The organism is Streptomyces sp. NPDC001781, assembly GCF_053596035.1.
In genome coordinates this window covers 1-225,845 of sequence record NZ_JBSFFI010000002.1, presented here as the reverse complement: position 1 = coordinate 225,845, position 225,845 = coordinate 1, and the positions used below count along the sequence as shown (strand labels likewise).

Here is a 225,845-nt window from a genome sequence, read left to right as displayed (position 1 = left end):
ACATGCGGGACGCGGTGGACGAGCTGGGGCTCTCCGAGGAGCACGAGCGGACGCTGTGGAACTACCTGACGTACGCGGCGGCGTCGATGGTGAACACGGCGGAGTGACCGGGCCTTCGCGAACGGGCTTTCCGCGGGGGCTCTGTGGACAGGGCTCCGTGGACAGGGTGGTCAGCGTACGGTGACGCCGAGCGCGCCGAGTCCGGCCCGGCGGACGGCGACCGACCCGTAGGGGGTGCGCAGCCGGAGCCACGCCCCGGAGGAGAACAGGCCCGTCTCCTCCGCGCTGTCGGGGTCGGGGGGCCGGAGGAAGCCCAGCGAGTGCGCCGCGTGCACGGCCCGCACCGGCAGCCGGGTCGGGCCGACCTCGCGGGACCAGATCTCCCGTCCGATCCGGTCCAGTTCGGCACGGGTGCGCTGCCCGGGCGCCAACTCCTCGGTGCGCGAACGGAATTCGGCGACCGACTGGGCCACGGTCCGGTGCAGCACCACAGGGCCCGGCAGCCCCGGCTCGGCCCGCCAGCCACCGCGTGGCGGCAGCATCCCGGCCCACGGGGGCCCGGTGACGGCGGCGGGCACGGCGGCGGTGGCCGCCCGTTCGTCCACCGACTCCAGCAGTTCACCCGCGGAGACGGTCACGTCGAGGACGGCGTCCAGCCCGTCCTCGTACGGCTTGGCGAGGCCTGCCGCGCGGACGGCGAGCACCTCGAAGGAAGGCGGGCGTCCGAACACGGCGAGCGCGGTCCCGGCCGCCTGGAGGCGTACCGCGGCCGCGCGGTCGTAGCGGAGCAGCCGGGTGAGGAAGGCGGCGAGGTCGGCCGCCTCCGTCTCGTCGGCGAGGTGGAGCACCGTCATGCCGCGACGGCCTTCTCCTCGGCGGGCTCGTCCCGGTACTCCTGGAGGAACTCCCGCTCCTCCGCGGTGATCCGGCGCGGCCGCTGGGCCTCGAAGTCGAAGGGGACGACGACGGTGGAGGCCCGCACGTACACGGTGTCCGCGTCCTTCACCTCGTAGGTGATGGTGAAGGACGCGGCCCGGATCTCGGTGATCCACAGCTCGACGTCCACCGGGTGGTGCCGGTGGACGAGCTGCCGCTTGTAGTCGATCTCGTGGCGCGCCACGACCGACCCCTGCTGGAAGTCCTTGTCCGGGCGGAACAGGAAGTCGATACGGGCTTCCTCCAGGTAGCGGAGGAACACCACGTTGTTGACGTGGCCGTACGCGTCCATGTCCGCCCAGCGCAGGGGGCAGCGGTAGATGTGGCGCAAGGTGCGATCAGCCCCGGGTCAGCTTCTTGTAGGTGGCACGGTGCGGACGCGCGGCGTCGGCGCCGAGCCGCTCGATCTTGTTCTTCTCGTAGGACTCGAAGTTGCCCTCGAACCAGAACCACTTGGAGTCACCCTCGTAGGCGAGGATGTGGGTGGCGACCCGGTCCAGGAACCAGCGGTCGTGGGAGACGACCACGGCGCAGCCGGGGAAGTCCAGCAGCGCGTTCTCCAGGCTGGAGAGGGTCTCGACGTCGAGGTCGTTGGTGGGCTCGTCGAGGAGCAGCAGGTTGCCGCCCTGCTTGAGGGTGAGCGCCAGGTTGAGGCGGTTGCGCTCACCGCCGGACAGCACGCCCGCGGGCTTCTGCTGGTCCGGGCCCTTGAAGCCGAAGGCCGACACGTACGCGCGGCTCGGCATCTCGACCTGGCCGACGTTGATGTAGTCGAGCCCGTCGGACACGACCTCCCACAGCGTCTTCTTGGGGTCGATGTTCTCGCGGCTCTGGTCGACGTAGGAGATCTTGACCGTGTCGCCGACCTTGATCGCGCCGGAGTCCGGCGTCTCCAGGCCCTGGATCATCTTGAACAGCGTGGTCTTGCCGGCGCCGTTCGGGCCGATGACGCCCACGATGCCGTTGCGCGGCAGGGTGAAGCTGAGGTCGTCGACGAGGATCTTCTCACCGAACGCCTTGTTGAGGCTGTCGACCTCGACCACGATGTTGCCCAGACGCGGGCCCGGCGGGATCTGGATCTCCTCGAAGTCCAGCTTCCGCATCTTGTCGGCCTCGGCCGCCATCTCCTCGTAACGGGCGAGGCGGGCCTTGGACTTGGCCTGGCGGCCCTTGGCGTTGGACCGCACCCACTCCAGCTCTTCCTTGAGCCGCTTGGCGCGCTTGGCGTCCTTCTGGCCCTCGACCTTCAGACGGGTCTGCTTGGTCTCCAGGTAGGTGGAGTAGTTGCCCTCGTAGGGGTAGGCGCGGCCGCGGTCGAGCTCGAGGATCCACTCCGCGACGTTGTCCAGGAAGTACCGGTCGTGGGTGATGGCCACGACGGTGCCCGGGTACTTGGCGAGGTGCTGCTCCAGCCAGTTCACCGACTCGGCGTCGAGGTGGTTGGTGGGCTCGTCGAGGAGCAGCAGGTCGGGCTGCTCCAGGAGCAGCTTGCAGAGCGCGACGCGGCGCTTCTCGCCACCGGAGAGGTTGGTGACGGGCCAGTCGCCGGGCGGGCAGCCCAGCGCGTCCATGGCCTGCTCGAGCTGGGCGTCGAGGTCCCAGGCGTTGGCGTGGTCCAGTTCCTCCTGGAGCTTGCCCATCTCGTCGAGCAGCGCGTCGGAGTAGTCGGTCGCCATCAGCTCGGCGATCTCGTTGAAGCGGTCGAGCTTGCCCTTGATCTCGGCGACGCCCTCCTGGACGTTCTCCAGGACCGTCTTCTCCTCGTTCAGCGGGGGCTCCTGGAGCAGGATGCCGACGCTGTAACCGGGGGAGATGAAGGCGTCACCGTTGGAGGGCTGCTGCAGCCCCGCCATGATCTGCAGCACGGTCGACTTACCGGCACCGTTCGGACCGACGACGCCGATCTTCGCCCCCGGCAGGAAGTTCAGGGTGACGTCGTCGAGGATCACCTTGTCGCCGTGCGCTTTGCGCGCCTTGCGCATGGTGTAAATGAACTCAGCCAAGAGAAACCGTCCGACGCTTGAAATCTGGCAGTGGGCAGATACACCCCATCTTGCCGTACGGCCACCCCTGGGCGGAAACGCGTGAAGCCGGGCGCCTCTGACCTGGGGTTTCACTGACTGCAGCGATGGCTCGTCCGTCAGCGCCGGTCGCCGTTGGCCGGCCGCGGGCGCCCTCGCACGGCCCAGAGCAGAGGGTGCCACTCCCCCGCCACGCCGGACTGTCGTGCGGTCGTGACAGGCCCAGCGGAGCGCCCCATCCTCTTCCTGACGGCCCACTCATCCCGTTCGGGCCCTCACCCAGTCGTCTGCAGGCCCCTGCTTCCGGCTCCCGGCCTTCCCTCGAAGATGGGAACCCACTGCTCGGACGGCTTGATCCCAGCCTTGGGCCGCGCCTCATGGCGCTTGACTGCCGCCTCGTGTGGGCGTCGACCTGGATGGAGGATGCAAACGAGGCCGTCGCCCCACGCCTTGGACTGCCCAGACTGCCCGTCGTGGAGTGGCCGGACACGTGCGCCGACGACAGCCCGCGCGGCCTGCAGGGGAAGGGCCGTCGTGGGCTGTCGTCATCGGTCGTCGTCGGCCACTTTCGGACGGCCCACGGACGGCCCAGCGCCGGCTGTCCCCGAGCCGGGGACCGACCCCGGCTGAGTTCGACGCTCGGCCTTGGCCGGGGTCGGAGTCTGCCCAGGCGTAGAGCGGTCAGGAGATCTGCTGAACGAGCATCCAGACAGCGACAATCAGAAAGACCCCTCCGACGACCCGTGCCATGGCGTACCCCGCCCTCGTGGGCTCAGTGGCGTCGTAGTCCTTCACGAAGGGCCGCTGGAGTGGCCGGTTCGCCCTCCACAGCAACTGCGGCCTGATCACCTGAATCAGGCCAACAACCACGAAGACACACAGCAGTACGACGATCATCAGCCTCTCCCCACCCTGTGCGCTCATAACCGAAGGCAGCGCTGGCACCGCCCATACCCCCAACGCGCACAAGCAGACGCCTCTGATTTCAGCGCTCCCTGTCTCCGAGATCGTGGACTGTGCCTAGTGCGCGGCCAGGTCTACGGGCGCTGAATCACGAAGACCGTGGGGCTGGCTAAACCAGCGGGGCGCTGTCCATCAGCTCAGGACAGCGCCCCGTGAGGCACAAGGACTTCAAGGTCTGGCCTCATCCTTGTCGGGTCGATCACTGGACGACTGGGGCCCCGAAGAACTCCCTGACCTGGGCGGTGCAGTAGTCGCTGGGGACCGCCACGGTCCTGCTTTGTTCGTCGCTGTCGGTGTCAGTCGTTGATGTCAGACGTCAACAGTCCGTTGACATGAGCTTGGTCGACGCTCGCAGCCTGAGTGGCGGTATCTCCGGACCTGTCCGGGCGATCATGTGACTGCTTCGTGCAGTCCCGGGCCGTGGCCACTCGCTACGACAAGCGCGGCTACGTCCTTCTCGGAACGGTCACCGTGGCTACCGCGATCATCTGGCTCCGCTCATGACCGGCCGGACGCGCTCGGCTCAAGCGCAGGGGTCTGGCCAACCGCCGCGAGCAGTTCGAGCGGCAACTCTTTATCCCCCTGTCCAATGGCGAGCCCGAGCCAGCGGTCGGGATCCCGGTGCGGCCACGCCTGCATGCTTCCAGCCAGCTGGCTCAGGCAGTTGATCGGCTCGGACACCGCCTCCCCCTCGAGGCCGGCCCGCAGATACGGCAACAGGTCAACGGCGAGCGGCTCGCCCCAGCGTGCCGTAAGGGTTGCGATCAGGGCGTCCAGGTAGGCCCGCAGGTCTGCGTCAGCCTCGCGCGCCGCCCGGCCGTCATCGTCATCCCAGAACTCCTGACTGTCCCGCAGGATGCGCACACGATGCTCAGGGCCACCGCACCCGGTGTCGTCATGGAAGTTCGCCTCTGGGAAAGGCTGTGCGAGCAGCTCGTCGATCAAGGAGAGGTACTCCTCAATAGCCGCACTCGAAAAGGATCCGGACTCAGCGGTCGTCATGAGCGCAGGCTATGGGACTGCGCCGACAAACAACCCCTGGCCTTGCGCACCGAACCGTGATCCCTGAGCCGAGCAGGGTGCCCAGGACGGCTATGGCGCTGGCGATGATGGCTTCCACAGCGCAAGCTGATCATGCGTCGCCCGCGGCGGGGAGATGTCGACCCGGACCAGTTGCCGCCGAGGCGCTTTCCAACTGCCCCGACGGGAAGACGCGTTGCGCGGGGGAGCGGGGCACTCACTCCCCCGCCTTGTTCTCCCGCCCCCGCAGAATCACCAGCACCGCTCCGCCGATGACCACCAGCCCGATCGCCGCACCCGTGATCACCGGGGTCAGCGCGGACCCACCGGTCGCCGCGAGGTCCGTCCCCCCGGGGGCCTCGCCCGGCAGGGTGATCGGAGTCGGTTCGCTCAGGGTCTGGACCGAGGCGGCCGTCGCCGGGCCCTGGGTGGCGCAGTCGAGGATGCCGGTGAAGCGCTGGGCGAAGCCGCCGGGGCCGGTGACGGTGAAGTCGTAGGACTGGTCCTCCTTCAGGGGGACCGTGATCGTTTCGACCTTGCCGGGGGCGACCGTGTGGGAGGTGCCCAGAAGATCGAAGGTGAACGGCTCGTCGCCCTTGTCGGCGACCGTGACGTCCACGCCGCCCCTGGCGCAGTTCTTGCGGGCCGAGACCGCCGGCACAGCGCCCTCGGCCGCCCAGGACGCGTCGACCGTAGCCGAGACCGTGGACTCACTCGACCCGGCGAGGATCTGCGTCTGGCTGCGCGATTCGGAGGCGAAGGCACGGCCCACCGGGACGGTGGTGGACGCCTGCACCGCCACCTGCACCGCGGCGTCCGGCGCGCCCTCGGGTACGTCGAAGTAGAGCCGGCTGCCGTCGTGCGCGGAGGTGATCACCTTGCCGGTGCGGTCGATGATCCGCATCCCCTGGGCCGCCGCGTCCGCCGGGGGCGAGACGATCACGGCGGCGGCGTCGGTGTGCACGGTCACCGGTCCGAGCAGGCCGCCGGGGCGGCCGGAGACAGCGGGCGGGTCCAGCGTGAGGGAGGCCCGGGGCTCGGCCGCGGGGCGAGCGCTCTTCTCCAGGTAGTCCGCGAGCTTCTCCGCCTGCGGGTCCACCGCGTCGACCTTCGCCGTGTCCGAGTAGCGCCAGATGGCCACCTGGGTCCCGGCCGCCGCGTCCTCCTCGGTCAGCCCGGTGGCGCCGGCCTTGCGGGCGAGCGCGTCCAGATCGTTGACCTGCGGGTAGGAGTTCTGGAGTATCCAGCGGATGCGCCCGGCGTTCGCGTTGGCGGCCAGCGAGGTGCCGCTCCAGGGGGTCTCCTGGTACTTGGCGTCGCGCTGCGTGGGGTTGTGCAGGTCGACGCAGTACGTCTGGAGGGTGCCGCCGCCGTCGACGGACATGTCGAACAGTCCGGCCGGTACCCGCAGGTCGGTGCCGCCGTCCTCGTGGATCACGGCCTCGCCGTACGTCTTCAGGCCGTTGATTGTGGCCGTCGCCCCGTTCTGCGTCTGCGGTCTGCCGTCGGCCAGGGCCGTACCGGCGCCGGACAGCACACCCGCCGCCGCCAGCCCGCAGGCCAGCGTCAGGGCACCGGCCTTCACGGGCGCGGTGGACCGGGTGAACCCAGAGAACGCAGAAAGCACAGAATTCCCCTTCGAGCAGGACCCGTTGGACTTGGGGGGCGGTCCCGCCAGCAGAAATCACCAACCCCTGGGGGGTGTTCGCCTGGGCATCCTATGGATCAACGAAGCCCGCACCCGGCGGTCGGATGGTCGTACGACTGATCCGAGCTGGAATCGTTATCGCGGGGGCGTGCCACGGGCTGGCTTATCGACAAATCCACCGCACCGGATGGTGTGTTCGCGGCGCATTCACCGATAAGCCACGTCTCGGTCAGACAGGGGATGGCGTCACGTCACCAGAACAGCTGTCGCCTCTGGTTGATCCGCCGGTTCCGTGGGAGGGGGTGTCTCCCACTGCGGCTCGGGACGCGTCTCCGCGCGAGCCGGTGTCTCCGGTTTCGCGGAGCGCCGGAACGCCGCCGTCCCCCGCGTCAGGTCGTGGCCGATCGTCACGGCGTCGATGTCGGCCGACGCCCACGCCTGCTGCTGCCCCTCCCGCGTCTCGGACCGCACCTTCAGCCGGCCCTGCACCACGAGCGGCTGCCCCACCTCCACCGACGCCGCCACGTTGACGGCGAGCTGCCGGTTGGCCCACACCGTGAAGAAGTTAGTGTGCCCGTCGGTCCAGAGGTTCTTCTCCCGGTCCCAGTACCGCGCGGTCACCGCGAGCCGGAACCGGGCCGACGGGCCGTTCGGCAGCTCCCGGTACACGGGCCGCGTCGCCACGTTGCCCACCACGCACAGCACGGTCTCGTTCATCGTGATCCCCTCCCTCGCCCGGCGCTCGCCACCGGGCCGCCGGTGCCGCGACGGGCCTGTCCCGTACGGCTTTCTGATGCCGTGCGGCGCGCACCGGTCTCACTCGTGGCGCGCCGCACGACCGCCGATCACGAATCCCGCCCGTCCCCCCACCCGGACGATCCGGGTCGGGCGGGCGGTGCGATCGCCGTGGCACCAGACTGCGCCCACCCGGCCCCGCCCTGCCGAGCGCTGTGGACAGCTCCCCACTTGCGGGCAACTCCGTCACCCGATCGAGTGGTCACACTCTCCACCGGCCGCCCCGGCCCATCCCTGGCATCACTACCGCCCGACCCCCACCCCCGCGATCCGCCCGTACTGCTCCCGCACCTCCCGGTACCGCAGCAGCTCCGCGGCCACCGGGTCCAGCACCCGGGCCCGTCCGCAGCTCGCCGCCGCCTCCCGCAGCCTGCGCTCCGCCTCCTGCCCGTACCGCCGTGCGGGCCCCCGTGCCGCCAGCCGGCAGGCCCACTCCACCAGCGGCCCCCCGACGATCCCGCACAGCATCAGCAGCACCGGCACACCCAGGTTCGGCGACAGCACACCCGCGATCTGCCCGACGAGCCACGCCCCGCCCACGATCTGCAGCAGCGTCATCGACGCCTGCACCAGCACCGCCACCGGCCACCAGCCGGGGCGGGGCGGACGTCCCGGCGGCAGCCCGGCCCGGCCCGCGAGCTCGTCCAGCGACTCCGGCAGCCCCTGTGACCCGCGTACGGCCGCTTCGCGCACCGCCTGCGCCCAGGGCGCGGGCAGTTCGGCGGCAGCCCGGTCGGACACCGTCCGGACCGCCTGTTCCACCCGCTGGCGCGCGGTCGCCTCGGCGTCGGCGTACCGGCGTACCGGGAGGCTGCCGGTCTGCGGGCCGCCGCGGTCCTGGTACCAGCGCCACAGCCGCAGCCAGGGCGTGCCGCACGCGCGGTTGGCGCTGCGCAGCCAGGCGCGTTCGGCGGCCTCCCCGGCCGCGGTGGCGCCGACCGCGTCCGCGAGTCGCCCGGAGAACTCCTCCCGCGCCTCCTCGCTGAGCCCGACGCCCTGCCCGGCTGCGTACACCGGTCGCAGGCCGGCGGCGGCCGCGTCCACGTCCGCCGAGACCCGGCGGGCGGCCGCGTCCCGCTCGGCCACGATTCTGCCGAGCGTCTCGCGCAGGTCGCCCACGCCGTCCCCGGTGAGCGCCGAGAGGGCGAGGACGGTGGCGCCGGGTTCGTCGTACTCGCCGAGCGCGATGCCGTCCTCGTCGAGCAGGCGGCGCAGGTCGTCGAGGATCTGCTCGGTCGCCTCCGCGGGCAGCCGGTCGGTCTGGTTGAGCACGACGATCATCACCTCGGCGTGGCCCGCCATCGGCCGCAGATAGCGCTCGTGCAGCGCGGCGTCGGCGTACTTCTCGGGGTCGACCACCCAGATGACGGCGTCGACCAGCTTGAGGATCCGGTCGACGTGCTCGCGGTGCTGTACGGCGGCGGAGTCGTGGTCGGGCAGGTCGATCAGCACCAGCCCGCGCAAGCGCGCCTCGTCCTCGGCGCTCTGCAGGGGGCGGCGGCGCAGCCGGCCGGGGATGCCGAGGCGGTCGATGAGGGTCGCGGCGCCGTCGCTCCAGCTGCACGCGATGGGCGCGGCGGTCGTCGGACGGCGCACGCCCGTCTCGGAGATGGCCACCCCGGCGAGCGAGTTGAACAACTGCGACTTGCCACTGCCGGTCGCGCCCGCGATGGCGACGACGGTGTGCTGCCCGGACAGCTTGCGGCGGGCCGTGGCCTCGTCCAGGACGCGCGCGGCCTCGGCGAGGGTCTGGTTGTCCAGGCGCGCGCGGGACAGGCCGACCAGTTCACGAAGCGCGTCGAGGCGGGAGCGCAGGGGGCCGTCGTACGCCAGCGGGGCCGGGGGCCCGCTCGCAGCGCCGCGCACGGCGGCCTCCGGAGGCGCGCCACCGTCGGTGACGCGGCGGGCGATGAGGCCGTCGTCCCAGGAGACCTCGTCATCGAGGCGCTGATCGCCCTCCACGCGCGCGTGCGGCTCCTCGTCGGCGGGACCCGTGGCGTCGACGTGATCCCTCTGGTCCTTCTGGGCGGCGGTGGTCACCGGTCACCTCTCCTTCTGCAGTACGGACAGCGCGGCGATGAGTTCGGCCTGCGACTCGGCATGGACGTCCAGGGCGTCGAGGGGGGCGAGGCGGCGCTCGCGTTCGCCGTGCAGGACCCGGTCGACGTGCTCGGTGAGCAGGCGCCCGGCGCGGTCGCGCAGCCGCAGCGCGCCGTGCGCACCGATCCGCTCGGCCAGCCCCTCGCCCGCCGTACGCGCCCGGCGTCCCCCGAGGACGACGGCGGCGGCGAGCGCGGCGACGGTCTCGGCGTCGGGGGCGTTGCCGCGCTCCAGCTCGCGGACCTCGTCCTCGGCGTGCTCCTCCAGCTCGCGCCGCCAGCGCCGTACGGCGAGACCGATGCGGTGCTCGGCGCTCTCCGGAGAGGAGTCGCGGTCGGCGAGTTCCGGGGCAGCGGCGGCCGGTTCGCGGCGCCAGGACTCGGCCACGCGCTCGTCGGCGGCGGTGACGGCGCACAGCAGCAGCGCGCCGAGGCTCTCGGCGAGGGCGTCGAGGAGTTCACCGGCGGTGCAGTCCAGCGGGAAGGCGCGCCAGCGTTTGAGGGCGTCCCCGGCGAGGACGGTGCCGGACTGGAGCCTGCCGAGCACGCGCGCGTGCTCGCTGTCGTAGGCGCCGTCCACGGCGGAGGTGAGGCGGAGGGCGGCCGCGTACTGGGCGGCGGCGGCGCTCGCCAGTTCCGGCGTGCGGGCGGCCAGCGAGTCGAGCAGGCCGTACGCCGTACGGGTGAGGGCGCTGCGGCGGGCGCCAGGGTCCTGGGCGTGGTGGTGCAGCCAGGTGCGCAGCGAGGCGACGGCGGATGCGGGCAGCAGGCCGCCGCCCCAGGCCGACTCAGGCAGCTCGGGCACGGTGAAGCGGGGCACCTCGCCGAGGCCGGCCTTGGTGAGCAGGGCGCCGTACTGGCGGGAGACCTCGGCGACGACCTGGTGCGGGACGCGGTCCAGGACGGTGATCAGGGTGGCGCGGTATTCCTTGGCGGTGCGCAGCAGGTGCCAGGGGACGGCGTCGGCGTACCGGGCCGCCGTCGTGACCATGATCCAGATGTCGGCGGCGCAGATGAGCCGGGCGGCCAGTACGCGGTTGCCGGCGATCAGCGAGTCCACGTCCGGCGCGTCGAGCAGGGCGAGTCCGCGCGGGAGGGTGTCGGCGGTCTCGACGCGGAGCACGCGCGCGTGGTCGTCGACGGGTGTGTCGCTCTCCTTGGCGGGTTTCTCCCGGTGGGACACCCAGCGACGGGTGAGGTCGGGCAGTACGCGCATGCCGCTGAACCAGTGCTGGTCCTCCGGGTGGCAGACGAGTACGGGGGTACGGGTGGTCGGCCGGAGCACACCCGCCTCCGTGACGCGGCGTCCCACCAGGGAGTTCACCAGCGTCGACTTCCCGGTCCCGGTCGAACCGCCGACGACGGCCAGCAGGGGCGCCTCGGGCGAGCGCAGCCGGGGTACGAGATAGTCGTCCAGTTGGGCGAGCAGTTCGTCCCGGTTGGCGCGCACACGCGGGGCTCCCGCCAGGGGGAGCGGATAGCGTGCGGCGGCGACACGGTCGCGCAGGGCAGCGAGTGCGTCGAGTAGCTGAGGGCGTACGTCCAAGGTCACCACATGCGAAGAATGCCCAATTTTAGGGGAATTCTGAAGCATATGGACATGCCTGCGCGCCGAGGGGACGGACCCGGACGGAAGGGACGACTGGGACGCGGGCCCCCTCCCGGCATAACGAGTGCACAACACCCGGCGCGTCCGGGCGCAAAAGCGATGCATGATTCGTACCCGCCTGCGATTATCTTGACCGCTTCACCGAACCTCCACATCGAGCCACGGAGGCGCGGCGACGGGGTCAAGGAACGGGGAGCTTTATCCTTGACCCGCACCAGGCCCCCGTAGCTCAGTGGATAGAGCAGGCGCCTTCTAAGCGCTTGGCCGCAGGTTCGAGTCCTGCCGGGGGCGCGTCTTCCAGCCCTCCCTCCGGGGAGGGCTTTTTGCTGGTCAGACGCGTTGTCAGTGGTCATGGAGAGGCCCCGGCCTCTCCCCCGACGATCACGGGAAGACTCCGGGGCCGTCCGGCTGTCACCGGGTTCTGGCGGGTGGCCGTGTCGAATACGTGTCGAAGTTTTCGTGGGCTCCGTCAGCCGACATCCGGCCGCTCGGGCAGATCTCCGGCAGCCTCCAGTCGCCGTTTGAGATCAGGAAGCTGTCCCTCGACGCACCGCGCGTAGGTGGCCAGAAGCACGGGCACGCTGTTGCCGGCCCAGTCGGCCACCTGTGCGGGCGGGATCCCGTCGTTGAGCCATTTGGTCAGGCGGGTGTGCCGGATGTCGTACACCCGCTTGCCAGTGGGCGACTCGAAGACGTGCGCAGGCATTACCTCTTTGCGGGCGCTGCGCCAGGCTCGGCGGATGACGGAACCCGCCAGGATGCTGCCCTTCTCCCCCTGAAACAGCAGGTCGCCGGGCCGGAGCTCCTCGTTCTCGATGTGCCGCCGCAGGATGCGCGTCAGGGCCGGATGGCCCGGAACAGTACGCGTCTCCCCCTCGGCACGGCCCTTGAGATCCCGCTCTTCATGGATCTTGCCGGTGTCGGTCCACTGCTTGCCCACTTCCGGCGTGGCTGTGTGGATCAGCAGCTCGCACCACTCGCTTCCTGGGCCGTCCCTGGGCCGTCCGAGGTTGCTCGGCAGTGGCCATTGACGACCAACGACGACCACTAGGCGCCCGTTCCCACCGCTTCTGAGCAGCGAAAACCCAGTTCACCAAGATCCCCGGCAAGACCCAGGGCAAGAAGACAGCGGCCGGGGGTGGCCGTACGATCGGCCCTCCGATGCGCGACGAAGTAGAGGGCCCCACCGCGACGGATTGGCGCGGTGGGGAGTCCTTTGCTGTGGATCAGCAGGCTTCCCCGAACTTGACCGCGGTGAAGGTGATCGGCTGCCCGTCGAGCTTGACCCCGGAGGCCGGTTCCTGGCTGCAGACTTGCCAGTTGGACTCCATGAGGATGAAGCGATCCTGCCCAGAGGCGTCGTTGACCGTAATGCTGGCACTGCTGTCGAGAGCCTCACGAGCGGCGTTGACAGACTTGCCTGTGAAGTCAGGCATGGTGGAACCGGCTGCTTTCGGCTGGGCTCCTTCGTCCGCGGCCGGGCAGGTCTCCTCCAGCTTGACCGTCGCGAAATCGATGGTCGTGTCCGTCGAGCGCTCGCCCGCCATAGGCGCCTGCGAGCAGACCTTCCAGTTGCGGTCAAAGACCTGCATGCGGCCTCGGCCGGAAGCATCGTGCGAGGAAAGCGCGTAGAAGCCGGCTGCCTGCGCCTGGTCCTGGGCGGACTGGAGACCCTTGCCCGTCATGTCGGGCAGGACTGCAGTCTTGGCCTTCCCGCTGTTGTTGTCGCTGCCGGTCGTACCAGTCGTCCTCGGGGCAGTATCGGTCTGGCTTTTGCTAGACGCGATGGTGCTGGGCTTGCTTGAAGTGCTGCTTGTGTCGGTGCCTTCGCAGGCAGTGAGCGCGCACAGCGCTGTGACAGCGAGTGCGGCGGCGGTGATGCGGCTGTTCATGGTCCCCCCAGGACGGTATTTGCATCGGAGATGCATCATGCTCATGCATCAACAGGCGACGGCAGCGCCGGCGGCAATGACGGCGGACGGCAGCGGCACTCGGCGACCCGACGGCGTCGTCTGCGCCACCGTGTCTTTGGGATCCGGTGAGGCCCCGGTTGCGGTAGGCGGCCAGGGTGGCCCTCCCAGGATTAGGAGGGCCACCCTGGTCATCTATGTCACGCGGGCACCACGTCTTTGGACTCTGCCACCTTGCGCGTGCCCCAGTGCGTGGTCCGGGCCTGAGTCAGCGCCCAGTACATCGCGGGCTTGATCAGCAGCAGGTTCACCAGCGACACCAGCGGGGTCAGCAGGAGCCATGCAAAGAGCCTCTGACGGGCGCCGAGCTCGGGCCTCAGCGCGGCGTACATGCCCGTCTGGGCGTAGGTCAGGATGATCCAGTAGCCCAGGCCGTACAGGAACATCACCTTGCTGCCCGTGTAGTGCGGGATCACGAACAGCACCCAGGCGTAGAGCACCGGCGAGAGCACGGTGAGCACCAGGCCGTACAACCGGAAGAACAACGGGGCCGCCGAGAAGTTCGTCAGCTCCCAGCCCACGTACTTCCAGTACGACTTGAACCACCGCACCCGCTGAGTCCACAGCTCGCTCAGGTCCTCCGGCATCGCGCTGTACACCCACGCCTCGTTCACCGCGACGACCTGTCCGTGCTGGAGCGCGTAGTGCGTCAGGCGACGGTCGTCACCGGCCGTGCCGGAGGTCACGTAGTCCTCCAGGTTGGCCAGCACAAATTCCTTGCGGTACAGGCCGAGAATGCCCGAGGTCGGTGCCACGGCACCGAGTTGGGAGCGCGCCATGCGGGTGACCAGGCACCAGGTCACGATCTCCACGTCGATCACGCGCGTGAGCAGGTTGGCCGTCCGGTTGCGGACCAGCGTCAGCCCGGTGGCTGCCTGGATCCGCAGGTCCGACATGGCCTTCATGCAGTGCCACAGCGCGTCCTTGTGCAGCACGGAGTCCGAGTCCACAGTGAGGATGAAGTCGTAAGAAGCTGTTGTCGTTCCGATCTTGTGGGGTGGGTGTCGAACGGGAGTCTCGATCGAGTGATCGCGGCGGACTGCGGGCATGGAGGCAGGGCTTCTTGATAGCTCGGGGTTGCGAAGCCGACCGAGATCTATGAAACCCTGTTGCCGCGGTTGTACGTGCTTGCGCCGGTGGTGTTCAACTCGGCTGCACTGTCGCCCGCGGTCACGTTGATCATCAGCAGCGGGTCGGCCGTGTCGCAGATCAGATGCCGGTGTCTGCCATTTGATTTTCTTGCCTCCGCCGTAGCCCCGGCTGCCGCGCCGACGACCGCGTCGGGCTTCACGGACTGCGAGTCGATGACCGCGACCGTCGACTACCTCCCGCCCGGCCCGCTCGCGGACCTTCCCACGCAGCCGGGCGTGGAGCTCTGCGATCAGTCCGGGCTCGCGGCGTCGGCGGAAGAACGCGGAGACCCGGTCCCAGGCGGGAAGTCCACCGGCTTCGCCCGCCACTTGATCCCGTTTCGAGGACGTAGAAGACAGCATCGAGCATCTGGCGGTGGCAGTAGCCCTTCGGACGCGTCCGCCCCGGCCCTCGTCATGCACGGACACGAACAGATTCACCGCCCCGGCACCCGCTTTCGATCACACCGCCCTGAAGATCGATAGGACAACGGCTTCTTGATGTTCCTGTTTCCCCCAACGAGTGGTTTTAGTAGTCAATGACCGTTGTTTGCGCATGATGCCCCCTCCGGTCAGTGATGATCTTCATCAGCTAGACCACTGCAGCTCAAATTGATGGGAAGAGGACTGTGGAACTCAGGGGAAAATCACGTCTGGTAGCCGGTGTCGCAGTTGCGGCGGTTGTCGGTGCCGCCACGGCCAGCGGGGTGACCTTTGCCCAGGCGAACCCGCCGGCCAAGGCTCCGGTGTCCTCGGTGCAGGTCGTCGTCGGCCCAGAGAGCGAGCCGGGACAACCGTCTTCGGCCCGCTGTCCGGAGGGCATGGGAGCAATCAACGGAGGCTTCCAGGCCACCTCCTTCAGCCGATCAGGCGGCGGAGATCCCTATGACGGCGTCACCGTCAATGCACCGTTCAAGGACGGGAAGGGCTGGAGCGCGATGCTGATGACCGGCAGGGTCATTGCCCGCGCGGTGTGCGTCCCCGAGGCCCAGGCTCCGCAGGCTGTGGTCGGCCCCGTCAGCCAGGAAGCAGACGTGTCCGTCGCGCGCTGCCCGGGAGACACCAAGGCCATCGCCGGCGGCTACGTCAGGGAAACCTGGTACAAGAACGGCTACGGCGAATCCCTCGACGACATCATCGTGAACGCACCCAACGACAGCGGCAGCGGCTGGGCCGCCAAGCAGTTCCACGGCAAGACCGTGGCCCGCGCTCTCTGCAGCTGAACAGACTCAGACCAACTGAGCCCTTCCACCATGCCGCTCGCCTCTTCAGCACTCCGGGATTCCGTGCACCCGGCGCGCTTCCGGTAAGCCCGGGCGGAACGGGCCAGCCGATGCGCAGGTCATCAACGAAGGCCGCGACGGTTCGGCGGAATTGCTAGCTCTGTTCGGGTGTGAGGCGGTTCAAGTCGGTGGTGAAGCGGGGCAGGGTCTCTTGGGAGCTCAGGGTTGCGAAGCCGACAGAGGTCCAGGAGACCCTGTTGCCGCAGTTGTACGTGCTCGCGCCGGTGGAGTTCAACTCGGCTGCTCTGTCGTGTGATTGTGTCGCCCACCGGTTCGGGAATGCGGCCGACCATCCGGAGCGTGTTCGGCGGTATCCCTCGGACATGACGGACGCGGAGTGGGCCGTGGTCCGGCCGCTGCTGCCGGTGCCGGGCTGGATGCGAGGTCGGGGCGGGCAGCCGGAGGCGTACTGCCACCGGGCGATACTGGACGCGATCCGCTATCTCGTGGACAACGGGATCAAGTGGCGGGCGATGCCGGCCGACTTCCCGCCATGGGACCGCGTCTATGCGTTCTTCCGCCGTTGGCGCGACCACGTGCTGGCCAGGGAGTTCCACGACCGGCTGCGCGGCCGGGTCCGTCAGGAGTCGGGGCGGGATGCGGAACCGACGGCCGGCGTGATCGACTCGCAGTCCGTCAAGGCGGACGCCGTCGTCGGCTCCGACAGCCGCGGCTTCGACGGCGGCAAGCTGATCAACGGCCGCAAACGGCACGTGGTCGTCGACACCCTCGGCCTGCTGCTGGGCGTGATGGTCACGAGCGCGGACATCGGCGACCGCGCTGCCGCGAAGGTGCTGCTCGAGCGGGTGACCGACGCTCACCACCGGCTGGAACTCGTCTGGGCCGACGGCGGGTACACCGGCAGCCTCGTCGAACACTGCCTGGCCGCGCTCGCGCTGGTCCTGGCCATCGTCAAGCGGAGCGACGACATCCGCGGCTTCGTGGTGCTGCCCAAGCGGTGGATCGTCGAGCGTCTCTTCGCCCACCTGATGCGAAGCCGCCGCCTGATCCGTGACTTCGAACGATCCACCAGCAGCGCCGAGGCGATGATCTACTGGTCGATGACCATGATCATGACCCGCCGCCTGGCCCGCTCACGCTCCGCGCGAGCGTGAACCGGCCCGGGGCCGGCTCGGCCAGCCAGCCCCGTGAGACCAGGCGTTTCGCCTTCGACCGCAGCCCCTCCACCTTGGCCGGCACCACATCCAGGCCGAACACGGCGGCCATCTCCTGACAGGTCAGCGGCCCTTGACCGAGACGGATCCGGTCATCGATCGCGGCCAGGATGCGCTGGTAGTCCGCCGACAGTGCCGTTTGGGTCAGCCCCTCGCGCCACATCGGAACCTGTGACCTCGCCGTCACCACCAGAGGCGGTGACGCCTGCACCCCGGCTCCTGTCACAACACCCTCCGGCACGTCGGTGGCGACGCCGGCTGAGTCACTGTCCGGCGCGGACAGCACCGCACCGACACGTTCACGGGCGATCGTCCACTCCGACCACTCCCGCTCGGCCATCGCGAGCTCGGCCTGGATACGGTCCGCTTCCTCACGCAGCCCGTCCACACGACGACGAGCGGCAAGCTCGTGGTGTTCCAGCAGTCCGACAACCGACGGCATCCGCGACCTCCACGAGAGCGACGAAACGACACCCCATCACTCCCACACCGACGCCGCCCCTACCCCTGAGCAGCGAAAACACAGTCGTCAGACTCGGAAAGACAACAGCGTCTAAGCGCTTGGCCGCAGGTTCGAGTCCTGCCGGGGGCGCCAGCCTTCACCAGCCAAAACGCCCCGGAGGGGATCTCCCCTTCAGGGCGTTTCGTGTATCTGACCGGCCGTACGGCGAGATGGTGTTTCTTACCGCCCAGCGGTGACCCTGCCAGGCGCTTTGGGGGTTTCATTGATCATCGCGGTTTCGCACGCCTACGAGCCGCTCTACCAGCTCCGGACGAGCGCTCTCACACTGATCTTCGGCGTAGCACTCATCGGCGTCGGACGGATGCTCCGACGGAACGGGCGGCTACCAGCTCCTTTGGACATCGGACAAAAAATCTCAGGCTCACTGATGGCGCAAGAGCACAAGAGTGCCGGCGTCGTCAGGCTCGGGTCCGTCATGATTGCCGTGGGCTGCTTCTTCCTCTTCGGCACGGTGTGTCTTGTGCTCGGCGCGACGGGTGTCACGGGTCCCGCATGACCAGCCGTGCCGCAGCCTGTCCCGAGTGCAGCCAGCGCCCCCTGACATCAACGGCACAGGACGGCAGCTGTACACAGCAGTCAGGTGCGGTACCGGCACACGAGGCGGGACCTGTCTGGACGTAGGGCAGATCGAACTCCCAAAGCAGTGCTGACAGAGGCTGCGGCCGACGGCAGTGAGGGCAGAGCTGACGGCAACGACGGCGGACGGCAGCGGTGCTCATCAGCCCAGCGCAGTACTCGCGCAGTTCCGCCGGTCCAGCCCACCACTGCTTGCCCGCATCCTCTCAGCGCTTGGCCGCAGGTTCGAGTCCTGCCGGGGGCGCACATAGCGGCTCAGCTGCGGAAACGCATGAGGGGCTCTTTCATGTCCAGATGCACATCGTGCTACGGGCAGGCGTCCTCACCTGTCCACGATCGCGGAGTAACGGTGTAGCACCGAGTGGCACACCTTCGTTATCGTGAACAGCATGACAGCGCAGCCGGAGATCACTCAGCGCGATCTGCGCACCCGCTCCAAAGAGATCATGGACGCCGTCCAGGGAGGGCAGGCGTTCACCGTCACCCGTGACGGGCATCGCGTCGGCGAGCTGATCCCGCTCCGCCGCCGTCGCCGCTTCGTTCCGCGTGCCGAGTTCGCGGCCATGTCACGTACCGCCCCCGACATCTCGCTGGACGCCTTCCGCGACGACCAGGACGCCGTCGTCGAGCAGGAGTTGGGCGACCCGTATGCCCGTTGAGCACGAGCAAGGACTGCTCGACACCAACATCATGATCCTGCGCAAGTGGATCGACGCCGACGAGCTGCCTGCCGAGATGGCCATCAGCGCCATCACCCTCGCGGAACTCTCCGCAGGCCCCCACCAGGTGCGCGGCGGCGAGCAGAGCGACTACGACGAACACGCCGAGCGGGCCCGCCGCACGGACGTCCTGCAGCGCGCCGAGAACGAATTCGACCCCATCCCCTTCGACGTGGAGGCGGCCCGCGTCTACGGCAGAATCTGCGCCGCCGTCGTCTCCGCGGGCCGCAGGCCCCGTCGCCGTGTTGCCGACCTGATGATCGCCGCCGTCGCGGCCGCCGAGGGACTTCCCCTCTTCACCACCAACCCCGACGACTTCAAGGGCCTCGACGACTTGATCACCATCGTGCCCGTCACCCGGCCCGAGATCCCGCACGACCGGTAGTGCCCCGTCCGCCCTCCCCTGCGCCGGAGGCAGGGTGGTTCCGCTCCCGGTCGCGGACACCCACCGCCCGTCACCAACCCTCGCCACGCCGACCGCCGACCGCCGCCCGCCGGTTTCCGTTGACGATCGAGGCGATGGCCGCCCACGTCCGGCGCCGCGCGTTCGGGTTCGTGACGCTGAATCCGGCCCACCTCGCGCACCCCGCCTCCACCGCCTTGGGGGCGGTTCGGGCCGGAGTCCTTCACCGGCCGGCCGGCCGCCCCCCTCCTCGGACAGACCGTGCGAATCCCTCCCACCCCAGATCGACCCCCGTAAAAGGGTGATCTCGCACGTTTCCCCCGTGACCCCCTCTCCCGCGGGCCGTTGTACGGGAAGTGCGGTGGCGATCTCTGCCGCCCACTCCCCCGAGCGACATGAAGCGACATAAGGAGAACGTGATGTCTCGCATTGCGAAGGCAGCCGTCGTGGCCCTCGGCACCGGTGCCGTGATGGTCGGTGGCGCCGGTCTGGCGCTGGCCGACGCGACCGCCGGGGGCGCTGCCGTCGGCTCGCCCGGCGTGGGCTCCGGCAACGTGGTCCAGGTTCCGGTCGACGTCCCGGTCAACCTGTGCGGCAACACCATCGACGTGGTCGGCCTGCTGAACCCCGCCTTCGGCAACACCTGCGCCAACGTCAGCACCCCGGCGCCCATGCAGGCAGCCCCCGGGGGCTACGGCTACGGCAACTGAGCCCCGCCCCCTCGGCGAAGAGCCCCGGCGCCCTGAGCGCCGGGGCTCTTCGCATGGCCGAAGGGCATGTCCCCACAGGACATGCCCTCACGCGTACCGGTAGATCCCGCTCACATCCTCCAGCGAGTCCGGCGTGACATCCCACGGCGGCATCCTGTCGTGCCGCGCGAGGACGCGCCCGCGCTGCTTGTCACCGGGGCCCGGCTGGGTCGCCGGCAGGTAGCGGTGGGTCTTGTGGGCCCGCTGCCAGCGGTACCACTGGTAGTCCAGGAACGCGTGGTGCAGCCAGAACACCGGGTCGTTGACCGACGCCCCGCCGAGCATCGCGCCCCCGACCCACCGGTGCACCCGGTTGTGGTTGTGCCAGGAGGCGCTGCCTCCGCCCGTCCCCCACCCCTCCAGCTTGTTGCGGAAGCCCCGCGTGACGGTCGAGTCCCACGGGGAGGCGTCGTACGCCGGGTCGTCCAGCGCCCACTGCAGCTCGCTCCTGGTGGGGAGCTGGATCGGGGAGGCCGCGCGGCCGAGGTCGCGGGTGAGGTACTTGCCGTCGGTGACGCCCTCCTTGATGGTCCAGTGCCCGGCCGCGTACGCGAACGGCCCGGTGGTCACCTGCCGGTCGCTCCGGCGGCCGTTGCCGCCGAGCAGGTCCTTGGTCCAGGGCGGCGACGTCGTGCCGCGGTCGCGGGTCCAGTCCCAGTACGGCACGGTGACCGAGGAGTCCACCCGGCGCAGCGCCCGTTCCAGCTCCAGCAGGAAGCGCCGGTGCCAGGGCAGGAAGGATGGGGCCATGTGGGCGGCGCGCAGGCCCTTCTCACCGTCCGCCGTGTAGTAGTCGATGTGCGTCCGCACGAACGCGTCGTACTCGCCGCGTCGCTTGACCTCCAGGAGGGCGTTGACGAAGCGCCGTTTCTCGCTCGCGGTGAGGGCGGCGGCGTTCTTACGCACGTACGCCATGCATGCCCCCCATCCCGTGTCCCGGGTGCTCGGCGCCCACCGGCCCGGGGGCCATCTCGCGCAGCCGCTCGCCGGGACCGATCTCGTCCGCGGCGGCACGGGCCGCCTCCAGGGGCGTGGCGTAGGAGGTGTAGTGGTCGACCATGCTCATCCAGGTGCCGTCGGCGCGGCGCATCAGGTGCAGCGGACGGCCGTCGACGGAGATCTGCCACTCCCCCGCGCCCACCCGGCGCGCGGCAGCCGGGACGAGGAAGCCCTGGATGCGGTGGCCGCGGTAGGTCTCGTCGAAGGCCCTGTCCTGCGCATCACCGGCCGGAGGCAGCGGACGGGACGCGGCGACCACGGGGGCCAGCCCCAGGGCTGCCACCGAGGCCAGCAGTCCGCGGGTCACCTCCCGCCGCGACGGTTTCTCTTCTCTGACCTGCCGTTCCGCCCCCACGGGCACACCGCCGGCACCGACGACCATCGCTCACTCCCTCGTCCGCAATCGGGCTTGTCCCAAGCGGTAACCGCGCGGGGGCGCCCGGGGTCACCGCGCAGCGGCCATCCGGGTAGGCGGCAACGGGTCAGCGCAGGCTGCGCGCGGGGAGCATGACGTGGGCTGCGGTCATGAGCGTCTCCTCGGCGCCGGCGAAGGCGGCGAGCGCGGCGGGGTCCACGGTCACACCGGGGCGGCCCTCGGGCCACGCGCGGGTGGTGAAGACGAGGTAGGCGTGTCCGCGCCGGGCGACGGCGTCGAGCCACTCCGGCGGGGCGTCCGCCTGGGCGACGAGCTGGGGAAGCCGGACGACGGCCTGGCCGGCCTCGACGAGCAGGGTGACGGGGAGGCTGGGCCGGGTGGCGCCGTCGATGACGGTGCCGATGGTCAGGCCGTTCATCTCCAGGAGCTGGTTGACGGCGGCCGAGGTGGCGCGGGGACCGCCCTCGGCGTCCCCGAGGGAGTACGCCAGCAGGTAGGGCATGTCGTCGCCGTCGGGGGCCTCGCCGCTCCAGGCCAGGACGACGAGGGTGCCCAGGTCCGCGGCGCGGAAGGCTTCGCTTGTGGTTGAGGTCACCGCGCGACCCTATCCACGGCGGGCGGGCCGACCGGGGGACCGCTCACCCGTCCGGGGGAGGGCCGGGAGGTGCTCCACACGATCGGGGGAAGCGGCCTCGAAACCGGGGCACGCGGCCTCGAAACCGGGGCACGCGGCCTCGAACACCGAAGGGAACGCGCCCTCGGGAACGAGAGGGAGGGCCGGTCCGCGCGGCGCGGCCCCGCCCTCCCCCCACGGTGTCTCAGCTCTGCAGCGGCAGCCCGCCGAGCAGTGGGTTGTGCGTGTTCAGCGCGGTGGTGGCGCCCTTGGCGGTGCTGAGGACGGAGTCCTTGTTCTCGGTGTTCAGCGCGTCCGACTGGTGCTGGAGCGGCATCACGTCGCGCACCTTCAGACCGCCCTTGGCGATCTGGTCCACGGCGCCGTTCAGGCTGCTGGGCGTCAGGTCGCCGGAGTAGGCGAACGCGGGCGCGGCGACGCCGGTGAGGGCGATGGAACCGGCCAGGACGGCTGCGGCCTTCAGGGACTTCATCATGTTCCTCTCCTCGGCAACTCGCGTCGCCCCGGGGTGTTCCGACGCCATGCCCAACGAGTCACGGCGGGGGCGGAAACCCCGTGGACACAAGACATATGAGATTCCCCGCGCGACAGGAGGGCGGGCACATACGACAGCGGCCCGGCCGCCCGCTCGCGCGTTGCGCGCGTGCGGACGGCCGGGCCGGGTGTGCGTCGGACGACCTCAGTCGTTGACGCAGGTGTTGCCGAAGGCCGGGTTCAGCAGGCCGATGACGTCGATGGTGTTGCCGCAGACGTTGACCGGCACGTGGACCGGGATCTGGACGACATTGCCCGAGAGGACGCCCGGCGAGTTCGCGGCGACGGCCTGCGCGCCGGAGTCGGCAGCGGCGATACCGGCACCGCCGGCGACGGCCGCCACGGCGGCGGAGGTCAGGACCAGACCCTTCGCGATACGCGACATGGAGAGGTGCTCCTTGTAAATCGAGACAAACATCCGGGCGGGCTGCCCGACGCACTGTCAACGCGGGCCGCCGCGAGGGGTTGTGCCGCCAAAGGGGTGATCTCCGGGAGAACCGCGGACGCCCGTGCCGCCCGCCCGCGTCGGTACGCCGCCGGAGCCCCCGCGCTCACTAGAGTCGCGGCCCTCTCCTCCGTACCAGGCCCGCACGCCGTGCGTGGCGGGCACCGGCTCACGCTTCAGGGAGGCAGCGTGCCGCGCCGTCGTACGCCGGGCGCACGGAAGTGGCCGGGCGCGGGTCCACCGGACGACGTACCGCAGCGCACGACCGGCGCGGAAAGGCGCGTACGGGCTCGGCGTCAGACCGGCTACGCCGCACCGTCCGGACGCGGGCCCGAGGGTGGCCGATCTCGGGCGCGGCGCGCGGGCGCGACGGTGACCCGCCGGGCCACCTGCTCGTTCCCCACCGGGACGCGGCCAGGGCCGGTGTGCTCTTCACCGCGGAGGACGCCCGGCAGCCGGGCGCGGTCCCGACCAGATCCGAGCGCCCCTGTGAGCGAGGTATCCCGCCCATGCACCAGCCAGTTTCCGACGCCCGAGAACGGGTGCTGCATGTTTCGCAGCCCGTCGACGGCGGAGTCGCACGGGTCGTGATCGACCTGGCGCGGGCCCAGCTCGCGGCGGGCGTGCGCGTCGTGATCGCCTGCCCGGGCGGCCGACTGGCCACGGAGGCACAGGAGATAGGCGCCGAGGTGCGGCTCTGGCGGGCCACTCGGTCACCGGGTCCCGCCCTGCCCGGCGAGGTACGGCGGCTGGCCCGCCTCGCCGGGGAGGTACGGCCCGCACTGGTGCACGCGCACAGCGCCAAGGCCGGTCTGGCCGCCCGCCTCGCACTGCGGGGCCGGGTCGCGACCGTCTTCCAGCCGCACGCCTGGTCCTTCGAGGCCGTCGGCGGGGTCGCCGCCGTGCTCGCCGCGCGCTGGGAGCGGTTCGCCGCGCGCTGGGCCGAGCGGGTGGTGTGTGTCAGCGAGGCGGAGCGCGCGACCGGCCTACGCGCCGGGGTGCGCGCCGCGTACGCCGTGGTGCCCAACGGCATCGACCTCGAACGGTTCTCCCCCGCGCCCGCCCCGGCCGCCCGCGCCGGGCTGCCGGGGCTCGGGGCCGGACCGCTGGTGGTGTGCGTGGGACGGCTGTGCCCGCAGAAGGGCCAGGACGTGCTGCTGGCCGCGTGGGAGAAGGTGCTGACCGTGCTGCCGGAGGCCCGGCTGGTGCTGGTCGGCGACGGACCCGACCGGGAGGCGCTGAGCCGGTCGGCGGGTCCCCGTGTGCTCTTCACGGGCGAGGTCGCCGACGTACTGCCCTGGTACCGGGCCGCCGACCTGGTGGTGCTGCCCTCGCGCTGGGAGGGCATGGCACTGGCCCCGCTGGAGGCGCTGGCCTGCGCGCGGCCCGTCGTGGTCAGCGACGTGGACGGCGCACGCGAGAGCCTGCCGCCCGCGCTGGCCGGGCACTGCCTGGTGCCGCCGGAGGACCCCGAGGCGCTGGCCGCCGCCGTGACCGGGCTGCTGTGCGACGCGCCGCTGCGCGCGGACCTCGGCGCCCAGGGCCGCCGGCACGTCCTGACCACGCACGACGTGCGGCTGACCGCCGGACGGGTCGCGGATCTCTACCGCGAGCTGCTCGGCGACCTGCCGTCCGTGTCCACCGAGCGCAGGGAGTCGACCCACCCGTGACCGCGGAAAGCATCGTCCCCTCGCCCAGCGCCTCCGGCATCGACCCCGGGTACGCCGTACGGCCCGCCCGGGGCTTCCGCTTCCCGGCCCGGCACCCGCACTCCCCCGCCCTCTCCCCGCTGCCCCTGCTCACCGCCGACCTCGCCGGCGCCGTGGCGGGCGCGCTCGTGCTGGACGCGGCCGTGCGCGGGCCGCTCGTCGTGGCCGTGCTGGTCGCCGGTGCCCTGCTGCCGCGGTCGCGCCCGGCGCGCGCGGTGAGCGGTGTACTCGACGAACTCCCCGCCGTCTGCGGCCGGATCGCGGTGGTCTGGCTGGCCCTCGGCGCGCTGACCGCCACCCTGGAGCACGGCCGCCCGCCGGCCCTGTCCGCGCTGGCCGTCGGCTGGTGCGCACACGCGGTGGTCGCCTGTGCCGGCCGGGCGGCCGTACACCGGCGGCGCCGGGTGCTGCGGCTGCGGCTGCCGAGCACCGCGCTGGTGGTCGGCCCCGCCGCGACCGCCCAGCGGGTCGCCGCCGCGCTGCTGCGGCGGCCGGACTGCGGGGTGCGCCCCGTCGGCGTGGTCACCGACCACCCGGACGGCAGCGCCGGGCTCCCGGTGCTGACCAGCGGCGAACAGGTCGAGCGGGCGCTCATCCAGAACGGCGTGGGCACCGTCCTCACCGTCGACCCCGCCGTACGCACGGAGAAGGGCCCGCTGCTGCGGGCTCTCGCCGAGTCGGGCTGCGCGCTGTGGGAGGTGGACGCGGACTGCCCGGCGTACGAGATGCGCGAGCAGCTCGCCGGGTTCTCCGTGCGGCGGCTCGGCCTGGGCGTCCGGCGGCGCGGCAGCGTGGGCAAGCGGCTGCTGGACCTGGTGGTGTCGGGCGCTCTGCTGGTGCTGGCCGCGCCGCTGCTGCTGGCCTGTGCGCTGGTGCTGCGGCTCAGCGAGGGTCCGGGCGTGGTGTTCCGGCAGGAGCGCATCGGCATGGGCGGGCGTCCTTTCACCCTGCTGAAGTTCCGCACCCACCGCCCGGCGGACGAGCGGGAGTCGGCGACCCGGTGGAGCGTGGCGGACGAGCGGCGGATGAACCCGTTCTGCCGGTTTCTGCGCCGGACCTCGCTGGACGAACTGCTCCAGCTCTGGAACGTCTTCCGGGGCGACATGAGCCTGGTCGGCCCGCGCCCGGAACGCCCCTACTTCGTGACGCAGTTCAGCCAGTGCTATCCGGGTTACGCGGCCCGGCACCGGATGCGGGTGGGCATCACGGGGCTGGCCCAGGTCAGCGGGTTGCGCGGGGACACCTCGATCGAGGACCGGGCGCGCTACGACAACGCCTACATCGACAACTGGTCGCTGTGGCAGGACGTCTGCATCCTGCTGCGCACCGCGGCCGCCGTCGTGCGGTCCACCGGGAGCTGACGGATGACCCTCGCGCTGCCGCTCGGCCGCCCCCGGCGCTGGTCCCCGGTGCTGCCGGTGCTCGCCGTGCTCGTCCTGCTCGCGCTGCCCCTCTCCTCCAGCGAGTCGGGGGGCGCGGGCCCGGCCGACGCGGCGTCCGCGCTGGTCGTCGGCGCCTGCGCGGTGCGGCTGCTGCGGGAGCGGGCCCGCCCGCTGTCCGCCAGGGCCGCGCTGGTGCTGGGACTGCCGGTGGCCGGGGTGGCGCTCGCCGCGATGGGGGCCACCTCCCCGGGCGCCGGCCTGGCCGGACTGGGCCGCTATCTCCAGGTCTTCGTCCTGGTCCCGGCCGCTGTGCTGCTCCTGGTCCGTGACCGCCGGGACTTTCGGCTGCTGGCCTGGGCGCTGGTGGGACTGGCGCTCTGGCAGGGCGCTGTCGGCGTGCGGCAGTACGCCACCGGCACCGGCGCCTCGTACCAGGGCCGGATGATCCGCGCGGTCGGCACCTTCGGGCCGTACGACGTGATGGGGATGGCCACCGTCGTGGCCTTCGGGCTGCTGTGCGCGGTGGGACTTGCGCTGGGGAAGGCGCCGGCGCGGGAGCGGGTGGTCGCGGCCGGGTGCGCGCTGGCGCTGCTGGTGCCGCTGGCGCTCTCCTTCAGCCGGGGCGCGTGGATCGCCACCGCCGTCACCCTCGCCGCGCAGCTGCTGCTGGCCGGGGTCCGCCGGGCGCTGAAGGTGGGCGCCGCGGTGGTCGCGGCCGGGGTCGTGCTGGTGGGCGGCCTCGGGGTGGGCACGGCGATGCTCCAGGAACGGATCGACAGCATCACCGAGGTCGCCGACGCCCCCGACCAGTCGGTCACCGACCGGTACACCATGTGGGCGGCGGCCACCGGTATGTGGCGCGAACACCCTCTGACCGGAGTCGGGTTGAAGGGCTTTCCGGAGTACCGGGACGGCCGTGCCTCGCTCGCGCTCTCCTCGGGCAGCGACACCGAGGGCGCGGGCGTCGGCTTCCGCAGGCAGCCGCTGCTGTCCCCGCACAACATGTACCTGCTGGTCCTCGCCGAGCAGGGCCTGACGGGGCTGCTGTGCCTGGCGGGTGGCTGGCTGGCGATGCTGGTGCTCGGACTGCGCGGCCTGCGGACCGCTCACCGTACGGGCCGGGACCTGGACTGCGCGCTGATCGGCTGCGGCCTGCTGCTCTGGCAGCTCGTGGACTTCGTGTACGCCGACATCGGCGGCCCCTCCACCGTGCTGACGGCGGTGTGCCTGGGCCTGGTGGCGTGGTGGGCTCTGGTGGGCGCGGACCCGGAGCGTGCGCGGTGACGCTGACGCCCGCTCCGGGCCCGGAGACCACCGGTCGGCAGCCACCGCCGACCGAGCGCGAACACGCCCCGGTGACACGGCGGTTCCTCGCCCGCGCCGCGCTGCTCACCGCCTCCCTGTCCGCCGCCGGCGCCCTGCTCGGGCTGGTCCGGGACCAGTCGCTGGCCCGGCTGTTCGGCGCCGGGCGGGACACGGACGCCTTCCTGGTCGCCTGGACGGTGCCCGAGTTCGCGGCCACGCTGCTGATCGAGGACGGGCTGGCCTTCGCGCTGATCCCGGCGTTCAGCGTGGCGCTGGCCCGCCGCGCCCAGGGCGCTCCGGGAGATCCCGTACGGGCCCTGGTCCGGGGGACGCTGCCCCGGCTGGCGCTGGCCTTCACCGTGGCCGGGGCGGTGCTCGCGGCCGGTGCGCCGCAGCTCGTCCAGGTGCTCGCGCCCGGCCTGCCCGACCCGGCGCTCGCCGTGGACTGCACCCGGCTCACCGCGACCTGCGTGCTCACCTTCGGGGTCGCCGGGTACTTCAGCGCGGCCCTGCGCGCCCACCGCCGCTTCCTCGCCCCGGCCGCGATCTACGTCGCGTACAACACGGGCATCGTCACGGCGATGTTCGCGCTCGGCGGGGCCTTGGGGGTGCGGTCGGCCGCGTTCGGGGTCGCGGCGGGCGGGGTGCTGATGGTCCTCACCCAACTCCCTTTTCTGGTGCCTCGGTTGCGCAAACGCCGGCCCACGGAGCCGATGCCCCGGCTGCCTTCGGCCAAGTCGCACTCGGTGAATCTGCCGCTGATGGCGACCGTGCTGCTGTTCGCGCTGTGCCGGCAGTCGCAGGTGCTGATCGAACGGTTCCTCGCCTCCAGCCTGCCCTCCGGGGCCATCTCGCACCTGAACTACGCCCAGAAGATCGCGCAGATCCCCATGACCATGTCGATGATGCTCTGCACGATCACCTTCCCGGTGGTCGCGCGGGCGCTCGCCGAGGGCGACACCGAGCGCGCCCGGGTCCGGGTGGAGCGGGATCTCGCGGTCGCCTCCGGGCTGGTGCTCCTCGGCACCGCGGCGGTCGTGGCCTGCGCCCCGCAGATCGTGCAACTCCTCTTCCAGCGTGGTGCGTTCACCGCCGCGGACACGGCGGCCACGGCGGGCGTGATGCGGGTGTACGCCGTCGGCCTGCTCGGGCAGACCCTCACCGGTGTCCTGGTCCGGTCCTACTTCTCCGCGGGCCGCCCCACCTGGTACCCGCTCGGCGCGATGTCCGCCGGAGTGCTCGCCACCTGCGTCATCGGCGCGGGCACCGTCGGCACCTGGGGCGTCACCGGTATCGCCGCCGCCAACGCCACCGGCATCACCCTCACCGCCGCCCTGCTGCTGTCCGGGATGCGCGGTCCCCGGTACGGCAGGGGGCGGGGGGTGCCGATCCGCACCCGGCACGTGCTGCGCGAACTGAGCCGCCCGGCCGGAGCCGCACTCGGGGCCGCCCTCGCCGGGGCCTGGGCCGCGACCCTGCCCGCGGGAGCACCCGCGGGGCTCGCCGCCGGGGGCCTCACCGTGCTCACCGTCTTCGTCCTGCTCGGCCGGGCCCTGGGCGCCCAGGGCTTCGCACCCGCCATCCGTTCCGTACGCACCCACACCCGAAGGCTCGCTCATGCCGTCTTCCGTTGAGTCCGCGCCCGTCCTCCGCACCGGCTCCCCCCGGCCGGGCGGAGGCGGTCCCGTCCCGTGGATCGCCATGTACCACTCGGTCGGCGACTGCTCCGACGACCCGTACCGCGTCACCGTCACTCCGGCCCGGCTGGAACGCCAGCTGCGCTGGCTGCGCGGGCGCGGACTGCGGGGCGTGTCGGTGGGCGAACTGCTGGCCGCTCGCGCCCGGGGCGCCGGGCGCGGTCTGGTCGGGCTCACCTTCGACGACGGGTACGCCGACTTCGTCACCGACGCGGTGGCGCTGCTGGCCCGCTGGGAGTGCACGGCCACCCTGTTCGTGCTGCCCGGCCGGCTCGGCGGCGAGAACACCTGGGACCCGCTCGGCCCGCGCAAGCCCCTGCTGACCGCCGACGCCGTGCGCAAGGCCCATCGCGCCGGGGTGGAGATCGGCTCCCACGGCCTGACCCATGTCGACCTCACCCGCGCCGACGACCCCACCCTGCGCGCCGAGGTCGCCGAGAGCCGCGCCCTGCTGACCGGGCTGACCGGTGCCCCCGTCCAGGGCTTCTGCTATCCGTACGGCACGATCGACGGGCGCGTGGTCGAGGCCGTGCGGGAGGCCGGTTACGGCTACGCCTGTGCCATCGACCCCGGCAGCCTGGGCGGCCGCCACGCGCTGCCCCGCGTGCACGTCGGGCAGAACGACAACGCCTTGCGGCTGTTCCTGAAGTACCGGCTGCACCGACTGCGCCGCCGGCCCGTGGCGGGGCTGTGATGCGGGCGCTGCACATCATCACCGGCCTCGGGATCGGGGGCGCGGAGCAGCAACTGCGGCTCCTGCTGCGCCACCTGCCCGTCGAGTGCGACGTGGTGACGCTGACCAACCCCGGCCCGGTGGCCGCCGGACTGCGGGCCGACGGGGTGCGGGTGGCCGACCTGGCCATGGGCGGCAACCGGGACCTGGCCGCGCTGCCCCGGCTGGCCCGGCTGATCCGGCGCGGCCGCTACGACCTGGTCCACACCCACCTCTACCGGGCCTGTCTCTACGGCCGGCTGGCGGCCCGGCTCGCGGGAGTGCGCGCGGTGGTCGCCACCGAGCACTCGCTGGGCGACTCCCAGATGGAGGGGCGCCCGCTCAACCCCGGTGTGCGGGCGCTGTATCTGGCCGGGGAGCGTCTCGGCCGTTCGACGGTCGCCGTCTCCCCCACCGTCGCCGCCCGCCTGACCCGCTGGGGCGTGCCGGAGCCGCGCATCACGGTCGTCCCCAACGGCATCGACCTGGAGCCCTTCCGTTTCGACCCGGAGCGGCGGGTACGCGTCCGGGCCCGGCTGGGGGTTCCGCACGACGCGTTCGTGATCGGCGGCATCGGACGTCTGGCACCCGGCAAGCGCTTCGACATCGCGATCAGGGCCCTCACCCGGCTACCGTCCGACTGCTACCTGCTGCTGGTGGGAGGCGGTCCGGAGGAGAGCGCTCTCCGCCGCGTCGCCGCCGCGGCCGGGGTGTCCGGCCGGGTGCTGTTCACCGGCGAGGTCCCCGGCCTCCCCGACGGTTCACCCGGCCCGGACCTGCCCGCGCTGACCTCCGCGATGGACGTGCTCGCCGCCCCCTCCCCGGAGGAGGCGTTCGGACTGGCCGTCGTCGAGGCGCTCGCGGCCGGGCTCCCGGTGCGCTACGCGTCCTGCCCGGCCGTGGAGGACCTCCCGCCCGAGGCCGCCCCCGACGCCGTACGGGTGCGCGGCGGCGCCGACGCGTACGCCGTCGCGCTCGCCGGGGTCCGCGCCGCCGGACCGGGCCCGCGCGCCGTTCCGGAGGCGGCCCGCCACTACTGCGTCACCCGCAGCGCCGCCCGGCTGATGGACGTCTACGCGGCGGCGCTCACCCGTACCGTCCCCTCGCCCCGACACCCTCACGGAGGCATTCCCTCATGACCGACAATCCCACCCGGCGCCGTCGCACCGGCCGCCTGCCGGGGTCCCGTTCCCTGCCGCCCTGGTCGCTGGTGGCCGCCGGGGTCGTCGCGGGCGGCCTGATCGGCGGCGGGTACGGCCTGCTCAAGGCCCCCGTCTACACCGCGACCAGTTACGTCGTCGCCGTCCCCGCCGAGCGCTCGGACACCTCCACCGCGCTCGGCTTCGCCCAGGCCTACGGCAGGGTCGCCACCCAGCCCGCCGTGCTCGCCGCGGCGCAGGCGCGGGCCGGGGTGCCGGTGAGCACCCTGGAGAAGAGCGTGCGCACGGCCACCTCGCCGGACGCCCCGATGGTCGCCGTCTCCGCCACCTCCGGTCGGCCCGCGCGGGCCGCCGCGATGGCCAACGCGGTCGCCGCCGCGCTCAGCGAGCAGGCCGACGCGGGCAGGAAGGCCACCCACGTCGAGCTGCTCCCGTTCTCCCGCGCGGTGCGGCCGACCGAGCCGTCCTCGGCGTCCGCCGGGCTCACCACGCTGGTCGGCGCGGGCGCCGGCGGGCTGCTCGGCGGGCTCGCGCTGCTGGTCCGGCCGGGACGCCGGGAGGAATCCGGCACCGCGCTCGCGGCCCCACTGCCCGGGCCGGCCCTCGCCGCCGACGTCCACAGCCGGCTGTGACGGCGACGTACGCGGCGCGCCCCGCAAGCTTCGCGCGTCCCGCGCTCACCACCCAGCTCCTCACCGACGAGAAGGCGTTCGCCGCCCTCGCCCCGGCCTGGGGCCGCCTGCACCGGCGCTGCTCCACCGCCACCCCGTTCCAGAGCCACGCGTGGCTGCACTCCTGGTGGAAGTCGTACGGCAGGCCCGGCAGACTCCGCGTCCTGCTGGTCCGCTCGGGCCGCGACCTGGTCGCCGCCGCCCCCCTGACCCTCACCCGGCAGCCCTTCCCCGCGCTGGTCCCGCTGGGCGGCACGGTGTCCGACTACGGCGACGTGCTGCTCGACGACGCCGACGACGGCCGTGCCCTCGGCGCCCTGACCGACGCCCTGTGGACGGCCGCCCGGACCGCCCTGATCGACCTGCGCGAGGTACGCGCCGGCGGTGCGGCGGAGCGCGTCCACGACCGCTGGCCCGGCCCGCGCCGCCGGGTGCCGGACTCCCTGTGCCTGGAGCTGCCCCCGGTGCCCATGGACGAGTTGCTCACCCGGCTGCCCGCCGGCAAGGCCCAGCGGGTCCGGGCCAAGCTGCGCAAGCTGTCCGCGCTCGGGGTGGCCCGGCGCACGGCGGGTCCGGGTGAGGCGGAGGCGGCGGTGGCACGGCTGCTGGAGCTGCACCGGCTCCAGTGGCAGGGCCGCAAGGTGACGCCCGAGCATCTGCGGCCCCGCTTCCGGGAGCACCTGGTGCGGGCGGTGGAGCCGATGGTGCGCTCGGGGGACGCGGTCGTCACCGAGTTCCGTATCGGCGAGGAGGTGGTCGCCGTCGATCTCACGCTGCTCTCGCCGGGCCTCGCGGGCGGCTATCTCTACGGCGCCCATCCTTCGCTGCGCGAGCGCAAGGCGGACGTCGCCGTCATGCTGCTGGACGCCTGCGCAGCGCACACCGCAGCGGGCTCCCACCGCACGCTGAGCCTGATGCGCGGCGACGAACCGTACAAGCACCACTGGCGCCCCGAACCGGCGCCCAGCGGGCGGCTGCTGCTGGCCCGGCGCCGTACCGCGCCGCTGCTGTCGGCCGCGCTGTCCGGCGTGGCGGCCCGGCGCCACGTCAAGGCGGCCCTGGTACGCCTCGAGCGCAGGCCGGACTAGGGCCTCTCGTTCGGATCATGCCGGGCTCGCGGGGTCCAGTCGAAGCGGAGGCAGACCCTGCCCGCGAGCCAGAACTCCACCCACTTCCCCGTCACCGTCCGCGAGCAGTCGACGGGGGCCCTGGTCCCGGCCGAGGGGGTGGGGGTGGGCTCGGGGGTCGGGGTGACCGGGCCCGTCGGGGTGGGCGTCGGGGTGGATGTGACCGTGGGCGTGGGCGTGCTCGGTCCCGTGCGTCCGTACAGCGTCGTCCGGTACACCTTCGCCGCGGCCGGGTTGGCCGGGCACTGCCACACGCCGTGCGGGCAGTAGTCGGTGAGGGTGTTGTAGAGCGGCCGGTGCTCGTCCATCCAGGCGAGCATCCGCCGCATGTACTCGGGGTTGTCGCCATTGCGGAACAGTCCCCACTCCGGGTAGGAGATCGGCTTGCCGTGCGCCTTGGCGAAGTCGACGTGCGCCTGGAGGCCGTAGGGCTCGGTGACCTGCTCGTCGAAGGGCATCCCGGACGGCTGGTCGTAGGAGTCCATGCCGATGATGTCGACGGTGTCGTCACCGGGGTAGCACTCGGTCCACGGCACGGCGTCCCGGCCCCGGCTGGGCGTGAAGTCGAAGCGGAACCGCTGCCCCGGCACCGCGCGCATGGTGGCGACGATCCGGTTCCAGTACGCCTTCCACGCCCCGGGGTCGGGCCCGCAGCGGTGGGTGTAGGTGATGCCGTTCATCTCCCAGCCCAGCACCAGCACGGTGTCCGGCACGCCGAGCTCGACCAGCTTCTGGGCGAGTACGCGGAAGTGCCGGTCGAACTGTCCGGCGGCGGCCTGCTTCAGCAGCAGCCGTACCTGCGCGTCGGAGAGGTGCTCCTCGTTGCGCTCCTGCATCGGTACGTTGAGGACGAGGATGCGGTCGGCCTTGTCGCGCCGCCAGTTCGCCCACGGCTCCAGGAAGCCGGGCGGACCCTCGACGTCCCGCCACTGCCCGCCGGGCAGGTAGGTGTGCGCGACCTTCAGCTCGGCGCCGCCCAGCCAGTCGCTCAGCGCGGGAATCCGGGCGATCCCCAGGGGGCCGGAGTCGAGGAACGCCCCGAAGTCGGGACCCCGGCCGACGGGTGGGGGCGCCGGGGTCGCGGTGGGCGCGGGGGCCGGTGCGGGTGTCGTCCGGTGCGGTACGGCCGCGATGCCGGGGCCGGCCAGGGCGGCCGACACCGTGATCGCCGCGGCCAGGAGGGACAGCCGCCCTCGCCGGGTCCTGCGCCACTGTGGAGCCATCCCGGCCCCTCCCTCCGCCCGGCCCTGCCCTCGCGCCCCGAACAGCGCCTGTACTGACACCCAGTCACACGCGCCGGGTACTCGCCAGCGCGGCTACGGCTTGCGGGTGGCCGCGGCCCCCGCGTGGGTGAACGGCGAAGGCCCCGCCGGGGTTATCCGTGCGGGGCCGCCCGGCCGGCCGCTCCCGGCCCGTCGGCGTGGCGAGCCGCCGGACGGGACGCGGCCCTGAAGGATGCGTACGGCGCCGTGGCGGTACGGCGCCGTCACCTACGGGTGCCGGGCGCTCGGGTCCGGCACCCGGAGGTCAGCGGTGCCGGGCCATGGTCCGGCCGCGCCTGAACAGCAGGGCTCCGGCAGCGACCAGTACGGCACCGGCTCCCGAAGTCGTCCACAGGACACGCGAGTTGCTACCGGTGTGCGGAAGGGTGGGCGGTGTGGTGTGCCCGCCGGGAGGCGGTGTCGTGTGGCCTCCGGGCGGGGGCGTGGTGTGCCCGCCCGGAGGAGGCGTGCTCTCCTCGCCGCCGTACGGGGGCGGAGTGGTCTCGTGGCCGCCGTAGGGAGGAGGCGTGGTCTCGTGACCGCCGTAGGGAGGAGGCGTGGTCTCGTGACCGCCGTAGGGAGGAGGCGTGGTCTCATGGCCGCCATAAGGCGGAGGCGTGGTCTCATGGCCGCCATAGGGCGGAGGAGACGTTTCTTCACCACCGTAGGGAGGCGGAGTGGTCTCCTCGCCGCCGTAGGGCGGAGGCTTCTCCTCGTCGTGGCCGTACGAGGACGGGCGGGTGGTCTCCTCGTCATGGCCGTACGAGGACGGGCGGGTGGTCTCCTCGTCATGGCCGTACGAGGACGGGCGGGTGGTCTCCTCGTCATGGCCGTACGACGGAGAAGTCGTCTCGTCGTCGTCCCCGTACGAGGCCGGCGGTTTCGTCTCCTCGTCGTCGCCGTACGCGGCGGGCGCGGTGGCCGGGATGCTCGGCTCGTGGTGACCGTAGGAGTGCGGCGGGGTGGTCTCGTCGTCGCCGTACGAGACGGAGGGCTTGGTCTCCTCGGCGCCGTACGCGGACGGTGTCCGGACCGGGGTGCTCGGCTCGTCGTCGTCGCCGTAGGACGACGGCGCGGTGGTGCGGAGCGCCTTGGGGAGGGCGTCCTTGACACAGGCGTTGCCGACGGCCGGGGCCAGCGCGGCCGACACGTCGACGGAGTGCCCGCAGATGTCGACCGGGACGTGCGCGGGCACCCGGAGGGTGTTGCCGGACAGTGCGCCGGGAGAGCCCTGTGCGGCTCCGTGCGCTCCCGAATCGGCGAGCGCCTGACTGACGTACAAGGACAGCACACCCGTCGCGGCGGCGGCCACGACCATGCCCTTGCTCAGGGTCTGTCGCAATCTCGTGGTCTTCCTGCTCGTAGAAGTGGGAAAGCCGGCCCCGGAACGCGGATTCACATGGGATCGACGGTCCGGGGCCGGCCTGAACGCAGCCGTGGGGCTGGTGCTTCGCGTTACGCGCGTCAGTCGTTGACGCAGGCGTTGCCGAACGCCGGGTTCAGCAGGGCGATCACGTTCACGGAGTTGCCGCAGACGTTGACCGGGATGTGGATCGGGACCTGGACGACGTTGCCGGAGAGCACACCCGGCGAACCGACCGCGGCGCCCTCGGCACCGGCGTCGGCGAAGGCGGGAGCCGCCCCACCCAGAGCCAGGATGGCGCCGGCGACGACAGCAGCGCTCTTCTTCATGGTCTTTCCCTTCTCTGCGGTCATGCCCTTTGACGGCCGAAACCGAGCGAGCGCAACCTGAACGGCTCGCACCATGACCGGCAGGCTGTAGAACGAGGAATAGACGGCGGAAGAAACTGTGGAACGCGCGTCACCCCTCAATTCACTCGAACGCCCCCAGGGAATTGACAACGTGGAGCAACCGGGAGGCCCTGGAAATGGACAGCGAAAACCGCCCGGCGGTACGGGAAATCCGTGCCGCCGGGCGGTTTTCTCGAAGCGGTCGCGCCTGCGTCAGTTGTTGGCGACGCCGTTGCCCGCGAGGACGGAGACGTCGTCGACGAGGTGCGACAGCGGCTCGTCGTTCTTCGCCTGGGTCGAGTTCTCGGCGCACTGCTGGTTCTGCGGCGAGGACAGGACGGGGATGTCCTGGACACCGACGTTGACCAGGGCCAGCACCGACTGGACGTTCGCCTTGGCCGGCACGCCGACGCAGAGCTTGTTCAGGGAGCTCTGCACCAGCGTGGCCTGCGGGCTGAGGTCGCCGCTGGTCACGTTGTTGCCGAACGCCTCGGTGGCGCCGTTGCCGCTGAACGACGTGGTGCCCGTGTCGTTGCCGATGGCAAGCGCCTGAGGGGCCGCCGCCGCCGACACGCCCACGAAGGACGCGGCGACCGCCGCCGCGGCCATTGCCTTCTTCAGCATTTCACTTTCCTTTCCTGGCGGCTCGCCAGAAGCATTCCTGGCTGCTCGCCAGACGTTCGTACCTGCGGAGACATCAACCGGAGGGGCGCCGATTGGTTGCGGCAAGTCACCCGATCGGATCGGTTCCGGTGCACGGAGGAGACGGAATTCCTCCGGCGGGGCGCACGGCTCGTTTTCCGCGCGCTCCGTCGGCCGTTGGGGTGAACGGGAGCAACTCCGTACCGGGCGGGGCAGTTGAGCCGGGCACTCCGGTGAACGGGGTGTCTCCAGAAGGGAATCGCAAGTGATCAAGAAGGTTCTGGCCGTCGCCGCGGTCGCCGCGTCCGTTGCCGGCGTCTCCGCCGCCGCCGCGTCGCCGGCCCTGGCCATCGGCAACGACACCGGTACGACGTCGTTCAGCGGCAACGGCGCCTCCCAGGCGTTCGGCAACTCCGCGACCTACGGCAACATGAGCCCGCAGATGGCCCTCATCCAGGGCTCGCTCAACAAGCCCTGCATCGGCCTGCCCGCGAAGCTCAACGCCCAGTCCCTGGTGGCTCTGCTCAACGTCGGCGTGCAGGACATCCCGATCCTGTCCTCGCCGCAGAACCAGCAGTGCGTCGAGAACTCGACCCAGGCCAAGGGCGACGAGCCGCTGTCGCACGTCCTGGACGACATCTCCGCGCTGTCCGGCAACGGCGCCGCCAACAACTGAGCCTCCGCGACGCACTCGGGTCCCCGCGGGGGCCCGGCCCTCCGGGCCGCCGGCACTTCCGGCGGCCCGTCGGTGTTTCCGGGGGCGGGTGAGCCGAGGGGGCGTTTGTGAACTCATCGGACTGCGCTGCCCCGATAGGGTCAAAGACCGCAACCCCGGCGCCCGCTTCCCCGTTGACGATCACGCAACTCCTCCCCGGAGTCCGCCTTTCGAAGGGAACCAACATGAAGAAGCTGTGGGCAACCGCGGCCGTCGCCGCCTCCGTCGCCGGTCTCGCGGGCGCGGCCGCCCCGCAGGCCCTGGCCATCGGTGACGACCACGGCACCACGTCGTTCAGCGGAAACGGTGCCTCGCAGTCGTTCGGCAACTCGGCCACCTACGGCAACATGAGCCCGCAGCTGGCTCTGGTCCAGGGTTCGCTGAACAAGCCCTGCATCGGCCTGCCGGCGAAGCTCAACGCCCAGTCCCTGGTGGCCCTGGTCAACGTCGGCGTCCAGGACATCCCCGTCCTGTCCTCGCCGCAGAACCAGCAGTGCGTCGAGAACTCGACCCAGGCCAAGGGCGACGAGCCGCTGTCGCACATCCTGGACGACATCTCCGCGCTGTCCGGCAACGGTGCCGGCAACGGCTGATCGAGCCCCCGCAGCGGCGGCCCACCGGTTCCGACCGGTGGGCCGCCGCCGTTTTCCACCGGCTCAGGACACGACGTCCTTGCGGGTGAAGCCCCGGAAGGCCAGGGCGAGGAGGACCAGGGCGTAGGTGACCGAGACCGAGGCGCCCTGGGCCATGCCGGCCCACTCCGCGTGCGGCTGGAGGATGTCGGCCCAGGCGAACTGCCAGTGCGCGGGCAGGAAGTCCCGCCAGTGGCCGAGCGCGGTCACCGCGTCCAGGACGTTGCCGACGATGGTCAGCCCGACCGCGCCGCCCACCGCGCCGAGCGGGGCGTCGGTCCGGGTGGAGAGCCAGAACGCGAGTCCGGCGGTGACCAGTTGCGAGACGAACAGGTACAGCACCACCACGGCCAGCCGCCCGACCGCCGTGCCCGCCGCCACCGCCCCGCCGGTCGGCACGAGCAGCGGACCCCAGCCGTACGCGGCCGTGCCGACCGCCAGGGCCACCGCGGGCAGCAGGATCATCGCGGCCAGGCTCATCCCGAGTCCCACCACCAGCTTGGACCACAGCAGCCGCGCCCTCGGCACCGGTGCCGCCAGCAGATAGCGCAGCGAGGACCACCCGGCCTCGGAGGCGACCGTGTCGCCGCAGAACAGGGCGACCGGGATCACCAGCAGGAAGCCGGCCGAGACGAAGAGGCTGACGGCGGCGAAGTTGGCACCGGACGCGGTGGCCGTGTCCATCAGGGTGATCCGGCGCCCCCGTCCGGCCGGGTCCCCGCCGATCGCGAACGCGGCCAGCAGGACCAGCGGCAGCGCGGCCAGGATCGCGCCCATGACCAGCGTGCGGCGCCGCCCGAGCTGGCGGACGAGTTCGACGCGTACGGGCAGGGTGCGCGAGGCGCGGTAGCCGGGGGCCGTCCGCGCGGTCTCGGTGAGCGTGCTCACGCGGAGCCTCCGATCAGGGTGAGGAAGGCGTCCTCCAGACGCCGGTGCGGGCCTACGGAGAGCACGGGCACCTCCAGCCGGACCAGTTCCACCACGAGCCCGCCCGCGGTGCTGCCGGGCCGGAGGCGGACCAGCAGCCCGTCCGCGGTCCGTACGGCGGAGGCGACGCCGTCCAGTGCGGCCACCTTCTCCACCACCGGCTCGGCGACGGGGGTGCCGGTGCCGACGAGCAGGGTGTCGCCGGAACCGACGATCTCCCCGACCGGGCCCGCCTGGACCAGCCGGCCCCGGTCCATGACCACCAGGTGGGTGCAGGACTGCTCGACCTCGGCCAGCAGGTGGCTGGAGACGATGACGGTGCGCCCGGCGGCCGCGTACCGGATCAGCACCTCGCGCATCTCGCGGATCTGCGGCGGGTCCAGGCCGTTGGTGGGCTCGTCCAGGATGAGCAGGTCGGGCAGGCCGAGCATGGCCTGGGCGATGGCGAGGCGCTGGCGCATGCCCTGGGAGTAGGTGCGTACCGCGCGTGCCAGGGCGTCGCCGAGCCCGGCGATCTCCAGCGCCTCGGCGAGGTGGGCGTCCTCGGGCGGGCGGCCGGTGGCCCGCCAGTACAGGTCGAGGTTCTCCCGGCCGGTGAGGTGGGGCAGGAAGCCGGCGCCCTCCACGAAGGCGCCGACGCGGGAGAGGACGGGCGCACCGGGGCGTACGGCGTGGCCGAAGACCCGGACCTCTCCGCCGTCGGGCCGGATCAGGCCCATCAGCATGCGCAGCGTGGTGGTCTTGCCCGCTCCGTTGGGGCCCAGCAGGCCGAGCACCTGGCCCTTCCCGACGCTGAAGGAGAGGTCGCGCACGGCGTACCGGTCGGCGGACTTGGCGTAGCGCTTGCTCAGTTCGGAGATGACCAGCGGGACTTCGGCCAGTTCCGGATCGGGTGCGGGGGCGGTGGTGCGGCGGCGGGCGGTGAGGAGGAGGGCGAGGGCGGTCGCGGCGCCGGCGAGGGGGAGCCACCAGACCCAGGAGGGCAGCGGGGTGGCCGCGGTGGTGACGCCGGGGGCGGTGGGAACGCTCAGAGGGCCTTTCAGGGAGACCGTGTACGTCGCGGGGGCGGTGGGTGAGGCGTAGCCGAGGTCGGTGGTGGCGAGGACCAGGCGGAGGCGGTGGCCCTGCTGCACCTCGTGGTCGACGGGCGGGAGGGTGACGGTGACGTCCTTGCCCTGCTTGGCGCCGGTGATCCTGAGCGGGGTGACGAGTTGGCCGGGGAGCACCTGGCCGCCGCCGGGGCCGACGTCGTAGAGCTTGGCGAAGAGCACCGCGTCGGCGCTGGTGGACCTGATGTGGACGCGGGCGGTCGGGGTGCCGGTGACGCGGAGGGCGGTGCGCTGCGGCGGGGCGTCGAATGCGGCGTACTGACCGGGGAAGTCGAGGGAGACGCCGGTGCCGAGGGCGGAGAGCTGGGCGAGGCCGCCCCCGCCGAGGCCGGGCAGGGCGGAGACGGCGGGCGGGCTCGCCCCGGCCGGGTTGGCGATCCGCTGCGGGCGGCCGGTGAGGGCGATGGTGCGGGGGGCGCCGCGCAGGCCGGGGTAGGCGTCGGCGGTGGCGCCCCGGCTGCGGGTGCCGCCGTCGGTGGAGTCGACGCCGCCGGTGCGGGTGATCCGGAAGGCGGGCCCGGTGTCGACGGACTCGCCCTTGAGGTAGTGGTCGAACCAGTCCCGTACCCGCCCCTGGACCCGGCCGGTCTCCAGGTCTCCCCCGTCGTGGCCGCCCGCGATCCAGTCGACCTTCACGGGTGCGCCGCCCGCCCGGATCGCGCGCTCGGCGGCGTCGGACTGGGCGAGGGTGAACAGGGAGTCGGTCTGGCCCTGGAAGAGCAGGGTGGGGACCTTGACGCGGCCGGCGACGGCGGAGGGTGAGCGGCGGTCGAGCAGGGCTCGGGCGTCGGCGTCGGGGACCCCGGACTGGGCGACGCGCTGGTACATCGCGCACAGTGCCGGCTCGAACCGTCCGCAGCCGCCGACGGAGTTGAAGAACACGCCGGTCCACAGCTTCTTGAACACGCCGTTGGGGAAGAGGGCGTCGGCGAGGTCCCAGTAGGTGACGGCGGGCGCGATGGCGTCGATGCGCGGGTCGTGTGCGGCCGCCAGCAGGGAGATCGCCCCGCCGTACGAGCCGCCCGCGATGCCCACGCGCGGGTCGCCGGACCTGTCGAGGCGGACCTCGGGCCGCTTGGCCAGCCAGTCGAGGAGCCGGGAGACGTCGGTGACCTCGTGCGCCGGGTCGTTGAGCCCGATCTTCCCGGTCGAGTGGCCGAACCCCCGGGCGGACCAGGTGAGTACGGCGTACCCGTGCCCGGCGAGGTCCTCGGCCTGGGCGCGCAGGTCGTCCTTGCTGCCGCCGAAACCGTGGGCGAGGAGGACTGCGGGGCGTCGGCCGCCTCCTTCCGAGGTGAAGTACGAGGTGTCCACCCGGGTGCCGTCGGCCATGGTCAGTACCCGGTCGCTGCGGTGCGGGCCGGGCGTGCCGGACGCGGTCGCCGTCCACGTACCGGTGGCGGCGAGCAGTGCGGCGGCCCCCAGCGCGGCGGCGGCCCGCCGGGGCCTCTTCAGCGGCCGGGGCACTCGAAGATCCATGACCCAACGGTACGGGCCGCCCTCCCCGCCGGACGGCCCCGCCGGGCTGAACTCCCGCCCATCCTTCGGGAGTACGGGTCCGGGCGGGTGTACTGCGGGCGCGGTAGGGATCCGCCCTCTCCGGGCGCGGGCGTCAGCTCCGGGTGTCCTCGGGGAGCGAGACCAGCCAGTGGGTGTCGCGGCGGGGGCGCAGGTACAGCGCCCAGTACAGGGTGGCGGCGGCGGTGATGCCGCCGGTCCACAGCAGGTAGGCCGGCTCCTGCCGGACCAGGACGTAGCCGAGGACGGCGATCAGCAGCACGGGTACGGCCGGCCACAGCGGCATCCGCCAGGCCGGGGTGTGCCGGTGGCTGTCGCGGCGGCCGAGCAGCGCGGCGATCGCGACGAGCAGGTACATGGCGGTGACGGAGACCCCGGTGACGCCGTAGAGGGTGTCCAGGTCGACGAAGCAGAGCAGGGCGCCGGGCACGCCGACGGTGAGGGTGGCGACCCAGGGCGAGCCGAACCGGCCGAGCCGGGAGAGCAGGTCGTTGACCGGGGTGGGCCACGCCTTGTCGCGGGCGGAGGCGAACAGGACGCGGGAGTTCTGGATGACCATCACGATGCCCGCGTTGACGATGGCGAGGGCGACGCAGAGGCTGACGAAGGTGCCGACGGCGGTGTCGGACCACGCGGTGACCATCGCGCTGAGATCGCCGCCGGTCAGCTCCTTCAGGTCGGTGGCGCCCAGGGTGATGGCGGCGACCGGCACCAGGATGATCACGGTGGAGATGGCGAGGGTGGCGAGCACGGTGCGGGCCACGTCCCGGCGGGGGTGCTCCAGCTCCTCGGAGAGGTAGACGGCGGTCGAGAAGCCCTGGGTGACGAAGAGGGCGATGGCGAGTCCGGAGACGACCAGTGCGGCGGTGACGGGGTCGGTGCCGCCGTGGGCTCCGGCCACCTGCATCGACACCAGGCTGCCGGGGCCCCGGTGGGCGTGGGAGAAGCCGAGCACCGCGACGACGGCGGCCGCGATCACCTCCAGCACCAGGAAGACCCCGGTGATCCAGGCGTTGGCGCGCAGGTCGAGCAGTCCGGCGAGGGTGGCGAGCAGCATGACCCCGGCGCCGGTGAGGGCGGGGTCCACGTGGACGAGGGGGGCGATGTAGTCGGCGGTGCCCATGGCGATGACGGGCGGCACGATCACGACGACCAGCAGCGACAGCACGAACACCAGCCAGCCCGCGAGGCGTCCGGCGAGGGTGGAGACCATGGCGTACTCGCCGCCCGCGCTGGGGATGAGGGTGCCCAGCTCGGCGTAGCAGAACGCCACGGCGACACAGAGCAGCGAGCCGACGGCGATGGTGAGGGCGGTCGCGGTGCCGAGGCTGCCGAAGAGGTCGGGGACGACCACGAAGAGGGTGGAGGCGGGCGTCACGCAGGAGAGCGTCAGCAGGGTGCCGCCGACGACGCCGATGGAGCGCTTGAGTTTCCGCCGGCCGTCACCGGTCTCTGCGGCGCTGGCTGGCTCGGCGGGGCGGAGCGTGTCGGTCATGCGGCGTCCGATCGACTCGTGCGGTGCTGGCTCGGGCGGGAGCGGTATCGCCTCCGGCGGCTCGCTGTGTGTCGTACGTCTCGCTCCCGGCGCTGCATCGAACACCGACGAAAACCGCCACGTCAATGGGTGCCGACCTACGGAATCCGCAGTTCTGACCGCCGTCGGACGACCGAAACAGCACTATCTCGCAGGCGCCTCCGCCCTTGTCGGCCGTACGGGAACCGCAGGCCCGTGGCCGAAAAAAGACGGGCCCGAGGGCGGTGGAAGCCGCCTTCGGGCCCGGATGTACGTGTGGCTCAGTGGTTGCGCGGGAAGCCCAGGTCGACGCCCGCCGGGGCGTCGGAGGGGTCGGGCCAGCGGGTGGTGACGACCTTGCCGCGGGTGTAGAAGTGCGTGCCGTCGTTGCCGTAGATGTGGTGGTCGCCGAAGAGGGAGTCCTTCCAGCCGCCGAAGGAGTGGTAGCCGACGGGGACCGGGATGGGGACGTTGACGCCGACCATGCCGGCCTCGATCTCGAGCTGGAAGCGGCGGGCGGCGCCGCCGTCGCGGGTGAAGATGGCGGTGCCGTTGCCGTAGGGGGAGGCGTTGATGAGGGCGACGCCGTCCTCGTAGGTGTCGACGCGCAGCACGGACAGCACCGGGCCGAAGATCTCGTCCTGGTACGCCTTGGCGCTGGTCGGCACCTTGTCGAGCAGGGAGATGCCGATCCAGTGGCCCCCCTCGTGGCCCTCGACGGTGTGCCCGGTGCCGTCGAGCACGACCTCGGCGCCCTCGTCGGCGGCGCCGGTGACGTAGGAGGCCACCTTGTCCCGGTGGGCCTTGGTGATCAGCGGGCCCATCTCCGAGGTGGGGTCGGTGCCGGGGCCGATCTTGATCTTCTCGGCGCGCTCGCGGATCTTCCGCACCAGCTCGTCTCCGATGGAGCCCACCGCGACGACCGCGGAGATGGCCATGCAGCGCTCGCCCGCCGAGCCGTAGGCGGCACTCACCGCCGCGTCAGCCGCCGCGTCGAGGTCGGCGTCGGGCAGGACCAGCATGTGGTTCTTGGCGCCGCCGAGGGCCTGGACGCGCTTGCCGTGGGCGGAGGCGGTGGTGTGGATGTGGCGGGCGATCGGGGTGGAGCCGACGAAGGACACCGCCTTCACGTCCGGGTGCTCCAGCAGCCGGTCGACGGCCACCTTGTCACCGTGCACGACGTTGAAGACGCCGTCCGGCAGCCCGGCCTCGGCCAGCAGCTCCGCGATCCTCAGGGCCGCCGACGGGTCCTTCTCCGAGGGCTTCAGCACGAAGGTGTTGCCGCACGCGATGGCGAGCGGGAACATCCACATCGGCACCATGGCGGGGAAGTTGAACGGGGTGATGCCCGCGACCACGCCGAGCGGCTGGCGGATCGCGGCCACGTCGACGCCGGTGGCGACCTGGGTGGACAGCTCGCCCTTGAGCTGGACGCTGATCCCGCAGGCCAGGTCCACGATCTCCAGGCCGCGCGCGACCTCGCCGAGCGCGTCGGAGTGCACCTTGCCGTGCTCGGCGGTGATCAGCGCGGCGATCTCGTCGCGGTGCCTGTCCAGCAGGGCGCGGAACGTGAACAGGATGGACGTGCGCTGGGCCAGCGAGGACCGCCCCCAGGTGGCGAAGGCGTCCTTGGCGGCGGCGACCGCCGCGTCCACCTCCTCGACGCCCGCGAAGGCGACCTTGGTGGTGACCTCGCCGGTCGCCGGGTCGGTGACCGGCCCGTACGTGCCCGACGCGCCCTCGGCGGTCTTGCCGCCGATCCAGTGGTTGACGATCTTCGTCATGTCCTCGGGCTCCTTGTCACAGATGGCGGCGGCGGGCCGGCAGATGCCGTTCGTACAGCTCACGGGCCTTGACCGCGGACGGCCTGGCCGCGGTCTCGGCCACAGGAACATCCCACCAGGCCGCGGCCGCGGGCGCGCCCGACACACTGTCGGACGTTTCGGTCTCCACGTAGACACAAGTGGGAGTGTCGGCGGCGCGCGCCTCGGTGAGGGCCTCCCGCAACTCCAGGACCGTACGGGCGCGCAGCACCCGCATGCCCAGGCTGGCCGCGTTGGCGGCGAGGTCGACGGGGAGCGGCGGACCGGTGAGGGTGCCGTCCGCGGCGGGGCGCCGGTAGGCCGTGCCGTAGCGCTCGGCACCGACCGCCTCCGACAGCCCGCCGATGGAGGCGTACCCGTGGTTCTGGATCAGCACCATCTTCACCGCCACGCCCTCCTGCACGGCGGTGACGATCTCGGTCGGCATCATCAGGTACGTGCCGTCGCCGACCAGCGCCCAGACGTTCCGCTCGGGCGCGGCGAGCTTCACGCCGAGGGCGGCCGGGATCTCGTAGCCCATGCAGGAGTAGCCGTACTCCAGGTGGTACTGGTCGCGGGCGCGGGTGCGCCAGAGTCTGTGCAGGTCGCCGGGGAGGGAGCCGGCCGCGCCCACGATGATGTCGCTCGCGTCCACCAGGGCGTCCAGTGCGCCGATCACCTGGGTCTGGGCCGGCGCCGCGTCCGGGTCCCCGGCGGCGAAGCAGGCGTCGACCCGGCGTTCCCAGTCCGCCTTGGCCGCCGAGTAGGCCGTGAGATACGCCTCCGGCACCCGGTGCCCGTGCATCCCCAGCGCCTCGGTCAGCTCGCCCAGTCCGCTGCGGGCGTCGGCGACCAGCGGCAGCCCGGCCATCTTGTGACCGTCGAAGGGCGCGATGTTGAGGTTGACGAAGCGCACGCCGGGGTCGGCGAAGAGGGTGCCGGAGGCGGTGGTGAAGTCGGTGTACCGGGTGCCGACCCCGATCACCAGGTCGGCCGCGCGGGCGAGTTCGTCGGCGGTGGCGGTTCCGGTGTGGCCGATGCCGCCCACGTCCTGGGGATGGTCGTACCGCAGGGAGCCCTTGCCGGCCTGGGTGGAGGCGACCGGGATGCCGGTGGCGGCGGCGAACTCCGCGAGCCCGTCCTCGGCCCGGCTGTGGTGGACCCCGCCGCCCGCGACGACGAGGGGACGCCGGGCCTCCCGGATCATCCGCACCGCTTCGGTGATTTCCGCCGGATCGGCTCCGGGCCTGCGCACGGTCCACACCCGGTCGGCGAAGAACTCCTCGGGCCAGTCGTACGCCTCGGCCTGCACGTCCTGCGGAAGCGCGAGAGTGACGGCGCCGGTCTCGACCGGGTCGGTGAGCACCCGCACGGCCGCGAGCGCGCTCGGGATCAGGACCTCGGGGCGGGTGATCCGGTCGAAGTACCGGGACACCGGGCGCAGCGTGTCGTTCACCGACACATCTCCCGCGTAGGGGAGTTCGAGCTGCTGGAGGACCGGGTCGGCGGGGCGGGCGGCGAAGCCGTCGCCGGGGAGCAGCAGGACGGGCAGGTGGTTGACGGTGGCCAGTGCGGCGCCGGTGACGAGGTTGGTGGCGCCGGGGCCGATGGAGGTGGTCACGGCGTGGGTGGAGAGGCGGCCCGACTGGCGGGCGTACCCGACGGCCGCGTGCACCATCGCCTGCTCGTTGCGGCCCTGGTGGAACGGCATCGACTCCCGGTGTTCCAGCAGCGCCTGGCCGATCCCGGCGACGTTGCCGTGGCCGAAGATCCCCCAGGTGGCGCCGACGAGCCGCTGCCGCACGCCGTCGCGTTCGGTGTACTGGGCGGCGAGGAAGCGGACGAGTGCCTGCGCGACCGTGAGCCTGGTGGTCACCGGTAACCCCCTGTGTGGGCGGTGTGGTCGGGGTGGAAGCTGATCCGCCATTCCCGGCCGGCGCCGGGTCCGGCCATCACGTTCAGGTAGTACATGTCGTGGCCGGGCTGGGCGATCGACGGGCCGTGCCAGCCGTCGGGTACGAGCACCGCGTCACCCGTGCGGACCTCGGCGAGCAGGTCGGCGCCGCCCGCGCGGGAGGGGAAGACGCGCTGGTAGCCCAGGCCGCCGTCCGCGATCTCGAAGTAGTAGATCTCCTCCAGCTCGGACTCCTCCCCCGGGCGGTGCTCGTCGTGCTTGTGCGGCGGGTAGGACGACCAGTTGCCGCCGGGGGTGACGACCTCCACGGCGATGAGCCGGTCGCAGTCGAAGGTGTCGGCGGCGGCGAAGTTGCGCACCTGGCGGGCGCAGGTGCCGCTGCCGCGCTGTTCGACGGGGACCTCCGGCGCGGGGCCGTAGCGGGCGGGGAGTCTTCGCTCGCACTTCGCTCCTGCCAGGGCGAAGCGGCCTCCCGCGCCGGAGGCGATCTGGACCCGGCTGTCGCGGGGGGCGTACGCGAAGTCGGAGACTGCCGCGTACACGTTCTCCCGGCCGCGGATCTGAAACTCGCGCCCATCAATTTGTACGGTACATGCACCTTGGAGGGGGAGCACGATCCATTCGGCGGCGCCGGTGTCGAAGGCATGGGCGCCGCCCGCCTCCAGCTCCACGACGCGCAGCCGCGTGTGCGTCCAGCCCTCCTGACCCGGACCGATGTCGAGCGCGTACGGGCCGCTCGCGGCCTCGCCGTGCGGCAGATGGAGTCGGGTGCTCGTCATGCGGGCCCTCACAGCAGTCCTGCGGCGGTGTCGACGGCGGCGGCCACATCGCCGTCCGCCGGGTACAGCAGTGTGCGGCCGGCCACCAGGCCGCGCACGGTGGGAAGCCGCAGCGCGCCGCGGCACTTCTCGTACCCGGCGGCCTGCTCCCGCGGGGAACCGCCCGGGGTTCCGGCCCGCACGGGGCTCACCGCACCGCCCCCGCCGCCAGCGCCGCCGCCACCTCGTCCGGCGTGGGCATGGCCGACGAGCACTCCAGCCGCGAGGCCACGATCGCCCCGGCGGCGTTGGCGTGCCGCATGACCGTCTCAAGGTCCCATCCCCGGAGCAGACCGTGGCACAGCGAACCCCCGAACGCGTCGCCCGCACCGAGCCCGTTGAGGACGGTGACCGGCAGCGGGGGCACCTCCGCGCTCCCGCCGTCGCGGTGGACGGCGAGGACGCCCTTGGGCCCCTGTTTCACCACCGCCAGCTCCACCCCGGCGTCCAGCAGCGCGCGGGCGGCGGCGTGCGGTTCCCGGGTGCCGGTGGCGATCTCCACCTCGTCCACGTTGCCGACGGCGACGGTGGTGTGCCGCAGGGCCTCGGCGTAGAAGGGGCGGGCCGCGTCGGGGTCGCTCCAGAACACCGGCCGCCAGTCCAGGTCGAAGACCGTGGTGCCGGACCGGGCGCGGTGGGCGAGTGCGTCCAGGGTCGCGGTGCGGCTGGGCTCCTCGCTCAGGCCGGTCCCGGTGACCCAGAAGACGCGGGCGGCACCGATCGCGCCGAGGTCGAGTTCGCCGGGGTGGATCTCCAGGTCGGGGGCCTTGGGCCGGCGGTAGAAGTAGAGCGGGAAGTCGTCCGGCGGGAAGACCTCGCAGAAGGTGACCGGGGTGGGCAGGCCGGGTACCGGGGTGACCCAGCGGTCGTCCACGCCGAAGCCCCGCAGCGCCTCGTGGAGGTACGTACCGAACGGGTCGTCACCGGTTCGGGTGATGACGGCGCTCGCGAGTCCGAGGCGGGCGGCGGCGACGGCGACGTTGCTCGCGGAGCCGCCGAGGAACTTGCCGAAGGACGACACCCGGTCGAGCGGGACACCGGTCTGCAGAGGGTAGAGGTCCACCCCGATCCGTCCCATGGTGATCAGGTCGTACGCCATCGACTCCCCTTCGCCAAGGATTCGTCAGGACCACTACCCCGCCAGGACTCCCACCCGGCTTTCTAGTCCGGTCCGGTGAGCCGTGTCAACGTTTTGTCCGGACATTCGGACCAGCTATTGACACCCTTTCGGGCGGCCCGCACGCTGGCGGCCATGACGTCGATGCCGCCCTCCCCGCCGTCCCGTGTCCGCGTCGGATCGGCGCCCGACTCCTGGGGCGTCTGGTTCCCGGACGACCCCGCCCAGGTCCCCTGGCGGCGCTTCCTGGACGAGGTGGCCGCGGCCGGCTACGAGTGGATCGAGCTGGGCCCCTACGGGTACCTGCCCACCGACCCCGGGGTGCTCGCCGAGGAGACCGCCCGGCGCGGGCTGAGGGTGTCGGCCGGGACCGTGTTCACCGGGCTGCACCACGGCCCGGCGGTGTGGGAGAAGACCTGGGAGCACGTGTCGGCGGTCGCCGGGCTGACCCGCGCGACCGGCGCCCGCCACCTCGTCGTCATCCCCTCCTTCTGGCGGGACGACCGCACCGGCGCGGTACTGGAGCCGGCCGAACTGACCCCGGCCCAGTGGCGCGACCTGACCGAGCAGACCGAGCGGCTCGGCCACGAGGTGCGCGAGCGGTACGGCCTGACGATCGTCGTCCACCCCCACGCCGACACCCACATCGACACCGAGGCCCACGTCACCCGCTTCCTGGACGCCACCGACCCCGACCTGGTCTCGCTCTGCCTGGACACCGGCCACTACGCCTACTGCGGCGGGGACAGCGTCGAGCTGATCGAGACCTACGGCGAGCGGCTCGGCTACCTCCACCTCAAGCAGGTCGACCCCGAGGTCCTCGCCGAGGTGCGCGCGGACGGCACGCCCTTCGGCCAGGCGGTCGCGCGGGGCGTGATGTGCGAACCCCCCGCCGGGGTGCCCGCGCTCGGCCCGGTGCTGGAGGCGGCGGCCCGGCTGGACACGGACCTGTTCGCCGTCGTCGAGCAGGACATGTACCCCTGCGAGCCGGACCGGCCGCTGCCGATCGCCCGCCGCACCCGCGCGTTCCTGAGGTCGTGCGGCGTGTAGACCCGGGCCACCGGTGAACCCTCCCGGCGGGCGCACCGCCGGACGCCCCCGCACGGCCCCGCCCGTCCGGGTCAATCCGCCACGCCCGCCGCGCCCCGGTTTCCTCTGCTGCGGTTGTGTCACGAACGCACCCCTCCTGTCACGTATGTCGCGCGTACGCGGGTCCTCCGTCACACCCGGCCCACAGCCGCTTGCCCGTGGTCACTCTGCGTCGTTGACCGGGCACAGGCTTGGTGATCACCAGCACAGCGCCGGGCTCCCCCGACGGCCGTTCCCCGGCCGCCGCCGCGGCGCGCGCAGGAGGTGCGACGCATGACCGACCGCAGGCTCTGGTCCTACAAGGAGATCGCGGCACACATCCGGGTACAGCCGGACACCGTCCGGTCCTACCGGAAACACGGCCTGCTCCCGCCACCCGACCTCGTGGAGAGCGGCAAGCCCTACTGGCACGCTGACACCGTGCGCGCCTGGGTCGCCTCCCGGCCCGGAAACCGGGGCCGCGGAGCGGACTGATCCGGATCCGGCCCCCCGCCACCGAAACGCCCGCACACCTCCCCCCGGGGGACGGTGTGCGGGCGTTCGCCGTACTGCGACAAAGCGGGCGTATACATAGGGTGCCGGTGAATCCCCTCCGCACTCGGCACCCCCTTAGGGAATACCCCCTAGGGGTATAATGTTCGAAGAGTGAGGGTCCCCCGAGGACACCCCGGCACGACGAGGAGAACGACATGAGCGCCCAGACCGACACCCCCGGCTCCGTCACCGCCGTCTACCAGGTGAGCGGCATGAGCTGCGGCCACTGCGAGGGTTCCGTCTCCGGCGAGATCTCCGAGCTCCCCGGCGTCGCTTCGGTGAAGGCCGTCGCCTCCACCGGTGAGGTCACCGTCGTCTCGGCGGCCCCGCTCGACGAGGAGGCCGTGCGCGCCGCCGTCGACGAGGCCGGCTTCGAACTGACCGGCCGGGCCTGAGCACCACCCCGCAGGTCCGCGCGTTCCGCGCGCGGACCGCGCAACCCTTCCCCGACCGGGCCGTACCGACCAGCTCATACTGGATTCCGTGAGGTCCGGTCCGATGTCTGGAGTCCGGGCATGACCAGCACCACCGCAGAGACCGGGCGTACGGCGCCCGAGGCGGACGAGAACCGGGTCGAGCTGCTCATCGGCGGCATGACCTGCGCGTCCTGCGCCGCGCGGGTGGAGAAGAAGCTCAACCGCATGGACGGCGTGAGCGCCACCGTGAACTACGCGACGGAGAGGGCGAAGGTCAGCTTCGGCGCCGGCGTCCACGTCGCGGACCTGATCGCGGTCGTCGAGAAGACCGGGTACACCGCCGAGGAACCCCGGCCCCCGGAGCCCGAACCCGCCGCCGGCGCGGAGGAGTTCGCCGGGGCGGCCGAGCCGGACGCCGAACCGTCCGCGCTCCGGCAGCGGCTGCTGGTCTCCGCCCTGCTCGCCGTGCCCGTCATCCTGATGGCCATGGTCCCGCCGCTCCAGTTCGACAACTGGCAGTGGCTCTCGCTGACCCTCGCCGCACCCGTGGTCGTCTGGGGCGGGTGGCCCTTCCACCGGGCCGCCTGGACCAACCTGCGGCACGGCGCGGCCACCATGGACACCCTGGTCTCGGTCGGCACGCTGGCCGCGTTCGGCTGGTCGCTGTGGGCCCTGTTCCTCGGCCACGCGGGCATGCCCGGCATGCGGCACGCCTTCTCGTTCACCGTCTCCCGTTCCGAGGGCACCTCCGTCATCTACCTGGAGGTCGCCGCCGGGGTCGTCGCGCTGATCCTGCTCGGCCGCTACCTGGAGGCCCGCTCCAAGCGCCGGGCCGGTGCCGCGCTCCGGGCGCTGATGGAGCTGGGCGCCAAGGACGTGACCGTACTGCGGGACGGGCGGGAGACGCGGATTCCCGTGGGCTCGCTCGCCGTGGGCGACCGGTTCATGGTGCGGCCCGGCGAGAAGATCGCCACCGACGGCACGGTGCTGGAGGGCACCTCGGCCGTCGACGCCTCCATGCTGACCGGCGAGTCCGTGCCCGTCGACGTCTCCCCCGGCGACCGGGTCACCGGCGCCACCGTCAACTCGGGCGGGCGGCTGCTGGTCGAGGCGGACCGGGTCGGCGAGGACACCCGGCTGGCCCGGATGGCCCGGCTGGTGGAGGACGCGCAGAACGGCAAGGCCGAGGTGCAGCGCCTGGCCGACCGGATCTCCGCCGTGTTCGTGCCCGTCGTCATCCTCATCGCGCTGGGCACCTTCGGCGTCTGGCTGGGCGCCACCGGGGACACGGTCGCCGCGTTCACCGCCGCCGTCGCCGTGCTGATCATCGCCTGCCCCTGCGCCCTGGGCCTGGCCACCCCGACCGCGCTGATGGTCGGCACCGGACGGGGCGCGCAGCTCGGCATCCTGATCAAGGGCCCCGAGGTGCTGGAGTCCACCCGTCGCGTCGACACCGTCGTCCTCGACAAGACCGGCACCGTCACCACCGGGCGGATGACGCTGCAGGAGGTGTACACCGCTTCCGGCGAGGACGAGAAGCAGGTGCTGCGGCTCGTCGGCGCCCTGGAGCACGCCTCCGAGCATCCGGTCGCCCGCGCCGTCGCGGAGGGCGCCGCGGAGCGCGTCGGCGCGCTGCCCCCGGCCGGGCACTTCGAGAACGTCCCCGGCCGAGGCGTACGCGGTCGCGTGGACGGCCACGAGGTGGCCGCCGGACGGCTCTGGCAGGACCTGCCGGAGGAACTGGCCGCCGCGCGCTCCAGGGCCGAACAGGAGGGCCGTACGGCCGTCGTGGCGGGCTGGGACGGGAAGCCGCGCGCGGTGCTCGCCGTCGCGGACGCGGTGAAGGAGACCAGCGCCGAGGCGGTGCGCGAACTGCGCGCGCTCGGCCTGACGCCGGTGCTGCTCACCGGGGACAACCGCACGGTCGCCGAGGCGGTCGCGCGCGAGGTCGGCATCGACGAGGTCATCGCCGAGGTGCTGCCCGAGGGCAAGGTGGACGTGGTCCGAAGGCTGCGGGACGAGGGCCGGACCGTCGCCATGGTCGGGGACGGGGTGAACGACGCGGCCGCGCTCGCCACCGCCGACCTCGGTCTGGCCATGGGCACGGGCACCGACGCGGCGATCGAGGCCGGCGACCTCACCCTGGTCCGGGGCGACCTGCGGGTGGCCGCCGACGCCATCCGGCTCTCCCGGCGCACCCTCGCCACCATCAAGGGCAATCTGGCGTGGGCCTTCGGCTACAACCTCGCCGCGCTGCCGCTGGCCGCCGCGGGGCTGCTGAACCCGATGATCGCGGGAGCGGCGATGGCCTTCTCCTCGGTGTTCGTGGTGACCAACAGCCTGCGGCTGCGCCGGTTCCGCGGCGGCGGGCCAGGAAGTGCCGCGGATGGCCGGAAGAAGTCCCCCGAGGAGAAGTAGAAGTCCCTCTGGAGTCCGGCGCGCGCCTCACATAAGCTCTTCACAAGGCTCGCGCATCATCCTTACGCCTGGGTCCCGATCGCCGTGTCGGGGCTCTTGCGCACCCATGGGACGTATGCAAGAGACGCAGATCACAGTGACGCGAACGTAACCATCGAAGGGGTTCGAAGGTCTAAGTTGGCGGTGTCAGTCCAGCGTCTTGGGGGGCGCCGGCTGGCGTCTGGGGATGTCTTGGGGGACTTCTCCGGATGGGGGTACCCCCTGCTCGAACGAAGTTCAGAGCTTGGGGGAGCGTTGCCGGGGCACGTACACCGGGAAGCTTTGAGCGGCCCTCCCAGCGTGCGCTGTCCCGGCAGACCGCAACACGTTTCACGTCACCGGAGCATGGCGGGCCCGCCCGTCCTGCTCGGACAGCGAATTCAGGCGCTGTCTCTCCGAGCGCCCGGCCCGGATCCCGTGGGGGGAATCCGCACCGGGGCATGGGAAGGCGCCCTGGACGTCGGCCCGTGGGGGGACCGACGCCAGGGCGCCTTCCGCTTTTCCGGACTCAGCGCTGCTCGACCGGCACGAAGTCGCGCTCGACGACACCCGTGTAGATCTGGCGCGGACGGCCGATGCGCGAACCCGGCTCCTTGATCATCTCGGTCCACTGGGCGATCCAGCCCGGCAGCCGGCCGAGGGCGAACAGGACCGTGAACATCTCGGTCGGGAAGCCCATGGCCCGGTAGATCAGACCCGTGTAGAAGTCCACGTTGGGGTAGAGGTTGCGCGAGACGAAGTAGTCGTCGGAGAGCGCGTGCTCCTCCAGCTTCAGCGCGATGTCCAGCAGCTCGTCGGACTTGCCGAGCGCGGAGAGGACGTCGTGCGCGGCGGCCTTGATGATCTTGGCGCGCGGGTCGAAGGACTTGTACACCCGGTGGCCGAAGCCCATCAGGCGGACGCCGTCCTCCTTGTTCTTCACCTTGCGAATGAAGGAGTCGACGTCGCCGCCGTTGGCCTGGATGTTCTCCAGCATCTCCAGCACCGACTGGTTGGCACCGCCGTGCAGCGGGCCCCACAGTGCGTTGATGCCCGCGGAGATGGAGGCGAACATGTTGGCCTGCGAGGAGCCGACCAGGCGGACCGTGGAGGTCGAGCAGTTCTGCTCGTGGTCCGCGTGCAGGATCAGCAGCTTGTCCAGCGCGGAGACGACGACCGGGTCGAGGTCGTACTCCTGGGCCGGGACGGAGAACGTCATGCGCAGGAAGTTCTCGACGTAGCCGAGGTCGTTGCGCGGGTAGACGAACGGGTGGCCGATCGACTTCTTGTAGGCGTACGCCGCGATCGTCGGGAGCTTGGCGAGCAGCCGGATCGTGGAGAGGTCGCGCTGCTTCTCGTCGAACGGGTTGTGGCTGTCCTGGTAGAAGGTGGACAGCGCCGAGACCACCGAGGACAGCATGGCCATCGGGTGGGCGTCGCGCGGGAAGCCCCGGTAGAAGTTCTTGACGTCCTCGTGCAGCAGGGTGTGCCGCGTGATGTCGTTCTTGAACTTGGCCAGCTCGTCGACGGTGGGCAGCTCACCGTTGATCAGGAGGTACGCCACCTCGAGGAAGGTGGAGCGCTCGGCGAGCTGCTCGATCGGGTAGCCGCGGTAGCGGAGGATGCCCGCCTCGCCGTCGAGGTAGGTGACGGCGGATTTGTACGCGGCCGTGTTGCCGTAACCGCTGTCCAGGGTCACCAGACCGGTCTGGGCGCGGAGCTTCCCGATGTCGAAGCCCTTGTCGCCGACGGTGCTGTCGACCACCGGATAGGTGTACTCGTCGCCGCCGACCCGCAGTACTACCGCGTCGTTCTTGGTGTGCTCGCTCACGTCTTCCCTCACCGACTTAGTGCCTCATCTTCGAGGTGCCCTGACTGTCTCTACCATCCCCCATTTGGCTCAGGAGAGTGCACTCGGGGTCGCCACTTGGCCCACTGGCGGCACTCAGTGCCGTCAACCTGCTCATCCTGCCCCCTCGGTGGGGCATCCGGAAAGCCTCTGTGACCTTCATGACTCATTTGATCGATCATTTTCGCCGACACGCACGGAACCGGCCAGCCTGAAGCCGAGCGCCGTGCACCGCCGGCCTGCCGACACCGTGCGCACGGCCTGCCCGATCGCCTTGCGCGAACCCACCAGCACCACCAGCTTCTTGGCGCGGGTGACCGCCGTGTACAGCAGGTTCCGCTGGAGCATCATCCAGGCACCGGTGGTGACAGGGATCACCACGGCCGGGTATTCACTGCCCTGGGAGCGGTGAATGGTCACGGCGTATGCGTGGGCCAGTTCGTCCAGTTCGTCGAAGTCGTACCCCACCTCCTCGTCCTCGTCGGTCAGCACCGTCAGGCGCTGCTCGACCGGGTCGAGTGAGGTCACCACTCCCACAGTGCCGTTGAAGACTCCGTTCGCGCCCTTGTCGTAGTTGTTGCGGACCTGGGTGACCTTGTCGCCGACCCGGAAGACCCGGCCGCCGAAGCGCTTCTCCGGCACGTCGGGGCGGCCGGGCGTGACGGCTTGCTGGAGCAGGGCGTTGAGGGCGCCGGCACCCGCCGGGCCCCGGTGCATCGGGGCGAGGACCTGCACGTCCCGGCGCGGGTCGAGGCCGAAGCGCGCCGGGATACGGCGGGCGGCCACGTCCACGGTGAGCCGGCCGGCCTCCTCGGTCTCGTCCTCCACGAAGAGGAAGAAGTCGTCCAGCCCGTCGGTGAGCGGGTGCCGGCCCGCGTTGATCCGGTGGGCGTTGGTGACCACGCCGGACCGCTGGGCCTGGCGGAATACGCGGGTGAGCCGGACGGCGGGCACCGGGCTCCGCTCGGCCAGCAGGTCCCGCAGCACCTCCCCGGCGCCGACGCTGGGCAACTGGTCCACGTCACCGACGAAGAGCAGGTGGGCGCCGGGCGGTACGGCCTTGACCAGTTTGTTGGCGAGCAGCAGGTCCAGCATGGACGCCTCGTCCACCACCACGAGGTCGGCGTCCAGCGGGCGCTCGCGGTCGTAGGCGGCGTCTCCGCCGGGCTTCAGTTCCAGCAGGCGGTGCACGGTGGACGCCTCGGCGCCGGTCAGTTCGGCCAGCCGCTTGGCGGCGCGTCCGGTGGGCGCGGCGAGCACCACCCTGGCCCGCCGGGCGCGGGCCAGTTCGACGACCGAGCGGACGGTGAAGGACTTGCCGCAGCCCGGCCCGCCGGTGAGGACGGCGACCTTCTCGGTGAGCGCGAGCCGGACGGCCGCCTCCTGCTCCGGCGCGAGGTCGGTGCCGGTACGGTCCTTCAGCCAGCCGAGCGCCTTGTCCCAGTTCACGTCCCGGAAGGCGGGCATCCGGTCCTCGCCGGTGCGCAGCAGCCGCGACACCTGGGCGGCGAGGGAGAGTTCGGCCCGGTGGAAGGGGACGAGGTAGACGGCGGTGACGGGCTCCCCGCCCTCCGGTCCGGGCACCTTCTCCCTTACGACTCCGGGCTCCTCGCCCTCCTCGCCGGGTGCGGCCAGCTCGGCCAGGCACTCGATGACCAGGCCGGTGTCGACCTGGAGGATCTTGACCGCGTCCGCGATGAGGCGTTCCTCGGGCAGGTAGCAGTGGCCCTGGTCGGTGGACTGGGAGAGGGCGTACTGGAGGCCGGCCTTGACGCGTTCGGGGCTGTCGTGCGGGATGCCGACGGACCGGGCGATCCGGTCGGCGGTGAGGAAGCCGATGCCCCAGACGTCGGCCGCGAGCCGGTAGGGCTGGTTCTTCACCACGGAGATGGAGGCGTCGCCGTACTTCTTGTAGATGCGCACGGCGATGGAGGTGGAGACCTCGACACTCTGGAGGAAGAGCATCACCTCCTTGATCGCCTTCTGTTCCTCCCAGGCGTCGGCGATCCGGCCGGTGCGCTTGGGGCCGAGGCCGGGGACCTCGATCAGGCGCTTCGGTTCCTCCTCGATGATCCTCAGGGTGTCCAGGCCGAAGTGCCGGGTGATGCGGTCGGCGAAGACCGGGCCGATGCCCTTGACCAGGCCGGAGCCGAGGTAGCGGCGGATGCCCTGGACGGTGGCGGGCAGGACGGTCGTGTAGTTCTCGCAGGTGAACTGCCTGCCGTACTGAGGGTGCGAGCCCCAGCGGCCCCGCATCCGCAGCGACTCCCCCACCTGTGCGCCGAGCAGCGCGCCGACCACGGTGAGCAGGTCGCCGCCGCCCCGGCCGGTGTCGACGCGGGCGACGGTGTAGCCGGTCTCCTCGTCGGCGTAGGTGATGCGCTCCAGCACACCCTCCAGCTCGGCCAACTGCCGTTCGCCCGTGCTGTTCCCCGTCTGTCCCGACGCCTGCTGAGCCATGGTCCGAAGGTACCGGTGGGGGCGGACAGCGAGTCCCGCACCGGTCACGCTCATCTGAGCGGGGTTCATCACGATCTGATTTCAGCCACCCCGGAGGGGCTTGCCGGGAGCCCGTGTAATCGATTCCAATCCTCCGGAACACGTCGTTGTAAACGATTCCACAAGGAGGTGGAGCCGTCGATGGCGAGCATCAAGGACGTCGCCGCCGCGGCGGGTGTCTCCGTCGCCACGGTCTCGCGCGTGCTGAACGCTCATCCCTCGGTGAGCGCCGAGGCGCGCTCCCGTGTGCTGGATGCCGTGAAGGCACTGGAGTACCGGCCGAACGCCGTCGCCCGGTCCCTGCGCACCGACCAGACCCGCACCCTCGGTCTGATCATCAGCGACGTGCTGAACCCGTACTTCACCGAGCTGGCCCGCTCGGTGGAGGAGGAGGCCCGCGCCCTCGGCTACAGCGTGATCATCGGTAACGCCGACGAGCGGCCCGATCTCCAGGACCACCACATCCGGACCCTGCTGGACCGCCGGATCGACGGACTTCTGGTCTCGCCCGCCGACGGCGCCTCCCCGCTGCTGCAGGACGCGGCGCGCGGGGGCACCCCGATGGTGTTCGTGGACCGGTGGATCCCGGACCTCGACGTCCCCGTCGTACGGTCCGACGGCCGCGCCGCCGTGCGGGACCTGGTCGCGCACCTGTATGCCCTCGGGCACCGGCGTCTCGCCATCATCGCGGGACCGGGCAGCACCACGACCGGTAGCGAGCGTGTGGAGGCCTTCCGCGAGGCGATGGCGGACCACGGGCTCGGTCTGCCGGACGCCTACACCGGCCAGGGCGACTTCCAGGCCGCCAGCGGCCGCCGGGTCACCGAGGGGTTCCTCGACCTGCCGGAGCCGCCCGAGGCGGTCTTCGCGGCCGACAACCTGATGGCGCTCGGCGCGCTGGACGCGATCCGCGCCCGCGGGTTGCGGGTTCCGCAGGACATCGCGCTCGCCGCGTTCGACGACATCCCGTGGTTCGTGCACACCGACCCGCCGGTCACGGCGATCGCCCAGCCGACGGGCGAACTGGGCCGGACCGCCGTACGGGCCCTGGTGGCCCGGATCGAGGGACGGGACCCGGAGTCCGCCGCCTTTCCCGCCCGGCTCGTCGTGCGCCGCTCGTGCGGTGAGCCCCCCGCCTCCGGGCCTCCCTCCCGGACTGCCTCCCAGACCCCCACACAGTCCCCCTCCCCAGTGCGAAGGAGCACGTCGTGAGCGACCCGGATGAGTTGCTGCGTATCGAAGGCATACGGAAAGCCTTCCCGGGCGTGGTCGCGCTTGACGGCGTCGACTTCGACCTGCGCCGGGGCGAGGTACACGTACTGCTCGGCGAGAACGGCGCCGGAAAGAGCACCCTGATCAAGACCCTCTCCGGTGCCCACACCCCCGACGCCGGGCGGATCCTCGCCGGCGGCGAGGAGGTGCGCATCCAGGGCGCGCAGGACGCCGAACGCCTCGGGATCGCCACGATCTACCAGGAGTTCAACCTGGTCCCCGAGCTGACGGTCGCCGAGAACATCTTCCTGGGCCGCCAGCCGCGCCGCCTCGGGATGATCGACCGCAAGAAGATGGAGGCGGACGCGGAGCTCCTCCTCGCACGGGTGGGCGTCGACGTCTCGCCCCGCGCCCGGGTACGTGAACTCGGCATCGCGCGCCTCCAGATGGTGGAGATCGCCAAGGCGCTGAGCCTGGACGCACGCGTACTGATCATGGACGAGCCGACCGCCGTGCTCACCTCGGAAGAGGTCGAGAGGTTGTTCGCCATCGTGCGTACCCTGCGCGCGGACGGCGTCGGCATCGTGTTCATCACCCACCACCTGGAGGAGATCGCCGCGCTCGGCGACCGGGTCACCGTGATCCGGGACGGACGCAGCGTCGGCCAGGTCCCGGCCTCCACCCCCGAGGACGAGCTGGTGCGGCTGATGGTGGGCCGGTCCATCGAGCAGCAGTACCCGCGTGAGCGGCCCCCCGCCGCCGGCGAGCCCCTGCTCCGCGTGGAGGGCCTCACCCGCGGCGGCGTCTTCCACGACGTGAGCTTCGAGGTGCGCGCCGGCGAGGTCGTCGGCGTGGCCGGACTGGTCGGCGCGGGCCGTACCGAGGTCGTCCGCGCCGTGTTCGGCGCCGACCCCTACGACGCGGGAAGCGTCAGGGTCTCCGGAGCCGAGCTGCGGCGCGGCGACGTGAACGCGGCCATGACCGCCGGGATCGGTCTGGTACCCGAGGACCGCAAGGGCCAGGGCCTGGTGCTGGACGCCTCCGTGGCGGAGAACCTGGGCCTGGTGACCATGCGGTCCGCGACCCGGGCCGGGCTGGTGGACCGCAAGGCGCAGTACACCGCCGCCGAACGGATCGCGGCACAGCTCGGCGTGCGCATGGCGGGCCTCGGCCAGCATGTGCGGACCCTGTCCGGCGGCAACCAGCAGAAGGTGGTCATCGGCAAGTGGCTGCTGGCCGACACCAAGGTGCTGATCCTCGACGAGCCGACGCGCGGCATCGACGTCGGCGCCAAGGTCGAGATCTACCAGCTGATCAACGAACTGACGGCTCAGGGCGCCGCCGTCCTGATGATCTCCAGCGACCTGCCCGAGGTGCTCGGCATGAGCGATCGGGTGCTGGTGATGGCACAGGGCCGGATCGCGGGCGAACTCACCGCCGACGAGGCCACCCAGGACACCGTCATGGCCCTCGCCGTCAGCACCCCCACCACCGAAGCCGTGAACACCACCACCGAGAAGGAGGGCCCCCGTGGCCACTGACACGCTCAAGAGCACGACGGGGGCGGGTGCCCCGGGCGGCCTGCGCCGTCTGCTCCTCGACAACGGCGCGCTGACCGCGCTGATCGTCCTCGCCGTCGCCCTGTCGGCCCTGTCCGGCGACTTCCTGACGACGGACAACCTGCTCAACATCGGCGTCCAGGCCGCCGTGACGGCGATCCTCGCCTTCGGTGTGACGTTCGTGATCGTCGCGGCGGGCATCGACCTGTCGGTCGGTTCGGTGGCCGCGCTCACCTCGACCGTGCTGGCCTGGAGCGCCACGCAGTCCGGCATGCCGGTCGCGCTCGCCGTCGTCCTCGCCATGGCCACCGGTGTCGGCGCGGGCCTGGTCAACGGCTTCCTCATCGCCTACGGCAAGCTGCCGCCGTTCATCGCGACGCTGGCCATGCTGTCGGTGGCGCGCGGTCTGTCCCTGGTGATCTCCGGCGGTGTCCCGATCGCCTTCCCGGCGTCGGTCACGCATCTCGGTGACACCCTCGGCGGCTGGCTGCCGGTGCCCGTCCTGGTCATGGTGGCCATGGGGCTGCTCGCGGCCCTGGTGCTCGGCCGCACCTACATCGGCCGCTCGATGTACGCGATCGGCGGCAACGAGGAGGCCGCGCGGCTGTCGGGCCTCCGGGTCAACCGGCAGAAGCTCGCCATCTACGCCCTGTCCGGCGTGTTCGCCGCCGTCGCGGGCATCGTGCTCGCCGCCCGGCTGGGCTCCGCGCAGCCGCAGGCCGCCGACGGCTACGAGCTGGACGCCATCGCCGCGGTCGTCATCGGCGGCGCCTCCCTGGCGGGCGGCACCGGCAAGGCCTCGGGTACCTTCGTCGGCGCGCTGATCCTCGCCGTGCTCAGGAACGGCCTCAACCTGCTGAACGTGTCGGCCTTCTGGCAGCAGGTCGTGATCGGTGTCGTCATCGCCCTCGCCGTGCTGCTCGACGCGGTGCGCCGCAAGGCCGGGGCCACCCCGGCGGCCGGTGCGGGCGGCCCCAAGGGCAAGCAGGCGGCGACGTACGGACTCGCGGCCGTGGTCACGGTGGCCGTCGTGGGCGCGACCTCCTTCCTGCACAGCGGCTCGACGTCCTCGGCGAACCCGAGGATGGGTCTGTCGCTGTCCACCCTCAACAACCCCTTCTTCGTGCAGATCCGCTCGGGCGCCCAGGCCGAGGCCAGGAAGCGCGGCGTGGACCTGACCGTCACGGACGCCCAGAACGACGCCTCCCAGCAGGCCAACCAGCTGCAGAACTTCACCAGCTCCAAGGTCGGCGCGGTCATCGTCAACCCGGTGGACTCCGACGCGGCGAGCAACTCCGTGAAGGCCGCCGGCAGGGCGGGCATCCCGGTCGTCGCCGTCGACCGCGGCGTCAACAAGGCGTCCATCGACGCGCTGATCGCCTCCGACAACGTCGCCGGCGGTGAGCTGGCGGCCCGGTCGATCGGCGAGAAGCTGGGCGGCAAGGGCAAGATCGCCATCCTGCAGGGCCAGGCGGGCACCTCCGCCGCCCGTGAGCGCGCGGCAGGCTTCGCCAAGGGTCTGAAGGCCTATCCGGGCATCGAGGTCGTCGCCCAGCAGCCCGCCGACTTCGACCGCACCAAGGGCCTGGACGTCATGTCCAACCTGCTCCAGGCGCACCCCGACGTCCAGGGCGTCATCGCCGCGAACGACGAGATGGCTCTCGGCGCGATCAAGGCTCTCGGCTCCAAGGCGGGCAGGTCGGTGGCGGTCGTCGGCTTCGACGGCACACCGGACGGCCTGACCGCGGTCAAGCGCGGCACGCTGTACGCCTCGGTCGCGCAGCAGCCGAGCCAGCTCGGCCGGATCGCCGTGGACAACGCCCTGGACGCGGTGCACGGCAAGAAGATCAAGCCGATGGTGAAGGTGCCCGTGAAGGTCGTCACGAAGCAGAACGTGGCGGGCTTCACCGGCTGACGGCGCGCAGGGGCGGGCGGCCGTGTCCGGCAGGTGCGGCTGCCGCCCCGGTCCATCTCTCAGGGAGACAACTCATGTACGACTACGACCTCCTGGTCGTGGGTTCGGCCAACGCGGACCTGGTGATCGGTGTCGAGCGGCGGCCCGCCGCAGGCGAGACGGTGCTGGGCGGCGACCTGGCCGTGCACCCGGGAGGCAAGGGCGCCAACCAGGCGGTCGCCGCCGCCCGGCTCGGCGCCCGCACGGCTCTGCTGGCGCGGGTCGGCGACGACGGCCACGGCCGGCTGCTGCTGGACTCGCTGCGCTCGGCCGGTGTGGACACCGCGAGCGTGGCGGCGGGCGGGGCGCCGACCGGCGTCGCGCTGATCACCGTCGACCCCTCCGGGGACAACAGCATCGTGGTGTCGCCCGGCGCCAACTCCCGGCTCGACGCCGGTGACGTGCGGGACGCGGAGCGTCTCGTGCGCGGCTCCCGGGTGGTGTCGGCGCAACTGGAGATCCCCGTGGAGACGGTGGCGGAGGTCGTCCGGACACTGGGGGACGGGAACCGGTTCGTGCTGAATCCGTCGCCTCCGCAGCCGCTGCCGGCGGAGGTGCTCGCGGTCTGCGACCCGCTGATCGTCAACGAGCACGAGGCGCGGGTGCTGCTCGGCGACGCCCTCACCGGCGAGGAACCGGAGGACTGGGCGCGGCTGCTGCTGGACGCGGGGCCACGTTCGGTGGTCGTGACGCTGGGCGCCGAGGGCGCGCTGGTGTGCGACGCGTCCGGGGCGCGGCGGGTGCCGTCGGTGAAGGTGGACGCGGTGGACACCACCGGTGCCGGGGACGCGTTCACCGCGGCGCTGGCCTGGAAACTGGGGTCGGGCGCGGGGCTGGCCGAAGCCGCCGCCTACGCGGCCCGGGTCGGCGCGGCGGCCGTGACCAGGCGGGGCGCGCAGGAGTCGTACCCGACGGCGGCCGAAGTCGACGCGCTCGGGACGCCGGACAGCACGAAGGGCGGGGGACGGTGAAGAAGGCAGGCATTCTCAACCGGCATCTGGCCGGTGCCGTGGCGGCACTGGGCCACGGCGACGGGGTCCTGGTGTGCGACGCGGGCATGCCGATACCGGACGGGCCCCGGGTGGTGGACCTCGCCTTCCGTGCGGGCGTCCCCACCTTCGCCCAGGTCCTGGAAGGCCTGCTGGACGAATTGGCCGTCGAGGGAGCCACGGCGGCCGAGGAGGTACGGGCGGCCAACCCCGAAGCGAGTGCGCTGCTGGACGCCCGGCTGCCCGGACTGGCCCTGGTCCCGCACGAGGAGCTCAAGCGGATGTCCGCGCGAGCACGGCTGGTGGTACGTACGGGTGAGGCCCGCCCCTACGCCAACGTGCTGCTGCGCTGCGGGGTGTTCTTCTGATCGCACGGGTCCGAGGGCCGGCGTCCTGGCCGGGACCGGCGGGACCGGACGCCTGAGAGAGTTTCGAGGGGGTGGCCCCGGTCTCGTCGACCGGGGCCACCCCCTCGGCTTTCCCCCTGCGCGCCAAAGCTTCGCGATCCCCCCACGGAATCCCCCCCGAAGCCCTGACGCGTAGTACGACACCGGGTGGCGGCGAAGGGTTGCACGCCCGTGGGAAGTTTTTTCGCGGGCTCCCAGCGGCCTGCCCGTGATCCCCGGCGGATCGGCGACGCGGCGCGGCGCCGCAGCTGTCGCCGGACCGTCCGCCGGGGGCCGCGGGACATCCCTCAGTAGCTCAGTCCGTACCCGAGGGGATACAGCTCCTTCGCCGGGTCGTCCGCCCGTGCGACCGGCACCGGGAGCTTGCCGCGCGGCTTCACCCGGCCCGCGATCACCCGTGCGGCGGCCCGGAGTTCGACGTCGGTCCAGCAGTAGGCGGCCAGGTGCGCCCTGACCTCGGTCAGCTGGGCGACGTCGTACGGGTTGCGGATCGCCAGGGCGATGACGGGGCGGCCGGTGTCCAGCAGGCGTTGGGCCAGGGTGCGCTGGGAGCTGCCCGCCGTGACGTTGTAGGTGGCCACGATCACCGCGTCGGCGTCCCTCGCGGCGGTGACCGCCCTGGTGATGGCGTCCGCGGTGGGCGCGGTGCCCGTGGACAACGCCGTCGCGCTGAAGCCGAGTCCGTTCAGCGCTGCGGCCAGTACACCGGTGGGCGGGCCGGTGGTGCCGGACGGGGAGGCCGGGTCGGCGCCGACGACCAGGACCTTCGGCTGCCTGCGCCGGTCCAGCGGGAGCAGCCGGCCCTCGTTGGCGAGCAGGGTGGTGGTGCGCTCGGCGATGCGGTCCGCGGCGGCGAGGTGCTGCTTGTCGCCCACGGTCCGGTCGACGCCGGCGCGGGTGACGCGGGTGCTCCGGAACAGGCCGAGCTTCGCCTTCATGCGCAGGATGCGGAGAACCGATTCCTCCACGCGGGCCTCGGTCAGCTCGCCGTCCCGGACGGCGGCCAGCACCGCGTGGTAGGCCACGTCCATGGACGGCGGGTTGAGGAGCTGGTCCACGCCCGCCTTCAGCGCGAGCACCGGGACCCGGTCGTCGCCGTACTTGGTGCGGACGCCCTCCATGCCGAGGGAGTCGGTGATGACGACGCCGTCGTAACCGAGTTCGCCGCGCAGGATGCCGGTGACGACGGGATGGGAGAGGGTCGCGGGGTCGCCGGAGGGGTCGAGCGCGGGAAACTGGATGTGCGCGGTCATCACGGAGTCGATGCCCGCGGCGACGGCGGCCCGGAACGGCACCGCGTCCAGCGTCTCCCACTGCTCCCGGCTGTGCGTGATGACGGGGAAGCCGGTGTGGCTGTCGACGGCGGTGTCGCCGTGGCCCGGGAAGTGCTTGGCGGTGGCCGCGACCCCGGCCGCCTGGTAGCCCCGCACCTCGGCCGCGACCAGGGCGCCGACGAGGGCGGGGTCGGCGCCGAAGGACCGTACGCCGATGACCGGGTTGGCCGGGTTGACGTTGACGTCGGCGTCGGGCGCGTAGTCCTGGTTGACGCCCATCGCGCGCAGCTCGGTGCCGGAGATGCGGCCGGCGGTGCGGGCGTCGGTGCGGGAGCGGCCGGCGGCGAGCGCCATGGCGCCGGGGAGCAGGGTGGCGGGTTTGCCGATCCGGCAGACGGCGCCGTGCTCCTGGTCGGTGGCGATGAGCATGGGCAGTCCGCGCGGCCGGGCCAGGGAGGAGCGCTGGATGCCGTTGGAGAGGTCCGCGATCTGGTGCGGGTCACGGGTGTTGTGGGCCCAGGTGAAGTAGATGATGCCGCCGACCCGGTACCGCTCGATCAGCTCGTCGGCGGTGCGGACCCCGAGTTCCGACAGGTTGGCGTCGATGTCCGCCTGGTCGGGGGCGGTGGCGGAGTGGCCGTAGATCCGGGAGACGAAGAGCTGGCCGACCTTCTCCTCCAGCGTCATCCGGGCGATGGTCCCGCGCAGCGCCGCGTCGTCGGGTACGGCGGCGTGGGCCGTGCCGGAGGCGGCGGGGACGGCGAGCGCGGCGCCGAAGCCGGCCGCGCTCGCGAACAGGGACCGTCTGGAGGGTCCCGCGGTGCTTCCCGTGCTTCCCGTGCTGGTGTGGTGCACGTGCGCCCCTTCCGAAGGAGAGAACCGCTGAAGGAAACTTTCGGAAGTCACCAATATCCGGGAAGTTTCTTTCCGTCAAGGGAACTCACGGGGCGTCACCCACCGCGACGGAAACGGCGGAAGGGGCGCCGGACGGGTTTCCGGCGCCCCCTCCCCCGCACGCGTTACGGGCGCAGCGCGGGCTCGCGCTCCACGTCCCGCACGTCCAGCCTGGCGTCGAACCGGGCCAGCGGCTTCGCCGCCGACGGGTCGGCCTGGACAGCCGGGGACGCCACCCCGGCCCACTTGAGGATGCGGGCGGTGGCGAAGCCCCGCTCGTCGGCGACCAGCCCGGCGACGTTCGCGCCGTGGTTCATGCCGGGCGCGGTGTACACGTACGCGTCACGGGCGCCCGCGCCGGGGCGGAACCGCTCCGAGCCCCACGGGTCGTTCTGCCCGTACACGAAGAGCATGTGCCGGGCGTGGTGCCGGACCCAGTTGTCCACGTCCCGCATGGCGCCGTACTGGAAGCGCATCGGGATGGAGCGGGGCACGAAGTTGCGCGGCGGCTGGTAGCCGTAGCGGATCAGCTTCCGCTCGATGTGCGGGAAGTGGATGGTGGGCGCGCCGAGCTGGGTACCCGCCTGGTAGTAGTACGGCGTGTACTGCTCAAGACCCTGGTCGGTGTAGGCGGAGAAGCCGGAGATGGTTTCGACCGAGTCCCAGATCGCGTCGTCGGTCGCGGTGGCCGCGCCGGCCGGGACGGAGTCGCAGTCGGCGAGGCCGCTGTACTGCCAGAAGCCCCAGACGTAGTCCAGGACGACGGCCTCGTACGCCTTGTCCAGCGAGCCCACGGTGGTGAAGGTGTAGCCGTTGTCGGCGGCGTACTCGGCGTACCGCTGCTCCAGGGGCTTGCGGCGGACCAGGGCCTCGCGCTGGACGGCGTTCAGCCTGTCGCGGCACTCCTTGGTGCCGACGCGCTCGAAGAAGCGGTCGTAGGCCGAGTCCTCGTCGTTCACCACGTCGTTGGGGGCGACGTAGGCGACCACGCCGTCCATGTCGCGGGGGTAGAAGCGCTCGTAGTAGGTGGCCGTCATGCCGCCCTTGGAGCCGCCGGTGGCCAGCCAGTTGGCGGAGTACAGCGGCTTCAGCGCCTCGTAGACGGCGTGCTGGTCGCTCGCCGCCTGCCAGATGTCCAGCTTGGACCAGTCGGCGGGGGCCGGGCGGGACGGGGTGAAGAAGCGGTACTCCAGCGAGACCTGGTTGCCGTCCACGATCTGGGTGGGCTCACGGCGGGACGGCGTGGTGGAGACGTTGTAGCCGCTGGTGTAGAAGACCGTCGGACGGCTCACGTCCTTGTGCAGCACGGTGATCCGCTGCTGGAAGGTGCCCCGGTCCGGGTGCCGGTGGTCGACCGGCTGGGTGAAGTTCAGGACGAAGTAGCGGTAGCCGGTGTACGGCTTCTCCTCCACCAGGCTGATGCCGGGTATCGCCAGCAGCCGGTCCTTGATGTCCGTGGGTGCCGGCGGTGCGGCGGTGGCCGCCCCCGCTGTGCCCGCCGTGCCCAGTGTGCCGATGAGCACCGTGAGCGCCAGCAGCCATCTCAGCGCCTTGCGCATGCGCACTCTCCCCTGTGAGACAGATGTCCGCCGGAAGCTATCCGAGCAACTGCCATCACACCAGAGGGGATTGGCTGCCTCGCGCGATCAGCACAGAATCCAGCCGGAGCTGACGGTGCTCCGGCCGGCCGCTCCGCGCACCTTGACGCACCGGTGCCCGGCGTGCACGGTCACCGGTCCGGCGTGGTACCGGTAGCGGCCCCGGTCGGTCACCGGCCGGTTGCCGCGCGCCTGCACACTGACCAGGAGGACACCGGAACCGGGTTTCCTGGCGACGGTGGTCGCGCACACGAAGCCGTTGACCCGGTAGAGGTGGACGGTGCCGGCCGCGAACGGCAGCGTGCGCACCTCGCGTCCCGCGCACCGCCCGCCGGCCGCCGCCTCGGCGGTGCCGGGCGCCGCGAGGGCGAACACCCCGGACAGGGACAGCGCGGCCGCGCCGAGTGCCGCCCACCGCCGTATCGCCCCACCGTCCACTGCTCGTCCTCCCCCGCCTCAGGGCACACTTCTGCGATCTACGTACTGATGTACGGACGCTTCGGATGTGCCGGATGGTTGCGCGGACCCCGGCGCGCGCACTCCTCAGGAGGTGACGCCGACCGGTTCCTCCGGCTCCGACTGCCCGATGAAGGTACGCCACATGTCGGCGTACCGGCCGTCGCGGGCGAGGAGTTCGGTGTGCCGGCCGTCCTCCACGATCCGCCCGTGCTCCATCACCACGACCCGGTCGGCGCGGGCGGCCGTGGTCAGCCGGTGGGCGACCACCAGGGTGGTGCGGCGGCCCGCGAGCCGGTCGGTGGCGTGGTTGACCTGGGCCTCGGTGGCCAGGTCGAGCGCGGCCGTCGCCTCGTCCAGCAGCAGCACGTCGGGGTCGACCAGCTCGGCGCGGGCCAGCGCGATGAGCTGGCGCTGCCCGGCCGAGAGGTTGCGGCCGCGCTCGGCGACCTCGTGCAGATAGCCGCCGTCGAGGGTGGCGATCATCTCGTGCGCGCCGACCGCCCGCGCGGCCGCCTCCACCTCGGAGTCGGTGGCGTCGGGCCGGCCGTAGGCGATGGCGTCCCGGACCGTGCCGGGGAACAGGTACGCCTCCTGCGGCACCACCCCGAGCCGGTGCCGGTAGGAGGTGAGGTCGAGCGCGCGCAGGTCGGTGCCGTCGGCGGTGACCCGGCCCGAGGTCGGGTCGTAGAACCGGGCCACCAGCTTGACCAGCGTCGACTTGCCCGCGCCGGTCTCTCCGACGAACGCCACGGTCTGCCCGGCCGGGATGGCGAGGTCGATCCCGGTGAGCGCCTCCTCCTCGTCGCCGTAGGCGAAGGACACGTCCTCGAAGGCGATGTCACCGCGCAGCGAGAGCACCTCCAGCGGGGCGTCGGCGGCCCCGGTGGAGGCCGGTTCGCGCAGCAGCTCCTGGATACGGCCCAGCGACACGGTGGCCTGCTGGTAGCCGTCGAAGACCTGGGACAGCTGCTGCACCGGGGCGAAGAACAGGTCGATGTAGAGCAGGTAGGCGACCAGCGCGCCCGTGGTCAGCGTCGCCGCCTCCACCCGCCCGGCACCCGAGATCAGCACGGCGGCGGCCGCGACCGAGGACAGGAGCTGGACGAAGGGGAAGTAGACCGAGATCAGGAACTGGCCCCGGACACGGGCCTGCCGGTAGGAGTCGCTGCGCTCGGCGAACCGGCGCCCGCCGTCCCGCTCGCGGCGGAACGCCTGCACGATCCTGAGGCCCGCCACCGACTCCTGGAGGTCGGCGTTCACCACCGACACCCGCTCCCGCGCCAGCTCGTACGCCTTCACACTCGCCCGGCGGAAGAAGAAGGTGGCGAGGATCAGCGGGGGCAGCGTGGCGAACACGACCAGAGCGAGCTGGACGTCCAGAACCAGCAGGGCGCCCATGATCCCGAAGAAGGTGACGACCGAGACGAACGCGGTGACCAGGCCCGTCTGCAGGAACGTGGACAGCGCGTCCACGTCGGTGGTCATCCGGGTCATGATCCGGCCGGTCAGCTCGCGCTCGTAGTAGTCCAGGCCGAGCCGCTGGAGCTGGGTGAAGATCTTCAGCCGCAGCGCGTACAGCACCCGCTCGCCGGTGCGGCCGGTCATCCGGGTCTCGCCGTACTGCGCGGTCCACTGCACCAGCACGGTGAGCAGGCCGAGCAGGGAGGCCGCCCAGACCGCGCCGAGGGCGGTACGGGTCACGCCCTCGTCGATGCCGTGCCGGATCAGCACGGGCAGCAGCAGGCCGGAGCCCGCGTCGACGGCGACCAGCGCCAGGCTGACCAGGAGCGGGCGCCCGAAGCCGTGCAGCAGGCGGCGCAGCCCGTAGGAGTCCTCGGCGCGCACCGCGCGGGCCTCGTCCACGTCCGGGGTGTCGGTGGCCGGGGGCAGCGCCTCGACCTGGGCGAGCAGCTCGGGGGTGGCCGGGGTGCCGGAGAGGGTCTGCTCCCTCGGTGTGCGGTCGCCGGTCCACAGCCGGGGGGTGACCCCGCGCTCGGCGTCGAACTCGGCGTCCAGCTCCTCGCGGACGGAGGTGTCCTCGGCCGGCCCGGCCGGGCGGGCGTGGCCCGGCGAGGGGGCGCCCAGTTCGTCGGGGTCGGTGAGGAGCCTGCGGTAGAGCGGACAGCGCTCCTGGAGCTCCTCGTCGGTGCCGAGGTCCACCAGCCGACCGCCGTCGAGCACGGCGATGCGGTCGGCGAGGCTGAGGGTGGAGCGGCGGTGGGCGATGAGCAGGGTGGTGCGGCCCGCCATGACCTGGGCGAGCGCCTCGTGGATCTCGTGCTCGACCCGCACGTCCACCGCCGAGGTGGCGTCGTCCAGTACCAGCAGGCGGGGGTCGGTGAGCAGGGCGCGGGCGAGCGCGAGGCGCTGGCGCTGGCCGCCGGAGAGGGTCAGGCCGTGCTCGCCGACCTTGGTGTCGTACCCCTCGGGCAGCTCACGGACGAACCGGTCGGCCTGGGCGGCGCGCGCGGCGGCCTCGATCTCGTCCTCGGTGGCGTCGGGACGGCCGTAGGCGATGTTCTCGCGGACGGTGGCGGAGAACAGGAAGGAGTCCTCCGGGACCAGGCCGATCGCGGCGCGCAGCGAGTCGAGCGTCAGCTCGCGCACGTCGTGGCCGCCGACCAGGACGGCACCGTGGGTGACGTCGTAGAAGCGCGGCAGCAGCAGGGAGAGGGTGGACTTGCCGGAGCCGGAGGAGCCGACCACGGCCAGGATCTCGCCGGGGCGGATCTCCAGGCTGAGCCCGTCGAGCACGGGCCGCTCGGGGTCGTAGCCGAAGGAGACGCCGTCGAACTCGACGGAGGCGGGGGCGTCGGCGGGCAGGGGCTTGGTGCCGTCCCTCAGCGACGGCTCGGTGTCGATCAGCTCCAGGACGCGCTCGGTGCCGGCGCGGGCCTGCTGGCCGATGGTGAGGACGACGGCGAGCATCCGGACCGGGCCGACGAGCTGGGCGAGGTAGGTGGAGAAGGCGACGAAGGTGCCCAGCGTGATGTGCCCGCGCACCGCCAGCCAGCCGCCGAGGGCCAGCATCGCGACCTGGCCGAGCGCGGGAACGGCCTGGAGGGCGGGGGTGTACTTGCTGTTCAGCCGGATGGTGCGCAGCCGCCCCGCGAACAGCCTGCGGCCGACCTCGCGCAGCTTCCCGGTCTCCTGCTCCTCCTGCCCGAACCCCTTCACCACGCGGACGCCGCTCACCGCGCCGTCGACCACGCCCGCGACGGCGGCGGCCTGGGCCTGGGCGTACCAGGTGGCGGGGTGCAGCCGGGTCCGGCTGCGGCGGGCGATCCAGCCGAGGGCGGGGGCGACGGCCAGCGCGACCAGGGTCAGCGGCAGCGACAGCCAGGCCATGATGCCGAGCGAGATCAGGAAGAGCAGGACGTTCCCGATGGTCATCGGGAGCATGAACAGCAGGCCCTGGATGAGCTGGAGGTCGCTGGTGGCGCGGCCGACGACCTGCCCGGTGGACAGCTCGTCCTGGCGGCGGCCGTCGAGCCGGGTGATCGTGTCGTACATCCCGGTGCGCAGGTCGTATTGGACGTCCAAGGCTAGCCGTCCGCCGTAGAAGCGGCGGACGTAGGTGAGGACGTAGATCAGCACCGCGGCGCCGATCAGGGCGCCGGCCCAGGGGGCCATGTCGCGGGTGTGGTCGCCGATCACGTCGTCGATGATCACCTTGGTGATCAGCGGGACGAAGGCCATGACGGCCATCCCGCCCAGGGAGGCGCCTAGCGCCAGGACGACGTCCTTCGGATGGCGCCAGGCGTATGCCGCCAGTCGTCGTGCCCATCCTTGTTGCGGTCCCACGCGGGTGTCCTCCGTCGTTCTGCCTGATCTTCCGTGAGGCACAAACACGGGGGTGCGAGGGGGTATTCCGGGCAGGGTCGCGCCGCCCGGCGGGCGGGGGCGTTTGGACCCGTGCGGGAACGCGTCGCGTCGTACGGCGTCCGCGCGGAAGGCAAGTCCGGAGAAGGGCCACGTCAGCGCGCCGGACGCGGCCCGCCCGGACGCGGCGGCACGGCGGTGCGCCTGCGGGGACTGGTCCCCGCCGGACAGCGGCGGCGAGGGCCGCGAACAGGGTCCGGGTGCGCATGCCGGTCACCGTAGGGCGTGCGCGGTGACCGGCGGGTGAGCGCCCGGTGAGGGATCAGCCCTGCGGCGGGGTCGCGACGAACGCCTCGCGGGGGGTGCTGGTGGGGACGTAGCGGGAGGTCGCGGCGGTGGTGGGGACCAGGTCCTTGTGTATGACCCTGGCGATGTTCTGGATGGTGGTGACGCCGTAGTCCATCGTGCTGTTGTCCTGGGTCAGCACGGTGATGGTGTAGTCGTGGCCGCCGCCGTCGAAGGTGCCGAGGCTGTGGACGCGCCAGCCGTGCGTGGAGCGCTGCAGCCAGCCGTTCTTGACGTGCACGGCGACGGTGGAGGGGGCGCCGGCCGGGGTGCCCCAGCGCTGGGACGATACGACCTGGCCCATCAACTTCAGAATGTAGGCGCGGGAGTTGTCGCTCAGCACGGAGTTCTTGGCGGTGACGAGCTTCAGCAGCTTCTGCTCGTCGGTGACGTTGATCTGGGTGAGGCCCCAGTAGCCGTTCGCACCCGGCGTCGTCCTCGTCATCCCGGCGGCCGTGAGGAAGCTCTTGACCTTCGCGGCGCCGAGCTGCTTCCACAGCTTGCTGGTCGCGGTGTTGTCCGACTTCGTGATCATCGCCGTGGCGAGCGAGGTCTCGGTGCCGGTCAGGTACCGGTTGTGCTTCTTCGCGTCCCACAACAGGGTGGCCAGCACGGTGACCTTGACGGTGCTGGCGGAGTCGTACGCGCTGGTCGCCCGCAGCGTGCACGACGTCTTCGTGCCCGCCTCGTAGACCCCGACCGCCACGCTCCCCTTGCGTTTGTCGACCGCGGCCCCGATGTCCTTGCTGAGCTTGGCCGCGAGCCCGGCCTTGGCGGAGGTGCAGGTGACCGCGGCGGCGGCGGATGCGGGGGCGGCCCCGGCGACGGGCACGAGCAGTGCTCCGCCCAGAACGGCGGCGAGCGCACCCTTGCGGGCGCGGGGTGATATCCGGTGCGTCATGCACGGGTTGACTCTTGGGGAGGGGGGAGGGTTGCACAGGTGTTCGTGGAGGCGTGGGGGGGAGCTCCCCCCGACGTGATCATGACGCGATCTCTGCCGCCTCTTGGCGTTCTCTTCGATTGCAAACCGCCGTCCCCACTAGGGTCGTTGGGTTGGTGCGTCGACGGAGAGGACGGTGTTCCGAGGCATAGGAATGTCACGCGGGGACGTATCCGCCGCAGCGGCGGCCTGGCGGGAGCTTCCCCCGGCCCGGATGCTCCGCCTCCGGCATGCGAAGAACCTGCTCACACCGCTACGGAGCATCATGGACGCCCTCGACCCGGATGACCCGGCCCGCTCGGAGCTGTCCGCGTGGCTGGACCTGGTTCCCGAACTGCCTTGAGGCCCCGAGGAGAGCAGGACGCATGACAAATGGCATCGACGCGGCCGGACTCCAGGTCTGGTCGGTCGAGGAGAAGACCCTCGACACGGCGGTGTGCGTGGTGCGCTGTGTGGGCGACATCGTGCGTGTCGGCCAGAAGTTTCAGGAGGTACAGGAGTTCATGGGACCTCTGACCCTGGTCCGGATTCTCCGCTACCAGAAGGACGTCGATTTCGTGGACCCGCCGCACAGCGCGAAGGTGCACCTGTCGGGAGCGGCGGTCAGCGTGCTCGAACGGGGCACGGTCCTCACCGCTGCGCGCACCGGGGCATGACCGGGCCGGTCCGCGTCAGGAGATGCGGAGCCCGTACCGAGGCCGACCCCGCTTCCGGCATGTATGCAATCAGCCGCTGACCCGAGGGAGCCGGAAGCGTCAGCGTCTCGAAGGCCAGGTCCAAAGGGCCCGCGGTCGGGTGGTGCAGCTGCTTCACGCCCGAGGTGCACGTGCGGACCGGGTGGCGCTTCCAGCGGGACAAGAACTCATGGGAAGGGATGGTCAGTTGGCTCACGAGATCGGTGAGGCGCTGGTCGGCGCCCGGCATCGCGGCCGCCAACTGCCTCACCGACGCGCTCGCGTGTTCCGGGCGGCACGGGGTCGTACGGCGGAACGGGCGGGTCAGTGCGCGCAGGTGGGCCGTCTCGTCCTCCGTCAGGCGCTCCCCTTAGCCCTCGCCGTACTGTTCCTCGCCCCGGCGGTCGCCGCGCGGCCGCCCCGCTGATACCGCTCGCGGTGCTGCGGAAGCCGACCGTGGCCTGGGGGAACGCCGTCGGGCTGCTCGCGTTCCTCACCGAGACCTCGCTGGTCTTCCCGCTGACCCTGTACCTCCAGGAGGTGCTCGACTTCTCCCCGCTTGCGGCCGGGCTGGCCTTCGGCGTGCTGGGCGCGGGTACGGTCGTCGGCGGCTCGGTGGCGCCCCGGGTCATCGCCCGGCTGGGCAACAGGCGGACGCTGATCGCCGGCGGCCTCGTCCAGGCGGTGTCCACGGCCGCGCTGCTGGGCCTCGGCGAGGGGCACGGCTCGCTGGCACTCCTGCTCGCCGCCACCTTCACCGGCGACGTCGGCAACATGCTCGTCATCGTCGGCTTCATGGTCACCGCCACCTCCGGCCTGGCCGACCACGAACAGGGCCTCGCCACCGGCCTCACCACGATGACCCAGCAGATCGGCATCACCATGGGCACCCCGATCATGAGCGCAACCGCCACCGCCGCGATGCCGAGCGCGACCGCCCCAGCCGTCCTGACGGGCCTGAAGACGGCGATCGCGGTGAACGCGGTGCTGGTGCTCCTGGGCGTACTCGCGGGGCGCCGGGCCGGCCGGCGGCCCCAGGGGCCCCAAGCAGCCTTCACGACAACCGACTTGCCGGATCTCGACACACAACAGCCACCTCCTCTTCACCGCCATCTATGCGTGTCCATGTCACGCTGCGGTTGTCCGCTCAATCAACCCGCGTAGATCGGTCCCCCCATGCCCGTGACGCACACACACCGTTGGAAGACTCCGGCACTGGTCGCTTCGGCGCTACTCGTCGGCCTCGCCCTCCCCACGGCGGCCGCCACCCCGGCAAGCGCGACGACGACCTCGTACGACACCACGTACTACAAGAACGCCGTCGGCAAGACGGGCGCGAGCCTCAAGTCCTCGCTGCACACCATCATCAGCAGCCAGAGCAAGATCTCGTACTCGGCGGTCTGGGACGCGCTGAAGGTCACCGACCAGGACCCGAACAACAGCAACAACGTGATCCTGCTCTACAGCGGCGTCTCACGCGCAAAGTCCCTCAACGGCGGCAGCACCGGCGACTGGAACCGCGAGCACACCTGGGCCAAGTCGCACGGCGACTTCGGCGAGGTGACCGGTCCCGGCACCGACCTGCACCACCTGCGCCCCGCGGACGTCCAGGTCAACAGCATCCGCGGCAACAAGGACTTCGACAACGGCGGCAGCGCGGTCAGCGGCGGGGGCGGCAGCCTCACCGACTCCGACTCCTTCGAGCCGCGCGACGCGGACAAGGGCGACGTGGCCCGGATGATCCTGTACATGGCGGTCCGGTACGACGGCGGCGACGGCTTCGCCGACCTGGAGCCCGACGAGAAGGTCAACAACGGCAGCGACCCGTTCATGGGCAAGCTGTCCGTCCTCAAGCAGTGGAACGACGAGGACCCGCCGAGCGCCTTCGAGGAGAAGCGCAACCAGGTCATCTACGACACCTACCAGCACAACCGCAACCCGTTCATCGACCACCCGGAGTGGGTCGACGCGATCTGGTGAGGGCACGACGGTGGTGAACCCGCCCGCGGAGGGGGGTTCACCACCGCCCGGTGTCCGGCGCGGCCGGTCAGCCCAGGTGCGTGGGCGCGAACATCCGCAGCACCGCCGGGAGGACGACCACCGAAGGGCCTGGCGCGGCTAGGGCCTTGGCGAGGTCCGCCTCCAGCGTCTCCGGGGAGGTCCGCACACCCGGCACTCCGAAGGACTCCGCGAGCGCGACGTAGTCCGGCCGCGTCAGCTCGGTCGCGGTCGGCTCGCCGAAGGCGTCCGTCATGTACTCGCGGAGGATGCCGTAGCCGCCGTCGTCGACGATGAGCCACGTCACGGGCAGGTCGTACTGCCGGGCCGTCGCCAGCTCCGCGATGGAGTACAGCGCGCCCCCGTCGCCGGAGACGGCGAGGACCGGTCGGGTCGGGTCGGCGGCGGCCGCGCCGAGGGCGGCGGGGAAGCCGTAGCCGAGGCCGCCCGCGCCCTGGGCGGAGTGCATGGTGTTGGCGCCGCGCGGGTCGAAGGCGGACCAGGCCCAGTAGGCGAGGATCGTCATGTCCCAGAAGGACGGCGAGCCGGCCGGGAGCGCGCGGCGCACGGACGCCAGCACGTCCTGCTCCAGCGTGAGTTCCTGCCCGGCGATGCGGTCGGCGATCCGGGCGAGCACGTCCCGCACCCGCTCCGGGGCCGTGGCGTCGCTCCGCTCGGACACCGTCTCCAGCAGCGCCTGCAGCGCGAGGCGGGCGTCGGCGTGGATGCCCAGCGCCGGGTGGTTGGACTCCAGCTTGCCGAGGTCCGCCTCGATCTGGATCACCCGGCCGCGGGGCTTGAACGTGTGGTAGTTCGAGGAGAGTTCACCGAGCCCCGAACCGACCACCAGCAGGACGTCCGCGTCCTCCAGCAGGTCGGTCATGTGCCGGTCCTCCAGCCACGACTGGAGGGACAGCGGGTGCTCCCAGGGGAAGGCGCCCTTGCCGCCGAAGGTGGTCACCACGGGCGCGGCCAGCCTCTCCGCGAGCCGGAGCAGCTTGCCCGAGGCGTCGGACCGTACGACTCCCCCGCCCGCGATGATCGCGGGGCGGCGCGCACGCGACAGCAGGTCCGCCGCCACCGCCGTGAGTTCGACGCGCGGGAGGAGTTCCTCCGGGGTCGCGTCCGGGGCCGTCACCACCGGCAGCGAGGTCTTGGCCAGCAGCACGTCCTGCGGGATCTCCACCCACACCGGCCCGTGCGGAGCGGTCAGCGCGGACCGCCAGGCCTCCGCGACGGCCGAGGGGATCTGCGACTGCGAGCGGACCGTGTGCACCGACTTCACCACGCCCCGGAACGACGCCGACTGGTCCGGGAGTTCGTGCAGATAGCCGTGCCGGCCGCCGCCGAGCCCGGCCGTCGGGATCTGGCTGCTGATCGCCAGGACCGGCGCGGAGGCCGACGCCGCCTCCTGGAGCGCCGCCAGCGAGGTCAGCGCGCCCGGCCCGGTGGAGAGCAGCAGCGGCGCCGCCTCCCCGGTGATGCGGCCGTACGCGTCCGCCGCGAACCCCGCGTTGTTCTCCACCCGCAGGCCGACGTAGCGCAGCGAGGAGCGGCGCAGCGCGTCGAACATGCCGAGTGCGTGCTGGCCGGGCAGGCCGAAGACGGTCGTCGCGCCCAGCCCGGCCAGGGTCTCCACGACCAGGTCGCCGCCGTTGCGCCCCGGCGGGGGATTCAGGGCCGCCTCTGTCTGCGCCTCGGTGGGGCGGAGTTCCAGGTCGTGGTCGTGCGTCACTTGGAGCGTGCCTCCGCGATCTGCCGGGACATGATGGTGGTGAGCTCGTACGCGGTGTGCGAGGCCGCGACCGAGGTGATCTCGGCGTGGTCGTACGCCGGGGCGACCTCGACCACGTCGGCCGAGACCAGGTTGCAGGACGCGAGCCCGCGCAGGATCTCCAGCAGCTCGCGGGAGGTCATGCCGCCCGCCTCCGGGGTGCCGGTGCCGGGGGCGTGCGCCGGGTCGAGGCAGTCGATGTCGATGGAGATGTACAGCGGGCGGTCCCCGAAGCGCTGGCGGAGCTGGTCGGCGACCTCGTCCGCGCCCCGGCGGTAGACGTCGGCCGAGGTGACGATGCCGAAGCCCATCTTCTCGTCGTCGGTGAGGTCCTGCTTGCCGTACAGCGGGCCGCGCGTACCCACGTGGGACAGCGCCTCGGTGTCGAGGATGCCCTCCTCCACCGCGCGGCGGAACGGGGTGCCGTGGGTGTACTCGGCGCCGAAGTAGGTGTCCCAGGTGTCGAGGTGCGCGTCGAAGTGCAGCAGCGCCACCGGGCCGTGCTTCCTGGCGACCGAGCGCAGCAGCGGCAGCGCGATGGTGTGGTCGCCGCCCAGGGTCATCAGGCGGGCGCCGGTGCCGAGCAGGTCGTCGGCGGCGGCCTCGATGGTGTCGACGGCCTCGTTGATGTTGAACGGGTTCACCGCGATGTCGCCGCCGTCCGCGACCTGCGCGAGGGCGAAGGGCGAGGCGTCCTGCGCGGGGTTGTACGGGCGCAGCAGCCGGGACGCCTCGCGGATGGCGTTGCCGCCGAAGCGGGCGCCCGGCCGGTACGAGACACCGGAGTCGAACGGCACGCCGACCACGGCGACGTCCGCACGGCCGACCTCGTCCAGCCGGGGCAGCCGGGCGAAGGTCGCGGGACCCGCGTAGCGCGGGACGCGGGAGGAGTCGACGGGCCCGCGGGGCGTCTCGGAGCTGCTCATTCTGAAATGCCTTCTTCCTTGCGCTTCGTCGCGCATGTACTGCTTTCCGTACGACTCTACTGGTGAGCCGGGACCGGTTCGGACGGGAGTTCGGGGGACTTGCCGGCGAGGCGGTCGCGCCAGGCGGCGAGGACGCGTTCGTCGGTGGGCCTGGTGGCCAGGGAGACCACCAGGTAGGCGGCGAGGGAGGCGAGCAGGCCGTAGTACACGGGCTCGTTGGCGAGGATGCCGTAGGCCGCCATGAGGCCGATCACCGCGAGGCCGCCGACGATCACGGAGGCGAGGGCGCCCTGCACGGTGCCGCGCTTCCACAGCAGTCCGCCGAGGATCGGTACCAGCAGCCCGCCGACGAGCAGGTTGTAGGCGACGGTCAGTGCCTCGACCACGTTGTTCAGCGCGATGGCGGTGCCGATCACCGCCAGGCCCATGATCAGGATGAAGGCGCGGTTGCCCCTGACCTCGTCGCGCTCCTCGCCACCGGGGCGGACGATGCCGCGCAGCCGGGACCAGATGTCGTTGTTGGCGACGGTCGCGCAGGCGATCAGGGCACCGGAGGAGGTGGACATCACGGCGGCGAGGGCGGCGGCCAGGACGAGGCCCCGGACGCCGACGGGGAGTTCGTCCTTGACGATGGTGGCGAAGGCGTCGTCCGGGCTCGCGAGCTTGGGGTAGAGCACCTTGGCGGCGGTGCCGATCACCGAGCCGGCCACCGCGTAGACCAGGCAGTACGTGCCGGACGCGGTGCCGCCCCACTTGGCGGTGCGGTCGTCGCGGGCGGTGAACACGCGCTGCCAGATGTCCTGGCCGATCAGCATGCCGAAGGTGTAGATCAGGACGTAGGTGAAGATCGTCTCGCCGCCGATGCCCAGCGGGTCGAAGTAGGAGGTCGGCAGCTTGGCCCTCATCCCGGAGAAACCGCCCGCCTTGACCACGGCGATGGGCAGCAGCAGGAGCAGGACGCCGATGGTCTTCACCACGAACTGCACCATGTCGGTGAGCGTGATCGACCACATGCCGCCGAGGGTGGAGTACGCGACGACGATCGAGCCGCCGAGGACGATCGCCAGCGTGCGGTTCATGTCGAACAGCACGTCGAAGATGGTGGCGTAGGCGATGGTCGAGGTGACCGCCAGCATCAGGGTGTACGCCCACATGACCACGCCGGAGATGACCCCGGCCCGGCCGCCGTAGCGCAGGTCCAGCATCTCGGAGACGGTGTAGACCTTCAGCCGGGCGATGCGGGCGGAGAAGAACACCGACAGGGCGAGCAGGCCGAGGCCGATGGTGAAGACCATCCAGGCACCGGAGAGGCCGTACTTGTAGCCGAGGCCGACCCCGCCGATGGTGGACGCGCCGCCGAGCACGATGGCGGCCATGGTTCCGGAGTACATGGCCGGGCCCAGTCTGCGGCCGGCCACCAGGAACTCGCTCTTGGACTTGGCGCGGCGCATGCCCCACCAGCCCATGGCGAGCATCCCGGCGAGATAGACGACGATCACTGTGTAGTCGACGGCCATGGGCTGGGCCCTCCTTCGCGCGCTTGTCCGGTGGCGTGTCGTGCTCTGGCGTGGGTGTGCCGACGGCAGCGGTCCGCGGGGACATCCGCCCGTACCCGAGGCTGCCGTTCCGCTAGACGATAGGTGGCCGGAAAGCGACTGCGAAGTGTACGTTTCATCCATATGAACGGGGTGGACAGGAGGATGTGCACACCATGTCGGAGCCGACCGCCCCGGCCGTCCCGCCGACCCCGCCCGTGCCGCTGACCGCGCTGCTGGCCCGCGAGGACCTGGGGCTGCGCCAGATCGCCGGCCCCCCGGCCCAGGACACCGTGATCCACTGGGCGCACACCTCGGAGATGGCCGATCCCTACCCCTATCTGCTGGGCGGCGAGCTGCTGCTGACGGCCGGGGTGCACGTGCCGGAGGCGGCGGGGGCCGAAGCGGGCGCCCCCTGCTCGAGCGAGGTCGAGAGCTCGGGGGAGTATTTCGAGGACTACGTGGCCCGGATCGTCGCGGCGGGCGGCGCGGCCCTCGGCTTCGGGCTGGCCCCGGTGCACGACACGGTCCCGCGCGCGCTGGTCGCCGCATGCGAGGCGCAGGGGCTTCCGCTGCTGGAGGTGCCGCCCCGGACCACGTTCTCCGGGGTGGCCCGCGCGGTGTGGCAGCTCATGGCGCAGGCCCGGCTCGCCGAGCTGCGCCGGGTCACCGAGGCCCAGCAGAGCCTCGCGGCCGCCGCCTCCCGCCCCGACCCGGTCCCTTCGGTCCTGCGCCGGCTCGCCCGGCACCTCTCCGCCCACGTCCTCCTGTCCTCCCCCGACGGCACGGTGATCGCGAGCGCGGGCCGCGCCCCGGTACCGGGCACGCGGGAGGCACTGCGGAAGCTGACGGCGGTGGTACGTCCGGACACCGGCCCCGCGGACACCGCCCGGGAGGCGCCCGCCTCCGCCACCGACGCCCTCGGGAACAGCCAGCTCGCCGCCTACGCCCTGGGCGGGAGCAGCGGGTTCGTGCTCGGTGTGGCCACCGGGCGGCGCGAGCCGGCGGACCACACCATCGCCTCCGTCGCCGCCGTTCTGCTCTCCCTGCTGACCGGTGACCACCAGAGCGGGCAGGGCGCGGCCCGTTCCTCGGCGCTGGTCCGGCTGCTGCTGGGCGCGGCCCCCGCGGAGGTGGCCGGGCTGCTGGGGAACGGCGGGCGGTGGCTCGTCGTGCACGGCCGCCCGGAGAACGGCGCCCCCGATCCGGTGGGCGCGGCCGCCCTCGGTGCGGCGCTGGGCTCACCGCTGATCGACCTGGGCCGTGACGTCGTACGCGTCCTGGTGCCCGCCGGGCGGGAGCCGGCCGCGCAGCCCGGCTGGACCCTCGGTGTCGGCGCGCCCGCAGAGCCGGACGGCTGGCCGTCCGCCGACGCCCAGGCCGCCCGCGCGCTGGCCCGCGCCCGCGCCACCCGTGTCCCGCTGGTCCGGTACGGCGCCCGGCCGGGGCTGGCGGAACTGGTGCCGCGCGCGGACGCGGAAGAGCACGCGCGGACCCTTCTCGCCCCGCTCACCGCGGGCCCGGCCCTCACCGAGACCCTGCGCACCTGGCTTTCCCTGCACGGCAGTTGGGACCGTACGGCGGTCGCGCTCGACGTGCACCGCAACACCGTGCGCCAGCGCATCGGCCGCTGCGCGGCCCTCCTCGACACGGACCTGGACGATCCGGACGTACGCATGGAGCTGTGGTTCGCCCTGCGCGACCACTGATCCACCCGGAGTCCCCGTCAGGGCCTCTCGTTCGGATCATGCCGGGCTCGCGAGGTCCGGCATGATCCACACGAAAGCGACCTGGAGGGGCGTCCCGGAGACGGCGGATCGTTCGCTGCCCCACAATGGGGGGCATGCCGATATCCGGGACGCCCAGCCGCGCTCAGCTCGTCGACCATCTGGTGAGAACGCGGATCGCGGGGGACGTGGCCACGCCCCGCGAGAACAACCTCTCCCACTACCGCAGGCTGGCCAACGGCGACCGGCATTTCTGGCTCGGCCTGGAGCTGGGTGACCGCTGGACCGACGAGCAGGACGTGCTCGCGGTGATGGCCGAGCGGGCCGGAGTGAACGACGACGCCGAGCACCGGTACGGGCAGGACACCATCGACCCGGAGCTGACCGTCGCCGCGCTGGAGCGTCTCGCGCTACGGCTGCGCAAGGCGGCCGAGGACGGCCAGCGGGTGCTGTTCGCCACCGGGCATCCGGGCGGCCTGCTGGACGTGCACCGGGCCACCGCCGCCGCGCTGCGCGCCGCCGGCTGCGAGATCGTCGTCATCCCGGAGCGGCTGCAGACCGACGAGGGCTATGTCATGCAGTTCGCGGACGTGGCCGTGCTGGAACACGGCGCGACGCTCTGGCACACCCATTCCGGGGAGCCTATGCGCGCCATCCTCACCGGTCTGGAGCGTGAGGGCCGCGAGCTGCCGGACCTCGTCGTGGCCGACCACGGCTGGGCCGGATACGCGGCGCAGCACGGCGTCGACGCGGCCGGGTACGCCGACTGCAACGACCCGGCGCTGTTCCTCGCCGAGGCAGAGGGCACCCTCCAGGTCGCGATCCCCTTGGACGACCACGTGGCCAGCCCCCGCCACTACGACCCGATGACGGCGTATCTGCTCGACCAGGCCGGACTCGCCTGATCCCCCCCGACGCGGGAGTGCGACCCCCTCGAGGGCCGCACGTCTCGCTCAGATCGCGGTGTTTTCGTCAGCGACCGTGACCGCCGCCACCGTAGCCACCGCCGTGACCGCCGTAGCCGCCGCCGTAGCCGCCGTGGCCGTAGCCGCCGTAGCCGCCATGGCCGTAGCCGCCGTAACCGCCGTGGCCGTAGCCGCCGTGGCCGTAGCCGCCGTGGCCGTAGCCACCCCAGTAGTTGCCGTTGTCACCCCAGTTGTTCCAGTTGTTCCAGTTGTTCCAGTTGTGGTGACGACCCCAACCCCAGTCGTCGTCGTTCCACCAGCCGCGGTCGTTGTTGAACCTGTTGTGGTGACCGTCCCGGTAGTCCCTGTCGTAGGAGCTGTAGGAGCCGTGGTGGCCGTTCGGGGTCGCCGAAGCGGTGCCCGCGGCGCCCACCGCTGCTCCGCCGGCCAGCAGAAGGCCGGTGGCGGACAGGGCGACAAGACGCCTCGCGCGCGTTGATCGCATGAGAAATTACCTTCCATCTCCATCGTCTCTCGCGACCCCGATCTGGGTGCGAGGTGGATGGCCGTCACCGCGAAGAGGAAGATTGCGGCACGGTCTTCAGGTGTCACCGCAGTGTGCTGAGCGGCACGGTCGTACTCCGCCGACGCCTTACAGACCACCCTTACGCGATGAGCGCCTTCGGGTGCTGCGGCTGAGGTCCGGGAAGCCGGACCTCGTCGCCGGGCAAGCCGTGTGCTGCGGCTTTCACTCTTAAAGCGTAGTCCCGGATGCGTCGCGCGTCCTGTTGAGCGGTCTACTGAGTGACGGGTTCTTCCGGACGCCGCGCACACGGCGCCGGCGTCCTCGCGACCGAGGACGCCGGGGCAGGCCGACTCACCTGTTGGTGAAGGAAGTTGACCCGTCAGCGCGGTACGCGGACCACGCCCTCCTGGACCACCGAGATCGCGAGTTTCCCGTCCCGCGTGTGGATGCGGGCCTGGCCCAGACCCCGGCCGCCGTGCGCGGACGGGGATTCCTGGTCGTAGAGCAGCCACTCGTCGGCGCGGAAGGGGCGGTGGAACCACATCGCGTGGTCCAGGGAGGCCCCGACCACGTCCCCGACGGCCCAGCCGCCGCGCCCGTGGGCGAGGAGCACCGAGTCCAGCAGGGTCATGTCGGAGACGTAGGTGGCGAGGACGACGTGCAGCAGGGGGTCGTCGTCCAGCTTGCCGTTGGCGCGGAACCAGACCTGGCTGTGCGGCTCACGCGGGACGCCGAACTCCCCGTACGGCGGCTCGTCCACGTACCGCAGGTCGATGGCCTCGCGCGCCTCCAGGAATCGCTCGACCACCTCGGGGTCGAGGTGGGCGTAGCCACGCAGGCGCTCCTGGGACGTCGGCAGGGTGGCCGGGTCGGGCGCGTCGGGCATGGCGGCCTGGTGGTCGAGGCCGTCCTCGTGACTCTGGAAGGAGGCGGAGAGGTGGAAGATCGGCTTGCCGTGCTGGACGGCGACCACGCGGCGGGTGGTGAAGGAGCGGCCGTCGCGGATGCGGTCGACGCTGTAGACGATCGGCGCGCCGGGGTCGCCGGTGCGCAGGAAGTACGCGTGCAGCGAGTGGGCGGCGCGGTCGGCGGGCACCGTGCGCCCCGCCGCGACCAGCGCCTGGGCGGCGACCTGGCCGCCGAAGACACGGGGGATGACGGCGGAGCGGGACCGCCCGCGGTAGATGTCCTCCTCGATCCGCTCGAGGTCGAGCAGATCGAGGAGGTCCTGAAGTGCCTGGCTCATGGCGTGTAGTTGTACCGGCCAGTCATTGCGGGGCCTTACAGGCCCATGTCCTTGGCGATGATCGACTTCATGATCTCGCTGGTGCCGCCGTAGATGCGGTTGACGCGGTTATCCGCGTACAGGCGGGCGATCGGGTACTCGTTCATGTAGCCGTAACCGCCGTGGAGCTGGAGGCAGCGGTCGATCACGCGGTGGGCGACCTCGGTGCAGAACAGCTTGGCGGAGGCGGCCTCGGCCGGGGTGAGCTCGCCGGCGTCCAGCGCCTCGGTGGCGCGGTCGGCGACGGCCTCGGCGGCGTCCACCTCGGCCTGGCAGGCGGCCAGCTCGAACTTGGTGTTCTGGAAGTGGGCGACCGGCTTGCCGAAGACCGTGCGGTCCTGCACGTAGTTCTTGGCGAACCGGACGGCGGCCTTGGCCTGGGCGTAGGCGCCGAAGGCGATGCCCCAGCGCTCGGAGGCCAGGTTGTGGCCGAGGTAGTAGAAGCCCTTGTTCTCCTCGCCGAGCAGGTCCTCGACGGGGACCTTGACGTCCACGAAGGCGAGTTCGGCGGTGTCGGAGGTCCTCAGACCGAGCTTGTCGAGCTTGCGGCCGACGGAGTAGCCCTCGGACTTCGTGTCCACGGCGAAGAGGGAGATGCCGAACCGGCGGTCGTCCTCCTTCGGGGCGGAGGTACGGGCGCAGACGATGACCTTGTCGGCGTGCACACCGCCGGTGATGAAGGTCTTGGCGCCGTTGAGGACGTAGTGCGTGCCGTCCTCGGAGAGCTTGGCGGTGGTCTTCATGCCCGCGAGGTCCGAGCCGGTGCCGGGCTCGGTCATCGCGATGGCCCACATCTCCTCGCCGGTGACGAACTTCGGCAGGAAGCGCTTCTTCTGCTCGTCCGTGGCCAGCATCTTGATGTAGGGCAGGGCGAGCAGCACGTGCACGCCGGAGCCGCCGAACTGGACGCCCGCGCGGGAGGTCTCCTCGTACAGCACCGCCTCGAACTTGTGGCTCTCCAGGCCCGCGCCGCCGAACTCCTCGGGGACGTTGATCCCGAAGATGCCCAGCTCACCGAGCTTGTGGTAGAAGTCGCGCGGAGCCTGACCGGCGGCGAACCACTCGTCGTAGACCGGCACGACCTCGGACTCGATGAAGTCCCGGAGAGTCTCCCGGAACGCCTCGTGATCCTCGTTGAACACCGTACGGCGCACGCCGCCACCTCCACGTACCTCGGCATGACACAGGGCATGTCTAAGCGCTTGCTCAACCGAAGGTACCGGCGAGTACGTTCACCGTCCAGGGTGAGCTTCCCCACCCCCGGCGACGGTCAGTTCCCGGCCTTGCCGTATCGCCGGAAGACGGCGGTGTCGATCAGCCAGGGACCGAAGGGGGCGGTGTCGCCGAAGATGTACGCGTCCTTGCGGGCGTAGCGGCCCTTGCAGGGGTCGGAGTGGGCGCTTCGACGGGCACGTCATGGCCAGTATCGGGCCCGACGGACCGATCTCGACACTTCAGGCCCCTTCGAGCCGCTCGGCGTAGGCGCCGAGCTCCTCGGCGATCGCGCGCATCTTCGCGTAATCCGTGAGGTCAGCGTACTGAGATGCCTCCTGCTGCGGGCCCGTTCAAGAGCCCGCCGCCGCGAAGGCGCCCCGCGCCATCCGGTGCAGCAGCGTCGCCGTCGTCGCCCTGCCCGGGAGGGTGCCGGAGCGGCCGAGGTGGGGGGTGGAGTTGAGGAGGCCGAAGACGGAGTGGACCGCCGAGCGGGCGGCGGGCTCGGTGAGGGCGGGATGGACCTCGCGGACGACGCCGACCCAGAGCTCCACGTACTGGCGCTGGAGCTGGCGGACGAGCTTGCGGTCGCTGTCGCGCAGGCGGTCCAGCTCGCGGTCGTGGAGGGTGATCAGGGGGCGGTCGTCCAGGGCGAAGTCGATGTGGCCCTCGATGAGGGCGTCCAGCACCCCACGGGCGCCGTCCCGGGTGTCCGTCTCCGCCAGGCGGCGGCGCGCGCCGGTGAGGAGCTGGCCGCTGATGCCCACGAGCAGCTCCGCGAGCATCGCGTCCTTGCCGGGGAAGTGCCGGTAGAGGCCGGGACCGCTGATGCCGACCGCAGCCCCTATCTCGTCCACGCCCACGCCGTGGAACCCGCGCTCGGCGAAGAGGCGGGCCGCCTCCCTGAGGATCTGCTGGCGCCGGGTCGGGGCGTCGGTTCTGCTGGCCATGCGGTTCATTGTAGACAGCGAGGTTAGCGGTCGTTAACCTGAGGGAAGTGCGTTAACGCTCATTAACAAGGTGAGGGGTTCGCAGGATGCACGAGGCACCGGAGCTGACGAGCGCGGCAGACCCCGCGTCGGAGGCCTGGCGGGCCAATGAACAGGCCCATCTCGCCCTGGGCGAGGAGCTGCGCGCCAAGCTGGCGGCCGCGGCCCTCGGCGGAGGGGAGAAGGCGCGCGCCCGGCACACCGCGCGCGGCAAGCTGCTGCCGAGGGACCGGGTGGACGCCCTGCTCGATCCGGGCTCCCCCTTCCTGGAGCTGGCCCCCCTCGCGGCCGACGGGATGTACGACGGACAGGCCCCGGCGGCGGGGGTGATCGCCGGGATCGGCCGGGTCAGCGGCCGCGAGTGCGTGATCGTCGCCAACGACGCGACCGTCAAGGGCGGCACGTACTACCCGATGACGGTGAAGAAGCACCTGCGCGCCCAGGAGGTGGCCCTCGACAACCGGCTGCCCTGCGTCTACCTGGTGGACTCCGGCGGCGCCTTCCTGCCCATGCAGGACGAGGTCTTCCCCGACCGCGACCACTTCGGCCGCATCTTCTACAACCAGGCCCGCATGTCCGCGGCCGGCATCCCGCAGATCGCCGCGGTCCTCGGCTCCTGCACGGCCGGCGGCGCGTACGTCCCGGCGATGAGCGACGAGGCGGTGATCGTCCGCGACCAGGGCACGATCTTCCTCGGCGGCCCCCCGCTGGTGAAGGCCGCGACAGGCGAGGTCGTCACGGCGGAGGAGCTGGGCGGCGGCGAGGTCCACTCCCGCGTCTCCGGCGTCACCGACCACCTCGCCGAGGACGACGCGCACGCGCTCAGGATCGTGCGGAACATCGTCGCCACCCTGCCCGCCCGCAAGGACGCCCCCTGGGAGGTGACCGCGGCCGTCGAGCCCAAGGTCGACCCCTTCGGGCTGTACGGCGCGGTCCCGGTCGACTCGCGCACCCCCTACGACGTCCGCGAGATCATCGCCCGCGTGGTCGACGGCTCGCGCTTCAGCGAGTTCAAGTCCGAGTTCGGCCAGACCCTGGTCACCGGCTTCGCCCGCGTCCACGGCCACCCGGTCGGCATCGTCGCCAACAACGGCATCCTGTTCTCCGAGTCCGCCCAGAAGGGCGCGCACTTCATCGAGCTGTGCGACCAGCGCGGCATCCCGCTGGTCTTCCTCCAGAACATCTCCGGCTTCATGGTCGGCAAGGACTACGAGGCCGGCGGCATCGCCAAGCACGGCGCCAAGATGGTCACCGCCGTCGCCTGCACCCGGGTGCCGAAGCTGACGGTCGTCGTCGGCGGCTCCTACGGCGCGGGCAACTACTCGATGTGCGGCCGCGCCTACTCCCCCCGCTTCCTGTGGATGTGGCCCGGCGCCAAGATCTCCGTCATGGGCGGCGAGCAGGCCGCCTCGGTGCTCGCCACCGTCAAGCGGGACCAGATGGAGGCGCGCGGCGAGGACTGGCCCGCCGAGGACGAGGAAGCCTTCAAGGCCCCGATCCGCGCGCAGTACGAGGGCCAGGGCAGCGCCTACTACGCCACCGCCCGCCTCTGGGACGACGGCGTGATCGACCCGCTCCAGACCCGTCAGGTGCTCGGCCTCGCCCTGACCGCCTGTGCCAACGCGCCGCTGGGAGAGCCCCGGTTCGGCGTCTTCCGGATGTGAGAGGGAGGGGAACTTCCGTGTTCGACACAGTGCTGGTCGCCAACCGGGGCGAGATCGCCGTGCGGGTCATCCGCACGCTCCGCGCGCTCGGCGTGCGCTCGGTGGCGGTCTTCTCCGACGCCGACGCCGACGCGCGGCACGTCAGGGAGGCCGACACGGCCGTCCGGATCGGCCCGGCCCCGGCTTCGGAGAGCTATCTGTCGGTGGAGCGGCTGCTGGAGGCCGCCGCCCGCACCGGCGCCCAGGCCGTCCACCCCGGCTACGGCTTCCTCGCCGAGAACGCCGGCTTCGCGCGCGCCTGCGAGGAGGCGGGGCTCGTCTTCATCGGGCCGTCCGCCGACGCCATCGCCCTGATGGGCGACAAGATCCGGGCCAAGGAGACGGTGCGCGCGGCCGGGGTGCCGGTCGTGCCGGGCTCCAGCGGCAGCGGGCTGACCGACGCCCAGCTTGCCGACGCGGCCCGCGAGATCGGCATGCCGGTGCTGCTGAAGCCCTCGGCCGGCGGCGGCGGCAAGGGCATGCGCCTGGTGCGGGACGAGGCCGCGCTGGCCGAGGAGATCGCGGCCGCCCGCCGCGAGGCCCGCGCCTCCTTCGGCGACGACACCCTGCTGGTGGAGCGGTGGATCGACCGCCCCCGGCACATCGAGATCCAGGTCCTCGCCGACGGCCACGGCAACGTCGTGCACCTCGGCGAGCGCGAGTGCTCGCTCCAGCGGCGCCACCAGAAGATCATCGAGGAGGCGCCCAGCGTCCTGCTCGACGAGGCGACCCGCGCCGCGATGGGCGAGGCGGCCGTGCAGGCGGCCCGCTCGTGCGGGTACCGGGGCGCAGGCACGGTGGAGTTCATCGTGCCGGGTGGTGACCCGTCCTCGTACTACTTCATGGAGATGAACACCCGCCTCCAGGTGGAGCACCCGGTGACCGAGCTGGTCACCGGTCTCGACCTGGTCGAGTGGCAGCTCCGGGTCGCGTCCGGCGAGCCGCTGGGCCTCGCCCAGGAGGACGTGACGCTGACCGGGCACGCGGTGGAGGCCCGCATCTGCGCCGAGGACCCCTCCCGCGGCTTCCTCCCCTCGGGCGGAACGGTCCTGCTGCTGGCCGAGCCGCAGGGCGACGGCGTCCGCACCGATTCCGGGCTCAGCGAGGGCACCGAGGTCGGCAGCCTGTACGACCCGATGCTCTCCAAGGTGATCGCCTACGGCCCCGACCGCGCGACCGCCCTGCGCAAGCTCCGCGCGGCCCTCGCGGAGACGGTCACCCTGGGCGTCCCGACGAACGCGGGCTTCCTGCGCCGGCTGCTCGCGCACCCCGCCGTGGTGGCGGGCGAGCTGGACACCGGGCTGGTGGAGCGCGCTGTGGACGGCCTGCTCCCGGCGGAAGTTCCGCCGGAGGTCTACGAGGCGGCGGCGGCCGTCCGCCTGGAGGAGCTGCGCCCCGAGGGCGGCGGCTGGGTGGACCCCTTCTCGGTGCCGGACGGCTGGCGGCTGAGCGGTACCCCGAAGCCGGTGTCGTTCCCCCTGCGCGTGCCCGGCGAGGAACCCGTGGCCCACGCCCTGCGCGGAAGCGGCGCCCACGTCACGCCCGGCACGGTGAGCGTCACACTGGACGGTGTCCGCCACACCTTCCGCCGCGCAGCCGACTGGCTGGGCCGGGACGGTGACGCCTGGCAGGTGCGGGACCACGACCCGGTGGCCGCCTCGCTGAGCCGCTCCGCGCACGCGGGCGCCGACTCGCTGACCGCGCCCATGCCGGGCACGGTGACGGTGGTGAAGGTGGCCGTCGGCGACGAGGTCGAGGCCGGGCAGAGCCTGCTGGTGGTGGAGGCGATGAAGATGGAGCACGTCGTCTCCGCCCCGCACGCCGGCACGGTCGCCGAGCTCGACGTGACGCCCGGCAGCACGGTCGCCATGGACCAGGTGCTGGCCGTCATCACGCCGAAGGAGGAGGCGGAGTGAACGCGCTGCCCATGGTCGTCCCCGGCCCCGGCCTCCCCGCGCGGGTCCGCATCCACGAGGTGGGCGCGCGCGACGGGCTCCAGAACGAGAAGGCGGCCGTACCGACCGCGGTGAAGGCGGAGTTCATCCGCCGGCTGCGCGCGGCGGGCCTGACCACCATCGAGGCGACCAGCTTCGTGCACCCCAAGTGGGTGCCCCAGCTGGCCGACGCCGAGGAGCTGTTCCCGCAGGTGTCCGACGTGGACGCCGAGCTGCCGGTGCTGGTGCCCAACCAGCGCGGTCTCGACCGGGCCCTCGCGCTCGGGGCACGGCGGATCGCGGTGTTCGCCAGCGCGACGGAGTCCTTCGCCAAGGCCAACCTCAACCGCACGGTGGACGAGTCGCTGGCCGTGTTCGAGCCGGTGGTGCGGCAGGCCAAGGACGCGGGCGCCCATGTCCGCGGCTATGTGTCGATGTGCTTCGGCGATCCCTGGGAGGGCGAGGTACCGCTCCCCCAGGTGGTCCGGGTGTGCGCGGCCCTGAGGGACATGGGCTGCGACGAGCTGAGCCTCGGCGACACCGTCGGAGTCGCCACACCGGGCCAGGTCCGCGCCCTGCTCACCCTGCTGAACGAGGCGGGCCTGCCCACCGCCGGGCTGGGCGTCCACTTCCACGACACCTACGGCCAGGCCCTCGCGAACACCTACGCGGCGCTCCAGCACGGCGTCACCACTGTCGACGCCTCCGCGGGCGGCCTCGGCGGCTGCCCGTACGCCAAGTCCGCCACCGGCAACCTCGCCACCGAGGACCTGGTGTGGATGCTGCGCGGCCTCGGCATCGAGACCGGGGTCGACCTCGGCCTGCTGACCGCCACCAGTGTCTGGATGGCGGGCCGGCTGGGCCGCCCGAGCCCCTCCCGCACCGTCCGCGCCCTCGGCGCCACGATCCAGCCCGACAAGGACCAGTGATCAGCATGGACCATCGCCTCAGCCCCGAGCTGGAGGAACTCCGCCGCACGGTGGAGGAGTTCGCGCACGACGTCGTGGCGCCGAAGATCGGCGACTTCTACGAGCGGCACGAGTTCCCGTACGAGATCGTCCGCGAGATGGGCCGGATGGGCCTGTTCGGACTGCCGTTCCCCGAGGAGTACGGCGGGATGGGCGGCGACTACCTGGCGCTGGGCATCGCGCTGGAGGAACTGGCCCGGGTGGACTCGTCCGTGGCCATCACCCTGGAGGCGGGCGTCTCGCTGGGCGCCATGCCGATCCATCTCTTCGGCACCGAGGAACAGAAGGCCGAGTGGCTGCCCCGACTGTGCGCGGGCGAGATCCTGGGCGCGTTCGGGCTGACCGAACCGGACGGCGGCTCGGACGCGGGAGCGACCCGCACGACGGCCCGGCTGGACCCGGACACCGACGAGTGGGTCGTCAACGGCAGCAAGTGCTTCATCACCAACTCCGGCACCGACATCACCGGCCTGGTGACGGTCACCGCGGTGACCGGCCGCAAGCCCGACGGCAAGCCGCTGATCTCCGCGATCATCGTCCCCTCGGGCACGCCGGGCTTCACGGTCGCCGCTCCCTACTCCAAGGTGGGCTGGAACGCCTCGGACACCCGTGAGCTGTCCTTCCAGGACGTGCGGGTCCCGGCCGCCAACCTGCTCGGCGAACAGGGCCGCGGCTACGCGCAGTTCCTCCGCATCCTGGACGAGGGCCGCATCGCGATCGCCGCGCTGGGTACCGGGCTCGCGCAGGGCTGCGTCGACGAGTCGCTGCGCTACGCCAAGGAGCGGCAGGCCTTCGGCCGACCCATCGGCGCCAACCAGGCCGTCCAGTTCAAGCTGGCCGACATGGAGATGAAGGCCCACACCGCCCGCCTCGCCTGGCGCGACGCGGCGGCCCGCCTGGTGGCGGGCGAACCCTTCAAGAAGGAGGCGGCCATCGCCAAGCTGTACTCCTCCACCGTCGCCGTCGACAACGCCCGTGACGCCACGCAGATCCACGGCGGCTACGGCTTCATGAACGAGTACCCGGTGGCCCGCATGTGGCGGGACTCCAAGATCCTGGAGATCGGCGAGGGCACCAGCGAGGTCCAGCGCATGCTGATCGCGAGGGAGTTGGGCCTGAGCGGCTGAGTCAGGAGAACGACCCGGCGGGGCGGGCGCCCTGACCCTGGACAACAAGCAAGGTTAGGCTAACCTTGCTTCGAATTGGTCAGGCGGTGTCCGCCCCGGTCGAAAGCAGTCACACCCATGCCCCACACCCGTACCACCCATCTCACTCGCCGCGGCGTCCTCGCCGCGGGCGGCGCCCTCGGGCTCGGCGTCGCGCTCGCCGCGTGCGGCGACGACAAGGGGAACAGCGGTGGGTCCGGGGGGCGGGAGAAGCCCGGCAGGCCCGGCTCGTGGAGCTTCAAGGACGACCGCGGCCAGACCGTGGAGCTGGACTCGGTCCCCACCAGGATCGTCGCCTTCACCGGAGTCGCCGCCGCGCTGTACGACTACGGCATCGAGGTCAAGGGCGTCTTCGGCCCGACGAAGACCAAGGACGGCAAGGCCGATGTGCAGGCCGGCGACATGGACGTCAGCAAGCTGACCGTCTTCGGCAATGTCTTCGGCCAGTTCAACGTCGAGGAGTACGCGGCCTTCGGCCCCCAGGTCCTTCTCACCACCACCTTCGACCCCAAGGGCGCCCTCTGGTACGTGCCCCTGGAGTCCGCCGCGAAGATAGCGAAGCTGGCGCCCAGCGTCGCGGTCTCGGTCTACGACCGCCCGCTCACCGGCCCCCTCCAGCGGATGTGGGAGCTGGCGGAGTCCCTCGGCGCCGACACCGGGTCGGCCAGGATCACCGACGCCAGGAAGCGCTTCGAGGATGCCGCCGCCCGGCTGCGCAAGGCAGCCAGGTCCCGCCCCGAGATCAGGGTGATGGCCGGTTCCGCCGCGCAGGACGCGTTCTACGTCTCCGGCACCGACCTCTCCGCGGACCTGGAGTACTTCAAGTCCCTCGGCGTGAAATTCGTCGAGCCCTCGGAGGCGGCCAAGAAGCCCACCGGAGGCTGGTTCGAGACGCTGAGCTGGGAGAACGTCGACAAGCACCCGGCAGACGTCATCATCATGGACGACCGCTCCTCGGCCGTTCAGCCCGCCGACATCACCAAGGCCACCTGGAAGAAGCTGCCCGCCGTCAAGGCCGGCCAGGTCATCCCCCGCTCGGCAGAACCGATCCTGTCCTACGACAAGTGCGCCCCGCTGCTGGAGAACCTCGCCGAGGCCATCGAGACGGCCAGGAAGGTCGGCTGACCCTTTCCACCTGGATCGCCCCGACGTTCAGGAGCCCCGCATGACGACGGCCGCGACCGCTCCGTTCCGGTTCTTCGCCCTCCGGGTGGCCCGGACGAGGCGGCTCGGCCCGTCTCTGCTCCGTGTCACCTTCACCGGCCCCGAGCTGCCGGAGCTCCACTCGCTCGGCCGTGACCAGTCCCTCTCGCTGTTCCTGCCGCATCCCGGCCAGAGCGAGCCGGTGGTGCCGCTGGAGCTGGGTGACGACTGGTGGCACGGCTGGCGTGAACTCCCGGACGACGTACGGGCCGTGATGCGCTCGTACACCCTGCGCGCGCTGCGCCGGGACCCGGACGAGATCGACATCGACTTCGTCCTGCACGGCACCGCCCCCGGCGCCCCGGCCCCGGCCGGCCCGGCCTCCCGCTGGGCCGCCGGTGCCGCCCGGGGCGACCGGGTGCTGCTGCTCGGCCCGGCGCTCGCCGACAACCGGGCGGTCCGCTTCCGCGCCCCGGACGACACCGACCTGGTCGTCATGTGGGGCGACGAGACCGCCGTACCGGCCGCGACGGCCGTACTGGAGTCGCTGCCGGCGGCCACCCGTGTCCACGCCTGGCTGGAGGTGCCGCACGCCGGGGACATCCAGGACGTGCACACCGAGGCGGACGCCCGCGTCACCTGGCTCGTACGGCACGGGGGCGCCCCCTCGGCCGTGGAGGCCCTGCGCGCGGCCGAACTGCCCGCGCACAGCGGTCCGTACGTCTGGCTCGCAGGAGAGGCGGGCCGGGTGCGGGAGCTGCGGCGGCACTTCACCGGCGAACGCGGCACCGACCGGCGGCGGGTGACCTTCACCGGTTACTGGCGACGCGGACTGACGGAGGAACAGCTCCGCGAGAGCGCCGCCTGAGCACCGGAACCCCTCAGGGACCGTCACCGCGGCAGAGGTGTGCCCAACACACCTTTACTTAGGTTAGGCTAACCTAAGTTGAAGCCGCGGAACTTCACCCGCTCGCGTCTCCCCCGGAGGACCACCCCATGCGCTCGCACCTGCTCAACGGCCTCACCGCGGAGACGTACCGCCGCTCCGTGACCGAAGGAGTGGAGCGGGTGGCGGCCAGACTCGCCACCACCGCACGACCGTTCACCGGCGTCACAGCCGACGGCCTCGCTCCCCGCGTCGACTCCGTGGACCTCGACCGGCCCCTCGGAGACACCACCGCCGCGCTGGACGAGCTGGACGAGGTCTACCTCCGGGACGCCGTCTACTTCCACCACCCGCGCTATCTCGCCCACCTCAACTGCCCGGTCGTCATCCCGGCGGTGGTCGGCGAGGCCGTGCTCTGCGCGGTCAACTCCTCCCTGGACACCTGGGACCAGTCGGCCGGCGGCACACTCATCGAGCGCAGACTGATCGACTGGACGAGTGCCCGCATCGGCCTCGGACCCGCCGCCGACGGCGTGTTCACCTCGGGCGGCACCCAGTCCAACCTCCAGGCGCTGCTGCTGGCCCGCGAGGAGGCCAAGGCCGAGTCGTACGGCCGGCTCCGCGTCTTCGCCTCCGAGGCCGGCCACTTCAGCGTGCAGAAATCCGCCGCACTCCTCGGTCTCGGCCCGGACGCGGTCGTCACCGTCCCGGTCGACCACGACAAGCGGATGCACACCGTCGCGCTCGCCCACGAACTGGAACGCTGCGCCCAGGAGGGGCTCGTGCCGATGGCCGTCGTCGCCACCGCGGGCACCACCGACTTCGGCTCCATCGACCCGCTCCCCGAGATCGCCGCGCTCTGCCGGCAGTTCGGGGTGTGGATGCACGTGGACGCCGCCTACGGCTGCGGACTGCTCACCTCGCTGAAGCACCGCGACCGCATCGACGGCATCGAGCTCGCCGACTCGGTCACCGTCGACTACCACAAGTCCTTCTTCCAGCCGGTGAGTTCCTCCGCCGTGCTGGTCCGGGACGCGGCCACCCTGCGGCACGCCACCTACCACGCGGAGTACCTCAATCCGCGCCGCGCGGTCCTGGAGCGCATCCCCAACCAGGTGGACAAGTCCCTTCAAACCACCCGCCGCTTCGACGCGCTGAAGCTGTGGATGACGCTGCGGGTGATGGGCGCCGACGGCATCGGCGAACTCTTCGACGAGGTCTGCGAACTGGCCCAGGAGGGCTGGCGGATGCTCGCCGCGGACCCCCGCTACGACGTGGTCGTGGCGCCCTCGCTGTCCACCCTGGTCTTCCGCTACGTCCCGGCGGCCGTCACCGACCCGGCCGAGGTCGACCGCGCCAACCTGTACGCCCGCAAGGCCCTGTTCGCCTCCGGGGACGCCGTGGTCGCGGGCACCAAGGCCGACGGCCGCCACTACCTGAAGTTCACCCTGCTCAACCCCGAGACCACCGCGGCCGACATCGCCGCCGTCCTCGACCTGATCGCCGGCCACGCCGAGCAGTACCTGGGAGAGTCCCTTGACCGCGCTTCCTGAAGCCAGCCCCGTCCTCGACTTCGTGGGGATCGGCCTCGGCCCCTTCAACCTCGGCCTGGCCTGCCTCACCGAGCCCATCGAGGAGCTGAACGGCGTCTTCCTCGACGCAAAGCCCGACTTCGAGTGGCACGCCGGGATGTTCCTGGACGGCGCCCACCTCCAGACGCCGTTCCTGTCCGACCTGGTCACCCTCGCCGACCCGACCTCGCCGTACTCCTTCCTCAACTACCTGAAGGAGAGGGACCGGCTGTACTCGTTCTACATCCGGGAGAACTTCTACCCACTGCGGGTCGAGTACGACGACTACTGCCGCTGGGCCGCGGGCAAGCTGACCAGCGTCCGCTTCGGCACCACGGTCACCGAGGTGACCTGGGAGGACGGCCTGTACGCGGTGCACACCGACGCCGGTGACACCTACCGCGCCGAACACCTGGTCCTCGGCACCGGCACCCCGCCCCACATCCCGGAGGCGTGCGAGGGTCTGGACGGCGACTTCATCCACAGCTCCCGCTATCTGGACGGCAAGGCGGAGCTGCAGAAGAAGCGCTCCATCACCCTGGTCGGCAGCGGGCAGTCGGCGGCCGAGATCTACCACGACCTGCTCAGCGAGATCGACGTCCACGGCTACCGGCTCAACTGGGTCACCCGCTCTCCGCGGTTCTTCCCGCTGGAGTACACCAAGCTCACGCTGGAGATGACCTCCCCGGAGTACATCGACTACTTCCACGCGCTCCCCGAGGACACCCGCTACCGGGTCACCTCCCAGCAGAAGGGCCTGTTCAAGGGCATCGACGGCGACCTGATCAATGAGATCTTCGACCTGCTCTACCAGAAGAACCTCGGCGGCCCCGTCCATACCCGGCTGCTCACCAACTCCGCTCTGACGAAAGCCAGTCATCAGGACGGCGTCTACACCCTCTGCCTCCGCCAGGAGGAGCAGGGCAAGGACTACGAGCTGGGCAGCGAGGGCCTGGTGCTGGCCACCGGCTACCAGTACCGCGAGCCGGAGTTCCTGAGGCCGGTCCGCGACCGCCTGCGCTACGACGGCCACGGCAACTTCGACCTGGGCCGCAACTACGCCGTCGACGTCACCGGCCGGGGTGTCTTCCTCCAGAACGCCGGTGTCCACACCCACAGCATCACCAGCCCCGACCTGGGCATGGGCGCCTACCGCAACGCCTGCATCATCCGCGAGCTGCTCGGCTCGGAGTACTACCCGGTCGAAAAGACCATCGCATTCCAGGAGTTCGCCGTTTGACATCCTCCCCGCCCCACTGGGGCGGGGACCCCCACAGCTCGCGCTCTGGGTTTTCCTGCTTCGTCACCGACCGCCCGACCGGAGAGTTTCCGTTGAGGTCTTACATCGGCTCCACAGGCCGACACCGTCTGCCCGACGGCCAGAAGATTCTTGGCGGCGTTGTGGTCGCGGTCGTGGCCAGCCGCACGACGTCACGCACTCGAGGAGTTCTTGATGAGTAATACCACCCAGGCGGGCTTCACGATCCGCCCGCTCGACCCCCTGAAGGACGCGAGCCTGGTGCACGGCTGGGTGACCGGTCCGAAGGCCGCGTTCTGGATGATGCAGGACGCGGAACCGGCGGACGTCGAGCGCGCCTACACGGAGATCGCGGCCGACGAGCACCACCACGCCTTCCTCGGTCTGGACGACGGGGTCCCGGTGTTCCTGATGGAGAGCTACGACCCCGCCCACCGCGAGCTGGCCGGGCTGTACGAGGCGCAGCCGGGAGACGTCGGCATGCACTTCCTGGTGGCGCCCGCCGACCGGCCCGTGCACGGGTACACCCGGCGGGTCATCACCGCGGTGATGACGCATCTGTTCGCCGACCCGCGCACCCTGCGCGTCGTCGTGGAGCCCGATGTGCGCAACACCGCCGTGCACCGGCTGAACGAGGCCGTCGGGTTCGTGCCCGAGGGCGAGTTGGAGAAGCCGGAGAAGCGCGCCCTGCTGAGTTTCTGCACGCGGGAGCGGTTCGAGGCGGCGACGGGGAGGGTGGCGTGACCGTCGCCGACTCCGTGGCCCACCTCTCCCCCGAGCGCTGGGACCGGGCCAACCGCCTGCTGGTCCGCAAGGCCCTCGCCGAGTTCGCGCACGAGCGCCTGCTGACCCCCGAGCCGGAGGGCGGGGAGTACGTCGTCCGCAGCGACGACGAGCTCACCTCGTACCGGTTCTCGGCCGTGCGCCGGGGCCTGGACCACTGGCAGGTGGACGCCGGTTCCATCAGCCGTACCCGTGAGGGCGCCGGACTGCCGCTGGCCGCGCTGGACTTCTTCATCGAGCTGAAGGAGACCCTGGGGCTCGGCGACGAGATCCTGCCGGTGTACCTGGAGGAGATCTCCTCCACCCTGGCCGGCACCTGCTACAAGCTGACCAAACCCCGGACGAGCGCCGGGGAACTGGCCGCGGCCTCGTTCCAGGACATCGAGACCGGAATGACCGAGGGCCACCCCTGCTTCGTCGCCAACAACGGGCGGCTCGGCTTCGGCGTGCGGGAGTACCTCGCGTACGCGCCGGAGACCGCGAGCCCGGTGAGACTGGTCTGGCTGGCCGCGCACCGCTCGCGCGCCGCCTTCACCGCCGGCGCAGGCGTCGAGTACGAGGAGTTCTTCCGCCGCGAGCTCGGCGAGGCCACCCTGGAGCGGTTCCGGGGTGCGCTCACCGGTCTGGGACTGGACCCGGACGACTACCTGCTGATCCCGGTCCACCCTTGGCAGTGGTGGAACAAGCTGAGCGTGACCTTCGCCGCCGACGTGGCCCGCCGCAACCTGGTGTGCCTGGGCGAGGGCGACGACGAGTACCTGGCCCAGCAGTCCATCCGGACGTTCTTCAACCGGACGCACCCCGAGAAGCACTATGTGAAGACGGCGCTGTCCGTGCTCAACATGGGCTTCATGCGAGGTCTGTCGGCCGCGTACATGGAGGCGACCCCGGCGATCAACGACTGGCTGGCCCGGCTGATCGAGAACGATCCCGTGCTCACCGCGACCGGTCTCACGATCATCCGCGAGCAGGCCGCCGTCGGCTACCGGCACCTGGAGTACGAACAGGCCACCGACCGCTACTCCCCCTACCGCAAGATGCTGGCCGCGCTGTGGCGGGAGTCGCCGGTGTCCCGGCTCGCCGAGGGCGAGTCCCTGGCGACGATGGCCTCCCTGCTGCACACCGACCACGAGGGCGCCTCGTTCGCGGGCGCGCTGATCGAGCGCTCGGGACAGACGCCCGCCGACTGGCTGCGCGACTACCTGCGGGCCTACTACGTGCCGCTGCTGCACAGCTTCTACGCCTACGACCTGGTGTTCATGCCGCACGGTGAGAACGTCGTCCTGGTGCTGAAGGACGGCGCGGTGCGGCGCGCGGTGTACAAGGACATCGCCGAGGAGATCGCCGTCATGGACCCGGACGCGGCCCTGCCGCCGGAGGTCCAGCGCATCCGGGTGGAGGTGCCCGAGGACAGGAAGCTGCTGTCGATCTTCACCGACGTCTTCGACTGCTTCTTCCGCTTCCTCGCCGCCAACCTCGCGGACGAGGGCGTGCTCACCGAGGACCGGTTCTGGGGCACGGTCGCGGAGGTCACCCGCGAGTACCAGGACGCCAACCCGCGGCTGGCGGAGAAGTTCGAGCGGTACGACATGTTCGCGCCCCGGTTCGCGCTGTCCTGCCTGAACCGGCTCCAGCTTCGCGACAACCGGCAGATGGTGGACCTCGCCGACCCGTCCGGCGCGCTCCAGCTCGTCGGCACCCTGGAGAACCCGCTCGCCGGGCGCTGAGGGGCCTACGCGGACCACGGGCACCCCGGAGACGGTCCTCCGGGGTGCCCGTACCCTTGCGCCGGCCTGTCAGCCCGTCGGCCAGGGGACCTCGGGCGAGCGGTAGTAGTCGATGCCGAGGGCGTCCCAGCGCGGGGCCTGAGCGGCCAGCCGCACCCGGTAGGCGTCCCAGTCGTGGGTGGAGGCCGGTGACCAGCCGAGCTCCGCCGCGCCCGGCAGCCGCGGGAACGCCATGTACTCGAGGTCGGAGGACTTCTTCAGCGTCTCCGTCCACAGCGGCGCCTCGACTCCCCTGATCGCCGAGGCGGGCACTTGGTCGAGATAGGCGCCCGGGTCCCAGTCGTAGGACCGCCGTACCTCCACCAGGCCCGCCCAGTCGAGGCCCAGCGGGGTGTCCTTGGTGTACTTCATGTCGAGGTAGACCCGGTCGGCCGGGGACAGGATCAGCCCGGTGCCGTTCCGCGCGGCCTCGGCGACCTGTGCCTTCTCCGCCGCGCCGGTGCGGTCCAGGCCCCAGTACTGGGCGAGGGCGCCCTTCACCGGATGGGCGCCGGTGAGCTGGTGCCACCCGACGGCGGTCTTGCCGTACTTGGCGACGAGCGGCTGCACACGGTCCATGAACGTCACGTAGTCCGCGTGGCTGGTGGAGTGCGCCTCGTCGCCGCCGATGTGCAGGTAGCGGCCCGGGGTGAGCGCGGCCAGCTCGCGGATCACGTCGTCCACGAAGTCGTAGGTGACCTTCCTGGGCACGCACAGCGAGCTGAAGCCGACGTGGGTGCCGGTGTAGAGCGGGGGCGCCACGCCGTCGCAGTTCAGCTCGGCGTAGGAGGCGAGGGCGGCGTTGGTGTGGCCGGGTATGTCGATCTCGGGCACGACCTCCACGTAGCGGCCGGCCGCGTACCGGACGATCTCCCGGTAGTCGGCCTTGCTGTAGTGACCGCCCTCGCCGCCGCCCACCTCGGTGGAGCCGCCGAACCGGGCCAGGCGCGGCCAGGAGTCGACGGCGATGCGCCAGCCCTGGTCGTCGCTGAGGTGCAGATGCAGCTCGTTGACCTTGTACAGGGCCAGCTGGTCGATGTAGCGCTTGACCTGGGCGACGGTGAGGAAGTGCCGGGAGACGTCCAGCATGGCGCCCCGGTAGGCGTAGCGCGGGCGGTCCTCGACCGTACCGCCGGCGATCCGCCAGGGGCCGGGCTGGACGGTCTTCTTCTCGACGGCCGCCGGCAGCAGCTGACGCAGGGTCTGCACGCCGTGGAAGAGGCCGGCGGGGGCGGCGGCGGTGATGGTGACGCCACCGGCTCCGCTGTGCAGCCGGTATCCCTCGGCACCCAAGTGGCCCTTCTGCAGGCGGAGTCGGATGCCTCCGCCGCCGTGGTCGGTGAGCGGCAGCGGATAGCCGGTGGAGGGCCGCAGGATGCCGGTGAGGTAGGCGCCGATCCGGCGGACCTCGGCGGAGCCGTCCACCCGGACGGCGGTGGCGCGGGTGATGCGGTACGGGGTTCCGCCCGGCTCGACCGAGGCCGGTGCAGGGACGACCCGGTCCGGCGCGGGCGGTGCCGCCTGCGCGGCGGGGTCCGCGGCGAGGGTGAAGACCCCGGCCGCCGCGACAAGCAGAAGTGATCCGAGGATCCGGGTCGTTCGGGGAGTGGTGCCGTGGTGCCGTCTCACATGCGCTCCCTTCGGATGTGGTCGAGACCACTCTCCCGCAGATCCGGGAAAACGATCCCTCCCGTGACGGCAGCCGTCCGTCAGGACGGCCGCCCTGTCTTCGGCGGACAGGTCATGAGTCGCTGGTGCGGCGGCCGCGCGGACCGCGCGAGCCGCACCGCGAGGGGATGCCGCCCGGCGGGGAGTTCGCCCCTGCCGGGCGGGCGGTCCCCGGCCGGCTGTGAGGACCGCCCGCTCCGGCGGACGACGCGCCCGGCCTTCCGTCCGGACACGTGGGCCTACTTCGCCCTGCGGGCCACCGTGAAGTGGTCGATGCGCTCACCGGTCTCCGCGATGCCGGACACGGTCAGGGTGGTGTGCCGGCCCCGCGGCGCGGGGGTCACGTCCACGCGCAGGAACGAGTAGTCGAGGTAGCGCACCCGGGACCAGGCGACGGTCTCGGACTTCTTGCCGTCCTTGAGGTTGACGAAGGAGGAGACGGACTCGACCTCGTGCTCGTGCCCCTCGTAGGTGTCGGGCGCGGTGAAGGAGTACAGGCCGCGGCCGGCCGCGCCCGCGGTGACGTAGACGACGCCCTCGGTCTCGGGGTAGGCGGTGCCGCCGACGGGCAGCTTCTTGACGACCGTGTCGCCCTTGATCACGTCGGTGCGCTCGTACTGGTGGTTGTGGCCGTTGATGACCAGGTCCACGGTGTACTTCTCGAACAGCGGCACCCACTCCTGGCGCACGCCGCCCTCGGAGGCGTGGGCGGTGGAGGTGCAGTAGGCGCAGTGGTGGAAGAAGACCACCACGAAGTCGACGTCCCGCGCGGCCCGGAACTTCTTGAGCTGCGTCTCCAGCCACTTCGTCTGCGTGCCCCCGGAGATCCCGAGGTTGGCCGGGATCTCGTACGAGATGTCGTTGGCGTCCAGCGAGATGACGGCGGTGTTGCCGTAGACGAAGGAGTAGACGCCGGGGAGATCGGCCGGGTCGGGGCCGTTGTCCGGGAGGGACCAGCGCGCCTCCTCTCCGCCGTAGCCGTTGGGCGAGTACCAGGCCTCCATGTCGTGGTTGCCGTAGGCGGGCATCCAGGGGACCTGTTTGGCGACGGACTCGGTCTGGTGCAGGAACTGGTCCCAGGTGCGCGAGTCGAAGCCGGTGTCGGTGGTCTTGCCCGCTCCGGCGGGGTCGCCGTAGGCGATGTCGCCCGCGTGCAGGTGGAAGGCGGGGTTCTGGCCGAGGATCAGGGCGTTGTTGGCCAGGCCGTGGTAGCCGACGCCCTCGTCGCCGAAGGCGGTGAAGGTGAAGGGTGCCTTGTGGGCGGGGGCGGTGGTGAAGGTGCCGAGGGTGCCGAGCAGGTGGGGCTCGGCGGGGTCGAAGCCGTGGTGGCCCACGCCGTAGTAGTAGGTCTGGCCGGGACGCAGGTGGCTGAGCCTTGCGTGCACGTAGTACTGGGTGTGGTCGCCGCTCGCCCCGACCCCGGCCGGGGTGTGCAGGGTGCGCACCTCGGCCTCGATCCTGCGGGAGAGGTCCCAGGGGTGGGCGCCGATCCGGATGAAGGGGCGCTTCACGGCGACCGGCACCTGCCAGGAGACGGCGACCTCGGTACGCGGGTCGTTGCCCCAGGCGAGATGGCGGCCGAAGGGGGCCACGAGCGCGCCGTCCACGTGCTCGGTGCCGCGCGGCGCCGGGGCCGCGGGCGCCGCGGCGGCGGCCGGGGTCGCGGCGCCGGGTACGAAGACACCGCCCGCGACGGTGCCGAGGGTGACGGCGCCGCCCCTGATCAGGGTGCGCCGGGAGAATCTGGTCCGCAGGTACTCGTGCCGCTCGGCCATGCTCATCCGCTCGGCCAGCTTCTCGGGTACGCCCATACGAGGAATGTCCATGGCCAGCAAAACTCGTCGCCGGGGGCAACGCCGTCCAGGACGGGAAGTGGACACCGGGCGAACAGCGCATCATGAGCGGACCAACAGGCGCCTGCCCGGATTCGGGCACGATTCTTGCGAAACCGGCGCCGGTACCCGAAGATCTACCGGGTGCACGAAGAACTTGTCGATCACTTGACGCGCTCGACCCCGCTCAGCCGGGGTGAGGCGCTGCGAGTGATACAGGACGTGCTCGCCTTCTTCGACGAGACGACCCAGGACTACGTCCGTCGTCGACACCGAGAACTGCAGGCCCAGGGCCTGCAGAACGCGGCGATCTTCGAACGGATCGATGCGGACCTGAAATACCGCGCGGTGGCACCGCCCGAGCTCACGCTCCGGCAGCTGCGCCGCATGGTCTACGGCTGAGAAGCCAGGGTGAGGGAGCCACTACATGTGCGGAATTGTCGGATACATCGGTAAGCGGGACGTCGCTCCCCTGCTGCTGGAGGGTCTCCAGCGCCTGGAGTACCGGGGCTACGACTCGGCGGGCGTCGTCGTCAGCTCGCCCAAGGCGCCGGCCCTGAAGATGGTCAAGGCCAAGGGCCGGGTCCGTGACCTGGAGGCCAAGGTCCCCGCGCGCTTCAAGGGCACCACTGGCATAGCCCACACCCGCTGGGCCACCCACGGCGCCCCCTCCGACGTGAACGCCCACCCGCACATGTCGGCCGACGACAAGGTCGCCGTCGTCCACAACGGCATCATCGACAATGCCTCCGACCTGCGCCGCAAGCTGGAGGCGGACGGTGTGGAGTTCCTCTCCGACACCGACACCGAGGTCCTCACCCACCTCGTCGCCCGCGCGAGCGCCGAGAAGCTCGAGGACAAGGTCCGCGAGGCGCTCCGCGTGGTCGAGGGCACCTACGGCATCGCCGTGATGCACGCCGACTTCCCCGACCGCATCGTGGTGGCCCGCAACGGCTCCCCGGTCGTCCTCGGCATCGGCGAGAAGGAGATGTTCGTCGCCTCGGACATCGCCGCGCTGGTCACCCACACCCGCCAGATCGTCACCCTGGACGACGGCGAGATGGCCACCCTGAAGGCCGACGACTTCCGCACGTACACCACCGAGGGCACCCGCACCAGCGCCGAGCCCACCACCGTGGAGTGGGAGGCCGCCTCCTACGACATGGGCGGCCACGACACGTACATGCACAAGGAGATCCACGAGCAGGCCGACGCCGTGGACCGCGTGCTGCGCGGCCGCATCGACGACCGCTTCTCCACCGTGCACCTGGGCGGCCTCAACCTGGACGCCCGTGAGGCCCGCCGCATCCGCCGGGTGAAGATCCTCGGCTGCGGCACCTCGTACCACGCGGGCATGATCGGCGCCCAGATGATCGAGGAGCTGGCCCGCATCCCCGCCGACGCCGAGCCGGCGTCCGAGTTCCGCTACCGCAACGCGGTCGTCGACCCCGACACCCTGTACATCGCCGTCTCCCAGTCGGGTGAGACGTACGACGTGCTGGCCGCCGTGCAGGAGCTCAAGCGCAAGGGCGCCCGCGTCCTGGGCGTGGTCAACGTGGTCGGCTCGGCCATCGCCCGCGAGGCGGACGGCGGCATCTACGTGCACGCCGGCCCCGAGGTGTGCGTGGTCTCCACCAAGTGCTTCACCAACACCACGGTCGCCTTCGCGCTGCTCGCGCTGCACCTGGGCCGCACCCGCGACCTCTCGGTGCGCGACGGCAAGCGGATCATCGAGGGCCTGCGCAAGCTGCCCTCGCAGATCGCCGAGATCCTCAAGCAGGAGGAGCTGGTCCGCGAGCTGGCCGAGGAGTACGCGGAGAGCCGCTCTATGCTCTTCATCGGCCGCGTCCGGGGCTACCCGGTCGCCCGCGAGGCGTCCCTGAAGCTCAAGGAGATCACCTACATCCACGCCGAGGCGTACCCCGCCTCCGAGCTGAAGCACGGCCCGCTCGCCCTGATCGAGCCCGCCCTGCCGACGGTCGCCATCGTCCCGGACGACGACCTGCTGGAGAAGAACCGCGCCGCGCTGGAGGAGATCAAGGCCCGCAGCGGCAAGATCCTCGCGGTCGCGCACCAGGAGCAGGAGAAGGCGGACCGGACCATCGTCGTCCCGAAGAACGAGGACGAGCTGGACCCGATCCTCATGGGCATCCCGCTCCAGCTCCTCGCGTACCACGCGGCGAAGGTCCTCGGCAGGGACATCGACAAGCCGCGCAACCTGGCGAAGTCGGTGACGGTGGAGTAGATCCACACGCCGGGCACATCCAGGCCCCGGACACAGGAAACGGACCCTCGCGCGAGCCTTCGTGGGGGTCCGTTCCCTTGCCGCTGTGCCCGGCCGGTGGCCGTCACCCTCCGGCCGGCAGCACGACTCACCCGCGGCGTCGGCTGTTGTATGCCCGGCAGAGGGACGGGGACACCCCTACGCGCGAGTAGCTTCACCGTGCGCGAACCGGTGCGCTCTCAGGGTCGGCCGGGGCTCAGGGGATGACGATGACGGGCCGCCGGGCCCGCTTGGTGAGCCGTCCCGCGACGGAGCCGAAGAGGCGGCCGGCGATGCCGTGCGTGGAGCCGACGACGATCGCGTCCGCCTCGTACTCCCGCCCGACCTCCTCCAGCTCGTGGCAGATGTCGCCGCCGCGCTCCACGAGGATCCACGGCACTTCGCTCAGATGGTCGGCGCAGGCCAGCTCCAGGCCGAGCACCTCGGTGCGGTGGTCGGGCACGTCCACGAAGACGGGCGGCTCGCAGCCGGCCCACACGGTGGTGGGCAGCCGGTTGGCCACGTGGACGATGATCAGACCGGAGCCGGATCGGTGCGCCATGCCGACCGCGTAGGCGAGGGCGCGCTCGCTGGAGGTGGAACCGTCGAAGCCGACGACCACCCCGTGCCGGAAGGCGGGATCGCAGGAAGGGCGTGCCTCAGGTGCCGCCAGGGGGTCGGTCGCCGTGGGTTCGGCTACCGGCCGCTTGCGGTCCGCGGGTTCGAAGAATTCGTGACCGGCCATGGCTGTCTCGGCGTCGTGATCCTTGTATGAAGGGGGACATCGTGCGGCGGAGCTGTGTCCGGGAAACGTCTTCCCCTGCCCGTACCCCCAAGGGTACGGCGGCACGCCTCCCCGTCGCAGTTCGTGCGCACGCTCCGTGAGCGGCCCTCCGGGACGTCCCCAGGGGTTCAAGGGAGCATGCACGAGCGGCGCCCCTTACGCAATGGTCGCTGCCCCGTACAGGCGGTTTGCCGGGACCCGCCCGTCATGGGGTGACCGTCCGGCCGTCCGCGCGTTGAACCCCTGGAACCGACGCCCCCAGGGAGCCCGCAGATGCCCGCACCCCGCTCCGCGCCCGGCCCCGACACGGCGGGCGAGGTGATCGGCTGGGCGGTCTTCGCCTGCCTGCTGGTGCCGGTGGTCCTGCTGTGGTGCGGTACCGCGCCGGTCACGGCCGTGGGAGCGGGGCTGGGACTGGCCGGCGTCACCCTCGCCTGCCGGACGCTGCTGCGGCGCTCGGTGCGGGAGGCCGGGCGGGGAGTCGCAGATCACAGCGGATCCACTACACCGGTCGACTGACCGGTTTCCGCACCCCCGAACGTTGGTTTTCAGCCAAGTTCCTGATATCGCTCCGGGGGGGTTCCAACCGCCCCTCGACCCCCGTTCCACCTGCACAAACAAGGGTGGGTCGACCCGTCGCACCCTATGCGGTTTGGCCACCCCGCCCAGGCGTACTTCCCTGCACGGCCCACGAGTGCAACCCTTCGTGATCGAATGCTTCACGCCAAGTTGTCATGTCGACAATGCGCCGCGTGTGGAACTGGCCACCGACAGACCGCGGCAGCCAGTAGATTTCGATCTTGATGTCTTACGGCGGGGGACTTGTGCAGGACCGAGGGGAAACGTGCAGGAGCGACAGACCCGAAGCGTAAAGGGAGCCGCGACCACCGAGGGGGGCTTAGCCGTATGAGCCACGACTCCACCGCCGCGCCGGACACCACCGTCCGCAAACTCGCCGGGCGACGCCGCAAGGAGATCGTCGCGGTGCTGCTATTCAGCGGCGGCCCCATCTTCGAGAGTTCCATACCGCTCTCGGTGTTCGGTATCGACCGCCAGGACGCCGGAGTGCCGCGCTACCGACTGCTGGTGTGCGCCGGCGAGGACGGCCCGCTGCGGACCACGGGGGGCCTGGAACTCACCGCGCCACATGGGCTGGAGGCGATCTCCCGCGCGGGCACGGTCGTCGTGCCGGCCTGGCGCTCGATCACCTCGCCGCCACCGGAGGAGGCGCTCGACGCGCTGCGCCGGGCGCACGAGGAGGGGGCCCGCATCGTCGGCCTGTGCACCGGGGCGTTCGTCCTGGCCGCGGCCGGCCTGCTGGACGGCCGCCCGGCCACCACCCACTGGATGTACGCGCCGACGCTGGCCAAGCGCTATCCGTCGGTGCACGTCGATCCGCGTGAGCTGTTCGTCGACGACGGCGACGTGCTCACCTCCGCCGGTACGGCCGCCGGGATCGACCTGTGCCTGCACATCGTGCGGACGGACCACGGCAACGAGGCCGCCGGTGCGCTGGCCCGCCGCCTGGTGGTACCGCCCCGCCGCAGCGGCGGTCAGGAGCGCTACCTCGACAGGTCTTTACCCGAGGAGATCGGCGCCGACCCGCTGGCCGAGGTCGTCGCCTGGGCGCTGGAACACCTCCACGAGCAGTTCGACGTGGAGACCCTGGCGGCACGCGCCTACATGAGCCGCCGCACCTTCGACCGCAGGTTCCGCTCGCTCACCGGCAGCGCGCCGCTGCAGTGGCTGATCACCCAGCGGGTGCTGCAGGCGCAGCGGCTGCTGGAGACCTCCGACTACTCGGTGGACGAGGTCGCGGGCCGGTGCGGGTTCCGCTCGCCGGTCGCGCTGCGCGGGCACTTCCGCCGCCAGCTCGGCTCGTCGCCCGCGACGTACCGGGCCGCCTACCGGGCCCGCAGGCCCCAGAGTGAGCGGCCCGCCGAGCAGGAGCAGCAGCTCGCACAGCACGGGATGCCGCAGGGGCCGTCGGGACTGCCGGGCCACGGTCCGGTGGCGGTGCCGTCGGTGCTGCATCCGGACCGGGACGGCGGGGTGCCGCTGCAGAGCCGCCGCCACGCCGCGGGCGCGGTGAGTCTGCTGCCGGGACCGCGCGGGGGCGGCTGAGGATCGTCGCGGTGCGAGGGGGTGGGAGGGGCTCGGCCTTCCCCACCCCCTTCTCCGTGCGCTTCTCCGTGCGTACGCGCGGGTCCGGGGGCTGCGGATCCCCTTAAGGTGAGACACATGAACGATCGCATGGTGTGGATCGACTGCGAGATGACCGGCCTCTCGCTGTCCGACGACGCGCTCATCGAGGTGGCCGCCCTCGTCACCGACTCCGAGCTGAACGTGCTCGGTGAAGGGGTGGACATCGTCATCCGCCCGCCGGACTCCGCGCTGGAGACGATGCCGGAGGTGGTGCGCCAGATGCACACCGCGTCCGGTCTGCTGGACGAGCTGGCCGGAGGCACGACGCGGGCCGACGCCGAGGAGCAGGTGCTCGCGTACATCCGTGAGCACGTCAAGGAGCCGGGCAAGGCCCCGCTGTGCGGCAACTCCGTGGGCACCGACCGCGGCTTCCTGCTGCGCGACATGCCGACGCTGGAGGCCTACCTCCACTACCGGATCGTCGACGTCTCCTCGATCAAGGAGCTGGCCCGGCGCTGGTACCCGCGCGCCTACTTCAACAGCCCGGAGAAGAACGGCAACCACCGGGCGCTCGCGGACATCCGCGAGTCCATCGCCGAGCTGCGCTACTACCGCGAGGCGGTCTTCGTCCCCCAGCCCGGCCCGGACTCCGACACCGCGAAGTCGATCGCCGCGAAGTACGTCGTGCCACCCGCGTGACCCCTCCGGGAACGCGTGCGCCGAAACGTGTGCGCGAGCACCCCCGAGAACCCTGTAGACTTCTTCTCGGCCGGTCGGGGAACGACAGTTCAACCGCCGGTCGCGGTGGGTGTAGCTCAGCTGGCAGAGCACCTGGTTGTGGTCCAGGATGTCGCGGGTTCAAGTCCCGTCACTCACCCTGATCGACTGTGGGGCCGTTCCGTTTCGACGGGACGGCCCCACAGTCGTTTCCGCGGCCGGTTCAGGGTTTGTGGGTCACCCGGAGTAATTCCGCGGGCCACCGGTGTGCCCGGTCGGACGGGTCGCTCTCGTCGCAGCCGTTGCGCGCACCGGGCCCGGGACGCGGCTCGACGAGATCGCCGATCACGAGACCCGCACCACGCAGCACCCTCACCCGGTCGCCGCAGGTGAGCCGATAGCGGGTCGCGCCGTCGCCCTCGGCGACGGCGTTCAGCCCGAAGCAGTCCTGCTGGAGCGTCGCGGTCACGCGGCGGGCGGCCTCGCCGAGGCGCCGGAGAGGCGGGGCGGCCGGATTCGAACCGGCGTCCTCCGAGATGATGTCGCGGCGCACTACCTCTGTGCTACGATCCCGCCCTGCCGGTGATCTTAAGCCGGGAACGCGCTGAAGCGACAGGGCCTCGGGTCCCCTACGAGGACTCCCGCCCCACCAGCTCCGTGGCCAGCACCGCGTGCCGCCGCTCCAGCCCCCGCGTCCCCGCCGGGCGGCGGTCCGCTATCTCCGTGAGGAGGAGGTCGATCATCGCGCGGCCCATCTCCTCTATCGGCTGCCGGACGCTGGTCAGCGGGGGGTCCATGTGGCGGGCGATGGCGGAGTCGTCGTAGCCGACCAGCGCCACGTCGTCCGGGATGCGGCGGCCCGCTTCGCGGAGGGAGTGGCGGGCGCCGGCCGCGGTGACGTCGGAGGCGGCGAAGACGGCGTCGAGGTCGGGGCGGCGGGAGAGGAGGGCGGACATGGCGCGGCGGCCGCCTTCCTCGGTGAAGTCACCGGGCTCGATGAGCAGTTCGTCCACCTCCAGGCCCGCCCCGCGCAGCGCGTCCCGGTAGCCGTCGACGCGGCGCTGGGCACCGTAGACGTCGGGTCGGCCGGTGATGTGGGCGACGCGGCGGCGGCCGCGGGCCAGGAGGTGCTCGACGGCGGAGCGGCCGCCGCCGTAGTTGTCGGAGTCGACCGAGGTGAGCGTCTCCCCCGCCGACCGGGGGCCGCTGATCACGGCAGGGATCTCCAGCCGGTCCAGCAGGTCCGGCAGCGGGTCGTCGGCGTGCACGGAGACCAGGAGGACGCCGTCGACGCGGTGGGCGGAGAGGTAGTCCGCCAGGCGTTGCCGCTTGCGGTCGCTGCCCGCGAAGATCAGCAGCAACTGCCACTCGGTGTCCGCCAGTTCGGCTCCCACTCCGCGCAGCATGTCGGAGAAGTAGGGCTCGGCGAAGAAGCGGGTCTCCGGCTCGGGCACCACCAGCGCGATGGAGTCGGTGCGGTTGGCCGCGAGCGCGCGGGCCGCGGTGTTGGGGACGTACCCGAGTTCCGCGACCGCCGCCTCCACGGCCGCGCGAGTGGCGTCGCTGACCCGCGGAGAGCCGTTGATCACGCGGGAGACCGTGCCCCGGCCCACCCCGGCCCGGACGGCCACCTCTTCGAGCGTCGGCCGCCCGCCGCCCCGGCCGCCCCGCATTCCGTGGCTCGCCATGGCCTCCGCCCCTCTCGGCCGTTCCACCCAAGGCCTCACATTCAACACCGTCCGCCGGAGAATCTCGCCGGCCGGCTAACAGCCCTGTAACTGAACCACGTTGGCCGTGCGCACTCCCTTGACACCCCGTCCCGAACGGACGACTCTTCAACCCATCACTTGTGGGAGCGCTCCCACAGTACCTGACACCTACACAACCCGCACGTTCCCCGCCCGAGCCGCAGCGAGTACGAACGGGCCCAGATCCACGCGATTTCCATGCAGTTGGCCGGGGGGTCGGCACGTCAGGCAACAGGAGGACGCAATGCGTACGAGCATCCGCAGGTCACGCGGCACGGTGGCCGTGATGGCCGCGACCGCGCTGGCCACGGGTCTGCTGGCGGGCTGCGCCAGCGACTCGGACGACGGCTCGTCGGACGCGGGCGGCGGCGACGGCAAGGGCAACATCACGCTGACGGTCGGCACCTTCGGGGTCTTCGGCTACAAGCAGGCCGGTCTGTACGACGAGTACATGAAGCTGCACCCGGACATCAACATCAAGGAGAACGTCACCACCCGTACAGACGTGTACTGGCCGAAGGTGCTCACGCGCCTCCAGGCCGGCTCCGGCACCGACGACATCCAGGCCATCGAGGTCGGCAACATCACGGAGGCCGTGCAGACGCAGGCCGCCAAGTTCGTCGACCTCGGCAAGGACGTCGACAAGTCCCAGTGGCTGGACTGGAAGCTCGCCCAGGCCACCACCCAGGACGGCAGGACGATCGGCATCGGCACCGACATCGGCCCGATGGCGGTCTGCTACCGCAAGGACCTCTTCGCCAAGGCCGGACTGCCCACCGACCGCGCCAAGCTCGCCGAGCGGTGGAAGGGCGACTGGTCCAAGTACGTCGACCTCGGCAAGCAGTACATGAAGAAGGCGCCCAGGGGCACCAAGTACGTCGACTCGGCGGCCTCGGTGTACAACGCGTCGCTGGGCGGTGCCTCCGAGCGGAACTACGACAAGGACGGCAAGGTCGTCTGGGACAAGTCCCAGGGTGTGAAGGACGCCTGGGACGACGCCATGAGCGTGGCGACCAGCGACATGTCGGCCAAGCTCAAGCAGTTCGACCCCACCTGGGACAAGGGCTTCGCCAACGGCTCCTTCGCCACGGTGGCCTGCCCCGCCTGGATGCTCGGCTACATCGGCGAGAAGGCCGGCGACTCCGGCAAGGGCAAGTGGGACGTGGCGGCGGCGCCGACCGCGTCCAACTGGGGCGGCTCGTTCCTCGGTGTGCCGACGGCGACCAAGCACCAGAAGGAGGCCGTCGCGCTGGCCAAGTGGCTGACCGCGCCGGAGCAGCAGGCCAAGGTCTTCGCCAAGCAGGCCAGCTTCCCCTCCACCCCGTCGGCGTACGCGAGCCTGAAGCCCCAGGCGGACACCACCGCGTACTTCTCGAACGCGCCGCTCACCCAGATCTTCTCCGACGCGGCGAAGACCATCCCGGCCCAGCCGCTGGGCCCGAAGGACAAGCCGATCGACACCGCCATCAGCGACATCGGCATCCTGCAGGTCGAGCAGAAGGGCAAGTCCCCGGCCCAGGGCTGGGAGGCCGCGTCCAAGGAGATCAAGGACGTGCTCGGCCAGTGACCTCCAAAGAGGCTCTCGCGCATCCCGCGTCGAGCGCCGAGACCGCGCCCGGCATCCCGCCGGGCGCGGTCCGGAGCGCTCGGGGTCGCGGTGTGCCGGACGGCGCCCCTTCCTGGCGCAGCCGGCTGTACCGCTGGGACACGAAGGCGTCGCCGTACGCGTTCGTGGCCCCCTTCTTCGTCCTGTTCGGTGTGTTCACCCTGGTTCCGCTGCTGTACACGGTCTGGTACTCGCTGCACGACGTGCAGTTGGCCGCGCTCGACCACCAGAGCTGGACCGGGCTCGCCAACTACCGGAACCTGCTGTCCTCGGACTTCTTCTGGAACGCGCTGCGGAACACCTTCACCATCGGCGTGATCTCGACGGTCCCGCAGCTCATGGCGGCACTCTGGCTGGCCCACATGCTCAACTACAAGCTGCGCGGCTCGACCGTGTGGCGCGTGGTGATGCTGACCCCGTACGCGACCTCGGTGGCGGCGGCGACGCTGGTGTTCACGCTGCTGTACTCGTGGGACGGCGGCATGGTGAACTGGATTCTCCACTTCGCCGGCGTCGACCCGGTCAACTGGCGTGAGTCGGACTGGGGATCGCAGTTCGCGGTGTCCAGCATCGTGATCTGGCGCTGGACCGGCTACAACGCGCTGATCTACCTGGCCGCGATGCAGGCCATCCCGGCCGACCTGTACGAGTCCGCCGCGCTCGACGGCGCCAACCGGCGCCAGCAGTTCTGGCACGTGACGATCCCGCAGCTGCGGCCGACGGTGCTGTTCACGGTCGTCGTGTCGACCATCGGCGCCACCCAGCTGTTCGGCGAACCCCTGCTGTTCGGCGGGGTCAGCGGGACCAAGGGCGGTTCGGAGCACCAGTACCAGACGCTCGGCCTCTACATGTACGACCAGGGCTGGATCATCGGCAACCTCGGCAAGGCGTCCGCGATCGCGTGGACGATGTTCCTGGTCATGCTGATCATCGCCGCGGTCAACCTGCTGCTGACCCGCTGGCTGAGGAGGTCCGATGACCGCCGGTGAACTCGTTCTTCCCCATGCGCGCACCGGCCGGCGCCGGGCCTCGAAGGCGGGCAGGCAGCTGCACGCCGGTCCGGTGACGTACGTGGCGCTGATCGTGTTCGCGCTTCTCTCACTGGCGCCGCTGGTGTGGACGGCCGTCGCGGCCTCGCGCACCGACCGGCGGCTCGCCCAGGCGCCGCCGCCGCTGTGGTTCGGCGGCAACCTGTTCAAGAACCTTCAGGCCGCCTGGGACCAGGCCGGGCTCGGCACGGCGATGCTCAACTCCCTGATCGTCGCCGGCACCATCACGGTCAGTACGGTGGTCTTCTCCACGCTGGCCGGCTTCGCCTTCGCCAAGCTGCGGTTCCGGTTCTCCGGGCTGCTGCTGCTGCTGACCATCGGCACGATGATGATCCCGCCGCAGCTCGCCGTCGTCCCGCTGTACCTGTGGATGAGCGACCTCGGCTGGTCCAACCAGCTCCAGACGGTGATCCTGCCGAGCCTGGTGACCGCGTTCGGCACGTTCTTCATGCGGCAGTACCTGGTGCAGGCGCTGCCGACGGAGCTGATCGAGGCGGCGCGGATGGACGGGGCGAGCAGCATCCGGATCGTCTGGCACGTGGTGTTCCCGGCGGCGCGGCCCGCGATGGCGGTGCTCGGCCTGCTGACCTTCGTGTTCGCCTGGAACGACTTCCTGTGGCCGATCATCGCCCTGAACCAGCAGAACCCGACCGTGCAGGTCGCCCTGAACGCCCTCGGCACGGGGTATGTACCCGACCAGGCGGTCATCATGGCGGGCGCGCTGCTCGGCACCCTGCCGCTGCTGATCGCCTTCCTGCTGTTCGGCAAGCAGATCGTGGGCGGCATCATGCAGGGCGCGATCAAGGGCTGAACCGTTCCGTCACGGGGGCCGGGACACCGACACCCCGGCCCCTCCTCATTCCCCGGGACTTCCCGACGTCATGCCGACTCTCCGATGGGAGCGCTTCCATGCCCGACATCTCCTCCACGGTCTCCCCCGTGGCCCCCGAGGTCACCTTCCCCCCGGCCTTCCTCTGGGGCGCGGCGACCTCCGCTTACCAGATCGAGGGAGCGGTGCGCGAGGGCGGCCGTACGCCCTCGATCTGGGACACCTTCAGTCATACGCCCGGCAGGACGGCGGGCGGTGACACCGGTGACGTGGCCGTCGACCACTACCACCGCTACCGCGGCGACGTGGCCCTGATGGCGGACCTGGGGCTCGGTGCGTACCGCTTCTCCGTCTCCTGGTCGCGGGTGCAGCCGACCGGGCGGGGTCCGGCGGTGCAGATCGGACTGGACTTCTACCGGCGGCTGGTGGACGAGCTGCTGGAGCACGGCATCAAGCCAGCCGTCACCCTCTACCACTGGGATCTCCCGCAGGAGCTGGAGGACGCGGGCGGCTGGCCGGAGCGGGACACCGCCCACCGGTTCGCCGAGTACGCGCACCTCGTCGGCGAGGCGCTGGGCGACCGGGTGGAGAACTGGATCACCCTCAACGAGCCCTGGTGCAGCGCCTTCCTGGGTTACGGCTCCGGGGTGCACGCCCCCGGCCGCACCGATCCGGTGGCCTCGCTGCGGGCGGCCCACCATCTCAACCTGGCACACGGGCTGGGCGCTTCGGCGCTGCGCGCGGCGATGCCGGCCCGCAACCAGGTGGCGGTCAGCCTCAACTCGGCTGTGGTGCGGCCGGTTTCGCAGGACCCGGCGGACCTGGCGGCAGCCCGGCGCATCGACGACCTGGCCAACGGCGTGTTCCACGGCCCGATGCTGCACGGCGCCTACCCCGAGTCCCTGCTCACCGCGACGGCCCCGCTCACCGACTGGTCCTTCGTCCTGGACGGCGACCTCGCCGCAAGCAACGCCCTGCTGGACGCGCTGGGCCTGAACTACTACACGCCTGCCCTGGTCTCGGCGGCCACCGACCAGGTCAGCGGACCCCGCGCGGACGGCCACGGCGCGAGCGAGCACTCCCCGTGGCCCGGGGCCGACGACGTGCTCTTCCACCAGAGCCCCGGCGAGCGCACCGAGATGGGCTGGGCCGTCGACGCGACCGGCCTGTACGACCTGCTGATGCGCTACACCCGCGAGGCGCCCGGACTCCCGCTCTACGTCACGGAGAACGGCGCCGCCTACGACGACAAGCCGGACGCGGACGGCCGGGTGCACGACCCCGAGCGCGTCGCCTACCTGCACGCCCACCTCTCGGCGGTCCGCCACGCCCTCGGCGACGGCGCCGACGTGCGCGGCTACTACCTGTGGTCCCTGATGGACAACTTCGAGTGGTCCTACGGCTACGAGAAGCGGTTCGGCGCGGTCTACGTGGACTACGCGACGCAGGCCCGCACCCCGAAGTCCAGCGCCCGCTGGTACGGCGAGGCGGCCCGCACCGGCACGCTGCCGTCGGTGGAGTTCGCGGGCTGAGCGGCGGACAGGAGGAGGGGCCCGGCGGTGTCCGGACCGCCGGGCCCCTCGTCGTGCGCCCCTAGTCGAAGGCGGCGAACGCCTTGGAGAAGGCGAACTCGTCCTGGGTGATCGAGCTGCACGTCGCGTCGGCGGTGGGCTTGGTGCCGCCGACGCAGCTCTTGTCACGGGTGCCGGACCACATGGACAGCGAGCCGATGCCCTTGGACCTGGCGAAGTCGACGAGCCGGGCGGCGTCGTCGACCTCGAAGACCTCGGTGGCCACGTCGTTGACCCCGATCATCGGGGTGACGCCGACCGTCTTCCAGGCGTCGGCCTCGGCGAGTGCGAGGACCCCCTTGATCTGGGCCTGGGTGGCGGTCGCGGCCTGGATCGCGTAGTCGCCCATGTCGCCGCTGTACGCCGGGCCGTAGTCCATCGCCATGATGTTGACGCCGTCGACGCGGACGCCGTGGGCCTTGGCGTCGGCCAGCAGCTCGACGCCGTCCTGGGTGAGGCCCTCGGGCATCACCGGCAGCGTGTAGGAGACGTCCAGGCCGGGGTGGCCGGCCTGGAGCTCGGCGATGGCCTGGGCGCGCCGGGTGTTGGCGGCGGCGTCGGGCAGCGCGCCGCCCTCGACGTCGAAGTCGACCTTGGTCAGCTTGAAGGCGTCGACGGCCTTGGCGTAGGCGGCGGCCAGGGCGTCGGCGGAGGAGCAGGTGGTGGCGAGCTCCGAGCCGGAGGCGCCGCCGAAGGAGACCCGGACGTCGCCGCCCCTGGCGCGCAGGTCGCCGATCCGCGCGGCCACCCCGTTCGCGGTCAGGTCGCTCACACCGCCCCACTTGGGGGTGCAGCCGCCGCCGTCGGTGACGAAGGCCAGGTTGAAGTTCTTCACGCCGGTGGCGTCGGCGGTGCCCAGCAGGTCGAACGCCGGGTAGAGCGAGGTGTCGACGTACGGGGCGAAGCCGCCCGCCGCCTCGGTGCCGCTGCCCGCGCTCGCGGTGGGGGCCGGCGTCCCGGGCAGGCTGGGGGCGCTCCGGGTGGGCGCGGGGGTCCCGGGCTCGGTGGGACGGCCACTGGGCTCGGGGGTGGCGGCGGGGTCGACGGCGCACTCGGAGCCGTCGATCCGGCAGCCGGTGGGATCACCCGTGCCGTCCACGACGAAGCCGACGGTGACCGACTTGCCCGCGGCCAGCCCGCCGGAGTCCCACTTGGCGGCCTTCACCGTGACGTGCCGCCCGTTCACGCTGGACTCGGCGTTCCACAGCGAGCCGAGCCTGGAGCCGGCCGGGAGGTCGAACTCCAGGCTCCAGTCCTTCTCGGCCGCCGCGGTGTCGTTGGTGACGACGTACTGGGCGCTGTACCCGGTCCGCCACTCGCTGGTCCTGGTGTACGCGGCGCCGACCCCGGCGGCGTGCGCGACCCCGGTGACCAGGACCGCGCCGCCACCGGCCACGGCGGCCGCGACCACGCCGCCTATCGCCTTGTTCCTGCCACTGGTCCTGCGCCGGTGCGTGCTCATGGGCGTGCCTGTCCTTCGTGCGGAGGTGGGGGGTGGTGGCAGCACGCTAGCGACGCGGAATCAGGCAATCGGTCCATCCGGGACGGTGACCGAAAGGCTTAGGGTGCGCTTAAGGACGGGATCGGGGCCGGTTAAAGATCGGCCCGGTCAGCGGGCGGGCACCGGCTTGCGCCGCCTGCGTACGGTGCCCCGGTGGCCGCGTCCGGCGGGCTTGCGGGCGTCGAACTGGAGCCAGATCCGCACCTCGGTACCGCCGAGCACGGAGGAACCGATGCGTACGTCACCCCCCGTGGACTCGGCGAGTCGGCGCACGATGTCCAGGCCGAGTCCGGTGGAGCCCGCCGTACCGGAGCCCCGGCCGCGGGCCATCGCCTCCCGGGGGTCGGGTATGCCGGGTCCCGCGTCGGAGACCAGCACGATCACCGCGTCCTCGGCGTGGTGGACGTCGACCGCGAAGGCGGTGCCCTCGGCGGTGTGCCGGAAGACGTTGCTCAGCAGGGCGTCCAGGGCGGCGGCCAGGTCGGCGCGGGCCACCGGCACCCGTACCGGGCGTTCGGCACCGGCCACCCGCCACTTGCGGCCCTCGTCCTCGGCGAGCGCCGACCAGAACTCCATGCGCTCGCGCACCACTTCGGCCACGTCGCAGCCCGCGCCCGGCCCCACGGCGGCCGTCTGCGGCTTGGCCTCGCGGGCGGTACGGATGATCGTGTCGACCTCGCCCTCCAGCTGGGCCACGGCGGCACGGGTCTGGTCGGCGGCGGTACCTGCGCCGAGCGAGGCGGCGTTCAGCCGGAGCACGGTGAGCGGGGTGCGCAGCCGGTGGGAGAGGTCGGCCGCCAGTTCCCGTTCGTTGGCGAGGAGCGCGACGACCTGGTCGGCCATGGAGTTGAACGCGACCGCCGCGAGCCGCAGTTCGGTCGGCCCCTCCTCGGGGACCCGGGCGCCGAGCTGCCCCTCGCCCAGTTCGTGCGCGCCCTCCACCAGCCGCCGGGCGGGGCGCACCATGCGCACTCCCAGCCGGTCGGCGACCGCGACCGAACCGGCGATCAGCGCGAGTCCCACGGCGGCGAGCACCGCCCAGGCGGTGCCCACCCCGTTGCTCGTCGCGGCCTCGGGCACCCACACCTCGACCACCGCGATGGCACCGGAACCGAGGGCGACCGGCTGCAGCAGGGCCGAGCCCCCGGTGACCTCGGTGGTGGAGGCGCGGCCCATCCGGCGCACCGCCTCGATGTCGCGGCCGTCGGCCCTTCCGCGGCCCAGGTCGAGGGCGCCCCGGTCGCCGTCGGCGGGCAGGTGCACGGACATCCCGGAGCCGGCCCCCGCCGCGGCCACCACCCGCTCCAGCTCGTCCCGGTCGGTGGTGATGGACAGCGCGGGCGACACCGCGGCGGCCTCGCGCTCGGCGCCCGCGAAGGCACGGTCACGGGCCATCTCCTTGACGACCAGGCCGAGCGGGATGGCGAAGGCGACGACGACCATGGTGGTCACCGCCAGGCAGACCTTGACCAGGGCCCACCTCATCGGGGCTCCACCGCGGCGGGCGGCTCCAGCTTGACCCCGACGCCGCGCAGGGTGTGCAGATAGCGGGGCCGGGCGGCCGTCTCGCCCAGCTTGCGCCTGAGCCAGGACAGGTGGACGTCGATGGTCTGGTCGTCCCCGTAGGACTGCTGCCAGACCTCGGCGAGCAGTTCTCTGCGCGGGACGACCACGCCCGGGCGGCCGGCGAGGAAGGCGAGCAGGTCGAACTCGCGGCGCGTCAGGTCGAGCCGGGCGCCGTCCAGTTCGGCCTGGCGGCGCAGCGGGTCGACGGTGAGGCCGCCGACCCGCATCACCGGCGAGGACGGTGCCTCGGCGGCGCCGGAGCGGGAGCGGCGCAGCACGGCGGCGATGCGGGCGGAGAGGTGCTCGACCGAGAAGGGCTTGGTCAGGTAGTCGTCCGCCCCGGCGTTGAGCAGCCGGACGATCTCCGCCTCGTCGTCGCGCGCGGTGGCGATGATGACGGGTACGTCGGTGATGCCGCGCAGCATCTTCAGCGCCTCGGAGCCGTCCAGGTCGGGCAGTCCGAGGTCGAGTACGACCACGTCGAACCGGAGGTGGGCGACCTCGCGCAGCGCCTCCAGCGCGGTGCCGACGCTGCGCACCACGTGGGCGGCGTCGCTGAGATGCCGGATCAGCGCCGAGCGGACGAACTGATCGTCCTCGACCACGAGCACACTTGCCATGCGCCGCACCGTACGCCATGCGGACCAGCGAGGTGCTGGCCTGTGGACAACTCTCTGTGGACAACCGGAGCCGCCTGCGCGGCGCGTGGCGGCTGAGGCAGTATGGCCCCGATGCGCAGAGGACTCGTACACGTACTGGCGTGGCTGCTGGCCACCGCGGCGGCGACCACGCTGTCCTGGTGGGGCGTGCACACGGTGATGGCGGGCACCGCGTACGACCCTCCGCGCGCCGTGCCGATCAGCGCGGCCGAGGCGGCGGCCCACGCCTCCGCCGCGGCGCCGGCGCCCCCTTCACCGAAGCCCGCGCCCCGCCGCACCTCGGCGCCCCCGTCCCCCGCTCCGACCCGTACCGCGCCCCCGGCCACCCAGGCCCCGGCCGGCCCGGCGCCCGCCACCCCCGCCGGCGACGTCAAGGCGTACGACACCGGCGGCGGCCGGGCGGTCTTCGACCTCGGCCCGGCGAGCGCGACCCTGGTCTCCGCGACCCCGGGAACCGGCTGGTCGATGCAGGTGTGGAAGACGGAGACCTGGATCAGGGTGGAGTTCAGCCGCGGCACCGACCACGTGACGGTCTTCTGCGACTGGCACGACGGTCCCCCGCACGTGGACGTGCAGACGTACTGAGGGCTCCCGTACTCCCCGGTGGATCAGCGCGCGGCGTCGGATGCGGTGCGCCGCGAGGCGGAGGGCCGTCGCCCGGGATCACGGGGCAGCCCTGAGGGGGGTCAGCGGAAGACGGAGGGCGGCGGGGCCGGGGAGGCGACCGCCGAGGTGTCCGTCACCGGGGCCGCGCCGCCGGTGAAGTCCCTGAGCCTCAACCCGTGTTCGAGGCGGGCCGGGTGGGGGTCGGACGCGGCTCGGCGGGTGAGTTCGGCGAGCGGGAGCGGTGCGTCGGAGGCGACCAGGATCGCGTTGCCGAAGCGCTTGCCGCGCAGTACCGCCGGGTCGGCGATCAGGGCGAGTTCGGCGAAACGGGCTGCCGCGGTGGCGATCTGGCCGCGCAGGTGGGCGAGCGGGGGGCCGTCGGCGAGGTTGGCGGTGTAGACGCCGCCGGGGCGCAGGGCGCGGCGCACCTCGTCGAGGAACTCGGTGGAGGTCAGGTGGGCCGGGGTGCGGGCGCCACTGAAGACGTCGGCGACGATCAGGTCGGCCCAGCCGTCCGGCACCTTGCCGAGCCCCTCGCGGGCGTCGGCCGAGCGCACCCGTATCCGGGCTCCGGGGTCGAGGGGGAGTTCACGGCGGACCAGTTGGACCAGGGCCGCGTCCCGCTCCACCACCTGCTGGGTCGAGCGGGGCCGGGTCGCGGCGGTGTAGCGGGCCAGGCTGAGCGCGCCGCCGCCGAGATGCACGGCCTGCACCGGCTTGCCGGGCGGGGCGGCCAGGTCGACGACGTGGCCGATGCGGCGCTGGTACTCGAAGGACAGGTGCGCCGGGTCGTCCAGGTCGACGTGCGACTGCGGGGCACCGTCGATCAGCAGCGACCAGGCCCGCGCCCGGTCGGGGTCGGGTATGAGTTCCGCGAGGCCGCCGTCGACGGCCTCCACCACGGCTTCGGCGGCCGCCCTGCGCCGGTTGTCCCTGGACCTGCCCATCGGGCCATTCTCGCAGGCGGTCCGGGCCCGCCGCACGGTGCCGGTCAGCGGCAGCTGTCGGCGGCCTCGATCATCCGGGCCGCCTCGCCGAGCGCCCGGCGCAGGGTCGCGGGGTCGGTGGCGAGGTCGGCCCCGCCGGGCGGCAGCAGCCAGTCCGAGCCCCGCACGGGCGGCTCCGGGTCGAGCCGGAGGCCGCGCCCGGAGGTGCGGGTGCAGGTGCTGCCGGGCACGTCCCAGTGACCCGCGGTGCCGGGCGGGACGAGGAAGCCGAGGGTGTCGCAGCCGTCGTCGTGCAGCACCGGGCCCACGCCTTCGGCCGCCTCGCGGCGCAGGATGTCGACGGCCTCCAGGCCCTGGCGGGCCGGCACCGTGACCAGGTCGCACGCCGCGTCGCCGGGCGGCCGTGACCACGGTGCCGCCGGACGCGGATCGATGTTCGGGCGGGTCTCCATGCCGGCCTCCAGCACGCTGCCTGTTGCGGTCCGCGACGTACAACGCGGGACGGCGTCAAGGGCTACGGCGCAAGTGCCCCGCAAAGGATGGCAGTTCATGGCAGATCGTGGATGAGATATCCGTTTTGTAGCTAAACACTGCGTGTCGGACCGGGCACAGCCTGTACGTTCTTGCCCCGCCGGACCCACGGTGTCACACGGGCGACCACACCCGTGGAGGGCCCCGTTCCGGCACGGTTCGACGGTTCGCACGAGAGGACCGGCCATGGCGTCGTCAACCGATACCCCGGCGCAGCCCGACCGGCCGCTCCGCCCCAACACCGCCTTCCGGCAGGTGCGCGGCCGCCGCTCCCCCGCCGAGTTCGCCGCCCTGGTGCGGCGCGCGGCGCGGGAGATCGGCGAGCGGGTGAGCTGCGACGCGCGCTACGTCGGCAGAGTCGAGGCGGGTGAGATCCGCTGTCCCAACTACGCCTACGAGCGGGTCTTCCTGCACATGTTCCCCGGCCGCACCCTCACCGACCTCGGCTTCGCGCCGCGCTCGGCCGTGCGCGGACGCGGCGCGCGCCCGTCCGCGCCACCGGGCCCGGTCCGGGCGGCCGCCAACGAGCATCCTTACGACCCCCTGAACCACGAGGAGAGCGACGTGCTGCGTCGCGCATTCATGACCGGTACGGGTGCCACGGTGGCGGCCGCCGCCACGCTGGTCCCGCTGGCCGCCGCCACGGGCGCCTCGGCCGCCGCGCGGCGGCCCGGCACGTCGGAGGCGGCCGCCGTCGAGGAGGCCGTCCGGCGCATCCGGGTGCTGGACGACAAGCACGGCGCGGACGGTCTCTACCGGCGCGCTGCGGAACCGCTGCGCGCCGCGTACGCCCTGCTGGACGCGGGCGCGACCCGGCAGACCACCGTGGAGCGGCTGCACTCGGGCGCCGGTGAGCTGGCCATCTCGGTGGGCTGGCTGGCCCACGACTCGGGCCGCTTCGACGACGCCCGCTCGCACTACGCGGAGGCGCTGGCCACCGCCCGGATGACCGGGGACGCGGGTCTGGAGGCGCACGCCTTCTGCAACACCGCCTTCCTCGCGCGGGACGCCGGGCGCCCCCGCGAGGCGGTCCGGGCCGCGCAGGCCGCGCAGCGGGCCGCCCGCCCGCTGGGCTCACCCCGGCTGATGTCGCTGCTGGCACTGCGCGAGGCGGGCGGCTGGGCGGGGCTCGCCGACCGCACCGGCTGCGAGCAGGCCCTCGTACGGGCGCAGGCGCTGTTCGGGCGCGGCAGGACCGAGTCCGACCCGGAGTGGATGAGCTTCTACGGCGAGGCCGAGCTGGCCGGCCTGGAGGCGCAGTGCTGGTCGACGCTGGGCGACTGGCGCCGGGCGACCCGGCACGCCCGCCGCGCGGCCGGCCTCCAGGACCCGCACTTCTCCCGCAACATCGCCCTGTACAGCGCCGAGCTCGCCGACGACCTGGCCCGCGACGGCCACCCCGACGAGGCGGCCACCGCGGGTCTGCGCGTGCTGGACCTGCTCGCCCAGGTCCAGTCCTCCCGCATCCACACCATGCTGGCGGGCACCGCGCGGGTCCTGCTCCCGCACCGCCGCGCCACCGGGGTGGCGGACTTCCTGGACCGCCACGCCTCGCTGCCGCGCCCGCGGCGGGGGTAGGGCCGGTACCCGAGGCCTGTGACAGCCCTCAGCCGACGAGGTGCCCCGTGTCGTTCCAGCTCTCGATCGCCGGCTCGCCGTAGGCCCAGCCGAGGGTGGAGAGCGAGGTGGGGTTGAGGCGCAGGCGGGCGGCGAAGTCGATGGGGAGGCCGAGCCAGCGGGCGCCGATGGAGCGCAGGATGTGGCCGTGGGCGAAGATCAGGACGTCGCGGTCGGCGGAGCGTGCCCACTGGACGACCTCGTCCGCGCGGGCGGAGACCTCCGCGGGCGTCTCGCCCTCGGGGACCCCGTCGCGCCAGATCAGCCAGCCGGGCCGGACGTCCTGGATCTCGGCCGGGGTCATGCCCTCGTACGCGCCGTAGTCCCACTCCATGAGCGTGTCCCACACCTCGGCGCGGTCCTCGAACCCGGCGAGCCCGCAGGTCTCGTGCGCGCGGACCAGCGGGCTGGTGCGTACCTCCACGTCCGCGAATCCCGCCGGCGGCGTCTGCCGCAGCCGCTCACCGAGCAGCTTGGCCCCGCGCCGGCCCTCCTCCAGGAGCGGCACGTCGGTCCTGCCCGTGTGCTTGCCGGACAGCGACCAGGCCGTCTGTCCGTGCCGGGCCAGCAGGATGCGCGGTGCCATGGGGAACCTTTCCGGAAGAGGGACGCCGGGTGGACGCCGGGGAAACCCGTTCACCGGGTCCTTCCATGATGGCGCACCGCGCGCGCGGGCAACCCGGTGGGCGACAGGTGCGTCTTCGCAAGCCGGAACGCCCGCGCGGACGGGCGCGCCGACACCGTAAAGTGTCACGGCGCCCGCGGGGGGTGCCGGGCCAGCGTGAACGGGGAGGGCGATCGGATGCCGCAGACCGAGGCAGCGGACACCGGGGCGGTGCCGGCCGGCCGGCCGCGCTGGTGGACCGAGCTGCCGCTGATACTGCTGGTCTACGGCTGCTACACCGCCGGCCGGCTCCTCGCGCGCGGGGACGTCTCCTCGGCCGTGGACCACGGTCTGGCCATCCTCGGCGTCGAGAAGGCGCTGTACCTGAACGCCGAGCACCCGCTGAACCGTCTCTTCACCGCGGAGCCCTGGCTCGGGGTGCCGGCCGACTTCTGGTACGCCTCGCTGCACTACGTGGTGACGCCCGCGGTCCTCGTCTGGCTGTTCCGGTACCGTCCCGAGCACTACCGGGCGGCCCGCACCTGGCTGATGACGTCCACGTTCATAGGACTCATAGGCTTCACCCTGCTGCCGACCTGCCCGCCCCGCCTGCTCTCCCCCACCCACGGCTTCGTGGACACCATGGCGCACTACAGCTCGTACGGCTGGTGGGGCGGCGAGGCCAGTGCCCCGCGCGGCATGGGAGGGATGACGAACCAGTACGCGGCGATGCCGAGCCTGCACGTCGGCTGGGCGCTGTTCTGCGGAGTGGTGCTGTGGAAGTACGGGCGCTCCCGCTGGGCCGGGGTCGCCGCCGTCGGCTATCCGCTGCTGACCGCGATCGTGGTGATGGGCACCGCCAACCACTACTTCCTGGACGCGGTGGCGGGCGCGGCCGTGATGGGCGCCGGCCTGCTGCTGGCCCCGTACGTGACCCGGGCCGCGACGGCCGCGCGGCTGCGGCTGACCGCCTGGGCGGCTCCGCCGGCGTCGGCCGGAAACACCGGTCCCGCCCCGGTTGTCAGTGACGGATGCCAGACTTCCGCGGGTGAGCGAATTCCACGGCAGCGCGCGTCGCGGCTCGACCCCGCGGCCGGAACCGACGCCTCCCCCAGCGACGCGGGGGACAGCGCTGCGGCACCGGCTCGCTGAGCTGCGCGGTCCCGACGTACCGGCCAAGGCGCTGGACGCGCGCGCCCTCGCGGCGCTCGCGGCCAATCCGGGCTGCCGCAGACGCGCGATCCTGGACGGCGCCGGGGTGGACAAGGCCGCGCTCGCGGACGCGCTGGGCGCCCCCTCGGACTACGGTCAGTCCCAGTTCGCGCTGATCCGGGGCAACACCTTCGAGGCCCGTGTGAAGGCGGACGGCGGCGCCGAGCTGCTGCGCCTCACCCACACCCTGCTGGACCCGGCCGCCGAACCGCCCGCCGGGGCGGCGGTGCCGGACCTGGCCGCGCCGGGCCCCGAGGGCCGTACCGCGCGTACGGCGCTGGCGCTGCGGGAAGCGGTGACGGCGGGCGGCTGGACGCTGCTGGACCACCCGATGCTGGCCCTGGACGTGGCGGGCTCGCCGGCCTTCCTGGAGCCGGACGCGGTGGTCGTGCACCCCGACGGCGGCTGGACGGTAGTGGAGATCAAGTCGTTCCCCGTGCTGGACGGCTCGGCCGACCCGGCGAAGGTGGGCGCGGCCGCCCGGCAGGCGGCGGTGTACGTACTGGCGCTGGAGGCGGTCGCCGCCCGGCTGACCCCGCCGCCCGCCGTGCGGCACGAGGTGCTGCTGGTGTGCCCGAAGGACTTCTCCAACCTGGCCACCGCACGCGCGGTCGACGTCCGCGCCCAGCGTGCGGTCACCGCGCGGCAGCTCGCCCGGCTGACCCGCGTGGAGACCATCGCCGAGGAGCTGCCCGAGGGCACCTGCTTCGACCCGGAGCGCCCGGCCGGTGAGCTGACGGCCGCCGTGGACGCGGTCCCGGCGACCTACGCGCCCGAGTGCCTGTCCTCCTGCGAGCTGGCCTTCCACTGCCGGGAACGGTCCCGCGCGGTGGACGAGGTGACCCGGCTGGGCCGCCCGCTCCGCGCCGAGCTGGGCGGTCTCGGCACGGTCCAGGAGGTGCTTTCGGCGGCGCGGGGCGAGAGCGGCGACCCCGGCGACCCGGTGGTGTCCGCGCTGCGCCGGGCCGCCGCCCTGCGCGCCGAGGCGCTCGCCGCGGCGGCGGACCGGGAGGCCGTGCCGTGTCCCTGATCGCCACCCTGGCCCGTCTGGAGGCGGTCGCCACCGGCCGTGCCCAGCCCGCCGCGACCGTGCGGCACCGCCATCTGTCCGACCGCCCGCTGGTGTTCGTCCCGCTGACCACCGCCGGTGAGACCGGCGCTCCGCTGGGCGCGCTGGTGGGCACCGACCGGGACGCGCCCCGGCTGCTGGTGGTGCCCCAGCCCCGCGACCGCGACCAGCGCTTCGCGTTCCTCGCAGAGCTGGCCGACATCGTGCTGCCGCACCTCGACTCCTGTGCCGCGGCGGTGGAGACGGCCGAGCGCACCGACACCGACCCGGAGACCGGCAAGCGGGTCAAGGTGGAGGTCGACCTGTGCGCGGACGCGCCCCAGATCGTGGTTCCGAGCCGCGCGGGCCTGGATCTCGTCCGGCTGCTGGGCCGCTCGATGCGCTTCCGGCGTACGGCCGAGCAGGAGCCGGAGACGCCGCATCCGGCGCCGCCGCGCGTGCCGTTGCTGGGCCGCTGGCTCACGCACTACGGCGAGCGGTCCCGGGTGCCGGGCTCCTCGCTGCTGCTGGCGCTGACCGACGTGCTGTCCCGGCACTGGGCCACGGGTCAGTCCGTGGTGGAGGACCAGCACCTGGGCGCGCTGCTCGCCTGGATCGACCCGCCCGACGGCGAGTCCGGTGCCGAGGCGGCCGCGCGGGCGGAGCGGGAGCGCGACGCGGCGGGCCAGCTGCTGTGTCCCCCGGCGGGCCCGGCCACCGACCCGGCGTTCGACAACAAGCTGCTGGCCCCGGCCATCGAGCGGTACGACCGGGCGCGCACCGCGCTGGCCGCCGCCGAGGACGCCCCGAGGGCCGAGGACCTGCTGACCGCCCTCACGGCCGCCGAGCACGAGATCCGCCACCTGGTCGACAGCCGTACGCGGCCGACCTGGGACGCGGTCTGGCGCGGGCTCGACCTGCTGCGGACGCTCCCCGCGGGCGCGCACGTCGAGGAGCGGTGGACCCGGGACCGCTGGTCGTTCACCGCGCACCGGGACCGGATCACCGCGGGCGAACCGCCGCAGCCGCGCCGGGACGACGCGGTGACCGCCGCCGGCAAGCTGGCCGGCCGCGAGCGCGAGCAGGCCCGGCTGGAGGCGCAGGAGGCGCTGGACGACCCGCTGGTGATGGCGGCCCGGCGGCTGGCCGGGGAGGCGCTCGCGGGAGAGGTGACCGAGGTGGTCATGGCGTACAGCGAGGGCAGGCGGCCGAGCCCGCGCCCGCTGGTGACCGTGCGCACCGGGGACCGCCCGCACCTGGGCGAGCGCGTCAAGGTGTACCGCTCGCTGAACGGCAGGCCCCAGACGGCGGAGTTCGCCGGGTACGAGGGCGCGCCGGAGGACGGCGTGCTGGTGCTGCGGATCATGGACAAGATGGGCCGGGGCAAGGAGCCGGAGGCCGGTTCGGTGCCGGAGAAGGGCGACACGGTGTGCTTCACCCTCTTCGAGCACGAGCAGCGCGGGGGCGCCAAGCTGCCCGACCCGGAGCAGACCCCGTGGACGCACGGCGGGCCGCCGGGTGAGCCCACGCGGGAGGCCCCGGACGCGGTGACCGAGGAGGACGTGCTGTGACGACCGTGGACTTCGACCCCGCAGCCGCCGCCACGCGCGCCACGGACGCGATCCTCGCCGACACCCTGCACGGCACCGAGCGCGGCGTGGTGGTCGACTCCCCGCCCGGCGCCGGCAAGTCGACGCTGGTGGTCCGCGCCGCGCTGGAGCTGGCCGGGGCGGGCCGCCCCCTGATGGTGGTGGCGCAGACCAACGCCCAGGTGGACGACCTGGTGCTGCGTCTCGCCGAGAAGGAGCCCGACCTGCCGGTGGGCCGCCTGCACAGCAGCGACACCGACGCCTACGACAAGGCGCTGGACGCGCTGCCGGGCGTCCGTACGTCGGCCAGGGCGGGCGATCTTGCCGGGCTCCCCGTGGTGCTGTCCACGGCCGCCAAGTGGGCGCACGTCAAGGTGGACGAGCCGTGGCGGCACGCGATCGTGGACGAGGCCTACCAGATGCGATCGGACTCGCTGCTGGCCGTGGCCGGGCTGTTCGAGCGGGCGCTTTTCGTGGGTGATCCCGGCCAGTTGGACCCGTTCTCCACGGTGGGCGGCGACCAGTGGGCGGGTCTGTCCTACGACCCGTCCGCCTCGGCGGTGACCACGCTGCTGGCGCACAACCCCGGCCTCCCCCAGCACCGCCTCCCGGTGTCCTGGCGACTGCCCGCGTCGGCGGCGCCGCTGGTGTCGGCGGCGTTCTATCCGTACACACCGTTCCGCAGCGGGACCGGGCACGGGGAGCGGCGACTGGCCTTCGCGGTGCCGCCGGACGGTTCGGCACCGGACCGGGTGATCGACGAGGCCGCGGAATCCGGCTGGGGACTGCTGGAGCTGCCGGCCCGGCACACCCCGCGCACCGACCCGGAGGCGGTGCGGGCGGTGGCCTCGGTGGTGCGGCGGCTGCTGGACCGAGGGGGCGCGGCCCTCTCCGAGCGTGCGGGGGCGCCCACGCCACTGACCGCCGGCCGGGTCGCTGTGGGCACCGCCCACCGGGACCAGGCGTCCGCGGTCCGCGCGGCCCTGGCCGACCTCGGCGTGACAGGCGTCACCGTGGACACCGCGAACCGGCTCCAGGGCCGGGAGTACGACGTCACGGTGGTCCTGCACCCGCTCTCCGGCCGCCCCGACGCGACCGCCTTCCATCTGGAGACGGGCCGCCTGTGCGTCCTGGCCTCCCGCCACCGCCACGCCTGCATCGTGGTCTGCCGCGCGGGCGTGGGCGACCTGCTGGACGAGTATCCGTCCACGGAACCGGTGCGGCTCGGAACCCTGGTGAAGTTTCCGGACGGCTGGGAGGCGAACCACGCCGTCCTGGCGCACCTGGCCGAACACCGGGTGCCGTACCGGCCCTGACCCCGCGTGCGGGTCTGGCCCGGGGGCGGTCTTGCGTGGGCACGGGACAATGGACGGTGGTCCGGCCGCAGGCGGGGCCGAGTGCAGCGAACGTACGAGGAGGAGATGAAGACATGGCGGAGCCCTCGCCGCGTCGCAACGAACCGCGGCTACGCCCCGCGCCCCTGCTCTTCGAGCCCGCCGAGGCGGCAGCCGATCCGGAGCACTTCTTCGACCTGGAGTCGATCGACGACCCGCGCGCCCTGCTGACGCGGGCCACCGACCTGACCCGGGCGTTCCGGGCGGCGGCCGACCGGGCGATGGAGTTCCAGGCCGTGGCGGCGGCCCAGCTCGCCGATCCGCGCCGGTTCGACCGGCTGACGGCGGCGGACATCGCCGAGCGGGCGGAGTGGACCGAGGACTACGCCAAGAAGATGGTGGAGTTCGGCCGGGACCTGATGCGGGGCGCCGACCCCGAGGGCCGCCGGGCGGTCGACCCCCACTAGGGCCTGTCCGCCCACCTGGCATATGCCAGGTGGGCAAGATACCCCCTCCCGCCCCCGGGTGTCCCCATTTTCCGCAACCCAGGGAAACCACCCGCTCACCGCCGGTACACCTGTGTGCATGACCAGCGCACCGGACGTCACCGCCGCCACCGCCGAGGGAGCCGCCTGGCTCGCCTCGGCCGGACCGTATCCGCGCAGCACGCTCGCCTTCTGGCAGGAGCGGCCCGGCGCTCCCCTGGTGCTGCCCTGCGGCACGGTCTTCGACGTGGTGAGCGCGCCCTCGGTGTTCGGCCGGCGGATGCTGGACCGGTTATGGGGTGCGGACGGGCCGGGCTGCGGTCCGGTCGCGGTGCACCGGGGCCGGACACTGCTGTTCGCGGCGCCGGGTACCGCGCAGCGGCTGCCCTCCCTGCTGGCCTGGGAGGAGTGGGGACCACGCACCCACGCCGTGCCGCCGCTGCTCTGTCACGGCACCGGGGACGCGGTGACCGTCCCGGCGCTGGGAGGCGACGCCGGGCCCGCTCCGGCGGGGTCCCGCTGGCTGGTCGCCCCGGACACCCGGCACCCCTGGCTCCCCGGCCCCGAGGTGCTGCTCTGGGCGGCGGTGCGCGCCGCCCGCGCGGAGGCCCGGGTATCGATTTTTCCTCCCGCCGACCAGGATGCTAAGGTCTACGACGTCAGCAGGCGCCGCTAGCTCAGTTGGTTAGAGCAGCTGACTCTTAATCAGCGGGTCCGGGGTTCGAGTCCCTGGCGGCGCACAGACAACGAAGGCCCTCGCGCGAGCGGGGGCCTTTCGCGTGCTCCGTCTCAGGCGCCTTCCCCGGGCGTGATCCGCACCGTCCACGCCCCGGCCGGGGTGCGCTCCTCGACCTCCACCTTCACCCCGTCCCCCGGCACGGTGAAGCTCTCCCCGAGCGACACCGGCGCGTCGGCCAGCGGCGGGTAGACGGAGTTCTCCCAGCACGCCTCGGTGTGCGGATGGGCGTCCACCACGTCGACCGGGCCGTCCCCGGACGCGACGCGGGCGTGCACCCGGTAGACGAGGATGCCCTGTCTGCACGCCGTACGGTCGTTGCCCACCGGGCCGCGCGCCTCGAAGGCGAGGGCGGTGTCCGCACCGGTGCGGACCACGGCGAGCTTGGTGCCGTTGCCGAGCCCGAAGGCCGGGGTGCCCGAGGCGCCGCGCACCGGGACGCCGGGACCGGCCGCGAGCGGTTCCAGGGTGAGCCGGGTCGGGCCCGCGCCCCGTACACAGGCCACCTGGCGGGGGGCCAGCCAGCCCAGTTTCCACTTGTGCCAGCCGAACAGGTCCGGGGCGGCTCCGAACTGGCTTCCCATCAGGTCCCAGTCGCCGACGTGGGTGTCCCAGTCGTCCTTGGAGTCCGTCGGGCGGTGGTAGAGGTCGGGGAGGTCGAAGACGTGCCCGGTCTCATGGGCGAGCACCAGCCGGTCGGGCGGGTGCTGCTCGAAGACCGTGACGACCCGGCGTACGTCGGTGCCGTCGAGCCGGACGGGTGAGTCGAGGTTGACGACCTTGGTGGCGTCGGAGTCGACGCCGGGCGCGTCGGGGTCGGCCACCAGGTAGACCACGTCGTAGCGGGAGAAGTCCAGCGCCTTGTCGGCGACGGCGAACGCGTCCCGCAGATAGGCGGAGCGGTCCGCGGGCGCCCAGTCGCGCCGTATGCGGTACGTGGTGGACGGACGGGGCATCTTCAGCCAGCGGCCCATCGGGTGCGGGCGCAGGGTGAAGCGGCCGTAGGAGGACTGCTCGAAGTAGCGGCTGGTGGCCGGGAAGTGGTCGGCGGTCAGCTCGCCGGGGGTGGTGCGGGGGGTGGCGTCCGGGAAGGACAGGAAGACCAGGGCGGCGTCGAGCGTGCCCCTCGGGCGCGGGTAGGCGGAGTTCCAGGTGTCCAGGCCCTCGGAGTGGTGGGCGTCGGTGCGGTGCAGCGCGCAGGGCTCGGGCGAGAAGGGTCCGGCCACGGAGGGGCCGGTGAGGATCGAGGTCGCGGCGAGCGCCGACATCGTGGTGGCCACGGCGGCGGCGCTGCGCAGCTTGGGCACGTCTGGGACCTCCGGTCGCGGTTGGGGACACCGCCACCCAGACTGTGTGCTTATGTTGTGCTATGCCCTGTTTATCTGAACCGGAAGGGTGAGTAAGCCCGTTTGCCACGCCGGTGGACGCCCGGCGATCGACACCCCGATTCACTCACGGAACGTCACAAGTGGTCGCGAGCCTCAAGAACCCGTCCAGGTCCAGGCAGAAACGATCTGTCAGGGAAGCGGGTCGGTCGTGGAGACTGGAGACCGGCTGGAAGGGGCCGGGACCAGCCTCTATGATCGGCACACTTTCCGGCACGGACAGGGATCGAGTGCACTGCGGGAGCGAGCGGTGAGCGGAACGTCCGAAGGGCCGACGCCAGCGGCAGACCTCGACCGGTCGGCCGTGACCGACGGTGACCACATGACCTACCACCGGGTCTTCACGACGGCCCCGCTCCCCATGGCCGTGGTGACCCCCGACGGGCTGGTCGCGCACGCCAACACCGCCCTGGGAGCGCTGCTGGGCACGACCGCCGGGGCCCTGGCCGGCCGCCCGGCCGCCGACCTCGTCGACCTCGCCCCGGACCCGCGCACCCGGCACGCGTATCGCGACGTGCTCGCCGGCCGGCAGGACCGGCTGCGCTGCACCCGGCGCCTCAAGCAGCCGGACGGCGACCCCGTGTGGGTGCGGGTCACCGTCACCCCGCTGGCCGAAGGCACGCCGGGCGCCCTGCTGTCCGTCTCCGACATCAGCGCCCGCCGTGAACTCCAGGCGCGGCTCCGGCACTTGCGGATGCACGACCCGGTGACGCGGCTGCCCAACCGCACCCTGTTCTTCGAGCGGCTGTCGGCCGCGCTGGAGGCCGGGCCCGAGGACGGCGCCGGAACCGGGCGGATCGGCCTGTGCTGCCTGGACCTGGACGGGTTCAAGGCGGTCAACGACACCCTGGGCCACCGCGTCGGCGACCGGTTGCTGGAGGCCGTGGCCAAACGGCTGACCCATGTGGCCGAGGAGGCCGGGGGCGCGCGCGCCGGCGCCCCGCTGGTGGCTCGCCTCGGCGGTGACGAGTTCGCGCTGCTCGTGGAGGACTCCACCGGCACCGAGCAGCTCTCCGAGCTGGCCGCCTCGGCGCTGCGGGCGCTGGAGGAACCCTTCGACCTGGCCGGGCGGCGGCTGTCGCTGACCGCGTCCATCGGGGTGGTCGAACGGCACACCGCCGGGACCACGGCGACCGGTCTGATGCAGGCTGCGGACACCACGCTGTACTGGGCGAAGGCCGACGGCAAGGCCCGCTGGACCCTGTTCGATCCCGAGCGCAACGCGCACCGCGTCACCCGGCAGGCCCTCTCCTCCACGCTCCGTCCCGCGATCGAGCGCGGGGAGTTCGCGCTGGATTACCAGCCGCTGGTCGGGATGGAGGACGGGCGGCTGAGCGGGGTGGAGGCCCTGGTGCGATGGCACCACCCTCAGTTCGGGACGCTGACGCCGAATCGGTTCATCCAACTGGCCGAGGAGGACGGCTCGATCGTGCAGCTCGGCCGCTGGGCGCTGGTCACGGCCTGCCGCCAGGCCCGGCGGTGGCAGCTCGCCCATCCGGACGAGCCGCCCATCTTCGTCAGCGTGAACGTCGCCGTGCGCCAGGTCTGGGACTCCGACCTGGTCGCGGACGTGGCCAGCACCCTCGCCGAGACCGGGCTCGCCCCGCACCTGCTGCAGCTGGAGCTGACCGAGTCGGCCGTGATGGGTTCCGGGGGCCGGCCGCTCCAGACGCTCCAGGCCCTCAGCGACATGGGCGTGCGGATCGCCATCGACGACTTCGGCACCGGCTACTCGAACCTGGCCTACCTCAGCCGGCTCCCGGTGTCGGTGCTGAAGCTGGACGGGTCCTTCGTGCGCGGCTTCCAGTACGAGGGCGGTGATCCCGGCCCGGCCGGGGCGGGGACCACCGCCAATCCGGCGGACGAGGTGATCGTGGAGGCGATGATCCAGCTCGCCCACCGGCTCGGGCTGACCGTCACGGCCGAGTGCGTGGAAACCTCCGCGCAGGCCACCCGGCTGCGCCGGATCGGCTGCGACACCGGGCAGGGGTGGCTCTACTCCCGCCCGGTGCCACCGGACCGCATCACCGAGCTGCTCGGGGCGCAGAGCTACGCGGCGGGCAGGCCGTAGGCGTCGGCGATCAGCTCGTAGGAGCGCAGCCGCAGCTCGCCGCGGTGGGCGTGGCTGGTGAGCATCAGCTCGTCGGCGCCGGTGCGCTTGTGCAGGTCGTCGAGGCCCGCGCGGACCTCGTCGGCGGTGCCGTGCACGATGTTGCGGGTGAAGGAGGCCGCGAACTCCTCCTCCATCGGGCTGAACTCGTGCCGGGCGGCGTCCTCGGGGTCGGGGAAGAGCCCGGGACGGCCCATGCGCAGCCGGAGCATGTTCAGCGCGGTCGCGCGGACCTGGCGGGCCGCCTCGGCCTCGTCGTCGGTGGCGAGCGCGGAGACGCCGATGAGGGCGTAGGGCTCGGCCAGCGCCTCGGAGGGGCGGAACGTCTCCCGGTACAGGTCGAGGGCCGGGATGGTGTTCTGCGCGGAGAAGTGGTGCGCGAAGGCGAAGGGCAGGCCGAGCATTCCGGCCAGCTGGGCGCTGAAGCCGGAGGAGCCGAGCAGCCAGATCACCGGCCGGTGCGCCGACTGCACGCCGCCGGGGGTGCTGCCCTGCACCGGGCCGGGGACGGCGTGGATGCGGGCGTAGGGGTGCCCGTCGGGGAAGTCGTCGTCGAGGAACCGGGTCAGCTCGGCGAGCTGCTGCGGGAAGTCGTCGGCTCCCTCGTTCAGGGTGTCGGAGCGGCGCAGCGCGGCGGCCGTCGCCCCGTCGGTGCCCGGTGCCCGGCCGAGGCCCAGGTCGACGCGGCCCGGCGCCATGGCCTCCAGGGTGCCGAACTGCTCGGCGATGACCAGCGGGGCGTGGTTGGGCAGCATGACGCCGCCCGAGCCGAGCCGGATGCGGTCGGTGTGGGCGGCGAGGTGGGCCAGGATGACGGCGGGCGAGGAGGAGGCGACGCCCGGCATCGAGTGGTGCTCGGCGATCCAGTAGCGGTGGAAGCCGCGCGCCTCGGTGAGGCGGGCCAGCTCCACGCTGGTGCGCAGCGCGTCGCCCGCGGTGCTCCCCGCTCCCACGGTGACCAGGTCGAGTACGGAGAGGGGGGCGGGGGCGGTGCCGTGCACGGCCCCCCGGATCTCGTCTGCCGGCACGGTGGATGCCTCCTGTTTACGACGTGCGCTTTCCTGCCCTGCCGTAACAGGAGGCAGTCCCCGCTTATTCCCTCCCACCGCCCGCGGGCCGCACGTCAGAGCCGGGCGACGGGCTCGCGGGTGAAGAGGGCGCCGAGGGTGTCGGTGTGCAGCCGGCGGTCGGCCAGCCGCAGCCCCTCCCACACCGAGACCTGGGACGCCGTGAGCACCGGCTTGCCGAGCGCCGCCTCCAGCGCGGACAGGTGGGCGGCGGTGCGCAGCGCGGTGTCGGGCAGCAGTACCGCCTCGGCGTCCGGGGTGTCGGTGGCCCGGGCCAGGGCCAGCAGTTCCGCCTCGTCGCCCTCGGCGGCGCGCTCTGCGACCAGGGCGTCGACCTCCTCGGCACCGGTCACCTCCAGTCCGCCCTCGGCCAGGAACGCCCGGAACTGGGCGGCGGTCTTCGGCGGGTAGGCGTGCGCGACGGCGACGGCGCGGACGCCGAGCGCCTGGGCGGCGTGCACGAAGCCCAGCGAGGTGGAGGAGGCGGGGAGTCCGGCCTGCCGGGCCAGCTCCGTCGCCTCGGTGTGGGCGCCCTTCCAGCCGTGCGCGAAGCCGCCCGCCGGGCTGGTCCACACCACGGCCTCGGCGCCGGTAAGCCGCAGCCCCTCCATGGCCGTCGTGAGCCGTCCGGCGAAGTCCGCTCCGTGCAGCGGGTCCACCGCGTGGGCGTCCTCGCCGGTGCCGGTGTGCACCAGGTCCAGCCGGACCGCGCCGGCGAGCAACTGCTCGATGCGCGGGTAGTCGTCCTCGCCGCGATGGCCCGGGCAGAGGAATCCGATCGCTGTCATGTCGGCCTTTCTGTCTTCGTCCACGGTCTGTTCAGGGATCTCCCCTGCGTCTTCCCCCGCTTCCCGCGAGGGCGCCCCGTGTGGCCCGCACGGCGGTACGGGCACCCGTGCTCCCGGTCCGGATACCCAGCGGGAGCCGGATCTCCTCCCCGGGGCGCGGCCCGTTGACGGCGCCGGGCCCCCGTGCCAGCGTGGGGCGACCGCGCGGAAGAGGGAGAGGTGGCAGGCCGATGACCCTCCCCACCCTGCTGGTGCTGGGCGGCGGTCCGCCGCCCAGGCTCGGCCGGCTCACCGGGCGGGCACGGGTGCTGCACACCGACGACGGCGGTCTGGCCGCGCTGCTGCCGGAGGCGGACGTGCTGCTGGTGTGGGACTTCCGGTCGCGGGCGGTGCGCGACGCCTGGCCCGGCGAGGGGCCTCGTCCGGCCTGGGTGCACACGGCGAGCGCGGGCGTGGACCATCTGATGTGCCCCGAACTGGCCGCCTCAGAAACGGTGGTGACCAACGCGCGCGGTGTCTTCGACCAGCCGATGGCCGAGTACGTGGCCGCGCTGGTGCTCGCGGCCGCCAAGGACCTCCCGCGCACGGTGGAGCTCCAGCGGGAGCGCGTGTGGCGGCACCGGGAGACGCGGCGGGTGGCGGGCACCCGCGCCTGCGTGGTCGGCTCCGGGCCGATCGGCCGGGCGATCGCAGCCACCCTGAAGGCGCTCGGGGTGACACCCGCGCTGGTGGGCCGGGTCCCTCGCACCGGTGTGCACGGACCGGCCGACCTGGACCGGCTGATCGCCCGCGCGGACTGGGTGATCGCCGCCGCCCCGCTCACCGGGCAGACGCGCGGCATGTTCGACGCGCACCGTTTCGGGGTGATGCAGCCCTCGGCCGTCTTCGTCAACGTGGGCCGGGGCGAGCTGGTGGACGAGTCCGCCCTCGCCGAGGCCCTGCGCAGACGCTGGATCGCGGGTGCCGCCCTGGACGTCTTCGCCACCGAACCGCTGCCCGCCGACAGCCCGTTGTGGGAGCTGCCCGGCCTGCTCGTCTCGCCGCACATGAGCGGTGACACGGTGGGCTGGCGGGACGAACTCGGCGCGCAGTTCGTGGACCTGTTCGAGCGCTGGGCCGCCGGAAGAGGGCTGGTCAACGTGGTGGACAAGAAGCGCGGCTACGTACCGGGACACTGAACTCCCGCTCCATGGAAGAAAATCCGCGCGCATGACCCGTACGGCCCTGGGTAGCGGCGCCGCCATGGCTTCTGGACTTGGCAAGAACACGGAGAGAATCCGGCCGGTGCGCCTGCGGGAGAGACGGGCGGTGCTGCTGGGCGCGCTGGCACTGGGCGGGGCGGGAGCGCTGGGGGCGACGGGGTGTACGCGGGTCGCGGCCGGGTCCGGCGAGAAGGGCGGCGACCTGCTGGACCGGCTGCGCGCCCAGGGCGTCGTACGGCTGGGAATCGCCGGCGAGGTGCCCTTCGGGTTCATCGACCGGGACGGCAGCCTCACCGGGGAGGCGCCGGAACTGGCCAGGGTGATCTTCAAGCGGCTCGGTGTGGAGCGGGTGCAGCCGGTGCCGACCGAGTTCGGCTCGCTCATACCCGGCCTGAACTCGCAGCAGTTCGACGTGGTGGCCGCCGGCATGTACGTCAACGCCGAGCGCTGCCGCCAGGTCCTCTTCGCCGACCCGGACTACCAGATGAAGGACGCCTTCATCGTCCGCAAGGGCAACCCCAGGGGCCTGCGCTCCTACCGGGACGTGGTGGAGAAGAAGGCGAGGTTCGCCACCGGCGCGGGGTACGCGGAGATCCAGTACGCGGTCGAGGCGGGCTACAAGGAGAACGACATCCTCATCGTGCCGGACCAGGTCGCGGGGCTGAACGCGGTGGAGGCCGGCCGGGTCGACGTGTTCGCCGGTACGGCGCTGACCACGCGCGAGGTGGTCAGGAAGTCCCGGAAGGCGGAGTCCACCGAGCCGTTCGCGCCGCTGGTCGGGGGCCGGCCGCACGTCGACGGCGGCGCGTTCGCGTTCCGGCCCGTCGAGACCCGGCTGCGGGACGCCTTCAACGCCGAACTGCGCGAGCTGAAGCGCACCGGTGAGCTGCTCCGCATCCTCCGGCCGTTCGGGTTCACCCGGGCCGAGATGACGGACCTCACCGCGAAGGAGCTGTGCGCCGGATGACCCCGGGACTGTGGGAACTCGTCCTGCGGGGCGTCTGGACGACCGTCCAGCTCCTCGTGCTGAGCGCGCTGCTGGCGTCGGCGGTGTCCTTCGCCGTCGGTGTCGCGCGCACCGACCGGCGCCGGCTCGTGCGCTTCCTCGCGGGGCTGTACACGGAGGTGTTCCGCGGCACCTCGGCGCTGGTGATGATCTTCTGGGTGTTCTTCGTGCTGCCCGTCGCCTTCGGCTGGCAGCTGGTCCCGCTGTGGGCGGGCACCCTGGCGCTCGGCCTGACGTACGGCGCGTACGGGTCGGAGATCGTGCGCGGCGCCCTGAACGCGGTCGACCCGGCGCAGCGCGAGGGCGGGATCGCGCTCGGCTTCACCCCGTGGCAGCGGCTCAGGCTGATCCTGCTGCCGCAGGCGGTGCCGGAGATGGTGCCGCCCTTCTCCAACCTGCTGATCGAACTGCTCAAGGGCACCGCGCTGGTGTCGGTGATGGGCATGGGCGACCTCGCCTTCAGCGCCAACCTGGTGCGGCTGGCCCTCCAGCGCAGCGCGGAGATCTACACGTACGTCCTGCTCATCTACTTCGTGATCGCGTTCGGGCTGACCCGGCTGATGCGGTCGCTGGAGAAGCGGCTGAAGGCGGGGCTGGGCCAGGGGCCCGCCCCTGAGCCGGCTGCGCGGGAGAGCGAACCGGCCGGGACGAGCAAGGTGGGTGGTGCGGCATGAGGTGGGACTGGAACGCCGTGAGCGACTTCATGCCGTACTTCTGGCAGGGACTGCTGGTCACGCTCCAGGTGGTGGCGCTCGGCTCGCTGCTGTCGTTCTCGCTGGGGCTGGTGTGGGCGCTGCTGATGCGGCTGCCCTCGCGCTGGGTGCGCTGGCCGGTCGGTGTGGTCACCGAGTTCGTGCGCGACACCCCGCTGCTGGTGCAGCTGTTCTTCCTGTTCTACGTACTCCCCGAACGGGGCGTGGCCTTCTCCGCGCTGACCACCGGGGTCCTCGCCATCGGGCTGCACTACTCGACGTACACCATGCAGGTCTACCGGGCCGGGATCGAGGCCGTGCCGGTGGGCCAGTGGGAGGCGGCGGCCGCGCTGAGCCTGCCCCGGCGGCGGACCTGGACCGCGGTGATCCTGCCGCAGGCCCTGCGCCGGGTGATCCCGGCACTGGGCAACTACGTGATCTCCATGCTGAAGGACACCCCGATGCTGATGGTGATCACCGTGCTGGAGATGCTCGGCCGGGCGCGGCTGTTCTCGCAGGCGAACTTCCAGTTCACCGAGCCGCTGACCGTGATCGGCGTGGCCTTCGTCGTCCTGTCCTACCTGGCCTCCCTTCTCCTGCGAGCACTGGAGCGACGTCTTGTCCGCTGACATCACCCTGCCGAAGCAGAACCAGTCCGGTGAGCTGATCCGGCTGGAGCACGTCACCAAGCGCTTCGGCGCCAACACCGTCCTCGACCGCCTCGACTTCTCCGTGGACGCGGGCAGACACGTCACCCTGATCGGCCCCTCCGGCTCGGGCAAGACCACGATCCTGCGCCTGCTGATGACCCTCACCAAGCCGGACGAGGGCACCGTCACCGTGGACGGCCAGGCGCTGTTCCCGGCGCCGGAGAAGCAGGTCAGGGAGGTGCGGAAGAAGATCGGGATGGTCTTCCAGCACTTCAACCTGTTCCCGAACATGTCGGTGCTGCGCAACATCACCGAGGCGCCGGTCCAGGTGCTCGGGCTCTCCCGGGACGAGGCGGAGGCGCGGGCGCGCGAGCTGCTGGAGCTGGTGGGGCTCTCCGACAAGCTCGACGCGCGGCCCACCCGGCTCTCCGGCGGCCAGCAGCAGCGGGTCGCCATCGCGCGGGCGCTCGCCATGCGGCCGCGGGTGCTCCTGCTGGACGAGGTGACCAGCGCACTCGATCCGGAGCTGGTCGCGGGCGTGCTGGACGTGCTGCGCGACATCGCCCGCGGCACCGACATCACCATGCTCTGCGTGACCCATGAGATGGGGTTCGCGCGGGACATCTCCGACCAGGTGCTGATGTTCGACCAGGGCCGGGTGGTGGAGTCCGGGCCGCCGGAGAAGATCTTCGGCGACCCGGAGCAGGAGCGGACGCGGGAATTCCTCAGCGCGGTGCTGTAGCCGGGCGGGCGCGGAGGCGGCTGTCCACCGCGCCTGCGCCCCGGCCCGTGGCGGAAGCGGTACACCGACCGGATCGCGCGTGCCGGCCGTGCCGGGCGGCGGACGCCCTCGACCGGCCGGCGGCCCCGGTCCTGCTGCCTGGCGCCGCAGGCCGTCCGGAGGCGGGTCGGGCGGTGGTCGGGAGCACCCCCGGGGACCGGGTAGTATTTTCTCTGTCGCCGGCCGCGGAAGCGGAAGGCGGGAGTCATGCGCCGCTAGCTCAGTTGGTTAGAGCAGCTGACTCTTAATCAGCGGGTCCGGGGTTCGAGTCCCTGGCGGCGCACATCTGCCGAGGGCGGACCGGGAAACCGGTCCGCCCTCGCGGTTTTCCTAGTGCTGTGACCGGCAAGGTTCACCGGCTCGCGGCGTCCGGCAAACCTTTCCAGGCACAGCACTAGACCGCCGAGTGGACGGAGACCGCGAAGAGCACGCAGCCCACCGCGACCACTGCCATGAAGGCGACCAGCACTCCGGTCCCGAGGACGAGCCGCCCCCGGGCCGGCCGGAGCGCGGTGGCCCACTGCGGCCGCTCGGCCAGGTAGCGCACCGTCACATGATCGCCCGCCAGCACGGTCGAGTCGCCCCCCACCTCGTCGAACCGGAACCTCTGGCCCTCGCGGGTGGTGAACTCGTACACGTGGTGGAGCGTGCTGCGCACGGCCGTGTCATGGCCGCCGCTGGTCTTCGTGTACGTGTGGAGGCAGCGCCCCTCGGCCGTCAGGCCGTGGGCCCACGTCCGGCTGGTGCGCAGGGCGCGGCGGATCACCTGGACCGTGCCCAGGACACACCCGGTCACGATCAGTCCGGGCACGAAATAGAGAAACGCGTCCATCAGGCCCCCCTGGGTCGGCACGCCGCTCCGGTGGACCGGCGTGCCGTGAACGTACCCGTGCGGCGGGGCGGTCGGCCTCAGAAGAAGCTCAGAACGTGACGTCCGAGCAGGCGTAGAAGGCGTTCGTGGTGTCGGCCACGTTCCACACCGCGAGGATCACGTGGTGGCCGGTCAGCCCTTGGGGCAGGGTGCCGCTGTGGCTGAGCGTGGACGGCGGGCGCCGGCCCTCGTACGGGACGGAGAGGAACGGGGTCAGGTTGAGGTCGGACCGGGTCAGGGCGTGGTTCTGGTTCCAGCCCTGCCTGGTGACGTAGTAGGTGAAGTCGCTGGTGGCGTGCATGGCGGTGAACTGCCAGCGGAAGGTGTACGACTGGCCGCCGGTGACCGGGGTGGTGGGCCAGGCGCCGCCGCCGGGGGTGTTCGGGGCGTCGAGGCGGTCGAAGCGGCTGTTGCCGCCGCTGCAGAGCCGGCCGTCGCCGGGGCCGGAGCCGGGGAAACCCTTGGGCCCCTCGACGCTCTGCGGCTCCCACTGGATGTCGCCGCAGTTCGCCACGGAGCCGTTCTGGCAGAGCTTCTGCCGGCTGACGGGGAGGTCGGTGTAGCCGTGGCCGCTGGCGCCGCCGGTGGAGAGTACGAAGGCGCCGGCGGTGACCATGCCGAGCACGGCCGCGGACAACGCTGACAACCTGGTCCTGGTACGCATGCTGCCGCTCCTGGGGAACGTCGTGGGGAGGGTTCACTGAGCCGGGCTGTGCGAGGACGGTGCGATAGGTCCAGACCAAGTGTCAGATTATTGCCGGGAGTTGAACGTGTCCATACCGTTCGGCGGCATGCCTCAGGCCGGTTCCCGGCGGGCCGCGCAGAAGGCCACCGTGAGGTCCCGGACCAGCGCCTTGCGCTCGTAGTCGTCCAGCTCGACCAGCCCGCGCGTGGTGAGCCGGGTGACCGTGTCCTCGACCGAGTCCACCACCGAGCCGAGCATGGTGGCCCGCTGCTGGGCGTCGAGGGCGGCGATCCGGCGCCGCTGCATGGCGCCGGCGACCTCGGGCGCGTACTCCACCCGGACCGGCTGCACGGAGAACACCTCCAACCCGACCGGCGCCGCGTCCGCCGCGACCAGCCGGGTCAGCGCGTCCCCGGCCGCGTCCGCCCCGCTGCGCGCCCCGCCGGGCAGCTCCACCGGGACCCGCGCGAGGGCCGACTCCACGCACTCGCGCAGATAGGTCTCGTGGTCCTCGATTCCCAGCAGCGCCCGTGCGGTGTCCCGCACCCGCCACACCACCAGCACCACCACGCGCAGGGCCACCCCGCCCGCGTCGGCGGCGGGCACCGCGCCGCTGCGCCAGTGCCGCAGCCGCACATCGGCCCGGCGCCGCCGCAGCAGCGGGTTGATCCACAGCAGCCCGGTCCGCCGGACGGTCCCCCGGTAGCGGCCGAACAGCCCCAGCACCCAGGCCCGCCCGGCGTGCCCGCGCGTCAGACCGGCGAACCCGGACAGTCCCAGCGCCCCGGCCCCCGCGTACGCCGCCCACTGCGCGGCGCCGAGCCCCGCGCCGGGGTGCGTGCCGAGCACCTCCCCGGGCAGCACCCCCGCCCACCAGGTGGTCGCCACGCAGCCGGCGACCCCGCCGAGCCCGGCCAGCACCCCGGCCGCGCCCGGCAGCACCCGCGCCGGACGCTCCTCGAGTTCGGGGTCGGGACGCGGTTCGGGCCGTCTGCGGACCGGTGCCGGGCGGACGCGCGGGGGCTGTTCTCCGGCGTCCTGCCGGCGGTTGACCACACCGGGGCGGCGGGTACCCGGGGCGGGCTCGTCACGGAAGAGCAGGTGGACGGGGATCTCGGTGGTCGCCTCGGTGTGGATCACCCGGGGCGGCCGGAGGGCCGTCCCCGCCGCGCCCGGCGGACCCTCCGGGTGTTCCTCGGGCTCGTGCGTGTGGGATGCGGTCGTGCTCATGGATGCCTCCAGCCTCCGCGCCGGGTGCGTCAAGACAGGGATCCGGGCCGCGCGCGGACGCGGGGCCCGGAGGTGACCGGGCGCCTCAGCCGAACAGGCGGCGCCAGGTCTCGGGGCCCGGGTAGCCGTCCGCCGCTCCGCCGCGCCAGCCCTGGGCACGCTGGAAGGCCTCGACGGCACGTCGGTCCGACTCGCTCCAGCGGGGTCCGGGCCCGGTGGTGTAGAACCGGCCGAATCCCCTCTTCACCAGTTGCCGCCCCAGTCGGGTGACGTGGGCGTTGTCCGCGCCCGCCCTGAAGTACTGCTTGCCGGGAAAGGCCGGGACGCCGCCGGAGCCGGCCGATTTGCCGGGGATGTCCTTACCGGTTCCGGTGACCAGCAGCTGCCAGGTGCGCGGGCCGGGCAGCCCGTCGGCGGCCGGACCGGTCCAGCCCTGGGCCTTCTGGAACGCCTGGGTGGCGCGCCGGTCGGCCTCGCCCCAGACCGGGCCGGGACCCGTCGAGTAGTACGGGCGGCCGCCCCGGGCGACCAGCATCTCACCGAGCAGGGTGACGTACTTGTTGTTCGCGCCGGGGCCGAAGTACTCGGTCCCGGGGAAGGGCACCGGGGCGGTCGCCGGCTCGGCGCCCGCCGTCCCGGCGGTGACGCCCTTGTAGCGGTAGGGGACGTACTTGGAGGCGTTGTTCCAGTAGGTGTAGGGCGTGCTCTGGCGGCGGGTGTGCGGGGACGTCTGCTCGTACGCCGTGTAGGCGGTGCGGGTGTGGTCGGTCCAGCCGCCGAAGATCACGACGTGCGAGCCGCCCTGGGGGTCGGCGGTGTTGTGGAAGAGCAGGATGTCGCCGGGCTGGAGTTCCTCCTTGGTGGTCTTCACCGCGAACTGCCCCAGGCTCCCCGTCCACTCGTTGGAGAGCAGTCCCCAGGCCATGGAGACGTAGCCCGAGCAGTCCTGCCGGTACCCGTCCGACCAGAACTTGGTCATGCTGTACGGCACCTGTGCGGTGACCCACTGCTTGGCCCGGTTGATGATCGCCGTCCGGGTGGTGGCGGGGGTCCTGGCCTGCGGCCGGACGGGCGAGCCGGCCGGGCCGTGCAGGGGTGCGGTGCCGCCCTGCGGGGTGGCGGCGTCCCCGTCGGCCGCCGGGGCGCCGGGGCGGTGCGGGGCGGTGTGAGGAGGCGGCGCCTGCGCGAACGCGCCGGCCGCCGGGGCGGCGCCGAGGACGGCGGACGCGGCGGCGGCCACGACCACCGCGCTCCGGACCGCCGGGCGGCCGGCGGTCCGGGGGGACGCCGGGCGGGGAGCGAGCCGCCGCCACCGGACGCAGCCCTGGCAGTCGCATTCGCCCGGCGGATCGAATTCCTCGAACACCGGAGCCGTCATGCGATCCGCCTCACATTCGGGGTGGATATGTCCGCTTGTGTGCACGTTGATCATTCTCACAACTGTCGTCGTGACGCGCATGTTGACGGTCCGAATGGTGCACACCCGCGGCCCGGGCCCCGGCCGGCCCGTCGTCGGTGGTCAGGAGCACCCTGGCGGGTCCTGTAGAGTTTTCCCGTCAGCAGGCGCCGCTAGCTCAGTTGGTTAGAGCAGCTGACTCTTAATCAGCGGGTCCGGGGTTCGAGTCCCTGGCGGCGCACAGACAACGAGCAGGCCCCCCGTGCGAACGGGGGGCCTGCTCGCGTTTCCGCTCACCGCGGCAAACGGTTCCGACCGGCGGGCAACGGGTTTCCCGTCGTGCGATCACGCTCGTCGGAAGGAAGAGCCTTTTTTCCATGATGCCGTGGAAGCAAAGCAGTTGGAGTGAAAACCGGTCGCGCACCGCGCCCAGCGGGGCCCTCTCGCGCCGCGACCGGAGCATCGCTTCCCTGCTCTGCTCACGGTGAGTAGGAGTCCGGTCACGCGTGCCGGGGAGCCGCCCGCGCCGGCCCGCGTGTGCGGTCGGACGACTCGCGAGGGACGATCCGTCACGCACCGGCCGGGCCGGGCCGCGGCCCCGCGCTCCGGATCGGCCTCCACATCCGGAAGCGGCGGCACGACGTCTCCCCGCGCGAGCCGGAGGGGGCGGCCGGATAGCGGGCATGACGGTGTCGGCGCTCCCCGCGCCGGTGTACGCACGCCGGACGTGGTGCCGCGCCGCAGGAGCGGCTTCGTGGAGAAACCCAGGGGCGACCGGCCGGCCCGGCACTCGCTCGGGCCGCGTCTGTCCCCGCGAGGGGCGTTCAGGCTCCCGTACCGGTGAGGTACGCGGAGACGACCACGTTCGCCGTGTAGGCGCGGGTGGCGCGGTCGTAGGTGCCGCCGCAGGTGATCAGGCGGAGTTCGGCGCGGCCGGGGTGACGGGTGCCGTAGGCGCGTTGCGCGTCGAAGTGGTCGGCGGGGAGGACCTCGACGTCGTCGATCGTGAACCGGGCGACCTTGCCGTCCGCACGGACCACCCGGACGGTCTTGCCGGGTTCGAGGGTGCTGAGCCGGTAGAAGACGGCGGGCCGGGTCTGGGTGTCGACATGGCCGACCAGGAGCGCGGTGCCGTTCGCGCCGGGTGTCGTCCCGGCGCCGTACCAGCCGACCACCCCGGGCTGGTCGAAGGGCGGCGGGTCGATGCCGCCCCGGCTGTCCAGCCCGCGCTTGACCACCGGTGCCTGGATGGCGAGTTGGGGGATGTCGACGCGCTGCGGCGCGGAGTCGGGCAGTGGGGCCGCGGGGGCGGGCAGGGTGACGCCGCCGAGCCCGGCGACATCACCGTGCGTGGTGCCGGCCGGGCTGTCGGGCAGCCCGGTCACGTCACGACCCCAGAGCCAGAGTCCGAGCAGCAGCACGGCCCAGGCCGCGACCGTGACCGTCCGGCTGGTGACGCGTCCCCGCTCCTCGGACATCCCGGCGCCCGCTCAGCCGTCGTTCCGGCTCCGGCGGGACCGGAGCGCCCCGACCGTGACCGCCGCGCAGCCGGCGAGGGCCAGTCCCGTCAGGGCCTGGGCGGCGCCGGGCCCCGAGCCGGTGGGCGCCACGGTGGCGAACAGGGTGCCGGTGTCCGCCCCGGCGGCCGTACCGCCGCCGCCCGCGTGCACCGGGGCGACCGGGAGGGGCCCGGTGTCCGGCCCCGAGTCGGAGCCGGCGCCGGTGTCCGCGTCGGGGCGGGTGCCGCGCCCGGACTCGTCGACGCTGATCCGGCGGGTGAACGAGTAGTCGGCGCAGGTGATCCGCACGTCGTACGCGCCGGCCTTGAGGGAGGTGCGTACCCGGGTCTGCCCGGACAGGTCGCCCTGGCCGCCGGTCAGCCGCGCGTCCGAGACGAACGCGCTGGAGACCGCCGTGCCCTGCGAGGCCGTGCAGCCGCGCACCCGCAGCGACACGTCGGTGCCGGGCAGCGGGATCGCCGGGGCCACGGTGAGCCCGCCGGTGCCCCGCGAGCCGCTGTCGTACGTGCCGCCGCTGTCCGCCGCGTGGGCGACCGCCGGGGTGAACGCGGCGGCGGCGATGATTCCGGTACAGAGAGTGAGGCGAAGTGAGCCCATCGTGAACCTCCAGATAGTGGGAGGTTCCCCCGTCCGGTGCTCACCCGCATCCGGACAGGGTGTCCGGTTGCTCCGTACGGGTGGGGCCGGGTTTGAGGAGTTCGCCAACGCCCCAGGTCAGACCAGGTCCACCAGGTCCGCGATGGAGTCGGCGACCTTGGACGGGCGGAACGGATAGCGGTCGATCTCGTCCGGCCGGGTGACCCCGCTGAGCACCAGGAAGGTCCGCATCCCGGCCTCCAGTCCCGCGAGCACGTCGGTGTCCATGCGGTCACCGATCATCGCGGAGGTCTCCGAGTGGGCGCCGAGCACGTTGAGACCGGCCCGCATCATCAGCGGGTTGGGCTTGCCGACGAAGTACGGCTTCTTCTTGGTCGCGGCGGTGATCAGAGCGGCGACCGAGCCGGTGGCGGGCAGCGCGCCCTCGGTGGAGGGGCCGACGTTGTCGGGGTTGGTGGCGATGAAGCGGGCGCCGTCGTTGATCAGCCGGACCGCCTTGGTCATCGCCTCGAAGCTGTACGTCCGCGTCTCGCCCAGGATCACGAAGTCCGGGTCGTGGTCGGTGAGGACGTACCCGACGTCGTGCAGCGCGGTGGTCAGGCCGGCCTCGCCGATGACGTACGCGCTGCCTCCGGGTCGCTGCTCGTCCAGGAACTGGGCGGTGGCCAGCGCGGACGTCCAGATGTTCTCCACCGGCACCTCGAGGCCCATCCGCTTCAGCCTGGCGTGCAGGTCCCTGGCGGTGTAGATGGAGTTGTTCGTCAGCACCAGGAAGGGCCGCTCGGCCTCCCGCAGCTTCTTCAGAAAGGCGTCGGCGCCGGGGATGGGCACCCCCTCATGGATCAGCACGCCGTCCATGTCGGTGAGCCATGACTCGATGGGCCTGCGGTCTGCCATGCCTACGTCCTCCAGCGAGTGTCTGCCGACGGCTTCCGGGGTCCAGGGTAGTTACAGCAGATCCCGATCGGTGATCGGCAGCCGCCCGGGACCGGCGGCGACCAGGTACGGGCGCGGTGGCGGGCCGGGGTGCGGGCGGAGCTCCAGCGCCTGGTCGGGGGCGATCTCGGCTCCCCCACCGGCCTGGACCGGTCGCGGGGCGCGGTCGACCCCCCGCGGGCCCCGGTCAGTGGCGTCTGCGGGTCAGCAGCAGTGCGGTGGTGCCGAGGAGGACCAGGAGGGCGGCCACGGCTGCGAGGAGGGCGCGGGGAAGGGGGCGGCCGGTGTGGGCGAGTTCGGGGATCTGGGGGTCCTCGGGGTCGTCGGGGTCGTCGGGGTTCTCGGTGTCGTGGGGGGCCGGAGGCGAGGGGTCGGCGGGGGCGGGGGTGTCCGGGGCGTAGGGGTCTTCGGGGGCCGGGGTGACGCCTGCCTCCGTGGTGTCGGGGGCCCGGGAGGGGCTGACCGGAATGCTGTCGGGGTCGGTCGGGTCGGCGGTGTCGCCGGGGCCGGCCGGGCGGGCGGGCTCGTCGGTGCGCGCAGGGTCGCCCGGGTCGTCGGTGTCCCCCGCGCGGCCGGGCTCCTCGGTGTCCCCCGCGCGGCCGGACTCCTCGGTCTGCCCCGCGCGGCCGGGCTCCTCGGCGCCTACGGGGCGGCCTGCTTCGTCCGTGCCCGTCGGGCGGGCGGTGCCGGCCGTGCCCACGGGACGGCCCGACTCGTCCGTGGCCGCCGGCCGGGGGGGCCGGCCCGGCCCGGTCGGCGGGGCGGAGCCCTTCGTGCGGGCGGGGTCGGGTTCCTCGCCGTCGATGTCGAAGACGTAGTCCTCGGACTCCCCCACCCACTCCCCGTCCTGCCCCCGTCGCTGGACCAGCGCGGCCTTGGCGGTGACGTGGTCGGCGTACGCCTCGGAGGTGATCATCAACCGGAGCCTGACGGTGACCGTCTTGCCGGGGGCCACGGTGTACCCGGCGAAACCGTCGGCGCCGACCACGCCGACCAGTTCCTGGTGATCGGTGCTCTCCAGCCGTACGGGGCGCCGCCTGCGTCCGTCGTAGAAGTCGAGTTTGGCCTGCGACGGCCGTAGAAGACGCTCGTCGTCGACGAGGACCACCACCGGATGGACGTCCGCGCACGTCTGGGACCCGGTGTTGAACAGGTCGATGTACCAGGTGCCGGGTGTCCCGCCGGCCTGGTAGGTGCCGGGACCGCCGTGGATGCGGGTGCCGAGCGGGAAGGACCCGTCGTCCCCCGCCGGACAGGGCGCGACGGCGGCCGCCGCCGAGACGGGCGCGAGCGCGGTGACCGCGACCAGGCAGAGCGAGGCGGGAACGGAGGCGCACGCGGCGGAGCGGGACGGGAACGACGACAGGGCCGAGGACAATCGCATGAACACATGAACATGCCGGACCCCCGCCCCGGGGCCCCGCGCCACTCCGGCCACGCCCCCGGCTCCGCCCGATCAGTGGACACGGGCTGCGCCAACCGGCAGCCCCCTACCCTTCCGACCGCCCGAACACCGGTGCCAGCAGCAACTGCCCCGCCCCCACCGCCACCACCCGCTCGCCGCCCGGCGCCAGCCGTACCGGCACCGCGTCCTGGAGCACCCCCTCCCGCCCGGCCCGCGCCGCGAGTATTCCGGCGACCCCCTCGACGTACTCCCCCGGTGCCGCGGCGACCGTCCGCCCGCCGAGCAGCACCCGGTCGATGTCCAGCAGCCCCGCCAGGTTCCCGGCCCCCACCCCGAGCACGCGCGCCGCCTCCCCCGTCTCGCCACGCCTGACGGCCGCCAGGCACAGCGCCTCCAGGCACCCCCGGTCCCCGCACTCGCACGGCGGTCCGTCGAGCTGGATCACCTGGTGGCCGAACTCCCCGGCCCCGGTCCGCGCCCCCCGGTGCACGCTCCCGCCGATCACCAGGCCCGCGCCGAGGCCCGTCCCGAGGTGCAGGTAGGCGAACGACCCGCCCTCACCCCCCGCCGCCAGCCCGAGCGCCGCCGCGTTGGTGTCCTTGTCGACCACGACCGGCACCCCGAGCCGCCCGGCGAGCGCGTCCCGCAGCGCGAACCCCTCCCACTCCGGGAACCCGGTCACCCGGTGCAGCACCCCGCCTGCGTGGTCCAGCGGACCCGGCAGCGCGACCCCGACCCCGAGCAGCGTCCCCGCGTCCGCAAGCCTCTCGCCGCCCAGCACCTCCGTGACGAGCGCCGTCACCTCGTCCACGACCAGCGCGAGCACCGTCCGCGCTCCGCCGCCGAGGCCGGTGTCACCGCGCCGCTCGCCCACCACGGTGCCGTTCAGGTCGAGCAGCACCACCCGCAGCTCGTCCCGGTCCAGGTGCACGCCCACCGCGTGCCCGGCCCCGGGGACCAGCCGCAGCACGGTGCGCGGCTTGCCGCCCGTGGAGGCGCGGCGTCCGGCCTCGGCGGCGAAGCCGTCCTCCCGCAGCCGCGCGGTGATCTTGCTGACGGCCTGCGGGGTGAGCCCCGTGCGCTCGGCGAGTTCCAGCCTGCTGATGCCCTCCGCGCCGGCGCCGCGCAGCAGATCGAGCACGAGTGCGGTGTTGTGCGACCGCACCGCGAGCAGATTCGCCCCCGCCGGATTGCTCCTCGTCCTGTTCACGGGCCCATTCTCCCCGCCGCTTGCACTTTGGCAACAGCGTTGCGAAAGTGGGGGTCATGACTGGTACACCCCTCCGCGTCGGCCTGATCGGCTACGGCCTCGCCGGCTCCGTCTTCCACGCCCCGCTGATCGCCGCCACGGACGGTCTCGTCCTCGACACGGTCGTCACCTCGAACCCCGGGCGCCAGGAGCAGGCCCGCGCCGAGTTCCCGGACGTCCGTGTCGCCGCGACCCCGGACGAGCTGTTCGAGCGCGCCGGTGAGCTGGACCTGATCGTCGTCGCGTCCCCGAACAAGACGCACGTGCCGCTCGCCACCGCCGCCCTGGAGGCCGGCCTGCCGGTGGTCGTGGACAAGCCGGTCTCCGGCACCGCCGCCGAGGCCCGCGAACTGGCCGCCCTGGCCGACAAGCAGGGGGTCCTGCTCTCCGTCTTCCAGAACCGCCGCTGGGACAACGACTTCCTCACCCTGCGCATGCTGCTGGCCGACGGCGCGCTGGGCGACGTCTGGCGCTTCGAGTCCCGTTTCGAGCGCTGGCGCCCGCAGCCCAAGGGCGGCTGGCGCGAGTCCGGCGACCCGGCGGAGATCGGCGGCCTGCTCTACGACCTCGGCAGCCACGTCGTCGACCAGGCCGTCACCCTGTTCGGCCCGGTCACCGAGGTGTACGCCGAGGCGGTCGTACGCCGTGACGGCGCCGAGACGGACGACGACACCTTCCTCGCCCTGACCCACGCCGACGGCGTCCGCTCGCACCTCTACGTCTCCGCGACCACCGCCCAGCTCGGTCCCCGCTTCCGGGTGCTCGGTTCGCGCGCCGGGTTCGTGAAGTACGGCCTGGACCCGCAGGAGGCGGCACTGCGCGCCGGCGCCCGCCCCGGCGCCGAGGCCGGATGGGGCGTCGAGGAGGAGTCGCTGTGGGGCCGTCTGGGCGCCGGCGAGTCCCCGGTCACCGGCGGCGGCAAGCCCGTCGAGACGGTGCCCGGCGACTACCCCGCCTACTACGCGGCCGTCGCCGCCGCCGTGCGGGGCACCGGCCCGAACCCGGTGACCGCGCTGGAGGCCGCCAGGACCCTCGACGTACTGGAGGCGGCCCGCCGCTCCGCCCGCGACAAGGTGACGGTGACCCTCTGATGACGCAGGCACAGAACACCCCGAGCGTGGCGGACCTGGAGGCCCAGGAAGAGCGCCTGGTCTTCCGTACCTTCACCCACGACGACGCCTGGGCGCTGGGCTCCCTCCTGGTCGGGCTGGGCCGGGAGCGGCAGGCGCCGATCGCCGTCGACATCCACCGCGCCGGCCAGCAGCTCTTCCACGCGGCGCTGCCCGGCTCGACCCCGGACAACGACGCCTGGATCGCCCGCAAGCGCCGGGTGGTGGAGCGGTACGGCTCCGCCTCCTACCTGGTCGGCTCGCGTTTCCGCGCCAAGGGCACGACCTTCGAGGACTCGTCCCGCCTCGACCCCGACCGCTACGCGGCGCACGGCGGCTCCTTCCCGATCACCGTGGAGGGCGTGGGCGTCATCGGCTCGGTGACCGTCTCCGGCCTGCCCCAGGTCGAGGACCACCGGCTGGTGGTCGAGGCGCTGGAGCGGTTCCTGGGGGTGTGATCCCCGCGCGGCTCCCTCCGGCCGGGCCCGTCGTGCACGACGATTCCTCGTGCACGACATCCAGCCGGAGGGAACGACCCGATGAGCGACTCGACGAGCGGAAGCATCTCCAAGGCGGAGATCGGCCGGTACGGCGTATGGAGCGTCGGCCTGCGCGACGAGGACCCGGACCGGCGCGGTGAGATCGGGGAGGCGGCGGCCGAACTCCAGGAACTCGGCTACGGCACCGCCTGGCTCGGTGGCTCCAGCGCGCCCGTCAACGCGCTGCCGCTGCTGGAGAAGACCGACCGGCTGATCGTCGGCACCAGCATCCAGAGCATCTGGCAGCACGACGCCCGGGAGAGCGCGGCCGGCTGCGCCGAGGTCGAGGCCGCGCACCCGGGCCGCTTCCTGCTCGGCCTCGGGGTGAGCCACGCCAAGCTGGCCGAGCAGTACCGGCGGCCGTACTCGGCCCTGGTGGAGTACCTGGACGAGCTGGACGCGGCCGGTGTCCCGGCCGGGCGGCGCGTCCTGGCCGCGCTCGGCCCGAAGACCGTACGGCTGGCGGGCGAGCGCTCGCTGGGGGCCGTCCCCTACCTCGTCACCCCCGAGCACACCGCGCGGGCCCGCGAGATCCTCGGCCGGGAACCGCTGCTGGCGCCGGAGTTCGGTGTCGTACTGGAATCCGACCCGGCCCGCGCACGTGAACTGGCCCGCGGTCACCTGGACATGTACCTCCAGCTCCCCAACTACACCACCAACTTCCAGCGGCTCGGCTTCACCGAGGACGACCTGCGCGACGGCGGCAGCGACCGGCTGATCGACGCGCTGTACGCCTGGGGCGACGACGGCACCGTCCGCGAGAGGGTGAACGCCTTCCTCACCGCCGGCGCCGACCACGTCGCCCTCCAGGTCGTCCAGTCCGGCGCCCCCGAGGACCTGCCCCGCGCGGCCTGGCGAAGGCTGGCGGGCATCCTCCTCTGACCGTCCCGCCGCCCGGGTGCTCATGACAGCACCACCCGCTCCACCGCGCTCCAGGTGGTGCTGGTGACGACGTAGAGCGCGGCGGCCAGGGGAACGACGGCGACGGTCGCCAGGGTGAGGAAGGACAGGAACGGGGCCACCTTGGCGACCGCTGCCTGACCTGGCACGGCACCCGCCTGCACGGGGTTCCCGGCCGCCATGCGCCTGGTTCGGCGGAAGTTGACCACGGCGACCGCCGCGACGACGGCGAAGAGGGCCATATAGACGAGGTCGGCCCCGCCGAAGATTCCGCCGCTCAGGGCGTCGGTCCAGTGACCGGCCAGCGGGGCGGCGAAGAGGTCGTGGTCCAGGAGGGTGTTGGGGGCGTCGCCGATCGTGGCGTTGGAGAAGAGGTGGTAAAGCATGAAGAACGCGGGGAGTTGGAGCAGACCGGGCAGCAGACCGGAGAACGGGGAGACCTTCGCCTCGGTGTGCAGCTCCAGCATCGCCCGCTGCAGCCGCTCGGGATCACGGGCGTACTTCCCGCGTAGTTCGGTGATCCTCGGCTGGAGCGCGGCGCGGGCCCGCTGGCCCCGGGCGGCGGCACGGGCGAGCGGGTGGGTGGCCAGCCGGACCAGCGCGGTGAACAGGACGATCGCGGCGGCGGTCGCGGAGGAGTGGAAGAACGGCTGGAGCAGGTCGGCGAGGTGCTCGACCAGGCGGGCGAAGAAGGACATGGGTTGACCCTCCGTACGGGATGGCGTCGTGCCGGGTGGGACGGCCGGGTTGTGGCCGGTGGCAGGACGACCCGCGCGGGCGGGGCGGACGGACGGGTGGTGCGGCCCTACACGCAGGCCGTCGGCGGGACTCGGCCAGGCGCCCGTGGCCTGCGCCGTCCCCTCGCGTCGGGGTCACGCTGCGCCAGGAACGCCGTACGGCCGGCCCTGTCGCGTATCGCGGTTCGAACGCGCGTCGGAGAGACGGCGGGGACACGGCGGGCGGTGAGGACCGAGCAGAGGGCGAGGGCGGTGCCGACGGCGGTGGTCGCGGCGAGGGCGACGGCGGTGGTGAGACCGGCGGAGCCGATCGGGGCGGCCTGAGTCAGCAGGAGTTGGACCAGGACGAGCAGCGGCATCAGGACGCGCGTCACGGCGGCACCACTGCGCATCGTCGCCCCCTCCCTGTCCCCTCGCCCCCACGGCTACGGGCTGTACAGGCCCGTTCACCCCGTACAACGCCCGGGGTTCCGGGCCGGTTCCCGATCTTCGCCCCGCGTTGGGGAAACTTCCTCGTCGGGCGCCCTCCTCCGCTGTCACCCCTCGGCAGTACGGTGTCATCCATGCGCCCCGACACGCCTGCCGAGAACGTCGACCACACCGCTGAAGCGGCACGCCTGGAGCGGACCGCCGGCCTGTACCCCGAGGACGCGGAGGCGCTGCTGCTGCGCGCCGCGGCCCACCTCGAACTGTCCGGCGCCCGCCCCGCGGCGACCGCGCTCTACGACCGCCTGCTGTCCTCCGCCGGCCCGCTGGAGCATCCGCAGCTCGTCCGCGCCCTGAAGGCGGCGAACCTGTGGGAGTACGGCCACGAGGCCGAGGCGCGCGCGATCATCGACGGCATCCGCACGGCCGCTCCGCGGGACCCGGCGCCGTGGGTGATCGTCGCGGAGGCACTGGAGTCGCACGACGAACTGGAGGCGGCGCACGAGACGTTCCAGCAGGGCGCGGTCCTGCTGCTGACGGACGCGCCGGAGCCGTCCTACGCCACGCACCCGCTCCTCTTCGGCCGCCACCGGGTCCGCCGGATGCTCGGCCTGCCCCACGACACCTGGGACGCCCTCGCCGACACCCTCCACACCTCGCCGGTCTCCCTGGACGAACTGCACGACCCCAAGCGCGTCTGGTCCCTCGGCTCGGAGAACCCGGCGGAACTGGAGGCCGAGATCTCCCGCCTGCGAGCGGAACTGTCCACGGCCCGCGAGGCGTTGTCCCGCCCCTATCCGGTGGCGGTCCTGCACTGGCCCTCTTCCGAGCTGACGGAACTGGTGACGGCGTACCCGGCCCTGGAGTCGGAGTACACGTCCCACGCGGACCACCTGGCGACCATAGAGACGTCCCTGCGCGAACTCTCCGCCTCCGGCACCCCGAACCTGGGCATCGTCACGGGCACGGTCCCGTCGTACGAGGCGTTCGCCGCCTCGGAGGGATCGTCCCCGGCTGACCCGTCCCTGCTCCCGCAGTACGCGACGACACTCGCGGCCCGGGGGCTGGCGGTGGCCTGGCCGCCGGGGCGGGGGGCGGGGTGCTGGTGCGGATCGGGCGCCTCGTATGCGGAGTGCCACGGAGCGGAGTGAGACGCACTGACACCCCTTCAGCCGCTGTCAGTAGCGGCTGTTACAACTAACCCGCACTGATGGGCGCCTGAGGGGGTTGCGGTGACGGAAGCGAAGGGCTCTGCCGAGCCGGTTGCCGGGGTCTACGAGAAGCTGATCACTCAGGACGACGAGCGAGAGCTCCGACAGCTTGAGGCTCTGGGCTGGAAAGCGATCAACTCAGAGGTCAGCACGGAGTCCACGCCCTACGTGCTTGCTCGACACATCGGGGCGATGGTCGCCCAACGGCTCACCCAGCTACCGCCGCAGCAGCGGGTGCCGTTCGCCAACGAAGTCCTGGCCTCGCTTGCTGCCCAGAACACGCCGGAAAGCGCCCCCGAGCCGGTCAGTGCCCTCGTCGAGGGGCCGCAGCAGCTACTCGCGCTGGCCAAGCAAGAGGCTCCGGGGGCCTACTCCGTCCGGCCGTTGACCCCGCTGTCTGAGGCATCGCTGCTCACGAATTCTCCGGAGGACCTGAACCTCGGCACCGAACTCCGAGCCGAGCTTGCCACTGCGGACCGCATCGACCTGCTGTGCGCCTTCGTGAAGTGGTACGGGATACGGGTCCTTGAGGACGCGCTGCACGCTGCCAAGGAGCGCGGCGTGCCGATCCGGGTCATCACGACCACGTACATGGGTGCTACAGACCGCCATGCTCTGGACCGCCTCGTAAGGGACTTCGGCGCCACAGTGAAGGTCAACTACGAGATTCGGTCCACTCGCCTGCACGCGAAGGCATGGCTCTTCCGTCGCAACACGGGCTTCGACACGGCGTATGTGGGCAGCTCAAATCTCTCTCGGGCCGCGCTTCTCGACGGGCTCGAGTGGAACGTGCGTCTGTCGTCCGTGGCTACACCGGCGGTGCTGGACAAGTTCGAGGCGACGTTTGACGCGTACTGGAACGACACTGCCTTCGAGACGTACGACCCTGACCAGCACGGGGCGCGCTTGGACGAAGCACTCGCGCAAGCGAGTGGTGCGGGGTCCCGCGCGGACTTGAAGATCAACCTCTCCGGTCTCGAAGTACGCCCCTTCCCCCATCAACGGGACATGCTGGAGCGCCTCACGGTCGAACGGGAGCTTCGCGGCCGGCACCGGAACCTCCTCGTTGCCGCCACCGGCACGGGCAAGACCGTGATGGCCGCCTTGGACTACCGCAGCTTGATCAAGGATTTCGAGGGTCGCCAGCCCCGACTTCTCTTCGTCGCCCACCGCAAGGAGATTCTGCGGCAGTCACTCCGCACCTACCGCGAAGTCCTCGATGACGGCTCGTTCGGCGAGCTTCTGCATGGCGGCCAGGACCCGCGCGAATGGAACCACGTCTTCGCCAGTGTCCAGTCCCTCAACGTTCAGCGTCTCGAGCAGTTGGCTCCCGACCACTTCGACATCATCGTGATCGACGAGTTCCACCATGCCACCGCGTCGACCTACCGGCGGGTTATCGAGCACTTCACACCCAAGCAATTGCTGGGCCTGACGGCCACGCCCGAGCGGATGGATGGACGTAACGTCCAGGATGAGTTCTTCGATGGCAGGATCGCGGCCGAAATGCGCCTCTGGGAGGCGTTGGAAAACGACCTCCTCTGCCCCTTCCACTACTTCGGCGTCCCCGATGGCACGGATCTCACGAACCTGAACTGGCAGAAGGGTTCGTACACCGACCAGGACCTCGACAAGCTCTACACGGGCAACCATGCCCGCGCCCGCATCGTGGTGAAGCAGATCCTGGACAAGCTCTCCAACCCCGGGTCCATGCGAGCGCTCGGCTTCTGCGTAACCAAGGCACACGCTCACTTCATGGCGGGCTTCTTCCGCGAGGCCGGCTTCGAAGCCGTGGCACTCGACAGTGACTCCTCCTCGGACACGCGTGCCCAGGCGCTTGCCGATCTCCGTGACGGCAAGCTTCAGGTGATCTTCTCCGTCGACCTCTTCAACGAGGGGCTGGACATCCCCGACGTCGACACTCTGCTTTTGCTCCGTCCGACGAACAGCGCCACGATCTTCCTTCAGCAGCTGGGCCGAGGGCTGCGGCGCACCGAGACCAAGCCGGTGCTCACCGTCCTGGACTTCATCGGGCAGCACCGCGCCGAGTTCCGCTTTGAGGAGCAGTTCCGGGCTCTGACCAACCTGACCCGGAACCGACTGGCCGATCACATAGAGCATGACTTCCCGCAGCTCCCGTCGGGCTGCCAGATCGTCCTGGAGGGCAAGTCCAAGGACTTCGTCCTGGACAACATCAGGACCCAGCTTGGGGCCACGGTGAAGACGCTGGTAAAGGAGGTGAAGTCTTATCACACGCCTCTATTGGCCGACTACCTGCGAGAAAGCAGGCGTGAGATCAAGGAGCTCTACAAGAGCGACAACTCCTGGACTGCGGTCCTGCGCCGCGCAGGGTTCCTCGAGGAGACCGCTCCCCCTGCCGAGGCGGCGCTGCTCAGGCGAGTCCATGCCTTTCTTCATGTCGACGACCCGGAGCGGGCGGACGCCTATCAGCGGTTGCTTCAGGACGACGCGCCCACCTATGCGGAGCTGGCCCCTCTCGATCAGGCTTACGCTCGCATGCTGTTCTTCAACATTTGGGACAACGCGGGCGGATTCACCAGTTACCAGGAGGGTCTGGGGTCGCTGCGCCCGTTGAGGGAGTTCCGCGATGAGTTGCGTCAGCTGCTCACGCATGTCATGGCACACACGGATCACTTCCCGCTCTCCCTTTCCGGACGCCTGGAGCAGGTGCCGCTAAAGGTGCACAGCGCCTACAACCGCTCCGAGATCCTCGCTGCTCTGGGTGTGGCCCGCCTAGGCGGTCAAATGCCGCGGTCCTTCGCACAGGGAGTGCAGTGGGTCGATGAATTGCGGACGGATGCGCTGCTCATAACCCTCGAGAAGAACGAGAAGGACTTCTCCCCCACCGTTCGATACCGGGACTACGCACTGAGCCCGACGCTCTTCCACTGGGAGTCACAGAACGCCACGGCTGCCGACTCCCGCACCGGCAAGCGCTACCAGCAGCATGCGGCCTTGGGCAGTGAAGTCCTTCTCTTCGTGCGGCGCTACAAGAACACCGACATAGGCAAGTCTCAGCCCTGGATGCTGCTTGGACCGGCCACGTACGACACGCACACCGGCAGCAAGCCGATGGCCATCACCTGGCGTCTCAAGCACGAGCTACCGGCTGATGTCTGGACGTACTCCGCTGCCGTCAAGGCAAGCTGACCGGCTGTTCGGTGGGTGCCCCAGTGCTGTGCCATGAACGCCGGGTCGGGCCAGGTGCCAGCGGGCTGTCACCGGGAGGTGGGTGAGCAGGGCCGGGCGGACGGTGCGGGTGACCGACTCCGCCTCCGCTGCGCGGCGGTACCGGCCAAGCTCGCGAACCGCTTCCGTCGGGGAAATCGGCTGCACGGACGTGACGGTCACCGCGGGGGTCTTCTCCCGGGACGTCGGTCATCGTGGGGACAAGAGCAGCATGACCCGGTCGGTGGGAGCCGCGCACCGCGCGTTAGCCTCGGCGGCAAGTATGACGAACACGGCATACCGGAACGACAGGAGACACGTCATGGCCAAGGTTCCTGGCGCGGTGGTCGCCGCCACCGGGCTCGTCGGTGGGTACGGCGTCGCTCGGTGGACCAAGAAGCGGCCGCTCGGCGGGGTCGTGCTGGCCGCCGCCGGGGCCGTTGCCGCCCGTGAGTGGAACGCCCGGGCCGGGGCCCCCACCGCCGCCGCGCTGACCGGTGCGTACGTGGCCGGGTTCGCCGGGTCCCACCCCCTCGCCAAGAAGGTCGGCGCCTGGCCGTCCGTCCTCGGCGTGGCCGGCGCGGTCGCCCTCGCCTCCTGGGCCTTCGCGGACCGCCGGAGCTGAACCGCGGCGAGCCGGCGCCGGCCTCCCCCCTCAGCCCGCGAACATCCCGGAGCTGGACACCGCCTCCCCGGCCCGCCTCAAGCCGAAGGGGCCGCCCGGTACACCCCGGACGGCCCCGACCGCTCACGACCCGGGACCCGCTACGCCACTCCCACGCCCTTCTCCCCCGCCCCCGAAGGCGAGGTGGACGACAGGGGCGTGGCCACGTCCTCCAGTGACCGTCCCTCCGCCCGTACCGCCAGGACCGCCGCCACCAGTCCCGCCACGCACATCAGGGACGCGCCGATCTGGAAGGCGAGGACCGTGTCGCCCACCCGGCCGGTGCCGGTCAGGTCCGCGAAGATCAGCGGGCCGCTGATGCCGCCCGCCGCGGTGCCCAGGGCGTAGAAGAAGGCGATCGACATCGCCCGGGTCTCCATCGGGAAGATCTCCGAGACCGTCAGGTACGCGCTGGACGCCCCCGCCGAGGCGAAGAAGAGGACCGCGCACCAGCAGGCCGTCAGGGTGGAGGCGCTCAGCGAACCCCGGTCGAAGAGCCAGGCCGTGGCGAAGAGCAGGGCTCCGGAGAGCAGGTAGGTGGACGAGATCATCACCCGCCGCCCCACCGTGTCGAACAGCTTGCCCAGCAGCAGGGGACCGAAGAAGTTGCCGACCGCGATGACCGCGAAGTAGTAGCCCGTCCGGTCGGCCGGGACGTCGAAGAAGCGGGTGAGGATGGCGCCGAAACCGAAGGTGATGGCGTTGTAGAGGAACGCCTGGCCGATGAAGAGGGAGAAGCCGAGCACCGCGCGCTTGCGGTAGCGGCCGAAGACGGTGCGGGCGATCTCCAGGAAGGTGACGCTGCCCCGCCGGTGGATCTCCAGCCGGCCCTCCGGGGCGGGCAGCCGCTCTCCCGTCTGTTCCTCGATCTTCCGCTCGATCCCGGAGACGATCTCCTCGGCCTCGTCGTCCCGCCCGTGGATCAGCAGCCAGCGCGGACTCTCTGGTACGTGCCGGCGCACCAGCAGGATGACCAGGGCGAGGACCGCGCCGAGGGCGAACGTCAGCCGCCAGCCGATGTTCTCCGGCAGGAAGGCGGTGTCCAGCGCCAGGATGGACAGCAGGGAACCGCCGACCGCGCCCAGCCAGAAACTGCCGTTGATCATCAGGTCGACCCGGCCGCGGTAGTTCGCGGGGATCAGCTCGTCGATTGCGGAGTTGATGGCCGCGTACTCCCCGCCGATGCCGAAGCCGGTCAGGAAGCGGAACATGAAGAACCACCACGCTTCGGTGGACAGCGAGGTCAGCGCGGTCGCCGCCAGATACACCGCCAGCGTGATCATGAACAGCTTGCGGCGCCCGAAATGGTCCGTCAGGCGCCCCCAGAAGAGGGCACCGATGCACGCACCGGCCACGTACAGCGCGGCCGCGGTGCCGGTGATCTGCCCGGAGCTGATGGCCAGTCCGCTGCCCGACTCGGAGAGCCGGCCCGCGATGTTGCCGACGACCGTGACCTCCAGGCCGTCCAGGATCCACACCGTGCCCAGACCGACCACGATCGTCCAGTGCCAGCGGGACCACGGCAGGCGGTCCAGCCTGGCCGGGATGTCGGTGGTGGTCGATCCGCCCGCTCTCGGTGACGTCCCTGCTCCCGTGCTCATCGGCACCCCTCGCTCATCGGCACCCCTCTTCGTCGAAGGACGAGTTACGGGTGCCCGCGCCGCGCGGGATCAGACCGGGCCGTTTCGCGGGCTCACCTTGCCGGACGGGCAGTTCAGCCGCCCAGCGCCCGCGACACGGTGTAGATCACCAGCCCGGCCAGCGAACCCACCACCGTGCCGTTGATCCGGATGAACTGGAGGTCGCGCCCGATGTGCGCCTCGATCTTGCGGGTGGTGTGCTCGGCGTCCCAGCCCGCCACCGTCTCGGTGATCAGCGAGGTGATCTCCTTGCGGTACGTCGTCACCACGTGCACGGCCGCGCCCTCGATCCAGCGGTCCACCTTGCCCCGCATCTTCGGCTCGGTCGCCAGCCGTCGCCCGAGGGAGAGCAGCCCGGCCCGCACCCGCAGACGCAGCTCGCTCTGCTCGTCCTCAGCGGCCGCGACGATCATCGCCCGTACGGCGGTCCAGGCGGACGCGATCAGGTCCTGCACCTCGTCCCGCGCCAGCACCTCGCTCTTGAGCCGCTCCACCCGTGTCCGCGTCTCGGTGTCGGACTGGAGGTCGGAGGCGAAGTCGGTGAGGAAGCGGTCCAGGGCGGCCCGCGCGGGGTGCGAGGGCATCTCCCGCATCTCCGTGACGAAGCGCAGCAGTTCCCGGTAGACGCGGTCGCCGACCTTGCGGTCGACGAAGCGCGGGGTCCAGCCGGGCGCGCCGCCCTCGATGGCCACCATCACGTCGTCCCGGTGCCGCTCCAGCCACTCGTGGGCGCGGCCCACCACCAGGTCGACCACCCGCCGGTGGCCGCCGTCGGCCACGATCCGGTCCAGCAGCTTGCCCACGGCCGGACCGATCTCCCGCGCGTCGGCCCGCCGGGTGATCGCCTCCCCCACCACCGCCTGCACGTCCGAGTCACGCAGCACGGTCAGCGTGCCGCGCAGCGCGGTGGCCAGCTCGGCGGTGACCCGGTCGGCGTTCGCCGGCTCGGCCAGCCAGTCACCGAGCCTGCTGCCGATGCCGACGGCGGCGAGCCGCTGCCGTACGACGCCCTCGGAGAGGAAGTTCTCCCCGACGAACTCGCCCAGTGAGACACCGAGCTGGTCCTTCTTGGTGGGGATGATCGCGGTGTGCGGGATGGGCAGGCCCAGCGGGTGCCGGAACAGCGCGGTGACCGCGAACCAGTCCGCGAGCGCGCCGACCATCCCGGCCTCGGCGGCCGCCGCCACGTAACCCGTCCAGGGTCCCGCCCCCGCGTGCCCGGCCCAGGTGGCCAGGGCGTAGACGACGGCGACGAACAGCAGCAGTCCGGCCGCCGTGAGCTTCATGCGCCGTACGCCGCGCTGCCGCTCCTCGTCGGCCGCCGTGAAGGCGGTCATGGTCCGGTACGAACCGGCCCGCCCGGCAGCCGTCGGCCGGGGGGTACGGCCCGGCTCCGCCTCTTCCGTTTGCGCGCGTTCCATCTCGCTCCGCCCGATCGGTGATCCCGCACACACATTGTCCCTTCCCGGCTTCCGGCGGAACGGGCGGGAGGTCCACGGCGTCAGAGCTGAGGGGGGCCGGGGCACGTCCCGTGGACCGGGGTGCCCGTCAACTCCGTTCCCCCATATGCCGCATCATGGTGTATCGATCGTCCGGCTTCCCGTCTCCCGAGGAGTACAACGCCAGCATGACCAAGCGCCACGGTTATGCCCTGCTCAGTGCGTTCGTCGCACTCGTCGTCGCCCTTTCCGTCACCGTCCTCATGAGGTCGGCGGCCGGCGACAGCGCCTCGGGGTCCTCGGCCACCGGGCGGCGCCCCCACGGCTCGTCCGCCGCGCCCGCCTCCGCGGGAACCTGGGTCGGCTCCTGGGCCGCCTCGCCCGTCGGCGCCGAGCCCGGTACCGAGGCCGCCGGCCTGGCGGGCCGCTCGGTGCGCAACGTCGTGCACGCGCACACCGGCGGTACGAGCGCCCGGGTCACCCTGTCCAACCTCTACGGGCAGACGCCGCTGTCCATCACGCACGCGTCGGTGGCCCTCTCGGCGGGCCGGGGCACCGCCGCCGCGCGTGCGGAGACGATGCGGCGCCTGACGTTCGACGGCGCCTACGCCGTCACCATCCCGGCCGGCGGACAGGCCGTGAGCGACGCGGTGCGGCTCGTCGTACCGCACGACCAGGACGTCCTGGTCACCACTTACTCCCCCACGCCGTCCGGTCCGGTCACCATCCACCCGCACGCGCGGCAGATCTCGTTCATGGCGCCCGGTGACCGCACCGAGGAGGCGACGGGCATCCCGTACGCCGAGCGGAGCGCGTACTGGCGGTACCTGACCGCGCTGGACGTGCTCAGCAACGAGGCGGACGGCACGGTCGTGGCGTTCGGCGACTCCATAACCGACGGCATCACCTCCACCATGGGCGAGAACCGCCGCTGGCCGGACGTGCTGGCCTCCCGGCTGCGCTCGGCCGCCGCGAGCGGGGCGGACGTGCCGCGCTACTCCGTGGTCAACGAGGGCATCACCGGCAACCAGGTGCTGGCCGACGGCCTGGGCCGGCCCGCCGAGAACCCGAGCGGGCGCTCCCGCTTCGGCCGTGACGCGCTGTCCCGGCCCAACGTCAAGGTCGTCGTCATCGACCTCGGTATCAACGACGTCACGCACTCCCGCTCGGCCGCCGACGGCACGAGGATCACCGACGGTCTGCGCACCCTGGTCCGGCAGGCGCACGCGCGCGGTCTGAAGGTCGTCGGCGCCACCCTGGCCCCCTTCCGCGGCCACCGGACCTGGACCCCGGCGCTGGAGCGGATGCGGCAGCAGGTCAACGCGGAGATCCGGGCCGGTGGGGTGTACGACGCGGTGGTCGACTTCGACCGCGTCCTGAAGGACCCCCGCGACCCGCGGCGGATGCTCCCGAAGTACGACTCCGGCGACCATCTGCACCCCGGCGACCTCGGTTTCCACACCATGGCCGAGGCCCTGGACCTGTCGCTCCTCAAGGGCGCCGGGCAGGCGGAGCTGTAGCCCGGGGCGGGGACGCGGAAGGGAGCCGGGGATACTGGCCCTCATGACCCGCTTGATCCTCGCCACCCGCAACGCCGGAAAGATCACCGAGCTGAGGGCCATCCTGGCCGACGCCGGGCTGCCGCACGAGCTGATCGGTGCCGACGCCTTCCCCGAGATCCCGGACGTCCGGGAGACCGGCGTCACCTTCGCGGAGAACGCCCTGCTGAAGGCGCACGCGCTGGCGCGGGCGACCGGGCTTCCGGCGGTCGCCGACGACTCCGGGCTCTGCGTCGACGTGCTGAACGGCGCCCCCGGCATCTTCTCCGCGCGCTGGGCCGGCCGGCACGGTGACGACGCCGCCAACCTCGACCTGCTGCTCGCCCAGCTCTCCGACATCGCGGAGGAGCACCGGGGGGCCCACTTCGCCTGCGCGGCGGCGCTGGCGCTGCCGGACGGCACCGAGCGGGTGGTGGAGGGGCAGCTCCGCGGCACCCTGCGGCAGGCCCCGGCGGGTACGGGCGGCTTCGGGTACGACCCGGTCCTCCAGCCGGAGGGCGAGAGCCGTACCTGCGCGGAGCTGAGCGCGGACGAGAAGAACGCCATCAGCCATCGCGGGAAGGCGTTCCGGGCCCTGGTCCCGGTGGTGCGGGAGCTGCTGGGCTGACTTCTGGTGCGGCCGGAGGGACTCGAACCCTCACGGGAGTTACCCCACTGGGACCTAAACCCAGCGTGACTGCCAATTCCACCACGGCCGCCTGCTGCTGCCCGGCCATGCTAGCGGCCGGGCGGCGGCATCAGATGCCCAGATCCTTGATGATCTTCGCCACGTGGCCGGTGGCCTTGACGTTGTACAACGCGCGCTCGACCTTGCCGTCCTCGTCCACGATCACCGTGGAGCGGATGACGCCGGTGACGGTCTTGCCGTAGAGCTTCTTCTCGCCGAAGGCGCCGTACGCCTCCAGCACCTTCTTCTCCGGGTCGGCGAGCAGGGTGACCTTCAGGTGCTCCTGCTCGCGGAACTTGGCCAGCTTCTCCGGCTTGTCGGGCGAGATGCCGATGACGTCGTACCCGGCACCGGCCAGCAGGGCGAGGTTGTCGGTGAAGTCGCACGCCTGCTTGGTGCAGCCGGGGGTAAGCGCCGCGGGATAGAAGTACACGATGGTCTTGCGGCCCTTGCGGTCCGACAGGGACACCTCGTTCCCGTCGGCGTCGGGCAGGGTGAAGGCGGGGGCAACGTCCCCGGTCTCAAGTCGCTCGCTCATCCGCAAAGCCTAACCGGGGGCCCTTGCCGTGCGGTGTGGCAAAGAGCTGACAGACTGTCCGGGACAGCATCAGGAGATTTCGGAGGCCGTACGGTGGCGGAGACGTCGGACACCAGAACACCGGCGCAGATCGAGGCGGACATCAAGCGCCGTCGTGCTGTGCTGGCCGAGACGCTCGACGAGATCGGGGTGCGGGTGCACCCGAAGACGATCGTCGGGGATGCCAAGGCGAAGGCCGTCGCCGGCGTGGACCGTGTCTTCGGGCGGGCGTACGTCCAGGTCAACCGGGTGATGACCGAGGTGCGGGACCAGTTCGTGGACGACGACGGCGCGCCCCGTGTGGAGCGCATCGTCCCCGCCGCGCTCATCGTCGCCGGGACGGTCGGTCTGATCGTCTCCGGATCGCGCAAGCGCAAGCACCGCCGCCGCTAGGGCCTCTGGTCCGGATCGGGCCGGGTCGTCGCGGCGGGGCGCCGGGGCGACCCGGCGGCTTGTCCGCGCCGCCCGGGCAGGTAGGTTCGGGGGCGTGAGCGCCAACAGAGACGAGCAGAGCACCTCCCAGCACGACAAGCTGCCCATCCGGATGCTGCACGACCGGGTTCTCGTGCGGCAGGAGACCGGTGAGGGCGAGCGCCGTTCGGGCGGCGGCATCCTGATCCCCGCGACCGCGGCGGTCGGGCGCCGGCTGGCCTGGGCCGCGGTCGTCGCGGTGGGGCAGAACGTACGGACCGTGGAGCCCGGCGACCGGGTCCTGTTCGACCCTGAGGACCTGGCGGAGGTGGAGGTCCGGGGCGTGGCGTACGTGCTGATGCGCGAGCGGGACCTGCACGCGGTGGCCGCGGACCGGTTCGAGGGGTCGGAGGACTCCACCGGGCTGTACCTCTGAGCCGTCGCCGGGACCAGCGCCGGGAGAACGTGAGAAGGGGCTGACGACCGTGGTCGTCAGCCCCTTCTCGTGTCCGCTGCTACTGGCGCCGGGCCGTCTGCGGGGCGACGAAGCCGCCGGGCAGGCCGGTCGTGCCGGGTTCGGTGCCGCCGCCGGTGCCGCCCGTGGTGGGCTGGCCGCCGGTGCCGCCTCCGCCGGTCGCGCCTCCGTCGGCGGTCCCGCCGGCGGTGGGGGCGGGGCCGCCTCCGCCTGCTCCGGCGGCGGCGCCGCCGTCGGTGGTGGTGTCAGCGCCGCCCGTGGTCGGGTCGACCGGGGTGGTGCCCTGGCTGGGGGTGCCGGTCGCACCGCCGTCGCCCTGGCCGCCGTCGGTGGGCGTGGTGCCCTGGCCGGGGGTGCCGGTGGTGCCGCCGTCGTCCTGGCCCGCGCCGGTGCCGGGCGAGGTGGAGGGCCGGGTGCTGGGCGCGACCACGTCGGCGCCGGTCTGGACCTCCAGGTCGAAGCTCGCGACGGGCTTGCCGCGCAGCGCGTCCCGCGTGTACTGAGCCCAGATCTCGGTGGGCGGGCCGCCACCGTTCATCCGGGCCACGCCGAGGGCGCCGTACAGCGGCTTGTGCTTGGCGGTGACCGGGTCCTGGCCCATCACGGAGACGACCGTGGCGAGTTCGGGGGTGTAGCCCGCGAACCAGGCGGCGGTGTCCTCCTCGGCGGTACCGGTCTTGCCCGCGGCCGGACGGCCGGCGGCCTGCGCGGCCGTTGCGGTACCGCCCTCGACCACGCTCTTGAGCACCGCGGTGGTGGTGTCGGCGGCCTCGCGGGTGACGGCCTGCTTGGTCCGGCGGCCGGGCAGGTCGACCGGGACGTTGTCCTTGCTGATCTTCTCGATGATCGTGTAGGTGCCGTGCCGCCCGTGGTTGGCCAGGGTGGCGTACGCCTCGGTCATCTCCAGCACGCTGGCTGTGGCGGTGCCGAGCGCGATGGACGGGGACGGGTAGAGGTCGGGGGTGTCGGCCGGGATGCCGAGGTCGACCGCGGTCTGCTTGACCTTGTCCCCGGTGACGTCGGCGGCCATCTGCGCGTACACCGCGTTGACGGACAGGTCGGTGGCCTTGCGGACGGTGATCTGGCCGTACGACTTCTGGTCCTCGTTCTCCGGCGCGTACCGGCCACCGGACCAGCCCTGCACGGGACGCATGTTGGTGCCGTCGTAGTACGCGTTGGGCGTGATGCGCTGGCCGTCCTGCGTGCTGGAGGAGTTCTGCACGGCCGAGGTGAACACGAACGGCTTGAAGGTGGAGCCGACCTGGTAGTCGCCCCGCGTCGCGCCGTTGGTGTACTGCTTCACGTAGTCGATGCCGCCGTACATCGCGACGATCTTGCCGGTCTTCGGGTCGATCGAGGCGCCGCCCGCGCGGACGTAGGTGTCGGCCTTGCGGTTCTTCTTGTCCAGCTTGGAGATGAGCTGGTCGTCGACGGCCTTCACGAAGGCGTCCTGCCTGGGCTTCTGGATGGTGGTCGTGATCCGGTAACCACCCGTGGCGAGCTGGTCCTTGGTGAGGATGTCGTGCCCGACCAGGTACTCCTTGACGGCCTCGACCAGGTAGCCGCGCTGGCCGGACATGCCGGTGGAGACGGTCTGCTCCTTCGGCATCGGGAACTTCATCCCGGTGCGCTCGGACTGGCTCAGCCAGCCCTTGGCGACCATGCCGTCCAGCACGTAGTTCCAGCGGGCGAGCGCGGCCGGCTTGTTCTCGGGGTGGGCGACGACGTCGTACTCGCTGGGCGCGTTGACCAGCGCGGCGAGGTAGGCGGCGCGGGCCGGGTCGAGGTCGATCGCGTCGCGGCCGTAGTACGCCTGGGCGGCGGCCTGGATGCCGTAGGCGTTGCGGCCGAAGTAGCTGGTGTTGAGGTAGCCCTCGAGGATCTCGTTCTTCGACTTCTCCCGGTCCAGCTTGATGGAGATGAAGAACTCCTTGGCCTTGCGGGTGACCGTCTGCTCCTGGGCCAGGTAGTAGTTCTTCACGTACTGCTGGGTGATGGTGGAGCCGGACTGCTTGCCCTTGCCGAGAGCGGTGTTCCAGCCCGCGCGGAGCATCGCCTTGGGGTCGACGGCGGACTCGGTGTAGAAGTCGCGGTCCTCGGCGGCCAGGATGGCGAACTGGGCGGGCTTGGCGATCTGGGCCAGGTCCACGTTCTCGCGGTTGACCTCGCCGTCGCGGGCGAGCTGGGAGCCGTCGGCGTAGAGGTAGACGGTGGCCTGCTTGGTGGCCAGGGCGTTGGCGGCCGGGATCCGGACCATCGAGTAGCCGAGGAACAGCAGGCCGATGATCACGAGCACGCCCAGCACGAAGGTGCCGAGCACCATCCGCCAGGTGGGGAAGATCCGCCGCCAGCCGGTGCGCTTGGGACGCCGCGGCTTCTTGCCGCCGCCGTCGCCGGTACCGCCACCGTCGCTGCCGTTGCCGCTCGCCTGGGGGGTCGCGGTGGACTCGGACGGGGTGCGGGGCAGCACGCCGGCGGCGCCGGCCGCGGCGGCCGGGGCGATGGGGGTCTTGGGCGCGTCGGCGCCGGACCCGGCGCCGTCACCGGACCGGGGCGCGTTGACCCGGCGGAGCACCTGCGTGCTCTCGGCGGCCGGCCGCTGGTCGGCCTTGACGCGCCGGAGCACCTGGGTGCTCTCGGGCGCCTGCTCCGGCTTGGCACCGCCGGCAGGCGGCTTCGCGGCCCCGGCCGGGGCGCTGACCCGGCGCAGCACCTGGGTGCTCTCGGCGGGCGGGGTGTCCGCCGCCGGGTTCCTGCCGGCCGGCGTCTTGGTGGCCGGGGTCTTGGTGGCCGGGGTCTTGGCAGCCGGGGTCTTCCGCGCCGCGGTCTCCTCGGCACCGGACTGCGCGGGCACGGCCGGAGCACCCTTGGGGGCACCGACGGCCTTCTTCACCGCCGGAGCACCCTCGGCGCCCTCGGCACCCTCGTTGTCCTCGACGCCCTTGGCGCCCTCGGCGGGCTTCTCCGCCCCGGACTTCCCGCCCGCGGCCGAAGGTCCCGTCGCCGAAGGCCCCGCCGCCCGGGGGGCGTTCGGGGTCGCGGAGTCGCGCACGGGGGCGCTCTCCGGCTTCGGCCCGGGCTCCGCCGGGGTGCGCCCGTCCGGATTCTTCGCCGGTTTCGCCTGCGGTTCCGCTGCTGCGGGCCCCTCAGCCGGCTGAGGTTCCCTCGGCGCCCCGCCCTCGTTCGGCTGCTGCGGCTGCGGCTCGTCGCTCATGTCGTGCACGGACTCCTGTTTCGTCGTACGTTCCCGTACGCCTCGTACGCCTTCTGCGCCCCCTGGTTGAAGACTCTCGCACCTGGTGAAGCGTTCCCGGATTCCGGCACGCTTCGGTCACGGAAAACGCGTGGCCGTTCGCGGGGGCCGGGGCTAAGCTCCTGCGCTTCGGTGTCGAGCAGTCCGAGGAGGTGGACCGGCGTGGGCGCTGGACGGTTGTACGTGGCCGTCGCGGCAGGGGGATTCAGACGGTACGCGACCTACCGCGCGGCCACGGCGGCAGGGGTGTTCACCAACACCGTCTTCGGTCTGATCATCGTCTGCACCTACCGTGCCCTGTGGGACGCCCGTCCGCACTTGGGCGGATATGACCAGGCGCAGGCCGTGACCTACGTGTGGCTGGGGCAGGCCCTGCTGTCCACGCTGGCGATCGGCGGCGGGGGCGTCGAGGAAGAGCTGATGGAGCGCATCCGTACGGGTGACGTCGCGGTGGACCTGTACCGGCCGGCCGACCTGCAGCTGTGGTGGCTCGCGGCCGACCTGGGCCGGGCCTTCTTCCAGCTGCTCGGGCGGGGGGTGCTGCCCTTCCTCTTCGGCATGCTCTGCTTCCCCGCCTACGTCCCCTCGGACGCCGGCACCTGGATGGCGCTGCTGGTGACACTGGTCCTGGCGATGCTGGTCGGCTTCGGCATCCGGTACCTGCTGGCACTGAGCACGTTCTGGCTGCTGGACGGGTCGGGCATCATGCGGATCGCCTGGCTGGCCGGGCACTTCTGCTCAGGCATGCTGCTGCCGCTGAACGTCTTCCCGGGCACGCTCGGCGAGGTCGTGAGGGCGCTGCCCTGGTCGGCGCTGCTCCAGGCCCCGGCGGACGTGCTGCTGGGCCGGGCGGACCCGCTGGGCGTCTGGCTCTTCCAGGCCGGGTGGGCGGTGGCGCTGCTGGGCGCGGGGCGCCTGCTGCAGTCGGCCGCGACCCGGCGGGTGGTGGTCCAGGGTGGCTGAGTACGGCCGGGTCCGCGAGGGTGTGCGGGCGTACGGGCTGATCGCCGGGATGTGGGTGCGCTCCACGATGGCGTACCGGGCGTCGTTCGTGATGACCACGCTCGGCAACTTCGCGGCGACCTTCCTCGACTTCGTCGCGATCATGCTGATGTTCTCCCGCGTGGACTCGCTGGCGGGCTGGTCGCTGCCCGAGGTGGCGTTCCTGTACGGACTGTCGGCGGTGGCCTTCGGCATGGCGGACCTGGTGATCGGGTCGATGGACCGGCTGGGGCGCCGGGTGCGGGACGGCACGCTGGACACCCTGCTGGTGCGTCCGGCGCCGGTGCTTGCGCAGGTCGCGGCGGACCGGTTCGCGCTCCGCAGGCTGGGCCGCCTGGCGCAGGGGGCGCTGGTGCTGGGCTGGTCGCTGAGCCGGCTGGAGGTGGACTGGACGCCCCTGAAGCTGCTGCTGATGCCGGTGATGGTGGTGGGCGGCAGCGGGATCTTCTGCGCGGTTTTCGTGGCGGGCGCGGCCTTCCAGTTCCTCGCGCAGGACGCCTCGGAGGTGCAGAACGCCTTCACCTACGGCGGTACGACCCTGCTCCAGTACCCGCCCGCGGTGTTCACCGAGGAGCTGGTGCGCGGGGTGACCTTCGTGCTGCCGCTGGCCTTCGTCAACTGGGTGCCCGCGGCCTACGTGCTGGGGCGCCCGTATCCGCTGGGGCTGCCGGGGTGGACGGCGTTCGTCTCCCCGCTGGTGGCTCTGGCCTGCTGTGCGCTCGCCGGGCTGGCCTGGCGGGCGGGACTGCGTTCGTACCGGAGCACGGGGAGCTGAACTGATGGCGGACGGCGCGGGGTTCATCACCCTGGAGAAGGTCGGCAAGGTCTTCGAGGTGCGCAGGAAGACCGGGTTCCTCAAGCGGGAGCGGCGCGAGGTGCGGGCGGTGGACTCGATCTCGTTCACCGTGGCGCGCGGCGAGATGGTCGGCTACATCGGGCCGAACGGCGCGGGCAAGTCGACCACGATCAAGATGCTGACCGGCATCCTCACCCCCAGCTCGGGCCGGCTGCGGGTGGCCGGGATCGACCCCTCGCGGGAGCGGACCCGGCTGGCGTCCCGGATCGGGGTGGTGTTCGGGCAGCGGACGACCCTGTGGTGGGACCTGCCGCTGGTCGACTCCTACCGCCTGGCGCACCGGATGTACCGGATCCCGGATGCCCGGTACCGGGAGAACCTGGACCGCTGCGTCGAACTGCTGGAGCTGGGGGAGCTGTTGGACGTCCCCGTACGGCAGCTCTCGCTGGGCCAGCGGATGCGCGGGGACATCGCGGCGGCCCTGCTGCACGACCCGGAGGTGCTGTACCTGGACGAGCCGACGATCGGTCTGGACGTGGTCTCCAAGGCCAAGGTGCGTGGTTTCCTGAAGGAGTTGAACGCCGAGCGCGGCACCACGGTCCTGCTCACCACCCACGACCTGCAGGACATCGAGCAGTTGTGCTCTCGGGTCATGGTGATCGACCACGGCAGCCTGGTGTACGACGGTTCGCTGACCGGGCTGCACGCGGCCGGGGAGGGTGAGCGGACACTGGTGGTGGATCTGGAGCGGGAGCTGCCGCCGGTCGAGGTGCCCTCGGCACGGGTGGTGCGGGTGGAGGGGCCCCGGCAGTGGCTGGCGTTCCCGGCCGGGCAGTCGGCGGCGCCCCTGGTGGCCCATCTCGCCGCCGCCTACCCGCTGGTGGACCTCTCCGTCCGGGAACCCGACATCGAGGCGGTCATCGCCAAGATGTACGCGGAGAAGGCCGTCTCGTAGTCTGCTGTCATGACCGACGACGCCGCCCCGGACCGCCGTTCCCCCGGTCCCGTGCCGGACCTCCGCGCCTCCGACGCCGACCGGGAACGGGTCGCCGGGATCCTCCGCGACGGCCTGGCCGAAGGACGCCTGGACATGGCGGAGTTCGAGGAGCGGCTGGAGTCGGCGTTCAGGGCCCGCACCTACGGCGAGCTGGCTCCGCTGACCAGCGACCTCCCGGCCGCTCCGGCCGCCGCTGCGCCGGTCTCGTTCACCAAGCGGCCGGTCTCCGACGGGAGCTGGGAGTCCCGGATCGTCGGCGGTGAGGGCACCTCGGCCGGGGCGGTGGCGGTGCTGTCCGGGTTCCAGCGCAAGGGGCGCTGGACGGTGCCGAAGAAGTTCACCTGCTTCGCCCTCATGGGCGGCGGCGAGATCGACCTGCGCGAGGCGTTCTTCGCCGACCGCGAGGTCGAGATCAACTGCTTCGCCGTGATGGGCGGTCTGGAGGTGATCGTGCCGCCGGGGGTCGAGGTCGTGGTGCGCGGCATCGGCGTCATGGGCGGCTTCGAGCAACTGGACCGGGACGAGCCCGGCGATCCGGGGGCGCCGCGCGTGATCGTCAGCGGGTTCGCGTTCTGGGGCGGGGTCGGCGTGGAGCGCAAGCTCACCCGGGCCGAGCGGCAGCGGCTGAAGGAGCTGCGCCGCCAGGAGCGCCGGGACCGCCGCGAGGCCCGGCAGGAACCGCGCCATGGCCGCCGGGAGGACCGGGGGCGCTGAGGCGCCGGGTCGCCGGCGGAGAACGCCGGACATGTCCGGTGGATCGAGGTGCGGGAAAGCGGCGGTGCCCGTCGACCCCGCGCCCGCGCCACGATCCGCCGGACAGGCCCTAAGGGGTGCACACCTTGGTGAGTTCCCCGGCCGCGTCCGTGACCGGGCGCACGTCCGGGGTGTCGTCGCCGTTCCGGATGGCGGTCCGGATGTTCGAGACCGCCGCGTTCAGGTCGTCCACCGCCTTGTTGACGTCGGCGTCGTCGGTGCGGTCGCCTATGCGGTCCAGGTTCTGCTCTATGGAGTCCAGCGAGGCGTCGGCCTGCGCGGGATCGTTCGCGGCGTTCTCCACGGCCTGCTGGAGGTCGGTCACGCTGTCCGCGATGGAGTCGGCGGTCTGCACACAGTCCAGGGCCTTGTCCACGGCGTCGCAGCCGGTGGTCAGGCCCATGGTGAGCGCGGCGGCCGCGAGCGCGGCGATGGCGGTGGTACGGCGTCGGCGGCCGGCGGCCATGCGGTGTTCCTCCCCAGGTACGGCTGGCCGGGCGCGCGGGATCGAGCCGCGCGGCCCGTACCGGTCAAGACGCCGTACGCCGGGCGGGGGTTGCCCGGAGCGCTCAGGGTGTTTGGGACTCCCTTTACCCCTCCGGTGCTACTCCGGCAGGGTCGACGCGAGGGCGGCCCGCTGGAACTCGGTGAGTTCGGCGCAGCCGGCCACCCCCAGGTCGAGCAGGGCGTTCAGCTCCTCGCGGGCGAAGGGCTCGGCCTCGGCGGTGCCCTGGATCTCGACGAAGCGGCCGTCGCCGGTGCAGACCACGTTCATGTCGGTCTCTGCGCGCACGTCCTCCTCGTAGCAGAGGTCGAGCAGCGGGACGCCGTCGACGATGCCGACCGAGACCGCGCCGACCGTGCCGGTGAGCGGCTTGCGGCCCGCCTTGACCAGCTTCTTGCGCTGGGCCCAGGCGACGGCGTCGGCCAGGGCGACGTAGGCGCCGGTGATGGCGGCGGTGCGGGTGCCGCCGTCGGCCTGGAGGACGTCGCAGTCGAGCACGATGGTGTTCTCGCCGAGCGCCTTGTAGTCGATGACGGCGCGCAGCGAGCGGCCGATGAGGCGGGAGATCTCGTGCGTGCGCCCGCCGATCCGGCCCCGGACCGACTCGCGGTCGCCGCGGGTGTTGGTGGAGCGGGGCAGCATGGAGTACTCGGCGGTGACCCAGCCCTCACCGCTTCCCTTGCGCCAGCGGGGGACGCCTTCGGTGACGCTGGCGGTGCAGAACACCTTGGTGTCGCCGAAGGAGACGAGGACGGAGCCCTCGGCGTGCTTGCTCCAGCCGCGTTCGATGGTGACGGGGCGGAGCTGTTCGGGGGTTCGGCCGTCGATGCGAGACATGCGGCTGAGCCTATCGGGAGTGACGCGAGGGGCTCCTCCCCCATGGGAAGAAGCCCCTCGTGCAGGTGAGCGCGGGACTCACATCATGTCTTCGATATCCGCCGCGATCGGGTCGGCGTCGGTGCCGATGACGACCTGGACGGCGGTGCCCATCCTCACGACACCGTGGGCGCCCGCGGCCTTCAGGGCGGCCTCGTCGACGAGCGACGCGTCGTGGACCTCGGTACGCAGGCGGGTGATGCAGCCCTCGACCTCGTCGATGTTCTCGATGCCGCCGAGCCCGGCGACGATCTTCTCAGCCTTGGTGGCCATGTTCCTTCTCCCTGGTCCGAACCGGTCCGAACGAGAACCGTCCGAAGACTGGTCTACACCACCACGGAGAACCCCGCCAAACCGCCCCCGGGCCCCGGCGGGTCCGGCCACTGCGCGTATCCCCGCGGTCGCTGATTCACGGGTTCCTTATATTCGTGCCATCGTGCTACAACAGGTCTACACCACAAGTGGTGTAGACCACAGACGCTGCCGTCCCCCTCCATGGTCCCAGGGCGGCGCCCTGCCCATCTGGAGGAAGTTGTGACCACGGCCAGCGCCGCGCCCCCGGCCGAGAAGACGAGGGGCGCCAAGGTGATGGGTGTCCTCCAGCGGATCGGCCGCAGCCTGATGCTGCCGGTCGCGGTACTCCCCGGCGCCGCCCTCCTGGTGCGGCTCGGCAGCGGAGACATGCTGGGCGACCCCTCCTTCCCGGCGTTCCTGACCAAGATCGCCTCCTTCATGGCGGCGGGCGGCAACGCGATCCTGGACAACATGGCGCTGCTGTTCGCGGTGGGCATCGCCATCGGCTTCGCCAAGAAGTCGGACGGCTCCACGGCGCTCGCCGCTGTCGTCGGCTACCTGGTCTTCAAGAACGTGCTGGCCACGTTCACCGACAAGAACCTGCCGAAGGTGGCCACCGCCGTCGACGGCAAGGTCGTCATGGTGAACGCCCCGGTGGACGCCAAGGTCCTCGGCGGTGTGGTGATGGGCATCGTCGTCGCCCTGCTCTACCAGCGCTTCTACCGCACCAAGCTGCCCGACTGGGCCGGCTTCTTCGGCGGCCGCCGGCTGGTCCCGATCCTCTCCGCGCTCGCGGGTCTGCTCATCGGCATCGTCTTCGGCTACATCTGGCCGGTGCTCGGCACGGGTCTGCACAACTTCGGTGAGTGGCTGGTCGGCTCGGGCGCGGTGGGCGCCGGCATCTTCGGTGTGGCCAACCGCGCGCTGATCCCGATCGGCATGCACCACCTGCTGAACTCGTTCCCGTGGTTCCAGGCCGGTGACTACCAGGGCAAGAGCGGCGACATCGCGCGCTTCCTCGCCGGTGACCCGCACGCGGGCCAGTTCATGACCGGCTTCTTCCCGATCATGATGTTCGCGCTGCCCGCCGCCTGCCTCGCCATCGTGCACTGCGCCCGCCCCGAGCGCCGCAAGGTCGTCGGCGGCATGATGTTCTCCCTCGCGCTGACCTCGTTCTTCACCGGTGTCACCGAGCCGATCGAGTTCACGTTCATGTTCATCGCCCCGGTGCTGTACGCGATCCACGCGGTGCTCACCGGTGTCTCCATGGCGCTGACCTGGTCGCTGGGCATGCGGGACGGTTTCGGCTTCTCGGCCGGTGCGATCGACTTCGGCCTGAACTGGGGCATCGCGTCGAACCCGTTGGGCCTCATCGTGGTCGGCCTGTGCTTCGCGGTCGTCTACTACGTGGTCTTCCGCTTCGCCATCGTCAGGTTCAACCTCCCCACGCCGGGCCGCGAGTCCGACGAGGAGCTGGCCGAGATCCAGAAGGCCGAGGCCAGGTAACCCGGCCGATGTGACCGCGAAGGCCCCGGAACCTCTCCAGGTTCCGGGGCCTTCGCCGTGCGCGGGGCTACAGCTCGTACGTCGCGCGGGGCACCGCCAGCTCCACCGGCCCCGCGAAGGTCTCGCGGGCGTGGGCCAGGTTGACCTCGGGGTCGGTCCACGGCGGGATGTGGGTGAGGACCAGCATGCGGGCGCCCGCGCGGGTGGCGGTCTCCCCGGCCTCGCGGCCGTTGAGGTGCAGGTCGGGGATGTTCTCCTTGCCGTGCGTGAAGGCCGCCTCGCACAGGAACAGGTCGGTGTCCCGGGCCAGCTCCTCCAGCGCCTCGCTGACCCCGGTGTCACCGGAGTACGTCAGGGACTTTCCCCCGTGCTCGATCCGGATCGCGTACGCCTCGACCGGGTGCCGCACCCGCTCGGTGTGCACGGTGAAGGGGCCGATCTCGAAGGTGGACGGCTTGACCGTGTGGAAGTCGAAGACCTCGCTCATGGAGGACGCGGACGGTGTGTCGGCGTACGCCGTGGTCAGCCGGTGCTCGGTGCCCTCGGGACCGTGGACCGGGATCGGCTCGCAGCGTCCGCCTTCGTGCCGGTAGTAGCGCGCGACGAAGTACGCGCACATGTCGATGCAGTGATCGGCGTGCAGGTGGCTGAGGAAGATCGCGTCGAGGTCGTACAGACCGATGTGGCGCTGCAGCTCGCCCAGGGCGCCGTTGCCCATGTCGAGGAGCAGCCGGAAGCCGTCGGCCTCGACGAGGTAGCTCGAACAGGCCGATTCCGCGGACGGGAACGACCCCGAGCAGCCGACGACGGTGAGCTTCATGGAGCGGAAACCTCCGTTGGCAGAAGCGGGTCGGGAAGCAGCAGGGCATGGTGGTGCGGTCCGTCGAGCGTAAGGCGCCACAGGGCGGGTCGCTCCTTCGCCAGGGGCCGTTGTGGGCGAACTCACCTGTGCTGTCACCGGTTCGGCTGGACCGGGGGCGCGTGGGGACGAACCGAGGGCGCGCGTCGGGCGGCGCGCGCCGGTAACGTCCTTCGCATGGACACGACCTGGTGGCTCGCACTGGCGGCGGTGCTCCTGCTGGCCCTGGTCGCCACGCTGGTGGACGGCTGGGGCAGGGGTCACCGGCAGCGCCGGGCGCGCCGACGACCGCGTTCCTCGCTGGAGTTGACGGGCCGTCCGCGCGCGGGTGACATCTGGTGGGCCGAGCCGCTGCCCTGCCTGGTGCTGGCGGTGCGGGACGGGCGGGCCACGGTCGCCCGGATCACCGGCCGCCCCGAGGAGGAGCGGCCGGGACTGATCCCGCTGCCGGGCGGTGTCCTCGGTGAGGGGCCCCGCTTTCTCGACCCCTCAGAACTGCACGAGGTGCCCCTGGGGGATCTGCGGCACCGGGTGGGCGAGGTCGACCCGGTCCTGTGGGACCGGGTGCGTCACCTAGCCGGTTAGGCCTCTCGTTCGGATCACGCCGGGCTCGCGGGGTCCGGTACCGCCCCTCGCGGCGTCGTAGTCGGCTGATCCGCCGGACAGCCCCTAGCGGACCCGGACCGTCACCTGCCAGTGCTCGGAGTCGCGGGCGGAGGTCAGTTCCACGGTGCCGGGCCTGTCCGCGCGGTACGCGGCGTTCGCGTCGCCCGGCCGGAGGACGAAGCCGGAGTTGATCGCGGTCAGCGCGCCGCCCTTCGCCTGGACCGGCTTCCACGGGTGGGCCTTGTCGCCGTCGAGGGCGAGCCGCAGCTCACCGCCCTTGGCCAGGCACAGATCGCGGCCGGTGTCGGCGGCGGTCAGCCGGAGCGTGCTCACACAGTTGTCGCGCGTGGGCGAGGGTGACACCTTCCGGCCCGCGTCGTCCCCCTGCGTCCCGCAGCCTGCGAGCAGCAGGGCCGCCGCGAGCGCGGCCGGGGCGAGGGATGTCGTACGGCGCATGGGGTCCGCCTCTCCGTCCGGGGCCGGCCGGGTCACCGGCACCACTGGTACCGGTGTGACGCACGACGGCCCCGAACGGCTCCCCCGAGGGGATCAGGCCCAGAGCTGGCCCTGGAGGGTCTCGATGGCCTCTTCGGTGGTGGCGGCCGTGTAGACCCCGGTGGAGAGGTACTTCCAGCCGCCGTCGGCGACCACGAAGGCGATGTCGGCGCTCTCCCCCGCCTTGACCGCCTTGCGGCCCACACCGAGCGCCGCGTGCAGCACCGCGCCGGTGGAGACGCCCGCGAAGATGCCCTCCTGCTGGAGCAGCTCACGGGTACGGGCCACCGCGTCCGCCGAGCCGACGGAGAACCGGGTGGTGAGCACCGAGGCGTCGTACAGCTCGGGCACGAAGCCCTCGTCGAGGTTGCGCAGGCCGTACACCAGGTCGTCGTAGCGCGGCTCGGCGGCGACGATCTTCACGTCCGGCTTCTGTTCGCGCAGGTAGCGGCCGACGCCCATCAGGGTGCCGGTGGTGCCGAGGCCCGCCACGAAGTGGGTGACGGAGGGCAGGTCGGCCAGGATCTCGGGGCCGGTGCCGGAGTAGTGGGCGCCCGCGTTGTCGGGGTTCCCGTACTGGTAGAGCATCACCCAGTCCGGGTGCTCGGCGGCCAGTTCCTTGGCGACCCGGACGGCGGTGTTGGAGCCGCCCGCCGCCGGGGACGGGATGATCTCCGCGCCCCACATGCCGAGCAGGTCGCGGCGCTCGCGGGAGGTGTTCTCCGGCATCACGCACACCATGCGGTAGCCCTTGAGTCTGGCGGCCATGGCGAGCGAGATGCCGGTGTTGCCCGAGGTGGGCTCCAGGATGGTGCAGCCGGGGGTGAGCCGGCCGTCCTTCTCCGCCTGCTCGATCATGTGCAGCGCGGGCCGGTCCTTGACCGAGCCGGTCGGATTGCGGTCCTCCAGCTTGGCCCAGATCCGGACGTCGGGGGACGGCGAGAGCCGCGGCAGGCGCACCAGAGGGGTGTTGCCCACCGCGGCCAGCGGGGAGTCGTACCGCATGCGATCAGGCCATGCCGCCGGCCACGGCCGGCAGGATGGTCACGGTGTCGCCGTCGGACAGCTTGGTGTCGATGCCGTCGACGAAGCGGACGTCCTCGTCGTTCAGGTACACGTTGACGAAGCGGCGCAGCTGGCCGCCGTCCACCACACGGCCCTGGATGCCCGTGTGCCGGGTCTCGAGGTCGGCGAACAGGTCGGCGAGGGTCTCCCCGGTGCCTTCGACCGCCTTCTGGCCGTCGGTGTACTGGCGGAGAATGGTCGGGATGCGGACCTCGATGGCCATGGTTGCGGGCTCCTGTTCGAAGGTGTTCGTCGGGGCTGCGGCTCGGTACGTCAGCAGAAGGCGCGCACCACAGTCAGAACCATGGGCTCATCGTATAGATTCCCGGTCCACCGACCGGAAGCCTGTCCCGGATGGCGGACGTTTTCCGACCGGGGAGTGGGATCAGTACGTCTCGACGACCTCGACCTCCTCCTCGGTGACCTCTCCGTCCAGGATGCGGAACGATCGGAACTGGAAGTCGCCGAGGCCGTCGGCGTCCGCCGTGGAGACCAGGACGTAGTGCGCGCCGGGCTCGTTGGCGTAGCCGATGTCGGTGCGGGAGGGGTACGCCTCGGTCGCGGTGTGGGAGTGGTAGACGATCACCGGCTCCTCGTCGCGGTCGTCCATCTCCCGGTAGAGCTTCAGCAGGTCCTGGGAGTCGAACTCGTAGAACGTGGGAGAGCGGGCGGCGTTCAGCATCGGGATGAACCGCTCGGGGCGCCCGGTGCCCTCCGGCCCGGCCACCACACCGCACGCCTCGTCGGGGTGGTCCTCGCGGGCGTGGGCGACGATCCGGTCGTACAGGTCCTGGGTGATGGTCAGCATGCGGGCCAGGATAGGGGGACGGGCCGCCACGTACCGCGGTGCGGTACGGGACGGCCCGCATGGCGGACGCCTTGAGCGGCGGCCGCCGGGAGCGCCACGAGTACTCCCGGCGGCCAGACGTCCTGGATGGTCCCTCGCGGCGGGGCTAGCCCACCTTCTCCAGCGCCGGCTCGTCGCGCTCGCCGCCCTGCGGCGTGCGGGACTTCATGATCTTCCAGCCGATCCCGAGCGCCACGGCCCAGACGGCCATCACGTACAGGCAGACGCGGGAGTCGGCATCGTACGCGATGATGCCGGTGACGAAGAGCAGGAAGACGATGGCGACGTAGGAGAAGACCGAGCCGCCCGGCGCCGGGAAGGACGAGGCGGGCAGCTTGCCCGCGGCGACCGCGCGGCGGTAGAGCACGTGGCTGATCAGGATCATCAGCCAGGTCCAGATGCCCGCGGCGGTGGCGACCGACGTGACGTAGCCGAACGCCTTCTCCGGGACCACGTAGTTCAGCACCACGCCGATGCCCATGAACAGCACCGAGACGGTGATGCCGAGCGCCGGGGCCTTGGTGGAGGACAGCCTGGCGAAGGCCCGCGGGGCCTCGCCGTTGTCCGCCAGGGTGCGCAGCATGCGGCCCGTGGAGTACATGCCGGAGTTGCAGGAGGACAGGGCGGCGGTGAGGACGACGAAGTTCACGATGCCGGCGCCGGCCGGGATGCCGATCACTGCGAACGCCTTCACGAACGGACTGACGCCCGCCGCGAACTCGGTCCACTTGACCACGCAGAGGATGACGGTGAGGGCACCGACGTAGAAGAGGGCGATGCGCCAGGGCAGGGTGTTGATCGCCTTGGGCAGGGTCTTCTCCGGGTCCTCGGACTCGCCGGCCGTGACGCCGACCAGCTCGACCGCGAGGTAGGCGAACATGACGCCCTGGAGGGTCATCAGCGAGGAGCCGACGCCCTTGGGGAAGAAGCCGTCGAACTGGTAGAGGTTCGCCACCGAGGCGGTGTCGCCGGCGGCGCTGAAGCCGAAGGTCAGCACACCGAGGCCGATGACGATCATGCCGATCAGGGCCGTGACCTTGACCATCGAGAACCAGAACTCCAGCTCGCCGAAGAGCTTCACGGAGATCAGGTTGGCCCCGAAGAGGACCACCAGGAAGACCAGTGCCGTGACCCACCGGGGCACGTCCGGGAACCAGTAGTTGACGTAGATGGCGGCGGCCGTCAGCTCGGCCATGCCGGTCACGACCCACATCAGCCAGTAGGTCCAGCCGGTGAAGTAACCGAAGAACGGGCCGAGGAACTCGCGCGAGTACTCGGCGAACGAGCCGGACACCGGGCGGTAGAGCAGCAGCTCGCCCAGGGCTCGCATGATGAAGAAGATGATCGCGCCCGCGAGCGCGTACATGAGGATGAGGCTGGGACCGGCCTTGGCGATGTTCGCCCCGGCTCCCAGGAACAGGCCGACTCCGACGGCGCCACCGATGGCGATCATCTGGACCTGCCGGCTGCCGAGCCCTCGCTCGTAACCCTCTTCAGGGGCTTCGGTGACCTTCTCAGAGGCCATGGTGGTGCGCCTTTCTCCATGCCGACCCGTGGCCTTCACTCGGCCGCGGATCGGGTCTCGATCCCCCCGGAACTGATGGAGTGAGCAGGTCAGGGACCCGCTCGTGCCTGGCCGGCGGTCGCCGGCTCGGTGGCGCACCCGGCCGGACATGGGTGGTGTCCGCCGGGCGATCGTGAAGATTTATCACGGTCGCAATTTTGAGCAAAGGGGGGGCCTGTGGCGCACCACACAGGAAGAACCGGACAAAGTGCGTCCAAATGCACCAAAAACGGCCGCAACGGTGACGCGATCGTTATCCGGAGTTGAGCGTCCTCTGAGCGAACGCCCGGGAGGCGTTCACGGCATCAGGGTCGAGACGAGGGTCTCCTGGAGTCCGCCGAGCCAGAGGTAGGCCAGCACCATCGGCTTGCGCGGGTCACGGTCGGGGAGGCGGTACAGCGGGTCCGTGTCCTCCTCGTCGGAGATCTCCAGCCGGGACCCGATGGCCAGACGCAGGTCGTTCAGCGCGGAGAGCCACTGCCGGGACTGCTCGGGCGACAGCTTGAGCACCGCCTCGCCGCCCTCGGCGGACGACGCGAGCTGGTCCAGGGTGCGGATGACCGCCAGCGCGTTCTCCCGCTTGCCGGCCCGGAGGTCGTTCTCGGTGTAGCGGCGGAACTCCGCGGAGTGCGCGCGCCGTTCCTCGGCCTCGGCCGGGTCGGCCGGCTCCTGCTCCGGGTCGGTGTAGGCGTCCGGGAACAGCCGGCGCAGCACCGGGTCGGCGGGCGGCTCGGTGGGACCCTCGGCGAACAGCCCGGCGAGCGGATCGCCGCCTTCGTCCTCGGCGGGGCCGGGGCCGATCAGCTCCAGGAGCTGGACGGCCAGCGACCGGATGATGGAGATCTCGACGTCGTCGAGCGCGACGGTCGCGCCGCCGCCGGGGAGCGGTTCGAAGTGTCCGGGCATGTGTGTCGGTTTACTTCCGGTCCTGCTGGAGGGTGGCCCACAATCCGTAGCCGTGCATCGCCTGCACGTCGCGCTCCATCTCCTCGCGGCTCCCGCTGGAGACGACCGCCCGGCCCTTGTGGTGGACGTCGAGCATGAGTTCGGTGGCCTTGTCCTTCGAGTAGCCGAAGTACGTCTGGAAGACGTAGGTCACGTAACTCATGAGGTTGACCGGATCATTGTGGACGATCGTGATCCAGGGGACGTCCGGCTCGGGTACGGCGAAGGTCTCCTCCGCCGGTTCGGTGCGTTCGATCTCTACGGGCGCGGGTGACGTCACAACAGCCATGCTCCCACGCGGCACAGAAATCGTCACACTGACGAAATGGGAGTACGCTTCGTCGTCATGAACACAGCGGACCTTGGGCTACCGGTGGAAGTCCCGTCGACGGCGCTCTTCACGGACCAGTACGAGCTGACCATGCTGCAAGCCGCCCTGAAGGCCGGGACGGCCGAGCGGCACAGCGTGTTCGAGGTCTTCACCCGACGCCTGCCGCACGGCCGCCGCTACGGCGTGGTCGCGGGCACCGGCCGGGTGCTGGACGCGGTGACGAACTTCCGCTTCGACGCGGCGATGCTCGCCTTCCTGGGCGAGCGGGGGATCGTCGACGAGCCGACCCTGAAGTGGCTGGCGGACTACCGCTTCCAGGGCGACATCTGGGGCTACCCGGAGGGCGAGGTCTACTTCCCCGGCTCGCCGCTGCTGCGGGTCGAGGGCAGCTTCGCGGAGTGCGTGCTGCTGGAGACGGTGATCCTCTCCATCCTCAACCACGACTCGGCCATCGCGGCCGCCGCCTCCCGGATGTCCTCCGCCGCGGGCGGCCGGCCGCTCATCGAGATGGGTGCCCGCCGCACCCACGAACTGGCCGCCGTCGCGGCCGCGCGCGCCGCCTACGTGGGCGGCTTCGCCACCACCTCCGACCTCGCCGCGGGCTTCCGGTACGGCATCCCGACCGTGGGCACCTCCGCGCACGCCTTCACCCTGCTGCACGACCAGGAGCGGGACGCCTTCCGCGCCCAGGTCGACGCCCTCGGCGCGGACACCACCCTGCTGGTGGACACCTACGACGTCACGGAGGCCGTCCGCACGGCGGTGGAGGTGGCCGGTCCCGGGCTGGGCGCGGTGCGCATCGACTCCGGCGACCTGCTGCTGGTCGCGCACCGGGTGCGGCAGCAGCTCGACGCCCTCGGCGCGACCGGCACCCGGATCGTGGTCACCTCCGACCTGGACGAGTACGCCATCGCCTCGCTGGCGGCGGCGCCGGTGGACGCGTACGGGGTGGGCACGCAGCTGGTCACCGGTTCCGGGCACCCGACCTGCTCGATGGTCTACAAGCTGGTCGCCCGCGCCGAGTCGGCCGATCCCGCCGCCGAGCTGGTGCCGGTGGCGAAGAAGTCCAGCGGCGGCAAGACCTCCGTCGGCGGCCGGAAGTGGGCGGCACGGCGGCTGGACGCGTACGGGGTCGCGGAGGCCGAGGTCGTGGGCACCGGGCCGGTGCCGGACGAGCTGGCCGACCGGCAGTTGCTGGTGGAGCTGGTCAAGGGGGGCGAGGTCGTCGCGCGCGAGCCGCTGGACGCGGCGCGCGAGCGGCACATCGCGGCGCGGGAGAACCTGCCGCTGTCCGCGACGCAGCTCTCGCGCGGGGAACCCGTCCTCCCGACGGAGTACCTGCACGTGCCCTCGGGTAGCTAGTGCGGGAGGCCGGAAGTCTCTACGCTCGATTTCCTGGACCCCACTCGAAGGACACCACCATGCGCCGCGCCTTGATCGTCGTCGACGTGCAGAACGACTTCTGCGAGGGGGGCAGCCTCGCGGTGGCCGGCGGAGCGGACGTGGCCGCCGCGATCACCGAGCTGATCGGCCAGGCCGCCGGTTCCGGGTACCGGCACGTGGTGGCGACCCGCGATCACCACATCGCGCCGGGCGGACACTTCGCGGACAACCCGGACTACGTCCACTCCTGGCCCGCGCACTGCGTCGCGGGCACGGAGGGCGTGGGTTTCCACCCCAACTTCGCCCCGGCGGTCGCCTCCGGCGCGGTCGACGCGGTCTTCGACAAGGGCGCCTACTCCGCCGCGTACAGCGGCTTCGAGGGCACGGACGAGAACGGTGTCACTCTCGCGGACTGGCTCCGCGCCCGGGGCGTCGAGGAGGTCGACGTGGTCGGCATCGCCACGGACCACTGCGTGCGGGCCACCGCCCTGGACGCGGCCGCCGAGGGCTTCGGCACGCATGTGCTGCTGGACCTGACGGCGGGGGTCGATGCGAATACGACCGCCCGGGCGCTCCAAACGCTGCGTGAGGCCGGCGTGAAGCTGACGGGAAAGCCGGTCGTGTGACCCGCGGGCGCGGACCGGCCGGGGGCAGGCCCCCGGCCGGGGGCAGGTCATGTTCTGATGCCGCCCAGGTTTATCCCGTCGCAACTGCGCTCGATGAACTCGCCGACGCGGACGCTGGCCCGGCGGGAGCTGTCCCGCTCCGATTCACTCGGATGCTCGTACCACGAGATCAGCCTGTCGAACTCGCCCGCGATGTCGTCCGGGGCCAGATCGCGAAGGTCTTCGATGACGTGAGCCCGGCGATGCGCCGACAATTCCGCGGACCGCGAGAAATCAAGCGGCTGGGCCTCCTTGCAGAATTTCGGCTGCGCTGCAGAATTCCGGAAACCTTGGACATCCGGCCCAGCATCACCCGACCGAAGTGCGAGCACGCCGGAAAAAGCCACGACCGCCGCCACGACGCATCCGAGGATTCGCAAGAATTTCAGCATCACGTCCCCGCCTTGATCGCATTGAGGTCGTGCTGGTCGTAGTACTGGGGCCAGATTTCCACTCGCATGCAGGAATTGTTGTCCGTGTCGTTGCTCTTACCGCGATGCCCGAGGTCGGCGGTGTGCCCGAATTCATGACAGCCCAGGCTGCGCCATTGGTTGGCCGTCTTGTACTGGTAGGTGTTCAGGCGCACCCTGATGATGTCGCAGGACGTCCACAGGACGTTCCAGTCGGTGCAGTCGGTCCGGCCGTGCCAGCCGCTGTCGCCGTAGTCGCCGTCGTAGACCTCGATGTCACCCCCGCCCCAGGACGTGGTGATGACGCTGCGTTCCAACTGGCTCTTGCCTTGGTTCATCGCCTTGGTGCCGTTGGCCGTCAGGCTGAATCCCTTGACCGCCTGGTTGCGGTTGTCGGGGTCGGTGCCGTTGTCGTCGTGGCTGGCGAACGCGGTGAACGGGGCGCTCAGCACCAGGGCCGCGGAAGCCGCGAGCACGGCCGTGAACCTGCGAGAGGTGTGCACGATGTTCTCTTCTTTCCTTGTTCCCGGGAGAGAGGCTGGCTCAGGTGGACGACGGGTAAGGGGTCGGCTCGGAGCCGTCGTTCGTCGAACCATCCGGCACGGGCTCCGTGGGGCCACTGTCCGGGACGTCGTTCTGCTGCTCGCCGGTGGCCGGAACGGGCTGTGGCACGACGACGAGCTGGTTCGAGTTAGCCGGGTCGAGCAGGCGCTTGAGCTCGGCGTAGAAGTCGGTGTTGGTCCGTCCGTCGATGAGAGGGAACAGCGCCCCCTCGGGGTCGGCCGAGGACCGCACGATGCCACTCCTGTTCAGCACCCGCCCCTCGGTGTTCACGAAGCGCCAGTTCAGCGTGACTGCGTCCCGCTTCAGGAAGTAGTAGCCCGCGTCCCCCGCCTGGCTCCAGGTCAGGTTCTCCATCTGGTAGCCGTTGCCAGAGCCGTCCCAGCCCCACTCCTCCAGCGTGAGCGTGGAGCCGATGTCGGCCCCGCCCTTCTTCATCACGGCGTCCACGCGCAGTGTCACATTGCGCGCCTGGTCGGTGCCGCCGTTCTCCGCGGTGCCCACCGTCCGGCCCGGGGCGGTGCTCAGCACCGTGCCCCGGATGATGACCGGAGCCGTACCGACAAGAGCATTTACCGAGGTGAAACTGAAATCCTCGCGGCCGTGCACAATCCGTTCCGGACTCGCATCCCTGTGCGTCGGTGCGCCCTGCGCCGAGCCCGAAGAAGTGGCGATTATTCCAGCCATGGCACCCGCCACCGCAGCAATTGCGATCGCGCGCGCGAAATAGCCCGCTCTCACTTGTCAAGCCCCCCACAGACTAGATGGGGAACACGCGTCCCCCAGTGATCGACAGTGAGGCTAACAGGTAAGTGATCAGTGAGGAAGAAGTAATAGAAAGGAAGGTGTTGCTCAGCCACGCCCCGGGCAGTCGGGCGCATCCGGCCTCTCGGCCTCCGCCGCCATCCATTCCTCGGCGGACCTGATCTCATCGCCGGTGAAAAGCAGCGGCACTTCGTCGGCGAAGCGTGAGACACTCACTAGAACCTGGGTGCCGACACGATAGGCCGCCCCGTCCTGCCGAGGCACCGTGAACCGCACCTCGGCCGGCCCCTTGCCAGGCTTCACGTACCGGTCGACGTGCAGCCGCACGGTCGTGCCGCCGGGCCCGGCAGATTCTGTGCCGGCGACCGTGCCCTCCACGATGAGTTTCGCGCACGCCACGATGCCCGACTGATCCGGCTTCGCCTCCGCGTCCTCCCCGGAGGACCAAGGCGCCCACACCGCGGTGAGAGCGACCGCGGCCACCGCCGCCGCGAGACCGAGAACGGTCACCAGCCGCAGCCGAGATCGGCGCACGGGTGCCGGGACGCCGCCTACGCCGGGCTCCTGTGCCCGGCCGACGGCAGCCGGGCGAAGAGCGCCCTCCGTCCGGTCCGTGTCCTCTTCCATGAGCGCCCCGATGAACTTCAGGCGGTCGGCAACGAGCTCCTCGGTGCCGTCGGCTCCCCAGTCGTCGTTCATCGCGCCTCCACAGCTGTGTCGTTCTCCAGATGTGCCTTCATCGCCCGCCCGGCCGCGTGCAGGCGGCTCTTGACGGTGCCGGCCGGGATTTCCAGGGCCTCCGCCATCTGTGGCACGGTCAGGTCGGCGTAGTAACGCAGGACCAGCGCCTGCCGCTGTAGCACCGGTAGCGCGTCCAGACCCTCGGCGACGGCGAGGGTGAGCAACTCGGCCTCGGGTCCGGGCACGGTCCGGCGCCATTCACCGAGGCTCCGCAGCCGTTCACCGACCCGCTCCTGCCGATTGCGGCTGCGGTGCCAGTCGACCGCATGGTTCGACGCGACCGCGACCGCCCAGGCACCCAGGTCCCTGGGCGCGCCGGCGCCCTTGGCCAGCCGCTCGATCAGCCGAAGCCGCACCTGCTGCACCCCGTCGGCGATGTCCTCTCTCGGCACCCCACCCAGCGCCAGGACCGCCGTCACCCGGCGCACCTGAACGGGGCTGAGCAGATCTTCGTCCTCAGTCGGCACGGTCCCCCCAAGCCCTCTCCTCAACGACACCATCGCTACTGAGACGGCGGGAGGACCCGAAACGTTCGGTGCCAGTGGGACTTTCTTGAGCCGCGCTTGGGACGCCCTGTACCCGGCCGGTCAGGCAGGGGTGGCCGACCGCCTCATGAGGTCCCGGATCGGACGCCACAGCTCCGTCACCATGGCCCCGCCGTCCGGGGCCGTACGCCATATCAGGCCGTCGGGGTGGTGCAGGACCGCCGTGATCTCATCCGGCGTGGGAGGCTGCGTGTTACCCCGGAGGAACACCGACGGCATACCCAGGTTGCGCAGCCGGGTAAGAGCCCGCGCCCGGTTCTGGGCGTGCACCAGCACCCGCACCCCGGCAGGCCCCCCGGCAGGGATCGGCAGGTTCAGCGCCACCACCACCGTGCCGTGCGGCAGCTTGCAGAAGCCTCCTGCGGCCATGCCGTCACATCCCCGTTCAGTCGCGTGTCAATAAGCGGTCCACAGGACGCACCTAAACACGATCGGCGGCGACCCGCTAGGGGGTCACCGCCGATACGTCTCTGACCTGCGAAGATGTCGCTTACTTCGCCGCGGGCCCGACTTCCAGCTCGATCGTGGAGCCGTCGTCCGCCTGCTTCTTGATCTTGATCTTGGTGTTGGTGTCAGTGACCTTCACGCCACCGGTGGGGTTCGACGGGTCCCAGTACGTGTTCTTGCGGTCGTTGAAGACCGACACGCCGTTCTGCGCCTTGATCTTCGTCGTCTTGCCCGCCTTGTGCAGCGTGATCCCGTCCGTCGGGTCCAGCGAGAACGGCGAGTCGTACGCCTGCATGCGGTTGCGCAGCAGCGTCCCGTCGGACCACTTCAGGGCCTTCGGGTGCGCGTCGACCGGCAGGATGAGACCGGTGCCCGGGTGGCCGCCGGCGGTGTTGTTCGTGTTGTTGTCCGCCTGGGAGGTGTCCCACTTCCAGATGAGCAGGCCGTCCTGGTAGGGGTAGTGCTCCACCCAGTCGGGCCGGTCGGTGCCGGTGAAGCCGAAGTTGTACGGGCCGACCTTCAGCGTCTTGTCGTACGACACGTACTGACGGTTCTCGGCGAGGTAGTACTGCGCGTAGTCCTTGGTGAAGGACGCGCCGATGCGGGAGAAGCCAGCCGCGGTCCAAGCGGCGTCGGCCGTCTCGGCGTTGTCGGAGAAGAGCGGCGTCCCGTCAGCGGTGACCGTGATCTCGTCGGCCGCGAAGCCCTTGAGGGCGGCCCCGCCGTCCGTCTGGTAGCGGAAGCGGAGCTGGATCTTCTTGCCCGCGTAGGCGTCCAGCGAGTACGACAGCTTCTTGTAGCCGTCCACCGTGCCGGTCAGCGCGGGCTTGTCAGAACCGTCGCGCGGGATCGGCTTGCCGTCCACCGTTCCGTCCAGGGGCGTCCAGTTGGCGCCGTCCGTGGAGACCTCGGCGTAGAGGTAGTCGTAGCCGGACTCGATCTCGTACCAGCCGTCCAGGCCCAGCGTGGCCTTGGACTTGCCGGTCAGGTCGACCGAACGGGTCAGCGTGTTCTTGAGGTTGTCACCACTGCCGCTCCACCACTGGGTCGCGCCCTGGGCCGGGGTGACGATCTCGGTCTTGACCGCCTTCTTCGGCAGTGTGACCAGCAGGGCCTGGCGGTACTTGGTGTTGTACTCCGCGAGACCGAGCTTGTGCCAGGAGGAGACGCCCGCCTTGGCGGTGTCGTAGGTCAGCCAGCCGAGCTGGAGCTTGTCCCACGCGTTCATGTCGCCGGGCAGGTCACCGATGGAGTCCTTGCCGGTGCCGAGCCAGGAGCCGGACGACATCAGGGTCCAGAAACCGGTGGAGTTGTCGCCGCCGGCGGTGTCGTACTCGTCCGGCAGACCGAGGTCGTGGCCGTACTCGTGGGCGAAGACGCCGAGTCCGCCGTTCTCCGGCTGGATGGTGTAGTCGCCGACCCAGACGCCGGTGTCGCCGACCGGGGCGCCGCCGAGCTTGTTGCCGGCCGGGCCGGTCGCGCCCGCGTCGGTGCCGAACGCGTACCAGCGGTGCGCCCAGATGGCGTTCTCGCCCTCGGCGCCGCCGCCCGCGGACTCGTCCTCGCCGGCGTGCACGATCTGGAAGTGGTCGACGTAGCCGTCCGGCTCGTTGAAGTTGCCGTCGCCGTCGTAGTCGTAGCGGTCCCACTGGTCGTACTGGGCCAGGTCGGCCTTGATGGCGGCGTCCGACTTGCCGGCCGCCTTCTGCCCGGCGACCCAGGACTTCAGACCGTCGCTGACCACGTTCCACACGCTGGTGCAGTTGGTCTGGCCACAGGCGTTGTTACCGTAACGGGCCTCGTTGTAGGGGACCTTGACCCAGTCCGAGACCTCGCCCTCGACCGAGTAGCGGCCCGAGGACTGCTTCTCGTAGTACTTCTTCAGCGACTCGGTCTTGGCACCGGTGCCGAAGTAGAGGTCCTGGTAGTGCTTCTGGTTGTAGTCCGCCTGCCAGGCCGTGGAGTTGTCCTTCTTGCGGTCCGGCGCGGCGATCTTGTTGTGCAGCGGGCCGGGGGTGCCGCCGAACTTGGGGTCCGTCTGGTCCCCGAACTCCACCAGGATGGTGAAGATCTTGTCGGTCTTCTCCCGGCTCAGCTCGACGTACTTGCTGTCGCCCTTCTTGCTCTTGAGCTGGACGACCTTGGAGCCGTTGCGCTCCTTCGCCGTGGCCTTGCCCGCGATGAGCTGGCTCAGGGCCTCCTGGCGCTGAGCGTCCTGGGTCTTGCTCAGCGGGCCGTCGAGGTCGTGCTCCCGCTGTCCGGCCGGGGCCGGGTCGTGCCGGTTCTCGGCCGCCGGGCGGGCCATTGTGCCGGCCTCGGCCACGGCGAACGTGGCGAAGGTGGCGGACGACGCCGCGAGGGCCACGCCTATCGCTGTGGCTCTGAACGTCCAGGGTCTGATGGTCACTTGAGATCCTCCCCCGCGCCGCGCGCACGGCAGGTGAGTTCCGGACCTTGGAGGATTCCGTGCGCGCACGATCAACGCGTGTAGTCAAGTGCCGTAATTTGACTAGAGGTTTCGCAGAAAAGACAGACCTTGACTTGGACAGGACAAGTGCACTATGCGGAGCTGGCGTCCGCTTTACGAACACGTGCTACGGCGGGGCGGGCGCGTGCATCGGCCCAGTTCGCAAGGCCCATGACTCCGTGCGCCCCCTGTGCACCGCCCTCGGGGTGAGGCGGGGCTTACCTGGCGCAGGACTCGGGCATGCACGCGAATAGAGTCGATTCGGCGCCCCCCGCCCCCCCACCCCCGTCTTCCGAGGACACGATTGCCATGCCTCGTCCGACCCTCGCACAGCTCGTCTACGGTTCCTGCACCGTGATCCTCTCCACCGCCGCCATGCTGGCCCTGTCCCAGACCGGTTCGGGCGTCGGAATCGCCGTCATCGCGCTCGCCGCGCTCGTGCTCGGGCTGCTGGTCGCCATGACGGTGCCACTGCCCCGGCCGCGCCCGACCCGCTCCGCCGCCGCCACCGGGCCGGTGCCCGCCGAGCCCGCCCGGCTCTCCGAGCGGCGCCGCCCCGTCGGCGCCTCGGCGGAGTCGGTACGCGGCCGCGCGGCCTCCTGAGAGGCCGCGCACACACGCCGGAGCGGCGGGCCGGGGACTCCTCCCCGGCCCGCCGCTCCGGCGCGCCGCTTCCCGGCCAGGTCAGGTGGTGGCGACCACCACCGTCTTCGCCGCCTTGTCGTGCAGGCCCTGCTTGTACGGGCGGTCGAAGTAGCTCCAGCCGCCGCAGATCGCCGTCCAGACGCAGGCGCAGCAGAAGGCGAACGGCAGCCATAGCACCAGCGCCCTGACCAGCGAGGACTGCCGGGACGGGGTGGCGCCGTCGTGCAGGTTGGCCACCCGCATCCTGAACCAGCGCATCCCGAGCGTCTGCCCGGTGCGGGCGATCAGGATGGTGTCGTAGGCGATGTACAGGACGGCGGCGATGACCGACTGGCCGAGCGACTTGCCGACCTGCATCCGGTCCCCGTTCACGTCGTACTGGTGCACCCCGAAGGCCCAGGTCAGCAGCCACACGACGATGCCGACGAGGATCATGTCAATGATGCGGGCCACGGTGCGCTTGCCGCTGTCCGCGAGCGGGGGCATGCCGGCGAGCGGGTCGCCGGGGTGCCCGGGGCCCTGGGGGCCTCCGCCGTACGGGCCACCGCCGCCGTAGGGGTCGCCGCCGTAGGGGTCGCCGCCGTAGGGCCCGCCGGCCCCGTAGGGGCCACCCGAGCCGTAGGGGCTGCCCGACCCGTAGGGGCCGCCGCCCTGGGGCGGGGGCTCGCCGCCTGGCGGCGGGGGCTGCTGGGCGCCGTACGGGCGGTCGTACGGCGAGCCCGGCCCCTGCCCCGGGTCCGACGGGGGCCCCTTCCTCAGCGGGTCGTCGTCGGGGGGCTGCGGTCCGGAGCCGGGGGGCGGTTCACTGCTCATGGCACCGAGTCGACAGCGAACGCGGGGCCGCCGCACCCGGCGGGCGGCCGTACGGGGGACGCTACTCGGCCACGAAGGTGTGTGCCGCCTTGTCGTGCCAGCACTGACGCCAGGGCCGGTCGAACAGCCCCCACAGCACGCCGATCACGCCGATCACGAGGACGCCCGGCAGGCTGTAGACGAGCCAGCGGCGCAGCGCGGCCCCGAAGGACGGGGGCTCGTGCGCCTCGATGTCCCGCACCTGGATGCCGCACAGCCGCTTGCCCAGAGTGCGGCCCCAGCGCGCGGTCGGCAGGACCTCGTACACCACCCCGAAGACCAGCAGCACGCCGAGGACCAGGGCGAGCGAGACGCCCGTGGTGCCGTCGAGCAGCCAGACGGTGACGGTACGGCCGGACAGCCGGGCCGCCTCGATCTTGCTCTGGGTGTGGTCGACGGCGCGGACCCCCAGGGGTACGGCGGCGGCGGCCGTGACGGCGCCGATGAAGACGTTGTCGATCAGGCGGGCGGCGAAGCGCTTGCCGAGCCCGGCCGGGCGGGCCTCCGCCTGGCGCCGGGCCGCCGCGAGGAACGGGTCCTCCACCGGCGGTTTCCACGGCGCCACGGGCTGCTCCTCGCCCGCCCCGGCCAACTGGTGCACCTGCTGAGCCCAGGACGCCTGGCCCCCGCCGGGGCCGGGGGCGAGGGGACCTCCGGCCGGGGCCGGGGCCTGGGCCTGGGCCTGGGGTGGCAGTACGGGGGTCACCGGAGCGGGGGCGGCCGGCTGCGGGAAGCCGGGCCGGGCGCGGGGGCCGGGCGGGGCGGGCGTCCCCTGCGGGGGCACGGGAGGCGCCACGGCGGCCGCGGCGGTACCGAATCCCCCCGGCCCCCCCGCGGAGCCCTGGGCGGCGCCTCCGGCCGGCCCGAACGCGGCCTGCCCCCCGGAATGCGGGGCATCCTGTGCCGGCGCATCAGCGCCGGGCCCACCGGTGCCCGCCGGGCCGGAGCCCCCGGGCGGCGCGGGGTGCCCCGCCCGCACCCGACGGAACGTCATCGTCCCGTCGTCCCGCTGGTCCCCCGCCGCCGGACCCGGAGTCGGCCGCCGGAACAGGAACGTGTCCGGAGGTGTCCCGCCCCGGGCCGCCGGTGCGTCGGCGGACCCGCCCTCCTCGAAGAAATGCGGACCCGTCTCCTCCACAGCGGGCGTGTCGGGGCCGGAGGTTGACGGGGCGGTGAGCGGTTCGCCGTCCACCGGGGCGGGACGGCTGGTGCCGGGCACCCAGGCGGTGCCGTTCCAGTAGCGGACGTAGCCGGGGATGGACGGGTCCGGGTAGTAGCCCTCGCGGGGCCTGTCGTCACCGTGGGCCGGCGTAGGGGCGCTCATGTCCGTCGTCCCGTATCTGCTCGGGGGTGGAAGGGAGCCTCCACATCTATCAGACCCGGGGCGCCCCGTACCCCTCTCCGGCCGGAGCCGACCCCTTCCGGGCGATGCCGTCGGCCTCCTGGGCGCCGGTTGGAGAAAAATTTCCGGGAACCCGCGTAATGACCGCGCCCCTGCCCCCTCTCTCCCGGCACGGGCCCGTCCGAGCGGCCCCCGGTCAGATCGAGGAGACAGGTCATGGAGCACACGGTGGTGGAGCGCGAACTGGAGCTGAGGCTCATCCTCTCGCCGGAGCGGAGCGTCCCGGTCCCGGCCAGGCTCGCCTACCGGTCGGACGATCCCTGCGCCGTGCACATCACCTTCCACGTCGACTCCGAGTCGCCGGTGCACTGGACGTTCGCCCGCGAGTTGCTGGTGGAGGGCGTGTTCCGGCCGTGCGGGCACGGGGACGTGCGGGTGTGGCCGACGAAGGTGAACGGCCGCGGCGTGGTGCTGATGGCACTCAGCTCGCCGGACGGCGACGCCCTGCTGGAGGCGCCCGTGCCGCAGGTGTCCGCCTGGCTGGAGCGGACGCTGCGGGCGGTGCCGCCGGGCACCGAGGCCGCCCGGCTCGGGATCGACGACGCGCTCGACCAGTTGCTGGCCCGGTGAGGACCCGGGCACACCGGGACCCGGCTCAGAAGAGCTTGCCGGGGTTGAGGATGCCGAGCGGGTCGAAGACGCCCTTCACTGCGCGCTGCATCTCCAGTCCCACGGGGCCGAGTTCGCGCGCCAGCCACTCCTTCTTCAGCACACCCACACCGTGTTCGCCGGTGATGGTGCCGCCGAGTTCGAGGCCGAGCGCCATGATCTCGTCGAAGGACTCGCGGGCGCGGCGGGACTCGTCCTCGTCCTGGGCGTCGAAGCAGACGGTGGGATGGGTGTTGCCGTCCCCGGCGTGCGCGCACAGGCCGATGGTGAGGTCGTACTTGGCGGCGATCCGCTCGACGCCCTCCAGCATCGCGCCGAGCCTCGAGCGCGGCACGCACACGTCGTCGATCATCGTGGTGCCTTTGACCGCCTCCAGCGCGACGAGCGACGTCCGCCGCGCCTGGAGCAGGAGTTCGGACTCGGCGGCGTCGTCCGCGACGACCACCCCGGTGGCCCCGGCCGCCTCGCACAGGGCGCCGACGGCGGCCAGGTCGGCCGCGGGTTCCGGGGTGTCGAAGGCGGCCAGCAGCAGCGCCTCGGTGGTCTCCGGCAGGCCCATCCGGGCGAAGTCGTTGACGGCCTTGACGGTGGTGCGGTCCATCATCTCCAGCAGCGAGGGCACATGGCCGCCGGCCATGATCGAGCACACCGCGTCGCAGGCTTCGGCGGCGGTGGCGAACTCGGCGGCCAGCACCAGCTGACGGGGCGGCTTGGGCCGGAGCCCGAGCACGGCGCGGACCACGATGCCGAGCGAGCCCTCGGAGCCGACGAACAGCCGCGTCAGGTCGTACCCGGCGACGCCCTTGGCGGTGCGGCGGCCGGTGGACATCAGCCGGCCGTCGGCGAGGACGACCTCCAGCCCGAGGACGTACTCGGCGGTCACCCCGTACTTGACGCAGCACAGGCCGCCGGACGCGGTGCCGATGTTGCCGCCGATCGTGCAGGTCTCCCAGCTCGACGGGTCCGGCGGGTAGTACAGCCCGTGCTCCTCCACCGCGCGGGACAGCACGGCGTTGACGACGCCCGGCTCGACGACGGCGATCCGGTCGACGGGGCTGATCTCCAGGATGCGGTCCATCTTGGTGAGGGACAGCACGATGCACCCTTCCGAGGCGTTGGCCGCGCCGGACAGGCCGGTGCGGGCGCCCTGCGGGACGACCGGCACCCGCAGCGCGGTGGCGGTGCGCAGCACGTGCTGGACCTGTTCGACGGTGCGCGGCAGGACCACGGCGGCGGGGGCCCCGGCCGGGCAGAAGCTCGCCATGTCGTGCGCGTAGGAGGCGGTGACGTCGGGCTCGGTGAGCACGGCCCCGGCGGGCAGCCCCGCCAGCAGCGCTTCGGTGAGGGTGGTCTCGGCGGGCGCGGTGTCGCCGTCGCGGGGTGCTTCGATACGGCTCATGATCACAGCGTGGCACTCGGGGCCATCGGTGTGAACCCCGCACGCGCCGCCCTTGGGCCACCCGGATGTGCTCGTCATATTGACGCACAGTGAACGGCATGGCGAAGAGACAGTACGGCGACGCGCGGCCCGGTACGCCTCTGGTGGCCGAGCCCCCGCCGCGCCGCCCCCGGCGATGGCTGCGCCGCACACTGCTCACCGTGGCGGCGGGCGGAGCGGCGGCGGGCGTGGCGCTGACGCTGCTGCCGCGTGAGGCGCCGCAGCGGGCCCCGCACCGGCCCCCCGCGCCCGCTCCCGGACCGCAGGCGCGGGCGCTGGCGGCGGTCACCACCGGCGTCCCGGCGGCGCTGCCCGACCTGACGGAGCTGATCACGCGGCAGGAGAGCGGCGTGGAGGCCCGCCCCGCCGACGCCCGCGCCTGGGCGGTGCTCGGCGCGGCCTACGTGGCCCGGGCGAACCGTACGGCCGACCCGGCCGACCTCCCGCGCGCCGAGCGGGCGCTCGGCACCTCGCTGAAGGCACGCGCCACGAAGAACACCGAGGCGCTGGCCGGGATGACCGCGCTGGCCAACGCCCGCCGGGACTTCGCGGCGGCGAAGCGGTACGGGGAGCAGGCGCTGAAACTGACCCCGAAGCGCTGGTCGGCGTACCCCCCGCTGATCGACGCGTACAACGGGCTCGGTGACTACACCGCCGCCCGTGACACCCTGGACAAGCTGATGGCGCTGCGCACCGCCCCGGCGGACCGCCCGGCAGTGATGGCGCGGGCGTCGGCCGTGTACCGGGACCGGGGCTGGCGCGAGGACGCGCTGGCCCAGCTCACGGACGCGGCGGCGGCGGCCGGTACGCCCGCCGAGCAGGCGGCCTACCGCTCCGGGGTGGGCCAGTTGGCCTGGGAGCGCGGTGAACTGTCCGAAGCTCTGGCCCAGTTCACCGAGGCCCTGCGTCTGGACCCGGCGGAGGCGGCAGCGGGCGCCGGCCGGGCTCGCACCCTCGCCGCCCAAGGACGCACCGCCGAGGCGCTCACCGCGTACCGCGAAGCCCTGGCGAACCGGCCGGACGCGGGCGTCACGCTGGAGCTGGCCGAGTTGTACGAGTCGCTGAACCGCACCCGGGACGCCGAGACGCAGTACGGCCTGGTGCGCGAGCGGGCGGAGAAGTCCGCCTCCGACGGCGTCGACGAGGAGCTGCTGCTGGGCCGGCTGGAGGCGGACCACGGCGATCCGCAGGAGGCGGTGACCCGGCTGCGGGCGGAGTACGGGCGGCAGCCCGGCATCGAGGTGGCCGACGCGCTGGGCTGGGCGCTGCACCGGACCGGCGAGGACGAGGAGGCGCTGAAGTTCGCCACCACCGCGACCGACCGGACCAAGGGCGGAGGGGTGCGCAGCGCGCTGCACGACTTCCACCGGGGCATGATCGAGTACGAGCTGGAGCGGTACGGCTCCGCCCGGCGCAGCCTGGAGGACGCGCTGCTGGTCAACCCGGCCTTCTCGCCGCTGTGGGCGCCCAAGGCGCGGGCGGCGCTGAAGAGCATGGGCGCGGTGACCGGGGGGCCACTGCCCGCCGATGTGCTGTGAGTCGGGGGCGCGACCGCTCCTCGCGCCCCCGACTCAGCCTGTATGAGCTGGCGTTACAGGTTTCCCCGCTTCTCCTGCTCCCGCTCGATGGCCTCGAAGAGGGCCCGGAAGTTGCCCTTGCCGAAGCCCATCGAGCCGTGGCGCTCGATGAGTTCGAAGAACACCGTCGGCCGGTCCTGGACCGGCTTGGTGAAGATCTGCAGCAGGTAGCCGTCCTCGTCACGGTCGGCGAGGATCTTCTGCTCGCGCAGCGTCTCGATCGGCACACGGGTGTCGCCGACCCACTCGCCGAGGGTGTCGTAGTAGGAGTCCGGGGTGTCGAGGAACTGGACGCCGGCGGCGCGCATGGTGCGTACCGTCTGCACGATGTCGTTGGTGGCCAGCGCGATGTGCTGGACGCCGGGTCCGCCGTAGAACTCCAGGTACTCGTCGATCTGGGACTTCTTCTTGGCGACGGCGGGCTCGTTGAGCGGGAACTTCACCTTCAGAGTGCCGTCCGCGACGACCTTCGACATCAGGGCGCTGTACTCGGTGGCGATGTCGTCGCCCACGAACTCCTTCATGTTCGTGAAGCCGAGGACGTTGTTGTAGAACGCCACCCACTCGTCCATCTTGCCGAGTTCGACGTTGCCTACGCAGTGGTCGATGGCCTGGAAGGTGCGGCGGGCGGGCGGCTCGACGATCGGGTCGGCGGCGACGAAGCCGGGGAGGTAGGGGCCGTCGTAGCCGGAGCGCTCGACCAGGGTGTGCCGGGTCTCGCCGTACGTGGCGATGGCGGCCAGGACGACGGTGCCGTGCTCGTCCTTCACCTCGTGCGGCTCGGCGAGGGGCCGGGCGCCGTGCTCGACGGCGTAGGCGAACGCGGCGCGGGCGTCCGGGACCTCGATGGCGAGGTCCACCACGCCGTCGCCGTGCTCGGTGACGTGCCGGTCGAGGAACTCGCCCCAGGGGGTGGCGGGGCGGATCACCGAGGTGAAGACGAACCGGGCGGCGCCGCTCTCCAGGACGTAGGAGGCCGTCTCGCGGCTGCCGTTCTCCGGACCGGAGTAGGCGACCAGGCGCATGCCGAAGGCGCTGGAGTAGTAGTGCGCGGCCTGCTTGGCGTTGCCCACGGCGAAGACGACCGCGTCCATTCCCTTGACCGGGAAGGGATCGGCCTGCCGGGCGGTGTCGGGAGTGTGCTGAGTGGTCTGCGTCATGCTCGAAGGGTGGCCCCGCTCTGCAAGGTGCGCAATAGTTCGCGTATTCGCTGGTCACTCTGTTCAGCCTTACGGTGATACCAGCGGACTTTCTGTACATGATGACCATCCGGGGAGGGCGTCGTGGCGATCGATCAGCTCGACGGGCAGATCATCGTGCTGCTGGCCGAGGAGCCGCGGATCGGGGTGCTGGAGATGTCCCGGCGGCTCGGGGTGGCGCGCGGCACGGCGCAGGCCCGGCTGGACCGGCTGCGCTCGCGCGGGGTGATCCGGGGCTTCGGCCCGCAGGTGGACCCCGCGGCGCTCGGCTATCCGGTGACCGCGTTCGCCACGCTGCAGATCCGGCAGGGGCAGGGGGCGGACGTGCGGGCCCACCTGGACGGGGTGCCGGAGGTGCTGGAGCTGCTCACCACGACCGGCACCGGGGACATGCTCTGCCGGCTGGTGGCGCGTTCCAACGCCGATCTGCAGCGGGTCATCGACCGGGTGGTGGGCTTCGACGGCATCGTGCGGGCCTCCACGGCGATCGTGATGGAGAACCCGGTGCCGCTGCGGATCATCCCGCTGGTGGAGCAGGCGGCGGGGGAGTCCGAGGGGGTCTAGTGCTGTGACCGGAGAGGTTTGCCGGAAAGCTCGCGGCGTCCGGTGCGGTGCATCGCAAGGCGGAGCATCGCCCTCGTACTGGATGTACTCGGGCGATGCGGCAACGCGGCGAGGTGCCGTGCCGGACGCCGCGAGCCGGTGAACCCTTCCGGTCACAGCACTAGCAGCTCGGGATCTTGCCCGTGCCCTTCTCCAGGGCGACGAGGGAGTCCACGGCGCCGTCGAGACTCGTGACCGGGATCAGGCGCAGGCCCGCGGGCAGGTTGGTGCGGGCGTCGGCGCACTCGGCCTTCGGCACCAGGAAGACGGTGGCACCGTCGCGCCGGGCGGCCTGCGTCTTCAGGGCCACTCCGCCGACCGCGCCGACCTTGCCGTCCGTGTCGATCGTGCCGGTACCGGCGATGGTGTGGCCGCCGGTGAGGTCGCCGCCGCTGCCGTCGCCGTCCAGCTTGTCGATGATGCCGAGGCTGAACAGCAGGCCGGCGCTGGGCCCGCCCACGTCGGCGAGGCGCAGGGTGACCTTCACGTCGGCGGGGTCCTTGCGCAGGTGGTCCAGCGCCGCGGTGGTCGCCGCGTCCTGCGACTGCCGCATCTGGGCCGTGTTGTGCTTCTCGATCTCCTTGAGGGTGTCCCCGGTCGGGTACACCGCGTCGTACGGCATCACCGCGCGGTCGCTGCGGAACCAGTTGTCGACCACCTGCCCGAGCGACACCCGCGTACCCGGCGAGGTCGCCTCGATGGTCGTCATCCGCAGCTGACCGGACGTCTTCCGTGTCGGCGCCCCGGAGACGGTGATCACCGGCGTCCCGTCGTTCTTCCCCAGCACGTTCGCCGTCATCCCCGGCTGGGCCACCGAGAACGGCAACGGCGCGAACACCGCGACCCCGATCAGCCCCGCGACGGGCAGGGAGCACAGGGCGATGATCCGGGGACGCGTAAGACGTGAGAGCACGGAGTAAATCTAACGCGCGGCCTCCGTGCCGAGCGGTGCCGGTACGCGCTACCTCAGCGCGTCCGCCACCTCCCGCGCCGCCTCCACCACGCGGCGGCCCACCCGCTCCGGGACCGCGTCGGTCAGCATGACGACTCCCACACTGCCCTCGACGCCGGTGACGCCCACGAGGGGGGCCGCGGCGCCGCTCGCGCCGGCCTCCAGTTCGCCGTGGGTGAGGACGTAGCCGGGGTCGGGGTCCGGTGAGCGCCGGGCGGCGAGGATGGCCTTGCCGGCGGCGCCGCGCTCCAGGGAGTGACGGAACCCCGCGCGGTAGGCGACGTGGTAGTCCGTCCAGGTCGGCTCGACGACGGCGACGGCGAGCGCCTCCGTGCCGTCGACCAGGGTCAGATGTGCTGTGGCGCCGATGTCCTCGGCCAGGGAGCGCAGTGCGGGCAGCGCCGCCTCCCGCACCAGCGGATGCACCTGGCGGCCGAGCCGCAGCACCCCCAGTCCGACGCGGGCGCGGCCACCGAGGTCGCGGCGGACGAGCGCGTGCTGCTCCAGCGTGGCCAGCAACCGGTACACCACCGTCCGGTTCACCCCGAGCCTGCCGGACAGCTCGGTGACGGTCAGGCCGTGGTCCGTGTCGGCGAGCAGCTTGAGGACGCGCAGTCCCCGGTCGAGCGTCTGGGAGGTCTCCGCGGTCACGACGCCCCCTCCTTCTGCGGTGAGGTCGGCGCCCTCCGAAACGGCGCGCGTCACCGAGCCCCGTCGGCGACGCGTGTCAGAGGCCGCCGATCGGCAGGACGGCCCGGCGGCTGTCGGACCCCTCGCTTCACGGCTGCGCTCCGCGGCGGCGCTGCCACGGGACGTGTGCGTAGCGGGACAGTAGCGAGCCGGTCCGCTGAGCGGAAGACTCGGTCCAGAATCCGGTCAAGTCCCGTTCCGGCCTGCCAGTGTTCGTCCGCATACGCCCCGGCGCACGCCTCAGCGCATCCGGGTCGCCCACTCCCCCATCTTGGCGATGCGCTGCTTGAGCTGGCCGGCGGTCGCCTCCGCGCTCGCGGGGCCGCCGCAGACGCGGCGCAGCTCGGTGTGGATCACACCGTGCGGCTTGCCGCTCTGGTGGACGTAGGCGCTGACCATGGTGTTGAGCTGCTTGCGCAGCTCCATCATCTCCTTGTGGCTGACCACCGGGCGGCGCTCGGCGGGCAGCTCCAGCAGGTCGGCCTCGGCGTCCGGCCGCTTCCTGCTGTGCGCGATCTGCCGGGCCTGCCGCTTCTGCAGCAGCAGCTGCACCTGCTCGGGCTCCAGCAGCCCGGGGATGCCGAGGTAGTCCTGCTCCTCCTCGCTGCCGGGGTGGGCCTGCATGCCGAACTCGGCGCCGTCGTAGAGGACGCGGTCGAAGACGGCCTCGGACTCCAGCGCCTCGAAGGAGAACTGCTCCTGCTCACCGGTGTCCTCGTCCTCCTGCCGGTTCGCCTCCTCCATCTCCTTCTCGGACTCGGCGTACGGGTCCTCCTCGCCCGCCTTCTTCGGCTTGTCGAGGGCGTGGTCCCGCTCCTTCTCCATCTCGCCTGCGAAGGTCAGCAGGTCCGGGACGGTCGGCAGGAACACGGACGCGGTCTCGCCGCGCCGCCTGGACCGGACGAAACGGCCGACGGCCTGCGCGAAGAAGAGCGGGGTGGAGATGGTGGTGGCGTAGACGCCGACGGCGAGGCGGGGCACGTCGACGCCCTCGGACACCATGCGGACCGCGACCATCCACCGGTCGTTGCTCGCGCTGAAGTCGTCGATGCGCTTCGAGGCGCCCACGTCGTCGGAGAGGACGAGGGTGGCCTTGGTGCCGGTCAGCTCGCGGATGAGCTTGGCGTAGGCGCGGGCGGAGTCCTGGTCGGAGGCGATGACGAGGGCGCCGGCGTCCGGGATGGCCTTCCTGACCTCGGTGAGCCGCTGGTCGGCGGCGCGCAGCACGCTCGGCATCCACTCGCCGCGCGGGTCGAGCGCGGTGCGCCACGCCTGGCTGACCGCGTCCTTGGTCATCGGCTCGCCGAGCCGGGCGGCGATCTCGTCTCCCGCCTTCGTGCGCCAGCGCATCTGACCGCTGTAGCTGAGGAAGATAACGGGGCGCACGACGTGGTCGGCGAGCGCGTTGCCGTAGCCGTAGGTGTAGTCGGCGGCGGAGCGCCGGATGCCGTCGTTGCCCTCCTCGTACGTCACGAAGGGGATCGGGTTGGTGTCCGAGCGGAACGGCGTACCGGTCAGCGCCAGGCGCCGGGTCGCCGGCTCGAACGCCTCCAGACACGCCTCGCCCCAGGACTTGGAGTCACCGGCGTGGTGGATCTCGTCCAGGATCACCAGCGTCTTGCGCTGCTCGGAGCGGTTGCGGTGCAGCATCGGGCGTACGCCGACACCGGCGTAGGTGACCGCGACCCCGTGGTAGTCCTTGCCGATCGGGCCCGCGCTGTACTCCGGGTCGAGCTTGATCCCTATCCGCGCGGCGGCCTCCGCCCACTGCTTCTTCAGGTGCTCGGTCGGCGCGACGACCGTCACCTGCTGCACGACGTGGTGGTGCAGCAGCCAGGAGGCGAGCGTCAGCGCGAAGGTCGTCTTTCCGGCGCCGGGGGTGGCGACGGCGAGGAAGTCGCGCGGCTGCTCCTGGATGTACTTGTCCATCGCCCTCTGCTGCCAGGCACGCAGCTTGCCGGCGGTGCCCCAGGGGGCCCGGCCGGGAAAGGCGGGGGACAGATGGTTCGAGGCGGAAGCGGCGGTGGTAGTCACGGTCTCCGGGGGTGGGGGCGTAGGGCAACTCGGCTACGTATGACAACCGGGCCACCCTACCGGCGCCACCGGCGCCGCCGTGCTCGGACGGGGCGGGGGGCGGGGCGGGTGGGACCGAGGTCACACCGCCGGTTCGACCAGGTCCCGCAGCGCCTCCGCGATGACCTTGATCTCGTCCGTGCTCCCGGTCGCCACAGCGATCACGAGCCGCTCGCCCGCGTCGATGTCCGCCCGCAGCTGACGCCCGTTCATGGCCAAGAAGACCATGCAGGACGCCCAGGCCGTGCGCTTGTTGCCGTCGATGAAAGGACGGTTGATCGCCAGGGACTGGAGGAGCGCCGCAGCCTTGTCGAAAAGGTCCGTGTACGCCTCCTGCCCGAACATCGCGGCCGAGGGCCGGTGCACGGCGGACTCCAGCAGACCCACGTCACGAACGACCACGTCTTGGTCGTCGACGGCGTGCCCGGCGATGGACAGGACGTCCTCGGCGGACAGGTAGACGCAGGTCACTTCAGCCGATCCAGCAGCTCGGCCCACTTGGCGGTCTGCTCCTTCGCCGCCTTGCGGACCAGCATCTCGTGCGCCGTCCGCGCCAGGTAGTCGTCCACGGCCCGCAGGAGTATGGCGTGCATGCTGACCCCCTCCTCTTCCGCGCGCAGCTTCAGGGCTTCCGTCTGGTCGTCGCGGAGACGCAGGTTCATAGCCATACCAAACCGGTACCACCGGAGTGGGGTCTAAGTGGTACCACCCGCCGACGCCCGCAGCCGCGTCGTCACCCACGCCCCCACCACCGCCACCGCCGCCATGGGCAGGAAGACCGCCGCGTAGGCGGTGGTGCCGTCGCTGCCGAGGGTGGCGAAGGCCGCTCCCGCCGCGGCCAGGAGGACGACGTTGGAGAGGGCGTCGGAGATCTGGAGGGCGGCGGAGTTGGCGCCGGCCTCGGAGGGTGCGGAGAGCTTGAGCAGGAGGACGCTGGTGGAGGAGATCACCAGCCCCATCCCGAAGCAGCCGAACCCCCACGCGACGGCGACGGTCCACACCGGCACGGCGGGGACGAGCACCGCGGGCGCGACGGCGACGGCAGCTGCCACCAGCACCATCCCGAACGTCATCAGCCGCTCCCGGTACGGCTCCATCCGGTCCCGCGACTGCACCCACGACGCCGCCGCCCAGGTCAGGCCGCCCGCGGCCAGCGAGAACCCGGCGAGCGTCGGCGACAACCCCCGCTGGGTGACGAGCATCAGCGGTACGAAGGACTCCGCCGCGATGAACGACCCCGCCGACAGCCCGCGCAGCAGCACGACGGAGGGCAGTCCGCGCGCGGCCCGGTACGTCCCCTTCGGCAGCAGCCGCAGCACGGCGGGCACCAGCAGGGCGGCACCGAGTGCGCCGGGCACCAGCGAGAGCGGCCGCAGGTCCTGCGCCGCGTACTGCACGAGCCCTGCGCCCAGCGAGACGGCGAGCGCCAGCCGGATGCGGCGCCGGTCGAAGGCGGGGGTGCCGGCGTCGTGGTCCACGGGCCCGCCCGCCCGGCGCCGGATCTGCGGGAGGGCCAGGCCCAGCGGGAGCAGGACGAGCAGCGGGATGCCGAGGAACACCCACCGCCACCCGAGGTGCTCCGCGACGGCGCCGGAGGCGAGCGGTCCGACGATGGACGGCACCACCCACGCGGCGGCGAAGCCCGCCATGATGGCGGGCCGCAGCCGTTCCGGGTAGGCCCGGCCGACGACCACGTACACGGCGACGATCACCAGCCCGCCGCCGAACCCCTGCACCGCCCGCCCCAGGATGAACACCCACATCACCTGCGCGGTCCCGGACACCACGAGCCCGCCCGCGAACGCCCCGATCCCGGTGGCCAGCGCGGCCAGCGGCCCCCTCCGGTCCGCCCACTGCCCGGCGAGCACCATGCCGGTGAGGCTGGTGGTGAAGTACCCGGAGAACGCGAACGCGTAGAGCGACACCCCGTCCAGCTCACGCGCCGCGACCGGCATCACGGTCCCGATCGCGGTCGCCTCGAACGCGATCAGCATCACCACGGAAACGATCCCCACGCTGAGCGCCCGATGCGCCCGCCCCAGCACCCCGCCCTCGTCCTGGTCGGGGGCCGTGCCGGCGACAGCACTGTCGGAAGACTCAAGGGTGGCCATAGGGGCCAGAGTAAGGCCCATGGCCGAGGGTGACACCTGTCGGAAGCCCCGCCGCCCCTACGACCTCCGCCGTAGGCCGCCCACCCCCTGTGAACACCGCATGACAGTCACATTGCACCCCCTCGTCCACCCTTGCCCCCTCCCCCGGCCCGCCCTAGGTTCGTTCCACGACACACGGCCGTGTGCCCGAGTGGCTCAGGGACTCGCCTGCAAAGCGAGTTACGCGGGTTCGATTCCCGCCACGGCCTCCGACTTGGTCGCGGGTGGGCGGGGTGCCTCAGCCGATGTCCGGCCACGGCTGCGGGAGGTGCTCGTCGTCCGCCTCGCGGCGGGCCCGGCGGGCGTTCTCCTCGCGTACGGCGTCCAGCCGGCGCCAGAGGCCGATCTCCTCCAGGGTCAGTCCCGGACAGACGATCAGGTGCGGTATGCGGCAGATCTCGCCGGGGCCGGGCTCCGTCTCGCGGCTGTTCCAGGCCACGTCGTTGGTGTCCACGTACCAGCGGTGCCAGGCGGGCACCATGTGTGCGGGCACGAACAGGCCCGGTTCGAGCAGGACGTGGACGTCGTAGTAGGTGATGCGCCGGTCGCCGGTCAGTCCGCAGTGGCGACAGGCCGGCGGCTCGGGCGGCTCGGGTCCGGTCGCCCCTTCCATCGCGGCCTGGGCGCGGTCGGCGTTCTCCCAGGGCCGGGGAGCGTCGGGCGCCGGCTGTCGATGGTGGTCGGGTCCGGGCAACGGGATGATGCTCGCGTCGTCCCCCATGCTTCCGAGCGTGCCGGTGCACTCCGAAATGAGGGCAGGGCGCGGCGAGGGCGCAGAGGGGGCAGAACGTCAGGGGCCGAGCGCCCCTCAGAGCACCCCGCCCGCCTCTCCCCGCAGCAGTTCCGTCCAGTAGTGCCACGAGCCGCCGGGCGACACCCCCGTCGGGTCCAGGACCGCCAGGGTGTCGAGCATCGCCGCGGCCAGCTGGTCGTAGGCGAGCGTCGTCAGCTCGTGGGACAGGTGGGCGTCGATCGTGCGCTCGTGGTGGAGGAGCCAGAGGGTGAAGGCCAGGGTGGAGACGTCGGTGTTGAGGGGGTGGAGGGCGGCGTCCGTGCGGGTGAGGACCGCGCCGGTGCGGCCGTCGAGGACGAGGGTGGTGTCCGGGGTGAGGGAGCCGAGGCGGATCAGGTGGCCGGGCTCGGAGTCGTCCGCGTAACACTCCGCCAGCGCCGGCAGCAGCAGCTCGGTGTCGACCACCTCCTCCGGCAGTCCCGTCTCGCGGAGGAAGCGGCGCGTCGGTTCGTGGGTGAGCGCCGGCGGGAAGTCGGTCTCCTCGAAGCGGACCACGCGCCCGTGCCCGAACTCCTGGTCCAGCAGCCGCCCCGGCATCTCCAGCACCAGCCCGGCCAGCCCCGGCGCCGCGACCAGGGACAGCGGGCGGATCAGCGCGGCCGCCTTCCAGTACACCGGGACCGCGCCGTCCGTCCCCGCCTCGAACAGCGCCAGCAGCCGGCGGGACGCCTCACCGGCGACGGTCGGCCCGTACCGGCCGGCGAGGGAGGCGAACCGGCCGCGCAGGCCCGCCAGTTCCTCGGTGACGGCGGCGAAGCGGAGCATGGTGGTGAGCGAGGGCGCGAAGGGCCGCGGGTACGACGGGTCGGTGAGGTACGCGGTGGTGATCTCCCCCGTGGCACCGTCGAGCAGTATCGACTCGCGCCGCGTGCCGGCCGGGTCGAGCAGTTCTCCGATGACCAGCCGGTCCCGCAGCTCGTCCGCGAGCCGGAACGGGCCGTCGGTCGCGTCGGCGAGCCTGCGCAGCCCGTGCGCGCGCAGCGGGGCGAAGGTCAGCGGACCGGTGTCGGGGGGCACTCCGGGACCGGCGAGCAGCCCGCGGGTGGGCGCGTGCGTGACCCAGGGGTCCAGCTCGGCCTCGGTCAGCGTGATCGCCGTGACCCCGGCATCGGTCATGCTCATGGCTCGCTCCCCCGCGATCGGTCTCGGTACGGCGGGCTTCGCGCGCGGCGGCCCTCCCCCGACTCCGAGAACCCTAGACCGCACCACTGACAACGCCCCGGGCCGGAAGACGCGGCGGGACGCGACCGCGTTGCCTCAGGGAAGCCGGTTCATCCGGACGGGCGACCTGGGGCCTCTCGCTTGGATCATGCCGGGCTCGCGGGGTCCGGCACGATCAGAACGAAAGCCCCCGGGCCGAACGCAGACCGCCTCACCGCGCGTTGACCACGGCCGCCTGCGGCCGGATGGGCAGCCTGTTCACCGGCCGCCCGGTCGCCGCCCGCACCGCCGACGCGATCGCCGCCGGCGACGTCACCACCGGCACGGCGCTGACCGGCTTCGCGCCGAACGGCGCCACCACGTCCCGCTCCTCGACCAGCTTCACGATCCGGATGTCCGGCACGTCCAGCGCGGTCGGCAGCGCGTACCCGGTGAGGTCGGGATGACGGATCAGCCCGCGCGGCGTACGGAGGTTCTCGGTGAGCGCGATGCCCACGCCCTGCGTGACCCCGCCCTCGATCCGCGCCGCGAGCTGCGCGGGGTTGAGCACCCGGCCCACGTCCTGCGCGACCGCGAGCTCCACCACCCGTACCGAGCCCAGTTCCACGTCGACGTCGACCACCGCGCGGATCGCGCAGAAGGCGAGGCCGACGAACGCGTCTCCCTGCCCGGCGCCGTCCAGCGGTTCGGTGGGGTGGGGTCGGCACTGGGCGGTGGCCCACAGTTCCTTGCCCTCCAGCGCCTCGCTGACGGTGGTGGAGAGCACCCCGTCGTACGAGGTGATCTTGCCGTCGGCGATCTGGAGCAGCTCGGTGGACATGCCGAACTGGTGCGCCAGCGGCTGCAGGAGCTGGGTGCGGACCATCTTGGCCGCCCGCTCCACCGCCCCGCCGGAGACCCAGGTGTGCCGGCCCCGGCAGCCGGGGCCGGCCGGGGGCTGGTCGGTGTCGACCGGCGCCACGTGCACCTCGTCGATGCCGAGCGTCTCCTGCACGATCTGCCGGGCCAGCGTGCTGAACCCCTGCCCGGCCTCCACGGCCGCGCAGAGCACGGTGGCGACGCCGTCGTGGACGCGTACGGTCGCGGTGGAGACCTCGTCGGTGCCCTCCGCGCCGAGCATGTGCACCATGCCGAGGCCGTAGCCGACGCCGCGGCGCACCGCGCCCGGCTCGCCCGCGCCCTCGGGGCCGCCGGGCAGCAGCCAGTCCTCCTCGGGGCCGTCCTTGGGCAGCGCCGGCAGCGGGAAGTCCCTTACCGCGGTGAGGAGTTCGGCCACCGGGGCCGGGCAGGTCACGGTCTGGCCGATGGGGAGGACGTCGCCGGTGGCCAGGACGTTGCGCAGCCGCATCTCGGCCGGGTCCAGGCCCAGTTTCCTGGCCAGTTTGTCCATCTGCGCCTCGTAGGCGGCGCACACCTGCATGGCGCCCTCGCCGCGTACGTGGCCGGAGGGCGGGTTGTTGGTGCGCACGGCCCAGCCCTCGATGAAGGCGTTGGGCACCACGTAGGGGCCGCACGCGAAGGAGACCGCGGCGGCCAGGGCGTCGGCGGAGGTGTCGGCGTAGGCCCCCGCGTCCAGCAGGATCTGCGCCTCGACCTTGACGAGTCTGCCCTCGGCGTCCGCGTGGTGGCGGTAGCGCAGCAGGGTGGGGTGGCGGTGGGCGTGCCCGAGGAAGGACTCCTCGCGGCTCGCGGTGAGCTTCACCGGGCAGCCGGTGCGCAGCGCGAGCAGACCGAGCGGCAGTTGGAAGCCCTGGTCCTCGCGGTCGGCGCTGGCACCGGGCACGCCGGTGACCACGATCTTCACGCGGTCGGCGGGCAGCCCGAAGCAGGCGGCGGCGGTGTTGCGGTCGCTGTGCGGGTCGGTGGAGGCGAGGTACAGCTCCACCCCGCCGTCCGGGCGCGGTACGGCGAGTCCGGCCTCGGCCCCGATGGGCGCGGGATCCTGGCGGCCGATGCGGTACAGGCCCTCCACGACGATCTCGCCGGCCGCGTCGGGGTCCCCGTGGCGCAGCGGGATGTGCCGGATCAGGTTGCCGTCCGGGTGCAGCGGCTCGGCCTCGAAGGCGTGCTCGGGGTCGGTGACCGGGTCGAGGGGTTCGTACTCGACGATGACGGCGGCGGCGGCCATCCGGGCGGTGTCGGGGTGGTCGGCGGCGACGGCGGCGATGGGCTCGCCGTGGTGGCGGACCACGTCGGAGGCGAACACCGGGCGGTCCGGGGTGCCCCGGCCGTGCCGGGAGGTGCCGGGCACGTCCTCGTGGGTCACGACGGCCCGCACGCCGGGCATGGCGCGCGCGTGCGTGGTGTCGATGGAGACGATGCGCGCGTGCGCGTGCGGGGAGCGCAGCACGGCGGCCCACAGCAGGCCCTCGGCCCACAGGTCGGCCGCGTAGGGGAAGGTGCCCTCGGTCTTGGCGCGGGCGTCGGCGTGGGGCAGGGAGGCGCCCAGGCCGTGCGGCAGCGGCTCGGCCGCGGGGGCTTCCGCCGCCGTGGCCGCGGTGGCGGCTTCGTCGCTCACGCCTGGCCTCCGTCCTGGCCGTGGTGCGGGTCGTGCGGGTGGTCCTGCGAGTCGTGCGGGATGCCGAACGCGCCGAAGGCGCCGGGCGCTTCGAACGCCGAGGGGTGCACGCCACCGGAGCCGGGGCCCGCCTGGTGCGGGATGCGCGCGGTCCCGTCGTCCGGCTCGGCTTCGGCGCCGAGGCCGGCCTCGCGCTCGGCGACGACGTCGCGTACGGCGTCGAGCACGCCCCGGTAGCCGGAGCAGCGGCACAGGTTGCCGCAGAGGGCCTGGCGGGTCTCCAGCTCGGTGGGGGCGGGGTTGCCCTCCAGCAGGTCGTGGAGGGTCATGGCGATGCCGGGTACGCAGAAGCCGCACTGCACGGCGCCGCACCGGGCGAGCGCCCGCTGCACGTCGGAGGGCCGGCCGCCGGTGGCCAGGCCCTCGACGGTACGGACCTCGCTGCCCGCGGCGGTCACCGCCGGGACCAGGCAGGAGGCCACGAGCCGTCCGTCGACCTGGACGTTGCAGGCGCCGCACTCGCCCTGCGAGCAGCCGTCCTTGGCGCCCGCGAGGCCGAGGCGCTCGCGCAGCACGTAGAGCAGGGACTCGCCGATCCAGGCGTCGGTGACGGGCCGGTCGGCGCCGTTGACGCGCAGCACGAAGGAGGCGAGGGGGTGTTCGTCCCGGGGCGGTGGCGGCGGTTCCTCGTCCTCGGCGTCCTCTTCGGCGATGTCCGCCGTATCGGCCGCGACGGGCTCCTCGACGGCCTCGGGGGCCGGCTCGGCCTCCTCGGGCGCACTCTCGTCCGAGGGGCCGTCAGAGACGCCCTCAGGGGCTTGTGCGGGGCTCTCGCCGTCCTCGGCGCGCTCGTCCGCCCCGACGGGCTCCTCGGCCCCCGCGGCAGGCGCGGGCTCCTCCTCCGGCGCCGCTGGCTCCTCCTCCGGCGCCGCGGGCTCCCCCTCGGGTGCCGCGGGCTCCTGAGGTCCCCACGTCCCGCCGATCGTGTCCGTGACCCAGGGCGCGGCGGCGCCGCCGGGCAGGACGGACGGGGCCGCGCCCCACTGCTCGGCCAGCGCGGAGGTGGTGAACTCACCGGACTCGTCGGGCAGGTCGCCCCCGGCGACCGGCACGGACCACTGCCCGGTGACGTCGTGGCCGGGCGCGGCGGCGGTCTCCTCGGGGGCCCAGTGCCCCTGCGCCTGCGGCGGGTAGGTGAACCGGTCGCCGTCGTGCGGCTGCCGGGGCGGGGCGGCGTCCCGCGCGGACCACTGCTCCTGGGCGCCCCAGGCGTCCTCGCCCTCGGGCGGGGTCGTTATCCGGGGCGGCACATAGCTGTGGCCCGGCGCGGCCAGCGGGCTGTCACCGGCCAGCAGGGCGTCGATGCCGCCCTCGGGAAGCTGGACGAAGGCGGTCGCGCCGTCGTCGTACTCGCCCTGGGGCAGCGGGTTCCAGCGGCCGCCGCCCTGGGACGTGTCGTCCTCGTGTCCGCGCTGGTCGTCGGTCACGACAGCGCCCTCCCCAGTGCTCGTCGTGCCAGCGCGGCGACGGTGCGCCGCAGGTGCAGTACCGCGGGCGGCAGCGGGACGACCGTGCCGTCCGGCTCCGCCACCGGGTCGGGGATGCAGGCCGCGGCGACGTACTCGCCGAACGCCCGCAGGGCTTCGGGGACCAGGGCGCGGTCGTTGTCCCAGTCGATGAGCTGCGCGACCCACTGCTCGGCGTCCAGCGGGCGCAGCGGCATCGGCGCTATGGCGCCCACCGCGCACCGCACTCCGCGCCGCGCGGGGTCGAGGACGAGGGCGACGGAGGCGACCGAGCGGCCGGGCCCGGTGCGTCCGGTGGCCTTGAGGAAGACCTGGGGGGCGTGCAGCAGCGGAACCCGGACGTAGCCGATGAGTTCGCCGCCGCGGAGCATCTCGACCCCGGCCAGCAGGTGCGAGACGGGTACCTCGCGGCGGGCGCCGCCCGGTCCGGCGACGATCAGCGTGGCCTCCAGCGCGGCCAGCACCGGCAGCGCGTCGCCGGTGGGTGCGGCGGAGGCGATGTTGCCGCCGAGGGTGCCCGCGTTGCGGATGTGCGGCGGCCCGGCGGCGCGCGCGGCGGCGGCGAGCGCCGGGATCAGCGCGGCGAAGTCGGGTCGGCCCATGCGGGCGTGGGTGAGGCCGGCGCCGAGCAGCGCGTGGCCGTCCTGGTACTGCCAGCCGCGGATCTCGCTGATCCGGCCGAGGCCGACCAGCGCGGCGGGCCTGAGCTGCCCGGAGTTGACGGCAGCCATGAGGTCGGTGCCGCCGGCGACGGGGACCGCGGCGGGCATGGCGGTCAGGGCCGCCACCGCCTCGTCCAGCGTCGTGGGCAGCGTGACGGCCTGTGCCGCCTGCGGTGCGTGCGTGGTCAAACCGGCTGCCCCTTCCCGCTGCCCCACCTGGTCGCGCCTGTGCTGCCGTACGGTACGTGCTGACAGGGCGGACGTGGCAACTCTGGCACATCTTCGCAAGGCTCGGACGCGCGGGTCGGCCAAGGGGTGTTGACCCACTCCATCGGGCGGATGGTCCCGTTTACACCAGCATCTTCGATCGGGTCCGATTGACCCGCTTCGGTGATCTCATGGACGGTTCTCCCCGTTACGCGTCCGGGCGGGTGCCCGGGGGCGCGGCGGCCGTGGGTCCGGGCCCGGCGGGCGGTTGGGCGAAGGGCCGTCCCGGCACTCCGGGGCGCCGCTGCCAGGGGTGGGGGCCACCCGGCGGCCGGTAGGCGACGCCGAGGGCGTCAAGTCGCCGGTAGTGCGCGCCCATCCGGCGCTCGAAGTCCGCCAGGTCCCGCCGGCCGGGGGCGGGCAGCGGACTCCAGGCGACCTCGGCGAACGCGGCGAGCCGGGGGAAGACCTGGTAGTCCACGCGTGCGGCGTCCTCGGTCACCTCGGTCCACATGTTGGCCTGGGCGCCCAGCACATGGCGGGCCTCGTCGGCGGTGAGGCCGTCCGGTACGGGCTCGAACCGGTAGACGTCGGCCAGGGTGCTCACGTGGCCGACGGGCACGGGCTCGTCCTCGCCGGGTGCCTGCCGGTGGTCGAGGTAGACGTGCTGCTCGGGGCACATGACCACGTCGTGCCCGGCCCGCGCGGCCATCCGCCCGCCGCGGTGCCCGCGCCAGGAGGAGACCACGGCGCCGGGCGGGAGCGGGCCGTCGAGGATCTCGTCCCAGCCGAGCATCCGGCGTCCGCGCGCGGCCAGCCAGGCGCCGAAACGACCGGCGAACCAGGACCGCAGCCCGTCCACGTCCGCGAGCCCGAGTGCGGCGGCGCGGTCCCGCGCGGTGGCCGACCTCCGCCACTGGTCCGGCGGGCACTCGTCGCCGCCGAGATGCACGAAGGGCGCCGGGAAGAGCGCCAGCACCTCCTCCAGGACGCCCTCGTAGAACGCGAGGACGGCCTCGGTGGGGGCGAGGACGTGCGGGGAGATCCCCCAGTCGTCGCGGACGGTGACGGAGGCGGTGTCGACGGCGTCGGTGTTGCCGAGTTCCGGGTGGGCGGCGATGGCGGCCTGGGAGTGGCCGGGAAGATCGATTTCCGGCACGACGGTGATGTGCCGTTCGGCGGCGTAGGAGACGATCTCCCGGATGTCGTCCTGGCTGTAGTACCCGCCGTGCGGCTTCGCCTCCCAGAAGGGGGAGGAACGGTGGCCGAATCTGGTCCGCGCGCGCCAGGAGCCGACCTCGGTGAGCCGGGGGTAGCGCTCGATCTGGACGCGCCAGCCCTGATCGTCCGTCAGGTGCAGATGCAGGACGTTGAGTTTGTGCGCGGCCAGCAGATCGAGATAGCGCAGCACGCCGTCCTTGGGCATGAAGTGCCGGGCCACGTCGAGCAGCATGCCCCGCCAGCCGAACCGGGGCGCGTCACTGATCCGCACCGGCGGCAGCCGCCAGGTACGTCCCGGCAGCGGGGCGCGCCTGAAGGCGTCGGGACCGAGCAGCTGCCGCAGTGTCTGGGCGCCCCAGAAAAGGCCGGCCGGACCCCCGCCGCGCAGGTCGGCGCCGGTGGACGTGACGTCGAGCCGGTAGCCCTCGGCGCCGAGTTCGCCGGTGAGGGACGGATCGACGCTGAGCCGCAGGGCGTCGCGGGCGGTGCCGTCGGCCGGGGCCAGGGGCAGGCCGGTGGCACCGCCCAGGGCGGCGCGAAGCCATCGCGCGGTGCCCTCTGCGCCCTCACCCGAGGCCGCCAGGGCGGTGCCGGGACCGAGCGCGAATCCGTCACCCGTTCCCCCGTACGCCTCCACCGGCGCCGGAATCAGCTCATGAGTCTCACCGGTCACTCAAGCCCCCGCAGCACCTCGGCGCACGGCACGGAAACATGTCAGGGGGACGTTGCCCCGGCGCCCGGCGGAACACGCGCGAAAGCCGCGGGAAAGGGCGCCGGAGACGATCGGCGAGGAGGCGGGCCGGGACGGGCTACTTCTTGTCCTTGTCCCCGCCCTTGTCGCCACCGCTGCTCATGGACTCGTAGATCTCCTTGCACATGGGGCAGACGGGGTACTTCTTCGGGTCGCGGCCCGGCACCCAGACCTTGCCGCACAGCGCCACGACGGGGGTGCCGTCCAGGGCGCTCGCCATGATCTTGTCCTTCTGGACGTAGTGGGCGAAGCGCTCATGGTCGCCGTCACCGTGGGACACCTGCGGTGTCGGCTCGACGAGGGTCCCCGTACCAGTCCCGCGCTCGGGCTCGAGAGTGCTCATACCGCCAAGGGTACTGAAGCCCACGGGCATCAGTTGAGCGACGGGTCGTCCGGATACGTGGCCACCATCGCGAGGTCTCCGCGCTGCCGTCTCAGCACCTCGCGCCACAGCCGTTCCGGCTCCGGGGAGGAGATGTCACCGGGCTCGGACTCGACCACGTACCAGGCCCCCTGGTCCAGCTCGTCCTGGAGCTGGCCCGGTCCCCAGCCCGCGTACCCGGCGAAGATACGGAGCGCGCCGAGGGCGGAGGCGACCAGCTCGGGCGGGGTCTCCAGGTCGACCAGGCCGATCGCGCCGTGCACCCGCCGCCAGCCGAGCGGCGCCGCTCTCTCCCCCTCCGCGCCGCCGGGGACCACGGCGACGCCGAGCGCGGAGTCCAGCGAGACGGGACCGCCCTGGAAGACCACACCGGGCTCGCCCGCCAGGGCCGCCCAGCCGGCCAGCACGTCCCGCACGTCCACCGGGGTGGGCCGGTTGAGGACCACGCCCAGGGAGCCCTCCTCGTCGTGGTCGAGGAGGAGCACCACCGCGCGGTCGAAGTTCGGGTCCGCCAGAGCGGGGGTCGCCACGAGCAGCCGCCCTGTGAGTGAGGACACCTCGGTCATGCCAGACATGATCCCGCATCCCGGGCCCGAGCGGGGGCCGCAAGGCGCATGAACAGGGAGCACGTACGTACGGAGGCGGGGCGGCCCGGTGACCCGACGTACCCGCGGGGGAACCGTTCGTGTCGGGACGCGGCTGGCGGGTACTCGGGCTTACGGGCGAAGGGTGATCGGCGATTACCCTGTCTCTCCGGCCCCTGCGCAAAGTGATCGGCCGACCCCTGCCCGACTCATCGGAACGCGAGATTCATGACCGTCAACGACGATGTCCTGCTTGTCCACGGCGGAACCCCGCTGGAGGGCGAGATCCGTGTCCGCGGTGCGAAGAACCTCGTGCCGAAGGCCATGGTCGCCGCCCTCCTGGGCAGCGCGCCCAGCCGCCTGCGCAACGTCCCGGACATCCGAGACGTGCGGGTCGTGCGCGGCCTGCTCCAGTTGCACGGCGTGACGGTGCGGCCGGGCGAGGAGCCGGGCGAGCTGATCCTGGACCCGACCTACGTCGAGAGCGCGAACGTCGCCGACATCGACGCCCACGCCGGTTCCAGCCGTATCCCGATCCTGTTCTGCGGCCCGCTGCTGCACCGCCTGGGCCACGCCTTCATTCCCGGCCTCGGCGGCTGCGACATCGGCGGCCGGCCGATCGACTTCCACTTCGACGTGCTGCGCCAGTTCGGCGCGACCATCGAGAAGCGGGCGGACGGCCAGTACCTGGAGGCCCCGCAGCGGCTGCGCGGCACGAAGATCGAGCTGCCGTACCCGTCGGTGGGCGCCACCGAGCAGGTGCTGCTGACGGCCGTGCTGGCCGAGGGCGTCACCGAGCTGTCCAACGCGGCCGTGGAGCCCGAGATCGAGGACCTCATCTGCGTACTGCAGAAGATGGGCGCGATCATCGCCATGGACACCGACCGGACGATCCGCATCACCGGTGTGGACTCGCTCGGCGGCTACAACCACCGTGCCCTCCCGGACCGCCTGGAGGCCGCCTCCTGGGCGTCCGCGGCGCTCGCGACCGGTGGCAACATCTACGTCCGGGGCGCCCAGCAGCGCTCGATGATGACGTTCCTGAACACCTACCGCAAGGTCGGCGGTGCCTTCGAGATCGACGACGAGGGCATCCGCTTCTGGCACCCCGGTGGGCAGCTGAAGTCCATCGCGCTGGAGACGGACGTGCACCCCGGCTTCCAGACCGACTGGCAGCAGCCGCTGGTGGTGGCCCTCACCCAGGCCACGGGTCTGTCCATCGTCCACGAGACGGTCTACGAGTCCCGGCTCGGCTTCACCTCGGCGCTGAACCAGATGGGCGCGCACATCCAGCTCTACCGCGAGTGCCTGGGCGGCTCGGACTGCCGCTTCGGCGCGCGCAACTTCCTGCACTCGGCGGTCGTCTCCGGACCGACCAAGCTGCAGGGCGCCGACCTGGTGATCCCCGACCTGCGCGGCGGCTTCTCGTACCTCATCGCGGCCCTCGCCGCCGAGGGCACCTCGCGGGTCCACGGCATCGACCTGATCAACCGCGGGTACGAGAACTTCATGGAGAAGCTCGTGGAACTCGGCGCGAAGGTCGAACTGCCGGGCAAGGCGCTCGGCTGACGGGTCCTCACGCACACGCGAAATGGGCGGCCCCCCTGGTGACAGGGGGGCCGCCCATTTCGACTTCGCCCACCGGGGCGTGCCCCTTGAGGGGCGCGGGGAACTGCGCGACAAGCCACGGGCGGGCCCGCGGACCCACTGCGGCGCCCAGTTGCCCGGTGCCCCGAGCGGAGTGCTTACTTGCCCTTCGCGGCTTCCTTGAGCTTCGAGCCCGCGGAGACCTTCACGCTGAAGCCGGCCGGGATGTTGATGGGCTCACCGGTCTGCGGGTTGCGCGCGGTACGAGCGGCACGGTGGGTGCGCTCGAAGGTCAGGAAGCCGGGGATGGTGACCTTCTCGTCGCCCTTGGAGACGATGTCGCCGACAACCTCGGCGAACGCGGCCAGAACGGCGTCGGCGTCCTTACGGGTCACCTCGGCGCGGTCGGCCAGCGCGGCCACCAGCTCACTGCGGTTCATGTTCTTACTCCCGTGTTCTTCTTGCCAATGAGGCGTGAGGTGAGATCGATGCCGATGCGCTCGCGCCCAGAGACGCATCCTGCCCCTACCTGCGGCGGGAAAGCCAATCCGGCACCCGTAGGAGTCATGAGACCACCCTGGGGAGTCACACGAAAAGCGCCTGCCCCGCCGACACCCTAGAGGGCGTCACGACCGGGAAGCCGACGACTCGCCGCAGGGGAGGCCGCGTCGGTCCCACGACCTCCCCGACCCTACGGCAACCGCTGCTAAGACGCCGCAGGCGCCGCTCCGGCCGCCTTGGCGGCCTCCCGGACGGCCCCGGCCACCGCGCCGGCGACCTTGTCGTTGAAGACGCTGGGGACGATGTAGTTCGGGTTCAGCTCGTCCTCGGTCACCACGTCGGCGAGCGCCTGCGCGGCCGCGAGCATCATCTCGGTGTTGACGGTGCGGGACTGGGCGTCCAGCAGGCCCCGGAAGACACCGGGGAAGACCAGCACGTTGTTGATCTGGTTGGGGAAGTCCGAGCGGCCGGTGGCCACCACGGCGGCCGTCCGGCGGGCCACCGCGGGGTCGACCTCGGGGTCCGGGTTCGCCAGTGCGAAGACGATCGCGCCGTCCGCCATGGCGGCCACGTCGGTGCCGTCCAGGACGTTCGGGGCGGAGACGCCGATGAAGACGTCGGCGCCGCGCACGGCCTCCTTCAGGGTGCCGGTGAGGTTCTCGGGGTTGGTGTTGTCCGCGATCCAGCGCAGCGGGGAGTCGGTGGGGGCGTCCACCAGGTCCTCGCGGCCGGCGTGCACCACGCCGTGGATGTCGGCCACGACGGCGTTCTTGACGCCCGCGGCCAGCAGCAGCTTCAGGATGGCCGTACCGGCCGCTCCGGCGCCGGACATGACCACCCGGATGGACTCCATCGAACGCCCGGTGACGCGCAGCGCGTTGGTCAGCGCGGCGAGCACGACGATGGCGGTGCCGTGCTGGTCGTCGTGGAAGACCGGGATGTCCAGGGCCTCGCGCAGCCGGGCCTCGATCTCGAAGCAGCGCGGCGCGGAGATGTCCTCCAGGTTGATGCCCGCGAAGCCGGGGGCGATGGCCTTGACGATCTCCACGATCGCGTCGGTGTCCTGGGTGTCCAGGCACAGCGGCCAGGCGTCGATCCCGGCGAACCGCTTGAACAGGGCCGCCTTGCCCTCCATGACCGGCAGCGCGGCCTTGGGGCCGATGTTGCCGAGGCCGAGCACCGCGGAACCGTCCGTCACGACCGCAACGGAGTTGCGCTTGATGGTCAGGCGCCGGGCGTCCTCGGGGTTCTCCGCGATGGCCATGCAGACGCGGGCCACACCGGGCGTGTAGACCATGGAGAGGTCGTCACGGTTGCGGATGGGGTGCTTGGACTGCATCTCGATCTTGCCGCCGAGGTGCATGAGGAACGTTCGGTCGGAGACCTTGCCGAGGGTGACGCCCTCGATGCCGCGCAGCTCCTCGACGATCTCGTCGGCGTGCGCGGTGGAGCTGGCCGCGATGGTGACGTCGATCCGGAGCTTCTCGTGCCCGGAGGCGGTGACGTCGAGGCCGGTGACCGAGCCTCCGGAGGACTCGACGGCGGTGGTGAGCTGCGATACGGCCGTTCCGCTCGCGGGCACCTCCAGCCGGACCGTCATCGAGTAGGAGACGCTGGGCGCCGTTGCCATGGCCGACTTCCTCTGCTTTCACCGTGTCGCGTGTTGTGCCGTCCGATCGTCGCACCTACCGCCGAGTACGTGGTAGTCGGCTCTGATTGCGGACGTTGTGTTCTCGGGCGGTCACCCAACACGAGAGGCCCGCGTCACAGGGACGCGGGCCTCTCGCTCACACTCATGACACCGACCCGCCATGCTCGCCTCGCGGCAAGTGGTCGCTCGTAGCGACGATGGTTGGGCCCGGGGGCTTGGATCGGGCCGGTGCCACGACAAGGCTAACAAACGGACCCCGAGGGGCATTCCCCCGTGCACGAGGTCGCGGGAAAACAGCCCCGTTCAGTCCCGCAGGAGGTCCGGGACGCGGGCCGCGTCCGGCTCGTCGCGGTCGCCGGAGACGACCGTGAGCTGCTGGGTCGCGCGGGTGAGGGCGACGTAGAGCACGCGCAGGCCGGCCGGGGACTCGTCGGCGATCTCGGCCGGGGAGACGACCACGGTCGCGTCGTACTCCAGGCCCTTGGCCTCCAGGCTGCCGAGGGCGACCACGCGGTCGCCGAGCCCGGCGAGCCAGCGGCGGGCCTCCTCGCGCCGGTTCATGGCGACGACGACGCCGACGGTGCCGTCGACCAGGGAGAGCAGCCGCTCGGCCTCCGCGCGGACGGTGTCGGCCGGTGAGTCCCCGGCGATCTCGAAGCGCGGCCGGACACCGGTCGAGCGTACGGCGCGGGGGGACTCGGAGCCGGGCATGGCGAGGGCGAGCACCTTGGCGGCCAGCTCGGCGATCTCGGCGGGGTTGCGGTAGTTGACGGTCAGCTCGAAGCGGCGCCGGGGCCTGGAGCCCAGGGCCTCGTCACGGGCCTCGGCCGCCTCGTCCGGGTCGGACCACGAGGACTGGGCGGGGTCGCCGACGACCGTCCAGGTGGCGTGCCGGCCCCGGCGGCCGACCATGCGCCACTGCATCGGCGTGAGGTCCTGCGCCTCGTCCACGATGACGTGCGCGTACTCGGTGCGCTCCTGGGCCAGCCGCTCGGCGCGCTCGCGCTGGGTCTCCTCGCGGACCGGCATCAGCTCGTCCAGGCCGGTGAGCTGGTCCAGCGGGTCGAGTTCGCGCTTCCTGCGGGGGCGGGCGGGGGCGCCGAGGATCGCCTGGAGCTCGTCCAGCATGGCGATGTCGTGCACGGAGAAGCCGTCCCGCCTCAGCGCGCGGGCGACCTTGCGGACCTCGCCCGGGTTGAGCACGCGGCGGGCCCAGCGGCCCAGCCGCCTCTCGTCGGCCATGGCGGCGAGCACGCCCTTGGGGGTCAGCTCGGGCCACCAGGCGTCGAGGAAGGCGATGAAGGAGTCCTCGTCGGCAACGTCCTCGTCGAAGGAGAGGCGCAGCTCGGCGGCCAGCTCCGGGTCGGTGTGCCGGGAGGCGGCGCCGGATCTGGCCCACAGGGCGTCCAGCAGCAGCTTGCGGGCGCGGGGACGGAGCAGGTTGACGGGGGCGGTACCGCCGAGCGCGGTGCGGCGCACGGACTCCAGCTCCTGGGCCTCCAACTCCAGGCGGCGGCCGAAGGCGACCACGCGGAGCCGGTCGGGCAGGGCGCCGGCGCCGGTGCCGAGTTCGAGGGCGCCGCGCGCGGCCCGGCGCAGCACCTTCAGCATCCGGTAGGAGCCCTTGGCGCGGGCGACGGCCGGGGAGTCGTGGAGCGTGGCCTCGACACCGTCGACCAGGGAGCCGATCGCGCGGATGGCGACCTGGCCCTCCTCGCCGAGGGAGGGCAGCACGCCCTCGGTGTAGGCCACCAGCAGCGGGGTCGGCGAGACGATCAGGATGCCGCCCGCGTAGCGTCTGCGGTCCTGGTAGAGCAGGTAGGCCGCGCGGTGCAGGGCGACCGCGGTCTTGCCGGTGCCGGGGCCGCCCTCCACGTAGGTGACGGAGGCGGCGGGGGCGCGGATGACCTGGTCCTGCTCGGCCTGGATCGAGGAGACGATGTCCCGCATCGTGTGCCCGCGCGCCTGGCCGAGGGCGGCCATCAGCGCGCCGTCGCCGATGACGGGCAGTTCCTCGCCGCGCAGCGTGGCCTTCAGCTCGGGGCGCATCAGGTCGTCCTCGACGCCGAGGACCCGGCGGCCCTTGGAGCGGATGACCCGGCGCCGCACGACCCGGCCGGGGTCGACGGGGGTGGAGCGGTAGAACGGCGCGGCGGCCGGCGCCCGCCAGTCGATGACCAGCGGCGAGTAGTCCTCGTCCAGCACGCCGATGCGGCCGATGTGCAGGGTCTCGGCGATGTCTGCGGTGTTGTCGGGCCGCACGGCCCCCTCGGCGGGCTCGACGGCGGTGTAGGCGCCGTCCGGGCCCTTCTTGCCGTCCTTGCCCAGGAGCAGGTCGACCCGGCCGAAGAGGAAGTCCTCGAACTCGTTGTTCAGCCGGTTGAGATGGATGCCGGCCCGGAACACCTGGGCGTCCCGCTCGGCCAGCGCGCCCGGTGTGCCCACATGGCCGCGCTGGGCCGCGTCGTGCATCAGGAACTCGGCCTCGTGGATCTTCTCCTCGAGCCGCCGGTACACCCGGTCCAGGTGTTCCTGTTCGACGCTGATCTCTCGGTCCCGTACGGAGTCGCTCGCGCCGTTGACCGAGCCGACCGCGGAATGCTGAACCTGAGCGGCCACCGGGCCCCCTTCTGACGTGCTGGGCAGCCGTCAACCGTACGCGAAGAGGACCCGGCAAAGCTACGCGGGCGTGATTTCAGGCACCCCCTAGGCGTCCACCTGGACGAGCTTCCTGCCGTCCAGGGTCATGACGTCGAAGTGGTCGATCTCGCCGGGCTGGAGAGCGGTGCCGCCCCCGATGAACAGGGGGTTGCGGGCCTGCTCGGTCTTGGCGTCCGGGAGGCCGTAGCCGTCCTTGGGGACGCTCCAGGAGCCGAGTGTCTGCCGCTCGCCGTTCTTGCCGACCGCGATCAGGGAGCACTTCTGCTCGCCCTTGACGCCCCCGAGGCGCAGCACCGCGTCGGTGCCCCACGCCTTGCCCTGCAGGGCGACGGTGGCGGAGACGCCGGTGCCGGCGTCCGTGCCGGTGACCTTGGTGGACAGCTGGTCGAAGTGGTCCTTGGCGGAGGCGGCCAGCGGGGTCGCCGTCCCACTCGTGCCACCACCGCTGACCGACATCACGGCGACAGGGCCGCCGATGATCAGTGCGGCCGCGGCGGCGACCAGGTAGAAGCCGCGGCGCCGCTTGCCCGCCCGCCGCTCCGCGACCTCGTCGACCAGCTTCTCGACCAGCCTCGGGGTCGGCCGCGCGGACAGCGACTCACCGATCACCGGGGTGCTGCCGGTGCCCGGCAGGTCCGCGAGGGCGGCCAGCATGGGCTCCATCCCCGCGAGTTCGTCCAGTTGCTGGGCGCACCACTCGCAGCCCGCGAGGTGCGCCTCGAAAGCGGTCGCCTCGGTGTCGTCGAGGATCCCGAGGGCGTAGGCGCCGACGGTCTCGTGCTCGTTCGGCACCGGAGATCCCTGCATGGGGCCAGACATACCCGTACTCCCCGCGCCGAATCCTCGCATTCCCCCGTGCACACCCATCACGCCGTCACCCCCCGCTCCTCCAGCGCCAGCTTCATCGATCGCAGGGCGTAGAACACCCGTGAGCGGACGGTGCCGCTGGGTATGCCGAGGGTCTGGGCCGCCTCGTTGACGGTACGCCCCTTGAAGTAGGTCTCGACGAGCACCTCCCGGTGGGCCGGGGTCAGGTCGTCGAGCGCGTCCGTCAGCGTCATCAGCCAGAGCGCCTTGTCGATCTCGTCCTCCGCGGGGATGACCTCCAGCGGCGACGGATCGACCTCCTGCGGCCGGGCCTGCCGGCTGCGGTGGCCGTCGATGACGATGCGCCGGGCGACCGTCACCAGCCAGGGGCGTACCGAACCGGTCGCCCGATTGAGCTGACCGGCGTTCTTCCAGGCACGGATGAGCGTTTCCTGTACGACGTCCTCGGCGCGCTGCCGGTCACCGGCGACCAGCCGGAGGACATAGGCGAGGAGCGGTCCGGCGTGCTCCCGGTACAGGGCGCGCATCAACTCCTCGTCGGGTTCCGACGACTGCGAGGGCTGCGAGGACATGCGATGTCGGGCCCTCGATCCACGTTCATTGGCCACGGCCGCATCCTTGCGCACGCCCACCTCCGGTGTCCGGGGCTTGCCCCCGTCGGTCGCTCGCCCCTTCGTACGGGGCGGGAGGCGCGGTTGTTCAAGGTGGGGTGGTGATTTCCTCAAGGGTGGTGTGACGAGCGGGACATGCGCACACATTCTCCCCGCGCGACCTTTACGTTTCCGACACGGTGCCGAGCAGGCCCGCGCCGCCCTGACCCCAGGTCGGGCAAACCCGGTGTAGCCCAAATCACAGAAGTCAAGTGGATTCCTCTTTCCGGCACTTGGGCCGTACCGGGATGTTCAGGACCTGGCGAGGGCGACCCGCCGCCGGTGCCGGGCGACCCGCTCGCGGTTCCCGCACGCCTCGCTGGAGCACCAGCGCCGGCGGCGTCCGCGCGAGGTGTCGAGGTACAGCAGTGAACAGCCCTTCGCAGCGCATTCGCGCACGGCCGCCCGGGCGAGGGGGTCGGTGAGGAGGTCCACGGCGTCACGGGCGAGGAGGGAGAGGAGGGCGGCCGCCGTGGGCATCTCGGCCAACTCCTTTGTGAGCGAACCGTTCTGCTGGGCGACGGCCCGGACGGCCGGAGGCGCGGCGGCGCGGGCGGCGCGGTTGACCCCCTCCAGGGAGTCGGCGGGGGCGCGAGAGGCCCGCATCAACCTCTCGACATGCCAACGCAGTTCGAGGAAGTCCGCGACCCATCCCCCGTCGGCCTGCCCCAGCGGACTTCCCGCCGGCACCAGCCGCGCCTCCACGATCCAGGCCGTCAAATCCCTTGCCGTGCCGATCCGTTCCTTCGGGTGCGCGGTGGCCAGCAGGTCCAGGCAGTCTCGTCCGGCGTCGAATCGGGAGGTACCGAGTGCCATGCGCTGCGTCACCGCCTGGGCAGGAGGGCGTCTTCTCACTCCCCTCCACAGTGCCCCTCCCGCCCGGCGGCCGGAACCCCCCGCGCCCCGGCGGGGTCAGGCCGCGCGGTGGCGGCTGGCCGGGCGCGGAGCGCCGTCCGGCCACAACTGCGGCTCACGCTTCGCCGCCAGATCCTCCGCCCATCCGAAGGTGACCACGCAGCCGCAGATCAGCACCCAGGTGAGGGCGAGGACGGGCCAGGGGCTCTCCAGGAGCCAGGGGCACCTCTCGTCCAGGACGTCGTAGCGCCAGAGCTGGTCCCAGAGGGTGGAGGCGATCAGGATGCAGAGGTTGTGCCAGAGATAGATGGTCACCGCCCGGGAGTTGAGCAGGGTGACCAGGCGGTCGAAGGGGCGCAGCAGCCGGGGCCACTCGGTCCAGACCGGGCTGATGTGCAGCAGGAGCAGCACGGTGGCCAGCGACCAGAGGGACTGGGCGAACGGGATGTCGTCCATGTCGTGCCCCTGCCGGAAGCCGTGCGTGAGCGCGTACCAGAGGCCGAGCCCGGCGACGGGCGGTGCGAGGGACGGCACGACGTAGCGCGGGACGCGCTTCAGCACCCCCTGCTGGTGGGCCATGCCGACGATCCAGCAGGCGCCGAAGGTGCTGAAGTCGGTCAGCGCCGAGGGGACGCGCTCGCCGGGGAGCTGGAGGTGGCCGAACTCGAAGGCGGCGGCCAGCGCGACCGGTGCCAGCACGGTGGTCCACGGGATCGCCGTCAGCGCTCTCAGCAGGAGCGGGGAGAGCAGTACGAACCACAGGTAGGCGCGGATGTACCAGAGCGGTCCGGCCAGTTCGGCCGCCCAGCCCGGCCCGAGCACCCCGTGCACGCCGGGCAGCGTGCCCGCGTACGGCGGGTCGCTCAGCGGCAGCACCCAGAAGCCGAGGTGGACGAACCACCAGCCGGGGTGTCCCTCGGCGTCCGGACGCCAGCCCTGGAGCACCATGCCGGACACCCCGAGCGCGCCCAGCAGCCAGAGCGGGGGCAGCAGCCGGCACAGCCGGCCCCGGACGACGTCCACGGCGGGGCGCTTCAGGGAGCGGGCCATCAGGCTGCCGGCGAGCGCGAACATCACGCCCATGGACGGGAAGACCACGGGCAGCCAGGCCCAGCCCATGAGGTGGTAGAGGACGACCCGGAAGAGGGCGACCGCCCGGAGCAGGTCGAAGTACCGGTCCCGGACCGGCGCCCGCCGCACGGGTTCGGGCGCCGATTCGGTCGCGGGTGCGGTCAGTTCGTGTGACGTCGTCATCGCAGCGCTCCTTCGGCCGGGACCGGGGCCGACACCCCGCCCTTGCGGCGGAGCTTCTGCCAGCGCAGCCGGCCGCCGGTGAGTGCCGTGACCCAGGACTGCAGCAGCACGACGTACATGAGTTGGCGGTAGAGGAGTTGCTGGAGCGGCAGGGAGATCAACGGGGTGAGCCGCTCCCGGTCCAGCGCGAAGGCGTAGGCCGCGCAGACGGCCTGGACGGCCAGGACGGCGAACCAGGACGCGATGGTCCTGCCGGTCGGGCCGAAGACCAGGCCGTAGACGAGGAAGAGGTCGATCAGCGGGGCCAGCAGCGGGGCGACCACCATGAACAGCGAGACCAGCGGCAGCCCGACCCGGCCGAACCGCCCGGAGGGTCCGCCCTCCAGCACGGCCCGGCGGTGCTTCCAGACGGCCTGCATGGTGCCGTAGGACCAGCGGTAGCGCTGGGACCACAACTGCCCGAGGGACTCCGGGGCCTCGGTCCAGGCGCGGGCCTCCTCCGCGTAGACCACCCGCCAGCCGTCGCGGTGCAGGGCCATGGTGATGTCGGTGTCCTCGGCGAGGGTGTCGTCGCTCATCCCGCCGACCCGCTCCAGCGCGGTGCGGCGGAACGCGCCGACGGCGCCGGGGATGGTGGGCATGCAGCGCAGCACGTCGTACATCCGGCGGTCCAGGTTGAAGCCCATCACGTACTCGATGTGCTGCCAGGCGCCGATGAGCGTGTCCTTGTTGCCGACCTTGGCGTTGCCCGCGACGGCGCCGACACGCGGGTCGGCGAAGGGCTGCACCAGTTCGCGGACGGTGGACGGCTCGAAGACGGTGTCGCCGTCCATCATCACGATCAGGTCGTGACTGGCGTTGGCCAGGCCCCGGTTGAGGGCGGCCGGCTTGCCCGCGTTGTGCTGCCGGACCACCCGGACGCCGGGCAGGGCGAGCCCCTCCACGATGCGGGCGGTGCCGTCGGAGGAGCCGTCGTCGACCACGACGACCTCCACCGGGTGCTCCCCGCCGGCCAGGGACCGCACGGTGTTCTCGATGCACTTGGCCTCGTTGTAGGCGGGCACCAGCACGCTCACCGGTTCGGTGACCGGTTCCGGGCCCCACCGGAAGCCGCGGCGGCGGGTGCGGCGGGCGTGCGCGGCGGACAGCAGCAGCATCAGCCCGAACCGGCCGAAGACCAGGACGCCGATGACGGCGAGACCCGCGACGAGCACGGTGGTGATGCCGTCGGCCGCCCCGACCAGCGCGATCCACGCCTTGCCGGTCCACAGCCCGAGTCCGGTGACCCGGGTGTCGCCGCTCGGCGCGTCGAGCGCCTGGGTGAGGGTCTGGAAGCGGTAGCCCTCGGCCTGGAGCCGGGGCAGCAGTGTGTCGATCGCCCGGACCGTCTGGCTGCGGTCGCCGCCGGAGTCGTGCATCAGGACGACCGCGCCCCGGCCCTTCGCGGGCGTGGCCCGGCGGATGATCTCCTCCACCCCCGGCCTGCGCCAGTCCTCGCTGTCCAGGTCGTTGAGGACGACGAGGTAGCCCCGCCCGCCGATGTACTCGGCAACCGGCCAGGACCGGTCGTCCATCGCGGAGGCGAAGGAGGAGTACGGGGGCCGGAACAGCGAGCTGCGGATGCCGGCCGCGCCCGCGAGGGCCAGCTGCCCCTGGGACAGCTCCCAGTCGACCCTTCGCCGGGACTGGAAGGAGAGATCGGGGTGGTTGAAGGTGTGCAGGCCCACCTCGTGGCCCTCGGCGACCATGCGTCGGACCAGCTCGGGGTGGCGGGAGGTCATCGTGCCGGTCACGAAGAACGTGGCCCGCGCGTGGTTCCGCCTGAGCGCGTCGAGGACCTGGGGCGTCCAGGTCGGGTCGGGGCCGTCGTCGAAGGTGAGCACGATGCGCCGCTTCGGCACCCGGAGGCTGTCGGTGCGGCCGTTCCGGGTGTCGACGACGGGACCGCCGTCGGTGACCCCGGCGGGCACGTGCCCGCCGGGTGCCTCGGGCCGCACGCGGTGGTCGGCGAGGATCTCGTTGTGGACGTAGCCGCGCAGCATGAGCATGGCCAGCGCGGCGAGCAGGAACAGGAAGGCCAGCAGCGGGCGCAGCGGGAGCCGGCGGCGCCGGGGCAGCGCCCGGCGGGCGGTACGCGGAGTCATCGGAGGTTCTTCCGGAGTCAGGACGCGGCGGGCCGGCCGGCCGAGCCCTGGTGCTGCGGGCCACCGCCGCCTGCCGGGGACTCGGTGGCGGCCGGGCTGGGCGCGGTGGTGGTCGGCACCGGGGACGCCTCGGCGGACGCGGTCGCGGTGGGCGTCGGCCTCGGGCTGCCCCCGCCGGGCGCGG

The 225,845-nt window shown here is 72.1% G+C and carries 204 protein-coding genes, 8 tRNA genes and 3 pseudogenes (1 of these 215 running past the window's edge); 95 read left to right on the top strand and 120 right to left on the bottom strand.

The features are described 5' to 3' along the window. Nucleotides 1–107, top strand: partial view of a globin gene (locus ACWCV3_RS02795; protein WP_451217371.1) — the 3' portion only. Its footprint begins 298 nt before the window's first position; 107 of the gene's 405 nt are visible here — the last part of the coding sequence; the start codon falls outside the window, past its left edge; it ends in the stop codon at nt 105–107. Between the two features lie 63 nt (nt 108–170). Here ACWCV3_RS02795 and ACWCV3_RS02790 read toward each other — a convergent pair whose 3' ends face one another. The 3 genes from ACWCV3_RS02790 to ettA are packed head-to-tail and all read right to left on the bottom strand — an operon-like array spanning nt 171 to nt 2,939. Then, a complete protein-coding gene (locus ACWCV3_RS02790; protein ID WP_451217368.1) occupies nt 171–854 on the bottom strand; it encodes a hypothetical protein in 684 nt (227 codons plus the stop codon). Further along, a complete protein-coding gene (locus ACWCV3_RS02785; RefSeq protein ID WP_031182327.1) occupies nt 851–1,267 on the bottom strand; it encodes an acyl-CoA thioesterase in 417 nt (138 codons plus the stop codon). The genes ACWCV3_RS02790 and ACWCV3_RS02785 overlap by 4 nt, the downstream gene beginning before the upstream one ends. Nucleotides 1,268–1,274: 7 nt before the next feature. Continuing rightward, nucleotides 1,275–2,939, bottom strand: a complete 1,665-nt coding sequence (gene ettA / locus ACWCV3_RS02780; RefSeq protein WP_451217364.1) for an energy-dependent translational throttle protein EttA — start codon at nt 2,937–2,939, stop codon at nt 1,275–1,277. Nucleotides 2,940–3,157: 218 nt separating this feature from the next. Between ettA and ACWCV3_RS02775 the strand changes: the two are divergent. Then, nucleotides 3,158–3,490 (top strand): annotated as a pseudogene (locus ACWCV3_RS02775) (hypothetical protein); the annotation flags it as partial. 148 nt (nt 3,491–3,638) lie between these two features. Here the strand turns inward: ACWCV3_RS02775 and ACWCV3_RS02770 are convergent. The 6 genes from ACWCV3_RS02770 to ACWCV3_RS02745 form a co-directional block, all read right to left on the bottom strand. Continuing rightward, entirely contained in the window at nt 3,639–3,854 is a 216-nt protein-coding gene (locus ACWCV3_RS02770; RefSeq protein WP_451217361.1) for a DUF6199 family natural product biosynthesis protein, read from the bottom strand. Between the two features lie 564 nt (nt 3,855–4,418). Continuing rightward, on the bottom strand, nt 4,419–4,922 hold the full coding sequence (locus ACWCV3_RS02765) for a hypothetical protein (protein WP_451217358.1): 504 nt from the start codon (nt 4,920–4,922) through the stop codon (nt 4,419–4,421). Nucleotides 4,923–5,157: 235 nt separating this feature from the next. Continuing rightward, nucleotides 5,158–6,567 (bottom strand): Cys-Gln thioester bond-forming surface protein, encoded by a 1,410-nt coding sequence (locus ACWCV3_RS02760; protein ID WP_451217355.1) that lies wholly within the window; start codon nt 6,565–6,567, stop codon nt 5,158–5,160. Between the two features lie 267 nt (nt 6,568–6,834). Then, on the bottom strand, nt 6,835–7,305 hold the full coding sequence (locus ACWCV3_RS02755) for a single-stranded DNA-binding protein (protein WP_451217352.1): 471 nt from the start codon (nt 7,303–7,305) through the stop codon (nt 6,835–6,837). Between the two features lie 321 nt (nt 7,306–7,626). Continuing rightward, complete coding sequence (locus ACWCV3_RS02750; RefSeq protein ID WP_451217349.1) at nt 7,627–9,423, bottom strand: YfjP family GTPase; 1,797 nt, start codon at nt 9,421–9,423, stop codon at nt 7,627–7,629. Nucleotides 9,424–9,426: 3 nt separating this feature from the next. Continuing rightward, nucleotides 9,427–11,037: a dynamin family protein gene (locus tag ACWCV3_RS02745; RefSeq protein WP_451217346.1), complete on the bottom strand. Its 1,611-nt coding sequence runs from the start codon at nt 11,035–11,037 to the stop codon at nt 9,427–9,429. 272 nt (nt 11,038–11,309) lie between these two features. Between ACWCV3_RS02745 and ACWCV3_RS02740 the strand changes: the two genes are divergently transcribed. Further along, nucleotides 11,310–11,382: transfer RNA gene (locus tag ACWCV3_RS02740), tRNA-Arg, on the top strand. Between the two features lie 178 nt (nt 11,383–11,560). Here ACWCV3_RS02740 and ACWCV3_RS02735 read toward each other — a convergent pair. The 4 genes from ACWCV3_RS02735 to ACWCV3_RS02720 all read right to left on the bottom strand — a co-directional run bounded on the left by ACWCV3_RS02735 (nt 11,561) and on the right by ACWCV3_RS02720 (nt 14,352). Next, the gene (locus ACWCV3_RS02735; RefSeq protein ID WP_451217343.1) at nt 11,561–12,031 is read right to left on the bottom strand and encodes a hypothetical protein; all 471 of its coding nucleotides are present in this window, start codon (nt 12,029–12,031) and stop codon (nt 11,561–11,563) included. A 286-nt stretch (nt 12,032–12,317) separates the two neighbouring features. Continuing rightward, nucleotides 12,318–12,983 carry a hypothetical protein gene (locus ACWCV3_RS02730; RefSeq protein WP_451217340.1) on the bottom strand — a complete coding sequence of 222 codons (666 nt, stop codon included), beginning with the start codon at nt 12,981–12,983 and terminating at the stop codon, nt 12,318–12,320. A 218-nt stretch (nt 12,984–13,201) separates the two neighbouring features. Continuing rightward, a complete protein-coding gene (locus ACWCV3_RS02725; RefSeq protein WP_451217337.1) occupies nt 13,202–14,110 on the bottom strand; it encodes a glycosyltransferase family 2 protein in 909 nt (302 codons plus the stop codon). A gap of 47 nt (nt 14,111–14,157) precedes the next feature. Then, nucleotides 14,158–14,352 (bottom strand): hypothetical protein, encoded by a 195-nt coding sequence (locus ACWCV3_RS02720; RefSeq protein WP_451217334.1) that lies wholly within the window; start codon nt 14,350–14,352, stop codon nt 14,158–14,160. Nucleotides 14,353–14,820: 468 nt separating this feature from the next. On the opposite strand from ACWCV3_RS02720, the gene ACWCV3_RS02715 reads away from it, so the two are divergent. Both ACWCV3_RS02715 and ACWCV3_RS02710 read left to right on the top strand, forming a co-directional pair. Beyond that, nucleotides 14,821–15,414 (top strand): hypothetical protein, encoded by a 594-nt coding sequence (locus ACWCV3_RS02715; protein ID WP_302216636.1) that lies wholly within the window; start codon nt 14,821–14,823, stop codon nt 15,412–15,414. 383 nt (nt 15,415–15,797) lie between these two features. Then, a complete protein-coding gene (locus ACWCV3_RS02710; protein WP_451217331.1) occupies nt 15,798–16,589 on the top strand; it encodes an IS5 family transposase in 792 nt (263 codons plus the stop codon). Here ACWCV3_RS02710 and ACWCV3_RS02705 read toward each other — a convergent pair. Beyond that, nucleotides 16,546–17,091, bottom strand: coding sequence for a hypothetical protein (locus ACWCV3_RS02705; protein ID WP_451217328.1), 546 nt, complete (start codon nt 17,089–17,091; stop codon nt 16,546–16,548). The genes ACWCV3_RS02710 and ACWCV3_RS02705 overlap by 44 nt on opposite strands. 83 nt (nt 17,092–17,174) lie before the next feature. On the opposite strand from ACWCV3_RS02705, the gene ACWCV3_RS02700 reads away from it, so the two are divergent. From ACWCV3_RS02700 to ACWCV3_RS02680, 5 genes are all read left to right on the top strand, one after another. After that, nucleotides 17,175–17,244 (top strand) — tRNA-OTHER (locus ACWCV3_RS02700). Nucleotides 17,245–17,344: 100 nt separating this feature from the next. Then, complete coding sequence (locus ACWCV3_RS02695; protein WP_451217325.1) at nt 17,345–17,668, top strand: hypothetical protein; 324 nt, start codon at nt 17,345–17,347, stop codon at nt 17,666–17,668. 469 nt (nt 17,669–18,137) lie between these two features. Continuing rightward, entirely contained in the window at nt 18,138–18,407 is a 270-nt protein-coding gene (locus ACWCV3_RS02690; RefSeq protein WP_451217322.1) for a type II toxin-antitoxin system Phd/YefM family antitoxin, read from the top strand. Then, entirely contained in the window at nt 18,397–18,852 is a 456-nt protein-coding gene (locus ACWCV3_RS02685; RefSeq protein WP_451217319.1) for a PIN domain-containing protein, read from the top strand. Before ACWCV3_RS02690 ends, ACWCV3_RS02685 begins: the two co-directional genes overlap by 11 nt. A gap of 437 nt (nt 18,853–19,289) precedes the next feature. After that, entirely contained in the window at nt 19,290–19,580 is a 291-nt protein-coding gene (locus ACWCV3_RS02680) for a chaplin (protein WP_451217316.1), read from the top strand. 87 nt (nt 19,581–19,667) lie between these two features. Here the strand turns inward: ACWCV3_RS02680 and ACWCV3_RS02675 are convergent, their stop codons facing one another. The 5 genes from ACWCV3_RS02675 to chpG form a co-directional block, all read right to left on the bottom strand. Beyond that, nucleotides 19,668–20,534: a tyrosinase family protein gene (locus tag ACWCV3_RS02675; RefSeq protein WP_451217313.1), complete on the bottom strand. Its 867-nt coding sequence runs from the start codon at nt 20,532–20,534 to the stop codon at nt 19,668–19,670. Beyond that, a complete protein-coding gene (locus tag ACWCV3_RS02670; protein WP_451217310.1) occupies nt 20,518–21,000 on the bottom strand; it encodes a tyrosinase family oxidase copper chaperone in 483 nt (160 codons plus the stop codon). Before ACWCV3_RS02670 ends, ACWCV3_RS02675 begins: the two co-directional genes overlap by 17 nt. A gap of 100 nt (nt 21,001–21,100) precedes the next feature. Then, nucleotides 21,101–21,589: a DUF5949 family protein gene (locus ACWCV3_RS02665; protein ID WP_451217307.1), complete on the bottom strand. Its 489-nt coding sequence runs from the start codon at nt 21,587–21,589 to the stop codon at nt 21,101–21,103. A gap of 223 nt (nt 21,590–21,812) precedes the next feature. Beyond that, on the bottom strand, nt 21,813–22,100 hold the full coding sequence (locus ACWCV3_RS02660) for a hypothetical protein (protein WP_359703999.1): 288 nt from the start codon (nt 22,098–22,100) through the stop codon (nt 21,813–21,815). Between the two features lie 207 nt (nt 22,101–22,307). After that, on the bottom strand, nt 22,308–22,547 hold the full coding sequence (chpG, locus tag ACWCV3_RS02655; RefSeq protein WP_030813959.1) for a chaplin ChpG: 240 nt from the start codon (nt 22,545–22,547) through the stop codon (nt 22,308–22,310). Nucleotides 22,548–23,116: 569 nt separating this feature from the next. On the opposite strand from chpG, the gene ACWCV3_RS02650 reads away from it, so the two are divergent. From ACWCV3_RS02650 to ACWCV3_RS02615, 8 genes are read left to right on the top strand one after another with little or no spacing between them, the layout of a single operon-like run. Beyond that, nucleotides 23,117–24,277, top strand: coding sequence for a glycosyltransferase (locus ACWCV3_RS02650; protein ID WP_451217303.1), 1,161 nt, complete (start codon nt 23,117–23,119; stop codon nt 24,275–24,277). After that, a complete protein-coding gene (locus tag ACWCV3_RS02645; RefSeq protein WP_451217300.1) occupies nt 24,274–25,677 on the top strand; it encodes an exopolysaccharide biosynthesis polyprenyl glycosylphosphotransferase in 1,404 nt (467 codons plus the stop codon). Before ACWCV3_RS02650 ends, ACWCV3_RS02645 begins: the two co-directional genes overlap by 4 nt. 3 nt (nt 25,678–25,680) lie before the next feature. Beyond that, a complete protein-coding gene (locus ACWCV3_RS02640; RefSeq protein WP_451217297.1) occupies nt 25,681–26,982 on the top strand; it encodes an O-antigen ligase family protein in 1,302 nt (433 codons plus the stop codon). Continuing rightward, on the top strand, nt 26,979–28,637 hold the full coding sequence (gene murJ, locus ACWCV3_RS02635; protein WP_451217294.1) for a murein biosynthesis integral membrane protein MurJ: 1,659 nt from the start codon (nt 26,979–26,981) through the stop codon (nt 28,635–28,637). Before ACWCV3_RS02640 ends, murJ begins: the two co-directional genes overlap by 4 nt. After that, nucleotides 28,621–29,394: a polysaccharide deacetylase family protein gene (locus ACWCV3_RS02630; RefSeq protein ID WP_451217291.1), complete on the top strand. Its 774-nt coding sequence runs from the start codon at nt 28,621–28,623 to the stop codon at nt 29,392–29,394. Before murJ ends, ACWCV3_RS02630 begins: the two co-directional genes overlap by 17 nt. Beyond that, complete coding sequence (locus tag ACWCV3_RS02625) at nt 29,394–30,551, top strand: glycosyltransferase (protein WP_451217288.1); 1,158 nt, start codon at nt 29,394–29,396, stop codon at nt 30,549–30,551. The genes ACWCV3_RS02630 and ACWCV3_RS02625 overlap by 1 nt, the downstream gene beginning before the upstream one ends. Beyond that, complete coding sequence (locus ACWCV3_RS02620) at nt 30,548–31,204, top strand: lipopolysaccharide biosynthesis protein (RefSeq protein ID WP_451217285.1); 657 nt, start codon at nt 30,548–30,550, stop codon at nt 31,202–31,204. The genes ACWCV3_RS02625 and ACWCV3_RS02620 overlap by 4 nt, the downstream gene beginning before the upstream one ends. Beyond that, nucleotides 31,201–32,331, top strand: coding sequence for a GNAT family N-acetyltransferase (locus ACWCV3_RS02615; RefSeq protein WP_451217282.1), 1,131 nt, complete (start codon nt 31,201–31,203; stop codon nt 32,329–32,331). Before ACWCV3_RS02620 ends, ACWCV3_RS02615 begins: the two co-directional genes overlap by 4 nt. Here ACWCV3_RS02615 and ACWCV3_RS02610 read toward each other — a convergent pair. From ACWCV3_RS02610 to ACWCV3_RS02595, 4 genes are all read right to left on the bottom strand, one after another. After that, nucleotides 32,328–33,593, bottom strand: coding sequence for a glycoside hydrolase family 26 protein (locus ACWCV3_RS02610; RefSeq protein WP_451217279.1), 1,266 nt, complete (start codon nt 33,591–33,593; stop codon nt 32,328–32,330). The two genes, ACWCV3_RS02615 and ACWCV3_RS02610, sit on opposite strands and share 4 nt — an antisense overlap. Before the next feature lie 304 nt (nt 33,594–33,897). Next, nucleotides 33,898–34,974, bottom strand: coding sequence for a chaplin family protein (locus tag ACWCV3_RS02605; protein WP_451217276.1), 1,077 nt, complete (start codon nt 34,972–34,974; stop codon nt 33,898–33,900). A gap of 122 nt (nt 34,975–35,096) precedes the next feature. After that, on the bottom strand, nt 35,097–35,324 hold the full coding sequence (chpD, locus tag ACWCV3_RS02600; protein ID WP_399567987.1) for a chaplin ChpD: 228 nt from the start codon (nt 35,322–35,324) through the stop codon (nt 35,097–35,099). Nucleotides 35,325–35,597: 273 nt separating this feature from the next. Continuing rightward, nucleotides 35,598–36,008: a rodlin gene (locus ACWCV3_RS02595; protein WP_451217272.1), complete on the bottom strand. Its 411-nt coding sequence runs from the start codon at nt 36,006–36,008 to the stop codon at nt 35,598–35,600. Nucleotides 36,009–36,291: 283 nt separating this feature from the next. Between ACWCV3_RS02595 and ACWCV3_RS02590 the strand changes: the two genes are divergently transcribed. Together ACWCV3_RS02590 and ACWCV3_RS02585 are read left to right on the top strand one after the other, a co-directional pair. After that, nucleotides 36,292–36,702, top strand: coding sequence for a rodlin (locus tag ACWCV3_RS02590; RefSeq protein WP_451217270.1), 411 nt, complete (start codon nt 36,292–36,294; stop codon nt 36,700–36,702). Nucleotides 36,703–36,926: 224 nt separating this feature from the next. After that, a complete protein-coding gene (locus tag ACWCV3_RS02585; RefSeq protein WP_393791889.1) occupies nt 36,927–37,334 on the top strand; it encodes a rodlin in 408 nt (135 codons plus the stop codon). A 63-nt stretch (nt 37,335–37,397) separates the two neighbouring features. Here the strand turns inward: ACWCV3_RS02585 and ACWCV3_RS02580 are convergent, their stop codons facing one another. The 8 genes and pseudogenes from ACWCV3_RS02580 to iolC form a co-directional block, all read right to left on the bottom strand. Next, entirely contained in the window at nt 37,398–38,261 is an 864-nt protein-coding gene (locus ACWCV3_RS02580; protein ID WP_451217266.1) for an ABC transporter permease, read from the bottom strand. Next, nucleotides 38,258–40,888: a CocE/NonD family hydrolase gene (locus tag ACWCV3_RS02575; protein ID WP_451217263.1), complete on the bottom strand. Its 2,631-nt coding sequence runs from the start codon at nt 40,886–40,888 to the stop codon at nt 38,258–38,260. The genes ACWCV3_RS02580 and ACWCV3_RS02575 overlap by 4 nt, the downstream gene beginning before the upstream one ends. Nucleotides 40,889–41,021: 133 nt before the next feature. After that, nucleotides 41,022–42,422, bottom strand: coding sequence for an APC family permease (locus ACWCV3_RS02570; protein WP_451217260.1), 1,401 nt, complete (start codon nt 42,420–42,422; stop codon nt 41,022–41,024). Nucleotides 42,423–42,721: 299 nt separating this feature from the next. Continuing rightward, nucleotides 42,722–44,224, bottom strand: coding sequence for a CoA-acylating methylmalonate-semialdehyde dehydrogenase (gene mmsA / locus ACWCV3_RS02565; RefSeq protein ID WP_451217257.1), 1,503 nt, complete (start codon nt 44,222–44,224; stop codon nt 42,722–42,724). Between the two features lie 16 nt (nt 44,225–44,240). Beyond that, the gene (gene iolD, locus ACWCV3_RS02560; protein WP_451217254.1) at nt 44,241–46,118 is read right to left on the bottom strand and encodes a 3D-(3,5/4)-trihydroxycyclohexane-1,2-dione acylhydrolase (decyclizing); all 1,878 of its coding nucleotides are present in this window, start codon (nt 46,116–46,118) and stop codon (nt 44,241–44,243) included. Next, nucleotides 46,115–46,936, bottom strand: a complete 822-nt coding sequence (gene iolB / locus ACWCV3_RS02555; protein WP_451217251.1) for a 5-deoxy-glucuronate isomerase — start codon at nt 46,934–46,936, stop codon at nt 46,115–46,117. Before iolB ends, iolD begins: the two co-directional genes overlap by 4 nt. Before the next feature lie 8 nt (nt 46,937–46,944). Then, nucleotides 46,945–47,082 (bottom strand): annotated as a pseudogene (locus ACWCV3_RS02550) (Cgl0159 family (beta/alpha)8-fold protein); the annotation flags it as partial. A gap of 41 nt (nt 47,083–47,123) precedes the next feature. Further along, entirely contained in the window at nt 47,124–48,074 is a 951-nt protein-coding gene (iolC, locus tag ACWCV3_RS02545; protein WP_451217248.1) for a 5-dehydro-2-deoxygluconokinase, read from the bottom strand. A gap of 153 nt (nt 48,075–48,227) precedes the next feature. On the opposite strand from iolC, the gene ACWCV3_RS02540 reads away from it, so the two are divergent. From ACWCV3_RS02540 to ACWCV3_RS02525, 4 genes are all read left to right on the top strand, one after another. Continuing rightward, on the top strand, nt 48,228–49,142 hold the full coding sequence (locus tag ACWCV3_RS02540) for a sugar phosphate isomerase/epimerase family protein (protein ID WP_451217245.1): 915 nt from the start codon (nt 48,228–48,230) through the stop codon (nt 49,140–49,142). A gap of 312 nt (nt 49,143–49,454) precedes the next feature. Continuing rightward, a complete protein-coding gene (locus ACWCV3_RS02535; protein WP_451217242.1) occupies nt 49,455–49,655 on the top strand; it encodes a helix-turn-helix transcriptional regulator in 201 nt (66 codons plus the stop codon). A gap of 215 nt (nt 49,656–49,870) precedes the next feature. After that, nucleotides 49,871–50,110, top strand: coding sequence for a heavy-metal-associated domain-containing protein (locus ACWCV3_RS02530; protein ID WP_451217239.1), 240 nt, complete (start codon nt 49,871–49,873; stop codon nt 50,108–50,110). A 120-nt stretch (nt 50,111–50,230) separates the two neighbouring features. Next, on the top strand, nt 50,231–52,549 hold the full coding sequence (locus ACWCV3_RS02525) for a heavy metal translocating P-type ATPase (RefSeq protein WP_451217233.1): 2,319 nt from the start codon (nt 50,231–50,233) through the stop codon (nt 52,547–52,549). A gap of 547 nt (nt 52,550–53,096) precedes the next feature. Here the strand turns inward: ACWCV3_RS02525 and ACWCV3_RS02520 are convergent. Together ACWCV3_RS02520 and recD2 are read right to left on the bottom strand one after the other, a co-directional pair. Then, nucleotides 53,097–54,398, bottom strand: a complete 1,302-nt coding sequence (locus ACWCV3_RS02520; RefSeq protein ID WP_451217230.1) for a citrate synthase — start codon at nt 54,396–54,398, stop codon at nt 53,097–53,099. Between the two features lie 177 nt (nt 54,399–54,575). Beyond that, the gene (gene recD2, locus ACWCV3_RS02515) at nt 54,576–56,876 is read right to left on the bottom strand and encodes an SF1B family DNA helicase RecD2 (protein WP_451217227.1); all 2,301 of its coding nucleotides are present in this window, start codon (nt 56,874–56,876) and stop codon (nt 54,576–54,578) included. Between the two features lie 180 nt (nt 56,877–57,056). Between recD2 and ACWCV3_RS02510 the strand changes: the two genes are divergently transcribed. The 5 genes from ACWCV3_RS02510 to rbsD all read left to right on the top strand — a co-directional run bounded on the left by ACWCV3_RS02510 (nt 57,057) and on the right by rbsD (nt 62,997). Continuing rightward, a complete protein-coding gene (locus ACWCV3_RS02510; protein ID WP_451217224.1) occupies nt 57,057–58,127 on the top strand; it encodes a LacI family DNA-binding transcriptional regulator in 1,071 nt (356 codons plus the stop codon). Next, entirely contained in the window at nt 58,124–59,668 is a 1,545-nt protein-coding gene (locus ACWCV3_RS02505) for a sugar ABC transporter ATP-binding protein (protein ID WP_451217221.1), read from the top strand. Before ACWCV3_RS02510 ends, ACWCV3_RS02505 begins: the two co-directional genes overlap by 4 nt. Further along, on the top strand, nt 59,658–61,601 hold the full coding sequence (locus ACWCV3_RS02500) for an ABC transporter permease/substrate-binding protein (RefSeq protein WP_451217218.1): 1,944 nt from the start codon (nt 59,658–59,660) through the stop codon (nt 61,599–61,601). The genes ACWCV3_RS02505 and ACWCV3_RS02500 overlap by 11 nt, the downstream gene beginning before the upstream one ends. 74 nt (nt 61,602–61,675) lie before the next feature. Then, on the top strand, nt 61,676–62,611 hold the full coding sequence (locus ACWCV3_RS02495; RefSeq protein ID WP_451217215.1) for a ribokinase: 936 nt from the start codon (nt 61,676–61,678) through the stop codon (nt 62,609–62,611). Further along, a complete protein-coding gene (gene rbsD / locus ACWCV3_RS02490; RefSeq protein ID WP_451217212.1) occupies nt 62,608–62,997 on the top strand; it encodes a D-ribose pyranase in 390 nt (129 codons plus the stop codon). The genes ACWCV3_RS02495 and rbsD overlap by 4 nt, the downstream gene beginning before the upstream one ends. Nucleotides 62,998–63,323: 326 nt before the next feature. On the opposite strand, the gene ACWCV3_RS02485 is transcribed toward rbsD, so the two are convergent. From ACWCV3_RS02485 to ACWCV3_RS02465, 5 genes are all read right to left on the bottom strand, one after another. Continuing rightward, entirely contained in the window at nt 63,324–65,165 is a 1,842-nt protein-coding gene (locus ACWCV3_RS02485; protein ID WP_451217209.1) for a glycoside hydrolase family 3 protein, read from the bottom strand. 164 nt (nt 65,166–65,329) lie between these two features. Then, complete coding sequence (locus ACWCV3_RS02480; RefSeq protein WP_451217206.1) at nt 65,330–66,763, bottom strand: S28 family serine protease; 1,434 nt, start codon at nt 66,761–66,763, stop codon at nt 65,330–65,332. 87 nt (nt 66,764–66,850) lie between these two features. After that, nucleotides 66,851–67,240 carry a hypothetical protein gene (locus ACWCV3_RS02475; protein WP_451217203.1) on the bottom strand — a complete coding sequence of 130 codons (390 nt, stop codon included), beginning with the start codon at nt 67,238–67,240 and terminating at the stop codon, nt 66,851–66,853. A 105-nt stretch (nt 67,241–67,345) separates the two neighbouring features. Next, the gene (locus tag ACWCV3_RS02470) at nt 67,346–71,065 is read right to left on the bottom strand and encodes an ABC transporter ATP-binding protein (RefSeq protein WP_451217201.1); all 3,720 of its coding nucleotides are present in this window, start codon (nt 71,063–71,065) and stop codon (nt 67,346–67,348) included. 340 nt (nt 71,066–71,405) lie between these two features. Then, nucleotides 71,406–72,329: a serine hydrolase gene (locus ACWCV3_RS02465; protein ID WP_451217198.1), complete on the bottom strand. Its 924-nt coding sequence runs from the start codon at nt 72,327–72,329 to the stop codon at nt 71,406–71,408. Nucleotides 72,330–72,733: 404 nt separating this feature from the next. Between ACWCV3_RS02465 and ACWCV3_RS02460 the strand changes: the two genes are divergently transcribed. Further along, the gene (locus tag ACWCV3_RS02460) at nt 72,734–73,024 is read left to right on the top strand and encodes a hypothetical protein (RefSeq protein WP_451217195.1); all 291 of its coding nucleotides are present in this window, start codon (nt 72,734–72,736) and stop codon (nt 73,022–73,024) included. On the opposite strand, the gene ACWCV3_RS02455 is transcribed toward ACWCV3_RS02460, so the two are convergent. Next, complete coding sequence (locus tag ACWCV3_RS02455; RefSeq protein ID WP_451217192.1) at nt 72,999–73,313, bottom strand: MmyB family transcriptional regulator; 315 nt, start codon at nt 73,311–73,313, stop codon at nt 72,999–73,001. The genes ACWCV3_RS02460 and ACWCV3_RS02455 overlap by 26 nt on opposite strands. A gap of 29 nt (nt 73,314–73,342) precedes the next feature. On the opposite strand from ACWCV3_RS02455, the pseudogene ACWCV3_RS02450 reads away from it, so the two are divergent. Together ACWCV3_RS02450 and ACWCV3_RS02445 are read left to right on the top strand one after the other, a co-directional pair. Beyond that, nucleotides 73,343–74,050: pseudogene (locus ACWCV3_RS02450) on the top strand (MFS transporter); the annotation flags it as partial. Nucleotides 74,051–74,218: 168 nt separating this feature from the next. Then, complete coding sequence (locus tag ACWCV3_RS02445) at nt 74,219–75,022, top strand: endonuclease I family protein (RefSeq protein ID WP_451217189.1); 804 nt, start codon at nt 74,219–74,221, stop codon at nt 75,020–75,022. Nucleotides 75,023–75,089: 67 nt separating this feature from the next. Here ACWCV3_RS02445 and ACWCV3_RS02440 read toward each other — a convergent pair whose 3' ends face one another. The 3 genes from ACWCV3_RS02440 to ACWCV3_RS02430 are packed head-to-tail and all read right to left on the bottom strand — an operon-like array spanning nt 75,090 to nt 79,257. Further along, a complete protein-coding gene (locus ACWCV3_RS02440; protein WP_451217185.1) occupies nt 75,090–76,775 on the bottom strand; it encodes a thiamine pyrophosphate-binding protein in 1,686 nt (561 codons plus the stop codon). Next, entirely contained in the window at nt 76,772–77,740 is a 969-nt protein-coding gene (speB, locus tag ACWCV3_RS02435; protein ID WP_451217182.1) for an agmatinase, read from the bottom strand. Before speB ends, ACWCV3_RS02440 begins: the two co-directional genes overlap by 4 nt. Nucleotides 77,741–77,796: 56 nt before the next feature. Beyond that, the gene (locus ACWCV3_RS02430; protein WP_451217180.1) at nt 77,797–79,257 is read right to left on the bottom strand and encodes a sodium:solute symporter; all 1,461 of its coding nucleotides are present in this window, start codon (nt 79,255–79,257) and stop codon (nt 77,797–77,799) included. A 194-nt stretch (nt 79,258–79,451) separates the two neighbouring features. Between ACWCV3_RS02430 and ACWCV3_RS02425 the strand changes: the two genes are divergently transcribed. Continuing rightward, nucleotides 79,452–80,984, top strand: coding sequence for a helix-turn-helix domain-containing protein (locus ACWCV3_RS02425; RefSeq protein ID WP_451217177.1), 1,533 nt, complete (start codon nt 79,452–79,454; stop codon nt 80,982–80,984). Between the two features lie 134 nt (nt 80,985–81,118). Then, nucleotides 81,119–81,907, top strand: a complete 789-nt coding sequence (locus ACWCV3_RS02420) for a phosphatase (protein ID WP_451217174.1) — start codon at nt 81,119–81,121, stop codon at nt 81,905–81,907. A 67-nt stretch (nt 81,908–81,974) separates the two neighbouring features. Here ACWCV3_RS02420 and ACWCV3_RS02415 read toward each other — a convergent pair whose 3' ends face one another. The 4 genes from ACWCV3_RS02415 to ACWCV3_RS02400 form a co-directional block, all read right to left on the bottom strand. After that, nucleotides 81,975–82,412, bottom strand: a complete 438-nt coding sequence (locus ACWCV3_RS02415; protein ID WP_451217171.1) for a hypothetical protein — start codon at nt 82,410–82,412, stop codon at nt 81,975–81,977. Nucleotides 82,413–82,812: 400 nt separating this feature from the next. After that, the gene (tesB, locus tag ACWCV3_RS02410; protein ID WP_451217168.1) at nt 82,813–83,679 is read right to left on the bottom strand and encodes an acyl-CoA thioesterase II; all 867 of its coding nucleotides are present in this window, start codon (nt 83,677–83,679) and stop codon (nt 82,813–82,815) included. A gap of 35 nt (nt 83,680–83,714) precedes the next feature. Continuing rightward, nucleotides 83,715–84,872 (bottom strand): acyl-CoA dehydrogenase family protein, encoded by a 1,158-nt coding sequence (locus ACWCV3_RS02405; protein ID WP_451217165.1) that lies wholly within the window; start codon nt 84,870–84,872, stop codon nt 83,715–83,717. Nucleotides 84,873–85,283: 411 nt separating this feature from the next. Continuing rightward, on the bottom strand, nt 85,284–85,880 hold the full coding sequence (locus ACWCV3_RS02400) for an SACE_7040 family transcriptional regulator (protein WP_451217162.1): 597 nt from the start codon (nt 85,878–85,880) through the stop codon (nt 85,284–85,286). A gap of 86 nt (nt 85,881–85,966) precedes the next feature. Here ACWCV3_RS02400 and ACWCV3_RS02395 point away from each other — a divergent pair, with 86 nt between their 5' ends. The 10 genes from ACWCV3_RS02395 to ACWCV3_RS02350 all read left to right on the top strand — a co-directional run bounded on the left by ACWCV3_RS02395 (nt 85,967) and on the right by ACWCV3_RS02350 (nt 99,058). Continuing rightward, entirely contained in the window at nt 85,967–87,583 is a 1,617-nt protein-coding gene (locus ACWCV3_RS02395; RefSeq protein WP_451217159.1) for a carboxyl transferase domain-containing protein, read from the top strand. A gap of 17 nt (nt 87,584–87,600) precedes the next feature. After that, nucleotides 87,601–89,538, top strand: coding sequence for an acetyl-CoA carboxylase biotin carboxylase subunit (locus ACWCV3_RS02390; protein WP_451217156.1), 1,938 nt, complete (start codon nt 87,601–87,603; stop codon nt 89,536–89,538). 11 nt (nt 89,539–89,549) lie between these two features. After that, complete coding sequence (locus ACWCV3_RS02385; RefSeq protein ID WP_451217550.1) at nt 89,550–90,485, top strand: hydroxymethylglutaryl-CoA lyase; 936 nt, start codon at nt 89,550–89,552, stop codon at nt 90,483–90,485. Nucleotides 90,486–90,490: 5 nt separating this feature from the next. Continuing rightward, nucleotides 90,491–91,651 (top strand): acyl-CoA dehydrogenase family protein, encoded by a 1,161-nt coding sequence (locus ACWCV3_RS02380; protein WP_451217153.1) that lies wholly within the window; start codon nt 90,491–90,493, stop codon nt 91,649–91,651. A gap of 117 nt (nt 91,652–91,768) precedes the next feature. After that, entirely contained in the window at nt 91,769–92,815 is a 1,047-nt protein-coding gene (locus ACWCV3_RS02375; RefSeq protein ID WP_451217150.1) for an ABC transporter substrate-binding protein, read from the top strand. 40 nt (nt 92,816–92,855) lie between these two features. Continuing rightward, nucleotides 92,856–93,701 (top strand): siderophore-interacting protein, encoded by an 846-nt coding sequence (locus ACWCV3_RS02370; protein ID WP_451217146.1) that lies wholly within the window; start codon nt 92,856–92,858, stop codon nt 93,699–93,701. A gap of 128 nt (nt 93,702–93,829) precedes the next feature. After that, the gene (gene desA / locus ACWCV3_RS02365; protein ID WP_451217143.1) at nt 93,830–95,272 is read left to right on the top strand and encodes a lysine decarboxylase DesA; all 1,443 of its coding nucleotides are present in this window, start codon (nt 93,830–93,832) and stop codon (nt 95,270–95,272) included. Beyond that, the gene (locus ACWCV3_RS02360) at nt 95,256–96,530 is read left to right on the top strand and encodes a lysine N(6)-hydroxylase/L-ornithine N(5)-oxygenase family protein (RefSeq protein ID WP_451217140.1); all 1,275 of its coding nucleotides are present in this window, start codon (nt 95,256–95,258) and stop codon (nt 96,528–96,530) included. The genes desA and ACWCV3_RS02360 overlap by 17 nt, the downstream gene beginning before the upstream one ends. Nucleotides 96,531–96,743: 213 nt before the next feature. Beyond that, nucleotides 96,744–97,292 carry a GNAT family N-acetyltransferase gene (locus ACWCV3_RS02355; protein WP_451217137.1) on the top strand — a complete coding sequence of 183 codons (549 nt, stop codon included), beginning with the start codon at nt 96,744–96,746 and terminating at the stop codon, nt 97,290–97,292. Next, a complete protein-coding gene (locus ACWCV3_RS02350) occupies nt 97,289–99,058 on the top strand; it encodes an IucA/IucC family protein (RefSeq protein WP_451217134.1) in 1,770 nt (589 codons plus the stop codon). The genes ACWCV3_RS02355 and ACWCV3_RS02350 overlap by 4 nt, the downstream gene beginning before the upstream one ends. A 69-nt stretch (nt 99,059–99,127) precedes the next feature. Here ACWCV3_RS02350 and ACWCV3_RS02345 read toward each other — a convergent pair whose 3' ends face one another. Together ACWCV3_RS02345 and ACWCV3_RS02340 are read right to left on the bottom strand one after the other, a co-directional pair. Next, the gene (locus ACWCV3_RS02345) at nt 99,128–100,726 is read right to left on the bottom strand and encodes a beta-N-acetylhexosaminidase (RefSeq protein ID WP_451217131.1); all 1,599 of its coding nucleotides are present in this window, start codon (nt 100,724–100,726) and stop codon (nt 99,128–99,130) included. Nucleotides 100,727–101,004: 278 nt separating this feature from the next. Next, nucleotides 101,005–102,576, bottom strand: a complete 1,572-nt coding sequence (locus tag ACWCV3_RS02340) for a purple acid phosphatase family protein (RefSeq protein ID WP_451217128.1) — start codon at nt 102,574–102,576, stop codon at nt 101,005–101,007. 165 nt (nt 102,577–102,741) lie between these two features. On the opposite strand from ACWCV3_RS02340, the gene ACWCV3_RS02335 reads away from it, so the two are divergent. Together ACWCV3_RS02335 and glmS are read left to right on the top strand one after the other, a co-directional pair. Next, nucleotides 102,742–102,999 carry a hypothetical protein gene (locus ACWCV3_RS02335; RefSeq protein ID WP_030816599.1) on the top strand — a complete coding sequence of 86 codons (258 nt, stop codon included), beginning with the start codon at nt 102,742–102,744 and terminating at the stop codon, nt 102,997–102,999. A 25-nt stretch (nt 103,000–103,024) separates the two neighbouring features. Further along, nucleotides 103,025–104,842, top strand: a complete 1,818-nt coding sequence (glmS, locus tag ACWCV3_RS02330; protein WP_451217124.1) for a glutamine--fructose-6-phosphate transaminase (isomerizing) — start codon at nt 103,025–103,027, stop codon at nt 104,840–104,842. 235 nt (nt 104,843–105,077) lie between these two features. On the opposite strand, the gene ACWCV3_RS02325 is transcribed toward glmS, so the two are convergent. Continuing rightward, nucleotides 105,078–105,605 carry a universal stress protein gene (locus ACWCV3_RS02325; RefSeq protein WP_451217121.1) on the bottom strand — a complete coding sequence of 176 codons (528 nt, stop codon included), beginning with the start codon at nt 105,603–105,605 and terminating at the stop codon, nt 105,078–105,080. Nucleotides 105,606–105,917: 312 nt separating this feature from the next. Between ACWCV3_RS02325 and ACWCV3_RS02320 the strand changes: the two genes are divergently transcribed. The 4 genes from ACWCV3_RS02320 (at nt 105,918) to ACWCV3_RS02305 (ending at nt 108,666) form a co-directional block, all read left to right on the top strand. Then, nucleotides 105,918–106,163, top strand: coding sequence for a hypothetical protein (locus ACWCV3_RS02320; RefSeq protein ID WP_451217118.1), 246 nt, complete (start codon nt 105,918–105,920; stop codon nt 106,161–106,163). Between the two features lie 387 nt (nt 106,164–106,550). After that, on the top strand, nt 106,551–107,768 hold the full coding sequence (locus ACWCV3_RS02315; RefSeq protein WP_451217115.1) for a GlxA family transcriptional regulator: 1,218 nt from the start codon (nt 106,551–106,553) through the stop codon (nt 107,766–107,768). A gap of 117 nt (nt 107,769–107,885) precedes the next feature. After that, nucleotides 107,886–108,488, top strand: coding sequence for an oligoribonuclease (gene orn / locus ACWCV3_RS02310; RefSeq protein WP_451217112.1), 603 nt, complete (start codon nt 107,886–107,888; stop codon nt 108,486–108,488). Between the two features lie 105 nt (nt 108,489–108,593). Further along, a tRNA-His gene (locus ACWCV3_RS02305) sits at nt 108,594–108,666 on the top strand. A 63-nt stretch (nt 108,667–108,729) separates the two neighbouring features. Here ACWCV3_RS02305 and ACWCV3_RS02300 read toward each other — a convergent pair. After that, nucleotides 108,730–109,059, bottom strand: a complete 330-nt coding sequence (locus ACWCV3_RS02300; RefSeq protein ID WP_451217109.1) for a hypothetical protein — start codon at nt 109,057–109,059, stop codon at nt 108,730–108,732. A 76-nt stretch (nt 109,060–109,135) separates the two neighbouring features. Beyond that, a complete protein-coding gene (locus tag ACWCV3_RS02295) occupies nt 109,136–110,194 on the bottom strand; it encodes a LacI family DNA-binding transcriptional regulator (RefSeq protein ID WP_451217106.1) in 1,059 nt (352 codons plus the stop codon). A 304-nt stretch (nt 110,195–110,498) separates the two neighbouring features. On the opposite strand from ACWCV3_RS02295, the gene ACWCV3_RS02290 reads away from it, so the two are divergent. The 4 genes from ACWCV3_RS02290 to ACWCV3_RS02275 all read left to right on the top strand — a co-directional run bounded on the left by ACWCV3_RS02290 (nt 110,499) and on the right by ACWCV3_RS02275 (nt 115,270). After that, nucleotides 110,499–111,821, top strand: a complete 1,323-nt coding sequence (locus tag ACWCV3_RS02290; protein ID WP_451217103.1) for an ABC transporter substrate-binding protein — start codon at nt 110,499–110,501, stop codon at nt 111,819–111,821. Next, the gene (locus tag ACWCV3_RS02285; RefSeq protein ID WP_451217100.1) at nt 111,818–112,849 is read left to right on the top strand and encodes a carbohydrate ABC transporter permease; all 1,032 of its coding nucleotides are present in this window, start codon (nt 111,818–111,820) and stop codon (nt 112,847–112,849) included. The genes ACWCV3_RS02290 and ACWCV3_RS02285 overlap by 4 nt, the downstream gene beginning before the upstream one ends. Next, nucleotides 112,836–113,720: a carbohydrate ABC transporter permease gene (locus ACWCV3_RS02280; protein WP_451217097.1), complete on the top strand. Its 885-nt coding sequence runs from the start codon at nt 112,836–112,838 to the stop codon at nt 113,718–113,720. The genes ACWCV3_RS02285 and ACWCV3_RS02280 overlap by 14 nt, the downstream gene beginning before the upstream one ends. 98 nt (nt 113,721–113,818) lie before the next feature. After that, nucleotides 113,819–115,270 carry a GH1 family beta-glucosidase gene (locus ACWCV3_RS02275; RefSeq protein ID WP_451217094.1) on the top strand — a complete coding sequence of 484 codons (1,452 nt, stop codon included), beginning with the start codon at nt 113,819–113,821 and terminating at the stop codon, nt 115,268–115,270. 61 nt (nt 115,271–115,331) lie between these two features. Here the strand turns inward: ACWCV3_RS02275 and ACWCV3_RS02270 are convergent, their stop codons facing one another. From ACWCV3_RS02270 to ACWCV3_RS02260, 3 genes are all read right to left on the bottom strand, one after another. Beyond that, nucleotides 115,332–116,771: a cellulose binding domain-containing protein gene (locus ACWCV3_RS02270; RefSeq protein ID WP_451217091.1), complete on the bottom strand. Its 1,440-nt coding sequence runs from the start codon at nt 116,769–116,771 to the stop codon at nt 115,332–115,334. A gap of 147 nt (nt 116,772–116,918) precedes the next feature. Beyond that, nucleotides 116,919–118,295, bottom strand: a complete 1,377-nt coding sequence (locus ACWCV3_RS02265) for a sensor histidine kinase (RefSeq protein ID WP_451217088.1) — start codon at nt 118,293–118,295, stop codon at nt 116,919–116,921. After that, the gene (locus ACWCV3_RS02260) at nt 118,292–118,996 is read right to left on the bottom strand and encodes a response regulator transcription factor (RefSeq protein WP_451217085.1); all 705 of its coding nucleotides are present in this window, start codon (nt 118,994–118,996) and stop codon (nt 118,292–118,294) included. The genes ACWCV3_RS02265 and ACWCV3_RS02260 overlap by 4 nt, the downstream gene beginning before the upstream one ends. Nucleotides 118,997–119,107: 111 nt before the next feature. Between ACWCV3_RS02260 and ACWCV3_RS02255 the strand changes: the two genes are divergently transcribed. Continuing rightward, the gene (locus tag ACWCV3_RS02255; RefSeq protein WP_451217082.1) at nt 119,108–119,620 is read left to right on the top strand and encodes a hypothetical protein; all 513 of its coding nucleotides are present in this window, start codon (nt 119,108–119,110) and stop codon (nt 119,618–119,620) included. A 101-nt stretch (nt 119,621–119,721) separates the two neighbouring features. On the opposite strand, the gene ACWCV3_RS02250 is transcribed toward ACWCV3_RS02255, so the two are convergent. Both ACWCV3_RS02250 and ACWCV3_RS02245 read right to left on the bottom strand, forming a co-directional pair. Continuing rightward, a complete protein-coding gene (locus tag ACWCV3_RS02250) occupies nt 119,722–120,588 on the bottom strand; it encodes a spermidine synthase (protein ID WP_451217079.1) in 867 nt (288 codons plus the stop codon). Between the two features lie 44 nt (nt 120,589–120,632). Then, nucleotides 120,633–121,040 (bottom strand): hypothetical protein, encoded by a 408-nt coding sequence (locus ACWCV3_RS02245; RefSeq protein WP_451217076.1) that lies wholly within the window; start codon nt 121,038–121,040, stop codon nt 120,633–120,635. A gap of 265 nt (nt 121,041–121,305) precedes the next feature. Here ACWCV3_RS02245 and ACWCV3_RS02240 point away from each other — a divergent pair, with 265 nt between their 5' ends. Continuing rightward, nucleotides 121,306–122,697, top strand: coding sequence for a hypothetical protein (locus ACWCV3_RS02240; RefSeq protein ID WP_451217073.1), 1,392 nt, complete (start codon nt 121,306–121,308; stop codon nt 122,695–122,697). Between the two features lie 28 nt (nt 122,698–122,725). Here ACWCV3_RS02240 and ACWCV3_RS02235 read toward each other — a convergent pair whose 3' ends face one another. Beyond that, the gene (locus tag ACWCV3_RS02235; protein ID WP_451217070.1) at nt 122,726–123,322 is read right to left on the bottom strand and encodes a histidine phosphatase family protein; all 597 of its coding nucleotides are present in this window, start codon (nt 123,320–123,322) and stop codon (nt 122,726–122,728) included. Nucleotides 123,323–123,538: 216 nt separating this feature from the next. Here ACWCV3_RS02235 and ACWCV3_RS02230 point away from each other — a divergent pair, with 216 nt between their 5' ends. The 7 genes from ACWCV3_RS02230 (at nt 123,539) to ACWCV3_RS02200 (ending at nt 129,748) form a co-directional block, all read left to right on the top strand. Beyond that, complete coding sequence (locus ACWCV3_RS02230; protein WP_451217067.1) at nt 123,539–124,492, top strand: phosphatase PAP2 family protein; 954 nt, start codon at nt 123,539–123,541, stop codon at nt 124,490–124,492. Continuing rightward, entirely contained in the window at nt 124,389–125,582 is a 1,194-nt protein-coding gene (locus ACWCV3_RS02225; protein WP_451217064.1) for a hypothetical protein, read from the top strand. Before ACWCV3_RS02230 ends, ACWCV3_RS02225 begins: the two co-directional genes overlap by 104 nt. Continuing rightward, nucleotides 125,573–127,171 (top strand): hypothetical protein, encoded by a 1,599-nt coding sequence (locus ACWCV3_RS02220; RefSeq protein WP_451217061.1) that lies wholly within the window; start codon nt 125,573–125,575, stop codon nt 127,169–127,171. The genes ACWCV3_RS02225 and ACWCV3_RS02220 overlap by 10 nt, the downstream gene beginning before the upstream one ends. Beyond that, on the top strand, nt 127,168–128,505 hold the full coding sequence (locus ACWCV3_RS02215) for an AAA domain-containing protein (RefSeq protein ID WP_451217058.1): 1,338 nt from the start codon (nt 127,168–127,170) through the stop codon (nt 128,503–128,505). The genes ACWCV3_RS02220 and ACWCV3_RS02215 overlap by 4 nt, the downstream gene beginning before the upstream one ends. A 113-nt stretch (nt 128,506–128,618) precedes the next feature. Further along, nucleotides 128,619–128,990, top strand: a complete 372-nt coding sequence (locus ACWCV3_RS02210; protein WP_451217055.1) for a hypothetical protein — start codon at nt 128,619–128,621, stop codon at nt 128,988–128,990. A 22-nt stretch (nt 128,991–129,012) separates the two neighbouring features. Continuing rightward, nucleotides 129,013–129,684: a bifunctional DNA primase/polymerase gene (locus ACWCV3_RS02205; protein WP_451217052.1), complete on the top strand. Its 672-nt coding sequence runs from the start codon at nt 129,013–129,015 to the stop codon at nt 129,682–129,684. Next, nucleotides 129,675–129,748: transfer RNA gene (locus ACWCV3_RS02200), tRNA-Lys, on the top strand. The genes ACWCV3_RS02205 and ACWCV3_RS02200 overlap by 10 nt, the downstream gene beginning before the upstream one ends. A gap of 49 nt (nt 129,749–129,797) precedes the next feature. Here ACWCV3_RS02200 and ACWCV3_RS02195 read toward each other — a convergent pair. Next, a complete protein-coding gene (locus ACWCV3_RS02195; RefSeq protein WP_451217547.1) occupies nt 129,798–131,012 on the bottom strand; it encodes a M6 family metalloprotease domain-containing protein in 1,215 nt (404 codons plus the stop codon). Nucleotides 131,013–131,379: 367 nt separating this feature from the next. Here ACWCV3_RS02195 and ACWCV3_RS02190 point away from each other — a divergent pair, with 367 nt between their 5' ends. Then, the gene (locus tag ACWCV3_RS02190; RefSeq protein WP_451217049.1) at nt 131,380–133,200 is read left to right on the top strand and encodes a putative bifunctional diguanylate cyclase/phosphodiesterase; all 1,821 of its coding nucleotides are present in this window, start codon (nt 131,380–131,382) and stop codon (nt 133,198–133,200) included. On the opposite strand, the gene ACWCV3_RS02185 is transcribed toward ACWCV3_RS02190, so the two are convergent. Both ACWCV3_RS02185 and ACWCV3_RS02180 read right to left on the bottom strand, forming a co-directional pair. Continuing rightward, nucleotides 133,179–134,267 carry an LLM class flavin-dependent oxidoreductase gene (locus ACWCV3_RS02185; protein ID WP_451217046.1) on the bottom strand — a complete coding sequence of 363 codons (1,089 nt, stop codon included), beginning with the start codon at nt 134,265–134,267 and terminating at the stop codon, nt 133,179–133,181. The genes ACWCV3_RS02190 and ACWCV3_RS02185 overlap by 22 nt on opposite strands. 95 nt (nt 134,268–134,362) lie before the next feature. Continuing rightward, nucleotides 134,363–135,094, bottom strand: a complete 732-nt coding sequence (locus ACWCV3_RS02180; protein WP_451217043.1) for a maleate cis-trans isomerase family protein — start codon at nt 135,092–135,094, stop codon at nt 134,363–134,365. Nucleotides 135,095–135,324: 230 nt separating this feature from the next. Between ACWCV3_RS02180 and ACWCV3_RS02175 the strand changes: the two genes are divergently transcribed. The 6 genes from ACWCV3_RS02175 (at nt 135,325) to ACWCV3_RS02150 (ending at nt 139,708) form a co-directional block, all read left to right on the top strand. Then, nucleotides 135,325–136,272 carry a D-2-hydroxyacid dehydrogenase gene (locus tag ACWCV3_RS02175; protein WP_451217041.1) on the top strand — a complete coding sequence of 316 codons (948 nt, stop codon included), beginning with the start codon at nt 135,325–135,327 and terminating at the stop codon, nt 136,270–136,272. 64 nt (nt 136,273–136,336) lie between these two features. Next, nucleotides 136,337–137,263, top strand: coding sequence for an ectoine/hydroxyectoine ABC transporter substrate-binding protein EhuB (gene ehuB, locus ACWCV3_RS02170; RefSeq protein WP_451217038.1), 927 nt, complete (start codon nt 136,337–136,339; stop codon nt 137,261–137,263). Next, nucleotides 137,260–137,976 (top strand): ectoine/hydroxyectoine ABC transporter permease subunit EhuC, encoded by a 717-nt coding sequence (gene ehuC / locus ACWCV3_RS02165; protein ID WP_451217035.1) that lies wholly within the window; start codon nt 137,260–137,262, stop codon nt 137,974–137,976. Before ehuB ends, ehuC begins: the two co-directional genes overlap by 4 nt. Continuing rightward, nucleotides 137,973–138,623, top strand: coding sequence for an ectoine/hydroxyectoine ABC transporter permease subunit EhuD (gene ehuD / locus ACWCV3_RS02160; protein ID WP_451217032.1), 651 nt, complete (start codon nt 137,973–137,975; stop codon nt 138,621–138,623). Before ehuC ends, ehuD begins: the two co-directional genes overlap by 4 nt. Next, a complete protein-coding gene (ehuA, locus tag ACWCV3_RS02155; protein WP_451217029.1) occupies nt 138,613–139,386 on the top strand; it encodes an ectoine/hydroxyectoine ABC transporter ATP-binding protein EhuA in 774 nt (257 codons plus the stop codon). Before ehuD ends, ehuA begins: the two co-directional genes overlap by 11 nt. A 248-nt stretch (nt 139,387–139,634) precedes the next feature. Beyond that, nucleotides 139,635–139,708 (top strand) — tRNA-Lys (locus ACWCV3_RS02150). 111 nt (nt 139,709–139,819) lie between these two features. On the opposite strand, the gene ACWCV3_RS02145 is transcribed toward ACWCV3_RS02150, so the two are convergent. The 4 genes from ACWCV3_RS02145 to ACWCV3_RS02130 all read right to left on the bottom strand — a co-directional run bounded on the left by ACWCV3_RS02145 (nt 139,820) and on the right by ACWCV3_RS02130 (nt 143,589). Then, on the bottom strand, nt 139,820–140,257 hold the full coding sequence (locus ACWCV3_RS02145) for a hypothetical protein (RefSeq protein WP_451217026.1): 438 nt from the start codon (nt 140,255–140,257) through the stop codon (nt 139,820–139,822). An 88-nt stretch (nt 140,258–140,345) separates the two neighbouring features. Then, nucleotides 140,346–140,960, bottom strand: a complete 615-nt coding sequence (locus tag ACWCV3_RS02140) for a lytic polysaccharide monooxygenase auxiliary activity family 9 protein (RefSeq protein WP_451217023.1) — start codon at nt 140,958–140,960, stop codon at nt 140,346–140,348. A 132-nt stretch (nt 140,961–141,092) separates the two neighbouring features. Further along, nucleotides 141,093–142,211: an SPFH domain-containing protein gene (locus tag ACWCV3_RS02135; RefSeq protein WP_451217020.1), complete on the bottom strand. Its 1,119-nt coding sequence runs from the start codon at nt 142,209–142,211 to the stop codon at nt 141,093–141,095. Nucleotides 142,212–142,296: 85 nt separating this feature from the next. Beyond that, on the bottom strand, nt 142,297–143,589 hold the full coding sequence (locus ACWCV3_RS02130; protein WP_451217017.1) for a peptidoglycan-binding protein: 1,293 nt from the start codon (nt 143,587–143,589) through the stop codon (nt 142,297–142,299). 185 nt (nt 143,590–143,774) lie between these two features. Here ACWCV3_RS02130 and ACWCV3_RS02125 point away from each other — a divergent pair. Next, nucleotides 143,775–143,848, top strand: a tRNA-Lys gene (locus ACWCV3_RS02125). Between the two features lie 583 nt (nt 143,849–144,431). Here ACWCV3_RS02125 and ACWCV3_RS02120 read toward each other — a convergent pair. The 5 genes from ACWCV3_RS02120 to ACWCV3_RS02100 form a co-directional block, all read right to left on the bottom strand. Next, nucleotides 144,432–145,085 (bottom strand): class F sortase, encoded by a 654-nt coding sequence (locus tag ACWCV3_RS02120; protein WP_451217014.1) that lies wholly within the window; start codon nt 145,083–145,085, stop codon nt 144,432–144,434. 12 nt (nt 145,086–145,097) lie between these two features. After that, nucleotides 145,098–145,724: a hypothetical protein gene (locus ACWCV3_RS02115; RefSeq protein WP_451217011.1), complete on the bottom strand. Its 627-nt coding sequence runs from the start codon at nt 145,722–145,724 to the stop codon at nt 145,098–145,100. A 117-nt stretch (nt 145,725–145,841) separates the two neighbouring features. After that, the gene (locus tag ACWCV3_RS02110; RefSeq protein WP_451217008.1) at nt 145,842–146,621 is read right to left on the bottom strand and encodes an HAD-IIA family hydrolase; all 780 of its coding nucleotides are present in this window, start codon (nt 146,619–146,621) and stop codon (nt 145,842–145,844) included. A gap of 226 nt (nt 146,622–146,847) precedes the next feature. Continuing rightward, entirely contained in the window at nt 146,848–148,044 is a 1,197-nt protein-coding gene (locus ACWCV3_RS02105) for a hypothetical protein (protein WP_451217005.1), read from the bottom strand. 106 nt (nt 148,045–148,150) lie between these two features. After that, nucleotides 148,151–149,275 carry an ROK family transcriptional regulator gene (locus ACWCV3_RS02100; protein WP_451217002.1) on the bottom strand — a complete coding sequence of 375 codons (1,125 nt, stop codon included), beginning with the start codon at nt 149,273–149,275 and terminating at the stop codon, nt 148,151–148,153. Nucleotides 149,276–149,331: 56 nt separating this feature from the next. Between ACWCV3_RS02100 and ACWCV3_RS02095 the strand changes: the two genes are divergently transcribed. The 3 genes from ACWCV3_RS02095 (at nt 149,332) to ACWCV3_RS02085 (ending at nt 151,844) form a co-directional block, all read left to right on the top strand. Then, on the top strand, nt 149,332–150,405 hold the full coding sequence (locus ACWCV3_RS02095; protein WP_451216999.1) for a Gfo/Idh/MocA family protein: 1,074 nt from the start codon (nt 149,332–149,334) through the stop codon (nt 150,403–150,405). Then, the gene (locus tag ACWCV3_RS02090; RefSeq protein WP_451216997.1) at nt 150,405–150,881 is read left to right on the top strand and encodes a heme-degrading domain-containing protein; all 477 of its coding nucleotides are present in this window, start codon (nt 150,405–150,407) and stop codon (nt 150,879–150,881) included. The genes ACWCV3_RS02095 and ACWCV3_RS02090 overlap by 1 nt, the downstream gene beginning before the upstream one ends. 81 nt (nt 150,882–150,962) lie before the next feature. Beyond that, on the top strand, nt 150,963–151,844 hold the full coding sequence (locus ACWCV3_RS02085; RefSeq protein ID WP_451216995.1) for an LLM class F420-dependent oxidoreductase: 882 nt from the start codon (nt 150,963–150,965) through the stop codon (nt 151,842–151,844). A 20-nt stretch (nt 151,845–151,864) separates the two neighbouring features. Here the strand turns inward: ACWCV3_RS02085 and yidC are convergent, their stop codons facing one another. Next, entirely contained in the window at nt 151,865–152,560 is a 696-nt protein-coding gene (gene yidC / locus ACWCV3_RS02080) for a membrane protein insertase YidC (protein ID WP_451216992.1), read from the bottom strand. A gap of 107 nt (nt 152,561–152,667) precedes the next feature. After that, nucleotides 152,668–152,991, bottom strand: coding sequence for a DUF6412 domain-containing protein (locus ACWCV3_RS02075; protein WP_451216989.1), 324 nt, complete (start codon nt 152,989–152,991; stop codon nt 152,668–152,670). A 171-nt stretch (nt 152,992–153,162) separates the two neighbouring features. On the opposite strand from ACWCV3_RS02075, the gene ACWCV3_RS02070 reads away from it, so the two are divergent. From ACWCV3_RS02070 to ACWCV3_RS02060, 3 genes are all read left to right on the top strand, one after another. Beyond that, nucleotides 153,163–154,176, top strand: a complete 1,014-nt coding sequence (locus ACWCV3_RS02070) for an SEC-C domain-containing protein (protein WP_451216986.1) — start codon at nt 153,163–153,165, stop codon at nt 154,174–154,176. A gap of 81 nt (nt 154,177–154,257) precedes the next feature. After that, complete coding sequence (locus ACWCV3_RS02065; RefSeq protein WP_451216983.1) at nt 154,258–157,407, top strand: DUF3427 domain-containing protein; 3,150 nt, start codon at nt 154,258–154,260, stop codon at nt 157,405–157,407. Between the two features lie 340 nt (nt 157,408–157,747). Next, entirely contained in the window at nt 157,748–158,050 is a 303-nt protein-coding gene (locus ACWCV3_RS02060) for a hypothetical protein (RefSeq protein ID WP_086695677.1), read from the top strand. 140 nt (nt 158,051–158,190) lie between these two features. On the opposite strand, the gene ACWCV3_RS02055 is transcribed toward ACWCV3_RS02060, so the two are convergent. Together ACWCV3_RS02055 and ACWCV3_RS02050 are read right to left on the bottom strand one after the other, a co-directional pair. After that, the gene (locus ACWCV3_RS02055; RefSeq protein ID WP_451216980.1) at nt 158,191–159,690 is read right to left on the bottom strand and encodes an MFS transporter; all 1,500 of its coding nucleotides are present in this window, start codon (nt 159,688–159,690) and stop codon (nt 158,191–158,193) included. Between the two features lie 113 nt (nt 159,691–159,803). Continuing rightward, nucleotides 159,804–161,150 carry a DUF445 domain-containing protein gene (locus tag ACWCV3_RS02050; protein ID WP_451216977.1) on the bottom strand — a complete coding sequence of 449 codons (1,347 nt, stop codon included), beginning with the start codon at nt 161,148–161,150 and terminating at the stop codon, nt 159,804–159,806. A gap of 206 nt (nt 161,151–161,356) precedes the next feature. Here ACWCV3_RS02050 and ACWCV3_RS02045 point away from each other — a divergent pair, with 206 nt between their 5' ends. Next, nucleotides 161,357–162,688, top strand: a complete 1,332-nt coding sequence (locus ACWCV3_RS02045; RefSeq protein ID WP_451216975.1) for an SGNH/GDSL hydrolase family protein — start codon at nt 161,357–161,359, stop codon at nt 162,686–162,688. A 43-nt stretch (nt 162,689–162,731) separates the two neighbouring features. Further along, entirely contained in the window at nt 162,732–163,334 is a 603-nt protein-coding gene (rdgB, locus tag ACWCV3_RS02040) for an RdgB/HAM1 family non-canonical purine NTP pyrophosphatase (protein ID WP_451216973.1), read from the top strand. Between the two features lie 4 nt (nt 163,335–163,338). Here rdgB and ACWCV3_RS02035 read toward each other — a convergent pair. Together ACWCV3_RS02035 and bcp are read right to left on the bottom strand one after the other, a co-directional pair. Next, a tRNA-Leu gene (locus tag ACWCV3_RS02035) sits at nt 163,339–163,425 on the bottom strand. Nucleotides 163,426–163,464: 39 nt separating this feature from the next. Further along, complete coding sequence (bcp, locus tag ACWCV3_RS02030; RefSeq protein WP_451216970.1) at nt 163,465–163,932, bottom strand: thioredoxin-dependent thiol peroxidase; 468 nt, start codon at nt 163,930–163,932, stop codon at nt 163,465–163,467. 93 nt (nt 163,933–164,025) lie between these two features. Between bcp and ACWCV3_RS02025 the strand changes: the two genes are divergently transcribed. Together ACWCV3_RS02025 and ACWCV3_RS02020 are read left to right on the top strand one after the other, a co-directional pair. Further along, nucleotides 164,026–164,364: a DUF3618 domain-containing protein gene (locus ACWCV3_RS02025; RefSeq protein WP_451216967.1), complete on the top strand. Its 339-nt coding sequence runs from the start codon at nt 164,026–164,028 to the stop codon at nt 164,362–164,364. 151 nt (nt 164,365–164,515) lie between these two features. Further along, nucleotides 164,516–164,818, top strand: coding sequence for a GroES family chaperonin (locus ACWCV3_RS02020; RefSeq protein WP_135788791.1), 303 nt, complete (start codon nt 164,516–164,518; stop codon nt 164,816–164,818). Between the two features lie 79 nt (nt 164,819–164,897). Here the strand turns inward: ACWCV3_RS02020 and ACWCV3_RS02015 are convergent, their stop codons facing one another. Further along, on the bottom strand, nt 164,898–168,071 hold the full coding sequence (locus tag ACWCV3_RS02015; RefSeq protein ID WP_451216964.1) for a transglycosylase domain-containing protein: 3,174 nt from the start codon (nt 168,069–168,071) through the stop codon (nt 164,898–164,900). A gap of 201 nt (nt 168,072–168,272) precedes the next feature. Between ACWCV3_RS02015 and ACWCV3_RS02010 the strand changes: the two genes are divergently transcribed. The 4 genes from ACWCV3_RS02010 to ACWCV3_RS01995 are packed head-to-tail and all read left to right on the top strand — an operon-like array spanning nt 168,273 to nt 171,619. Beyond that, nucleotides 168,273–169,073, top strand: a complete 801-nt coding sequence (locus ACWCV3_RS02010) for an ABC transporter permease (protein ID WP_451216961.1) — start codon at nt 168,273–168,275, stop codon at nt 169,071–169,073. Between the two features lie 49 nt (nt 169,074–169,122). Further along, nucleotides 169,123–169,887 carry an ABC transporter permease gene (locus ACWCV3_RS02005; RefSeq protein ID WP_451217544.1) on the top strand — a complete coding sequence of 255 codons (765 nt, stop codon included), beginning with the start codon at nt 169,123–169,125 and terminating at the stop codon, nt 169,885–169,887. 4 nt (nt 169,888–169,891) lie between these two features. Next, on the top strand, nt 169,892–170,863 hold the full coding sequence (locus ACWCV3_RS02000; RefSeq protein ID WP_451216958.1) for an ABC transporter ATP-binding protein: 972 nt from the start codon (nt 169,892–169,894) through the stop codon (nt 170,861–170,863). Nucleotides 170,864–170,872: 9 nt separating this feature from the next. Continuing rightward, on the top strand, nt 170,873–171,619 hold the full coding sequence (locus tag ACWCV3_RS01995; protein ID WP_451216955.1) for a DUF1707 SHOCT-like domain-containing protein: 747 nt from the start codon (nt 170,873–170,875) through the stop codon (nt 171,617–171,619). A gap of 109 nt (nt 171,620–171,728) precedes the next feature. On the opposite strand, the gene ACWCV3_RS01990 is transcribed toward ACWCV3_RS01995, so the two are convergent. The 3 genes from ACWCV3_RS01990 to ACWCV3_RS01980 all read right to left on the bottom strand — a co-directional run bounded on the left by ACWCV3_RS01990 (nt 171,729) and on the right by ACWCV3_RS01980 (nt 173,312). Further along, the gene (locus ACWCV3_RS01990; protein ID WP_451216952.1) at nt 171,729–172,124 is read right to left on the bottom strand and encodes a hypothetical protein; all 396 of its coding nucleotides are present in this window, start codon (nt 172,122–172,124) and stop codon (nt 171,729–171,731) included. 138 nt (nt 172,125–172,262) lie between these two features. After that, nucleotides 172,263–173,000 carry a ribonuclease PH gene (gene rph / locus ACWCV3_RS01985; RefSeq protein WP_451216949.1) on the bottom strand — a complete coding sequence of 246 codons (738 nt, stop codon included), beginning with the start codon at nt 172,998–173,000 and terminating at the stop codon, nt 172,263–172,265. Between the two features lie 78 nt (nt 173,001–173,078). Then, on the bottom strand, nt 173,079–173,312 hold the full coding sequence (locus ACWCV3_RS01980) for a glucose PTS transporter subunit EIIB (RefSeq protein ID WP_451216946.1): 234 nt from the start codon (nt 173,310–173,312) through the stop codon (nt 173,079–173,081). A 261-nt stretch (nt 173,313–173,573) separates the two neighbouring features. On the opposite strand from ACWCV3_RS01980, the gene ACWCV3_RS01975 reads away from it, so the two are divergent. After that, nucleotides 173,574–174,839: a PTS transporter subunit EIIC gene (locus tag ACWCV3_RS01975; RefSeq protein WP_451216943.1), complete on the top strand. Its 1,266-nt coding sequence runs from the start codon at nt 173,574–173,576 to the stop codon at nt 174,837–174,839. A gap of 67 nt (nt 174,840–174,906) precedes the next feature. Here ACWCV3_RS01975 and ACWCV3_RS01970 read toward each other — a convergent pair whose 3' ends face one another. Then, nucleotides 174,907–175,659 carry an MBL fold metallo-hydrolase gene (locus ACWCV3_RS01970; protein WP_451216940.1) on the bottom strand — a complete coding sequence of 251 codons (753 nt, stop codon included), beginning with the start codon at nt 175,657–175,659 and terminating at the stop codon, nt 174,907–174,909. Nucleotides 175,660–175,875: 216 nt separating this feature from the next. On the opposite strand from ACWCV3_RS01970, the gene ACWCV3_RS01965 reads away from it, so the two are divergent. Next, a complete protein-coding gene (locus ACWCV3_RS01965) occupies nt 175,876–176,283 on the top strand; it encodes a type II toxin-antitoxin system PemK/MazF family toxin (RefSeq protein WP_451216937.1) in 408 nt (135 codons plus the stop codon). Nucleotides 176,284–176,367: 84 nt separating this feature from the next. On the opposite strand, the gene ACWCV3_RS01960 is transcribed toward ACWCV3_RS01965, so the two are convergent. The 7 genes from ACWCV3_RS01960 to clpS all read right to left on the bottom strand — a co-directional run bounded on the left by ACWCV3_RS01960 (nt 176,368) and on the right by clpS (nt 181,509). Next, nucleotides 176,368–176,760: a hypothetical protein gene (locus ACWCV3_RS01960; RefSeq protein ID WP_451216934.1), complete on the bottom strand. Its 393-nt coding sequence runs from the start codon at nt 176,758–176,760 to the stop codon at nt 176,368–176,370. A gap of 93 nt (nt 176,761–176,853) precedes the next feature. Then, nucleotides 176,854–177,804, bottom strand: coding sequence for a PLP-dependent cysteine synthase family protein (locus ACWCV3_RS01955; RefSeq protein ID WP_451216931.1), 951 nt, complete (start codon nt 177,802–177,804; stop codon nt 176,854–176,856). A gap of 4 nt (nt 177,805–177,808) precedes the next feature. After that, complete coding sequence (locus ACWCV3_RS01950) at nt 177,809–178,087, bottom strand: MoaD/ThiS family protein (RefSeq protein ID WP_451216928.1); 279 nt, start codon at nt 178,085–178,087, stop codon at nt 177,809–177,811. Nucleotides 178,088–178,249: 162 nt separating this feature from the next. Then, complete coding sequence (locus ACWCV3_RS01945; RefSeq protein ID WP_451216925.1) at nt 178,250–178,672, bottom strand: Mov34/MPN/PAD-1 family protein; 423 nt, start codon at nt 178,670–178,672, stop codon at nt 178,250–178,252. Between the two features lie 145 nt (nt 178,673–178,817). Then, nucleotides 178,818–180,236 (bottom strand): amino acid permease, encoded by a 1,419-nt coding sequence (locus tag ACWCV3_RS01940; protein ID WP_451216922.1) that lies wholly within the window; start codon nt 180,234–180,236, stop codon nt 178,818–178,820. 336 nt (nt 180,237–180,572) lie between these two features. Beyond that, nucleotides 180,573–181,181 carry a DUF2017 domain-containing protein gene (locus ACWCV3_RS01935; RefSeq protein WP_451216919.1) on the bottom strand — a complete coding sequence of 203 codons (609 nt, stop codon included), beginning with the start codon at nt 181,179–181,181 and terminating at the stop codon, nt 180,573–180,575. 10 nt (nt 181,182–181,191) lie between these two features. Continuing rightward, nucleotides 181,192–181,509: an ATP-dependent Clp protease adapter ClpS gene (gene clpS, locus ACWCV3_RS01930; protein ID WP_423643388.1), complete on the bottom strand. Its 318-nt coding sequence runs from the start codon at nt 181,507–181,509 to the stop codon at nt 181,192–181,194. A 57-nt stretch (nt 181,510–181,566) separates the two neighbouring features. Here clpS and ACWCV3_RS01925 point away from each other — a divergent pair, with 57 nt between their 5' ends. Next, nucleotides 181,567–182,913 (top strand): nicotinate phosphoribosyltransferase, encoded by a 1,347-nt coding sequence (locus ACWCV3_RS01925; protein WP_451216915.1) that lies wholly within the window; start codon nt 181,567–181,569, stop codon nt 182,911–182,913. 59 nt (nt 182,914–182,972) lie between these two features. Then, a complete protein-coding gene (locus ACWCV3_RS01920; RefSeq protein ID WP_451216912.1) occupies nt 182,973–183,560 on the top strand; it encodes an isochorismatase family protein in 588 nt (195 codons plus the stop codon). 47 nt (nt 183,561–183,607) lie between these two features. Here ACWCV3_RS01920 and ACWCV3_RS01915 read toward each other — a convergent pair whose 3' ends face one another. From ACWCV3_RS01915 to ACWCV3_RS01885, 7 genes are all read right to left on the bottom strand, one after another. Continuing rightward, the gene (locus tag ACWCV3_RS01915; RefSeq protein WP_451216909.1) at nt 183,608–183,994 is read right to left on the bottom strand and encodes a hypothetical protein; all 387 of its coding nucleotides are present in this window, start codon (nt 183,992–183,994) and stop codon (nt 183,608–183,610) included. Next, entirely contained in the window at nt 183,991–184,512 is a 522-nt protein-coding gene (locus tag ACWCV3_RS01910) for a hypothetical protein (RefSeq protein ID WP_451216906.1), read from the bottom strand. The genes ACWCV3_RS01915 and ACWCV3_RS01910 overlap by 4 nt, the downstream gene beginning before the upstream one ends. A 40-nt stretch (nt 184,513–184,552) precedes the next feature. Then, nucleotides 184,553–185,101: a hypothetical protein gene (locus ACWCV3_RS01905; protein ID WP_451216903.1), complete on the bottom strand. Its 549-nt coding sequence runs from the start codon at nt 185,099–185,101 to the stop codon at nt 184,553–184,555. Nucleotides 185,102–185,422: 321 nt separating this feature from the next. Continuing rightward, on the bottom strand, nt 185,423–186,034 hold the full coding sequence (locus ACWCV3_RS01900) for a hypothetical protein (protein ID WP_451216900.1): 612 nt from the start codon (nt 186,032–186,034) through the stop codon (nt 185,423–185,425). Beyond that, nucleotides 186,031–186,576, bottom strand: a complete 546-nt coding sequence (locus ACWCV3_RS01895) for an RNA polymerase sigma factor (protein WP_451216897.1) — start codon at nt 186,574–186,576, stop codon at nt 186,031–186,033. The genes ACWCV3_RS01900 and ACWCV3_RS01895 overlap by 4 nt, the downstream gene beginning before the upstream one ends. A gap of 87 nt (nt 186,577–186,663) precedes the next feature. After that, on the bottom strand, nt 186,664–186,990 hold the full coding sequence (locus tag ACWCV3_RS01890; RefSeq protein ID WP_451216895.1) for a hypothetical protein: 327 nt from the start codon (nt 186,988–186,990) through the stop codon (nt 186,664–186,666). 121 nt (nt 186,991–187,111) lie between these two features. Further along, nucleotides 187,112–189,475, bottom strand: a complete 2,364-nt coding sequence (locus ACWCV3_RS01885; RefSeq protein WP_451216892.1) for an immune inhibitor A domain-containing protein — start codon at nt 189,473–189,475, stop codon at nt 187,112–187,114. Nucleotides 189,476–189,844: 369 nt separating this feature from the next. Here ACWCV3_RS01885 and ACWCV3_RS01880 point away from each other — a divergent pair, with 369 nt between their 5' ends. Continuing rightward, the gene (locus ACWCV3_RS01880) at nt 189,845–190,138 is read left to right on the top strand and encodes a hypothetical protein (RefSeq protein ID WP_451216889.1); all 294 of its coding nucleotides are present in this window, start codon (nt 189,845–189,847) and stop codon (nt 190,136–190,138) included. 81 nt (nt 190,139–190,219) lie between these two features. Here ACWCV3_RS01880 and ACWCV3_RS01875 read toward each other — a convergent pair whose 3' ends face one another. Together ACWCV3_RS01875 and ACWCV3_RS01870 are read right to left on the bottom strand one after the other, a co-directional pair. Beyond that, nucleotides 190,220–190,993, bottom strand: a complete 774-nt coding sequence (locus ACWCV3_RS01875) for an RDD family protein (RefSeq protein WP_451216886.1) — start codon at nt 190,991–190,993, stop codon at nt 190,220–190,222. A 61-nt stretch (nt 190,994–191,054) separates the two neighbouring features. After that, on the bottom strand, nt 191,055–192,356 hold the full coding sequence (locus ACWCV3_RS01870) for an RDD family protein (protein WP_451216883.1): 1,302 nt from the start codon (nt 192,354–192,356) through the stop codon (nt 191,055–191,057). Between the two features lie 234 nt (nt 192,357–192,590). On the opposite strand from ACWCV3_RS01870, the gene ACWCV3_RS01865 reads away from it, so the two are divergent. After that, nucleotides 192,591–193,004, top strand: coding sequence for an SsgA family sporulation/cell division regulator (locus ACWCV3_RS01865; RefSeq protein ID WP_451216880.1), 414 nt, complete (start codon nt 192,591–192,593; stop codon nt 193,002–193,004). A gap of 25 nt (nt 193,005–193,029) precedes the next feature. Here the strand turns inward: ACWCV3_RS01865 and ACWCV3_RS01860 are convergent, their stop codons facing one another. Continuing rightward, nucleotides 193,030–194,448 (bottom strand): FAD-binding oxidoreductase, encoded by a 1,419-nt coding sequence (locus ACWCV3_RS01860; RefSeq protein ID WP_451217541.1) that lies wholly within the window; start codon nt 194,446–194,448, stop codon nt 193,030–193,032. 92 nt (nt 194,449–194,540) lie between these two features. Between ACWCV3_RS01860 and ACWCV3_RS01855 the strand changes: the two genes are divergently transcribed. Continuing rightward, nucleotides 194,541–196,019 carry a tetratricopeptide repeat protein gene (locus ACWCV3_RS01855; protein WP_451216877.1) on the top strand — a complete coding sequence of 493 codons (1,479 nt, stop codon included), beginning with the start codon at nt 194,541–194,543 and terminating at the stop codon, nt 196,017–196,019. A 53-nt stretch (nt 196,020–196,072) separates the two neighbouring features. On the opposite strand, the gene hppD is transcribed toward ACWCV3_RS01855, so the two are convergent. Next, nucleotides 196,073–197,218 carry a 4-hydroxyphenylpyruvate dioxygenase gene (gene hppD, locus ACWCV3_RS01850; protein WP_451216874.1) on the bottom strand — a complete coding sequence of 382 codons (1,146 nt, stop codon included), beginning with the start codon at nt 197,216–197,218 and terminating at the stop codon, nt 196,073–196,075. A 123-nt stretch (nt 197,219–197,341) separates the two neighbouring features. On the opposite strand from hppD, the gene ACWCV3_RS01845 reads away from it, so the two are divergent. Then, entirely contained in the window at nt 197,342–197,821 is a 480-nt protein-coding gene (locus ACWCV3_RS01845) for an Lrp/AsnC family transcriptional regulator (RefSeq protein ID WP_451216871.1), read from the top strand. A 160-nt stretch (nt 197,822–197,981) separates the two neighbouring features. Here the strand turns inward: ACWCV3_RS01845 and ACWCV3_RS01840 are convergent, their stop codons facing one another. The 6 genes from ACWCV3_RS01840 to ACWCV3_RS01815 form a co-directional block, all read right to left on the bottom strand. Next, the gene (locus ACWCV3_RS01840) at nt 197,982–198,773 is read right to left on the bottom strand and encodes a S16 family serine protease (protein ID WP_451216868.1); all 792 of its coding nucleotides are present in this window, start codon (nt 198,771–198,773) and stop codon (nt 197,982–197,984) included. Between the two features lie 48 nt (nt 198,774–198,821). Further along, nucleotides 198,822–199,463, bottom strand: coding sequence for an IclR family transcriptional regulator (locus ACWCV3_RS01835; protein ID WP_451216865.1), 642 nt, complete (start codon nt 199,461–199,463; stop codon nt 198,822–198,824). A 279-nt stretch (nt 199,464–199,742) separates the two neighbouring features. Beyond that, complete coding sequence (locus ACWCV3_RS01830; protein WP_451216862.1) at nt 199,743–201,536, bottom strand: DEAD/DEAH box helicase; 1,794 nt, start codon at nt 201,534–201,536, stop codon at nt 199,743–199,745. Between the two features lie 120 nt (nt 201,537–201,656). Further along, nucleotides 201,657–202,046, bottom strand: coding sequence for a type II toxin-antitoxin system death-on-curing family toxin (locus ACWCV3_RS01825; protein ID WP_451216859.1), 390 nt, complete (start codon nt 202,044–202,046; stop codon nt 201,657–201,659). Further along, nucleotides 202,043–202,243, bottom strand: a complete 201-nt coding sequence (locus ACWCV3_RS01820) for a CopG family transcriptional regulator (RefSeq protein WP_451216856.1) — start codon at nt 202,241–202,243, stop codon at nt 202,043–202,045. Before ACWCV3_RS01820 ends, ACWCV3_RS01825 begins: the two co-directional genes overlap by 4 nt. 27 nt (nt 202,244–202,270) lie before the next feature. After that, nucleotides 202,271–203,686, bottom strand: coding sequence for an MFS transporter (locus ACWCV3_RS01815; protein ID WP_451216853.1), 1,416 nt, complete (start codon nt 203,684–203,686; stop codon nt 202,271–202,273). A gap of 176 nt (nt 203,687–203,862) precedes the next feature. Here ACWCV3_RS01815 and ACWCV3_RS01810 point away from each other — a divergent pair. Next, a tRNA-Cys gene (locus ACWCV3_RS01810) sits at nt 203,863–203,934 on the top strand. A gap of 29 nt (nt 203,935–203,963) precedes the next feature. On the opposite strand, the gene ACWCV3_RS01805 is transcribed toward ACWCV3_RS01810, so the two are convergent. The 8 genes from ACWCV3_RS01805 to ACWCV3_RS01770 form a co-directional block, all read right to left on the bottom strand. Then, entirely contained in the window at nt 203,964–204,446 is a 483-nt protein-coding gene (locus tag ACWCV3_RS01805) for a DUF6083 domain-containing protein (RefSeq protein ID WP_451216850.1), read from the bottom strand. 87 nt (nt 204,447–204,533) lie between these two features. After that, a complete protein-coding gene (locus ACWCV3_RS01800) occupies nt 204,534–205,640 on the bottom strand; it encodes an SUKH-4 family immunity protein (protein WP_451216847.1) in 1,107 nt (368 codons plus the stop codon). A 250-nt stretch (nt 205,641–205,890) separates the two neighbouring features. Next, the gene (locus tag ACWCV3_RS01795; RefSeq protein ID WP_451216844.1) at nt 205,891–208,197 is read right to left on the bottom strand and encodes a xanthine dehydrogenase family protein molybdopterin-binding subunit; all 2,307 of its coding nucleotides are present in this window, start codon (nt 208,195–208,197) and stop codon (nt 205,891–205,893) included. Beyond that, nucleotides 208,194–209,684, bottom strand: coding sequence for a (2Fe-2S)-binding protein (locus tag ACWCV3_RS01790; RefSeq protein ID WP_451216841.1), 1,491 nt, complete (start codon nt 209,682–209,684; stop codon nt 208,194–208,196). The genes ACWCV3_RS01795 and ACWCV3_RS01790 overlap by 4 nt, the downstream gene beginning before the upstream one ends. Further along, nucleotides 209,681–210,574, bottom strand: coding sequence for an FAD binding domain-containing protein (locus ACWCV3_RS01785; RefSeq protein ID WP_451216838.1), 894 nt, complete (start codon nt 210,572–210,574; stop codon nt 209,681–209,683). The genes ACWCV3_RS01790 and ACWCV3_RS01785 overlap by 4 nt, the downstream gene beginning before the upstream one ends. Nucleotides 210,575–210,800: 226 nt before the next feature. Then, entirely contained in the window at nt 210,801–212,486 is a 1,686-nt protein-coding gene (locus ACWCV3_RS01780) for a beta-N-acetylhexosaminidase (RefSeq protein ID WP_451216836.1), read from the bottom strand. Between the two features lie 136 nt (nt 212,487–212,622). Further along, nucleotides 212,623–212,907, bottom strand: a complete 285-nt coding sequence (locus tag ACWCV3_RS01775; RefSeq protein ID WP_030810948.1) for a DUF3039 domain-containing protein — start codon at nt 212,905–212,907, stop codon at nt 212,623–212,625. Between the two features lie 29 nt (nt 212,908–212,936). Beyond that, the gene (locus ACWCV3_RS01770) at nt 212,937–213,512 is read right to left on the bottom strand and encodes a YqgE/AlgH family protein (protein ID WP_451216833.1); all 576 of its coding nucleotides are present in this window, start codon (nt 213,510–213,512) and stop codon (nt 212,937–212,939) included. Nucleotides 213,513–213,758: 246 nt separating this feature from the next. Between ACWCV3_RS01770 and murA the strand changes: the two genes are divergently transcribed. Continuing rightward, nucleotides 213,759–215,099: a UDP-N-acetylglucosamine 1-carboxyvinyltransferase gene (murA, locus tag ACWCV3_RS01765; protein WP_086692840.1), complete on the top strand. Its 1,341-nt coding sequence runs from the start codon at nt 213,759–213,761 to the stop codon at nt 215,097–215,099. Nucleotides 215,100–215,275: 176 nt separating this feature from the next. On the opposite strand, the gene ACWCV3_RS01760 is transcribed toward murA, so the two are convergent. The 8 genes from ACWCV3_RS01760 to ACWCV3_RS01725 form a co-directional block, all read right to left on the bottom strand. After that, the gene (locus tag ACWCV3_RS01760; protein ID WP_018549700.1) at nt 215,276–215,557 is read right to left on the bottom strand and encodes an HU family DNA-binding protein; all 282 of its coding nucleotides are present in this window, start codon (nt 215,555–215,557) and stop codon (nt 215,276–215,278) included. A gap of 266 nt (nt 215,558–215,823) precedes the next feature. Next, a complete protein-coding gene (locus ACWCV3_RS01755; protein ID WP_451216829.1) occupies nt 215,824–217,248 on the bottom strand; it encodes a malic enzyme-like NAD(P)-binding protein in 1,425 nt (474 codons plus the stop codon). A 324-nt stretch (nt 217,249–217,572) separates the two neighbouring features. Beyond that, nucleotides 217,573–219,888: a HelD family protein gene (locus ACWCV3_RS01750; protein ID WP_451216826.1), complete on the bottom strand. Its 2,316-nt coding sequence runs from the start codon at nt 219,886–219,888 to the stop codon at nt 217,573–217,575. A gap of 87 nt (nt 219,889–219,975) precedes the next feature. Beyond that, nucleotides 219,976–220,797, bottom strand: coding sequence for an anti-sigma factor family protein (locus ACWCV3_RS01745; protein WP_451216823.1), 822 nt, complete (start codon nt 220,795–220,797; stop codon nt 219,976–219,978). Next, on the bottom strand, nt 220,797–221,390 hold the full coding sequence (locus ACWCV3_RS01740) for a sigma-70 family RNA polymerase sigma factor (protein WP_030810966.1): 594 nt from the start codon (nt 221,388–221,390) through the stop codon (nt 220,797–220,799). Before ACWCV3_RS01740 ends, ACWCV3_RS01745 begins: the two co-directional genes overlap by 1 nt. Nucleotides 221,391–221,660: 270 nt before the next feature. Next, a complete protein-coding gene (locus ACWCV3_RS01735; RefSeq protein ID WP_451216820.1) occupies nt 221,661–222,224 on the bottom strand; it encodes an ABATE domain-containing protein in 564 nt (187 codons plus the stop codon). 96 nt (nt 222,225–222,320) lie between these two features. Beyond that, a complete protein-coding gene (locus tag ACWCV3_RS01730) occupies nt 222,321–223,517 on the bottom strand; it encodes an acyltransferase family protein (protein WP_451216817.1) in 1,197 nt (398 codons plus the stop codon). After that, nucleotides 223,514–225,661, bottom strand: a complete 2,148-nt coding sequence (locus ACWCV3_RS01725) for a bifunctional polysaccharide deacetylase/glycosyltransferase family 2 protein (RefSeq protein WP_451216814.1) — start codon at nt 225,659–225,661, stop codon at nt 223,514–223,516. The genes ACWCV3_RS01730 and ACWCV3_RS01725 overlap by 4 nt, the downstream gene beginning before the upstream one ends. Nucleotides 225,662–225,845: the final 184 nt, after the last annotated feature.

Bases quoted from the DNA above. Each gene is read 5' to 3' on its own strand.
- ACWCV3_RS02460 (WP_451217195.1), top strand. From the start codon at position 72,734: ATGACAAATGGCATCGACGCGGCCGGACTCCAGGTCTGGTCGGTCGAG.
- ehuC (WP_451217035.1), top strand. From the start codon at position 137,260: ATGACCCCGGGACTGTGGGAACTCGTCCTGCGGGGCGTCTGGACGACC.
- ACWCV3_RS02445 (WP_451217189.1), top strand. From the start codon at position 74,219: ATGCCCGTGACGCACACACACCGTTGGAAGACTCCGGCACTGGTCGCT.
- ACWCV3_RS02355 (WP_451217137.1), top strand. From the start codon at position 96,744: ATGAGTAATACCACCCAGGCGGGCTTCACGATCCGCCCGCTCGACCCC.
- ACWCV3_RS02480 (WP_451217206.1), bottom strand. From the start codon at position 66,763: ATGCGCAAGGCGCTGAGATGGCTGCTGGCGCTCACGGTGCTCATCGGC.
- ACWCV3_RS01800 (WP_451216847.1), bottom strand. From the start codon at position 205,640: ATGAGCATGACCGATGCCGGGGTCACGGCGATCACGCTGACCGAGGCC.
- ACWCV3_RS02090 (WP_451216997.1), top strand. From the start codon at position 150,405: ATGACGCAGGCACAGAACACCCCGAGCGTGGCGGACCTGGAGGCCCAG.
- yidC (WP_451216992.1), bottom strand. From the start codon at position 152,560: ATGTCCTTCTTCGCCCGCCTGGTCGAGCACCTCGCCGACCTGCTCCAG.
- ACWCV3_RS02525 (WP_451217233.1), top strand. From the start codon at position 50,231: ATGACCAGCACCACCGCAGAGACCGGGCGTACGGCGCCCGAGGCGGAC.
- ACWCV3_RS02380 (WP_451217153.1), top strand. From the start codon at position 90,491: ATGGACCATCGCCTCAGCCCCGAGCTGGAGGAACTCCGCCGCACGGTG.
- ACWCV3_RS02625 (WP_451217288.1), top strand. From the start codon at position 29,394: ATGCGGGCGCTGCACATCATCACCGGCCTCGGGATCGGGGGCGCGGAG.
- ACWCV3_RS01880 (WP_451216889.1), top strand. From the start codon at position 189,845: ATGCCTCGTCCGACCCTCGCACAGCTCGTCTACGGTTCCTGCACCGTG.
- glmS (WP_451217124.1), top strand. From the start codon at position 103,025: ATGTGCGGAATTGTCGGATACATCGGTAAGCGGGACGTCGCTCCCCTG.
- chpD (WP_399567987.1), bottom strand. From the start codon at position 35,324: ATGAAGAAGAGCGCTGCTGTCGTCGCCGGCGCCATCCTGGCTCTGGGT.
- ACWCV3_RS02235 (WP_451217070.1), bottom strand. From the start codon at position 123,322: ATGGCACCGCGCATCCTGCTGGCCCGGCACGGACAGACGGCCTGGTCG.
- ACWCV3_RS02585 (WP_393791889.1), top strand. From the start codon at position 36,927: ATGAAGAAGCTGTGGGCAACCGCGGCCGTCGCCGCCTCCGTCGCCGGT.
- ACWCV3_RS02680 (WP_451217316.1), top strand. From the start codon at position 19,290: ATGTCTCGCATTGCGAAGGCAGCCGTCGTGGCCCTCGGCACCGGTGCC.
- ACWCV3_RS01865 (WP_451216880.1), top strand. From the start codon at position 192,591: ATGGAGCACACGGTGGTGGAGCGCGAACTGGAGCTGAGGCTCATCCTC.
- ACWCV3_RS02270 (WP_451217091.1), bottom strand. From the start codon at position 116,771: ATGAGCACGCACCGGCGCAGGACCAGTGGCAGGAACAAGGCGATAGGC.
- ACWCV3_RS02260 (WP_451217085.1), bottom strand. From the start codon at position 118,996: ATGGCAAGTGTGCTCGTGGTCGAGGACGATCAGTTCGTCCGCTCGGCG.
- ACWCV3_RS02610 (WP_451217279.1), bottom strand. From the start codon at position 33,593: ATGGCTCCACAGTGGCGCAGGACCCGGCGAGGGCGGCTGTCCCTCCTG.
- ehuD (WP_451217032.1), top strand. From the start codon at position 137,973: ATGAGGTGGGACTGGAACGCCGTGAGCGACTTCATGCCGTACTTCTGG.
- ACWCV3_RS02425 (WP_451217177.1), top strand. From the start codon at position 79,452: ATGTCGGAGCCGACCGCCCCGGCCGTCCCGCCGACCCCGCCCGTGCCG.
- ACWCV3_RS01730 (WP_451216817.1), bottom strand. From the start codon at position 223,517: ATGACGACGTCACACGAACTGACCGCACCCGCGACCGAATCGGCGCCC.
- ACWCV3_RS01890 (WP_451216895.1), bottom strand. From the start codon at position 186,990: ATGGCCGCAGGAGGCTTCTGCAAGCTGCCGCACGGCACGGTGGTGGTG.
- ACWCV3_RS02135 (WP_451217020.1), bottom strand. From the start codon at position 142,211: ATGAGCACGACCGCATCCCACACGCACGAGCCCGAGGAACACCCGGAG.
- ACWCV3_RS01855 (WP_451216877.1), top strand. From the start codon at position 194,541: ATGGCGAAGAGACAGTACGGCGACGCGCGGCCCGGTACGCCTCTGGTG.
- ACWCV3_RS02265 (WP_451217088.1), bottom strand. From the start codon at position 118,295: ATGAGGTGGGCCCTGGTCAAGGTCTGCCTGGCGGTGACCACCATGGTC.
- ACWCV3_RS01920 (WP_451216912.1), top strand. From the start codon at position 182,973: ATGCGCCGCGCCTTGATCGTCGTCGACGTGCAGAACGACTTCTGCGAG.
- ACWCV3_RS02130 (WP_451217017.1), bottom strand. From the start codon at position 143,589: ATGACGGCTCCGGTGTTCGAGGAATTCGATCCGCCGGGCGAATGCGAC.
- ACWCV3_RS02650 (WP_451217303.1), top strand. From the start codon at position 23,117: ATGCACCAGCCAGTTTCCGACGCCCGAGAACGGGTGCTGCATGTTTCG.
- ACWCV3_RS02710 (WP_451217331.1), top strand. From the start codon at position 15,798: ATGACGGACGCGGAGTGGGCCGTGGTCCGGCCGCTGCTGCCGGTGCCG.
- ACWCV3_RS02675 (WP_451217313.1), bottom strand. From the start codon at position 20,534: ATGGCGTACGTGCGTAAGAACGCCGCCGCCCTCACCGCGAGCGAGAAA.
- ACWCV3_RS02575 (WP_451217263.1), bottom strand. From the start codon at position 40,888: ATGGATCTTCGAGTGCCCCGGCCGCTGAAGAGGCCCCGGCGGGCCGCC.
- ACWCV3_RS01815 (WP_451216853.1), bottom strand. From the start codon at position 203,686: ATGGCCACCCTTGAGTCTTCCGACAGTGCTGTCGCCGGCACGGCCCCC.
- ACWCV3_RS02250 (WP_451217079.1), bottom strand. From the start codon at position 120,588: ATGGGCAGGTCCAGGGACAACCGGCGCAGGGCGGCCGCCGAAGCCGTG.
- ACWCV3_RS02240 (WP_451217073.1), top strand. From the start codon at position 121,306: ATGGCGTCGTCAACCGATACCCCGGCGCAGCCCGACCGGCCGCTCCGC.
- ACWCV3_RS02385 (WP_451217550.1), top strand. From the start codon at position 89,550: ATGGTCGTCCCCGGCCCCGGCCTCCCCGCGCGGGTCCGCATCCACGAG.
- ACWCV3_RS02495 (WP_451217215.1), top strand. From the start codon at position 61,676: ATGTACGACTACGACCTCCTGGTCGTGGGTTCGGCCAACGCGGACCTG.
- ACWCV3_RS02430 (WP_451217180.1), bottom strand. From the start codon at position 79,257: ATGGCCGTCGACTACACAGTGATCGTCGTCTATCTCGCCGGGATGCTC.
- ACWCV3_RS02205 (WP_451217052.1), top strand. From the start codon at position 129,013: ATGCCAGGTGGGCAAGATACCCCCTCCCGCCCCCGGGTGTCCCCATTT.
- ACWCV3_RS01760 (WP_018549700.1), bottom strand. From the start codon at position 215,557: ATGAACCGCAGTGAGCTGGTGGCCGCGCTGGCCGACCGCGCCGAGGTG.
- ACWCV3_RS02400 (WP_451217162.1), bottom strand. From the start codon at position 85,880: ATGGCCAGCAGAACCGACGCCCCGACCCGGCGCCAGCAGATCCTCAGG.
- ACWCV3_RS01770 (WP_451216833.1), bottom strand. From the start codon at position 213,512: ATGACCGAGGTGTCCTCACTCACAGGGCGGCTGCTCGTGGCGACCCCC.
- ACWCV3_RS01960 (WP_451216934.1), bottom strand. From the start codon at position 176,760: ATGCGCCGTACGACATCCCTCGCCCCGGCCGCGCTCGCGGCGGCCCTG.
- ehuB (WP_451217038.1), top strand. From the start codon at position 136,337: ATGGCTTCTGGACTTGGCAAGAACACGGAGAGAATCCGGCCGGTGCGC.
- ACWCV3_RS02020 (WP_135788791.1), top strand. From the start codon at position 164,516: ATGCTGCACGACCGGGTTCTCGTGCGGCAGGAGACCGGTGAGGGCGAG.
- ACWCV3_RS02725 (WP_451217337.1), bottom strand. From the start codon at position 14,110: ATGCCCGCAGTCCGCCGCGATCACTCGATCGAGACTCCCGTTCGACAC.
- mmsA (WP_451217257.1), bottom strand. From the start codon at position 44,224: ATGACGAAGATCGTCAACCACTGGATCGGCGGCAAGACCGCCGAGGGC.
- ACWCV3_RS02340 (WP_451217128.1), bottom strand. From the start codon at position 102,576: ATGGGCGTACCCGAGAAGCTGGCCGAGCGGATGAGCATGGCCGAGCGG.
- ACWCV3_RS02095 (WP_451216999.1), top strand. From the start codon at position 149,332: ATGACTGGTACACCCCTCCGCGTCGGCCTGATCGGCTACGGCCTCGCC.
- ACWCV3_RS02015 (WP_451216964.1), bottom strand. From the start codon at position 168,071: ATGAGCGACGAGCCGCAGCCGCAGCAGCCGAACGAGGGCGGGGCGCCG.
- ACWCV3_RS02705 (WP_451217328.1), bottom strand. From the start codon at position 17,091: ATGCCGTCGGTTGTCGGACTGCTGGAACACCACGAGCTTGCCGCTCGT.
- bcp (WP_451216970.1), bottom strand. From the start codon at position 163,932: ATGAGCGAGCGACTTGAGACCGGGGACGTTGCCCCCGCCTTCACCCTG.
- ACWCV3_RS01970 (WP_451216940.1), bottom strand. From the start codon at position 175,659: ATGAAGCTCACCGTCGTCGGCTGCTCGGGGTCGTTCCCGTCCGCGGAA.
- ACWCV3_RS01735 (WP_451216820.1), bottom strand. From the start codon at position 222,224: ATGGCACTCGGTACCTCCCGATTCGACGCCGGACGAGACTGCCTGGAC.
- ACWCV3_RS02255 (WP_451217082.1), top strand. From the start codon at position 119,108: ATGCGCAGAGGACTCGTACACGTACTGGCGTGGCTGCTGGCCACCGCG.
- ACWCV3_RS02230 (WP_451217067.1), top strand. From the start codon at position 123,539: ATGCCGCAGACCGAGGCAGCGGACACCGGGGCGGTGCCGGCCGGCCGG.
- ACWCV3_RS02685 (WP_451217319.1), top strand. From the start codon at position 18,397: ATGCCCGTTGAGCACGAGCAAGGACTGCTCGACACCAACATCATGATC.
- ACWCV3_RS02790 (WP_451217368.1), bottom strand. From the start codon at position 854: ATGACGGTGCTCCACCTCGCCGACGAGACGGAGGCGGCCGACCTCGCC.
- speB (WP_451217182.1), bottom strand. From the start codon at position 77,740: ATGAGCAGCTCCGAGACGCCCCGCGGGCCCGTCGACTCCTCCCGCGTC.
- ACWCV3_RS02210 (WP_451217055.1), top strand. From the start codon at position 128,619: ATGGCGGAGCCCTCGCCGCGTCGCAACGAACCGCGGCTACGCCCCGCG.
- ACWCV3_RS02110 (WP_451217008.1), bottom strand. From the start codon at position 146,621: ATGGCAGACCGCAGGCCCATCGAGTCATGGCTCACCGACATGGACGGC.
- ACWCV3_RS02370 (WP_451217146.1), top strand. From the start codon at position 92,856: ATGACGACGGCCGCGACCGCTCCGTTCCGGTTCTTCGCCCTCCGGGTG.
- ACWCV3_RS01995 (WP_451216955.1), top strand. From the start codon at position 170,873: ATGACCGACGACGCCGCCCCGGACCGCCGTTCCCCCGGTCCCGTGCCG.
- ACWCV3_RS02510 (WP_451217224.1), top strand. From the start codon at position 57,057: ATGGCGAGCATCAAGGACGTCGCCGCCGCGGCGGGTGTCTCCGTCGCC.
- ACWCV3_RS02315 (WP_451217115.1), top strand. From the start codon at position 106,551: ATGAGCCACGACTCCACCGCCGCGCCGGACACCACCGTCCGCAAACTC.
- ACWCV3_RS02325 (WP_451217121.1), bottom strand. From the start codon at position 105,605: ATGGCCGGTCACGAATTCTTCGAACCCGCGGACCGCAAGCGGCCGGTA.
- ACWCV3_RS02115 (WP_451217011.1), bottom strand. From the start codon at position 145,724: ATGGGCTCACTTCGCCTCACTCTCTGTACCGGAATCATCGCCGCCGCC.
- ACWCV3_RS02000 (WP_451216958.1), top strand. From the start codon at position 169,892: ATGGCGGACGGCGCGGGGTTCATCACCCTGGAGAAGGTCGGCAAGGTC.
- desA (WP_451217143.1), top strand. From the start codon at position 93,830: ATGCGCTCGCACCTGCTCAACGGCCTCACCGCGGAGACGTACCGCCGC.
- rph (WP_451216949.1), bottom strand. From the start codon at position 173,000: ATGTCTCGCATCGACGGCCGAACCCCCGAACAGCTCCGCCCCGTCACC.
- ACWCV3_RS02755 (WP_451217352.1), bottom strand. From the start codon at position 7,305: ATGAACGAGACCGTGCTGTGCGTGGTGGGCAACGTGGCGACGCGGCCC.
- ACWCV3_RS02105 (WP_451217005.1), bottom strand. From the start codon at position 148,044: ATGCGATTGTCCTCGGCCCTGTCGTCGTTCCCGTCCCGCTCCGCCGCG.
- ACWCV3_RS02420 (WP_451217174.1), top strand. From the start codon at position 81,119: ATGCCGATATCCGGGACGCCCAGCCGCGCTCAGCTCGTCGACCATCTG.
- ACWCV3_RS02395 (WP_451217159.1), top strand. From the start codon at position 85,967: ATGCACGAGGCACCGGAGCTGACGAGCGCGGCAGACCCCGCGTCGGAG.
- iolC (WP_451217248.1), bottom strand. From the start codon at position 48,074: ATGGCGTACGACCTGATCACCATGGGACGGATCGGGGTGGACCTCTAC.
- orn (WP_451217112.1), top strand. From the start codon at position 107,886: ATGAACGATCGCATGGTGTGGATCGACTGCGAGATGACCGGCCTCTCG.
- ACWCV3_RS01900 (WP_451216900.1), bottom strand. From the start codon at position 186,034: ATGAACGACGACTGGGGAGCCGACGGCACCGAGGAGCTCGTTGCCGAC.
- rdgB (WP_451216973.1), top strand. From the start codon at position 162,732: ATGACCCGCTTGATCCTCGCCACCCGCAACGCCGGAAAGATCACCGAG.
- ACWCV3_RS02640 (WP_451217297.1), top strand. From the start codon at position 25,681: ATGACCCTCGCGCTGCCGCTCGGCCGCCCCCGGCGCTGGTCCCCGGTG.
- hppD (WP_451216874.1), bottom strand. From the start codon at position 197,218: ATGACGCAGACCACTCAGCACACTCCCGACACCGCCCGGCAGGCCGAT.
- ACWCV3_RS02620 (WP_451217285.1), top strand. From the start codon at position 30,548: ATGACCGACAATCCCACCCGGCGCCGTCGCACCGGCCGCCTGCCGGGG.
- ACWCV3_RS02630 (WP_451217291.1), top strand. From the start codon at position 28,621: ATGCCGTCTTCCGTTGAGTCCGCGCCCGTCCTCCGCACCGGCTCCCCC.
- ACWCV3_RS02295 (WP_451217106.1), bottom strand. From the start codon at position 110,194: ATGGCGAGCCACGGAATGCGGGGCGGCCGGGGCGGCGGGCGGCCGACG.
- ACWCV3_RS01940 (WP_451216922.1), bottom strand. From the start codon at position 180,236: ATGGCCTCTGAGAAGGTCACCGAAGCCCCTGAAGAGGGTTACGAGCGA.
- ACWCV3_RS02050 (WP_451216977.1), bottom strand. From the start codon at position 161,150: ATGGAACGCGCGCAAACGGAAGAGGCGGAGCCGGGCCGTACCCCCCGG.
- iolB (WP_451217251.1), bottom strand. From the start codon at position 46,936: ATGACGAGCACCCGACTCCATCTGCCGCACGGCGAGGCCGCGAGCGGC.
- ACWCV3_RS02765 (WP_451217358.1), bottom strand. From the start codon at position 4,922: ATGACGACCGCTGAGTCCGGATCCTTTTCGAGTGCGGCTATTGAGGAG.
- recD2 (WP_451217227.1), bottom strand. From the start codon at position 56,876: ATGGCTCAGCAGGCGTCGGGACAGACGGGGAACAGCACGGGCGAACGG.
- ACWCV3_RS02180 (WP_451217043.1), bottom strand. From the start codon at position 135,094: ATGACAGCGATCGGATTCCTCTGCCCGGGCCATCGCGGCGAGGACGAC.
- ACWCV3_RS02195 (WP_451217547.1), bottom strand. From the start codon at position 131,012: ATGTCGGCGCTCGCCGCGACCTCGATCCTCACCGGCCCCTCCGTGGCC.
- clpS (WP_423643388.1), bottom strand. From the start codon at position 181,509: ATGGCTGTTGTGACGTCACCCGCGCCCGTAGAGATCGAACGCACCGAA.
- chpG (WP_030813959.1), bottom strand. From the start codon at position 22,547: ATGTCGCGTATCGCGAAGGGTCTGGTCCTGACCTCCGCCGCCGTGGCG.
- ACWCV3_RS02005 (WP_451217544.1), top strand. From the start codon at position 169,123: ATGTGGGTGCGCTCCACGATGGCGTACCGGGCGTCGTTCGTGATGACC.
- ACWCV3_RS02070 (WP_451216986.1), top strand. From the start codon at position 153,163: ATGCGCCCCGACACGCCTGCCGAGAACGTCGACCACACCGCTGAAGCG.
- ACWCV3_RS02060 (WP_086695677.1), top strand. From the start codon at position 157,748: ATGGCCAAGGTTCCTGGCGCGGTGGTCGCCGCCACCGGGCTCGTCGGT.
- ACWCV3_RS01955 (WP_451216931.1), bottom strand. From the start codon at position 177,804: ATGCGGTACGACTCCCCGCTGGCCGCGGTGGGCAACACCCCTCTGGTG.
- ACWCV3_RS01805 (WP_451216850.1), bottom strand. From the start codon at position 204,446: ATGGGGGACGACGCGAGCATCATCCCGTTGCCCGGACCCGACCACCAT.
- ACWCV3_RS01725 (WP_451216814.1), bottom strand. From the start codon at position 225,661: ATGACTCCGCGTACCGCCCGCCGGGCGCTGCCCCGGCGCCGCCGGCTC.
- ACWCV3_RS02290 (WP_451217103.1), top strand. From the start codon at position 110,499: ATGCGTACGAGCATCCGCAGGTCACGCGGCACGGTGGCCGTGATGGCC.
- ACWCV3_RS02415 (WP_451217171.1), bottom strand. From the start codon at position 82,412: ATGCGATCAACGCGCGCGAGGCGTCTTGTCGCCCTGTCCGCCACCGGC.
- ACWCV3_RS02280 (WP_451217097.1), top strand. From the start codon at position 112,836: ATGACCGCCGGTGAACTCGTTCTTCCCCATGCGCGCACCGGCCGGCGC.
- ACWCV3_RS01755 (WP_451216829.1), bottom strand. From the start codon at position 217,248: ATGGCAACGGCGCCCAGCGTCTCCTACTCGATGACGGTCCGGCTGGAG.
- ACWCV3_RS02120 (WP_451217014.1), bottom strand. From the start codon at position 145,085: ATGTCCGAGGAGCGGGGACGCGTCACCAGCCGGACGGTCACGGTCGCG.
- ACWCV3_RS01875 (WP_451216886.1), bottom strand. From the start codon at position 190,993: ATGAGCAGTGAACCGCCCCCCGGCTCCGGACCGCAGCCCCCCGACGAC.
- tesB (WP_451217168.1), bottom strand. From the start codon at position 83,679: ATGAGCCAGGCACTTCAGGACCTCCTCGATCTGCTCGACCTCGAGCGG.
- ACWCV3_RS01775 (WP_030810948.1), bottom strand. From the start codon at position 212,907: ATGAGCACTCTCGAGCCCGAGCGCGGGACTGGTACGGGGACCCTCGTC.
- ACWCV3_RS02140 (WP_451217023.1), bottom strand. From the start codon at position 140,960: ATGCGTACCAGGACCAGGTTGTCAGCGTTGTCCGCGGCCGTGCTCGGC.
- ACWCV3_RS01990 (WP_451216952.1), bottom strand. From the start codon at position 172,124: ATGGCCGCCGGCCGCCGACGCCGTACCACCGCCATCGCCGCGCTCGCG.
- ACWCV3_RS01965 (WP_451216937.1), top strand. From the start codon at position 175,876: ATGGACACGACCTGGTGGCTCGCACTGGCGGCGGTGCTCCTGCTGGCC.
- ACWCV3_RS01745 (WP_451216823.1), bottom strand. From the start codon at position 220,797: ATGGGTGTGCACGGGGGAATGCGAGGATTCGGCGCGGGGAGTACGGGT.
- ACWCV3_RS02595 (WP_451217272.1), bottom strand. From the start codon at position 36,008: ATGCTGAAGAAGGCAATGGCCGCGGCGGCGGTCGCCGCGTCCTTCGTG.
- ACWCV3_RS02570 (WP_451217260.1), bottom strand. From the start codon at position 42,422: ATGACCGACACGCTCCGCCCCGCCGAGCCAGCCAGCGCCGCAGAGACC.
- ACWCV3_RS02540 (WP_451217245.1), top strand. From the start codon at position 48,228: ATGACGTCGATGCCGCCCTCCCCGCCGTCCCGTGTCCGCGTCGGATCG.
- ACWCV3_RS02075 (WP_451216989.1), bottom strand. From the start codon at position 152,991: ATGCGCAGTGGTGCCGCCGTGACGCGCGTCCTGATGCCGCTGCTCGTC.
- ACWCV3_RS02530 (WP_451217239.1), top strand. From the start codon at position 49,871: ATGAGCGCCCAGACCGACACCCCCGGCTCCGTCACCGCCGTCTACCAG.
- ACWCV3_RS01870 (WP_451216883.1), bottom strand. From the start codon at position 192,356: ATGAGCGCCCCTACGCCGGCCCACGGTGACGACAGGCCCCGCGAGGGC.
- ACWCV3_RS01950 (WP_451216928.1), bottom strand. From the start codon at position 178,087: ATGGCCATCGAGGTCCGCATCCCGACCATTCTCCGCCAGTACACCGAC.
- murA (WP_086692840.1), top strand. From the start codon at position 213,759: ATGACCGTCAACGACGATGTCCTGCTTGTCCACGGCGGAACCCCGCTG.
- ACWCV3_RS02730 (WP_451217340.1), bottom strand. From the start codon at position 12,983: ATGAACAGCCGCATCACCGCCGCCGCACTCGCTGTCACAGCGCTGTGC.
- ACWCV3_RS01945 (WP_451216925.1), bottom strand. From the start codon at position 178,672: ATGCTGACCATCACCCAGGACCTGTACGACCGGATCGTCGCCCACGCC.
- ACWCV3_RS02045 (WP_451216975.1), top strand. From the start codon at position 161,357: ATGACCAAGCGCCACGGTTATGCCCTGCTCAGTGCGTTCGTCGCACTC.
- ACWCV3_RS02320 (WP_451217118.1), top strand. From the start codon at position 105,918: ATGCCCGCACCCCGCTCCGCGCCCGGCCCCGACACGGCGGGCGAGGTG.
- ACWCV3_RS02670 (WP_451217310.1), bottom strand. From the start codon at position 21,000: ATGGTCGTCGGTGCCGGCGGTGTGCCCGTGGGGGCGGAACGGCAGGTC.
- ACWCV3_RS02275 (WP_451217094.1), top strand. From the start codon at position 113,819: ATGCCCGACATCTCCTCCACGGTCTCCCCCGTGGCCCCCGAGGTCACC.
- ACWCV3_RS01935 (WP_451216919.1), bottom strand. From the start codon at position 181,181: ATGCCCGGACACTTCGAACCGCTCCCCGGCGGCGGCGCGACCGTCGCG.
- ACWCV3_RS02085 (WP_451216995.1), top strand. From the start codon at position 150,963: ATGAGCGACTCGACGAGCGGAAGCATCTCCAAGGCGGAGATCGGCCGG.
- ACWCV3_RS02660 (WP_359703999.1), bottom strand. From the start codon at position 22,100: ATGAAGTCCCTGAAGGCCGCAGCCGTCCTGGCCGGTTCCATCGCCCTC.
- ACWCV3_RS02770 (WP_451217361.1), bottom strand. From the start codon at position 3,854: ATGATCGTCGTACTGCTGTGTGTCTTCGTGGTTGTTGGCCTGATTCAG.
- ACWCV3_RS02465 (WP_451217198.1), bottom strand. From the start codon at position 72,329: ATGACGCACCGGATATCACCCCGCGCCCGCAAGGGTGCGCTCGCCGCC.
- ACWCV3_RS02535 (WP_451217242.1), top strand. From the start codon at position 49,455: ATGACCGACCGCAGGCTCTGGTCCTACAAGGAGATCGCGGCACACATC.
- ACWCV3_RS02245 (WP_451217076.1), bottom strand. From the start codon at position 121,040: ATGGAGACCCGCCCGAACATCGATCCGCGTCCGGCGGCACCGTGGTCA.
- ACWCV3_RS02145 (WP_451217026.1), bottom strand. From the start codon at position 140,257: ATGGACGCGTTTCTCTATTTCGTGCCCGGACTGATCGTGACCGGGTGT.
- ACWCV3_RS02375 (WP_451217150.1), top strand. From the start codon at position 91,769: ATGCCCCACACCCGTACCACCCATCTCACTCGCCGCGGCGTCCTCGCC.
- ACWCV3_RS01925 (WP_451216915.1), top strand. From the start codon at position 181,567: ATGAACACAGCGGACCTTGGGCTACCGGTGGAAGTCCCGTCGACGGCG.
- ACWCV3_RS01820 (WP_451216856.1), bottom strand. From the start codon at position 202,243: ATGGCTATGAACCTGCGTCTCCGCGACGACCAGACGGAAGCCCTGAAG.
- ACWCV3_RS02175 (WP_451217041.1), top strand. From the start codon at position 135,325: ATGACCCTCCCCACCCTGCTGGTGCTGGGCGGCGGTCCGCCGCCCAGG.
- ACWCV3_RS02055 (WP_451216980.1), bottom strand. From the start codon at position 159,690: ATGAGCACGGGAGCAGGGACGTCACCGAGAGCGGGCGGATCGACCACC.
- ACWCV3_RS01895 (WP_451216897.1), bottom strand. From the start codon at position 186,576: ATGGTGTCGTTGAGGAGAGGGCTTGGGGGGACCGTGCCGACTGAGGAC.
- ACWCV3_RS01980 (WP_451216946.1), bottom strand. From the start codon at position 173,312: ATGGCCACCAAGGCTGAGAAGATCGTCGCCGGGCTCGGCGGCATCGAG.
- ACWCV3_RS02690 (WP_451217322.1), top strand. From the start codon at position 18,138: ATGACAGCGCAGCCGGAGATCACTCAGCGCGATCTGCGCACCCGCTCC.